The sequence below is a fragment of the Companilactobacillus sp. y65-5 genome (genome assembly GCF_057541095.1).
Window position 1 is genome coordinate 1 of sequence record NZ_BAAJOA010000001.1, and the last position, 230,686, is coordinate 230,686.

Annotated in this window: 239 protein-coding genes, 2 tRNA genes, 1 other RNA gene, 1 pseudogene and 1 other annotated feature (1 of these 244 cut by a window edge); of the genes and pseudogenes, 189 read left to right on the plus strand and 54 right to left on the minus strand. The window is 37.0% G+C overall.

The genetic code is table 11. The annotated features are described in order from the left end of the window. From truB to AC27FM_RS00040, 8 genes are all read left to right on the plus strand, one after another. The coding region (gene truB / locus AC27FM_RS00005; protein ID WP_487085005.1) for a tRNA pseudouridine(55) synthase TruB at nucleotides 1-1,050 on the plus strand (1,050 nt) is incomplete at its 5' end. A gap of 12 nt (nucleotides 1,051-1,062) precedes the next feature. Continuing rightward, nucleotides 1,063-2,004 carry a riboflavin biosynthesis protein RibF gene (gene ribF / locus AC27FM_RS00010; RefSeq protein WP_487085007.1) on the plus strand — a complete coding sequence of 314 codons (942 nt, stop codon included), beginning with the start codon at nucleotides 1,063-1,065 and terminating at the stop codon, nucleotides 2,002-2,004. A gap of 138 nt (nucleotides 2,005-2,142) precedes the next feature. Next, nucleotides 2,143-3,189: a heat-inducible transcriptional repressor HrcA gene (hrcA, locus tag AC27FM_RS00015; protein WP_487085009.1), complete on the plus strand. Its 1,047-nt coding sequence runs from the start codon at nucleotides 2,143-2,145 to the stop codon at nucleotides 3,187-3,189. A gap of 16 nt (nucleotides 3,190-3,205) precedes the next feature. Beyond that, complete coding sequence (grpE, locus tag AC27FM_RS00020; protein WP_487085011.1) at nucleotides 3,206-3,799, plus strand: nucleotide exchange factor GrpE; 594 nt, start codon at nucleotides 3,206-3,208, stop codon at nucleotides 3,797-3,799. Nucleotides 3,800-3,852: 53 nt separating this feature from the next. Then, entirely contained in the window at nucleotides 3,853-5,715 is a 1,863-nt protein-coding gene (gene dnaK, locus AC27FM_RS00025) for a molecular chaperone DnaK (RefSeq protein WP_487085013.1), read from the plus strand. Between the two features lie 136 nt (nucleotides 5,716-5,851). Further along, entirely contained in the window at nucleotides 5,852-6,982 is a 1,131-nt protein-coding gene (dnaJ, locus tag AC27FM_RS00030) for a molecular chaperone DnaJ (RefSeq protein ID WP_487085015.1), read from the plus strand. Between the two features lie 147 nt (nucleotides 6,983-7,129). Further along, nucleotides 7,130-8,971, plus strand: a complete 1,842-nt coding sequence (gene lepA / locus AC27FM_RS00035; protein ID WP_487085017.1) for a translation elongation factor 4 — start codon at nucleotides 7,130-7,132, stop codon at nucleotides 8,969-8,971. Nucleotides 8,972-9,056: 85 nt separating this feature from the next. Beyond that, nucleotides 9,057-10,385 (plus strand): dihydrolipoyl dehydrogenase family protein, encoded by a 1,329-nt coding sequence (locus tag AC27FM_RS00040; protein ID WP_487085018.1) that lies wholly within the window; start codon nucleotides 9,057-9,059, stop codon nucleotides 10,383-10,385. Here the strand turns inward: AC27FM_RS00040 and AC27FM_RS00045 are convergent, their stop codons facing one another. The 3 genes from AC27FM_RS00045 to AC27FM_RS00055 are packed head-to-tail and all read right to left on the minus strand — an operon-like array spanning nucleotide 10,386 to nucleotide 12,601. After that, entirely contained in the window at nucleotides 10,386-11,312 is a 927-nt protein-coding gene (locus AC27FM_RS00045) for a polyprenyl synthetase family protein (protein ID WP_487085019.1), read from the minus strand. It lies immediately after the preceding gene. Nucleotides 11,313-11,327: 15 nt separating this feature from the next. Continuing rightward, nucleotides 11,328-12,323 carry a hypothetical protein gene (locus AC27FM_RS00050; protein ID WP_487085021.1) on the minus strand — a complete coding sequence of 332 codons (996 nt, stop codon included), beginning with the start codon at nucleotides 12,321-12,323 and terminating at the stop codon, nucleotides 11,328-11,330. Beyond that, entirely contained in the window at nucleotides 12,323-12,601 is a 279-nt protein-coding gene (locus AC27FM_RS00055) for a hypothetical protein (protein ID WP_487085023.1), read from the minus strand. Before AC27FM_RS00055 ends, AC27FM_RS00050 begins: the two co-directional genes overlap by 1 nt. A 161-nt stretch (nucleotides 12,602-12,762) precedes the next feature. Between AC27FM_RS00055 and AC27FM_RS00060 the strand changes: the two genes are divergently transcribed. From AC27FM_RS00060 to AC27FM_RS00080, 5 genes are all read left to right on the plus strand, one after another. After that, a complete protein-coding gene (locus AC27FM_RS00060; RefSeq protein ID WP_487085025.1) occupies nucleotides 12,763-12,972 on the plus strand; it encodes a heavy-metal-associated domain-containing protein in 210 nt (69 codons plus the stop codon). Then, nucleotides 12,972-13,853, plus strand: coding sequence for a DMT family transporter (locus tag AC27FM_RS00065; RefSeq protein ID WP_487085027.1), 882 nt, complete (start codon nucleotides 12,972-12,974; stop codon nucleotides 13,851-13,853). The genes AC27FM_RS00060 and AC27FM_RS00065 overlap by 1 nt, the downstream gene beginning before the upstream one ends. A gap of 142 nt (nucleotides 13,854-13,995) precedes the next feature. Then, nucleotides 13,996-14,994: a GTP 3',8-cyclase MoaA gene (gene moaA / locus AC27FM_RS00070; protein ID WP_487085029.1), complete on the plus strand. Its 999-nt coding sequence runs from the start codon at nucleotides 13,996-13,998 to the stop codon at nucleotides 14,992-14,994. Between the two features lie 35 nt (nucleotides 14,995-15,029). Next, on the plus strand, nucleotides 15,030-15,341 hold the full coding sequence (locus AC27FM_RS00075; protein WP_487085031.1) for a metal-sulfur cluster assembly factor: 312 nt from the start codon (nucleotides 15,030-15,032) through the stop codon (nucleotides 15,339-15,341). 33 nt (nucleotides 15,342-15,374) lie between these two features. Further along, on the plus strand, nucleotides 15,375-16,277 hold the full coding sequence (locus AC27FM_RS00080; RefSeq protein WP_487086053.1) for a helix-turn-helix domain-containing protein: 903 nt from the start codon (nucleotides 15,375-15,377) through the stop codon (nucleotides 16,275-16,277). Nucleotides 16,278-16,294: 17 nt separating this feature from the next. Here AC27FM_RS00080 and AC27FM_RS00085 read toward each other — a convergent pair whose 3' ends face one another. From AC27FM_RS00085 to AC27FM_RS00120, 8 genes are all read right to left on the minus strand, one after another. Continuing rightward, nucleotides 16,295-16,948 (minus strand): response regulator, encoded by a 654-nt coding sequence (locus AC27FM_RS00085; protein ID WP_487085033.1) that lies wholly within the window; start codon nucleotides 16,946-16,948, stop codon nucleotides 16,295-16,297. Between the two features lie 11 nt (nucleotides 16,949-16,959). Next, nucleotides 16,960-17,982 carry a sensor histidine kinase gene (locus tag AC27FM_RS00090; RefSeq protein ID WP_487085035.1) on the minus strand — a complete coding sequence of 341 codons (1,023 nt, stop codon included), beginning with the start codon at nucleotides 17,980-17,982 and terminating at the stop codon, nucleotides 16,960-16,962. A gap of 29 nt (nucleotides 17,983-18,011) precedes the next feature. Next, complete coding sequence (locus AC27FM_RS00095; protein WP_487085036.1) at nucleotides 18,012-18,449, minus strand: GAF domain-containing protein; 438 nt, start codon at nucleotides 18,447-18,449, stop codon at nucleotides 18,012-18,014. 104 nt (nucleotides 18,450-18,553) lie between these two features. Continuing rightward, nucleotides 18,554-19,045, minus strand: coding sequence for a hypothetical protein (locus tag AC27FM_RS00100; protein WP_487085037.1), 492 nt, complete (start codon nucleotides 19,043-19,045; stop codon nucleotides 18,554-18,556). A 23-nt stretch (nucleotides 19,046-19,068) separates the two neighbouring features. Then, a complete protein-coding gene (moaC, locus tag AC27FM_RS00105) occupies nucleotides 19,069-19,542 on the minus strand; it encodes a cyclic pyranopterin monophosphate synthase MoaC (protein ID WP_487085039.1) in 474 nt (157 codons plus the stop codon). A gap of 158 nt (nucleotides 19,543-19,700) precedes the next feature. After that, the gene (locus AC27FM_RS00110; RefSeq protein ID WP_487085041.1) at nucleotides 19,701-19,856 is read right to left on the minus strand and encodes a FeoB-associated Cys-rich membrane protein; all 156 of its coding nucleotides are present in this window, start codon (nucleotides 19,854-19,856) and stop codon (nucleotides 19,701-19,703) included. A gap of 19 nt (nucleotides 19,857-19,875) precedes the next feature. Next, nucleotides 19,876-21,873, minus strand: a complete 1,998-nt coding sequence (feoB, locus tag AC27FM_RS00115; protein ID WP_487085043.1) for a ferrous iron transport protein B — start codon at nucleotides 21,871-21,873, stop codon at nucleotides 19,876-19,878. Further along, a complete protein-coding gene (locus AC27FM_RS00120) occupies nucleotides 21,873-22,103 on the minus strand; it encodes a FeoA family protein (protein ID WP_487085045.1) in 231 nt (76 codons plus the stop codon). The genes feoB and AC27FM_RS00120 overlap by 1 nt, the downstream gene beginning before the upstream one ends. Before the next feature lie 254 nt (nucleotides 22,104-22,357). Here AC27FM_RS00120 and AC27FM_RS00125 point away from each other — a divergent pair, with 254 nt between their 5' ends. Together AC27FM_RS00125 and AC27FM_RS00130 are read left to right on the plus strand one after the other, a co-directional pair. Next, nucleotides 22,358-23,323, plus strand: a complete 966-nt coding sequence (locus tag AC27FM_RS00125) for a SufD family Fe-S cluster assembly protein (protein ID WP_487085047.1) — start codon at nucleotides 22,358-22,360, stop codon at nucleotides 23,321-23,323. 70 nt (nucleotides 23,324-23,393) lie between these two features. Beyond that, nucleotides 23,394-24,074 carry a GTP pyrophosphokinase gene (locus tag AC27FM_RS00130; protein WP_487085049.1) on the plus strand — a complete coding sequence of 227 codons (681 nt, stop codon included), beginning with the start codon at nucleotides 23,394-23,396 and terminating at the stop codon, nucleotides 24,072-24,074. 75 nt (nucleotides 24,075-24,149) lie between these two features. Here AC27FM_RS00130 and AC27FM_RS00135 read toward each other — a convergent pair whose 3' ends face one another. From AC27FM_RS00135 to AC27FM_RS00160, 6 genes are read right to left on the minus strand one after another with little or no spacing between them, the layout of a single operon-like run. Beyond that, the gene (locus tag AC27FM_RS00135) at nucleotides 24,150-24,398 is read right to left on the minus strand and encodes a hypothetical protein (protein ID WP_487085051.1); all 249 of its coding nucleotides are present in this window, start codon (nucleotides 24,396-24,398) and stop codon (nucleotides 24,150-24,152) included. Then, nucleotides 24,395-24,961: an NTP transferase domain-containing protein gene (locus AC27FM_RS00140; RefSeq protein ID WP_487085053.1), complete on the minus strand. Its 567-nt coding sequence runs from the start codon at nucleotides 24,959-24,961 to the stop codon at nucleotides 24,395-24,397. The genes AC27FM_RS00135 and AC27FM_RS00140 overlap by 4 nt, the downstream gene beginning before the upstream one ends. Then, nucleotides 24,954-25,439, minus strand: a complete 486-nt coding sequence (locus AC27FM_RS00145) for a molybdopterin-guanine dinucleotide biosynthesis protein B (RefSeq protein ID WP_487085055.1) — start codon at nucleotides 25,437-25,439, stop codon at nucleotides 24,954-24,956. The genes AC27FM_RS00140 and AC27FM_RS00145 overlap by 8 nt, the downstream gene beginning before the upstream one ends. Beyond that, nucleotides 25,418-26,647 carry a molybdopterin molybdotransferase MoeA gene (locus AC27FM_RS00150; RefSeq protein ID WP_487085057.1) on the minus strand — a complete coding sequence of 410 codons (1,230 nt, stop codon included), beginning with the start codon at nucleotides 26,645-26,647 and terminating at the stop codon, nucleotides 25,418-25,420. Before AC27FM_RS00150 ends, AC27FM_RS00145 begins: the two co-directional genes overlap by 22 nt. Next, nucleotides 26,647-27,114 carry a MogA/MoaB family molybdenum cofactor biosynthesis protein gene (locus tag AC27FM_RS00155; RefSeq protein WP_487085058.1) on the minus strand — a complete coding sequence of 156 codons (468 nt, stop codon included), beginning with the start codon at nucleotides 27,112-27,114 and terminating at the stop codon, nucleotides 26,647-26,649. Before AC27FM_RS00155 ends, AC27FM_RS00150 begins: the two co-directional genes overlap by 1 nt. Nucleotides 27,115-27,142: 28 nt before the next feature. Next, nucleotides 27,143-27,859 carry a HesA/MoeB/ThiF family protein gene (locus AC27FM_RS00160; protein WP_487085060.1) on the minus strand — a complete coding sequence of 239 codons (717 nt, stop codon included), beginning with the start codon at nucleotides 27,857-27,859 and terminating at the stop codon, nucleotides 27,143-27,145. Between the two features lie 110 nt (nucleotides 27,860-27,969). Between AC27FM_RS00160 and AC27FM_RS00165 the strand changes: the two genes are divergently transcribed. The 16 genes from AC27FM_RS00165 (at nucleotide 27,970) to AC27FM_RS00240 (ending at nucleotide 43,591) form a co-directional block, all read left to right on the plus strand. Next, nucleotides 27,970-31,623, plus strand: coding sequence for a nitrate reductase subunit alpha (locus AC27FM_RS00165; protein ID WP_487085061.1), 3,654 nt, complete (start codon nucleotides 27,970-27,972; stop codon nucleotides 31,621-31,623). Further along, nucleotides 31,613-33,172: a nitrate reductase subunit beta gene (narH, locus tag AC27FM_RS00170; protein ID WP_487085063.1), complete on the plus strand. Its 1,560-nt coding sequence runs from the start codon at nucleotides 31,613-31,615 to the stop codon at nucleotides 33,170-33,172. The genes AC27FM_RS00165 and narH overlap by 11 nt, the downstream gene beginning before the upstream one ends. Then, nucleotides 33,165-33,746 carry a nitrate reductase molybdenum cofactor assembly chaperone gene (gene narJ / locus AC27FM_RS00175; RefSeq protein WP_487085064.1) on the plus strand — a complete coding sequence of 194 codons (582 nt, stop codon included), beginning with the start codon at nucleotides 33,165-33,167 and terminating at the stop codon, nucleotides 33,744-33,746. The genes narH and narJ overlap by 8 nt, the downstream gene beginning before the upstream one ends. Further along, nucleotides 33,746-34,438 (plus strand): respiratory nitrate reductase subunit gamma, encoded by a 693-nt coding sequence (narI, locus tag AC27FM_RS00180; protein ID WP_487085066.1) that lies wholly within the window; start codon nucleotides 33,746-33,748, stop codon nucleotides 34,436-34,438. Before narJ ends, narI begins: the two co-directional genes overlap by 1 nt. An 8-nt stretch (nucleotides 34,439-34,446) precedes the next feature. Further along, the gene (locus tag AC27FM_RS00185; protein WP_487085068.1) at nucleotides 34,447-35,448 is read left to right on the plus strand and encodes a FecCD family ABC transporter permease; all 1,002 of its coding nucleotides are present in this window, start codon (nucleotides 34,447-34,449) and stop codon (nucleotides 35,446-35,448) included. Beyond that, nucleotides 35,435-36,217 (plus strand): ABC transporter ATP-binding protein, encoded by a 783-nt coding sequence (locus tag AC27FM_RS00190; protein WP_487085069.1) that lies wholly within the window; start codon nucleotides 35,435-35,437, stop codon nucleotides 36,215-36,217. Before AC27FM_RS00185 ends, AC27FM_RS00190 begins: the two co-directional genes overlap by 14 nt. A gap of 3 nt (nucleotides 36,218-36,220) precedes the next feature. Next, nucleotides 36,221-37,255 carry an ABC transporter substrate-binding protein gene (locus AC27FM_RS00195; RefSeq protein ID WP_487085071.1) on the plus strand — a complete coding sequence of 345 codons (1,035 nt, stop codon included), beginning with the start codon at nucleotides 36,221-36,223 and terminating at the stop codon, nucleotides 37,253-37,255. Then, a complete protein-coding gene (locus AC27FM_RS00200) occupies nucleotides 37,252-37,659 on the plus strand; it encodes a molybdenum cofactor biosynthesis protein MoaE (protein ID WP_487085073.1) in 408 nt (135 codons plus the stop codon). Before AC27FM_RS00195 ends, AC27FM_RS00200 begins: the two co-directional genes overlap by 4 nt. After that, nucleotides 37,656-37,895: a MoaD/ThiS family protein gene (locus tag AC27FM_RS00205; protein ID WP_487085075.1), complete on the plus strand. Its 240-nt coding sequence runs from the start codon at nucleotides 37,656-37,658 to the stop codon at nucleotides 37,893-37,895. Before AC27FM_RS00200 ends, AC27FM_RS00205 begins: the two co-directional genes overlap by 4 nt. 21 nt (nucleotides 37,896-37,916) lie before the next feature. Beyond that, complete coding sequence (locus tag AC27FM_RS00210; RefSeq protein ID WP_487085076.1) at nucleotides 37,917-39,092, plus strand: nitrate/nitrite transporter; 1,176 nt, start codon at nucleotides 37,917-37,919, stop codon at nucleotides 39,090-39,092. Between the two features lie 18 nt (nucleotides 39,093-39,110). Next, the gene (locus AC27FM_RS00215; RefSeq protein ID WP_487085077.1) at nucleotides 39,111-39,443 is read left to right on the plus strand and encodes a metal-sulfur cluster assembly factor; all 333 of its coding nucleotides are present in this window, start codon (nucleotides 39,111-39,113) and stop codon (nucleotides 39,441-39,443) included. 104 nt (nucleotides 39,444-39,547) lie between these two features. After that, nucleotides 39,548-40,909 carry an NADP-specific glutamate dehydrogenase gene (gene gdhA / locus AC27FM_RS00220; protein WP_487085079.1) on the plus strand — a complete coding sequence of 454 codons (1,362 nt, stop codon included), beginning with the start codon at nucleotides 39,548-39,550 and terminating at the stop codon, nucleotides 40,907-40,909. A 105-nt stretch (nucleotides 40,910-41,014) separates the two neighbouring features. Then, complete coding sequence (locus AC27FM_RS00225) at nucleotides 41,015-41,875, plus strand: aldo/keto reductase (RefSeq protein ID WP_487085081.1); 861 nt, start codon at nucleotides 41,015-41,017, stop codon at nucleotides 41,873-41,875. Between the two features lie 101 nt (nucleotides 41,876-41,976). Then, nucleotides 41,977-42,705 carry a transposase gene (locus tag AC27FM_RS00230; RefSeq protein WP_487085083.1) on the plus strand — a complete coding sequence of 243 codons (729 nt, stop codon included), beginning with the start codon at nucleotides 41,977-41,979 and terminating at the stop codon, nucleotides 42,703-42,705. Nucleotides 42,706-42,839: 134 nt separating this feature from the next. After that, nucleotides 42,840-43,139 carry an IS3 family transposase gene (locus AC27FM_RS00235; protein ID WP_487085085.1) on the plus strand — a complete coding sequence of 100 codons (300 nt, stop codon included), beginning with the start codon at nucleotides 42,840-42,842 and terminating at the stop codon, nucleotides 43,137-43,139. A 56-nt stretch (nucleotides 43,140-43,195) separates the two neighbouring features. Further along, entirely contained in the window at nucleotides 43,196-43,591 is a 396-nt protein-coding gene (locus tag AC27FM_RS00240; protein WP_487086055.1) for a transposase, read from the plus strand. A gap of 47 nt (nucleotides 43,592-43,638) precedes the next feature. Here the strand turns inward: AC27FM_RS00240 and AC27FM_RS00245 are convergent, their stop codons facing one another. Beyond that, nucleotides 43,639-44,775, minus strand: coding sequence for an AI-2E family transporter (locus AC27FM_RS00245; RefSeq protein ID WP_487085087.1), 1,137 nt, complete (start codon nucleotides 44,773-44,775; stop codon nucleotides 43,639-43,641). Between the two features lie 159 nt (nucleotides 44,776-44,934). Next, entirely contained in the window at nucleotides 44,935-45,924 is a 990-nt protein-coding gene (galE, locus tag AC27FM_RS00250; protein WP_487085089.1) for a UDP-glucose 4-epimerase GalE, read from the minus strand. A gap of 151 nt (nucleotides 45,925-46,075) precedes the next feature. Between galE and AC27FM_RS00255 the strand changes: the two genes are divergently transcribed. The 4 genes from AC27FM_RS00255 to AC27FM_RS00270 all read left to right on the plus strand — a co-directional run bounded on the left by AC27FM_RS00255 (nucleotide 46,076) and on the right by AC27FM_RS00270 (nucleotide 49,808). Further along, on the plus strand, nucleotides 46,076-46,738 hold the full coding sequence (locus tag AC27FM_RS00255) for a class A sortase (protein ID WP_487085090.1): 663 nt from the start codon (nucleotides 46,076-46,078) through the stop codon (nucleotides 46,736-46,738). A 69-nt stretch (nucleotides 46,739-46,807) separates the two neighbouring features. Then, nucleotides 46,808-49,117: a single-stranded-DNA-specific exonuclease RecJ gene (gene recJ / locus AC27FM_RS00260; RefSeq protein WP_487085091.1), complete on the plus strand. Its 2,310-nt coding sequence runs from the start codon at nucleotides 46,808-46,810 to the stop codon at nucleotides 49,115-49,117. Between the two features lie 21 nt (nucleotides 49,118-49,138). Then, a complete protein-coding gene (locus AC27FM_RS00265; protein ID WP_487085092.1) occupies nucleotides 49,139-49,657 on the plus strand; it encodes an adenine phosphoribosyltransferase in 519 nt (172 codons plus the stop codon). A 63-nt stretch (nucleotides 49,658-49,720) separates the two neighbouring features. After that, nucleotides 49,721-49,808: transfer RNA gene (locus AC27FM_RS00270), tRNA-Ser, on the plus strand. Between the two features lie 205 nt (nucleotides 49,809-50,013). Here AC27FM_RS00270 and AC27FM_RS00275 read toward each other — a convergent pair. The 5 genes from AC27FM_RS00275 to AC27FM_RS00295 form a co-directional block, all read right to left on the minus strand. Beyond that, on the minus strand, nucleotides 50,014-51,168 hold the full coding sequence (locus AC27FM_RS00275; RefSeq protein ID WP_487085094.1) for a site-specific integrase: 1,155 nt from the start codon (nucleotides 51,166-51,168) through the stop codon (nucleotides 50,014-50,016). 132 nt (nucleotides 51,169-51,300) lie between these two features. After that, a complete protein-coding gene (locus AC27FM_RS00280; RefSeq protein ID WP_487085096.1) occupies nucleotides 51,301-51,849 on the minus strand; it encodes a DUF5067 domain-containing protein in 549 nt (182 codons plus the stop codon). Between the two features lie 76 nt (nucleotides 51,850-51,925). Beyond that, the gene (locus AC27FM_RS00285; protein ID WP_487085098.1) at nucleotides 51,926-52,570 is read right to left on the minus strand and encodes a hypothetical protein; all 645 of its coding nucleotides are present in this window, start codon (nucleotides 52,568-52,570) and stop codon (nucleotides 51,926-51,928) included. Between the two features lie 64 nt (nucleotides 52,571-52,634). After that, complete coding sequence (locus AC27FM_RS00290; RefSeq protein ID WP_487085100.1) at nucleotides 52,635-53,111, minus strand: ImmA/IrrE family metallo-endopeptidase; 477 nt, start codon at nucleotides 53,109-53,111, stop codon at nucleotides 52,635-52,637. Further along, complete coding sequence (locus AC27FM_RS00295; RefSeq protein WP_487085102.1) at nucleotides 53,095-53,442, minus strand: helix-turn-helix transcriptional regulator; 348 nt, start codon at nucleotides 53,440-53,442, stop codon at nucleotides 53,095-53,097. Before AC27FM_RS00295 ends, AC27FM_RS00290 begins: the two co-directional genes overlap by 17 nt. Nucleotides 53,443-53,581: 139 nt before the next feature. Here AC27FM_RS00295 and AC27FM_RS00300 point away from each other — a divergent pair, with 139 nt between their 5' ends. From AC27FM_RS00300 to AC27FM_RS00510, 43 genes and pseudogenes are all read left to right on the plus strand, one after another. Next, nucleotides 53,582-53,806 carry a helix-turn-helix transcriptional regulator gene (locus tag AC27FM_RS00300; protein ID WP_487085104.1) on the plus strand — a complete coding sequence of 75 codons (225 nt, stop codon included), beginning with the start codon at nucleotides 53,582-53,584 and terminating at the stop codon, nucleotides 53,804-53,806. After that, nucleotides 53,781-54,530, plus strand: coding sequence for a phage antirepressor KilAC domain-containing protein (locus AC27FM_RS00305; RefSeq protein ID WP_487085106.1), 750 nt, complete (start codon nucleotides 53,781-53,783; stop codon nucleotides 54,528-54,530). The genes AC27FM_RS00300 and AC27FM_RS00305 overlap by 26 nt, the downstream gene beginning before the upstream one ends. Beyond that, nucleotides 54,530-54,853: a DUF771 domain-containing protein gene (locus AC27FM_RS00310; protein ID WP_487085108.1), complete on the plus strand. Its 324-nt coding sequence runs from the start codon at nucleotides 54,530-54,532 to the stop codon at nucleotides 54,851-54,853. Before AC27FM_RS00305 ends, AC27FM_RS00310 begins: the two co-directional genes overlap by 1 nt. A 210-nt stretch (nucleotides 54,854-55,063) precedes the next feature. Next, a complete protein-coding gene (locus AC27FM_RS00315; protein WP_487085110.1) occupies nucleotides 55,064-55,387 on the plus strand; it encodes a hypothetical protein in 324 nt (107 codons plus the stop codon). Nucleotides 55,388-55,634: 247 nt separating this feature from the next. Next, complete coding sequence (locus AC27FM_RS00320; RefSeq protein WP_487085112.1) at nucleotides 55,635-56,462, plus strand: conserved phage C-terminal domain-containing protein; 828 nt, start codon at nucleotides 55,635-55,637, stop codon at nucleotides 56,460-56,462. Further along, nucleotides 56,459-56,959 carry a single-stranded DNA-binding protein gene (ssb, locus tag AC27FM_RS00325; protein ID WP_487085114.1) on the plus strand — a complete coding sequence of 167 codons (501 nt, stop codon included), beginning with the start codon at nucleotides 56,459-56,461 and terminating at the stop codon, nucleotides 56,957-56,959. The genes AC27FM_RS00320 and ssb overlap by 4 nt, the downstream gene beginning before the upstream one ends. 169 nt (nucleotides 56,960-57,128) lie before the next feature. Beyond that, on the plus strand, nucleotides 57,129-57,416 hold the full coding sequence (locus AC27FM_RS00330; RefSeq protein ID WP_487085116.1) for a hypothetical protein: 288 nt from the start codon (nucleotides 57,129-57,131) through the stop codon (nucleotides 57,414-57,416). A gap of 169 nt (nucleotides 57,417-57,585) precedes the next feature. After that, nucleotides 57,586-58,017 (plus strand): replication terminator protein, encoded by a 432-nt coding sequence (locus tag AC27FM_RS00335; RefSeq protein WP_487085118.1) that lies wholly within the window; start codon nucleotides 57,586-57,588, stop codon nucleotides 58,015-58,017. 15 nt (nucleotides 58,018-58,032) lie between these two features. Beyond that, entirely contained in the window at nucleotides 58,033-58,632 is a 600-nt protein-coding gene (locus AC27FM_RS00340; protein WP_487085120.1) for a hypothetical protein, read from the plus strand. A gap of 145 nt (nucleotides 58,633-58,777) precedes the next feature. After that, nucleotides 58,778-59,479 (plus strand): hypothetical protein, encoded by a 702-nt coding sequence (locus AC27FM_RS00345; RefSeq protein WP_487085122.1) that lies wholly within the window; start codon nucleotides 58,778-58,780, stop codon nucleotides 59,477-59,479. A gap of 16 nt (nucleotides 59,480-59,495) precedes the next feature. Then, nucleotides 59,496-59,753, plus strand: a complete 258-nt coding sequence (locus AC27FM_RS00350) for a hypothetical protein (RefSeq protein ID WP_487085123.1) — start codon at nucleotides 59,496-59,498, stop codon at nucleotides 59,751-59,753. A gap of 202 nt (nucleotides 59,754-59,955) precedes the next feature. Then, entirely contained in the window at nucleotides 59,956-60,384 is a 429-nt protein-coding gene (locus AC27FM_RS00355; protein WP_487085124.1) for a transcriptional regulator, read from the plus strand. 326 nt (nucleotides 60,385-60,710) lie between these two features. Further along, entirely contained in the window at nucleotides 60,711-61,049 is a 339-nt protein-coding gene (locus tag AC27FM_RS00360; RefSeq protein ID WP_487085126.1) for an HNH endonuclease, read from the plus strand. Between the two features lie 139 nt (nucleotides 61,050-61,188). Next, a complete protein-coding gene (locus tag AC27FM_RS00365; protein WP_487085128.1) occupies nucleotides 61,189-62,442 on the plus strand; it encodes a hypothetical protein in 1,254 nt (417 codons plus the stop codon). Beyond that, nucleotides 62,435-63,658, plus strand: coding sequence for a polymorphic toxin type 50 domain-containing protein (locus AC27FM_RS00370; RefSeq protein WP_487085130.1), 1,224 nt, complete (start codon nucleotides 62,435-62,437; stop codon nucleotides 63,656-63,658). Before AC27FM_RS00365 ends, AC27FM_RS00370 begins: the two co-directional genes overlap by 8 nt. A 5-nt stretch (nucleotides 63,659-63,663) precedes the next feature. Then, nucleotides 63,664-63,861, plus strand: coding sequence for a hypothetical protein (locus AC27FM_RS00375; protein WP_487085132.1), 198 nt, complete (start codon nucleotides 63,664-63,666; stop codon nucleotides 63,859-63,861). A gap of 64 nt (nucleotides 63,862-63,925) precedes the next feature. Then, nucleotides 63,926-64,108, plus strand: coding sequence for a hypothetical protein (locus tag AC27FM_RS00380; RefSeq protein WP_487085134.1), 183 nt, complete (start codon nucleotides 63,926-63,928; stop codon nucleotides 64,106-64,108). Nucleotides 64,109-64,155: 47 nt separating this feature from the next. Further along, nucleotides 64,156-65,553: a terminase gene (locus AC27FM_RS00385; protein WP_487085136.1), complete on the plus strand. Its 1,398-nt coding sequence runs from the start codon at nucleotides 64,156-64,158 to the stop codon at nucleotides 65,551-65,553. 77 nt (nucleotides 65,554-65,630) lie between these two features. Beyond that, nucleotides 65,631-66,104, plus strand: a complete 474-nt coding sequence (locus AC27FM_RS00390) for a capsid assembly scaffolding protein Gp46 family protein (protein WP_487085138.1) — start codon at nucleotides 65,631-65,633, stop codon at nucleotides 66,102-66,104. A 6-nt stretch (nucleotides 66,105-66,110) separates the two neighbouring features. Then, nucleotides 66,111-67,001: a phage major capsid protein gene (locus tag AC27FM_RS00395; protein WP_487085140.1), complete on the plus strand. Its 891-nt coding sequence runs from the start codon at nucleotides 66,111-66,113 to the stop codon at nucleotides 66,999-67,001. Nucleotides 67,002-67,003: 2 nt separating this feature from the next. Then, nucleotides 67,004-67,273, plus strand: coding sequence for a hypothetical protein (locus AC27FM_RS00400; protein WP_487085142.1), 270 nt, complete (start codon nucleotides 67,004-67,006; stop codon nucleotides 67,271-67,273). Between the two features lie 2 nt (nucleotides 67,274-67,275). Next, nucleotides 67,276-67,671: a phage Gp19/Gp15/Gp42 family protein gene (locus AC27FM_RS00405; RefSeq protein ID WP_487085143.1), complete on the plus strand. Its 396-nt coding sequence runs from the start codon at nucleotides 67,276-67,278 to the stop codon at nucleotides 67,669-67,671. Then, nucleotides 67,658-67,996: a hypothetical protein gene (locus AC27FM_RS00410; RefSeq protein ID WP_487085145.1), complete on the plus strand. Its 339-nt coding sequence runs from the start codon at nucleotides 67,658-67,660 to the stop codon at nucleotides 67,994-67,996. The genes AC27FM_RS00405 and AC27FM_RS00410 overlap by 14 nt, the downstream gene beginning before the upstream one ends. Continuing rightward, on the plus strand, nucleotides 67,989-68,231 hold the full coding sequence (locus tag AC27FM_RS00415; RefSeq protein ID WP_487085147.1) for a hypothetical protein: 243 nt from the start codon (nucleotides 67,989-67,991) through the stop codon (nucleotides 68,229-68,231). The genes AC27FM_RS00410 and AC27FM_RS00415 overlap by 8 nt, the downstream gene beginning before the upstream one ends. After that, nucleotides 68,228-68,560, plus strand: coding sequence for a hypothetical protein (locus tag AC27FM_RS00420; RefSeq protein ID WP_487085149.1), 333 nt, complete (start codon nucleotides 68,228-68,230; stop codon nucleotides 68,558-68,560). Before AC27FM_RS00415 ends, AC27FM_RS00420 begins: the two co-directional genes overlap by 4 nt. An 11-nt stretch (nucleotides 68,561-68,571) precedes the next feature. Next, nucleotides 68,572-69,150 (plus strand): phage tail tube protein, encoded by a 579-nt coding sequence (locus tag AC27FM_RS00425; RefSeq protein ID WP_487085151.1) that lies wholly within the window; start codon nucleotides 68,572-68,574, stop codon nucleotides 69,148-69,150. After that, on the plus strand, nucleotides 69,150-69,410 hold the full coding sequence (locus AC27FM_RS00430) for a hypothetical protein (protein ID WP_487085152.1): 261 nt from the start codon (nucleotides 69,150-69,152) through the stop codon (nucleotides 69,408-69,410). Before AC27FM_RS00425 ends, AC27FM_RS00430 begins: the two co-directional genes overlap by 1 nt. Nucleotides 69,411-69,556: 146 nt before the next feature. Further along, nucleotides 69,557-69,787, plus strand: a complete 231-nt coding sequence (locus AC27FM_RS00435) for a DUF5361 domain-containing protein (protein WP_487085154.1) — start codon at nucleotides 69,557-69,559, stop codon at nucleotides 69,785-69,787. Nucleotides 69,788-69,790: 3 nt separating this feature from the next. Then, nucleotides 69,791-70,306 (plus strand): annotated as a pseudogene (locus tag AC27FM_RS00440) (hypothetical protein); the annotation flags it as partial. Nucleotides 70,307-70,623: 317 nt separating this feature from the next. Then, complete coding sequence (locus tag AC27FM_RS00445; protein ID WP_487085156.1) at nucleotides 70,624-71,136, plus strand: HNH endonuclease; 513 nt, start codon at nucleotides 70,624-70,626, stop codon at nucleotides 71,134-71,136. 107 nt (nucleotides 71,137-71,243) lie between these two features. Beyond that, the gene (locus AC27FM_RS00450) at nucleotides 71,244-73,109 is read left to right on the plus strand and encodes a phage tail protein (protein WP_487085158.1); all 1,866 of its coding nucleotides are present in this window, start codon (nucleotides 71,244-71,246) and stop codon (nucleotides 73,107-73,109) included. A gap of 4 nt (nucleotides 73,110-73,113) precedes the next feature. Further along, a complete protein-coding gene (locus tag AC27FM_RS00455) occupies nucleotides 73,114-73,866 on the plus strand; it encodes a hypothetical protein (protein WP_487085159.1) in 753 nt (250 codons plus the stop codon). Next, a complete protein-coding gene (locus tag AC27FM_RS00460) occupies nucleotides 73,863-75,557 on the plus strand; it encodes a phage tail spike protein (RefSeq protein WP_487085161.1) in 1,695 nt (564 codons plus the stop codon). Before AC27FM_RS00455 ends, AC27FM_RS00460 begins: the two co-directional genes overlap by 4 nt. Beyond that, nucleotides 75,557-75,691, plus strand: a complete 135-nt coding sequence (locus tag AC27FM_RS00465; protein WP_487085163.1) for a hypothetical protein — start codon at nucleotides 75,557-75,559, stop codon at nucleotides 75,689-75,691. Before AC27FM_RS00460 ends, AC27FM_RS00465 begins: the two co-directional genes overlap by 1 nt. Then, nucleotides 75,692-75,967 carry a hypothetical protein gene (locus AC27FM_RS00470; RefSeq protein ID WP_487085165.1) on the plus strand — a complete coding sequence of 92 codons (276 nt, stop codon included), beginning with the start codon at nucleotides 75,692-75,694 and terminating at the stop codon, nucleotides 75,965-75,967. Next, entirely contained in the window at nucleotides 75,968-78,673 is a 2,706-nt protein-coding gene (locus tag AC27FM_RS00475; protein ID WP_487085167.1) for a fibronectin type III domain-containing protein, read from the plus strand. Between the two features lie 372 nt (nucleotides 78,674-79,045). Further along, complete coding sequence (locus tag AC27FM_RS00480; RefSeq protein WP_487085169.1) at nucleotides 79,046-79,996, plus strand: RNA-directed DNA polymerase; 951 nt, start codon at nucleotides 79,046-79,048, stop codon at nucleotides 79,994-79,996. Continuing rightward, nucleotides 79,965-80,273 carry a hypothetical protein gene (locus tag AC27FM_RS00485; protein ID WP_487085171.1) on the plus strand — a complete coding sequence of 103 codons (309 nt, stop codon included), beginning with the start codon at nucleotides 79,965-79,967 and terminating at the stop codon, nucleotides 80,271-80,273. The genes AC27FM_RS00480 and AC27FM_RS00485 overlap by 32 nt, the downstream gene beginning before the upstream one ends. Further along, nucleotides 80,273-80,404: an XkdX family protein gene (locus AC27FM_RS00490; protein ID WP_487085173.1), complete on the plus strand. Its 132-nt coding sequence runs from the start codon at nucleotides 80,273-80,275 to the stop codon at nucleotides 80,402-80,404. Before AC27FM_RS00485 ends, AC27FM_RS00490 begins: the two co-directional genes overlap by 1 nt. A gap of 35 nt (nucleotides 80,405-80,439) precedes the next feature. After that, complete coding sequence (locus tag AC27FM_RS00495; RefSeq protein ID WP_487085175.1) at nucleotides 80,440-80,727, plus strand: hypothetical protein; 288 nt, start codon at nucleotides 80,440-80,442, stop codon at nucleotides 80,725-80,727. Then, nucleotides 80,728-81,018: a holin gene (locus AC27FM_RS00500; RefSeq protein WP_487085177.1), complete on the plus strand. Its 291-nt coding sequence runs from the start codon at nucleotides 80,728-80,730 to the stop codon at nucleotides 81,016-81,018. Beyond that, on the plus strand, nucleotides 81,018-81,977 hold the full coding sequence (locus tag AC27FM_RS00505) for a peptidoglycan recognition protein family protein (protein WP_487085179.1): 960 nt from the start codon (nucleotides 81,018-81,020) through the stop codon (nucleotides 81,975-81,977). The genes AC27FM_RS00500 and AC27FM_RS00505 overlap by 1 nt, the downstream gene beginning before the upstream one ends. Before the next feature lie 132 nt (nucleotides 81,978-82,109). Continuing rightward, the gene (locus AC27FM_RS00510; protein ID WP_487085181.1) at nucleotides 82,110-83,033 is read left to right on the plus strand and encodes a hypothetical protein; all 924 of its coding nucleotides are present in this window, start codon (nucleotides 82,110-82,112) and stop codon (nucleotides 83,031-83,033) included. Nucleotides 83,034-83,504: 471 nt separating this feature from the next. Here AC27FM_RS00510 and AC27FM_RS00515 read toward each other — a convergent pair whose 3' ends face one another. Beyond that, nucleotides 83,505-84,857, minus strand: a complete 1,353-nt coding sequence (locus AC27FM_RS00515) for an SNIPE associated domain-containing protein (protein WP_487085183.1) — start codon at nucleotides 84,855-84,857, stop codon at nucleotides 83,505-83,507. 280 nt (nucleotides 84,858-85,137) lie between these two features. Here AC27FM_RS00515 and map point away from each other — a divergent pair, with 280 nt between their 5' ends. Then, nucleotides 85,138-85,926, plus strand: coding sequence for a type I methionyl aminopeptidase (gene map / locus AC27FM_RS00520; RefSeq protein ID WP_487085185.1), 789 nt, complete (start codon nucleotides 85,138-85,140; stop codon nucleotides 85,924-85,926). 89 nt (nucleotides 85,927-86,015) lie between these two features. Here map and AC27FM_RS00525 read toward each other — a convergent pair whose 3' ends face one another. Next, nucleotides 86,016-86,582, minus strand: a complete 567-nt coding sequence (locus AC27FM_RS00525) for a hypothetical protein (protein WP_487085187.1) — start codon at nucleotides 86,580-86,582, stop codon at nucleotides 86,016-86,018. Nucleotides 86,583-87,019: 437 nt separating this feature from the next. On the opposite strand from AC27FM_RS00525, the gene AC27FM_RS00530 reads away from it, so the two are divergent. From AC27FM_RS00530 to AC27FM_RS00540, 3 genes are all read left to right on the plus strand, one after another. After that, the gene (locus AC27FM_RS00530) at nucleotides 87,020-87,715 is read left to right on the plus strand and encodes a GntR family transcriptional regulator (protein WP_487085189.1); all 696 of its coding nucleotides are present in this window, start codon (nucleotides 87,020-87,022) and stop codon (nucleotides 87,713-87,715) included. A 400-nt stretch (nucleotides 87,716-88,115) separates the two neighbouring features. Continuing rightward, nucleotides 88,116-90,782: an aconitate hydratase AcnA gene (gene acnA / locus AC27FM_RS00535; RefSeq protein ID WP_487085191.1), complete on the plus strand. Its 2,667-nt coding sequence runs from the start codon at nucleotides 88,116-88,118 to the stop codon at nucleotides 90,780-90,782. A gap of 89 nt (nucleotides 90,783-90,871) precedes the next feature. Further along, nucleotides 90,872-91,804: an AEC family transporter gene (locus AC27FM_RS00540; RefSeq protein ID WP_487085193.1), complete on the plus strand. Its 933-nt coding sequence runs from the start codon at nucleotides 90,872-90,874 to the stop codon at nucleotides 91,802-91,804. Nucleotides 91,805-92,014: 210 nt separating this feature from the next. On the opposite strand, the gene AC27FM_RS00545 is transcribed toward AC27FM_RS00540, so the two are convergent. Continuing rightward, the gene (locus AC27FM_RS00545; RefSeq protein WP_487085195.1) at nucleotides 92,015-92,998 is read right to left on the minus strand and encodes a helix-turn-helix domain-containing protein; all 984 of its coding nucleotides are present in this window, start codon (nucleotides 92,996-92,998) and stop codon (nucleotides 92,015-92,017) included. A 297-nt stretch (nucleotides 92,999-93,295) separates the two neighbouring features. Between AC27FM_RS00545 and ttdA the strand changes: the two genes are divergently transcribed. The 4 genes from ttdA to AC27FM_RS00565 all read left to right on the plus strand — a co-directional run bounded on the left by ttdA (nucleotide 93,296) and on the right by AC27FM_RS00565 (nucleotide 97,647). Next, entirely contained in the window at nucleotides 93,296-94,225 is a 930-nt protein-coding gene (ttdA, locus tag AC27FM_RS00550; protein WP_487085197.1) for a L(+)-tartrate dehydratase subunit alpha, read from the plus strand. Beyond that, entirely contained in the window at nucleotides 94,222-94,833 is a 612-nt protein-coding gene (gene ttdB, locus AC27FM_RS00555) for a L(+)-tartrate dehydratase subunit beta (protein ID WP_487085199.1), read from the plus strand. The genes ttdA and ttdB overlap by 4 nt, the downstream gene beginning before the upstream one ends. A 400-nt stretch (nucleotides 94,834-95,233) precedes the next feature. Further along, complete coding sequence (locus tag AC27FM_RS00560; protein ID WP_487085201.1) at nucleotides 95,234-96,172, plus strand: L-lactate dehydrogenase; 939 nt, start codon at nucleotides 95,234-95,236, stop codon at nucleotides 96,170-96,172. 50 nt (nucleotides 96,173-96,222) lie between these two features. After that, nucleotides 96,223-97,647 (plus strand): DASS family sodium-coupled anion symporter, encoded by a 1,425-nt coding sequence (locus AC27FM_RS00565; RefSeq protein ID WP_487085203.1) that lies wholly within the window; start codon nucleotides 96,223-96,225, stop codon nucleotides 97,645-97,647. A gap of 70 nt (nucleotides 97,648-97,717) precedes the next feature. Here the strand turns inward: AC27FM_RS00565 and AC27FM_RS00570 are convergent, their stop codons facing one another. Further along, a complete protein-coding gene (locus AC27FM_RS00570; RefSeq protein WP_487085205.1) occupies nucleotides 97,718-98,659 on the minus strand; it encodes a sugar-binding transcriptional regulator in 942 nt (313 codons plus the stop codon). A 161-nt stretch (nucleotides 98,660-98,820) separates the two neighbouring features. Here AC27FM_RS00570 and AC27FM_RS00575 point away from each other — a divergent pair, with 161 nt between their 5' ends. From AC27FM_RS00575 to AC27FM_RS00605, 7 genes are all read left to right on the plus strand, one after another. Beyond that, a complete protein-coding gene (locus AC27FM_RS00575; RefSeq protein WP_487085206.1) occupies nucleotides 98,821-99,975 on the plus strand; it encodes an NAD(P)-dependent malic enzyme in 1,155 nt (384 codons plus the stop codon). A 21-nt stretch (nucleotides 99,976-99,996) separates the two neighbouring features. Continuing rightward, on the plus strand, nucleotides 99,997-101,025 hold the full coding sequence (citC, locus tag AC27FM_RS00580) for a [citrate (pro-3S)-lyase] ligase (protein WP_487085207.1): 1,029 nt from the start codon (nucleotides 99,997-99,999) through the stop codon (nucleotides 101,023-101,025). Nucleotide 101,026: 1 nt separating this feature from the next. Continuing rightward, nucleotides 101,027-101,317, plus strand: a complete 291-nt coding sequence (citD, locus tag AC27FM_RS00585) for a citrate lyase acyl carrier protein (protein WP_487085209.1) — start codon at nucleotides 101,027-101,029, stop codon at nucleotides 101,315-101,317. Nucleotides 101,318-101,319: 2 nt separating this feature from the next. Continuing rightward, nucleotides 101,320-102,225, plus strand: a complete 906-nt coding sequence (gene citE, locus AC27FM_RS00590; protein WP_487085210.1) for a citrate (pro-3S)-lyase subunit beta — start codon at nucleotides 101,320-101,322, stop codon at nucleotides 102,223-102,225. Beyond that, on the plus strand, nucleotides 102,215-103,750 hold the full coding sequence (gene citF / locus AC27FM_RS00595) for a citrate lyase subunit alpha (RefSeq protein ID WP_487085212.1): 1,536 nt from the start codon (nucleotides 102,215-102,217) through the stop codon (nucleotides 103,748-103,750). The genes citE and citF overlap by 11 nt, the downstream gene beginning before the upstream one ends. A gap of 72 nt (nucleotides 103,751-103,822) precedes the next feature. Beyond that, nucleotides 103,823-105,259: a triphosphoribosyl-dephospho-CoA synthase CitG gene (citG, locus tag AC27FM_RS00600; RefSeq protein ID WP_487085213.1), complete on the plus strand. Its 1,437-nt coding sequence runs from the start codon at nucleotides 103,823-103,825 to the stop codon at nucleotides 105,257-105,259. Continuing rightward, the gene (locus AC27FM_RS00605; RefSeq protein WP_487085215.1) at nucleotides 105,243-106,025 is read left to right on the plus strand and encodes an alpha/beta fold hydrolase; all 783 of its coding nucleotides are present in this window, start codon (nucleotides 105,243-105,245) and stop codon (nucleotides 106,023-106,025) included. The genes citG and AC27FM_RS00605 overlap by 17 nt, the downstream gene beginning before the upstream one ends. 189 nt (nucleotides 106,026-106,214) lie before the next feature. Here AC27FM_RS00605 and AC27FM_RS00610 read toward each other — a convergent pair whose 3' ends face one another. From AC27FM_RS00610 to AC27FM_RS00635, 6 genes are all read right to left on the minus strand, one after another. Beyond that, a complete protein-coding gene (locus tag AC27FM_RS00610; RefSeq protein WP_487085217.1) occupies nucleotides 106,215-106,847 on the minus strand; it encodes a DUF2812 domain-containing protein in 633 nt (210 codons plus the stop codon). Nucleotides 106,848-106,857: 10 nt separating this feature from the next. After that, nucleotides 106,858-107,169 carry a PadR family transcriptional regulator gene (locus AC27FM_RS00615; RefSeq protein WP_487085219.1) on the minus strand — a complete coding sequence of 104 codons (312 nt, stop codon included), beginning with the start codon at nucleotides 107,167-107,169 and terminating at the stop codon, nucleotides 106,858-106,860. Nucleotides 107,170-107,314: 145 nt separating this feature from the next. Then, a complete protein-coding gene (locus AC27FM_RS00620) occupies nucleotides 107,315-107,623 on the minus strand; it encodes a hypothetical protein (protein ID WP_487085221.1) in 309 nt (102 codons plus the stop codon). 10 nt (nucleotides 107,624-107,633) lie between these two features. Next, nucleotides 107,634-108,422: an ion transporter gene (locus AC27FM_RS00625; protein ID WP_487085223.1), complete on the minus strand. Its 789-nt coding sequence runs from the start codon at nucleotides 108,420-108,422 to the stop codon at nucleotides 107,634-107,636. Between the two features lie 124 nt (nucleotides 108,423-108,546). Further along, complete coding sequence (locus tag AC27FM_RS00630; protein ID WP_487085224.1) at nucleotides 108,547-109,071, minus strand: phosphatidylglycerophosphatase A family protein; 525 nt, start codon at nucleotides 109,069-109,071, stop codon at nucleotides 108,547-108,549. A gap of 15 nt (nucleotides 109,072-109,086) precedes the next feature. Next, nucleotides 109,087-109,746 carry an HD domain-containing protein gene (locus AC27FM_RS00635; RefSeq protein WP_487085226.1) on the minus strand — a complete coding sequence of 220 codons (660 nt, stop codon included), beginning with the start codon at nucleotides 109,744-109,746 and terminating at the stop codon, nucleotides 109,087-109,089. Nucleotides 109,747-109,862: 116 nt separating this feature from the next. Here AC27FM_RS00635 and AC27FM_RS00640 point away from each other — a divergent pair, with 116 nt between their 5' ends. The 3 genes from AC27FM_RS00640 to AC27FM_RS00650 all read left to right on the plus strand — a co-directional run bounded on the left by AC27FM_RS00640 (nucleotide 109,863) and on the right by AC27FM_RS00650 (nucleotide 112,466). Further along, the gene (locus AC27FM_RS00640) at nucleotides 109,863-110,426 is read left to right on the plus strand and encodes a peroxiredoxin (protein WP_487085228.1); all 564 of its coding nucleotides are present in this window, start codon (nucleotides 109,863-109,865) and stop codon (nucleotides 110,424-110,426) included. Nucleotides 110,427-110,708: 282 nt separating this feature from the next. Next, nucleotides 110,709-111,458: a nicotinamide riboside transporter PnuC gene (gene pnuC / locus AC27FM_RS00645; RefSeq protein WP_487085230.1), complete on the plus strand. Its 750-nt coding sequence runs from the start codon at nucleotides 110,709-110,711 to the stop codon at nucleotides 111,456-111,458. 90 nt (nucleotides 111,459-111,548) lie between these two features. Further along, nucleotides 111,549-112,466 (plus strand): alpha/beta hydrolase, encoded by a 918-nt coding sequence (locus AC27FM_RS00650; RefSeq protein ID WP_487085231.1) that lies wholly within the window; start codon nucleotides 111,549-111,551, stop codon nucleotides 112,464-112,466. A 51-nt stretch (nucleotides 112,467-112,517) separates the two neighbouring features. On the opposite strand, the gene AC27FM_RS00655 is transcribed toward AC27FM_RS00650, so the two are convergent. From AC27FM_RS00655 to AC27FM_RS00670, 4 genes are read right to left on the minus strand one after another with little or no spacing between them, the layout of a single operon-like run. Then, entirely contained in the window at nucleotides 112,518-113,672 is a 1,155-nt protein-coding gene (locus tag AC27FM_RS00655; protein WP_487085232.1) for an NADH-dependent flavin oxidoreductase, read from the minus strand. Between the two features lie 60 nt (nucleotides 113,673-113,732). Continuing rightward, nucleotides 113,733-114,056 carry an ArsR/SmtB family transcription factor gene (locus tag AC27FM_RS00660; protein WP_487085233.1) on the minus strand — a complete coding sequence of 108 codons (324 nt, stop codon included), beginning with the start codon at nucleotides 114,054-114,056 and terminating at the stop codon, nucleotides 113,733-113,735. 48 nt (nucleotides 114,057-114,104) lie between these two features. Further along, nucleotides 114,105-114,476 carry a hypothetical protein gene (locus AC27FM_RS00665; protein ID WP_487085235.1) on the minus strand — a complete coding sequence of 124 codons (372 nt, stop codon included), beginning with the start codon at nucleotides 114,474-114,476 and terminating at the stop codon, nucleotides 114,105-114,107. A gap of 11 nt (nucleotides 114,477-114,487) precedes the next feature. Further along, a complete protein-coding gene (locus AC27FM_RS00670; protein ID WP_487085237.1) occupies nucleotides 114,488-114,883 on the minus strand; it encodes a hypothetical protein in 396 nt (131 codons plus the stop codon). A 344-nt stretch (nucleotides 114,884-115,227) separates the two neighbouring features. Here AC27FM_RS00670 and AC27FM_RS00675 point away from each other — a divergent pair, with 344 nt between their 5' ends. The 12 genes from AC27FM_RS00675 (at nucleotide 115,228) to AC27FM_RS00730 (ending at nucleotide 129,079) form a co-directional block, all read left to right on the plus strand. Beyond that, nucleotides 115,228-116,337 (plus strand): lactate oxidase, encoded by a 1,110-nt coding sequence (locus tag AC27FM_RS00675; protein WP_487085238.1) that lies wholly within the window; start codon nucleotides 115,228-115,230, stop codon nucleotides 116,335-116,337. A gap of 147 nt (nucleotides 116,338-116,484) precedes the next feature. After that, entirely contained in the window at nucleotides 116,485-117,429 is a 945-nt protein-coding gene (locus AC27FM_RS00680) for a LacI family DNA-binding transcriptional regulator (RefSeq protein ID WP_487085240.1), read from the plus strand. Nucleotides 117,430-117,529: 100 nt separating this feature from the next. Continuing rightward, a complete protein-coding gene (locus AC27FM_RS00685) occupies nucleotides 117,530-119,221 on the plus strand; it encodes an alpha-glucosidase (RefSeq protein ID WP_487086056.1) in 1,692 nt (563 codons plus the stop codon). Beyond that, the gene (locus AC27FM_RS00690; protein WP_487085242.1) at nucleotides 119,205-120,485 is read left to right on the plus strand and encodes an alpha-amylase family glycosyl hydrolase; all 1,281 of its coding nucleotides are present in this window, start codon (nucleotides 119,205-119,207) and stop codon (nucleotides 120,483-120,485) included. Before AC27FM_RS00685 ends, AC27FM_RS00690 begins: the two co-directional genes overlap by 17 nt. A gap of 163 nt (nucleotides 120,486-120,648) precedes the next feature. Further along, nucleotides 120,649-121,962: an ABC transporter substrate-binding protein gene (locus AC27FM_RS00695; protein WP_487085243.1), complete on the plus strand. Its 1,314-nt coding sequence runs from the start codon at nucleotides 120,649-120,651 to the stop codon at nucleotides 121,960-121,962. Nucleotides 121,963-121,985: 23 nt separating this feature from the next. After that, the gene (locus AC27FM_RS00700) at nucleotides 121,986-122,846 is read left to right on the plus strand and encodes a carbohydrate ABC transporter permease (protein ID WP_487085245.1); all 861 of its coding nucleotides are present in this window, start codon (nucleotides 121,986-121,988) and stop codon (nucleotides 122,844-122,846) included. Next, nucleotides 122,846-123,658: a carbohydrate ABC transporter permease gene (locus AC27FM_RS00705; RefSeq protein WP_487085247.1), complete on the plus strand. Its 813-nt coding sequence runs from the start codon at nucleotides 122,846-122,848 to the stop codon at nucleotides 123,656-123,658. The genes AC27FM_RS00700 and AC27FM_RS00705 overlap by 1 nt, the downstream gene beginning before the upstream one ends. A 16-nt stretch (nucleotides 123,659-123,674) precedes the next feature. Next, nucleotides 123,675-124,331 (plus strand): hypothetical protein, encoded by a 657-nt coding sequence (locus AC27FM_RS00710; RefSeq protein ID WP_487085249.1) that lies wholly within the window; start codon nucleotides 123,675-123,677, stop codon nucleotides 124,329-124,331. A gap of 87 nt (nucleotides 124,332-124,418) precedes the next feature. Then, on the plus strand, nucleotides 124,419-125,522 hold the full coding sequence (locus tag AC27FM_RS00715; RefSeq protein WP_487085251.1) for an ABC transporter ATP-binding protein: 1,104 nt from the start codon (nucleotides 124,419-124,421) through the stop codon (nucleotides 125,520-125,522). A gap of 68 nt (nucleotides 125,523-125,590) precedes the next feature. After that, entirely contained in the window at nucleotides 125,591-127,834 is a 2,244-nt protein-coding gene (locus AC27FM_RS00720; protein ID WP_487085253.1) for a glycoside hydrolase family 65 protein, read from the plus strand. 70 nt (nucleotides 127,835-127,904) lie between these two features. Next, nucleotides 127,905-128,576 carry a beta-phosphoglucomutase gene (gene pgmB / locus AC27FM_RS00725; RefSeq protein WP_487085255.1) on the plus strand — a complete coding sequence of 224 codons (672 nt, stop codon included), beginning with the start codon at nucleotides 127,905-127,907 and terminating at the stop codon, nucleotides 128,574-128,576. Nucleotides 128,577-128,695: 119 nt separating this feature from the next. Then, complete coding sequence (locus tag AC27FM_RS00730) at nucleotides 128,696-129,079, plus strand: VOC family protein (RefSeq protein ID WP_487085257.1); 384 nt, start codon at nucleotides 128,696-128,698, stop codon at nucleotides 129,077-129,079. A gap of 61 nt (nucleotides 129,080-129,140) precedes the next feature. Here AC27FM_RS00730 and AC27FM_RS00735 read toward each other — a convergent pair whose 3' ends face one another. Then, on the minus strand, nucleotides 129,141-130,370 hold the full coding sequence (locus AC27FM_RS00735; RefSeq protein WP_487085259.1) for a M20/M25/M40 family metallo-hydrolase: 1,230 nt from the start codon (nucleotides 130,368-130,370) through the stop codon (nucleotides 129,141-129,143). Between the two features lie 99 nt (nucleotides 130,371-130,469). Here AC27FM_RS00735 and AC27FM_RS00740 point away from each other — a divergent pair, with 99 nt between their 5' ends. Further along, nucleotides 130,470-130,661: a hypothetical protein gene (locus tag AC27FM_RS00740; RefSeq protein WP_487085261.1), complete on the plus strand. Its 192-nt coding sequence runs from the start codon at nucleotides 130,470-130,472 to the stop codon at nucleotides 130,659-130,661. Continuing rightward, on the plus strand, nucleotides 130,648-131,358 hold the full coding sequence (locus tag AC27FM_RS00745) for a hypothetical protein (RefSeq protein WP_487085262.1): 711 nt from the start codon (nucleotides 130,648-130,650) through the stop codon (nucleotides 131,356-131,358). Before AC27FM_RS00740 ends, AC27FM_RS00745 begins: the two co-directional genes overlap by 14 nt. 32 nt (nucleotides 131,359-131,390) lie before the next feature. Here the strand turns inward: AC27FM_RS00745 and AC27FM_RS00750 are convergent, their stop codons facing one another. Then, a complete protein-coding gene (locus tag AC27FM_RS00750; RefSeq protein WP_487085264.1) occupies nucleotides 131,391-131,573 on the minus strand; it encodes a hypothetical protein in 183 nt (60 codons plus the stop codon). Between the two features lie 158 nt (nucleotides 131,574-131,731). Here AC27FM_RS00750 and AC27FM_RS00755 point away from each other — a divergent pair, with 158 nt between their 5' ends. From AC27FM_RS00755 to AC27FM_RS00820, 14 genes are all read left to right on the plus strand, one after another. Then, nucleotides 131,732-131,860 carry a hypothetical protein gene (locus tag AC27FM_RS00755; RefSeq protein ID WP_487085266.1) on the plus strand — a complete coding sequence of 43 codons (129 nt, stop codon included), beginning with the start codon at nucleotides 131,732-131,734 and terminating at the stop codon, nucleotides 131,858-131,860. A 242-nt stretch (nucleotides 131,861-132,102) separates the two neighbouring features. Next, entirely contained in the window at nucleotides 132,103-133,149 is a 1,047-nt protein-coding gene (locus tag AC27FM_RS00760; RefSeq protein ID WP_487085268.1) for a sulfurtransferase, read from the plus strand. A gap of 147 nt (nucleotides 133,150-133,296) precedes the next feature. Continuing rightward, the gene (locus tag AC27FM_RS00765) at nucleotides 133,297-133,944 is read left to right on the plus strand and encodes a YdjY domain-containing protein (RefSeq protein ID WP_487085270.1); all 648 of its coding nucleotides are present in this window, start codon (nucleotides 133,297-133,299) and stop codon (nucleotides 133,942-133,944) included. Nucleotides 133,945-133,955: 11 nt separating this feature from the next. Further along, nucleotides 133,956-135,089, plus strand: a complete 1,134-nt coding sequence (locus AC27FM_RS00770) for a TVP38/TMEM64 family protein (RefSeq protein ID WP_487085272.1) — start codon at nucleotides 133,956-133,958, stop codon at nucleotides 135,087-135,089. 27 nt (nucleotides 135,090-135,116) lie between these two features. After that, nucleotides 135,117-135,770, plus strand: a complete 654-nt coding sequence (locus AC27FM_RS00775; protein ID WP_487085274.1) for a TVP38/TMEM64 family protein — start codon at nucleotides 135,117-135,119, stop codon at nucleotides 135,768-135,770. 15 nt (nucleotides 135,771-135,785) lie between these two features. Continuing rightward, nucleotides 135,786-137,042 carry an ABC transporter substrate-binding protein gene (locus AC27FM_RS00780; protein WP_487085275.1) on the plus strand — a complete coding sequence of 419 codons (1,257 nt, stop codon included), beginning with the start codon at nucleotides 135,786-135,788 and terminating at the stop codon, nucleotides 137,040-137,042. 22 nt (nucleotides 137,043-137,064) lie between these two features. Beyond that, entirely contained in the window at nucleotides 137,065-137,910 is an 846-nt protein-coding gene (locus AC27FM_RS00785) for an ABC transporter permease (protein WP_487085277.1), read from the plus strand. 179 nt (nucleotides 137,911-138,089) lie between these two features. Further along, complete coding sequence (locus AC27FM_RS00790) at nucleotides 138,090-138,698, plus strand: ABC transporter permease (protein ID WP_487085279.1); 609 nt, start codon at nucleotides 138,090-138,092, stop codon at nucleotides 138,696-138,698. A gap of 2 nt (nucleotides 138,699-138,700) precedes the next feature. Next, nucleotides 138,701-139,690 carry an ABC transporter ATP-binding protein gene (locus AC27FM_RS00795; RefSeq protein ID WP_487085281.1) on the plus strand — a complete coding sequence of 330 codons (990 nt, stop codon included), beginning with the start codon at nucleotides 138,701-138,703 and terminating at the stop codon, nucleotides 139,688-139,690. Continuing rightward, nucleotides 139,690-140,361, plus strand: coding sequence for a TIGR04283 family arsenosugar biosynthesis glycosyltransferase (locus AC27FM_RS00800; protein ID WP_487085283.1), 672 nt, complete (start codon nucleotides 139,690-139,692; stop codon nucleotides 140,359-140,361). The genes AC27FM_RS00795 and AC27FM_RS00800 overlap by 1 nt, the downstream gene beginning before the upstream one ends. Nucleotides 140,362-140,363: 2 nt before the next feature. Further along, nucleotides 140,364-141,365 carry a phosphotransferase family protein gene (locus tag AC27FM_RS00805; protein WP_487085285.1) on the plus strand — a complete coding sequence of 334 codons (1,002 nt, stop codon included), beginning with the start codon at nucleotides 140,364-140,366 and terminating at the stop codon, nucleotides 141,363-141,365. After that, nucleotides 141,362-141,988 (plus strand): TIGR04282 family arsenosugar biosynthesis glycosyltransferase, encoded by a 627-nt coding sequence (locus AC27FM_RS00810; RefSeq protein WP_487085287.1) that lies wholly within the window; start codon nucleotides 141,362-141,364, stop codon nucleotides 141,986-141,988. Before AC27FM_RS00805 ends, AC27FM_RS00810 begins: the two co-directional genes overlap by 4 nt. Before the next feature lie 2 nt (nucleotides 141,989-141,990). Next, complete coding sequence (locus AC27FM_RS00815) at nucleotides 141,991-142,857, plus strand: nucleoside hydrolase (protein WP_487085289.1); 867 nt, start codon at nucleotides 141,991-141,993, stop codon at nucleotides 142,855-142,857. Between the two features lie 394 nt (nucleotides 142,858-143,251). Further along, nucleotides 143,252-143,578 carry a rhodanese-like domain-containing protein gene (locus AC27FM_RS00820; protein WP_487085290.1) on the plus strand — a complete coding sequence of 109 codons (327 nt, stop codon included), beginning with the start codon at nucleotides 143,252-143,254 and terminating at the stop codon, nucleotides 143,576-143,578. 366 nt (nucleotides 143,579-143,944) lie between these two features. Here AC27FM_RS00820 and AC27FM_RS00825 read toward each other — a convergent pair. Continuing rightward, nucleotides 143,945-144,041 (minus strand) — tRNA-Sec (locus AC27FM_RS00825). 302 nt (nucleotides 144,042-144,343) lie between these two features. Between AC27FM_RS00825 and prdC the strand changes: the two genes are divergently transcribed. The 20 genes from prdC to AC27FM_RS00925 all read left to right on the plus strand — a co-directional run bounded on the left by prdC (nucleotide 144,344) and on the right by AC27FM_RS00925 (nucleotide 165,069). Further along, nucleotides 144,344-145,645, plus strand: coding sequence for a proline reductase-associated electron transfer protein PrdC (gene prdC / locus AC27FM_RS00830; RefSeq protein WP_487086057.1), 1,302 nt, complete (start codon nucleotides 144,344-144,346; stop codon nucleotides 145,643-145,645). Nucleotides 145,646-145,668: 23 nt separating this feature from the next. Continuing rightward, nucleotides 145,669-147,612: a D-proline reductase (dithiol) proprotein PrdA gene (gene prdA / locus AC27FM_RS00835; protein ID WP_487085292.1), complete on the plus strand. Its 1,944-nt coding sequence runs from the start codon at nucleotides 145,669-145,671 to the stop codon at nucleotides 147,610-147,612. A gap of 26 nt (nucleotides 147,613-147,638) precedes the next feature. Further along, the gene (locus AC27FM_RS00840) at nucleotides 147,639-147,941 is read left to right on the plus strand and encodes a CBO2463/CBO2479 domain-containing protein (RefSeq protein ID WP_487085294.1); all 303 of its coding nucleotides are present in this window, start codon (nucleotides 147,639-147,641) and stop codon (nucleotides 147,939-147,941) included. Continuing rightward, the gene (locus tag AC27FM_RS00845; RefSeq protein ID WP_487085296.1) at nucleotides 147,941-148,393 is read left to right on the plus strand and encodes a glycine/sarcosine/betaine reductase selenoprotein B family protein; all 453 of its coding nucleotides are present in this window, start codon (nucleotides 147,941-147,943) and stop codon (nucleotides 148,391-148,393) included. The genes AC27FM_RS00840 and AC27FM_RS00845 overlap by 1 nt, the downstream gene beginning before the upstream one ends. Before the next feature lie 27 nt (nucleotides 148,394-148,420). Next, nucleotides 148,421-148,666, plus strand: a complete 246-nt coding sequence (locus AC27FM_RS00850; protein WP_487085297.1) for a hypothetical protein — start codon at nucleotides 148,421-148,423, stop codon at nucleotides 148,664-148,666. A gap of 93 nt (nucleotides 148,667-148,759) precedes the next feature. Then, a complete protein-coding gene (gene prdD, locus AC27FM_RS00855) occupies nucleotides 148,760-149,500 on the plus strand; it encodes a proline reductase cluster protein PrdD (protein WP_487085299.1) in 741 nt (246 codons plus the stop codon). Nucleotides 149,501-149,525: 25 nt separating this feature from the next. After that, the gene (locus tag AC27FM_RS00860) at nucleotides 149,526-150,005 is read left to right on the plus strand and encodes a glycine/sarcosine/betaine reductase component B subunit (protein ID WP_487085300.1); all 480 of its coding nucleotides are present in this window, start codon (nucleotides 149,526-149,528) and stop codon (nucleotides 150,003-150,005) included. Nucleotides 150,006-150,025: 20 nt separating this feature from the next. After that, nucleotides 150,026-151,042, plus strand: coding sequence for a proline racemase family protein (locus AC27FM_RS00865; RefSeq protein ID WP_487085302.1), 1,017 nt, complete (start codon nucleotides 150,026-150,028; stop codon nucleotides 151,040-151,042). A 15-nt stretch (nucleotides 151,043-151,057) separates the two neighbouring features. Then, nucleotides 151,058-151,957, plus strand: coding sequence for a TSUP family transporter (locus AC27FM_RS00870; protein ID WP_487085304.1), 900 nt, complete (start codon nucleotides 151,058-151,060; stop codon nucleotides 151,955-151,957). A gap of 46 nt (nucleotides 151,958-152,003) precedes the next feature. Further along, nucleotides 152,004-153,026, plus strand: coding sequence for a selenide, water dikinase SelD (gene selD, locus AC27FM_RS00875; protein ID WP_487085305.1), 1,023 nt, complete (start codon nucleotides 152,004-152,006; stop codon nucleotides 153,024-153,026). Nucleotides 153,027-153,160: 134 nt separating this feature from the next. Next, nucleotides 153,161-153,754, plus strand: a complete 594-nt coding sequence (gene yedF / locus AC27FM_RS00880; RefSeq protein ID WP_487085307.1) for a sulfurtransferase-like selenium metabolism protein YedF — start codon at nucleotides 153,161-153,163, stop codon at nucleotides 153,752-153,754. Nucleotides 153,755-153,767: 13 nt separating this feature from the next. Continuing rightward, complete coding sequence (locus AC27FM_RS00885) at nucleotides 153,768-154,037, plus strand: putative Se/S carrier protein (protein WP_487085308.1); 270 nt, start codon at nucleotides 153,768-153,770, stop codon at nucleotides 154,035-154,037. Between the two features lie 8 nt (nucleotides 154,038-154,045). Continuing rightward, nucleotides 154,046-155,947 carry a selenocysteine-specific translation elongation factor gene (selB, locus tag AC27FM_RS00890; protein WP_487085309.1) on the plus strand — a complete coding sequence of 634 codons (1,902 nt, stop codon included), beginning with the start codon at nucleotides 154,046-154,048 and terminating at the stop codon, nucleotides 155,945-155,947. Nucleotides 155,948-155,963: 16 nt separating this feature from the next. Next, complete coding sequence (locus AC27FM_RS00895) at nucleotides 155,964-157,121, plus strand: aminotransferase class V-fold PLP-dependent enzyme (protein ID WP_487085310.1); 1,158 nt, start codon at nucleotides 155,964-155,966, stop codon at nucleotides 157,119-157,121. Then, nucleotides 157,121-158,524, plus strand: a complete 1,404-nt coding sequence (gene selA / locus AC27FM_RS00900; protein WP_487085312.1) for an L-seryl-tRNA(Sec) selenium transferase — start codon at nucleotides 157,121-157,123, stop codon at nucleotides 158,522-158,524. Before AC27FM_RS00895 ends, selA begins: the two co-directional genes overlap by 1 nt. A gap of 202 nt (nucleotides 158,525-158,726) precedes the next feature. Next, on the plus strand, nucleotides 158,727-159,608 hold the full coding sequence (gene pepI, locus AC27FM_RS00905) for a proline iminopeptidase (protein WP_487085314.1): 882 nt from the start codon (nucleotides 158,727-158,729) through the stop codon (nucleotides 159,606-159,608). Nucleotides 159,609-159,631: 23 nt separating this feature from the next. Then, entirely contained in the window at nucleotides 159,632-160,984 is a 1,353-nt protein-coding gene (locus AC27FM_RS00910) for a peptide MFS transporter (protein WP_487085315.1), read from the plus strand. Between the two features lie 28 nt (nucleotides 160,985-161,012). Beyond that, nucleotides 161,013-162,083 carry a M24 family metallopeptidase gene (locus AC27FM_RS00915; RefSeq protein ID WP_487085317.1) on the plus strand — a complete coding sequence of 357 codons (1,071 nt, stop codon included), beginning with the start codon at nucleotides 161,013-161,015 and terminating at the stop codon, nucleotides 162,081-162,083. Between the two features lie 65 nt (nucleotides 162,084-162,148). Next, nucleotides 162,149-163,558: a C69 family dipeptidase gene (locus AC27FM_RS00920; protein ID WP_487085318.1), complete on the plus strand. Its 1,410-nt coding sequence runs from the start codon at nucleotides 162,149-162,151 to the stop codon at nucleotides 163,556-163,558. A gap of 194 nt (nucleotides 163,559-163,752) precedes the next feature. Further along, complete coding sequence (locus AC27FM_RS00925) at nucleotides 163,753-165,069, plus strand: dicarboxylate/amino acid:cation symporter (RefSeq protein WP_487085319.1); 1,317 nt, start codon at nucleotides 163,753-163,755, stop codon at nucleotides 165,067-165,069. 148 nt (nucleotides 165,070-165,217) lie between these two features. Here the strand turns inward: AC27FM_RS00925 and proS are convergent, their stop codons facing one another. Next, nucleotides 165,218-166,657, minus strand: a complete 1,440-nt coding sequence (gene proS / locus AC27FM_RS00930; RefSeq protein ID WP_487085320.1) for a proline--tRNA ligase — start codon at nucleotides 166,655-166,657, stop codon at nucleotides 165,218-165,220. Between the two features lie 43 nt (nucleotides 166,658-166,700). Further along, nucleotides 166,701-166,910: a binding site (T-box leader), on the minus strand. A 72-nt stretch (nucleotides 166,911-166,982) separates the two neighbouring features. Continuing rightward, a complete protein-coding gene (locus tag AC27FM_RS00935) occupies nucleotides 166,983-167,492 on the minus strand; it encodes a YbaK/EbsC family protein (protein ID WP_487085322.1) in 510 nt (169 codons plus the stop codon). A gap of 165 nt (nucleotides 167,493-167,657) precedes the next feature. Here AC27FM_RS00935 and AC27FM_RS00940 point away from each other — a divergent pair, with 165 nt between their 5' ends. The 7 genes from AC27FM_RS00940 to AC27FM_RS00970 all read left to right on the plus strand — a co-directional run bounded on the left by AC27FM_RS00940 (nucleotide 167,658) and on the right by AC27FM_RS00970 (nucleotide 173,814). Next, nucleotides 167,658-167,837 carry a hypothetical protein gene (locus AC27FM_RS00940; protein WP_487085324.1) on the plus strand — a complete coding sequence of 60 codons (180 nt, stop codon included), beginning with the start codon at nucleotides 167,658-167,660 and terminating at the stop codon, nucleotides 167,835-167,837. 119 nt (nucleotides 167,838-167,956) lie between these two features. Then, entirely contained in the window at nucleotides 167,957-168,361 is a 405-nt protein-coding gene (locus AC27FM_RS00945) for a hypothetical protein (RefSeq protein WP_487085326.1), read from the plus strand. A 70-nt stretch (nucleotides 168,362-168,431) separates the two neighbouring features. After that, nucleotides 168,432-169,349 carry a 50S ribosomal protein L11 methyltransferase gene (prmA, locus tag AC27FM_RS00950; RefSeq protein ID WP_487085328.1) on the plus strand — a complete coding sequence of 306 codons (918 nt, stop codon included), beginning with the start codon at nucleotides 168,432-168,434 and terminating at the stop codon, nucleotides 169,347-169,349. Further along, entirely contained in the window at nucleotides 169,330-170,079 is a 750-nt protein-coding gene (locus AC27FM_RS00955; RefSeq protein ID WP_487085329.1) for an RsmE family RNA methyltransferase, read from the plus strand. Before prmA ends, AC27FM_RS00955 begins: the two co-directional genes overlap by 20 nt. Nucleotides 170,080-170,524: 445 nt before the next feature. Further along, nucleotides 170,525-172,756 carry a RelA/SpoT family protein gene (locus tag AC27FM_RS00960; RefSeq protein WP_487085331.1) on the plus strand — a complete coding sequence of 744 codons (2,232 nt, stop codon included), beginning with the start codon at nucleotides 170,525-170,527 and terminating at the stop codon, nucleotides 172,754-172,756. 1 nt (nucleotide 172,757) lies between these two features. Then, a complete protein-coding gene (gene dtd, locus AC27FM_RS00965; protein ID WP_487085332.1) occupies nucleotides 172,758-173,195 on the plus strand; it encodes a D-aminoacyl-tRNA deacylase in 438 nt (145 codons plus the stop codon). 4 nt (nucleotides 173,196-173,199) lie between these two features. Next, complete coding sequence (locus AC27FM_RS00970) at nucleotides 173,200-173,814, plus strand: HAD-IA family hydrolase (RefSeq protein ID WP_487085334.1); 615 nt, start codon at nucleotides 173,200-173,202, stop codon at nucleotides 173,812-173,814. A 62-nt stretch (nucleotides 173,815-173,876) separates the two neighbouring features. On the opposite strand, the gene AC27FM_RS00975 is transcribed toward AC27FM_RS00970, so the two are convergent. Continuing rightward, on the minus strand, nucleotides 173,877-175,172 hold the full coding sequence (locus AC27FM_RS00975; protein ID WP_487085336.1) for an N-acetylmuramoyl-L-alanine amidase family protein: 1,296 nt from the start codon (nucleotides 175,170-175,172) through the stop codon (nucleotides 173,877-173,879). Nucleotides 175,173-175,347: 175 nt separating this feature from the next. On the opposite strand from AC27FM_RS00975, the gene AC27FM_RS00980 reads away from it, so the two are divergent. From AC27FM_RS00980 to AC27FM_RS01010, 7 genes are all read left to right on the plus strand, one after another. Then, the gene (locus AC27FM_RS00980) at nucleotides 175,348-176,562 is read left to right on the plus strand and encodes a chloride channel protein (RefSeq protein WP_487085338.1); all 1,215 of its coding nucleotides are present in this window, start codon (nucleotides 175,348-175,350) and stop codon (nucleotides 176,560-176,562) included. Nucleotides 176,563-176,808: 246 nt separating this feature from the next. Beyond that, the gene (gene hisS / locus AC27FM_RS00985; RefSeq protein WP_487085340.1) at nucleotides 176,809-178,080 is read left to right on the plus strand and encodes a histidine--tRNA ligase; all 1,272 of its coding nucleotides are present in this window, start codon (nucleotides 176,809-176,811) and stop codon (nucleotides 178,078-178,080) included. Between the two features lie 5 nt (nucleotides 178,081-178,085). Continuing rightward, complete coding sequence (gene aspS / locus AC27FM_RS00990; RefSeq protein ID WP_487085341.1) at nucleotides 178,086-179,861, plus strand: aspartate--tRNA ligase; 1,776 nt, start codon at nucleotides 178,086-178,088, stop codon at nucleotides 179,859-179,861. A gap of 177 nt (nucleotides 179,862-180,038) precedes the next feature. Next, nucleotides 180,039-180,479 (plus strand): peptide-methionine (R)-S-oxide reductase MsrB, encoded by a 441-nt coding sequence (gene msrB, locus AC27FM_RS00995; protein WP_487085342.1) that lies wholly within the window; start codon nucleotides 180,039-180,041, stop codon nucleotides 180,477-180,479. After that, nucleotides 180,479-180,997, plus strand: coding sequence for a peptide-methionine (S)-S-oxide reductase MsrA (gene msrA, locus AC27FM_RS01000; RefSeq protein ID WP_487085344.1), 519 nt, complete (start codon nucleotides 180,479-180,481; stop codon nucleotides 180,995-180,997). The genes msrB and msrA overlap by 1 nt, the downstream gene beginning before the upstream one ends. A gap of 491 nt (nucleotides 180,998-181,488) precedes the next feature. After that, nucleotides 181,489-182,367, plus strand: coding sequence for a YitT family protein (locus AC27FM_RS01005; RefSeq protein ID WP_487085345.1), 879 nt, complete (start codon nucleotides 181,489-181,491; stop codon nucleotides 182,365-182,367). A gap of 14 nt (nucleotides 182,368-182,381) precedes the next feature. Beyond that, nucleotides 182,382-183,278 carry a deoxyribonuclease IV gene (locus AC27FM_RS01010; RefSeq protein WP_487085347.1) on the plus strand — a complete coding sequence of 299 codons (897 nt, stop codon included), beginning with the start codon at nucleotides 182,382-182,384 and terminating at the stop codon, nucleotides 183,276-183,278. A gap of 10 nt (nucleotides 183,279-183,288) precedes the next feature. Here the strand turns inward: AC27FM_RS01010 and AC27FM_RS01015 are convergent, their stop codons facing one another. Beyond that, nucleotides 183,289-184,110: a pyruvate, water dikinase regulatory protein gene (locus AC27FM_RS01015; protein WP_487085349.1), complete on the minus strand. Its 822-nt coding sequence runs from the start codon at nucleotides 184,108-184,110 to the stop codon at nucleotides 183,289-183,291. Between the two features lie 121 nt (nucleotides 184,111-184,231). Between AC27FM_RS01015 and rpsU the strand changes: the two genes are divergently transcribed. The 17 genes from rpsU (at nucleotide 184,232) to AC27FM_RS01100 (ending at nucleotide 202,000) form a co-directional block, all read left to right on the plus strand. Continuing rightward, nucleotides 184,232-184,414, plus strand: a complete 183-nt coding sequence (gene rpsU / locus AC27FM_RS01020; protein ID WP_125763247.1) for a 30S ribosomal protein S21 — start codon at nucleotides 184,232-184,234, stop codon at nucleotides 184,412-184,414. 100 nt (nucleotides 184,415-184,514) lie between these two features. Then, nucleotides 184,515-185,492, plus strand: a complete 978-nt coding sequence (locus AC27FM_RS01025; RefSeq protein WP_487085351.1) for a PhoH family protein — start codon at nucleotides 184,515-184,517, stop codon at nucleotides 185,490-185,492. 11 nt (nucleotides 185,493-185,503) lie between these two features. Then, nucleotides 185,504-185,974: an rRNA maturation RNase YbeY gene (ybeY, locus tag AC27FM_RS01030; RefSeq protein ID WP_487085352.1), complete on the plus strand. Its 471-nt coding sequence runs from the start codon at nucleotides 185,504-185,506 to the stop codon at nucleotides 185,972-185,974. A gap of 25 nt (nucleotides 185,975-185,999) precedes the next feature. Then, nucleotides 186,000-186,401 (plus strand): cytidine deaminase, encoded by a 402-nt coding sequence (locus AC27FM_RS01035; RefSeq protein WP_487085353.1) that lies wholly within the window; start codon nucleotides 186,000-186,002, stop codon nucleotides 186,399-186,401. A 2-nt stretch (nucleotides 186,402-186,403) separates the two neighbouring features. After that, nucleotides 186,404-187,315 carry a GTPase Era gene (gene era / locus AC27FM_RS01040; protein ID WP_487085354.1) on the plus strand — a complete coding sequence of 304 codons (912 nt, stop codon included), beginning with the start codon at nucleotides 186,404-186,406 and terminating at the stop codon, nucleotides 187,313-187,315. Further along, nucleotides 187,316-188,077, plus strand: coding sequence for a DNA repair protein RecO (gene recO / locus AC27FM_RS01045; protein ID WP_487085355.1), 762 nt, complete (start codon nucleotides 187,316-187,318; stop codon nucleotides 188,075-188,077). A 237-nt stretch (nucleotides 188,078-188,314) separates the two neighbouring features. Continuing rightward, nucleotides 188,315-189,226 carry a glycine--tRNA ligase subunit alpha gene (glyQ, locus tag AC27FM_RS01050; RefSeq protein ID WP_487085356.1) on the plus strand — a complete coding sequence of 304 codons (912 nt, stop codon included), beginning with the start codon at nucleotides 188,315-188,317 and terminating at the stop codon, nucleotides 189,224-189,226. Beyond that, a complete protein-coding gene (gene glyS / locus AC27FM_RS01055; protein WP_487085357.1) occupies nucleotides 189,219-191,288 on the plus strand; it encodes a glycine--tRNA ligase subunit beta in 2,070 nt (689 codons plus the stop codon). The genes glyQ and glyS overlap by 8 nt, the downstream gene beginning before the upstream one ends. A 79-nt stretch (nucleotides 191,289-191,367) precedes the next feature. Next, the gene (dnaG, locus tag AC27FM_RS01060; protein WP_487085358.1) at nucleotides 191,368-193,194 is read left to right on the plus strand and encodes a DNA primase; all 1,827 of its coding nucleotides are present in this window, start codon (nucleotides 191,368-191,370) and stop codon (nucleotides 193,192-193,194) included. Between the two features lie 20 nt (nucleotides 193,195-193,214). Beyond that, complete coding sequence (gene rpoD / locus AC27FM_RS01065) at nucleotides 193,215-194,336, plus strand: RNA polymerase sigma factor RpoD (protein WP_487085359.1); 1,122 nt, start codon at nucleotides 193,215-193,217, stop codon at nucleotides 194,334-194,336. 135 nt (nucleotides 194,337-194,471) lie between these two features. Continuing rightward, nucleotides 194,472-195,668: a class I SAM-dependent methyltransferase gene (locus AC27FM_RS01070; RefSeq protein WP_487085361.1), complete on the plus strand. Its 1,197-nt coding sequence runs from the start codon at nucleotides 194,472-194,474 to the stop codon at nucleotides 195,666-195,668. 8 nt (nucleotides 195,669-195,676) lie between these two features. Then, entirely contained in the window at nucleotides 195,677-196,366 is a 690-nt protein-coding gene (locus AC27FM_RS01075) for a tRNA (adenine(22)-N(1))-methyltransferase (RefSeq protein ID WP_487085363.1), read from the plus strand. Then, the gene (locus tag AC27FM_RS01080; protein ID WP_487085364.1) at nucleotides 196,366-197,157 is read left to right on the plus strand and encodes a Nif3-like dinuclear metal center hexameric protein; all 792 of its coding nucleotides are present in this window, start codon (nucleotides 196,366-196,368) and stop codon (nucleotides 197,155-197,157) included. Before AC27FM_RS01075 ends, AC27FM_RS01080 begins: the two co-directional genes overlap by 1 nt. Before the next feature lie 13 nt (nucleotides 197,158-197,170). Then, the gene (pepT, locus tag AC27FM_RS01085) at nucleotides 197,171-198,412 is read left to right on the plus strand and encodes a peptidase T (protein ID WP_487085366.1); all 1,242 of its coding nucleotides are present in this window, start codon (nucleotides 197,171-197,173) and stop codon (nucleotides 198,410-198,412) included. 87 nt (nucleotides 198,413-198,499) lie between these two features. After that, nucleotides 198,500-198,685, plus strand: a complete 186-nt coding sequence (locus AC27FM_RS01090; RefSeq protein ID WP_487085367.1) for a 2-hydroxymuconate tautomerase — start codon at nucleotides 198,500-198,502, stop codon at nucleotides 198,683-198,685. Between the two features lie 63 nt (nucleotides 198,686-198,748). Then, the gene (locus AC27FM_RS01095) at nucleotides 198,749-199,945 is read left to right on the plus strand and encodes a DUF2075 domain-containing protein (protein WP_487085368.1); all 1,197 of its coding nucleotides are present in this window, start codon (nucleotides 198,749-198,751) and stop codon (nucleotides 199,943-199,945) included. Nucleotides 199,946-201,379: 1,434 nt separating this feature from the next. After that, nucleotides 201,380-202,000, plus strand: a complete 621-nt coding sequence (locus AC27FM_RS01100; RefSeq protein ID WP_487085369.1) for a TetR/AcrR family transcriptional regulator — start codon at nucleotides 201,380-201,382, stop codon at nucleotides 201,998-202,000. Here the strand turns inward: AC27FM_RS01100 and AC27FM_RS01105 are convergent. From AC27FM_RS01105 to lepB, 3 genes are all read right to left on the minus strand, one after another. Then, entirely contained in the window at nucleotides 201,990-202,874 is an 885-nt protein-coding gene (locus AC27FM_RS01105; RefSeq protein ID WP_487085370.1) for a helix-turn-helix domain-containing protein, read from the minus strand. The two genes, AC27FM_RS01100 and AC27FM_RS01105, sit on opposite strands and share 11 nt — an antisense overlap. A gap of 287 nt (nucleotides 202,875-203,161) precedes the next feature. Continuing rightward, nucleotides 203,162-203,347, minus strand: a complete 186-nt coding sequence (locus AC27FM_RS01110; protein ID WP_487085371.1) for an LBP_cg2779 family protein — start codon at nucleotides 203,345-203,347, stop codon at nucleotides 203,162-203,164. Between the two features lie 61 nt (nucleotides 203,348-203,408). Then, nucleotides 203,409-204,071 (minus strand): signal peptidase I, encoded by a 663-nt coding sequence (gene lepB, locus AC27FM_RS01115; protein WP_487085373.1) that lies wholly within the window; start codon nucleotides 204,069-204,071, stop codon nucleotides 203,409-203,411. A 152-nt stretch (nucleotides 204,072-204,223) separates the two neighbouring features. On the opposite strand from lepB, the gene AC27FM_RS01120 reads away from it, so the two are divergent. The 4 genes from AC27FM_RS01120 (at nucleotide 204,224) to AC27FM_RS01135 (ending at nucleotide 208,454) form a co-directional block, all read left to right on the plus strand. Then, nucleotides 204,224-205,255: an acyltransferase gene (locus AC27FM_RS01120; protein ID WP_487085374.1), complete on the plus strand. Its 1,032-nt coding sequence runs from the start codon at nucleotides 204,224-204,226 to the stop codon at nucleotides 205,253-205,255. A 10-nt stretch (nucleotides 205,256-205,265) separates the two neighbouring features. Then, nucleotides 205,266-206,027 carry a hypothetical protein gene (locus AC27FM_RS01125; protein ID WP_487085376.1) on the plus strand — a complete coding sequence of 254 codons (762 nt, stop codon included), beginning with the start codon at nucleotides 205,266-205,268 and terminating at the stop codon, nucleotides 206,025-206,027. A 96-nt stretch (nucleotides 206,028-206,123) separates the two neighbouring features. Next, nucleotides 206,124-207,095, plus strand: a complete 972-nt coding sequence (locus AC27FM_RS01130; RefSeq protein ID WP_487085378.1) for a hypothetical protein — start codon at nucleotides 206,124-206,126, stop codon at nucleotides 207,093-207,095. Nucleotides 207,096-207,101: 6 nt separating this feature from the next. Further along, the gene (locus AC27FM_RS01135) at nucleotides 207,102-208,454 is read left to right on the plus strand and encodes an RsmF rRNA methyltransferase first C-terminal domain-containing protein (RefSeq protein ID WP_487085380.1); all 1,353 of its coding nucleotides are present in this window, start codon (nucleotides 207,102-207,104) and stop codon (nucleotides 208,452-208,454) included. Here AC27FM_RS01135 and fni read toward each other — a convergent pair. From fni to mvk, 4 genes are read right to left on the minus strand one after another with little or no spacing between them, the layout of a single operon-like run. Beyond that, nucleotides 208,443-209,492, minus strand: coding sequence for a type 2 isopentenyl-diphosphate Delta-isomerase (fni, locus tag AC27FM_RS01140; RefSeq protein WP_487085382.1), 1,050 nt, complete (start codon nucleotides 209,490-209,492; stop codon nucleotides 208,443-208,445). The genes AC27FM_RS01135 and fni overlap by 12 nt on opposite strands. Beyond that, nucleotides 209,485-210,564, minus strand: a complete 1,080-nt coding sequence (locus AC27FM_RS01145; RefSeq protein ID WP_487085384.1) for a phosphomevalonate kinase — start codon at nucleotides 210,562-210,564, stop codon at nucleotides 209,485-209,487. The genes fni and AC27FM_RS01145 overlap by 8 nt, the downstream gene beginning before the upstream one ends. Nucleotides 210,565-210,590: 26 nt before the next feature. After that, nucleotides 210,591-211,556: a diphosphomevalonate decarboxylase gene (gene mvaD / locus AC27FM_RS01150; RefSeq protein WP_487085386.1), complete on the minus strand. Its 966-nt coding sequence runs from the start codon at nucleotides 211,554-211,556 to the stop codon at nucleotides 210,591-210,593. Then, a complete protein-coding gene (gene mvk, locus AC27FM_RS01155) occupies nucleotides 211,549-212,508 on the minus strand; it encodes a mevalonate kinase (protein WP_487085388.1) in 960 nt (319 codons plus the stop codon). The genes mvaD and mvk overlap by 8 nt, the downstream gene beginning before the upstream one ends. Nucleotides 212,509-212,609: 101 nt before the next feature. Here mvk and AC27FM_RS01160 point away from each other — a divergent pair, with 101 nt between their 5' ends. The 7 genes from AC27FM_RS01160 (at nucleotide 212,610) to AC27FM_RS01190 (ending at nucleotide 225,862) form a co-directional block, all read left to right on the plus strand. After that, a complete protein-coding gene (locus tag AC27FM_RS01160; protein ID WP_487085390.1) occupies nucleotides 212,610-216,158 on the plus strand; it encodes a PD-(D/E)XK nuclease family protein in 3,549 nt (1,182 codons plus the stop codon). Next, nucleotides 216,151-219,819, plus strand: coding sequence for a helicase-exonuclease AddAB subunit AddA (gene addA, locus AC27FM_RS01165; protein WP_487085392.1), 3,669 nt, complete (start codon nucleotides 216,151-216,153; stop codon nucleotides 219,817-219,819). The genes AC27FM_RS01160 and addA overlap by 8 nt, the downstream gene beginning before the upstream one ends. A gap of 17 nt (nucleotides 219,820-219,836) precedes the next feature. Beyond that, the gene (locus AC27FM_RS01170; RefSeq protein ID WP_487085394.1) at nucleotides 219,837-222,641 is read left to right on the plus strand and encodes a helicase C-terminal domain-containing protein; all 2,805 of its coding nucleotides are present in this window, start codon (nucleotides 219,837-219,839) and stop codon (nucleotides 222,639-222,641) included. Between the two features lie 63 nt (nucleotides 222,642-222,704). Next, complete coding sequence (locus AC27FM_RS01175) at nucleotides 222,705-223,184, plus strand: cell wall elongation regulator TseB-like domain-containing protein (protein ID WP_487085396.1); 480 nt, start codon at nucleotides 222,705-222,707, stop codon at nucleotides 223,182-223,184. A 15-nt stretch (nucleotides 223,185-223,199) separates the two neighbouring features. Beyond that, entirely contained in the window at nucleotides 223,200-224,498 is a 1,299-nt protein-coding gene (gene asnS / locus AC27FM_RS01180; protein WP_487085398.1) for an asparagine--tRNA ligase, read from the plus strand. Nucleotides 224,499-224,588: 90 nt separating this feature from the next. Next, a complete protein-coding gene (locus tag AC27FM_RS01185; RefSeq protein WP_487085400.1) occupies nucleotides 224,589-225,212 on the plus strand; it encodes a DnaD domain protein in 624 nt (207 codons plus the stop codon). Next, on the plus strand, nucleotides 225,212-225,862 hold the full coding sequence (locus AC27FM_RS01190) for an endonuclease III domain-containing protein (RefSeq protein WP_487085402.1): 651 nt from the start codon (nucleotides 225,212-225,214) through the stop codon (nucleotides 225,860-225,862). The genes AC27FM_RS01185 and AC27FM_RS01190 overlap by 1 nt, the downstream gene beginning before the upstream one ends. A 44-nt stretch (nucleotides 225,863-225,906) precedes the next feature. Here AC27FM_RS01190 and AC27FM_RS01195 read toward each other — a convergent pair whose 3' ends face one another. Further along, nucleotides 225,907-228,354: a transglycosylase domain-containing protein gene (locus AC27FM_RS01195; RefSeq protein ID WP_487085404.1), complete on the minus strand. Its 2,448-nt coding sequence runs from the start codon at nucleotides 228,352-228,354 to the stop codon at nucleotides 225,907-225,909. Then, nucleotides 228,351-228,989: a Holliday junction resolvase RecU gene (gene recU, locus AC27FM_RS01200; protein WP_487085406.1), complete on the minus strand. Its 639-nt coding sequence runs from the start codon at nucleotides 228,987-228,989 to the stop codon at nucleotides 228,351-228,353. The genes AC27FM_RS01195 and recU overlap by 4 nt, the downstream gene beginning before the upstream one ends. Before the next feature lie 134 nt (nucleotides 228,990-229,123). Here recU and AC27FM_RS01205 point away from each other — a divergent pair, with 134 nt between their 5' ends. From AC27FM_RS01205 to rnpB, 3 genes are all read left to right on the plus strand, one after another. Further along, nucleotides 229,124-229,675 (plus strand): SLOG family protein, encoded by a 552-nt coding sequence (locus AC27FM_RS01205; protein ID WP_487085408.1) that lies wholly within the window; start codon nucleotides 229,124-229,126, stop codon nucleotides 229,673-229,675. 54 nt (nucleotides 229,676-229,729) lie between these two features. Continuing rightward, nucleotides 229,730-230,398, plus strand: a complete 669-nt coding sequence (gene gpsB, locus AC27FM_RS01210) for a cell division regulator GpsB (protein WP_487085410.1) — start codon at nucleotides 229,730-229,732, stop codon at nucleotides 230,396-230,398. A gap of 21 nt (nucleotides 230,399-230,419) precedes the next feature. Next, nucleotides 230,420-230,686: RNase P RNA component class B (rnpB, locus tag AC27FM_RS01215), an RNA gene on the plus strand (it continues 88 nt past the right edge of the window).

Sequence of the window (230,686 nt, forward strand, 5' to 3'; positions counted from 1 at the left end):
GATGTTGTAGAACATTATATCGAGAATCAAAAAACGCCTCACGGCGTTAATTATCAAGCATTCATCTACCTGATTAAGATCAGGAGATTTTTGCCTCAATTTTTAATTAAACAAATATTATTAATAGATCGGAAGATAGCAATGAACGGAGTAATTCCACTAAACAAAGAAATTGGGATGACAAGTTCTGATTATGTATATAAACTAAGAAAGATTTTACATACAAGAAAAATCGGTCATACGGGTACACTGGATCCATTAGTGGATGGAGTGTTGCCAATTTGTGTCGGTCAATCGACGAAGTTAGTCAATCGGTTGACAGGAACTCCTAAGGAGTATGAGGGGGAGATAACATTGGGTCGCTCAACGACTACCGAAGATCGTGAAGGTGATACTGTCAAAGAAGTTAAACTGACAGCCGCATTTTCAAATGACGAACTTAAAAATAACTTTCAGAAGATGATTGGGGATCTTACTCAAATCCCACCCATGTATTCTGCTGTAAGAGTCAATGGAAAAAAACTGTACGAATACGCTCGAGCAGGTCTTGAAGTTGAACGCCCAGAAAGACACATTCATATTTACGATTTCTACATGATGGGTGAACCACGATTCGATAGCGAATCTGGCCAACAAAAGCTCAAATTTCATGTAAAATGTTCTAAAGGTACCTATGTCAGAACTTTAGCGGTTGAATTTGGTGCTTTATTGGGAGTGCCTTCATTTATGTCCGAATTAACTAGGACTAAGAGCGCAGGTTTTAGTATCGATCAAACTTACAAGTTGGCAGATATCGAACGTATGGTAGCTGAAGGTAATTATGGATTTTTACGTACGACTGATGAAGTGCTAGCTAATATTCAGGCACACGAATTAACTGATGAGGAATGGGAAGTTCGCGTGCTACATGGTGGTTTTTTAGACCTATCAGGTTATGACACTGACAGTGTCATGAGAGTGACAAGGAATCAAGTCACAAAGGCGATTTATAAGTTCAATGCTGAACGACAACTTTGGATTCCAGAAACGATGTTATTGAATAACGATTAAGGGGATGAACTGATGGAAATTGTAAATATTAAGCATCCGTTGAAAGATAATCAAATACCTAGCTCAGATGTTGTTATGATAATGGGCTTTTTTGATGGGGTTCATCTCGGTCACAAAAAAGTTATTCAACGTGGAGTAGAGTTGGCACACGAGAAGAATCTGAAATCGGTATTGATGACCTTTGATCGTTCACCACGAGAAATATATCAACATGAAGAAAATTATAAATATATTTCAACAGTCAGTCGCAAAGCAGAATTGATTTCAGAATTAGATGTAGATTATTTATATTTTATTGAATTCACTTCCGATTTTGCTAGTTTAGCACCGCAAGACTTCGTTGATGATTACATGGTACGAATGAGAGCCAGATATATTGTGGCAGGATTCGATTATACTTATGGCAAAAAGGACGTAGCCAACATGCAGACGTTGCCAAAATATGCAAATGGTCGCTTTGAAGTAGTAACTGTACCTGAACAAACTATCGATGGGAAAAAGATCGGTTCCAGTACGATAAAGAAATTAGTGCTGACAGATCGAGTAGATGTTGCCAATAAATACTTAGGCTATACGTATCAAAACCAAGGACATGTTGTACATGGCCTTCAGCGTGGGCGTACGCTTGGTTATCCGACTGCTAATGTAGTTACTAGCAAAGAACAATTAAAGCCTTCTATCGGTGTTTATATCACTCGTATAGAGATTGATGGCGAGTGGTATCCCTCAATGACGTCAGTTGGCTATAATGTGACGTTCAAGGAAGATACCGGTGTGACGATCGAATGTAATATTTTTGATTTCGATCAAGATATTTATGGTAAGGATGTCAGAGTCGAATGGGTGCACTATTTGCGTGGAGAAGTTAAATTTGACGGAGCACAAGGATTAGTTGATCAGCTTCATCAGGACAAAATAGATGCATTGGAATATTTTAAAAATCATAAACAATAGTGGGTTCAAAAGACCTGCTATTTTCTTTGTCTGAAATCGAAATTTATGAGTTTCAATACTTGACACTATTAGTATAGATTGTTATATTTTACATTGTTAGCACTCCAATATGAATAGTGCTAAAAGGAGGACGGTAGAATGTTATCGGAACGTCAAGATGCAATCTTGAGAGAAGTCGTGCGCATTTTCACAGATACCGGCCAGCCGGTTGGTTCAAAAACATTGATGAACGCATTGCCATTTAATGTCAGTTCGGCAACCATTAGAAATGAAATGGCTGTACTTGAGGAGATAGGCTATTTGGAGAAGACACATCTTTCTTCTGGTCGTATCCCTTCAGCAATGGGATATCGTTATTATCTAGATAATTTGGTACAACCAACTACCGTACCGCAAGATATCGCAAAGAGAATCGACGAGGATTTTGGTCAAACGTATCATCAAATCGATGATATCATTGAGCAGTCGGCTAAGATCTTATCTCATTTAACTAGTTATACCGCAATTACATTAGGTCCAGAGAGCAGTACAGTTCGATTGACGGGATTCAGGATAGTACCATTGAATGCACGTCAAATAATGGCAATAATCGTAACTAGCGATAATAACGTCGAAAGTAATATTTATACAATTGATGAAAACTTTGATACAGAATTAATTGAAAAAATCGTAAGAGTAGTTAATGACAAATTAGTCGGTCAACCTTTACCTAAGGTATTACGAATGCTACATGATGATATACCTGCTATTTTGTCTGAGTATATGTATTCAAACAATGGATTGATCGATATGATAGATCAGTTGTTCAAAAAAGCTGGCTCAGAAAAATATTTTGTTGACGGTCAATTGAACCTGTTGAATTATGCAAATAATGAAGATCTATCAGAAGTTCAATCGTTGTTCTCAATTATTAATCAAAGTACAGATTTGAAAAAATTACTTGATCCATGCGATTCCAATGATGGAATCAGAGTTCGTTTAGGTAGTGAGTTAGGTTCAGACGCACTGAAGAATTATAGTATTATTACAGCAAACTATGATGTTGGACATCATGGTAAGGGAGTAATCGCATTGTTAGGTCCAACGACGATGCATTATTCACAATTGATAGGCTTGTTAGGTGAGTTCAGACAAGAACTTGCCAAACGTCTGATTGATTATTATTCAAGGTATGATGATTCTTGATATTTAGGAGGAAGTAATGGCAGATAAAGAGAAACAAGAAGATGTAAAAGCTTCTAGCGAACAAACTAAAGAGGCACCTAAGACTGAGGAGAAGCCAAAGGCAGATGCCAAAGTCGAAAAGAAGGATGCTGAAAAAGTAACCAAAGTTGATCCTAAAGATGCAAAAATAAAGGATCTTGAGGCTAAAAATTCAGAACTAGAAGATAAGTTTTTGAGAAGCCAAGCTGAAATTCAAAATATGAATAATCGTCATAAGAAGGAAGTGGCTGGCCTACTCAAATATGACGGTCAAAAGTTGGCTACCGAAATTCTTCCAGTTCTTGATAACTTAGAACGAGCTTTGGCAGTTGAAGTTAGCGATGATGCTGGCAAACAGCTGAAGAAGGGTATCGAAATGGTTCAACAACACATGGTCAAGGCTTTGACTGATAATCGTGTAACGATTATTGACAATGCTGGTGAAAAGTTCGATCCAACAGACAGTCAAGCTGTACAAACTGTCCCAGCTGATGATGATCATGCTAAGGATACCGTTGTTCAAGTGCTTCAAAAAGGTTACAAACTAGAAGATCGTGTTCTTCGTCCAGCCATGGTCGTCGTAGCACAATAGATTTAGATAACAAATTAATTAAATAATTAAAAAATCAAAAGAGGTTTATATTTATGTCAAAAGTTATTGGTATTGATTTAGGTACAACTAACTCAGCAGTTGCTGTACTTGAAGGTGGATCACCAAAGATTATTGCTAACCCTGAAGGTGCAAGAACTACTCCTTCTGTTGTTGCTTTTAAAGATGGTGAAATTCAAGTTGGTGAAGTTGCAAAGAGACAAGCAATCACAAACCCTGACACAGTTTCATCAATCAAGAGACATATGGGTGAAGCAGGATACAAAGAGACAGTCGCTGGCAAATCATATACACCACAAGAAATTTCAGCTATGATCTTGCAACACATCAAGAAGTTCTCAGAAGACTATCTTGGCGAACCAGTTACAGACGCAGTTATCACTGTTCCTGCATACTTCAATGATTCACAAAGACAAGCTACTAAGGATGCTGGTAAGATTGCTGGTTTAAACGTTCAACGTATCGTTAACGAACCAACAGCTTCCGCATTAGCATACGGTCTTGACAACGATAAGGGTGATGAAAAAATCCTTGTTTATGACCTTGGTGGTGGTACATTCGATGTTTCTATCCTTGAATTAGGTGATGGTGTTTTCGAAGTTCTATCAACAAATGGTGATACACATCTAGGTGGAGATGACTTCGACCAAAAGGTTATTGATTGGTTAGTAGAACAATTCAAGAACAAGAATGGCGTTGACTTATCACAAGATAAGATGGCTCTACAAAGACTAAAGGATGCTGCTGAAAAAGCTAAGAAAGACTTATCAGGTGTTACACAAACATCAATCAGTCTTCCATTTATTTCATCAGGTGCTAATGGTCCACTTCACATGGAAGAAACATTGACACGTGCTAAGTTTGATGAATTGACAGCTGATCTAGTTGAAAAGACAAAGATCCCAGTTGACAATGCTTTGAAGGATGCTGGATTGTCAATCGGTGAGCTTGACAAGGTCATCTTAAATGGTGGTTCAACTCGTACACCAGCTGTTCAAGATGCTGTTGAAAAATGGACTGGTAAGACACCAGATCATTCAATCAACCCTGACGAAGCTGTTGCACTTGGTGCTGCAATTCAAGGTGGTGTTATCTCTGGTGATGTTAAAGACGTTGTTCTACTTGACGTTACACCACTTTCATTAGGTATCGAAACAATGGGTGGCGTGTTCACTAAGTTGATCGATAGAAATACTACTATCCCAACAAGCAAGTCACAAACATTCTCAACTGCTGCTGACAATCAAAGCGCTGTTGATATCCATGTCCTACAAGGTGAACGTCCAATGGCTGCAGACAACAAGACATTAGGTCGTTTCCAATTGACAGATATTCCTGCTGCACCACGTGGTGTACCTCAGATCGAAGTTAAGTTTGATATCGATAAGAATGGTATCGTAAATGTTTCCGCTAAAGACCTTGGTACTAATAAGGAACAAAAGATTACTATCAAGAGTTCATCAGGTTTGAGTGATGATGAAATCGATCAAATGATGAAAGAAGCCAAGGAAAACGAAGCTGAAGATACTAAACGTAAAGAAGAAGTAGACGTTAGAAATGATGTTGAACAAGCATTATTTGCTACTGACAAGACTCTTAAGGATATCAAGGGTAAAGTTTCTGACGATGAAATCAAGAAGGCTGAAGACGCTCGTGATGCTTTGAAGAAAGCTCAAGACTCTGGCGATATTGAAGACATGAAGAAGAAACGTGACGACTTAAATAAGATCGTTCAAGATCTTTCTGTAAAACTATATCAACAAGCTCAAGGTGCTGAACAAGCTGGCGGTGATGCTGGTGCAACCGGTGCTGACAATTCTACAGATGGTAAGAAGTCTGACGATGGTACAGTTGATGGAGACTTCGAAGAAGTAGATCCTGATAAAGACAAGAAATAATAAATATTAATTCGTGATAAAGAGCAGTCATTTTAATTACTACACCAACAATGGTATAGTATTAACAACTGCTCTTTTGAGCATAAAAGATAAAATCGGACAATTAAGTCCAGGTCGACACAAGGGTGATTTTTAAATGGCAGATAGAGATCCATATGAAACTTTAGGCGTTGATAAAAACGCATCTGAAGATGAAATTAAAAAAGCTTTCCGTAAACTTTCTAAGAAGTATCATCCAGATATCAACAAGGATCCCGGTGCTGAAGATAAGTTCAAAGAGATAAACGATGCTTATGAGACCTTAAAGGACCCTCAAAAACGTGCTGCTTATGATCAATACGGATCAGCCGGCATGAATAACGGTCAAGGTTTCGGCGGATTCGGTGGTGGAGCTGGCGGTGAACAATTTGGCGGCTTCGAAGATATCTTTAGTCAATTCTTCGGTGGTGGTACTGCACGACAAAGTCCTAACGCGCCAAGACAAGGCTCAGATTTACAATATCGTATGGATTTAACCTTCGAAGAAGGTGTCTTTGGTAAGAAGACTGATATTTCTTATGATCGTGAAGAAATCTGTAAGACTTGTGATGGTAGTGGGGCAAAACCTGGTACTCATCCTGAAACATGTTCTAAGTGTCACGGTTCAGGTTATGTTGAAGTAGATCGTCAAACTCCACTTGGCCGTATGCGTACAAGAGTTGTCTGTGACGTCTGTGGTGGTACTGGTAAAGAAATCAGAGAAAAGTGCAATATTTGCCATGGTAAGGGTAAGGTTAACGAAAAACATACTCTTAAAGTTACCGTTCCTGCAGGTGTTGAAGATGGTCAACAAATGCGCTTAGATGGTCAAGGTGAAGCTGGTGAGAACGGTGGTCCTTACGGTGATCTATATATCGTCTTCCACGTTTCAGCAAGTAAAGAATTTCAACGTGATGGTGCGACAATTTATTCATCAGTGAATATCAGTTTCCCTCAAGCAGCGTTGGGTGACGAGATTCAAGTCAATACTGTTCACGGACCAGTTAAGTTGACTGTGCCAAGTGGTACACAGACTGGTACGTCATTCAGATTACGTGGTAAAGGTGCTCCAGTACTCAATAGTAAGAATATCGGTGATCAAAAAGTAACCGTTAATATTGTTACTCCACGCAAGATGTCTGGTGAACAAAGGGATGCTCTAAAGAAGTTTGCGGAAGCAGGCGGAGATAAAGTCAAAGAAAAAGATAGTAACTTTTTCAATAAATTAAAAGATGCTTTTAATGGTTAAATTTAAAAAGTCGCAATTTATGGTTGCGACTTTTTTGATATATTTTGGTAACTTATCTATGATGGTGGTATTACAATAATTAGTGTAAAATAGATAAGATGAGAATTAATTCATATATGATAAATAATTGATAGAAGGGAAATATTTATGAATCTGGATCTCGATAAATTAAAAGAACGACAAAAAAGAATTCGTAATTTTTCTATCGTAGCGCACATCGATCATGGTAAATCAACAATTGCCGATCGTATTTTGGAAAAAACACATACCGTATCAAAACGTGACATGAAGGCTCAAATCCTTGATGATCTTGATCTTGAACGTGAACGTGGTATTACGATCAAACTGAATGCTGTTGAGTTGGAATATACGGCCAATGATGGCAAAGAATATATTTTTCATCTAATCGACACACCGGGACACGTAGACTTCTCGTATGAAGTTTCTAGATCATTGGCTGCCTGTGAGGGTGCCTTGTTAGTTGTTGACGCTGCTCAAGGTGTTGAAGCTCAGACATTAGCTAATTCTTATTTAGCAATCGATAATGACTTGGAAATCGTACCAGTTATCAACAAAGTCGATCTTCCTTCAGCTCAACCTGAAAAGGTTCAAGAAGAAATCGAAGAGATGATTGGTATCGATGCATCTAATGCCATTATGACTAGTGCTAAAACTGGTTTAGGTATCGATGAGTTATTGGAACGGATCGTCAGTGATGTACCCGCTCCAGAAGGTGATATCGATAAGCCTCTCAAGGCTTTGATCTTCGATTCAGTATATGACAGCTATCGAGGCGTTGTCCTCAACGTCCGTGTCCGTGAAGGATTGGTCAAGGTCGGAGACACGATTGAATTGATGAGTAACAAGAAGAAGTTTGAGGTGACTGATGTCGGTGTTATGTCGCCTAAGGCAGTTTCTCGTGACTATTTGATGGCTGGTGATGTTGGCTATATTACGGCAAGTATCAAGTCAGTTGTTGATACTCAAGTCGGTGACACGGTGACCTTAGCTGACGATCCGACTGATGAAGCACTAACAGGCTATCGCCAGAGTACACCTATGGTTTATGCTGGTATGTATCCTGTTGACAATGGTAAGTATGAGGACTTGCATGAGGCTCTAGAAAAACTAAAACTCAATGATGCCGCATTGGAATACGAACCTGAGACTTCTCAAGCGTTAGGTTTTGGATTCCGTGTAGGATTCTTAGGATTACTTCACATGGACGTTGTCCAAGAGCGTCTCGAACGTGAATTTGATCTTGACCTGATTATCACTTCACCGTCAGTAGATTATCACGTGACGACGACTTCGGGTGAGAATATCGTCGTTGATAATCCAGCAGAGTTACCAGATGCTTCGGAGATTCAAGAGGTTCGTGAACCCTATGTTCGAGCTGAGATCATGGTACCTGAGGACTATGTGGGTCCTGTAATGGAATTGTGTCAACGCAAGCGTGGTCAATTTGTTACGATGGATTATCTTGATAAGTATCGAGTTAACGTGATTTATAAGTTACCACTTCTCGAAATCATTTTTGACTTCTTTGATGACTTGAAATCTAATACTAAAGGTTACGCGTCATTGGATTATCGGGTTGAAGAATACGAGCCAAGTAATCTAGTTAAGATGGATATCCTACTCAATGGTGAACCGGTCGATGCCTTGAGTTTCATCGTTCATAAGGATTTTGCTTATCAACGAGGACGTGATATCGTATCTAGATTGAAGGAAGTAATCCCACGTCAGATGTTTGAAATCCCAGTTCAGGCTGCTATCGGTAACAAGGTTGTGGCACGTGCCACGGTGAAAGCCTACCGTAAAGATGTTACAGCTAAGTTATACGGTGGAGATCGCACACGTCGTGACAAACTTCTGAATAAACAAAAAGCTGGTAAGAAACGAATGAAAGAAGTGGGAAAGGTTTCGATCCCACAAGAAGCATTCATGTCAGTACTTAACTTGAACAAAGGTAAATCAGACGACTAAGCAAATAACTAAAGAAAAAATAAATAGACTCCTATAATAGAAATATTATGGAGTCTATTTTTTTATCTTTGGAGGTAGATAGTATATGAAACAATTTGATGCAATAGTTATCGGCGGTGGACCAGCTGGTTTGGCGGCGGCTTACGGGCTTAATAGTGCCCAAAAAAGAGTAGCAGTGATCGAAAATTACCAATGGGGTGGAACTTGTCCCAATCGTGGTTGCGATCCTAAAAAAATGTTGCTCAGTGGTGTGCAAGCACGAGATAGAGCTGTTCAATTGAAGGGAAAAGGATTTGGTGAAGTTCCCTTTGTCCGGTGGTCAGAGCTGGAAGCATTTAAAGACACGTATACTGACAAAGTTCCAGAGGGTAGTCGTAATGGCTTGGTCGCCGCAGGTATCACTGCAATCGATGGTAGTCCAAAGTTTATTTCTGAGAATCAGTTAACCGTGAATGATGAAGTATATCAAGCAGATAAGTTCGTTATTGCGACAGGACAGCGTCCAAGTAAGTTAAATGTCAAAGGTAATGAATATTTACTGACGAGCACTGATTTTATGAATCTAAAAACAATGCCAAAGAAAATAACTTTTATTGGCGCAGGATACATCGCATTCGAACTTGCGACTATTGCGAGTGCAACTGGGGCAGAAGTCCATATTGTTCATCATAATCAACGTCCTTTAAAAGAATTTGATGCTAGTTACGTGGATGAATTAGTCGAGCAATTGCGGAATCGTGGAATCAAATTTCATTTTGATATTGAAACAAAGTCGATTGCTAAATTTGGTGAACAGTATGTTCTAGACGCTGGAGATTATAATATCGTAAGTGATTTGATCGTTGGTGCTACCGGCCGCGTGCCCAATGTCGATAATTTGGACTTGGACAAGGCAGGAGTAGAATTCTCGAAGAAGGGTGTCAAAACCAATGGTAGATTGCAAACAACTAATCAAAATATCTATGCTATTGGCGACGTCGTAGATAAAAAGGAACCTAAGCTGACACCAGTCGCAGGTTTTGATGCTAGATATGTTGCTAATATTATCAATGGCAAGTTGAATCGAGATATTAGTTACCCAGTTATACCTACACTAGTCTATGGTTCTCCGGAATTAGCCAAGGTGGGAATCGACCCTATTGAGGCAGAAAAAAACCCTGATGACTATCACGTAGTCGATCAGGATTTGACAAAATGGTTTACTTATTATCGTACTAATGAGCCAGTGGCAAAGGCAAAGGTTGTCTTTGATAAGAACAAGCAAATAGTTGGCGCTACATTGTTGAGTAATGAAGCTGATGAGGTCATTAATTATCTAACACTTGCTATCAATAACCATCTCACACATGCTGATATCGTTGATACGATCTTTGCATATCCAACTCCCGCCAGTGATTTGCAATATCTAATCTAATTACAACAACATCTCAACTAGTTTTTGTAAGTCGTGCTTTTCTGGTATTTCTGGCAACATATTGATGTCAAACAAAGCTTGATCTTTGTATTCTTTGACCATGACTTGTGACGCATCGACACCATTATCGATGACTTCTTCGGCTGTTTCAGCTAAGGCATCATTTCCAGTTTTTCCGGCTTCGGCGATCTTGTTCATAAAATCTGGGCCTTTTTTACCTATGGCAAAAATCACTGGTAGTGTGAATTCACCACTTTGGAGCATGTATAGTGGTCCGAATTCGTCTTCTGTTGTGTTGATTCCTACTAGATCAAGGACTTCGCTCTTAATTTGATAGGCGATACCGATAGTTCTGCCAATTTGACCTGCGGATTCCACGATAATATCAGACGCGTGGGCAGCTTGTGCTCCAAAACGGCAAGCAAACTCAAACATAATGGCTGATCGTCCTTCAACTCGTTTGATATACTCGCCAATATCTTCAACTGGTTTGACCATCTGTTCGTCAGCTAATAATTGTTGAGTTGTAATCTCTTGAATCGCATCAATTTTACCTTGCAGTGCCTCATCATCAGCTGAACATTTACGTAGTTCCACATCGATCAAGTCAGAGAAATATTCGACCATGAAGTTCAACTTTATAGAGTCTGGTCCAGCTTGATGGCGACGCATCATTTCATTTCTAATATAAAACATTTGCGTGGCTGCTGCGGCTGACTGTAGAGTGTTGTCGCGTAGGTTATCGGTTTCTCCAAAGCTAGAAAACAAATAAAAAAAGGCGCTATGTAAGAAACGGCTGGATTTTAAAAAGCCACTGGCTTCAGAAATAATGTCGTCTTTATTTAGCTCGATTAAGCGGAGAATATAATCTTCAAGATTTATTAGTTTGGGATTAAGATGCTCGAATTGTTCAAATGGTGATGCCATTGTGATTGATTCTCCTTACTTAAATTTATCGACTTCAACTTCCAAATTTTCTGCGATCGGTAAGAAAACTGAACTGAAGAATTTTTGAGAGTTGAATTTCTTTTCTTGTTCGATGATGTCGTTAGACTTTTTCCATGCGTCATTACGCATGATGGTGGCTAGATTTTTGCGAAGCGTCTGCAGGTGTTTTTTTAGTTTAGCATCTTTAGCGCCATAAACCTGTATATAGAAGTAAAGTATCTCGTTGAAAGTATTGTCCAGTACATAGAAAAAAGTATTGCGCATCTCTGATAAATTCATCATTTGCGGGAATAATTTATCTTTTAAAATTTGTTCCTTCGTGAATGAACTGGAGGAAGTAATGATCGAGTTGACCTGACTCATGTCAGCAATGTAGCTAGAATAGTGTTCAAGTTGATCTTTTTTCAGTGGAACTCCTAATTTTTCTTTGAGCTCCGTCTCATTGAGTGGAGTAAGTTGTTTCAATGTTAGATTTTTGACTTCTAATCGCTCATCGGCTAATTTTTTCTCGATTTCTTTGAGGATAGACTGGTTTTCATTCAGATACTTCATTACAGTGGGCCAGATATGATCGTTGAAGGTGTCATTGAAGTGATTGAACATATCGTCAGTATAGACATCAAGAACTTTTTTCTCAGGTGAAAACTCTTTGACATGCGACTGGAATTGAATGACTAGTGGCATCCCAGTGCGATCATCTGGATTACCTACTAGTATCCCAGTGTCCTTACGTTGTTGGTTCTCCCAGTCCTTTAATTCATTCAAGTCTAGAAGTCCCAATGGCATCAAGGTTATCTCTGAATGTGTGCACAAAATTTGTAGTGCAAAGGGAGTGATCATTTTTTGTGTTTCAGTAAATGATTTTAAGGTAACTCGAAGTTTTTTTTGATTATCAAGGTGGTCTTCTGGGTCAGCGTAGAAGGCGGAGGACTGGATCGGTGAATTCTCGAAGCGACCGCTCATTTGTTTCTTTAAATCATCGATATCCATTACTTTTCTTCCTCCACAGCGTAAATTTTTTTGAGTTCGTTAAGTTTGTCTATACCATCTTTGGTAAGTGTGGCAGACTTCAAAGTGGCAGTAGCCAGTGCGTAGTTTGTGATCTCTTCTAGTTTTAGGTCGTTGAACCAGTTCTTACCTTGAACTGCTTCGATAGTCTGATATAGCATTGATTGTTTGTTTAACTGACGATTGGAAGTAAAGTAATTGCGATTTACGTCGTTTAATAATTGATAAATAGATTGTTCCATGCTTACATTTTCAGCCATAACTAATTCTCCATTCTGATTACTATCACTTATATTTTATATTACTTATATTCTAGCCTTTTTCGGGTTAATTAAAAATTAGTAAAATTCCTAAGTTAAATTAATCTCTTGCAGTAGTATTATAAAATAGTAATAGAATCAATCTATCGGAGGAATATATTATGGAAAAACAAATTTTAGTAAGTGGACTACATTGTGCGAACTGTCCAAAACACATTGCTGAAATGATCAAAGACGCAAAAGGTGTTGAGAAGCTCGAAGATAATATGGACAAGATGACTTTGACGATCTCTGGAAATGAAGAATTAGATATAGATGAAATTAAAGCTGATTTAGCAAGTAAACCATTCAAGGTTGAGGAAATAGCTTAGTGAATTCTGTTACTACCAAAAAAGCTCAACTTTTAGGAGTTGAGCTTAATTTAATTTCACTATTGTTCAGTAGTATCAGTCCAGTTCTTAATAAGTTTTCATTAGTCAGCTTGAATCCAGTAGTTGGAGCATTATTTACTAGTGTATTTGCGGCAATTTTCAATTTAATTTTGATATTTGTGATGTATCATGATTTTTCTATCGTCAGGAACAAGTGGGTGATTGCTTTAGGATTATCCAACGCTGTTGGAGTGATTTTACAATACATCGCCTTAATGCTATTGAGTCCTGTTACTGTCACTCTGATAGCTAGGATATACTTGGTCTATATCTTTGGATTATCCTATATATTTTTAAAAGAGAAATTAGTAAAGTGGGATTATCTGGCTATCATCATGTGTATTGGTGGCTCAATATTTGTTTCAACAGGTCGTATTCAAATCGACAGTATCTTAGGAATAATTTGTGCTTTTATTTATCCGTTAATGTATGCCATAAATAATATCATCGCCAAATATTTGGTTGAAGATAATAATCCCGGGAACGTTTTATTTTATAATCATTTAGTTTCAGCAATATTATTGTTTGTCTATGCTTTGATCATCCCGGGAACCTTTGGTGGAATTGAAGCTAAGGCAGTAACATTCAATTTCTTCGGTGCTTTTTTCAATGGATTTTTATCGCTATTATTGTTTTATACGAGTCTAAAGTTCATTACAGCTGGAAAGGCAAATATCGTTCGGGCATTGGGTCCGATAGTTGTGATCATTTACTCTTACTTTTTCTTTCCCATCCAAATTACAACAAACATAATTATCGGTGCGTTACTGTTGATCACTTCAACAGCCATCGTTACATTTACACGTGCTGATACCAATTGATCATCTAAGCCTGAATTGCGCTCAGGCTTTTTTGTTGTCTAAATATTTCTTAGGGCTTTCACCAATTCACTTATGTGGCTAAATAATCCATAATTAAATTATATAATTTACAAGTATTTATGTAATATTGGAGGCACCATTTATGGAAAAACTATACGATCAGTACAATAGGATTCATGATTATGTGAGATTGTCGATTACTGATAGATGTAATCTTAGATGCGTCTATTGTATGCCAAAGGAAGGGTTGCCGTTCTTTCCAACTGATAAGGTTTTATCACAAGATGAAATCGTGCAAATGATCCAAAATTTCTCAGAAATGGGTATCTCCAAAGTTCGTATTACTGGTGGTGAACCACTATTAAGAACGGATGTTGTAGAAATAGTCCGTCGAATCAAGGCGGTTGAGGGGATTGAGGACGTCTCAATCACCACTAATGGATTGTTCCTCGCTAAGAAGGCGCAGGCGTTAAAGGATGCTGGATTAGACCGTTTGAATATTAGCTTGGATACCTTCAATCCTGACCGCTACAAAGAAATAACTCGGGGTGGAAATATCCAACAAGTACTAGATGGAATCGAAACAGCCGCTAAATTGAACTTTAAAAAAATAAAATTAAATGTTGTATTAATTAAAGGTCAAAATGATGATGAAGTATTGGAATTTTTGAATTATACTAGAAGTAATAATGTAAACGTACGCTTTATTGAATTTATGCCAATTGGTAACTCAGAAAAAACTTGGAAAAAAGAATATGTTGGACTTGATAATGTATTTAAAATTTGTGAGGAGAACGGACTAGAATATTCGCCGATTGAATTGAAGGGTAATGGCCCATCAGATAATTATCAGATTAAAGGATTTGAAGGTAGCTTTGGTTTGATTCATCCGATTAGTTCTAAGTTTTGTGAAAACTGTAATAGGTTACGTGTTACAGCTGATGGTTATATCAAAGCATGTTTGTATTGGAACGAAGAGATAGATATTCGTAAAGCTATACCCGACAAGGACGAGTTCAGGCGTTTGATTCAGAAGTCGTTAGATCGTAAACCTCTGAATCACGAGATGGCCATGGACGAGTCTGATCGCATTATTGATAAGGCACCAACTTGGAGACATATGAGCCAGATTGGTGGATAAATTATAAATTAACGACCGAAAGGCGGATATGTATCATGACAACAGAAGAAATGGCAGATCAAGTAAAGGAATCCTTAATGGACGTAATCGATCCAGAATTAGGAATCGACATTGTTAACCTTGGATTGATCTATAAAATTGATATAATAGATAGTAAATGTATTGTAACAATGACTTTAACGACTATGGGGTGTCCTTTAGGGGATTATTTACATGATGAGATTGCCGACGCAGCTGAACGTGTCGACGGTATTGATACTGTTGATATTAATTTAGTCTGGGAACCTGCTTGGGATTTGAGCATGGCAAGTCGATTCGCACGGATATCTCTAGGTATATATGAATGATGGCAAAACTTTGGAGTGTTAAACGTGAGAGAAATTAATATAGATGTATTCATAAAGAGACGTAAGGAACTTAAATTATCACAAGTTAAACTTTGCGAAGGAATTTGTACGCAGGCTACTCTGAGTAAATTTGAAAATAACGGACGTGTACCTTCACTGACGATTCTAAATAAGCTCTGTGCGCGATTAGGATTGATGGTAGATGATTTGTATCAAGACTCAACTACTTCTACGGCTAAGATTCGCGATAACTTGAATCACGCAGAAAAAGAGTTGATGATGGAGAACTACCAAGAAGTTATCAATCTTCTTTCAGAGATCAAACCAGAAAAAATTGAGTTTATTCCGTTGAAGACCCAATTTTACTACCTTCGTGGTTTACTAAATGCCCTAACTAATCAACAACCAGTTGATATTCTATTTGATTTCTCGCAAATTCTAGATGACTTGGATGATAAGCATCAATCCATCTACACTCAATTGGCCTACCTAGGTTCAGGTGTCATGTATTCGCGTGAGAACCAAAATGAAAAAGCTGATTTTTATTTTGATAAAATTTATCAATTTATCGAATCTTATCATCACGAGCCGGTCAAGGATTCTGATGATGAGGATGATCATTACTTGAAGATACTAACTCTGATTTTCTTTACATCAGAGTACTACGCTACTAAGGGCGATGTTGACTTGAGTAATAAATTGGTTAACATGGGTATCGATCTCTGCTCTGAATATCACGTGACTTATTATTTACCAAGATTAAAATTACAAGCAGCACAAAACGCTATCAACGAAAACAAATCTAGTATTGAGATCAATCGCTTGATGAACGAAGCACTAGCATTTGCTCACATCAATAATAACCAAGTGGTAGAAATCAGAATTGCGGCTATGAGAACTAAATATGAAAAGAGCCATAAAAAAGAAGAAGCCTAATGGCTTCTTTTTTGTCTCTAAAATTCAATTAAGTGATGGTGGATGGCATAACGGACTAAGTCAGCACGTGTATCGAGAGCAAGTTTACGAATTATGTTCGCTTTATGGGCCTCGACAGTCTTGGTAGAAATAAACATCTGAGAAGCAATCTCCTTGTTAGAATATCCTAAGGCAATCAAAGGGAAAATTTCTTTCTCACGCTTCGATAGGCCGTTATATCCCTGCAAATCAACTTCGACGCCGTCTGAATTTATTTCTTGGACGTCTGACTTAGTTATCATGATATTTTTGTCGATGTAATTTTGACCATTGGATAAGGACTTTAAGGCCTTGAGTAGCTCATCATCAGGCGAACTCTTGAGAATATAAGACATGGCACCATTGTGGATGGCACGATTGATATATTCTTGTTCCTCGTGCATGGACAGTATCAAGATCCGTACGTCTGGATATTTATCGTGGATTCGCTGCGTGGTAATCAGACCACTCTCACCAGGTGGCATGCTCAGATCCATCACGAGGATATCTATACCACCTTGCTCGACACGCATGTAGGTATCAGTCCCGTTCGCTTCTTCTCCGACAACTTTAAAATTATTTTGCTTGTTGATCAAAAAAGATAGACCAGATCTAACAACGGCGTGGTCGTCCGCAATTAATACTTTGTACATAATGTCCCCCCTCAAGCGACTGGAAATCTGACTGTAACAGTGGTTCCTTTATTTTTATTAGATTTAATGTTGAACGCTCCGTTGAGTGCTTTGACGCGTTCATTCATATTCATAAGTCCGAGTGATCGCCCATTGAAAGTCTGATGTGCGGGGACGTCGAAACCATCTCCGTCATCAATGACTTCCAAGGTGATAAAGTGGTCATGCGAGACTAACAAAATAGATATTTCGTTAGCATTGGCGTGTTTCAGGGCGTTATTGATCGCCTCTTGAGCAATCCGATAAAAAACACTCTGAATGTCACTAGACAAGCTACTAGTATCAGCATTACCAATGACATCGATCGTTACGCCAGAGTTTTCTTGTAGCCGTTTGGCTAAAACTCTCAAGGCTGCTAACAGACCAAAACTGTCAAGAACGGACGGCCTTACGTCAAGTGCCATGCGTTTGACTTCGGTTAATGTGTCGTTTAATTGCGACTGGATGACATCAGTTAATTTTTGAAACTCCACCGGAGATATCTTGTCATCATTGAGCCGACGGATCCCCATGATTGCTGAATAAACACCTTGAGCAATGCTGTCGTGTAAGTCCTCGGAGATTCTCTTGCGCTCTTCTTCGTATGCACGGTTGACGTATTGAGTTAACTTCCGTTGCTGGGCCAGTTGATCCATTCGATTGATCGTTCCACGACTTTTTAATGTCAACGAGAAGACACGCTCGTCTTTGTCGATGACATTGTAAATCATAAAGTAGGGTAGTGGATGTGGCATATCTTTGGCAAGTGTAACGGGGATGAAAATTTGCTTCATTTTGTTTTGGATAATACAGTTGAAACAATCGTCAGTCGATGAAAATTTTTGTTTAACCGAGGAGTCGGCAATCTCTAGCAAATACTTTGGATCAAGGTGTAATTCTTCTTGTAGATTCTTGGCCGTGTGGTTACAAACAATTAGTTCATTATCTTTAAAAATCATAATCGCATCAGAAGATTCATCGAAATAATTATTTATCCATTGTGTAGTTTCAAGCAAAAAAAATCAGCCCCTTCTCAATTTAGTAATTACAGATATTGGGAAAGAATTTGGGCTGTTTGGTTTGATACGGTAGTTTTTGTACGATAGCCTGCCAATAGGACGCCGGTAACGCGATTATTAATACCGACAACTGGAAGTGCAACTGCTGTTTGTAGTCGTTCAGTCCTAGCGATTGGCGTGTACATTTTACTAGAGTATTCATATTCAGATAGATTATTGTCCCAAAAGGGTTTGCCGGTTCTAACAACAAGTCCAGCGATCCCAATACCACTGCGTAAGACGATCTTTCTAAACTTCTCGTTAGAATTTCCAGCAACAAATGACCATTTGATAGAATGCGGAGGATCCGGAGATTGAGTCGCAATACCTACGAAATCAAAATCCTCCTGATGAAATATTTGATTAACAATTTTTTGATAGTCCAACGGATAATCAAACGAATTGTTTTGTTGATCTGGGTTCACGTCTTATTTCCTCCTAATAATAACATTTTTAAGGTTTATTAACATTGATTTCACTGGTTTTTTATTTAATTTTGGAATATTCAAAAACATTTTTTTATATATCATTAGATAATATCACTTTTTACGAATGTAATCGGCAAGCACTGCAATTCTTCAGTGATAAATTCCTGATAATCATAATTTTCTAAATTCAAGTAGGAAACCAAATCTGAAAATTTAATCCGAAAATGACTGATTGAATAAAAATTTTTGTTCGTAGTAACAGCATAACTATTTTGATTATCGATCAGGACTGACAATACTTCAGGGCTGATATGATAATTGCTCGGCGACAGTGTCAAGAAGTCAGTCGTCGGTTGGTAATGATGACTAGCGGAGTATATATCTGTAAGTTCACCACAATTTTCAAAAGGTGTTTGATGTCTAATAATTTGAATATTTTTTTTAGACGCAAAATGAGATTCTAAATTAATATAATCATCATCATTTGCTGAAATGATTACATTTGAGGTCAGTAGCAAGAGTTTATTTGCTGCCAAATCAACTTTTTCAATTGAATTATCACATAATTGTTCATTCAAAATAAGTCCAATCATGATTAACCTCCTTCGATGATGCGTTATTCGTAGGTGAAGTGACCACTTTTACCGCCGTCTTTTTCGACTAGATGAACGTCGGTCAATAACATGCCTCGATCAATGGCCTTGCACATGTCATAAATCGTCAAAAGTGAAGTTTGAACTGCTAGTAGTGCTTCAATTTCGACACCAGTAACATGCTTGGTTTTTACTTTGGCAGTGACGGTTATGGTCGATTCATTATCGTCTTCAAAGTTTATATCGACGCCAGTTAGAGGGATGAGGTGACACATTGGTATCAACGAACTAGTCTGCTTTGCTGCCATGATGCCGGCTACTTGGGCCACTGCTAAAACGTCACCCTTTTTAATTTTTCCATCTTGGATGCGAACCAAAGTCTGATGATTCATTTTGATTTTTCCAGTTGCGATAGCAAACCTAGAAGTAACTTTTTTATCAGTAACATCAACCATTTTAGCTCTATTTTGGTCATTGAAGTGAGTCAATTCGTCCATTTTAATAACTCCTCGTAAATAATATGAATATATCTTTATCCAAAGTATATCAAGCAAATTAATGATTAAGTATTAGGGGAATTGCTCAAAAGGAAAGTAAATCCATTTTTGGATAAAAAAAAGAGGCGTTAGCCTCAATTTGTATAAAATGATACACCTTACTTGCGAGATTTATCAGCCATTAACTTGGCCTCACATTTGTAATCACAAGCGGCGCATTTACCTTGTTTGGATTTTTGTGTGACTTTGAAAATTTCATAGCCAGCTAAACCAATAATTATTGCAGCAATTAAGATGTTAATAAAAAGTGACATACAATCCCTCCTGACTTAACTAAAAGAATAGACTTCCGACTTGGAAAATAACGAATGACATAAAATACGCAATTGCTAAACTAGAAACTACGGTATAAATCGCCCATTTAGTAGAGCCAGTTTCAGATTTAACTGTTCCGATAGTCGCAAAGCACGGTACATATAGAAGTACGAACACTAACATTGAGTATGCGGCAACCGGTGTGAACAATTGTCCGAATGTTGCGATCAAGGCAGTTTGACTAGAAGTGTGGAAGAGAACCATCATACTGGAACTGATAACTTCTTTAGCCATGATTCCAGTGAATAGGGCGCTGATTGCTTCCCAAGATGTGATTCCGATTGGTGCAAATAGTGGTAACAAGACCTTACCTAGTAGCGCTGAAAAACTATTGTCAATATCGCTTACGAAACCACTAGGTCCAAAATTAGACATTAACCAAATCAACACGGTACCAGCGAAGATGATCGTTCCGGCTTTTTTAACAAAGCCTTTACTCTTATCCCAAGTTCCACGCCAGATAATATCTAAACGAGGAATATGATATTTAGGAAGTTCAACGATGAAGACAGTGCTTTCTTTAACTTTAAAAATGATTTGATAAATCTTTGCCATTGTCAGAGCCACGGCGATTCCTAAGAAATAAATCGATAAGACGATCAGAGCTTGATTTTTGGGGAAGAATGCGGCAACGAATAGACTATAAATCGGCAATCGTGCGGAACAACTCATAAACGGTGAGATCAAAGTCGTAATTAGACGTTCTTTGGGTTGTTCGATCGTACGTGCTGCCATGATGCCAGTAACGTTACAGCCGAATCCAATAATCAGTGGGATGAAGGCTTTTCCGTTTAGACCGATCATCTGCATGAGCCTGTCAGTGACTAAGGCTGCACGTGCCATATATCCTGAATCCTCTAGGATGGATATACAGGCAAATAAAGTGAAAATCTGAGGAACGAAGGTCAAGACTCCACCGACACCAGCGATAACTCCATCGACGATCAGTGAACGTAGGAACGGCATTGCACCAACGCTGATCAAGAATTTGTCCGCGTAGGTGGAAATCGGTCCTGACAATAAGGCATCTAATTGGTCGGAAATAGGTGTCCCGACCCAGTCGAATGATAGTTTGAACATCAACAAAAAGATCATGATAAAAATTGGTAATCCTAAAAGTGGATGAGTGATGATCTTGTCGATTTTTGAAGTCATTTCGACGTTTCTAGTAGATTCGAGATTTTTAGTTGCGGCGGATAGTGTCTCGTCGATAAAATTCAATCTAGTATTGAAAATTTTGTTTTCAAAGTTTTGTGCATCATAGTAACCTTGTTGTTCGATCAAAGGTTTTAAATCGTGTTTGATGGCATATTTACGAATGATCTTATTTTGGTTGATATATTGAATCGTCACCCAACGTGCAAAGGAGGCTTTCATATCATATTCAGCGACCAATTTTTGGCTGGCTTGACGAATTGCTTGTTGAACCATGAAAGGATAGTCTAGTTCTAGTGCCGATCCATCTGGTAATTCATCGATAGGCATGCTCAGTAGTTGATCACGTAATTCCTTGATACCGTCCTTGTTACGAGCGTTGGTAGTTTCGATATGACATCCCAAGCGCTCGGATAGGGTATCGATGTCGTAGTAGATTCCTGACCGTTTGAGATCATCGATCATATTCAGAGCAATGACGGTCGGTCTACCGAACTCCAATAATTCAATTGAGAGTAACAAATTTCTTTTGAGTTGACCAGCGTTGGTAACGTTTAAAATGATGTCAGCGTCGTCGGTTAATAAATAATTTATGGCAACGGATTCATCTTTTGTGATTGGATTCAGAGAATAAATCCCCGGTAGGTCAGTAACAACGATCTCAGAGTGCTTGATATTACCCATCTTTTTTTCGACAGTAACACCCGTCCAATTACCAACATATGCGTAAGTGTCAGTTATCTGATTAAATATCGTCGTCTTTCCCGTGTTGGGATTTCCCATTAGAGCAACTGTCGTCATTAGCCTTGACCTCCGCAGAGTAGTTTGAAGACTTGATAGCGAATGCCAATTTGCTGTTGTTCAATTTTGACGATCACTGGACCGTGCATTGGAAAATATCTAAGTACGGTCACCTCACTGCCATTGTGAATCCCCAAACTGTGGAGGCGTTGGGCAGTTTGGGCATCTAGTTTTTCAATATTGCATAGTTCAAAGTTTTGATTGTTGACATGTTCAGAAATTAGTTCCATAAAAATCGGCCTCCAAATATTCCAAAAGTGAATAATTTATAATTTGTTAGTTAGTGAAATGATTAACTATTATTATGGTCTATTATCCCACGATTTCGACCGAATGTGTATGAGTATTTTATTTAATTTTATTTTGGAATATTTGTGTAAGAATAACGAAAATAAAATGATGCTTTTTGTTATTTTGGAATTTTTTATCAAACAATAGTATTTTCTTATATATAATAGGAATATTAGAAAAGGGTGTTTATTTAATGGAATTTAATAATGACTTTTTAGAAGACTTTGAACTAGATGCTAATGATCATGGTGAACCACATTGGTTGATTGACAGACGAATTGAGGCGCTAAAACAAATCAATAAGCTGTCGATGCCAAAATCTCACTGTTTCGCGAATAACAATGTAGGCGAAATCACGTCTCCGCAAAGGATTCGTTCATCAAAAAAATTGCTTCCAGAAGAATCGATAGTTGATGATACGATTTGTCAGTTTGGACAAACTGTGATAAAAAACGACTTGCCAGAGGTGATGGAAGAGCGAGGAATCATTGTGACTGATATTTTCAATTCATTCAGGATTCATCCTCGTTTAACACAGAAAAATTTTATGGACAAAGTAATTGCGCCAAGTGAAGACAAGGCTTCCGCATTTCATTTGGCCTGTATTAATTCCGGCGTTTTTGTATATATCCCAAAAGGGATAAAAGTCCCTGCACCCATAAAAATCGACTTGATCCAAGACGACACCAGACAGTTGCTTTTGAATACCCATGTACTGGTAGTGGTTGAAGATGATGCTGAGGTAACGATCGAACAAAGCTTGACTAGCTTTGGCGATTATCAAAATAAAACTAATTTATTCGTAGAGGTCGTCTCTCGTGCTAATAGTAAGGTCAATTATCATTTGCACAGCCACTCAAGTTCTGAATTTGTATTCTTAAAGGCCAAGTCACACCTGAGTCGTCAGGCTGAAGTCGAGTGGGATGTGGACTTGAATAACTTGGGTGATACGTGGGCTGAATTGAGTGATAATTTATTCGGTTCAGATTCACAGTCGATCACACGACTAAAATCTCATCTAGACGATGACCAAAATAATCGAATTGAAGAAATAAATGTTTCAGTGATCGAACATGGTAAGGATTCAAAGCATCGATTATTTAAGGACTTATCCAGTCCATCTAGTTCGACCATTACTGTCAATGGTACGAAATACTAGTATAATTATATTTTAGGTATACGTTTCTAATTAAAAATATTTTTATGACTGTGAGGGCATTAGAAGAGTAATGATATTAGAGCGTCAAAATAGAATCAATATCAATCAAATAAAAAGAGAACTAGGACTGTATCTTGGGCGTGACGAAATGTTGAATATAAGCAAGTTAGTTAATTATTATCAATTGTGTCATTCCGCGGTAGGAGAATTTGGAACAAAGTTGGAAAATCTAGATTCAGATTATCAAGTGCGTCACAACCACAATCCAATTCATCACATTGAAGTCAGGATGAAAGATGTTGGTAGTCTGATGGAAAAGTTAAATCGCAAAGATCTGCCGATCAAGTTTGAAAGTATCGAAAACAATATTTTTGATGTCGGTGGTATCAGAGTTATCACCAATTATATTGATGATATTTATACCGTAAAAGAAAATTTATTGGCACAAAATGACGTCAAATTGATCAAGATGAAAGATTACGTGAAAAATCCTAAAAAGACTGGTTATCGTAGCCTGCATTTGGTGACTAGCGTGCCAGTATTTCAATCCGACGGGGCACAGATCGTGCCGATCGAGATTCAAATAAGAACCGTAGGGATGGATATGTGGGCTAGTCTAGAACATAAATTGCGTTATAAGACTAGTGAACCAGATGAAAAAGTCGCAGAATATTCAGAGTCACTACAAGATTATGCTGATGAGATCAATGGCATCGAGACAAACATGCAGGACATATTTCATAACTTATAAAAAATGGCTGAATCCTTTCGGGTTCAGCTATTTTAATATGGTCTAAGTCAAATCGTATTGGTGGAGATTTGACATTTAATATTCCGCTTCCGAAGTTTCAAAGTCCGGATCAGAATATTGTTTATAAAAATCATAATCTTTTTTAATTAACATAATACGTCGTTCAAGACGCTCGATTGCTTCATCTTGTTCTAATGTTCGTAGATCATCACGCTGTGATTGTTCTTCATTTTCTAGTAAGGTTCGTTGAATACTCAAATCATTCAAACAAATCCTGATTAGTTTTTGGAAGTCACCACGGCTCATTTCGTTTTGAGTTTTCATATTAAGTCCTCCGGATAGTTAATGTTTTTTAAAGTGCCATCATATTCAAGTGCTCCACAATCGGTGGCCTTCAGCAAACTACGCCATCGATAATTGTCATTTTGTATTTGTCGCTCTAACAAATCCATACTAATCGTTAAGTGACAACAAGTGTAGTAGGGAAGATTCTTAATTTTGATATATCCGACCTGTTGATTCAAGAAATTGATTGCCTTCTGATCAATGACATAGTCAGTTGCGACAACTAGCAGTTCCGCATTTGAAGTCGCTTGTTTATCAGAGTTTTTGATATATTGAAAATACGCCCAGAGTGCTGACAACGGACCACAATCGATCATTGGTGGTTGATCTTTGATCACTTTTATCTTGGAGTCATTGAACAGGTCACTGATCTTGGAGTCATTATTGGCATTGGTCGAGATATAACAATTATCAACATAGGGCAATGTCAAATCTGCTGTATATTTCACGTTGGGAATGATGGTGTCATTAAAATGTGCCAAAGCTTTATCACTTTTGAAGCGGACGGACTTACCGCCAGCTAAAATCAAACTATCAGTCATTTTTCATCTTCCTCAAAAAAACTTCAATGAATTTTTCACGGTCAGTCATTTTTTCAATATCGAGCACATCTGTCCCGTGATTTCCTTGGATCGATACGAATAATTTAACATTAGTAACGTCCGAAAAATCCTCTGGTGATTCATCAGGTTTTAGTAATACGATTTTTGGAAAATCCAACTCTTTGATTCCTTCAATAACAATAAAATCAAAGGGACCATTTTGTAATGCTTGAATTTTTTCCAAGTTGGTCGTTGGCAAATTACGTTGGTAATGGATGGTTTGTTCATTATTCAATAACAACACATCATCTGAATGTGAAAAGAATTTTCCAGTGTCGTTTGTGGGTGCCACGTCGATTGGCAGATGGGTATGCTTTACTACGCTGAATTGGTATTGATGTCCTGTCGTCAAAAAGTTTTGAACTAAGGTCGTTTTGCCACTTTTTTTGTGTCCAATTATTTGAAAGGTAACAGCCATGTGCGTAATCTACTGCCTTTCGGAGTAATAGAATCACCACGAGGGATTTCAAACATACAGGTAGCTCGTTGTAAGTTGTTCAAATTACCTGAGGCATCGCCACCAATTCGACCGATTTCGATTTGATCACCATCGAAGTGATATTGTCCTCTCAGTATCCGGTCATACATATTGGTCTTGGTATATTCAGCGTTCAATGTGCCAGTACATTCGAGACAGCGACTAGTCTGATGTTGCATTAAGCGCAAGGCATATTCAACGTAGAGGTAGAAGCCGGTGAAGCAAGCACCGGGATTACCTGACAAACCAAAGAACAAAGTTCCATCATAAATAAATGCGGTTGTGACACTACCGGGACGCATCTCTAATTTGTTGAAAAGTAATTTTTCTGAAGCTTTTGCCAAGTCAGCGATAATGTCAAAGTCACCAACTGAGACGCCACCATCTGTAATTATGACATCACATCTCCCTAGTAAATCATCAACGGCAGACTTGAGTGCGTCGTGGTCATCTTTGATTTGAGTATAACTGATGACATTTGCGTCATTTTCCACACATAATTCACGGATCATGGGACCGTTACTATTGAATATTTTACCGTTAGTTATTTTTTCACCTGGTTGCAAGAGCTCTGAACCGGTAGTGATGATTCCAATAGTTGGTTTTTTGTAGACAGAGATCTTTTGAATATCGAAGGCGCTCAATAAGCTAATCCCTCCGGGATTGATCTCAGTATCTTTAGCAAGCAAGACGTCACCTTTTTTGAAATAATCGCCAATAGGAGTGATATTGTCCTTTTTTTGGATTTCAGTTATTTGGACGGTATTCTCGTCGATCATTTGAGTAGTTTCAAGCATTACGACGATATCTGCTCCATCAGGTACATATCCACCAGTCATGATCCTGACCGCTTCGCCAGCAACCAATGGACGATCGAAGTCAGCTCCAGCAGGGATGTCACCGACGACTTTTAGGTTGACAGGTAAGTTTGTTAAGTCAGCTTGGAGCATGGCGAAGCCATCATATCCAGAGCGTCTAAATGTCGGAAAATCGTTTGGAGCAGTGATATTTTCGGCAATGACTCGGTGGTTAGCGTTGGCGGATGAGATGTTTTCGGTAGTAAGTTTCACACTATCGATATTGTCGGCCAGCACTTGTCTAGCGGAATCAATACTAATAGCGTTTCTATTATCAACTGGTTTATACATTATTTAGTTATCTCCTTAATTAAATGATCGATATCAGGTAAGATTATCCGTTCCAATGCTGTTTTGCAGGCATTAGTCGATCCGGGCATTAAATAGCAAATTTGGTCACTGTCAGTGATTCCTGCCGTTGCTCCTGATACTAGTGCTTTCAAGCCAATATCTTCAATACTGATTTGACGAAAGTATTCACCGAATCCAGTGATCGTCTTGATGAATCTAGGCTCTAGCGTCTCGATCGTGACGTCACGTCTAGCGATTCCCGTGCCTCCGTTTACAAAAATCAGTTTGCATGAAGTTGTCAATAGTTGATCATAGGCGTCGGTTATTTGTTGAGCATCGTCTTTGACGATGTATTTTTTGATGAATTTATTGCCAGCCTCAGTCATAGCTTCTTGAATGTAACTACCAGACTTGTCGGTTTCCTCAGTTCTAGTGTCGCTGACCGTGATGATTCCAAAATCAATCATTTAATGATCTCCTCCTCAAAGTAGCGATTTATTTTATGGGACAGTCGCTTCTCTTATTTACTTTAATTTTTCTAAAATCAAATGTCCAATTATCTATTACCAATAATTTCCCGGCAGTATACTTGCCACTTGTCAAATATTTCATGGCGAGTGATGCTTGTAGGCTACCAGTCAGCGCTACGATCATTGGATTAGTTCCAATGTTGGCACTCAGACCAAGCTGGGCTACGTTATCTTGGGGATAGAGACATTCAAGACAAGCTGAGTCAGAATCTATGAACATGACTTGACCTTGATTGGCGGCGCAAGTACCGAAGATGTGTTTGATACCTTTATTCTGGCAGTCATGATTGATTTGATATTTAACTGGAAAATTATCAGTACAATCGATGACTAAGTCGTAATTATCGTCCAACAATTCGGCTGAATATTTTTGATTGCGAGTATTAATGATGACAGTGCTATTAGTTGCTTGCAGATGCTGCTTCATCGCAATCAGTTTTTCTGTTCCGACATCTGCCTCTGTATAGAGATTTTGACGATGTAAATTTGTCAGTTCGACAACATCATAATCTACCAAAGTTATTTGACCGATTCCGGCTTTGACTAGTTCAGAAGCAACAAAACTTCCTAAGCCACCAACTCCGATCACTAAGACGTGTGAATCTCCCAACTTCCTTTGCCCACTGGGCCCGACCTGTTTTATTTTTAGTTGTCTATCATATCTATCGTATTTGTCGTCCATTTTCTTCACCTCATATGCAAAAGGTTAGGGAAAATCCTAATCGAAGTCAATTAGGATAAGTGCTAGATTTATTATAAGGAATATTAAAGTGAACTAGGTGGGAGTTGCATATGCTAAAATCTAGATTTTTTAAAAAAGTTGATAAGTTTAACGGTAATTTCACCCAACTAGAAGAACATTCTCGTCGTTGGGAGAAGTTATACAAGGAACGTTGGGCACATGACAAGGTCGTTCGTACAACACACGGTGTTAACTGTACGGGTTCTTGTAGTTGGAATGTCTACGTTAAGCAAGGTGTAGTTACTTGGGAGCACCAATCTACTGATTATCCTTCATGTGGACCCAATATGCCTGAATATGAACCTCGTGGATGTCCTCGTGGTGCCAGTTTCAGTTGGTATGAGTACAGTCCGCTCCGAATTAAATATCCTTATATTCGTGAGCGTCTCTGGAAATTCTGGGAAGATGCTCGAAATGAATATGATAATCCTATCGATGCATGGGAAAGTATCGTTACTGATCCTGAGAAGACGAAGTCATACAAGTCTGCCCGTGGACATGGTGGTTTGATTCGTGTTAAATGGGGCGACGCTACTGAGATGATCGCGGCAATGTTGATCTATACGATCAAGAAATACGGACCTGATCGAATCGCTGGATTCTCTCCAATTCCAGCCATGTCTATGTTGAGTTACTCATCAGGGGCTCGATTCATGTCACTGATCGGTGGGGAAATGCTGAGCTTCTACGATTGGTATGCCGATTTACCACCCGCATCACCACAAGTGTGGGGTGAACAGACTGATGTCCCTGAATCAGCTGATTGGTATAACAGTCAGTACTTGATCATGTGGGGTTCAAATGTGCCATTGACTAGAACACCAGATGCTCACTTCATGGTTGAAGCCCGCTACAAGGGAACTAAAGTAGTTTCAGTCAGTCCTGACTATGCCGAGAATGTTAAGTTCTCTGATAACTGGCTAGCACCACATCCAGGTTCAGATGCTGCCTTGGCTCAAGGGATGACGCACGTAATTCTGAATGAATTTTACAACAACAAACAAGTGCCATACTTTACGAATTATGTTAAACAATTTACGGACTTGCCATTCGTAATAATGCTAGATCAGAGTGAAACTAATCAAGAACATGTCGTATCAGGTCGTTTCTTGAGAATTTCTGATATCGAAAATACGACTACACCAAACGCCGAATGGAAACCAGTTTTAGTCGATGAACCGACTGACGAATTAGTTGTTCCTAATGGTACGATCGGACAAAGATGGGAAAAAGACAAGAAGTGGAATCTTGATCTCGATGGAATCAGTCCCAAGCTATCATTTCTTGGTGAAGCTGAACGGATTATTGACATGCCTAGTTTTAATTCAGAAGGTAATGGAATTTTCCAACGTACGCTACCATGTCGTGAGATTACTTTGAAAGATGGTACTACTCAACTAGTAACGACAGTCTTCGACCTCTTGATGGCTCAATACGGAATTCGTCGTAAAAAAGTAGACGAGTATGCAGCTAAGGGATATGACGATGCCGAAAGCTTATTCACTCCAGCTTGGCAGGAGAAAGTTACCGGTGTTAAACCAGAATTAGTTGTTCAAGTCGCTCAAGAGTTCGCACAAAATGCGGCTGAAACTCATGGTAAGTCCATGGTCATCATCGGTGCAGGTGTCAACCACTGGTTCAATTCAGATATGACATATCGTGCGGTCATCAATATGCTGATGCTGACAGGCTGTATCGGTGTTCAAGGTGGTGGCTGGGCTCACTATGTGGGACAAGAAAAACTTCGTCCGGCAGAAGGTTGGGCCAATATCTCATTCGCTAACGACTGGCAACCGGGCGGTGCTCGTCAACAACAAGGTACTTCATTCTTCTATCTCGCTAGTGACCAATGGAAGTATGACGAGATAGATAACGAAGGTATGAAGTCACCAATTAAGACGATCAAGGATACTTTCAAGCATCCAGCTGATTATCAACAAATGGCGATCAGGCTAGGTTGGATGCCATCTTATCCTCAATTCAACCGTAATAGTTTGGACTTCACCAAACAATATGGCACGACTGACATCAAGGAAGTTTCTGAAAAAGTCGTTCAAGAATTAAAAGATGGTTCGTTGCACTTCGCAGCCGAAGCTCCAGATGAAGATATCAACCAACCAAAGGCAATGTTCATCTGGCGTTCTAATTTATTTGCTTCATCTGGTAAAGGTCAAGAATATTTTATGAAGCATATATTAGGCGCTGAGAATGGTTTGTTAGCTAAGCAAAGTGAGAATTTCAAACCAAAAGATATGGAGTGGGATGAAAAGAGTGTAACTGGTAAGTTGGATCTCGCAGTTGATTTTGACTTCAGAATGGTTACGACACCACTTTATTCTGATATCGTTCTCCCTGCTGCCACTTGGTATGAAAAAGAAGACTTGTCAAGTACCGACATGCATCCGTTTATACATCCTTTCAACAAAGCTGTTGATCCACTGTGGGAATCACAGAGTGATTGGCAAGCGTTCAAGCATATCGCCTATGAGTTCCAAGGCATGGCTAAAAAATACCTGACTGAGCCACAGTATGACTTGAAGACACAACCATTAGGACATGATTCGATGGGTGAGATCTCACAGCCATTAGGTAAGATCAAAGATTGGAAGCGTGGTGAGATCGAACCGATTCCTGGTAAGACCATGCCCAGTCTGTCATTAGTAAAACGTGATTATACAAAAGTTTATGACAAGTATATTGCATTAGGACCCAATGCTGGTGGCAAAGTCGGTTCCAACGGATACAGTTATAGCGTTGCCGATGAATACGCCGAATTGAAAGACATTATTGGAACCTATGATGAAGGTCCAAACGCTGGTCTACCAAGACTAGACGAGGATAAGAACGTCGCTGAAGCAATACTTCATCTCTCTAGTGCTTCTAATGGACATGTTGCTAAGAAAGCTTGGGAAGATGCTGAAGAAATAACTGGTAAGAAATTAACTGATATTTCAGCAGGTTTGACTGAGAAACAAATGACATTTGACAATATCACAGCACAACCGAGCGAATCTATTCCAACGCCTATCTTCTCCAGTGCTAAGCATAATGGTGATAGGTATTCACCGTTCTCTGTCAATATCGAGCGTAATGTTCCATTCAGAACTCTGACTGGTAGGCAACAATTTTATCTTGACCATGAGATTTTCCAAGAATACGGTGAGGAATTGGCAACTTATAAGCCAACACTCCCACCACACGTACTCGGTCCTGCTGATACTAAGGTGGAGCCAGCGGATAAAGAAGTTACTTTGAGATATTTGACACCACATGGTAAGTGGAATATTCATACAACTTATCAAGATAATTTATACATGTTGACACTATTTAGAGGTGGTCCGACAGTCTGGTTGAGTCTGGACGATGCAAAGAAAATCGATGTTAAAGATAATGACTGGGTCGAGCTATACAACAAAAACGGAGTCGTGACCGCCAGAGCGGTAGTAAGTCAACGTATGCCAGATGGCACGATGTATATGTATCATGCTCAGGACATGGAGATCGAAGAACCATTGTCTACGATCACTGGTAACCGTGGCGGAAGCCACAATGCTCCAACTCAGATCCATGTCAAACCAACACAAATGGTCGGTGGATATGCTCAACTGAGTTATGGCTTCAATTATTACGGACCAATCGGTAATCAAAGAGACTTGTACGTAAATGTTAGAAAACTAAAGGAGGTCAAGTGGAATGAAAGTTAAAGCACAAATTTCCATGGTATTGAACTTGGACAAATGTATCGGTTGTCATACTTGTTCAGTAACGTGCAAACAGACGTGGACTAATCGCCCCGGTGCAGAGTACATGTGGTTTAACAACGTAGAAACTAGACCTGGTGTCGGTTATCCAAAAAAATGGGAAGATGAAAGTCACTATAAAGGTGGCTGGAAGTTAAATCGTAAAGGAAAAGTAGAGCTACGTGCTGGTAACAAACTGAATAAAGTGGCACTAGCTAAGATTTTTTATAATCCAGATATGCCTAACTTGGATGATTATTACGAGCCATGGACTTACGACTACCAAACATTATTTGGTAAGGAAAGCAAACATCAGCCAGTAGCACGTGCTAAATCACAGATCACTGGTGAATACATGAAACTGAATAATGGTCCTAATTGGGATGACGACTTAGCTGGTTCAGATCGTAGCTTTGGTGAAGATCCTAACATGCAAAGTATCGAAGCAGATATCAAGGGTAACTTTGAGAAGACTTTTATGATGTATTTGCCAAGATTATGTGAGCACTGTCTTAACGCAGCTTGTGTAGCATCATGTCCTAGTGGTGCAATGTACAAGCGTGACGAAGACGGTATCGTCCTAGTTGATCAAGAACGTTGTCGTGGTTGGAGATTCTGTATGACAGGATGTCCTTATAAGAAGGTTTACTTCAACTGGAAGACTAACAAAGCTGAAAAATGTACATTTTGTTATCCAAGAATTGAAGAAGGATTGCCAACAGTATGTTCTGAAACTTGTGTAGGTCGGATTCGTTATATCGGCGTTATCTTATACGATGCAGATAGAGTTGCCGATGCCTGCGAAGAACCTGATGATACTAAGCTGTATGAGAGACAACTCGACTTGTTCCTAGATCCTAATGATCCTGAAGTGATCGCTCAAGCACAAGCAGATGGTGTTGATATGGAAACCATCAGATGTGCCCAGAAGTCACCGATCTATAAGATGGCCGTGGAAGAAAAGATTGCCTTCCCACTACATCCAGAATATCGTACGATGCCGATGGTTTGGTACGTGCCACCATTGTCACCAATCATGAATTATTTTGAAGGTAAGAATTCAATCAAATACCCAGATATGATTTTCCCAGCAATCAACGAAATGCGTATCCCAGTAGAATACTTAGCCAACCTCCTAACTGTTGGTAACACTGAAGTAATCAAGAGTGCACTATATAAATTAGCAATGATGAGGCTATACATGCGTGCAATAACTAGTGGTAAAGATTTCGATGCCGAAAAACTAGATCGAGTGGGATTGACTGAAAATTCAGCAACTTCACTCTATCGTTTGTTGGCAATCGCAAAATATGACGATAGATTCGTAATTCCAAAGGCAAAGAAAGAAAATGTCGAACATGTTGAAGATGAACAAGGTGGACTCGGTTATGAAGCATGTAACGGATGTTCACTAGCTCCTGTCCACGGAAGTGTCTTGCGCAAGGCCAAGGCTGGCGAGTCTGGTAAAGATGCCTATGCCGAGAGTTTCTATGGAGGAATTTGGCGTGATTAATATTGCAAAGCTAAATACTCTAAAGCAAAGTTTCACTTTTCTTTCACGCCTGTTAGATTATCCAGACCAAGAAATTTTAGACGACGATTTCCTGGAAGATTTTCGTAACAATTACAGTCAGACACCGTCAAAGGCGGATATTGAAGATGTAATAACTCAAATGCGGACATATTCACTGGAAAAATTGCGGACGCACTATGTGTCACTTTTCGAATTAAATAATCGTTATACTTTGTATATGACGTATTACAAAATGACTGATTCTCGTGAGCGAGGACAGTTGTTAGCAAAATTAAAAATGTTATATGAAATGTTTGGTGTACGTATCGATGGTTCAGAATTATCAGACTATTTACCACTTATGCTAGAATTTCTTGCATACAGTGATTGGCAGGATGATGAGCGTCAACAAGAATTACAGTTGATGTTTTCAGTTGTTGAAGATGGAACTTATAGTTTGCTGAAGAATGCCGAAGTTCAAGAAGATGATATGTATTTCAAGCTAATCAGAATTGTTCGGGCAGAGTTCAAATCATGCCTTGAACAAACTGAAAAAGAGGGGGAGATGCAGTAATGAAAGACGCACTGGATATATTCTTATGGGTTATTTTTCCTTACCTTGCTCTCGGTTCGTTCATTTTTGGAACAATCGGTAGATTCGCAATTTTTCATGCAGGCGTAACTGCGGAATCAAGTGAATTATTGGAAAAGAAACAACTGATGATTGGAAGCATTCTCTTCCACGTGGGAATTATTTTGGTATTTGCTGGACACGTTGTCGGGATATTGATTCCTAAGTCATTTACAGATTGGTTAGGGATCCCAAATGAGGCTTACCATATCGGAGCATTGGTGATGGGTGGTATTGCCGGATTCATGGCACTCGCCGGAATGATAATTCTTTCGTATCGTCGCTTCACCAATAAGCGTGTCTTTAGGACTAGTTCCTTCAGTGATTTAATGGTCAACGTTTCATTCTTGATAATTATTGTTTTAGGATTGAGTGCTTCATTTATTGACGGGGCCATCTTACATCCAGAATTCAATTATCGTTTGAATTTGTCAGTTTGGGCTAGACAAATATTCGTCTTCCATCCTGATTATCATTTGATGTCACAAGTACCAATAATCTTTAAGACCCACGTCATTTGTGGATTCTTGATCTTTGCTTTCTTCCCATACACTAGATTAGTTCACGCTCTAACATTACCTTGGCAATATATCTTTAGACGTCCGATCGTCTATCGAAAACGTCCAAGGGTATAGCATAGTAGGTGATAATTATTATCAAGAAGCGACAAAACAAACTTGTGATGGGCTTGGCTTTATTGACACTGGTAGTTTTGATCTTTGTATCAATGATGATGGGGCGATTTAACTTATCGCTATCCGATGTTTCACAGTATTTTGTCGGTCGAGCTGATAGCTCATCAAAGTTGATCTTAGAGCTTCGATTTATTCGAGTTATAGCAGTTGTATTAGTTGGCGCGGGTCTTTCGATGGCCGGCGCCACTTTTCAATCTGTCTTCAGTAATGGGTTGGCGTCACCCAATTTGTTGGGTGTTTCGACTGGATCGAGTGTTGGAGCAGCGATTGCTATTTTGAACGGTAAGTCGATCTACTGGATCGAAGTCAGTGCATTTATCGCAGGTATCATGACGGTATTTTTAACATTAATGATCAATAAGATATTAAATAATCATTCTAATATTACGCTGATCTTGTCAGGAATTATTATGTCAGGTCTGATGCAGTCCGTCTTAGGGTCAGTTAAGTACATTGCGGATCCAGAAAATCAATTGCAGAGCATTGTGTATTGGGAACTGGGAAGTTTTATGAAAGTTGATACACAGGCGTTGTTATCAGTTGGACCGATATTAGTCCTAGGAATTATTTTCTTACTATTAACACGATGGCGCCTGAATGCGCTATCATTAGATACATACACAATAAAAACAATTGGGATCAATCCGACCGTGAATAGAAACTTGATGATATTATTTGCAACATTATTGACAGCGGCTTCAGTCTGTCTGTGCGGAGTAGTGGGTTGGATCGGTCTAGTAGTTCCCCATGTCAGTCGTAGTTTAGTAGGCGAGGATAATCGACATGCCTTGCCGATGACCGCCATTGTCGGGGCAATTCTACTGCTGGTCGCGGACACGATCGCCCGTAGTATTTCAGTGAATGATATACCATTGAGCATTATCACTGGCTTCATTGGTGTTCCAATTTTTATTGTGATTCTTATAAGGAGAAAGAATGTTGGAATCTAAAGTTACGACAAAGGATTTGTCATTTGCATATAAATCAAAACAAATTATTAATGGCGTCAATTTGAGAGTTGCAAGCGGCCAAGTCTTAGTTATTTTAGGTCCTAATGGAATTGGTAAGAGTACTTTATTGAACTGTCTGAGCGGTGTCCTAACCAAGTATACCGGCGAAATCTTGATCAATGATCAGTCACTTAAATCTCTGACGATCAAAGAACTGTCTCATCAATTGGCATTAGTCAGCCAGGGCGTCAATATCAAATCAAATCTGACACTATTCGATTACTTGTTACTGGGAAGAAGCTCATTTCACTCGATTTTTGATCAACCCAACCGCCATGATCATGAAGTAGTATCGAATGTCATCGAGCAAATTGGTTTGTCAAACTATAATAATGTTAGTTTGCAGAGCATGAGTGGTGGTCAACGGCAATTGGCTATCATCGGGCGAGCTTTAACACAGGAACCACAAATATTAGTGATGGATGAACCGACATCAGCACTTGATTATCATAATCAAATGGTAGTTTTGAAGTTGATCAAAAAACTATCGAATCAAGGTATCTCAATTGTGATGAGTACACATGATCCTAATCAAGCACAGATGATCGGCGATGAAGTTGGTTTGTTGGTCGATAATCAGACGTATGATCAAGGTTTGGTCAGTGAGATATTGAATGATGAACATTTGACAAGACTCTATGGTATACCAATCGTGTCGACATTTAATGAATCATTAGGTAGGAAGATTTTTGGAATAGGGATGGATTAATTTATGAATAAAAAACGAAATATTATTATCCTACTACTCGGATTATTAGTCTTTTTCGGTAGTGGTATTAGTGTAAAAGCTGCATCAACGAAAGTGATTGTTGACAATACTGGCGCACCAGTAAAAGTCCCCAAAAAAATCAATCGTGTAGCTGACTTATGGCATGCGAATAATCCGATTTTTTTGATGTTGGGTGGAGAAAATAAATTAGTTGCTACAACTAAATTAACTCATGATAATGCCTTATTGACACAGATGTACCCGAAGGTAAAAAAGCAAGCAGTACCATTCAATGGTGAGGACTTCCAGATCGAGGAATTGATCAAACAAAAACCTGACATCGTCATTAGTTCGGACACTTCACAAATCAGTGAATTAAAAAAAGCTGATATCCCAGCAGTCAATTCAATGTTTCAAGATTATACAGGTTTGAAAAAAACTGTGAAGTTGACAGCGGAAGTTGTCGGAACCAAGGCTGCCAAGAACAAAGCTAAGAAATACAATAAAAAATTAGATTCAGATATCAAAGCTGTGAAAAAACGTGTTTCGAAGGCTAAGACTAAGCCGAGTGTATTGCATATCGTGAATACCAGTGACTTAACCAAAGTCGATGGCCGCAATACGATCGTAGATGAGTGGATGAAAATTGCTGGTGGTAAAAATGCGATCGAAACTGAAGGTAATATGATTCAAGTTTCAGCTGAGGAAATAATCAAAGCCAATCCTGACATTATTGTTATCGGAGGAACTACCGACAAAAAAGCTTTGAAGTTGCTTAAAAAGGATAAACGCTACAAGTCACTAAAAGCAGTTAAGAATAAAAAAGTTTATGGCAATCCTACGGGAATCTTCATGTTAGATCGTTACAGCGCCGAAGAAGATCTACAGATCTGGTGGGCTGCCAAGAAATTCCATCCAGAACAGATGAAGGATGTTAACTTAACTACTAAGTTCAAATCATTTTACAAAGAGTTCTTTGATCATAAATTCAGCAACAAAGAAATCAATAAAATTATCAATGGTGAGGTTATCAAGTGAAAATAGAAATTACACATGAACCCATCGACACAGATGAATTAACTAAAAGTTTAATTCACAATGAATATGGCGGTGTAGATATTTTCATCGGTAATATTCGTCAGTTTACTGACGAGATCGAAACAACAAAGATCGAATATACCACATACGAGAATATGGCAGTCAAAGAGATGCAAAAACTGGCTGATGTAGTGCTGAAAAAGGGCATGGACGTCGTGATGGTCCACCGTGTTGGTGAATTACAACTGGGGGATGTTGCAGTCTTTGTCGGCGTATCAGCACCGCATCGAGCTGAAGCATTTGAGAATTGTCAGTTTTTGATTGATGAGTTGAAGCATACAGTACCTATTTGGAAAAAAGAATATGATCGGGACAAAATCCGATGGGGAGGTCTTGGAGATTGAAAGTAAAGTTATTTTCTATCTTAGCTGAGGAAATAGGTTCGACCATAGATATTGACTTGAATTCGGATTTTTATCCGACAGAAGTCAAGCAAGCTATCAAAGAAGCCTATCCAAAGTACAGTGAGGTTTTAGATCAATCTTTAGTTGCTATCGATGAAGAATATGCAGATGATAAGCAGTTTGTACTGAAGGATGTTGCAGAGATCGCAATTATTCCACCAGTTAGTGGCGGCTAGAATTTCAAGGGGGTTTTTATTATGGAAAATAAATCAAAATCAATAATTGCCTTGACTATGGGAACATTATCAATGATGGTTTGTTTCATGGTCTGGCTAAGTTTATCGCCATTAATTGGTGTTATTTTGAATCATAATGGAATCGAGCTGAGTGAGTTCCAACGGACTTTCTTACTCGCAACTCCAATTCTTTTAGGCTCGATCATGCGTATCCCAATGGGTATTTTGAGTGATAAGTATGGTGGTAAGAAGATTTATATTATTTTAATGTTATTTTTGATCATACCAGTATTGATGATTCCTAGAGTGGGGTCATTCGGCATGATGATGTTTGCTGCTCTACTATTGGGTATGAGTGGTACATCGTTTGCAATCGGTATCTCATATGTTACAGGATTCTTTCCACCGGAGAAGCAAGGTTTGGTCCTAGGTATTGCCGGTGTTGGTAATATCGGTACAGCTTTTTCAGCTTTCTTCTTCCCTAGAATCGAAAAATCAATGGGACTTAATAGTGTGTTTTATTTATTAATTATCTTGTTGGTCATTTTTGTATTATTGATGCTGTTCATTGCACCAGAATCAAAGACTAATAAGAATGCAAGTATGGGTAAATCACTTGCTGTTGCCAAAGAAAAAGACACGTGGTATTTAGCTCTATTTTATTTCTTAACCTTCGGTCTATTCATGGCCATGACCAATTTGCTATCAACATTTATGGTAAATCTCTTCCATAGTAATCTAGTTGATGCTGGTTTGTGGGCAGCTATCTTCGCCGTAATCGGTACTTTGATGCGTCCAGTCGGCGGTTATATTTCTGATAAAATAAGACCAATGACACTTTTGAAATATGATTTCATCGGAATTATAATTGTGTCTATTATTTTAGGAATATTCTTGCAGACTCAAGGAATATTTACGACCATCATGGTATTGCTTGGAATTTTAGTTGGTATAGGTAATGGAATTATCTTCAAAATGGTTCCATTCGTATCAGATAGTAACACTGGAGCTGTTACTGGATTTGTCGGAGCTATGGGTGGTCTAGGTGGATACTTCCCTCCAATTATTCTAGGATTTATTAAACAAGCTACTGGCGGATATGAAATTGGAATATATTTGATTGCAATATTTGCTATAATATGTTTAGTGCTACTGCAAAAAGTATATATTTCTGGAAGTCACAAGATTGTTAAGTAATTGAATTGAGGTGTACCTATGAGTGAAGATAAAGCAACAACTAAACAAGATGAACAACGTGAAGCAATTATGGAAGCGTTAGAAGATGTTATCGATCCTGAATTAGGTATCGATATCGTTAATCTTGGATTAATCTATGGTATTGATATCGACGGTACAACATGTACAGTGACAATGACATTGACAACTATGGGGTGTCCATTGAGTGACATGATCTCTAACGATATTCACGATGCTGCCGAATCAGTTGATGGCATTGATAATTGTGACATTAACTTAGTTTGGTATCCTATTTGGGATATGAGCAAAATGAGTCGTTTTGCCCAGATTGCATTAGGTATTACTGGCTAATGTCGAACTATTTTATAAAAAGTACTTGAAAAATTCAGGTACTTTTTTTAGTGCAATTTTTATACAAAAGAATTAAACTATAGATTATTAAAATTAATTTAATAATGGAGGATTACATCTTGACCAAAGCAACCGATTATTTGCAACAAGTTTACGAAGTGATTGAACAAAGAGATCCGAACCAAACCGAATTTTTGGAAGCTATACATGATTTTTTCCAAACAATGACACCTGTATTTGAAAGTCATCCCGAATATATTGATGCTAATATATTGGAACGTTTGACAGAGCCTGAACGTGTGATTCAATTTCGTGTTCCCTGGTTAGACGATGAAGGACATGCCCGTGTTAATCGTGGTTTTAGAGTTCAATTTAATTCCGCAATCGGACCATATAAGGGCGGTTTGAGATTGCATCCATCCGTTAACCTAAGTATCGTTAAGTTCTTAGGATTTGAACAAATTTTTAAGAATGCTTTGACCGGACTGCCGATCGGTGGTGGTAAAGGTGGATCAGATTTTGATCCCAAGGGTAAATCTGACAATGAGATCATGCGCTTCTGTCAAAGTTTCATGACGGAATTGAGCAAATACATCGGCTTAGACGTTGATGTTCCTGCCGGTGATATCGGAGTAGGTGGTCGTGAAATTGGCTACCTATATGGACAATACAAGCGTCTCCGTGGTGCTGACCGTGGTGTCTTGACTGGTAAAGGTCTCAATTATGGTGGTTCACTAGCTAGACCGGAGGCTACTGGATATGGATTAGCTTACTATACTGAAGAAATGCTTAAAGCTAATCATTCAGACTTCAAAGGTAAGCGTGTAGCCATCTCTGGTGCTGGTAACGTTGCTATCTATGCTATCCAAAAGGTAACTGAAATGGGTGCTAAAGTTGTGACCGTCTCAGACTCAACCGGTTATATCGTCGATGAGCGTGGTATTGACGTGGATACTGTTAAACAGATCAAAGAAGTCGAACGTGGACGTATCAAAGAATACGCCGAAAAAGTCGCAGGTGCAGAGTATCACGAAGGATCAGTTTGGGATGCAAAAATCTCATATGACATTGCTCTACCATGTGCAACGCAAGATGAGATCAATGGCGAACAAGCAAAGAATCTCATCTCAAATGGAGCCAAAGCTGTCGCTGAAGGTGCAAATATGCCAAGTACACCTGAAGCTATTGAAGCTTATCAAGATGCAGGTGTCCTGTATGGACCTGCAAAAGCTGCCAATGCTGGTGGTGTAGCAGTTTCTGCACTTGAAATGAGCCAAAACAGTATGCGCTTGAGCTGGACTTTTGAAGAAGTTGATAATCGTTTGAAACAAATCATGAAGGATATCTTTAGTAACTCAGTTGCTGCAGCTGACGAATATGGTGTTAGCGGTGATTACTTGAGTGGTGCAAATATTGCCGGTTTTACCAAAGTAGCCGATGCAATGATTTCTCAAGGTTTGGTTTAATTTTAATAGGGACTCGATATTTAACGATATCGAGCCCTTATTTTTTTATCATTGTGAATGTTTTGTTATGATAATAATATAAATTAATTTTTGAGGGAGTATACAATGGCAAATTTGAATAGCTTAGAAGATACATACACTCTTAGCAATGGAGTGGAGATTCCTATCGTAGGTTTCGGTACATGGCAGACACCTGATGGTGAAGTTGCTAAGCAGAGTGTAAAGACTGCGATCGAAGCTGGATATCGTCACATCGATACTGCAGCCGCATATGATAATGAGGATAGTGTCGGTGAAGGAATCAAGGCATCTGGTATCAAACGAGATGACTTATTCCTAACTACAAAGTTATGGAACGAAGATCATGGATATGACGCAACTATCAAGGCGATGAATCATTCCTTACAAGAGTTAGACGTTGACTATGTTGACCTGTATTTGATTCATTGGCCTAATCCGGTCAAGTTCCGTGATCACTGGCAAGAAGTTAACGCCGAGACATGGCGTGCCATGGAAGACCTGCTAGAAAGTGGTAAGACACGTGCTATCGGAGTATCTAATTTCCGTGGGGAACATTTGAATGAATTGATGCAAACAGCTAATGTGACACCAATGGTCAACCAAATTTTCCTTAATCCAAGTGATTTACAACCGGATGTCGTTGATTACAATAACGAATACAACATTTTGAGCGAAGCATATAGTCCACTGGGTACAGGTAAGATTTTTGAAGTTCCAGAATTACAAGAAATGGCAAAACGTTATAACAAGTCCGTTGCACAGCTAGTATTACGCTGGTCATTACAATTAGGATTTTTGCCACTTCCTAAGTCAGTTCACGCTGATAGAATCAAGGAAAACACACAATTATTTGATTTTGAGATTTCAAATGAAGATATGAAGACAATCAATGGTTTACACGGTGTTGCTGGTTTAGCACAAGATCCCGACCAAGCCAAATTTTAGTCAAAATAAAAAAGTTGCCGATTTTATTGATCGGGCTATACTCCTTCTTGGGTAGACAAGCAAATAATTAAAGCTTGTCTATCTGGGAAGGAGTTTTTTGTATGGGCCGAAAAGGTTCCAGATATACAGTAGAGGAGAAACTCTTCTACATTGGTTTTGTGACTAATCAAGGCTTGAGCACCTATGCCGTGGAACAAAAGTACAAGGTCAAAAGGGATCAATTCCTACAATGGATTGAACGATTTGATCTTTATGGCACTGAGGGACTCAAACCAAGACAAAAAAATAGAACCTACTCTCCGGAGTTCAAGTTTGAGGTGGTCCAGAAATACTTAGCCGGAAACACATCTTATCCACAATTAGCTCGTGAATATAAGATTCCCAACGTAGCCGTCATCTATCAATGGGTTTCCCTGTATAATAGTGGTAAATCATTCAGATACACTAAGGGGAACAGACCAATGAAGGATGGACGTAAGACCACACAAAATGAACGTATTGAAATTGCACAATGGATAATTGCCAATAATTTTAACTATATTGGAGCTACCGAGCGCTTCAATGTTTCAAATGGTCAAGCCCACTCATGGGTCAAGAAGTTCCGGCGTGGCGGTGCGGAAGCGCTAGCCGATCGCCGGGGAAAAGCCAAAGAAGACAACGGCCATCTCACTGAATTAGAGAGAAAAAATCTTGAAATCAAACGTCTTCAAGCACGACTAGAATATGTTTCAACCGAAGCTGCCGTGTTAAAAAAACTTCAGGAAATAGAAGGAAGGAATGCCAATCAAACAAGAAATATCATACCGTTCAACAACTCGCACAAAAAGTGAACCCTGATGCAGGTAAACCTTATGGTATCAGTGCTATTTGTCGAATTCTTAACATTTCACGATCTTCTTATTACAAGCGGCTTCACCGCAAGCCCACAGCTCATCAACTTGAAAATGAGGCCATTTTAGAGTACATGATCAAGTTAGAACAGAAAAATCACTATACCTTCGGTGTGAAACGCTTAACGTTGTATATCAATAGAGAAACTCCCTACCATGTCAGCCCAGAGAGAGTGCGTCGGCTTATGCGTCGAGGCAACATTAAGTGCTCTATTCGTATAGCCAAACACAATCGTAAGGCAGAAAAGAAAGAACATATTTTGGAAAACAAACTATATACACCTGGTAAAGGGCATAACTTCCATCCAGCTTGCCCTAACCTGATCTGGATGACAGATTGTTCTGAACTGACTTATGGAGTAAATAAGGAGTAAATAAGGCGAAAAGTCTTCGCTTAAGCTCAATCAAGGACACCTATGACCACAGTATCATTGCTTGGTGTGTTGAGCCAACGGAGACGGCGCAACTAGTAACAGATACGATTAAACAAGCTGTTGAGAATAATAAATCTATCAAACCCATGTTACTGCACACCGACCAAGGTTCTGCCTACACTTCCGGAATGTACAATACATATCTAGCTGGCGAAGGAATCGAACATAGCATGTCTAGACCCGGTACTCCTGGGGATAATAGCCCCGTTGAAAGTTTGTGGAGTCATCTAAAAGTTGAACGTTTTGCGTTCGAACAAGCACTATCACAAGTAGAAATGGTGAAGAATATCGAAGCGACAGTCGACTGGTATAATAATGAACGACGCCAAGAAACACTAAACGGCATGACCCCGATAGAATATCGGAATCATGCCGTGAAGGAAATCATATAGAACTTTAATTATTTGCGATGTCTACTTGACTAATGGTAGACCCGATTTTATTGATCGACAACTTTTTTTGTACCATTTTGTTCTTTCTTTAATGTGGCATTACGAATCAACTGATAGATTGTTGCTACGATCGGTACACTCAGTAGCATTCCGATAATTCCACCTAGACCACTTCCGACTGTGATAGCAGCTAGAACTAAAATCCCGGGAAGACCGATCGATCCACCGACAACACGTGGGTAGATCAAGTTACCTTCTAATTGTTGTAACACGATGATATAAATAACGAATAGCACACCTTGGAGTGGGGATGTAACGGCAATCAATACGAAACCAACAGCTCCACCGATCCATGCACCAATCATCGGGATCAAGGCAGTCATCCCAACTAAGGCACCGATCGAAAGTGCATTTGGAAAACGGAAAATCCACATACCTAGTGCACAGAGAGTACCCAAGATAAACGCTTCTGTAACTTGACCAGTAATGAAACTAGAAAAAGTTTGATTCGATACATGAATGACATAGCGAGTTTTATCCATGATTTTTGCAGGTACAAAAGCATCAAAAACACGACTCAAACGATTTCCGATTCTTTCCTTACCACTAACTAAGTATATCGCGAAGGTGAAGGCAAGAATGAAATTAAACAATCCTTTGGATAAACTTCCAAAAATTGTGATCGATGAGGAAAAAATTCCAGAGATTCCAGCAGAAACAACCTTCATCAGCTTGGATTGGATCGATGTCCAATCAACCTTCGTTGTTTCTAATTGCGAAGCAATCGCACTGGCTTGGTTGGAATTATTTAGCCACTTGTTGAAGTTATCTATGACATCAGGAAGGCTGGAGAAGAAGCTACTGATGGCTGAAATAAATTGTGGTAGAACTAATCGTAAGACCCAGGCTATGATAGCGATGATTATTAAGAGTGCTAACAACAACGCGGTTGGTCGACGAAGTCCTACGGCCCATTTGTTGTTTGACTTTGGCCAAAACCAGCTTTCCAATTTACTACTCAATAGATTGATACAGTACGCTAACGCTGCACCGATGATTAGTGGCAGTGAAACCGAATAGATCAATTTGAAGATACTGAATATTTGTCCTGGATACACGAGCAGAACTAAGAAAATAGCTATAAGAACACCGTAACGAATCACTTCGTTTTTTGTTATTTTCATTGATTGCCCCCCTTAATTTATTATTTAAATAAATAGATTAATATTAGCAATATTATTTTACCATTTACGGACTGTTACAGCTACAAAAGCGTGGTAATAGGAATTTGTGAACAAAAAAAGCTATGGATTTTTCCATAGCGATTGAAGTTGAAGCAATTATTAGTCTTTGTAACCATTCGGATGTTTTGACTTGAAGTTCCATGCGTCCTTGATGACGGTATGAACATCGTCATATTGAGGTTTCCAATTCAATATTTCTCTAGCCTTGGTCGAGTCGGCAATCAAGGTACTTGGATCACCAGGGCGACGTGGGCCGATTTCAGCTGGTATTTCTTTACCAGTGACTTCACGTGCGGCTTCTAAAATTTCTTTGTTGGAGAAGCCAGTCGAAGAGCCTAGATTGAAGATATTGCTGTCATTGTCGGCACGTAAGTATTCCATTGCCAGACGGTGAGCCTCTGCTAAATCTTCAACGTGGACATAGTCACGGACATTTGTACCATCTTTAGTGTCGTAATCATCACCGAAGATTGTCAATTTATCACGTTGACCAGCAGCCGTTTGGAGAACGACAGGGATTAGATGAGTTTCGGGGTTGTGGTCTTCACCAATAGTTCCATCAGACTTGGCTCCTGCAACGTTGAAGTAGCGTAGAGCGACAAACTTAATACCATAGGCTACATCAGACCAGTGCATGATTTTTTCCATGGCTAATTTACTTTCGCCATATGGATTGGTTGGGATAGTTGGATCAGTTTCTTTAATAGGAATTTGCTTAGGTTCACCGTAGGTTGCGGCAGTTGATGAGAAGACAATATGTTTAACATCAAAGTTCTTCATTACTTCCAACAGTGCGATCATTCCGTAAGTGTTGTTGTCGAAATATTTAAGAGGGTGCTTCATTGATTCTGGGACGATTGAAAATGCCGCAAAATGAATAACGTCAGTTATGTCCTCAGCTTGAAATAACTTGGTTAGAAATTCTTTATCACGAACATCACCTTGATAGAACTTGGCTTGATTATTAACTGACTCACGATGTCCCGTCTCTAAATTATCAGCGACCACGACGTCGTAGTTCATGTTGCATAAGTGATCAACAGTGTGTGAGCCTATATAGCCCGCTCCACCTAATACAAGGATACTCATAGAATTACCTCCGAAATTGAATTATGTCTATTATAACGTATTTTTGTAGTCTAAAGTTTTTAGCTTAATTCCAACTTAAAAATTTAACTTTTTTTGTGTTATGCTTTAATATATTGGTATGAAATAAATTATCTGAACGGAATGAAAAGCCATGAAGAAGTTTTTTACAATTTTAGGAACGGTAATTCTTTTAGTAGTCGCATTAGCACTTATTTTTAATGAGCCTATAAAAGAATATGCGGTGAGTCGTATTTCGAATCAACATCTATCATCATTGACTGCCACAAAGGTTGAGAAGAATGAGAGTAAAAAAGGGGAGTTCGACTTCAAAAAAGTCAAACCTATCTCCGCTTCTCAAGTAGCTAAGGCGTCGGTAAATAACGAGTCTGCAGTCATAGGTAAGATGGCGGTTCCAGAAGTAAATTTATATTTACCTATTGTTAAGGGATTGAGTGATGATTCTCTTTCAACTGGTGGTGGAACGATGAAAGAAAATGAAAAAATGGGTCAGCAAAATTACGCACTAGCTGGGCATTATATGACCGCTAAGGGAGCGTTATTTTCACCGCTTGAAAATGCCCAAATTGGAGATTTGGCGTATATCACCAATATGAAGCGTGTATATACTTATAAGATTTTTTATAAAAAAATAGTTCCGCCAACTGCGGTTTATTTATTAGATGATGAGGAAGGACAAAAACTTCTCACACTTATTACCTGTGCAGATGGTGGTACTAATCGCTGGGCTATTCAAGCTTCACTTGTAAGTAGTATGCCCGCAAACAAAACAACACTAGCGGTATTTTCTAAATAGGCTTGGCTATGTCAGGCTTATTTTTTTGTTAACAAGACTGTTATAATGATTTAGTTAGTAGGTGATGTAGTGGTATTAATCAATTGGGAAAAAAGAAAGAATCCCACTAAAGAAGATATTTCAAGCTTTGCTAAAGAGAATAATGTCAGTCCGATCTTAGCCGAACTATTGATTTCACGTGATCTGACCTCAAAAGACAAGATTGAAGAATTTATTCATGCAGATGTGACTGAACTGCAAGATCCGTTTGGATTACATGATATGGATAAGGCGCTAGAAGTCATTGATGAAGCAGTTGAAAATGGTAGCAAAATCGCTATTTATGGTGACTACGACGCTGATGGGGTGACGAGCACTTCGATCATGAAGCTGACACTTCAGAAGTTGGGAGTTAAGCCGATATTTTATATTCCAGATCGTTTTAAGGATGGATATGGTCCTAATTTAGATGTATATAAATTCTTAGCTGATCAAAATATTGATTTGCTAATAACAGTCGACAATGGAGTTAGTGGTAAGGATCAAATCAAATATCTCAAGGATCAAGGGATAAAAGTGGTCATTACTGATCACCATGATCTACCAGATGAGTTGCCAGAAGCTGATGCGATAGTACATCCAACTATTCCCGGTTCAGAGTACGTTTGTCCGTACCTGTCTGGCGCAGGAGTGGCTTTTAAGATTGCCGACGCATTATTAGGTGATGAAGCGCTAGACTTGATCGATTTAGCCGCCATTGGCACAATTGCCGATGCTGTACCATTATTAGGTGAGAATCGAGTCATTGTAACTGAGGGACTGAAACGCATGTCTAAGAACAATCACGTGGGTTTGAGCGAGCTTATAAAAAAATGCAAGCTAAAGATCAACCAAATGACAGAAGAAGATATTGGATTTAAAATTGCGCCTCGGATCAATGCACTTGGACGTTTAACTAATGCTTCATCAGGCGTCGAACTGTTGACAACTGGGGATGAGTCATTTGCTAAGGAAATCGTCGATGAGACTGAAGAAATCAATACTCAGCGACAACAATTAGTCGCAACGGCATTTAAAGATGCAGAGACGCAAATTACCGAACAGCAAAATGCTGATTTTTTGATTTTGAAGAGTGATAAATGGCATCAAGGTATCCTAGGAATCGTAGCCAGTCGTGCGGTAGAACAAGAACATAAACCTACGATAGTTATGCAGTTTGACGAGCAGTCACAGTTGTATAAAGGTTCTGGGAGAAGTCCTGAGGGTTTTAATTTATTTGACGCCTTAAATGCTCATAATGAATTGTTTGCGAGTTTTGGAGGTCATGCTCAAGCTTGTGGTTTTTCTATTTCAAAAGACGGACTTGAAGAAATATCACCGTTTTTACAAGAAGAACCGAACAAGCAAAACTTTAGCCCTGATGGTTCGATCACGAAGTACTTTGATTTGGATGCAGACCTTCAAGATCTGAGTTTTGATTTCATCAAAGAAGTCAACCAACTAGCACCATTTGGTGTAGGAAATCCCAAACCGATATTGAAGTTAAGCAATGTTTCGCTATCACAGGTTAAGGCAATAGGTAAAGATGGAACGCATTTAAAAGCCAATGTTGTTGGAGGCGGTCGTCAAGTCGGTGCTATTGGTTTTGGGATGTTTGCTAAAGCAGAGTCAATGAATACTGATGTTTGTGATGTTTATGGTCAAATTGGTATCAATGAGTGGGCAGGACGTAAAAACTTACAAATCACACTTGATGACTTTGAAGTTTCGGCAGAAGGATTAAAAATTGATCAATTAAACAACGTTTATTTTGATTATCGGAACAGACAAATTTCAGGGGCTATTTTAAATAAGTTCGATGCAGTTGTATTTTTCAATCAGACCTACTATGAGGCCGCAAAACGTTCTCAACCGAAAGTTCGCTTAATCATGTATAATGAATCTTGTGATGGGCAAAATATCTTAATTTATGATCGACCACATAATTTGGACTTGTTCAAAACATTTATTAAGAATAACCAAACTAAACATGTAGCGTTGTATCTACATACAGATTTGACCAGTCGCTACTTGAAGCCTGATATGGATGCGATGAAGAACTTCTTGAAGTATTTATATAGTCATCCAAATATCAAGGCGGATGGAATGGATTTAGTTGCCAAATACCTTGGATACAAAAAATCTGACATAGATTTCTATTTAAAAGTGTTTTTTGAGTTAGATTTTGTTAAAATGGTAAATGGCTTTGTTGAAAAGGCTAATGCTTCACAACAACGCGAATTGATTGAATCTCCAACATATCTTAAGAGATTACAACGCAATGATGTTGAAAAAATATTAATTGAGTCTGATTTTGATAGTCTTCTAGCTTGGATGAGCGATTACGATTGTCACTGTTAGATTGAATGGAGAATTTAAAAGATGGATATTGATTTTAAGAAATATGTTGCTAATGTTCCGGATTTTCCAGAACCAGGTGTACTATTTCGTGACATTTCACCATTAATGTTGGACGGTCAGGCATATGCGGCCGCAACTGATGAGATAGTCGAATATGCTAAGAGCCGTGGTGCTGAAATGATTGCCGGACCCGAAGCACGTGGATTTATTGTTGGGTGTCCAGTAGCCTATAAACTAGGCGTTGGTTTCGCCCCAGCTCGTAAAAAGGGTAAGTTGCCTCGTGAGACCGAATCGATAACTTATGATTTGGAATACGGACAAAGCTCACTTTATATGCAGAAAGATGCCGTTAAACCTGGACAAAAAGTCTTAGTAGTTGATGATTTAATGGCAACTGGCGGAACATTAGCCGCAACAATCGAATTAGTTGAAAAACTTGGTGGTATTGTTGTTGGAACTGCCTTTTTAATCGAATTGACTGATTTACATGGTCGTGACAAAATAAAAGGCTATGATATGTTTACTTTGATGCAATATTAATAATATAATATAGGGTGGAAATGAAATATAGAATTAATTCTGTATTCACATGCCATCTTTTATGGAGAGTTGGCAGAGTGGTAATGCACCGGACTCGAAATCCGGCGAACCGGTTCATACCGGCGCGCAGGTTCAAATCCTGTACTCTCCTTTTAGACCTAATTTTAGAACATCTTCGGATGTTCTGTTTTTTTGCTTAGAATTGTGTAATAGCTGATATGACGGGCTTAGAAAGATATTAAATACAAGAATGTATTTTTGAAATCTTCTAAATAATTCTAGATTCTTGAAATCATTTGCCCCAAAACAGTGTTTTTTGCCCCAATTTATGCTGTTTTGGGGCAAATGTTGATATATCAGTCATTAGATTGTATTTTTCTTAATTCATTCAACGCTGAGATAGTCATATTTTCTTGTTCCGCATTTTGCTCTTTTAAGAGATGTTCATAGGTTCTCATGGTAATCGCAGTATTAGAATGACCTAATAGTTCAGACACATACTTAATCTGGATACCTTGTGAAAGAAGATATGATGCTAAAGTGTGTCTTAATCCATGAGTCCTGATAGTTTCTGAATCATCTAATCCAATTTGTTTTTGAATGTATTTTAGTGTTTTTATGCATCCGGCATCACCAGGTATTTTTAAGTCAGTTGGACGAAATACAGCATTTTCAGGATCTCTATACTGTGATTTTAGTTGCCATTCGGTTTGTATCTTTTTTAACTGTTTTAAAATTATTGCTAATTCAGGGAGCATTGGAATAGTTCGCTTGGAACTTTCAGTCTTGGTGCGAGGTACGATTTTTCTTTCGTATGTATAATCATATACTTTATCCACAGTTATCTTATTATTTTTAAAGTCGATGGAGTCCCAAGTTAAACCACTAATTTCCTCAAATCTTAATCCAGTGTATGCACCAGTTAAAATAATATAGTATGTGATTCCATTTAAAGATTTGTTTTTATTTGCGTAATCTATCAATTTAATAAAGTTTTCAATTGATAGATACTTCTTTGCCTTTTTTCTACTGCTGGTTCCATTAATTGTGACTTTTCGTGTGAAATCTGAATATATTATTTGATCATCGATAGCATCATGAATACAAGAACGTATTATCGAATTAGTTTTTTTACAAGTGACTGTAGAACGATCTCGTTGATAATCGTTCATGAACGATTGATAATCCATTTTTGAAATATTTTTTATTTTTTTGTCTGGAAAATAATTGTCAATAACGTTAGCAATATTATTGAAACGGCTCATAGATGATTTACCGACATTGGGTGTTTTGTATATTTCAACCCACTGTCGATAGTAATCACTTAATGTAATATTACTTAACATAGGATTGGCGCCTTTACTAATTGATATTTCTACTTCAGAAGCGGCTATTTTAGCCTCAGATTTAGTATTAAACCCTGTTTTTGATATTCTTTGATAGTTTCCCTCAGAATCCTTATAACTAACTCTGTAACGCCAAGTTTTGCCATGCTTTTCTATTGTTGCCATAATATGTTTCCCTCCAATATGTTATACTTAAGGAGCTAAAAAGGGCGCAGTAGCCCCGTTTAGTATATATCTTAGTTAAAGTCATATCCCACAACTTTGGTCGGTAGGGGATATGGCTTTTTTGTATTGTCTTTAATTTAATTTAAATGTCATGGATCCAATGTCTTTACCGGTTATCATATTTTGAGCTGTTAGTTTAACCGGTGTAGTAGTGTCGTCTAATTCGTAAGATACAGCCATTTCAACGGTGCCACCGACTTTGATTTTTTCAGATTGACTATCTGTGAATCTTTCATCTGGTAGCATACCGACGTCAAGTTCATTAACTGAATCTTTATTGTTATCTTGGATAGCCTTGAATATCGAAATCCAAGCTCCATTAGGATCTAAATCTTTTGCCTTTTTGTTATGTATTTTGAACCAAAAAGCAATAACTGGTTTTTCTCCATATTCATTACCAGTTTCTCCAACTTGAATAACTTTGGTCTGAGTTATTTCAATGTCGTAATCTTTTGTTACTAGTTTATTATTTTTGAAATAAGTAGATGCTTTTTTCTTTACGTTTACAGTTTTGTTGTCACTATTATCTGATTTTGATTCTGTTTGACTAGAAGAACATGCTACTAATGTTGAAGCTAAAAGCATAGTCAATCCCGTTAAAGCTAAACTTTTGGTTTTCATATATTTAATCCCCCATAAAATCAGTTTTTAGTGTCATTCAGATTTTGGACAAATTCAAACGTACTCTTTAATAAGCTTAATTGATGCTGGGCAATGAATCAGCTTGCCAATATTCATCAACAAAAACTGGTATTTTGGTTGAATCAAAGTTTTTTACATTTAGTTCGTTTAATTTTTGTCCTGAAATTTTTGCAGTAGCAACTATTTCATCATTAGTATTACCACCCGCGTCAGTCATTGGCAATTTGGCAAAAATATCAATAGTAGATATTTTAGAATAATCAAATTTCTCTTTTGTTGTTTTCAAAGAATCCGCCATTACAACCAAAATACCCCGAACAGCCATTTTTTCAGTCATCGCTGTTTTTACGGTGAAGTTGATCACAGCAACCTTTGAACCAGTCTCATCATCTGAAATATTTACACTGCCATATTTAACATTTGGACTACTATCTTTTGATATTTCCGTTTTATAGTTTTCTGTAGTTAAATCTAGTGGCAGTGACTCCTTTGGCTCAGATTTTTTCTTTTTAGTATTTTTTGGAGTACCAATTTTAGCGACCTTCTCAGTTTTAACTTCATTTTCGTTACTAGATTTCGAATTACCATCCCCAAGTGATTGACCATATGCTGCGAATCCCAAAACTATTACTATCCAAAACCAAGTCTTTTTATAGAAAGGTTTTTTCCCCTTGGTTTCTTTTTTCCCCTTAGTAGCCATTATACTTAACCCCCAAATTTTCAGCTTTTATTGTCATCAGATTTTGGACTGGTGCAATAACTACTTAAATATACTTTAATTCTTTCATACGGAATCCGTTATTTACGTCGAACTCATAACCTTTATATGTGAAGCATAATCCCTTTTTTATTTTATATGTGTCGATTGCTTTCCAAATATAGCTTTCCGAAACTTCAAAAAAATCTGCCATTTCCCAAGGTGTTCTTATACCAGCTTTATAGCATGCAATCAGTCCATCCAAATCAACAATTAATGTATATCCTAAACGTCTAGCTTGTATTTCCTGTTTTACATTTTTTTCTTTGGAATAATCGGTAATATTCCCCTCTGTAGTTCGTATATGCCCAATCTCCTCAGCTATATTTTCCAATTGTTCTTTGGTACTAGTATTGCTATTTATTAAAATATTATTACCATAAGTTAATGCACCTAGTCCGTTGGGCATATTGTTTTTATAAATAAATTTGATTGCGCCATCGTAAGTACCAATGAATCGTTCTAACTTATTCGTTTTTACCACCCTCATTATTTCTAGTAATAAAATCAATGTATTCAGTTATTTTTTTCATTTGTTCATCGGTAACGTTTTCGTCAATATGTGCAGCAAGTAAATTAGTGTTGTTTTTTTCCTTAGGTTTGTTCTCGCTTTTAGGAAAAAAAGAATCAACAGAAGTGTTAAATAATTTGGAAAGCTCAAATAATGTATCTTGTGTTGTTTTTCTATCACCTTTTTCATACCTGCTAATCGTTTGTCGTGTGGTATGTAATTTATCTGCCAGATCATCTTGCGTCATATTGTGATCAATTCTATTTTTTTTGATCTGTAAACCAATATATTCATTTAAGCTCATATTATCGATTCCTTTCTATGACGATATCTTAACACGTAAATCACCTTTTTGGAACGTTTTTTACAAGAAAAGGAACATTTTGTTTACATGTTACCATTTTGGTGCTATCATTATAGGCGTTCAGGAGAGGAGATAGCAGATGCAGTGGAAATTATTACAATTAAGAAAAGAAAATGGATATTCTCAGCAACAACTCGCTGACATGCTAAGTATTACAATCAAAACATATGGATATAAAGAACGTGGCATTACATCGTTTGATTCAGATGAAATGTTTGCTTTGTCAAAGTTGTTTAAAAAACCTATGGATGATATTTTTTTGCCAAGGAAGCACCAAAATGGTAACAAGAGAAGAGGCAATTAAATTGAATGAGTTAGTAGTATTAAAAAATCAGCAAGTTGTAACAAGCAGTATTCAAATTGCTGAAATATTTAATAAAAATCATCAACATATTCTAGAAGCGATTGATAAACTCACAGTCGAAAATTCGACCGTGAAAAAAATGTTTTTTGAGAGTACATATACGAATTCAAGAAACCGCGAATATAGAGAATTTTTTATGAATAGGGATGGATTCGCTCTTTTGGCTATGGGATTCACCGGGACAAAGGCAATGGAATTCAAGCTTGAATACATAAAAGCCTTTAATTCTATGGAGAATCAAATAAAAAATGGCGGATATCACATCCCTGTGTCGATGTCTGAAGCGTTAAGGTTGGCTGCTGACCAGCAAGAAAGAATTGAAGAAATGAAACCTAAAGTATTATTTGCCGATGCGGTCGAGACTAGTGACACAAGTATTTTAGTTGGAGAGCTTGCTAAGCTTATTAGTCAAAACGGTGTAGATATTGGTGCCGTCAGATTGTTTAAATGGCTAAGGCAAAACGGCTACCTCATTGGTGGTAATCGATCAGATAGGAATATGCCAACCCAACGATCGATGGATTTGAAAATATTTGAAATTAAAGAACGTACATTTAACAATCCTGATGGCTCGGTAAGAGTAACTAGAACACCAAAAGTTACCGGAAAGGGACAAACATATTTTGTTAACAAGTTTTTAAAAAATAATAGGAGGTTATCCTGATGGCTCAGAAAATAAAAGTTCAAGCAATTTTTGAAATTCCTGAAGATAAAGTTATCATTGATCGCTCAGAATACGAGGAACTCAAGAATACAGTTGATGAGGGAGAATGGTGGACTACTAAGGATTTAGAATTTAGATATAATCACAAACTTGATTGGTTCAAATCAAAGCTGTTCTATATTCCTAAATATAAAGAAATTCTATCGACGGAATTCGGTGGATGTGTTCACTATTCCGACAATGACAATGGTAGATATTGGAGCTTTGAACCAAAAAGATTCAAAAAATTTATGTCCGAGCACTTCACGGAAATAAATCAATAGGAGGTTAAGCCGTGTATTTAGAGATACCTTCAATTGTGTGGTTGCTAATTTTAGTCGTAATAGCGTCAGCATCATCTACATATTTCACTATGAAATTTCATAGTTGGTCCAACTTTTTAAATGAGTATACCGATTTTAGCACAGAAGAGATCCATACATTTTTGAACCTTTTTAAGAAAAATAAAGATAATCGAAAGTTGGATACTAAAAATGAACAATAATAGAAAATCGATTTTATCAGAAGCTAGAAGAAGTTTGACAGACCCAAATAACATGTATATCGGTATTACAGGGCTGCCAAACGGTGAAGTGATTTATAAATCCTCCTCTGAGGACAATATTACAAATATAGCTATACTTGAAACACAATTAATACAGTTAGTCATTGACCAAAAAGGATTATCGGGATTAGTTTCGGTAGATTCGTTGGACTTTGACAAGGTATCTGAAACAATTATTGACGGTATTGGTAATGAAATAGGTGCCGCACTCCGAAGAAAATCGATTATCAAGATTGATGTGAAGCATGAATGATCGTCAGTTAACAGAACTAATAGATTTAGCAATTAATTTTGAGCACAAAAAAATCCTGGCAAGGATATTTCCCACCAGGAGCAATATTCATAAATTTGTTAAATCGGCAAATGAATTAAATAAATTAAAAAAGTCGCTGTCATCCGACTGACAGCGACCGCCAAATGTTGAGAACACAACATACAAACATATGTATTATAACGTGTTCTCAGCATTTCAGCAAAAAAGAAAGTATTAGGTGATCAATATGGCTGAGGAACTTAAAAGAGATTTCAAAGGGATCTGGATCCCTAAAGATATCTGGTTAGATGAAAATCTTAATAAAATGCAAATGCTACTTTATGTCGAAATAGATAGCTTATCTAGCACCGATAAGGGATGTTTTGCAAGCAACAAGCACTTTGCTAGCTTCCTGAGAATAACTCCTTCTAGAGCCTCTCAATTAGTCTCAGAATTGAAAAGCAAGGGCTATATTAAAATAAAATTATTTTACGCTCCAGATAATCCAAAGCAAGTTATTAAGAGAGAAATCTACCCAGTTAATAAATTAAATAGGGTAGTTAATAAATTTGATGACCCTACTAAGGATATTAATTCCCCCTACTTAATAAATTGTGAGGAGAGTAATACAAGTTCATTAATACATATTAGTAATAAAGATATTGTCGAGCAAGCTCAACCTGACATCCCTTACTCACAAATAATTGAATATCTAAATCAAAAAACATCTAAACATTTCAAGAATACTAAAAATAATCAAAAACTTATTAGGGATGTATTTTCAGATGGCTTTAATTTTGAAGATATTAAACATGTGATCAACAACATGGTCGTCAACTGGGGGAGTGATGACAAGATGAGTACATATTTGAGACCCTCAACTCTGTTTGGAGACAAGTTTGAAGAGTACCTGAACAGTGCTCCGATGAATAAAAGAAAAATCGAGAAAAGCACTAACTGGGAACAATTATCTGAACGTTCGGATAATTTGAATGAAGACGAATATGACAAAAGAATAGCTGAATTAAAAGAACGATTAAGAAATTTTAGGTCTAAAGAGGGGGTGTGCGAATGATTAATCGAGTTGTATTGGTTGGACGTCTGACGAAGGATATTGAATTAAGATACACAGCCAAGGGTAAGGCGGTGGTGCAATTTATTTTAGCAATCAACCGGCCGTTCACTAACTCAAACGGTGATCGTGAAGCGGATTTTGTCAACTGCGTAATTTGGGGTAAGCCGGCGGTGAATTTTGAGAAATACACCCAAAAGGGCTCACTAGTCGGTATTGATGGACGGGTCCAAACTAGGCACTACGATCCCAAAGATGGTGGTAAACGAGTTTATATTACCGAAGTGATTGCTGAGAATTTTTCATTTCTGGAATCAAAGGCTGAATCTGATCAGCGTAAAAAGAATAATGATGGCGCAGTGCCACAGCAAAGTAACGATGTGAATGAGCCGTTTGATTATGATTATGACCACAAGAATAAAATTGATTCAACAACGGATCCGTTTAAGGCGGACAATAGCAAGCCTATTGACATATCAGACGACGATTTACCATTTTAAGAATTGGATGTTTAGGTCATTAGAATAATATTTAGAGTTTATAGCAAATCACAGAAAGATTATCTTTATGAGTCATGTGCATAGTATTCCAAATTGACAATGGTCAGGGATGCTATTTAAGGAGACTTGCTGAAATAGACAAATGAAATAAATGGGGAGTGTAGTAAAAATGAGCAGACCGCTGTTAACAGTAAACGAATTTAGATTTGTTGGGGAAGCTTTTAATCAACTCAAAAAAAATGGTTTCGGTGCTAGATTTTGGCGAGTAGGAGAAGTAACAATTGCCCATAAATTAATTAGAATTGTAAATACCTATGGTGGATCATATTTCTATTTCGGAAAGATAAATGAATTTGGAAATGATCGAGTTTTTTATAAAGATCCAAAGACAAAAAGATATGTATGTGTTGATTCAATCCAAGAGGCAATTGAAAGAGGAACCAGCAACGATGGTTAAAGTTTAATAAAAATCCTTTGTAAAAGGGCTTAGGTGATGAATAATGGAAAACCAAAAATTAATTATACTAGCAAACAAAATGGACGGTTTGATTAGCAGACCCCCAACTTGGAATAATTATGATCAATTAGTTTCAGCATCAAAGAAGTAGTATTGGAGATTAAAAAATATGACAACGAAAAATAAGAGTTCAATCAATTTTAATTTATCAGAAATTGCAGACGGTGGATTGCAGGAGAAATTTGCTAAAGAGGTTGCTAGAATTGTTCAAAATATCATGGATCCAAACACGGATACTAAAACCAAAAGAAAAATAACAATTGGATTGACTTATAAGTCGAACGATAATAGGGATGCCGTTGACGTGCTAGTTGAAGTTAAATCAAATTTAGCTCCTCAAATTGGGTTGAATACAACCATGTTAGTTGGACAAGATTCGATTACTGGCGAACTTGCAGCTAACGAACTTAAATCTGGAACTCCTGGCCAAACTTATATGGATCCCGATGATGGAAAAACTAAAACTGATTCTGGAATTCCTGTTGAAGAAGTCGAAGTGAAAGATAAAAAAATCGTGGATTTACAAAACAAGAAAGCCTAGGTGATCAAAATGGATATGACCGATACAGCAATTAACAGACTTTACGAGATTGCTAATGAAGCAGGCAAAAACAAAGTGGTAAAGATTGGAGAACGTAATTACAGTATTGACGGTGCGGGGGATATTAAGTTAATTATCCCTAAGACGTCGGCAGAAAATCCAGTTCATCTATCTACTCTAAGCGGAATAGTCTCTCTCATTAAGAACATGGATGAGCGTGCTGATTCAAAATTATTCTTACAAATAACATCTCCAACCTCGATCTATCTTATTGGGGAAATCGATGAATACGGTCAACGCGAACTGTTGGCAGTCATCGACGCCGTGATACCAAAATTTCAGTTTGGATGTTTTATCGATTCAGAGATATTTAATATCTCGTTACAGTCGCAGTTTGTTCAGAATGCTGATCGTGATATTTTACTAAAAGTGGTTGGCAACTTAGAAGAAAATGGGGTGCATAGAGTAAGTGACGACGGTGTTAGCCAAGCAGTTAACATCAAATCCGGCGTTGCAAGTGTAGACACAGTGAAGGTCCCTAATCCGGTATTGTTAAAACCTTTTAGGACATTTACAGAAGTAGGACAGCCAGAGAGCCGGTTTGTGTCAGAATGAAAGAAGGGATGTTGTGTTCCCTTTTTGAAGCAGATGGAGGCGCCTGGATTCATTCGGCGATGGAGAACATATCTAATTATTTGAAACATGAATTATCTGATGAGATTGCCGATTCACACGTTGTTGTAATTTCGTAGGTGTTCCTATGGATATCATAGATACACAGACAGATGTGTTACAGATGCGATTAGCAGGTCTTACTAAAATTCAAATAGCGGATAGATTGGGATTATCAGATGAATCGTTAGAAAGTATATTGAAATCAATTGAAAAGAATAAAGGCGCAGTTAAGTATCGATATAGACAGCGAATAATGAAAATGAGTTTATCAGAGTTAAATAAGCTTAAAGTAAATAAATTCAATCTGAGTGCAATTGTTTCAAGGCTCGAACATTTGTATTGTGGATTTGATAATATACCGTTTGATAGCACAGCATACCGCCACGTACTTGAATTCAACGCTGTGATTAAGACACACAGAGTTGTGTACCACAGAAAATGGGATGTCAAAAAGGCTCAACGTTTGTTAGACATGGGAGTAGAGAAGAAGGTTATATGCCAAAAGTTGGGAATAAGTTTAACACTTTTGTATCAGCAAATAAGAGATAGAAAGCTTGATGCAACTAAATGGAATAATTTGAAAGAAGACAGTTCAGGTAATTATGCTCTTTACGCTGATTATAATTTGATAGCTACTGGTTCCATATTGGATATATCCAGTGAAACTAACTTATCAAGAGAATTATTACGAAAAAGTATTGATTGTTATTTTGATGACCCTAGAACAGGTGAAACGTTATTGCTAGAAAAAACGTCATATTACGAACGGACTAAATTTAATACTTAATAAGTAGGTGATAAAGTTGATTAAAAAGTATATAAAAAAATCAATCGTCTATGCTGAACGTTTTGATGGTTCAGCAGATATGATCAACAAATATAGCATTGATAAAAGTAAAGATGAAAGAATAAGTAAATACTTCCTACCAACACATAAAGGTAATTTACTTATACGTGAAGGTGATTGTATAGCCACCGGTTCCTTTGGTGATAATTGGTGCATAAGAGATGATGTATTTAGAATGACTTATGAAGAATTCCGAGATAAAGAGGGGAACTAAAATTGATTAAAAAAATCAACAGTCAACATATCTGTTGCATGTGTGGCCAGAATGCAGATTTTAGAATGGATGATGGTAAAAGTATATGCAATCAATGTTATACGTTATATATTGATACCGGATTCTTTGACAGTAAACCAGCAGAACAAAGTCAAGATATAGATAATAGGCTATAGATGGTTACATAACAGTTGTTGGAGGGATGGTGATCAACATCAGGAAGAGTACAAGGAATTACGTTGAAACAATTTTAAAAGATTATCCTAAACTTGGTTCTTACATCACTGAACGCAAAGAGGAAATAACTACGTTTAGAAAGTCTGACGATGATAATTTTGGTGGCGGTCGGTCAAGTAATGTGTCACGACCGCAAGAAGAATATATGGTTACTATTGATGCTGATAGGCGATTAGCAGTTTTGGAACGTAATAAGAAGGCTGTTGAAGTGTGTTTAAAAGACGCCAATGTTGATACTACTCACATCATTGAAGAGCTATACTTTAAAAAATATCCGGAGTACACACTCGGAGGTCTATGCGTTAATCATAAAGTTCACTGTTCAACACGGACCGCATCTAGATTAAGACGTGAGTTCTTGGAGGATTTGGCTAAAGAACTAAAATTGGCGTAATGTTGGCGGATTGGACACCTAATTATGTGTTAAATTGATAGAGTAAAGAGTTGGCGGAAAACAGTTCTTTACGTCGGTGTTAGCCTCCTTTCAGCTAATATGTTTACTCCAAGTATGTGGTACTAACCACTTTAATTCACCTAGCAGACTACTGATGACTTCAGTGGTCTTTTTATTTACATACCCCCCCTACATAACCTGTGTGCTCGTATTCATTTTATACCCCCCACCCCATAAGGACTGACAGCGCCAGTGCTTGGCACCCCCCTATATTGAAGTACTCCTACTAGTTGTTACGTACTCTGGGGTAGAAAGGAGCCTACTACATGACGCTTAGAGCAGATCGCACCGGTCAACACCGTGTAGCGTTCGATAAGAACAAGAGGATAATACTTAGGACACAGAATGTGTGCGGCATCTGTGGTAGACCAGTTGATAAGAGTTTGAAGTATCCTGATCCGATGAGTCCTGTTATTGATCACATCATTCCAATCAACAAAGGCGGTCATCCAAGTGACATAGATAACCTGCAGCTAGCACATTGGTCATGCAATCGACAGAAGTCAGACAAACTTTTTAACAATAAAGAAAAAGAAATAAATAATAAAACTATTGGTAATAGGAATTTACCTCAAAGCGTTGATTGGTTTAAATATCGGTCATAGCATCGTTTTAGGTCAGTTGATGTAATTGATTGGGCAAAGATTTTAAAGGGGGCATAGTACCCCCAGCGCCCGTCTGGCGGAGCTTCACGCCGTCACTGTACATTTTTTCTCATGAAATTTTTTGAAAGGAAGTGATATATTGAATTTTAAAGGTTTGCCATATTTACGAAACAAATTAAGTCTTAAATCTCACCGCGTTAATATGCGATATGAACAATATTCTATGAAGCATCGTGACAACGATTTTAGTGTTACTATTCCCGAACCGATTCGGCAGCAATACCGAGCTGTTCTTGGCTGGTGTGCTAAGAGTGTTGATAGTTTGGCCGATCGTTTGGTTTTTCGTGATTTTGACAATGATGATTTTGAAGTGAATGAAATTTTTAGTCAGAATAATCCTGATGTATTTTTTGATAGTGCGATTTTGTCGGCGCTAATTGCTTCTTGCTCGTTTGTTTATATCTCAAAAGCCGATGACGTTGTTAGATTGCAAGTTATCGAAGCCAATAACGCAACCGGCGTTATTGATCCGATAACCGGATTATTAACCGAAGGCTATGCAGTTTTGAAACGTGACGATTCCGGAAGCCCGAGCGAAGAAGCATATTTCTTACCAGACAAAACATTTTTTATTGTTGGCAATAAACAAACTGAAGTCAAAAATCCGACTGGTCACCCGCTATTAGTGCCGATCATTTATAGACCTGACGCCGTTAGACCCTTTGGACGTTCAAGAATAACCCGGTCAAGTATGTATTATCAAAGATATGCTAAACGAACTTTAGAACGTGCCGATGTAACGGCAGAATTTTATTCATTTCCACAAAAATACGTGGTTGGATTAAGTAACGAAGCTGAACCGATCGATTCATGGAAAGCAACGGTATCAAGTATGTTGCAATTTACGAAAGATGATGATGGTGACAGCCCAAAACTTGGACAATTCACTGCGCCCAGTATGACGCCATTTACTGAACAACTGAAAACCGCTGCGGCTGGTTTTGCTGGTGAAACGGGTCTAACTCTTGACGATTTGGGCTTTGTTTCCGAAAACCCCTCAAGTGTCGAAGCGATTAAGGCTAGTCACGAAACTTTGAGATTATCAGGTCGGAAAGGCCAACGATCAATTGGGTCAGGGCTTTTAAATGTAGCCTATTTGGCAGCCTGCTTAAGAGATAGTTTTCAGTATCAACGTTATCAATTTATTCAAACTAAACCGCGGTGGGAACCACTTTTTGAGGCTGATGCGAACATGCTTTCAATTATTGGCGATGGAGCTATTAAACTTAATCAAGCAATTCCAGGATTTATGGACAAAGATACAGTTCGTGAAATTACTGGTGTTAAAGGTTCAGATAATCCAATTCCACCGGTTGGTGATGATAATGGTTAGGGATATTGTTCCGGAACTTCTGATAGCCATTGATGAAACGTTTGATAATAAAAATTCTAAAAGCAGAATTTTAAAAAAGTCTATCAAGTTATTAGAAGATGGGAATGCTAGTTATAGGGATGTCAACGATTTGGCGGTTGAAGTTGGTCGTAATATGGCGGATTCAATTAACGAAAATATTGAACAACAATTACTACCAGATGAAAAAATGTATTTTAATATCTCTAACCGATTGATGAATCATACTTTGAAGAATAATTATGATATTGTTACTGGTTATGCCAAAGATGTTCAAACCCAATTAAATGTGAGTTCAGGATTGCATTTAAAAGCTCAAGTTCCAGATTTTAATCAAGAAAAAGTTAAAGGCTTAGTAGAGCGGTTAACTAATGCTAAGAATTTTGAATCTATCGAATGGATATTAAATGAGCCAATTATCACCTTCACTCAATCAATTGTTGATGATTCCATTCAAAAAAATGTTGATTTGCAGGCTAAGGCAGGTTTACAGCCTAGAATTACAAGAACAGTGGTTGGTAAGGCTTGTAAATGGTGTCAAAACTTAGCGGGTTCATATTTATATAGTGAAGCACCAAAAGATATTTATCGAAGACATGAACGGTGTCGATGTGTCGTTAACTATTATCCAGGTGATGGAAGACACCAAAATGTTTGGTCCAAGCAATGGAAAGACCCTAATAAAGATGATAAAATTAGAGCAAGAAAGCGGCTAAATATAGATGTTAAAAGTAATAATCGAAAAATTGATTCGGTTCAATTTAAGAAATATTTAGAGGCTTTAGGGAATAAATCCATTCCTGTTTCCTTAGCAAAATTTCAAGAATTAAAATATAATGACGCTGAAAAATGGCATGTGCTTGAAGATCATTATTTTGTTAAGAGCAGGATTAAGGATGGAACTTTTGGAAGTAAAATCAATCCAGAAAAACAAGCTACACACATGGCTTCAACTAGGATTGTTGGCAAAAGTTATTTTGGCGATAATGTTGATGTTCAAAAACTATTTGATGAGTATGCTGGTACCGGTGAGATTGAATTAGATAGAAATGGTAGACGTAAGAACATTGAAATTATTCGAACAAATAATTTTTCTGGTATTGCTGTAAGTATAAATGGTGAGAAAAAAACAAATGTTTTTAAAATCCATCATTCAAGGAAACGTACCCATATTGTTCCAATTAAAAGAAAGGAGTGAAAGTTATGAATTTAGAACAATATCTCGGAAGGAAGATTAAAGTGATATTTATTGATAACCAAGTACTTGAGGGAATTTGTAATACTTTCACGCCCAAGCTTGATACTGATGATGAACTTTATGATGAAATAACAATTCAGACAAGGGGAAGTAAGTACGTTGGTTTTAATGAAAGTGAAATAAAATCTATTGAAGTAATTTAAAAGCACTTAATTGTGAACCTGATTGAGTGCTATTTTTGTACCTAAAATTAATAGGAGAAATTTTATGACTGATTACAAGACGTTAGTGGTCTATCTATTTGAGCGTGATTGGGAATTTGATTACATTGGCGATATCTATGAAAACGACAATAACTTAGAATTTGATTTTATGGATAAAAAACAAAATGTAAAATGCCACGCAGTTTTTAAGTTGTCTGAAATTATCGGGTATGCTTATCAAATATAAAAATTTGACCCAAGCAAGTCATTAAACTGCGGGATTGGGGGATTTATATGACTACTGGTGTACGTCTTGGTAATCAAAATCCTACTCAATCGGTAATACTTCCATTTGATAAAAGCCTATATCGCCCTGCGATTGAACTTTATGAAAGATCTGGACGGACTGCACAAGAATGGCAAACTAATTTAACTGAAGATTTGTTTGCTGTGAATGCTGAAGGTTTGTGGGTACATACAAAATTCGGTTATGGTGTGCCACGGCGAAATGGTAAAACTGAAGTTATCGGTATTCGGGAACTCGGAGGTTTAATATTAGGTCAACAGATTTTATACACAGCCCACAGAACAACAACATCACATTCGAGTTGGGAGAAACTTTTAAAGATTCTTGATGACGCCGAAGTTGAATATAAGTCTTTAAAAGCTGTTGGTCGTGAGCGAATCGACATACCATCAACCGGTGGACGAGCTGAGTTTAGAACACGTACTTCTACAGGTGGTTTAGGTGAAGGGTTTGATCTGTTAATAATTGATGAAGCTCAAGAATATACGAATGAACAAGAGTCAGCTTTAAAGTATGTCGTTACCGATTCAAAGAATCCACAAACTATTTTTTGTGGGACACCGCCAACGCCTTTATCTAGTGGTACGGTTTTTGTCAATTATCGCAATGCGGTTCTTGATGGAAAAGTAGAAAATGCCGGGTGGGCCGATTGGTCGGTTGAAGAACAGTCTGACATTCGTGATCGTGAGCTTTGGTATTTAACCAATCCGTCTTTGGGCACTATTTTCACAGAGCGATCAATCCAAGACGAAATTGGCTCTGACGAAATCGATTTTAATATTCAACGTCTTGGCCTTTGGATTAAATATAATCAAAAATCTGCAATATCAGAAAATGAATGGAATGGATTGAAAGTTCATTCTATGCCGATTTTTAAAGGTCAATTATATGTTGGTATTAAATTTGGAAATGACGGCGCTAATGTAGCAATGAGCATTGCGGTTAAAACCTTATCAGGAAAGATTTTTATTGAAACAGTTGACTGCCAAAGCGTGCGAAATGGTAACGATTGGTTGCTGAACTTTTTACGATCAGCCGATATTAAACAAGTAGTCATCGATGGTGCAAGTGGTCAAAATATTTTGGCTGCCGAAATGAAAGATTTTAGACTGAAAGCACCAGTATTGCCGACAGTTCGCGAAATTATCAACGCTAATTTTTCTTGGGAACAAGGAATTTATCAGCGATTAATTTGTCACAATGATCAGCCTTCATTACATTTAGTAGCTACTAATTGCGACAAACGAAACATTGGATCAAGTGGCGGATTTGGCTATAAATCACAGATGGACGATGTAGACATTATTCTAATGGATAGTGCTCTTTTGGCACATTGGGCTTGTTCAAATGACAAGCCAAAGCAAAAACAAAGAGTAACTTACTAAGACGTTAATCAAAAGCGTCTTTTTTTGTACTCAAAATTACCGATACCGTCGGGAAAACGGGAGAAAGGATTTTTAAAATGACATTTAAAACAATTGAAACACAAGAAGATTTCGACAAGGCTATTTCTGAACGAATTAATCGAGAAAGAGAAACTTTGAATAAGAAATATTCTGATTATGACCAGCTCAAAAAACAGAATGAAAGTTTGACTAGTGAAGTTACTTCTTTGAAATCGACAATCAAAGATTCAACTGAGAAATATTCCGATTATGACAAAAACATTGAATCATTGAATTCAAAGATTTCAGAATACGAAACTTCTAATTTAAGAACCAAAATCGCGCTATCCAAGGGTATACCTTATGATTTGGCGAATCGCTTAACCGGTTCTACTGAAGAAGAACTCAATAACGACGCTGACAAATTGGCTAGTTTTGTTAAATCCAATGAACCCACGCCACCACTGAAATCAACCGAACCAAACGAACTAAACGATGAAAATCAAAGCTATGTGAGCTTGATCAACAACTTAACAAATAAGGGAGAATAATAAATTATGACATTATCAAAAGGCGATTTATTTGACAAAAAACTAGTAACAGATTTGATTAACAAGGTAAAAGGTAAAAGCTCAGTTTCAAAATTATCTAATCAAACACCAATTCCGTTTAATGGAACAAAAGAGTTCGTATTCACAATGGATTCTGACATTGACATTGTGGCTGAAAACGGGAAGAAAACGCATGGTGGTATTTCATTAGCACCTGTTACAATTGTGCCGCTGAAAGTTGAATATGGCGCCCGCGTCTCTAACGAATTCATGTATGCGTCAGAAGAAGAACAAATCGATATTTTAAAGGCATTCAACGATGGATATGCTACAAAGTTAGCTCGTGGTCTTGATCTGATGGTATTCCACGGGATTAACCCTAGAAGTAAAGAAGCGTCTGCAATCATTGGCGACAATAATATTGATAGTGCAGTAACTCAAACTGTTGATTTTAATGTAAAAGACCCTGACCAAAACATTGAAGACGCTGTTAAATTGATTCAAGGTTCACAAGAATCAGTTTCAGGTATGGTCATGGATTCTCAATTCTCATCAGCATTGGCTTCGATGAAGAATAGTACAAACACTAGACTGTTCCCAGAATTAGCATGGGGTGCTAATCCAGGCACAATTAATGGAACCCCAGCAGACATTAACACTACCGTTTCCGAAGGGTCGAACGATTTGGCTATTCTTGGGGACTTCGCAGGTGGATTTAAGTGGGGATATAGTAAACGAATTCCGTTGGAAATCATTCCATATGGTGATCCTGACAATTCTGGAATGGATTTGAAAGGTTATAACCAGATTTATCTACGTTCAGAAACATTTTTAGGTTGGGGGATCATGAACTCCGATGGTTTCGCTCGTGTCGTAAAACCTAACGTGGAGGGATAACGATGGAATATAGAAATAAAGAAAATGGGATTGTGATTGATGTTGAATCAAAGATTTCCGGGAAAAATTGGGAACCTTTTTCCGGATTAAATAAGAAACCGGTTTCACAATCAGCACCCACCCCAATTGTTAAACCTGAACCCGAAGTCGATAATTTGAGCGGAATTACTAAAAAAGAAATCATGCAGGAATTGAAAGCGCAGGGCGTTAAGTTTGACCCTGCTAACACAAAACAAGTTTTGTATGATTTGATGATGCAAAAGGGTAATTAGGTATGAATGATTTTGCAACTATCGAAAACTTACAAACATTGTGGCGAACTCTAAAGCCTGATGAAGTTGAAAGAGCCACAAAACTTCTAAAAATTGTATCTGATTCTTTAAGGGAACAAGCTCTTAACGTTGGTAAGAATTTAGATGAGATGGTTAAAGAGCGCCCGTCTTATGCTTCGGTTGTTCAGTCGGTCACGGTCGATGTTGTAGCAAGAACTTTAATGACTTCGACAGATCAAGAACCAATGACACAGACAAGTGAGGCGGCGCTTGGGTATTCGTGGTCAGGTTCCTACTTGGTGCCGGGTGGTGGTTTGTTTATCAAAAACTCAGAATTAACCCGGCTAGGCTTTCGCCGTCAAAGATATGGGGTGATTGATTTTTATGACAAAGATTAAAGGTATTACCGTTACCTTGTTTGAGAAAATCAAAATCGGTGAAGATCCTTTTGGCAGCTCCATCTACGAAGACGTAGCGGTTGATATTGATAATGTTTTAGTTAGTCCTACGTCAACGGATGACGTTACTAATCAATTGAACTTAACTGGTAAGAAGGCGATTTATACGTTAGCAATTCCCAAAAACGATAATCACGATTGGGTTAACCGTGAGGTTAATTTTTTTGGTCAACGTTGGTGTACAATTGGCGTGCCATTAGAAGGAATCACTGAAATGATTCCACTGGACTGGAATAGAAAGGTTTTGGTAGAAGCCTATGAATAAAAAAATGAAGTTTGAATTAAATCGTGGTGGTGTTTCTCAATTATTGAAATCTGCTGAAATGCAAAGTATTTTGGAAGAAGAAGCCAGAAACATAAAAAATAGCGCTGGTGAAGGTTATGAACAAGATACTTTTGTGGGGAAGAATCGTGCCAACACGATGGTTTACGCTAACACGTATCAGTCTAAGAAAGATAATTACAAAAACAACACTTTGTTGAAGGCGGTGCATAGATGATAGAACAGATGATTAAAGATTATTTGGACGGTCACATAAATGTTCCGTCTTTTTTGGAACGCCCCGAGAACCCGCCAAAAAGCTATATCTTGATAGAAAAAACGGGAAGTTCAAAAAGTAACTACATTAATTCCGCGACGCTTGTATTTCAAAGTTATGCGCCAAGTTTGTACGAAGCGGCAGTTTTAAATGAAAAATTAAAAAATGTTTTGGATTGGATCACTAATGATGTTGAGATTAGTAGTTCTAAACTAAACTCAGATTACAATTTTACTGATCCAGAAACAAAAGAATACCGCTACCAAGCGGTATTTGATTTTGTATATTAGGAGGATTTAAAATGTCAGATACAAATAATGTTTCAACGGCTAAACCAAAAGTTGGGGGTGCTGCATATACGGCACCGCTCGGAACGATATTACCAAGTGATGCGACTTCAAAATTAGAGGATACGTTTAAAGCGCTTGGTTATATTTCAGAAGATGGACTAACTAATACAAATAGCCCTGATTCTGATTCAATCAAGGCTTGGGGCGGTGATACCGTCGCTGTGGTTCAAAAAGGTAAAGAAGATACTTTCCAATATACCTTAATTGAATCCATGAATATCGATGTGTTGAAAGAAGTATACGGCGAGAAGAACGTTAGTGGAGATTTAGAAACAGGAATCAGTATCAATGCTAACTCAGATGAATATGAACCACATATTTTAGTTTTCGATATGATTTTGAAAGGTGGGGTATTAAAACGTATTGTAATTCCTAACGGAACGATTTCTGAGATTGGCGATATCACTTATGGTGATGAAGATGCCATTGGCTTTGAAACTACATTCACTGCATCACCAGATGAAAATGGTAACAACCATTATGAATATATTAACAAACCAAAGAAATCAACTGATGGGGAGGTCAAATAATGATTAAAGGTACAACTAAATCAGGATTCCATTATTGGATTCCTGAAGAAAGATTGGATAATTATGATTTGTTTGAGGCAATTGGTGAAATTGATGATAATCCGTTTGTGGTTCCTAAGGTTTTGAATCTATTATTAGGGAAAAAGCAAACTCAAAAATTAAAGAAACATCTGGAGACTAAAACTGGAATAGTTTCCATAACAAAGATGACTCAAGAAATTCAAGAGATATTTGAAAATCAGCAAAAAGTAAAAAAATAATATTCCTTGCCTATTTGATTAAGTTTGATGAGGATGCATTGTTATGCGATCTTGCGGAAACATATAACATATACGATTTAAAACAGTTACCTGTAACTAAGGTGGCTGTTTTTTCTTACGGTTTACGAGATGATTCGAGAATCAAAATGAAGATTAGACATCAAAAATTAGACTTGGAAAAAATGTTTCTGATGTCTGTTGCGGATAACTTGAAATTACTCCTTTGGTCCAAAACGAAGGATGCTCAAAGAGGCAGAAATAAGCCTGTGCTTTGGTCCTCATTGTTTGAAAAGCCTAAAGAAAAGAAAGAAATTGTATTTGAGTCAGGTAAGGAATTTAAAGAGGAACGCAAGAGATTATTGATGAAAAGAGGTTAAAAAATGGCTACCGATTTAGGTAAAGCATACGTTCAAATTGTTCCGTCAGCTAAGGGGATTAGTGGAGCTATCAAAGGACAGTTAGATCCTGAAGCGGCTTCAGCGGGTGAAAGTGCTGGATCTAAAATGTCTCTGGGATTAAAAGCTACTTTGATGGCAGGGGCAGTTGCAATTGGTGCTGCTGTTGGTAAGGTTATTTCATCATCATTAACAGAAGGTGCAGCATTAGAACAATCCATTGGTGGTGTTGAAACTATCTTTAAGAAATCCGCTGGAAAAGTTAAGCAATATGCAAATGTTGCTTATAAAACAGCTGGTATGTCTGCTAATGAATACATGCAGAATGTAACAAGTTTTTCCGCTAGTTTACTTCAGTCTTTAGGTGGTAATACAAGTAAAGCAGCTGATGTGGCCAATATGGCAATGATTGATATGTCAGATAATGCTAATAAGTTTGGTAGTAATATGGGTGATATTCAAAACGCTTATCAAGGTTTCGCTAAACAAAACTACACGATAGAATTAATGTCCGCTGCATAGGTGACTATGCAGATGAAAGTGTGTGAACCTTACTAAGGGTGTGAAGTTGAAATATAGCAGGAAATGGCTATTGAGATAACTTTGCTAACAGGGGAAGTCTAAAACGATTGTAGCTTTCGTCATGATTATCCTGTGCTAAGCTTTATAAATTAGCCAAATTATATAGACTGATAAATGATAATTCGGCATAATTGTAGTATAAAGAAAGTCAAACGACTATGAGTTTGTTACTCAGTACTGTATCTATTAGTACGATATAGGAAGTGCACACCAACTTTGAGGGAGAATGATAATCAATGGAGATGTGGAAGGAAATAGAAGATCTACCAGGTTATTCTGTGAGTGACAAAGGCAGAGTCATGAAAAATGATACAGGTCAAATTATGGTGTTAGGTAAAAATAACGGATATGTTAGGATTGTTGTTGCTAAACATGTTCATAGACTTGTAGCTAAAGCTTTTCTTGACGAGCCTGAAAACGAAGAACAACTATGGGTAGACCATATAGACGGAAATCGTTCTAATAATGATGTTTCTAATTTGAGGTGGGTTACTCCATCAGAGAATAGGCTAGCATTTGGCCATGAACAAAGAAGCATAAATAAACAGAAAAAAGTTAGAGCGACACATCTTAGTGGCAAAGAAATCATTTTCGAATCAAGGAAAGCCTGCGCCGAATATTTTGGGACCTCTGATAGTGAAGTTGTTTACAACAAGCGATATCAAAGGCACTCGTCAAAAAAAAGGACGAATCCAAAGGCGCACGATAAAAAAGGCTGGCTTTTTGAAAAAGTTGAAGATATAGTCTAATCCCTTAAGGTTTACGAAAAATCGTAAGCCTTTTTAAATACCATGAAAGTGGGGGTAATTAATGGTTAGATAATCTTAAGTTAGGTTATGGCGGTACCAAAGAAGAAATGCAACGTTTGCTTGATGATGCTACTAAATTAACGGGTGTTAAATATGACATTAATAATCTATCAGATGTTTATAATGCGATTCACGCAATTCAAGGTAAACTTGATATTACTGGGACAACAGCTAAAGAAGCTGCTAGTACATTTAGTGGTTCATTTGATGCGATGAAAGCATCATTTAAAAATGTTTTAGCCAATTTAGCATTTGGGGATCAATTGATGCCTTCCCTAAGTGCCTTAGTTGATACCACTTCTAATTTTCTACTAAACAATTTTATTCCAATGGTAACTAGGATAATTACTAGATTGCCAACTGCAATTGGAACAATTCTTAGTGGATTAGCTTCAAAGTTTTCATCTGCTGGTACTGATGCAGCCATTAAGCTGGGTATCGGTTTGGACACGGGAATGTCCGGAATTGGTTCTAAAATGATGACTACAATACAACCAATAATTACAGGATTCCAGACAGCTTTTAGTCAATTACCACAATTATTTACTACTATAGTTAATTCGATTATTCCAATTATTGATACTATTGCCATTGCTTTTACGAAGTTAGATTTTAGTGGGATTCAATCAATGCTATCTGCCATTATTCCAGCGATAACAGCAGGCTTCAGTACTATGATGAGTATTATGCAACCAGCTATTGATATGGTAGTTAATTCATTTGTTAATCTTTGGAATGCTTTACAACCGATAATTACAGCATTGGCAAGTGCTTTAATGCCAGCTTTTCAAATTCTAGGAGCATTTCTTGTTGGTGTTTTTGTTGGTATTATGACGAGTGTATCCGCAGTGTTTAATGTTCTGTCTGGAGTTATTAGTTTCCTAACTCCGGTTTTTCAATTATTGGTAAATGTTTTTAAAGCAATTGCACCTGTATTAACGGTGGTCGCTCAATGGATAGGAACTTTAATCGGATTATTCGGTGGATTTGGTGGTGCAGGTACCACTTTAAAAACAATTATGAGTAATACTTGGGAAGGAATTAAAACTGTAATTTCTACTTCTGGGAATATTATTAAAGTTGTTATTGATGCTATCAAGGCTGTATTTTCTGCATTAGGTTCTGCAGGTGGTTCTTTGAAAGGTTTATTGAGTGCAGCTTGGAATGGCATTAAATCGGTAATATCTTCAGCAGGTTCAGTTATTAAGGCTGCAATAAATGGAGTTAAATCAGTATTTAGTGCATTAGGTTCTGCTGGATCATCTCTAAAATCATTGCTTTCAAGTGCTTGGTCAGGAATAGTTAGTGCTGTATCGAGTGCAAAAAGCTCGATTAGTGGAATCGTTTCTGGAATCAAGACCACTTTTAATAGTTTAGGTAAAATAAATCTGCTTTCGATTGGTAAAAATATAGTTCAAGGATTGATAAACGGTATTAATTCAATGATTGATGCCGTTGGAAAGGCCATTGGTAATCTCGCAAATAAAGTTACTAGTGGAATCAAAGGAGCTTTAAAGATTCATTCACCTTCACGAGTGACTGGTGAACTTGGTATGTATACTGGTGCAGGGTTCGTAAATGGAATTGAATCAATGATTCCCGCAGCCGGTGAAATGTCTAAAAAATTGGCTAACGAGGTGAATCAAGAGATGGGTTCATCATCAGGGTTGTACGGTCTGGACCCAATTCAAATTAATAAGATTACAAGTATTGATTTTAACCAAACTAGTTCAACTGACACAGAATCAACGTTGGTAAGTCAGCTGAATCAAATTATGGATCTTCTCTCCAAGAGTGATCCACAGTACCAAATTATGTTAGACAGTGGTGCCTTAGTTGGTGAGCTCACGCCGGGCGTTGATAAACAACTAGCCACAAATTGGCAAAAAAATGATAACAGGATCGGTAGGTGATTAGGTGTTTGATAGACAATTTACGTTCAACGGTAGAAGCTCCAACGATTTTAATTTGTTGATTCAAAATGATTTTGAGATTGAATCTGGGGATGCTGACGTATCATACACCTCAATACCTGGTCGAAATCTTGATATTGTTAATTCCAATAACCGTTATAAAAATGGAACCTTAAAATATGAATGTTTCATTGATATTAGAAAATTCAATGATTCGTTTTATCAAAATTTATCTGATTTGAGACGTGATTTAATTTCCTGGTTAAATATCAATGAGAACTTTGGAGGATATTCGAGATTACAGGATAATCTGGATGAGAATTATTACTATTTAGCTAGACTATCAAAATCTCCAACGATTTCGTATATAAATCCTTATTGCGCTAATTTAACAATTGAGTTTAATATTGGACCAGTTAAATATAGGTTAGATTCTGATGAATTTCATGAAGTCCATTCCGGAGACAGTATATTTAATCCTGAACCTGTGAATAGCTATCCTATCATCAAAATTCAAGGGTCTGGAGCCATTAATTTAACTGTGAATGGGATTATATATAAACTCATAAATATTGGTGGAATTGCCTATATTGACTGCGATAAACGCCGCATTTATGATGATTCAAGTTTAAAAAACAATATTGCAATATTTCCAAACTACCAATATCCAATTTTGAAATATGGTGAGAATCAAATCAGTTGGGATAATGAATCGGTTGCTGTTTCAATCAAATTTAATTGGAGGACATTGATATGAAATATATGGAATATCCAGTTTTATTTGATAACTCAACATCTGACTTTTTGACGCAAGGAGTGGGCATTCTAACTGATTGTATAAGTGTAGAGGTCACCAACGAACTGAACGAGTTACCAGAATTGACCCTCAGCTACCTTGCTACTGGCGATATTGCTAATGAGTTAAAAAAAGGTCGCATAATTGTTTGCGACGTCGGCGAAAATTATTTGAAACAACGATTTAGAATCGACAGCGTTAAAAAATCAATTAACAATGTGATCGAAGTAACCGCTACTCATATCCTTAACGATCTAAGTTACAACACTTTAAAAAATAATATCAACGCTCAAGCGGTGACTCCTGTCGCCGCTTTTAATTTGCTTAAGAATAACTTAGAACAGTCTGAATCATCATTGATTATGAAATCTAATATTACGACACCTACTAATATTGATTGGTCTATGAATGGGATTACAGATGTAAAAAAAGTTCTTGGTGGTGCCAACGGCTCGTTGTTACAGATTTATAAAGGTGAGTACAAATTTGATAATAATACAATTTACTACAATTCAAAAATTGGACAGAAAACTGGCAAAGTTATCCAATACGGCAAAGATTTAATTCAGGTCAGCCAAGAAGAGAACATTACTGAAACTTATTCAGCAATTAAACCATTTACCAAAATTGGTTCTGGCGAAGAAGAAAGATTAGTCTATCTACCTGAACGAATCATTAAAGTTAATGATGATAAGTTTGAGAAATTGCGTATTCTAACTAAAGATTTCTCTCAAGACAAAATCGAAACCGTTGATCAATTGAGAACTAGAACTAATCAATACATTTATGACAATAAAGTCGGTATTCCAAAAGTTTCTTTAAAATTTGAAATGATGGACATTAAAGATGATTTAGACTTTGTTGATGATTTAGACATGGGCGATGAAGTTACTGTTTATTTTGCCAATTTAAATATCGACACAACCGCCCGGGTCATCAAAACGGTTTGGGACGGGTTGCTACATAGATACAAAACTGTATCTATAGGAGATAAGCCAGCGACTACGTCTGATTACCAAAATCAACAGAACACTAATATTAATAAAGTAGATAAGAATGTTGAGAACGTATCTAAAGATGTTTCGACGATAAAAGAAGATGTTTCCGATTTAAAAGATAGTGATGCTGATAAAACTAAGCTGATGGATGAATTAAAGAAAAAAGTAACAGACACTAGGGATGACATGCTTAGCTACATAAATGGTAGCGGTCGGGATGTAATCCAATTTATTCCAAATCGAGAGAATCCAACTGATCTGGTCGCTAGTCCAAATGGTAACAATTACGGATTAAGACTGAATTCCAAAGGGTTTTACTACGATGGGAAAGGTACTGTAGCAATCGATAACCGTGGAAATGTATATGCTGATAATTTTGTTGGTCAAACAATTACAGGAGTGATGATCCGCGGTGGTGAATTAAGTGGTGTAACTATAAGTGGTGATACGGATATATCACTAGGATCTGGATCGAGTAGAACATCAATAACAAGTTACGGTATTTCAACGCCAAATTTGACTGTCTATAAGATTGATGGTCTAAGAGGGATGGCCACTGTTGCCGACGGATATGTGTATATTAACGGTGCTAAGCTCACTGGTACTTCTGATGGAGATTTATTAGTGAATGGCAGAAAGGTGTTGACGTCCTAATGAGTAGTAACGCTGATGAGGTAATCAAGGATATATCTCAAAAGTTAGCTAATACGCAAGTTGAAAATTCGATTTTATATATTGAAAATATTCATCTTAAAGCAGAGTTGGAAAAAATTAAGGGGGAAAAATAATTGGCAAATATCTATATAAAAATCAATGAATTTGGTGCTGTGATTGATTATTTAAAATCTGCGGATGATTCAGAATATAATTTTGAACAATCTGATAGTTTTAAGTCAGATCCAACTTTGGTAGAACAAGGCTATATATACGTGCATTTAATTGATACTGAGGCGCCGCTATTTGAAAAGTTGCATCAATACTACACATATTACGACGGTCAGTTACACCGTCCTTATAACTTTGATAGACAAATAATTGAAAATATTTTAAAAGGAGGTAATTAAATGAGCTTACCAAAAATTGTTTTAGAGACAGAAAAAACGACCCCAGTTTATGGCTTGCCGTTGCGAATTAGACAGGGCGACAAAGGGGACGCTTTAGAAGTTCTATTAGGAAAATCGTTTGTAACTTATCCAGATTTAACAGATATTGATGTTACTTTGATTGCTGAAAGAAGTGATCAAACTTTAATTAAGGCTGCGGCTGCTACTAAAAATGGTAATACCTTTAGTGTGACATTGCCAGACGCAATGTATGTTAAACCTGGTGTGTTTAGGCGTGTCTATTTTAAGATTGGTGATGACTCCACATCTGATATCAAGGTAGAGGTATTGAGTGGTACTGGTTCTAGTTCTGCAAATGGTAATTACATTCAAGACTTTGAGGACTTACTAGATCAAGCCATGAGTTACGTTTATGCACTGAACTCCTTAGCTGGTACATATGATGCAGTAATAGATAAGAAAATTGTTGAATTAACAGCAAAGATGACAAGCTTCGTTGCCAAAGCCAGTGATGATCTTGAAGCGGCAAAACAGTCATATTCAAATAGTCAGGTTAAGTCTGAACTTGATTCTAAGAATCAACGTGATGATTTTGATACGAAATTTAACTCTTTAATCGATTCTGACAAAGAAGTATTCGATGGTCTAGCTAGTGATTACAGTTCAAAAATACAAGCAGCAGATGCTTTAAATCAATCGACTACTGAACGTTTTGATAAACAGGCAGACAACAATAAAGCGGCACTCGAAGGTCAAGCTAAAGACTTTGAATCACGTTTTGTTACTCAAAATAAGATTTTTGAAGACCGCTACACCAATCAAAAAAATGATTTTGATAGCGAAGTTGCTAACAAAATTACAGAATTTGAAACGGATTATGTCAATTTTAAAAGTGGTTTAAGCAAGGATGTCGAAGACCTTCAAACTCAAATTACAAATAGCGGCATTGAAGCAGATCAATTAGAAGTTAAGTTAAAAGAAATTAATGATAATTTGGCGACTGTCGACTTCACTAATTTCGTTACCAAAAAAGACTTAAACGAGCTGGAAACTAGCTCTAAAGAATATGCAGATTCTGTTGGTGTAGCTTCAAATACTGACGCCAAAGTTATGGCTGATGCAGCTGAAAGTAATGCTATAGAACATTCTAATAATGCTTCCGCAAAGGCAACAAGTGAAGCTAATAAGTATACAGACCTAGCTATTACTAATTTAACTAGCGGTGATGCCGGCGAGCTATTAACTGAACAAAAGGGTAATGAGCTATACGCCAAAGTTGACGTTAACGGTGATTTGCTCATTGATGACAAAATTTTGAAAGCTAATGAGACTGGTGAACTTGAATACAATTCTAAAAAATTATTAATGGCCGTGGTTCCAACCGCTCCAATTATCGAACTGGGTAAAGCTGTTGTACCTAACGAAGTGAGCTATAGCATTACACCACCCAAGAATTTAGGTGGTTCAGAGCTTCGATACTACACAATTAGTTATAAACTTAAAGACTCAACCGATTGGACGTCTAAAGATGTGTCTGATCTGACTGGATCAATCGACAATTTGGCTGAATTTGGAACTTGTCAATTTAAGGTTAGTGTCACAACTTATGCCGGGAGTAGTGACTATTCAGAAATCAAAGAAGTAAGATTAGTTGATAATAGAATTTTTGGCGTGTCTTGGGATAGAAAATCCAGTCCTGATTTAACAAGGACTGATAGTTCGATCGGCTGGGTGGCTGGAATTAATGGCGATAAGAACGATTTTGACAATGCTGATTTGTATAAAGGAATTCATGACGCAGAAGATGATTTAGGTAATTTTTTTGTGAGAGTTCCAAAATGCTATATAAAAAAAACACAAACTGGCGAAGTTGATAACGGATTAGCGACTTGGCAGATATCTTTGGGAAGTCATGGCGAAGGCTGGTATTTACCAAAATGTTTTTGGGATTTTAAAAATGAAGAAGAGCTAGATTATGTTGATGTCGGTAAATACAACGGATCAAACGTTAGTAGCAAACTAGTTTCTAAGAGCGATCTTAGCCCTGCAGTGAGTACAACATTCACTGATTTTCGAAAGTACGCTTTAAATAACGGGACAGGATATCAACTATTGGATATTCACACAGTTGATTTATTACAAGTTCTATTTACGATTGAATTTGCTACATTGAATTCTCAAAGCATTATGAAAGGTCATACTGATGATCAATCATCTGCCTTGAAGTCGGGTGATTCGAATGGTCATCTTGGAAGTTCCGGGAATAATTCTGAATACGGTGCTATGAATTATAGAGGAATCGAAAATTTGTGGGGCAATTTGTATCAAGCCGTTGATGGTGTGAACTTTAGTGGCGGCAACATTTGGGTATGTGATGATTCAACAAAATATCAATCTGGACTGTTGGCAAGTCCTTATCAAAAAGTTGGATACTCAAAATCTACATCTTCTGCTCAATATACGAATGCTCTAGGTTTTGATAATTTGAATCCATACGCTCAATTTCCGACGAGTTACGGCGGAGATTCCCAAACATACTACTCAGACCAGTATTATTATGCAAGTGGTACAAACGTCGCCTATTTTGGGAGCTATTATAACCAGTCCGTTGGAAATGGTGGCTTGTGGTTTTGGTACTCGTACTGTTCCGCTTCGGATTCGTACGCGAATTACGGTTGTCGTCTGCTTAAAAAAGCTTTGCTTTGAGGGGGACTGGGGGAAACTTCCCTCAGGGTTTAAAATATAGGGATATTTGATGTTGGTGGCTTGTGGTATTGGAACTCGAACTATTCCGCTTCGAATTCGAACGCGAATTACGGTTGTCGTCTGCTTATTATTATATTGCATCGAATAATCCTTGGCGCTTGCCAAAAATTAGACCGAAAAAGTACGAGCTAGTAACCAATGTGAAAGTTCGTAAGGTTAATAAGATTTTAAACTGCATAAACGCAAAAACAGAAAGGAGATAACAATCTGAAAAGAGTTAATAATTTATTTGAAAAGATAGTTGATATTGAAACTATCAAGCTAGCTATTTTTGAAGCATCGAAAGGTAAAAGAAATCGTAAAGCTGTTAAAGTGATTCTTGATAACCCCGATTTCTATGCTATGAAAATTCAGGATATGATTTTATTTGATAGCTATGTACCAAGCGAGCTATCCGAACGAATAATTAATGATGGCAAGAAAGAAAGGATTATCGTTAGTCCAAAATTCTATCCTGATCAAATTATTCATTGGTCAATCATGTTAATTCTTGAACCTATTTTGATGAAAGGCATGTATGAATATTGTCTTGGTTCAGTTAAAATGCGAGGCATCGAGCTCGGCAGGAAAATGGCAACTCGCTGGATTCGAGGAGACCCAAAGAAAACAAAATATTGTTTAAAAATGGATATTCATCATTTCTATCAAAGTGTGGACAAAGATATTCTAAAACGAAAACTTCGCCGAAAAATCAAAGACGATAGAACTTTGCATTTATTAGACTTGGTAATCGATTCTTATGAAAGTGATGGGCTTCCAATTGGGTTTTATACATCGCAGTGGTTAGCTAATTATTATTTAGAAGACCTCGATCACTTGATCAAAAATGAATGGCAAGCTGTTTATTATTTGAGATATGTTGATGATCTAGTTATATTTGGTCCAAATAAAAAGAAACTTCACAAGTTACATTTGAATATTATTAGTTATTTGGAACAAAATAAGTTACAACAAAAGCCAAATTGGCAGATTTTTAAAATCAATGCACGTCCATTAGATTTTTTGGGTTATAAATTTTATCGCGATCACACAACGATTCGCCGAAGAAACTCATTAAAAATTAAGCGAAGAATGATAAAAATCAGCAAGAAAGATAAACTCAATCATTATGATGCGGCTGCTATCATCAGTTTTTGGGGCTGGTTGAAACACTCTGATAGCTACAATTTTTACAATAAATATATTAAGCCGGTTTATCCAATGAAAAATGCTAAAAAGGTGGTGTCAAAAAATGCAATTAGAATTTCAAGGGAAAGTTCCTGAAGGATATGTAGTCTATCAGGCTGATCCGATTACAGTTGATAACGAAATCTACGTTGGCTGGAAAATGGTCAAGCAGAAAGCTGTCACAAATAAAGATGGCGAAACTGATTATATTGATGATGCTGAAGCCCTCGTTATTTACGACAAAATAAATCAATTATTTAAAAATGATGAGGAAGCTCAACTCAATAACGCTAAAACGTTATTAAACCAAGCTAATCAACAAATCTTCAATACTGAAGTCCTGAAAAAAATGGCAGAACAGGAGGTCAAATAATGAATTATTTTAGAAAAACAGTTATCGAGTATTTTAAAAGAGGCTTGTATTCAAATGATGACTTGTCTACTTTTTTAAAAGCCGGATGGATAACTGAAGATGATTACACGGAGCTAACTAAAACTAGTTAGCTTTTTTTATTTTTAAATTAGGGAGGTGGTTAATTTTGCCACCACAATCATTAAGTTTAGAACAAATAGGTATTCTAATAGGGATAGTCGGTACACTTGGCATTGGATTTGTTTGGTTATTTAATATGTGGATTATCCAACCGTTGACCAAGTCGATGGATGGTCTATCCGACGAGATTAAGGAGTTTAAAAGTGCGTCACATCTAGAACATTTAGATTTTTTAGACAGATTTAACAAGTTAGATAGTCGATTGGATAAGCATGATCGAAAAATCGACGTATTGGCTAATGATATGGATAATTTGAAAGAGAAGGTTAAATAAATGGAGATATTTCAGAATTTGAATTTGGTTGATGCAACGGAGCTAGTATTGATTGCACTATGCTGCTATGGTCTAACATCCGCGGCCAAAAAGTCTAAATTGAAGAACAAGTATATGCCATTTATATCAATGGCGGTAGGTGCCATTGTAGGCATTACAGTAGCCCTAGTGATGCATGATTATGAATTGGGAAAAGCAGGACTGATTGGATTCTTAGTTGGAGGTTGGACATCAGGATTATTTACTGGGGTTAAGGCAGTAATTAATGACAAAGAGGAAGTGACAAAGTAATGACGGATTTTAATATTGATAAAACTTACATGCTTGGAGCCAATGAAGGTTCAAGCCAACGTACAGCCAATAATTTAATTGTGTTGCATGAGACTACCAATGTTGGTGCTAAAAATAATGCCATCTATTTCAAAAATAATGTAAATACAGCACAGACATATGTTCAATATGTAATCGGGGATGGTGGCAGGATATATCAAGTAGGTGAGGAAGGTTATGTTGCTTGGGGTGCTGGGAGTTATGCTAATGCTAATTCACCTGTACAGATTGAACTGGCTAGGACGTATGATAGTGTCACTTTTGAAAGGGATTATGCAACATTCGTTAACTTCGCACGTGCTAAAGCTAAACAATATGGAATACCAGTAGAACTGGACACATCTAATCAGCGTGGAATTAAAACACATAAATGGATATCAAATAATATTTGGGGTTCACATGTGGATCCAGTTGATAGCTATTTGAAGCCTATTTGGGGGATCACTCAAGATCAGTTAGCGCATGACATTGCGAATGGTATAGGGAACACGGCCTTAGAAGTCGCCTCTCAGACTCCAAGTAGAGATCAAATTACTATTAAACATGGACCAATCACAGGTATTGCTGGTTGGACTAAAGACGGTAATATTATTAAAGGTTCTAACTCAAAATTAGTAAATGCTTCTAGCTGGAAAACGGTAGGTATTAAAAAGATCAATGGATTACCGATGTATCAAATCGCTACTGATGAATTCGTACCGAAAAAATATACTGATCAAGCAGGAATAGTTACTATAAATGCTATTGCTGGTGTAAATACAGTAAATTATAAAGGTGATAAATTAGGACATGTTTTACATGACTTATCCCAATGGAAAACTGAAAATAAGTTATATCAAATTAATGGACGTGATTATTTTAAAGTTGCAACAGATGAGTATATTGATGCATACTACACAATTGGCGGTGGGAATAAGTAAACTAAAGAAGCTATCAATCTAGTTTTATATAGATTGATAGCTTTTTTGTGGGATTGAATAAATCCTATATGTAATAGTGTTAGTATAATATACTAGATTAATAATGACTTTTATTTAGAGAGGGATTGTAAAATGGTGTATAGCTTTAATGATATTAAGGGATATCATTCTTTATCAGATCAAATAATTAAATGCTTAATGAATAAGGGTTATTTTAGTGATTTTAATGGAATCCAAGACACAGAAAAAATATATCATTATACTAACTTTGAAGTTGCAAAAAAGATTTTGGAAAATGGATGTCATATACACAAATCGGACACTATGAATGATTCTATGGAACAAAAATACACTTATAACTTATTCGCGGATACATTAAAAGAAGTATATCCTGAAAAGGAATGGTCAGAGTGGGTAAGCGGAAGTGTTTCGGAAATTAAACAAGATTTTCTTGATTTTTATATCTGGTCATTCAGTAAAAATAGAGATAATCAGGCTTTGTTTGGAAATTATACATCACCGAACGATGGCGTAAATATCGGCTTTAACGCAGGACTATTATTTAACTCATTAGTCAATAGATTTTCTAGTGATGTTAATCCATTGTTGGGTACTACAGATAAGCAAATTTCTGTTATTTATGGTAATTGTGTTTATGATTATAATTTTCAAAAATCTTTGATGAAAGATATGGTGAATGAATATTTGGACGCTTATTATTCGTTACGAGATGGTAAAATTAAAGATAGTCAACAACTTCTTTTGGATTGTAGAAGATCCGTAGCATTTTGCAGCTTGATTTTTAAAAAAGAAAATCTTTATCAGGAAGAGGAAAGTAGAATTATTTTATGTCATTCTAATCGTAATCATTTGATTTTATCTGATGGAACAGATGGGGATAGGCAGTATTTGAATTATGATGTTAATAATGATCCTCAATCATTAGATTGTATAACACTTAGAACGGGTTCTAAAAATAGTATAGAAAATGTAAACTTATTTTTAAAAAGCTCAGGATTTAAAAATTTGGCCAAAGAATCAGAGTTAGATTATTAATTTCTAGTGTGCTGTAAGATTATTTTTTTGCCCCAAAGTTGCCCCACAGAAGGACATTGTTTACTATTTAAAAGGATTTGTATAGCATTAAAAAATCCTGTACTCTCCTTAGCGATAGTTTCCTGTTTATTACCATAAATGTAGAAACATATAGAAAGCGTATCATATCAAGTATATGAGCGCTTTTTTGTGCTCTTATTTTCTTAACCAGTTTATATCTGTTCCTATTCAGAAGAAACCGTACCATATGAGTGTATAGGGACAACGGAGATTTTTTAGGTGTCATAATTGCTAAATTCAACAATGAAACATTAAGTAATAAAAACATTTTTGATAATTATTATTCTGGATTTTTTGAGACCGCTATGAACTTTGGTTTTAATTCAGAATCAAATACTTATAATCAAGTGAATCAGGCGATGTCGAACAAATTAAAAACTGAAATGAAATTAGATGGTGAAATTAATTTATTTATTGATAGGGCATATTGTAGCTATTATTCATGGATTCTAATTTCAGTGTTTCTCGATACTCAGCTGCTTCAGGCACTTCTTGAAAATCAATCGTGAGGTCTTTATAATTCTCTAATTCTTTTTCAATCTCACTGATACTTATTCTGAAATATTCTTTCCTTTTATTTACTTTGTTGATTCTATAATCTGAAAATCTTTCATGCAATTGGGTTTCTAACTGGTATGCGTTATAACTGAATATCAGTGCGTGTACATCAAATTTGAACGGCACCGATGCACTACCGAGTTCTTCAACTCGTTCCATTGGATCCAGTCGTCTCGTAACGCCAATTTTGACGACGTCTTTGTCAAAAGAACCGATGTTAGAAATAATATATACGTACCCAGCTGTCGCATTAGCTTCTCTGTAATCTAAATTTTGTTTGTCATTGTTGGCTGTATCAATGTTCTGCTTCAATTCCAATAAGTCATTTTTTAATCTTTCAATCTCTCTAATGTTTTTTTCATTGGATAGTTTATATTCTAATTCTCTTTGAAGATTACCAAAGTGTGTTAAATCCTTGTTGATTTTATTACGTTTCTCCGCTAATTCTTTTTGAAGAACTTTTTCTTCACGTTCACGTTGTTTTTGTTCACGCAAAGCCTCTTTTTCGCTTTGTTTTTTGTTCGAGTATTCAAAAGCAAGACTGAGTTCATTGAATTTTAAGTTGAGATATTGTTGTGTTAATTGAATTCCATTTTCTTCATTTAACTTATTAAGTTGCTCAAAAGATCTATCTATACGCAATTTTATTCTGTCAAAATTAGAATATGTGACTTTGTTGATGGCGGCCTCGCACTCACCATTAAATGATCGCAAAAGTTGCTTTATATTTTTCTTCTGGATGGATTTTCCTAATTCGGCTGAATTATTATATGTGATAGGTGTAGTGATTTCAGCGGCGACCTCAGCTCTGATCATGTTCTTCTGTGCCGCTCTAATAGAAGTCAATGCATCTTTGAATTCCAAAGAGGTCGCAAATTCATATCTAGGCTTATATATTCCGAATGATTCTATTTCCACTTGATCGGATAGATCAACTATCTGATTCTGAAGGTTATCTCGTACAGTGTTAAGTTCGGAAATATAGTTATTAAGTTCATTAATGTAATTCGAGGCGTTATTAATTCTCGTATTAAAATCATTCAGTTGATTTTGACGATAATTTATCATATTCTCTAGTTCGATAGGTTGCATTTGTTTTATTGACAGTTTTTCACGAACTAAATAGTTGAGTTCAGAATTTTGTTTTTTTAAGTTTTCTATTTCACTTTTGTATTCATTTGATTTAAACATATCTCCTAAAGCCATAATTTCCCCCTATGATGCTTTCAGCTTTTATGGTCATCAGCATTTGGACATTAGTATAATTATAACAGCGCTTACTTGTTAGCTATAATGCACCTTCATATACTATATAATGCCCTGACAGCAGTATTTAGACAAGTAAATTAGTACATATACTAGTCTTTATTAAAAAGATGAATTTCTGGTCAATACAGTTAAAAACAAGTATATTTATTTAGTGATAGCAAATTATCGTCTTTGGGTTATGAACTAAACCAAGAAATGTAACTATTAGGAGATCAAAATGATAGCATTAAAATCAGCACGTGAAATTGCAGGAATGCAAGAAGCAGGGAATATTTTAGTTGGACTATTTCATGAATTAGACGACTACGTAAAACCGGGTTTATCAACTTGGGATATAGACCATTTTTCATATCAGTATATTACTCAGCATGGAGCAACTCCAGGTGAGTTGAACTTTGAAGGGTACAAGTACTCGACTTGTATCAGTGTCAATGACATGATTTGCCACGGATGCCCTAGTAAAGATCTGATTATCAAAGATGGGGACTTGATTAAGTTAGATACTGTTGTAGACTACAAGGGTTATTTAAGTGATGCATGCCATGCGATAGTTGTAGGCACAGCCAGTCCAGATGTAAAAAAACTTATGGATGTAACTTTAAAGTCATTGTATTTAGGAATCGACCAAGCAATCGTAGGTAATCGTATCGGGGATATAGGTTTTGCTATTCAAGATTACGCAGAGAATCAATTGGGCTACGGTGTAGTTAGAGACTATGTGGGTCATGGAATTGGACCAACTATGCATGAAGAACCAGATGTTCCACACTATGGTAAACCAGGTCATGGGACTCGATTGAAAGCCGGTATGACGATAACTATTGAGCCAATGATCAACATCGGAAGTTACGAATGTAGTTCACCAGACGAGACAGACGGTTGGACGATTAGAACTGTTGACGGTAGTTTGAGCTGTCAATACGAGCATACTATTGTGATTACTGACGATGGTCCTAAGATTTTGACATCAGTTGATCATGAACGTGATGCAAAATATTTACTATAATTAATATTCTATTTAATCATGATGCCCAGCGAATCGCTGGGTATTTTTTTGTAAAAAAATAATGCTCTAAAATTAGAACATTACTTTAATTAATAATTAGTATCTGAATAGTTGCTGTCGTCAGTGTTTTCGTCGTAGCTATATTGATTGCTAGGAGAACCATCCTTGTTCAAGAATCCCCGATCCATCCCACTTTCAGTTTGTTGCTCGCCGAATGTTTCCATGTAGTCTGGAGTGCTCTTTAGTGCATCATATGTAGACATGCCATAGTGTTCCACCTTGTATGCCGCAGGAGACATCCCATATTTATTTAAAAAGCCAGTCAGAGTATTTTCATCATAAGAAATTCCATTGTTGGAAGCAGCTTGCTGCTGAGTCGTGTTATTTTGTGTTTGATTAGTAGACTGATTCTGTTGTGGAGCAGCCTGTTGATCAGTAGTTTGATTTTGAGTGGTTTTATTTGATGTATCAGAACCTTTTTTGTCACTATTCTTTGGTTTAGTGACCTTCTTTTTAGTTTTCTTAGATGATGATTTTTTATTTACCGAGCTTTTAACATTGCTGTCGGTTTTTTTAGTGCTCTCAGAATTATTAGAACATGCAGTTAATAGTAAGCTTGTAGCAAGTAACATTCCCCAACTAATGAATTTTTTCATAATTTATCCCCCAATAAGTTATATTTACTTAAATGGTATCATTGCTAATAAATTCACACAATGTAGGATCTATTATAAAAAAAGGAATACCCGCCACATTTCAATCAATACATTGAGAAGGAGGTATCCCACGTTCAACTTCAGCGATAATCGTATCTCTCAGTTCAGAAAATAGATGGCAGATTTTACTAAGATTGTTTTTGTAAAAGTTAGAAACAACATATGAAATTTTAGTACTAGGTTCATTTTTGATAATAACTACAGAGTAGGTTACTTTCAAATTGAAACTCCTCACTTATTCATTTTTGTTATTTCGTGTTGCAAGTTCATTTTATCTTATATAGTGATATTTCTGAAATATTACGGCTTTGATTTTGGGAATCAAAGTAAAGCATATAGTTTCTGATATAATATTATTTAGTATAGGAAGTGATCATATGGATACAATTGCTCAGATCATTAAATCAAACATGAATCCTTCGGATGATAGATCGATTCGGATAATCATTTATGAATCGTTAAGAAAGGTAATCACTCTTGGCGATATCCCCAGTGGTACAAGAATTATCGAAAATCAACTAGCCGAAAAATTGAATGTTTCAAGAACTCCTATTAGATACGCACTAAAAAGGTTATCTGATGAGGGTCTAGTTATACGTAAGGCAGATGTTGGTGTCTATGTTAAAGGAATAAATGTTAAAGACGCCTACGAAATCTTTGCAATTAGAAAAGAATTAGATGCACTTGCTACTAGAAAAGCGATGGAGAATATGAAGTCCTGTCAGTATAATGAACTTGCTAACTTACTGCATGAAACTGAATTACTTAATGAAAAAGATGACGTTGATCAAGTAATTAAGAATTTTTCACTTTTTGATGAATATATCTATAATGCCAGTGAGATGCCAAGATTAAAAATGATTGATGTTCAATTACAGGAATATCTAATTTATTTTAGAGATATCAATCTTTCTTCAAAGAAGCGTCGTAATGCCGCAATAACGGAACACGAGATGATTTATAAGGGAATGTTGAGTGGTAATCCCGATTGTGTAAATGAGTTAGTTTCAAAACATTTAGATTGTTCATTTAAGTCTATTTTGAGTGAAATGAAAATAAGAAATATTATGTAGTAATTACAGAAAATGACACAATAAAATTGTGTCATTTTTATTTTGTCAAATCTAATTCTGATATTTCAAGTTTATTAAAAATATATTTGTGAAATTTGTAAATATGTCTATTAACATATTCCATAAATATATAGACAATAATGATCCCGAAATGCCACTATTGTACGTCATATAGCCATTGGAGAGTCAAATGTATTTCAAGTTTCAGATTGTTCACAATTTATCAATTTAAATAAAAAGAACAATTTAAGAACAATTGAATACATAAAATTTAATAATTTAGGTGCTATACTCTGGGCATAAAAGAAACAAGCTGGATGAAATTATATAAACATTGATGTATAAGTTATTTCATCATTTTTCAGCCTTAATTCAAAATATAACAAGGGAGAAAATCGATATGACAGTAAATGATAATATACAAACACTTGATGGTGTGAATTATCTATCCTTGAAAAACATTACTGATCAAGCCGGAGTTGATATAGATACATTACCTTACACTATTCGTGTATTATTGGAAAATGTTGCACGTCACGTAAATGGTGATATTAATGATAAAAATGTACAACGGATTTTACATTGGCGTGATAACGTTGGTAAATCGATTTCATTTTATCCAGCAAGAATTATTTTGCAGGATTATACGGGTGTCCCGTGTGTTGTTGATTTAGCATCGATGCGGGAAGCTGCAAAAAAAATGAACATTGATCCTGAAAAAATTAATCCAGAGATACCGGTTGATCTGGTAGTTGATCATTCGGTACAAGTTGATAAAGCTGGTAATCCATATGCAATGGCATATAACATCAAACGTGAATATGAGCGTAATTCAGAGCGTTATAAGTTATTGAAGTGGGCTCAAAAGTCATTTAAGAATTTCAAGGCAATCCCTCCAGATACAGGTATCATTCATCAAATAAATATTGAACATATATCTCCTGTTGTTCAAAGTAACAAAGAAAAGAATATCTTCTATCCTGATACAGTATTTGGAACCGATTCACATACAACTATGATTAATGGATTAGGTGTTCTTGGATGGGGCGTAGGAGGTCTAGAAGCGGAAGCATGCATGCTTGGGGAACCTTCTATATTCTCTGTTCCTGAAGTAATAGGTGTTCGTTTGACTGGAAAGTTACCATCAGGAGTTGTTGCCACAGACTTAGCATTAACGATTACAAACTTGTTACGTCAAAATGACGTAGTCGGTAAATTTGTTGAATATTTTGGACCGGGATATCAAAATTTAGGAGTTGCTGATAGAGCTACTTTAGGAAATATGTCTCCTGAGTATGGTTCGACTTGTGGATTTTCACCTTTTGACGAGGAATCTATTAAATATCTAAAGTTAACGGGAAGAACTGATGATATAGTTTCCCGAGCTGTTGATTATAACAAGAAAAATAACTTATTCTACGATTCATCAACTGCAAATAGCATCAAGTATACAAAAGTCATAGATTTTGATTTGTCTCAAGTTTCAACTAGTCTCGCGGGTCCAAAGAGACCACAAGATATTATTAAGTTGGGTGACATGAGCAAATCGTTTGATGAGGAGGTTACTGCTCCACTAGGTAATCATGGATTCGGAATGACAGAATCGGACTTAGATACTGCAATACCAATAGATTTAGATGGAAAAAAAGAAACCATTCATACTGGAGATATTATGATAGCTGCATTAACTAGCTGTACCAATACATCCAATCCAACTGTCTTGATCGGTGCAGGGGTACTTGCCAAGCGAGCAGTGGAGCATGGTCTGACCATTTCACCTAAAGTTAAAACTTCATTTGCTCCGGGTTCCCAAGCAGTTACTAAATATTTAACGGCTACCGGCTTAATGCCATATTTGGAGAAATTAGGCTTCAATATTATTGCATACGGGTGTACCACATGTATAGGTAACTCTGGACCACTTCCAAAACCAATCAATGATGCATTGAAGGATACAGGGGTAGCTACTGCAGCAATTTTGAGTGGTAACAGGAATTTTGAAAGTCGTATTCATCCGCTGATCAAAGGAAATTACTTAGCATCGCCTATTTTAGTAATAGCCTATGCATTAGCTGGGAATATGCGTGTTAACCTACAAAAACAGCCATTAGGAACTGGTAATGATGGAGTTCCGGTATATCTAAAAGATATCTGGCCAACAACCGAAGAAATTAATAACTATGCAACTAAATATATCGATTCGGATATTTATAAGGATGCATATAAGAATATTTTTGATGGTCGTGAAGAGTGGAACGACCTAAAGGTCAAAGAATCAGAAACTTATGATTGGGATGACAAATCTACTTATATTGCTAACCCACCATATTTTGACAAACAGGTCAAAGGTGATATGAGTAGACCAAACTTATCTAACTTATCTGTTTTAGCTAAAGTTGCGGATTCTGTTACAACTGATCATATTTCACCAGCTGGTATGATTCAATTTGATTCACCAGCTGGAAAATATTTAGAAGACCACGGTGTTTCCGTCAAAGATTTCAACTCCTATGGATCAAGACGTGGTAATCATAACGTGATGGTTCGTGGAACTTTAGCCAATACGCAATTGCATAATAGCTTATCTAATGGCAAACAGGGTGGATTCACTAATTATTTTCCAACTAATACAATTATGAGTATTTATGATGCTTGTCAAAAATATGAAGAAAATAATACAGGACTAATTATTTTGGCTGGTAAAGATTACGGCATGGGTTCATCAAGAGATTGGGCCGCAAAAGGTGTAAAACTTTTGGGGGTTGGAGCGGTTATTGCTGAATCATTTGAGAGAATTCATCGTTCAAATTTAGCAATGATGGGAGTCGTTCCATTGCAGTATCAAAGTGGAGAAAATGCAGAGACGTATGGACTAGATGGAACAGAAAAATACGATATACATCTACCAGAAAAGTTAACTCCTAACCAGAATATTGATGTTGATGTCCGTTTTAAGGATGGTAGATCAATAACAATTGTTACAATTCTGAGATTAGATTCAGACGCTGAAATCAGTTATTTAGGTGTTGGCGGAATTTTGAATAGAGTTTTGGAAGATAAGAAATAATTCTTTAGATTAATGATTTCTGTGAAAGAAATTATTAGTTCATTATTTAAGAAACCGGTTGCATAAATAAATAATTAAAGGGGAAAATCATGTTAAAGACTGTAATTTTCGCACTTCTACCAATTATTGTCACGATTTTGCTTGGTATGTGGGCTGCACACCACGGTGATTTTGATGAGAAAGACAGTAAGAAGTTAATTAAGTTGATTATGAATTATGCGTTACCAATGAATGTTTTTGCGGGTATTTGGGGAACACCCCGTAAAATAATCGTAGAAGATATTCCGTTGGCACTTTGGCTATTAGGAAGTATGTTTATTTGTTACATTGTTTTAAGTTTTGTTCAAACAAAAATTATGAAGACTTCAACTAATGTTGCGACATTGCGTGCATTATCTGTTGCCGATCCATCAGTACCATTTATTGGTTCTGCAGTACTGCCTTTAATTTTTGGTGAAAATCTAAGTGCCATTAATATCGGAATTTCAAGTTTGATCATTAATGTTGTACTTTTGCCATTTGTTTTTGCGGCTTTGGTTTCCGAAGATAGTGATAATCAAGCCAAGGTAACAGTGGGTGCAAGATTAATGAATGCTTTGAAAAAACCTTTAGTTCTATCTGCTTTGTTAGGATTTGTATTAGCACTTATCGGAATACAAATGCCAACAGAACTTGAAAGCACCTTTACTGTATTAGGTAAGTCATCTGGTGGTGTTGCCATGTTTGCAACTGGTATCATTCTGTTCAGCAAAAAAATTCATTTCAACAAAACAATTGCTGTCAATGTCATTGGAAAGAATATTCTATTCCCAGCAATTGTATGGGGATTGATGGTTGCAATGGGAATGCCTTTAACACTTCAACGTATCGTTATTATTACGTTGGCAATTCCAACCGCAACAATGCCAACTAACCTTGCAATTCAGTACAAAGTTAATGAATCTGAAATGGCTTCTACGCAATTATGGAGTACTGTATTTTCATTTGTAACTTTAAGCTCAGTAATGCTTATGTTTGGTTAGGATTTATCTACATGAAATGACGTACTTCTAAAACGAACATCGACGTTATGTCCTTTAAATCGGGGGTTCTTAACTACATGAAAGGTGGTGATTAGTAAATTAAAGCAAGGAATCAAATAACCACCAAGAACTACTTACAACTATTTGAAAAGACCTAGATAAAATTAATTAATTTTACCTAGGTCTTTTTGTCATCTAAAAATTAAATAGCTAGTGTTTACGAACAAAAGTTTGTAATTCATTTTTTAATGAGTGATATTTTTGTTCATACTCACGAAATTCACATGTTGAGCAGGGACTATAATTTTTTTCGGAGTTTAAATGGTCCTGAATAATTTTTTTAACCAGTTTTTTATTTTCATCACTCAACGAATGTTTAAATTCACTGTCAGAATGGACTAATTGTGGTGTCAATTGCTGGCGGTAGCTAGATGGTGTCATCCCAAAGTGACTTTTAAAGTTTTGATTGAAGACTTTCAAGTTTCTGAAACCAACTTGATAAGCAATTGATGAAATATGGTCATTGCTATGTGTAAGTTCTCTAATTACTTGTTGTAAACGACAGCGAATAATGTATTCAGAATAAGTAATACCTAACTGAGATTTTAATAACTTTGATAAGTAAGTTGTTGAATAATTAACTTGTTTTGCCAATTGTGGAAGTGAAATATCTTCACTAAAGTGTTGCTCCAAATATTCAGTCAGTTTTAACATTGCATCTTGATGACGGGGCGTTGGAGAAAATGATTGGTTGTCATCATTGACGATATAGAATTTTGAAATTAAATCAAGTAAATCAAAATAAGATTTCGTTTGCTCTAATTTGTTTTTGGCAAATGTTAGATTAGCTAGAGACGACCTAATTGATTCATACAAGGGATTGATGTGTGCATTGGATGAATTTAGTGAGAACCTGTCATAGTCACTCAAACCATTCAACAAGAAAATATTTGGATCGATGTGAATTCGTAGCATTATACTGTCGGTACTTTTAGCAAACGTAGCATGACCACAATTAGAATTGATCAACAATAGATCATTAGGTAGAAGGTTGGTAAAATATCCGTCAACATTAGCTTCTACTTCACCAGATAATAACCATAATAGTTCTATTTCTGGATGCCAATTATAATGATAACTTCCTATTTTATAGATCAATTCGTCATAAGTTACGTTTGTTTGATATGTTGTCATGATAAATCCCCTCTTTACAAGTAGTTTAATCACAACTTCAGGTTAGTGCAATTAAATTTTATGTGCTAAATAACAAGAAACACCTAGGGGTATTTTTTGTTACGAATATGACGGTAATAGGATTTTGAAGCTATTTAATAGTGCAGACCATAGTCATATTTTATTTGATGGCAAAGGATTATCAACAAATTAATCCTAGTAGCGAACACTTGATAAGCATATCAATAGTATGACATACGGATAGTTTTCATCTCACAATAATTGTAATCTGGAGTCAGAAATCAAGGAGGTAATCAAATGTTAGCCAGCACTTATCAATATGAACCTAAAACCTTGTCACCCAAGGCAGAAAAATTACGTGACATCGTAGTTAGTTATATGAAAATCGTAAGTCGTCGTTTGCCTGATGACGTTAATAAAAAACTAGTTGAATTATCCAAAATTGAAGTTGATCCTTTACAAGAATTGGTATATAGCACGATGCGTGAAAATCAAATGTTAGCTGAGAAATTAAAGAGACCCAGCTGTCAAGATACAGGGGTAGTTCAATTCTTTATTAAGGTCGGTAGCAATTTTCCACTTTTAGGTGAATTAAAAGATATCTTAACAGAATCTGTTGTTGAAGTTACTAAGGAAGCACCACTTCGTCACAATGCCGTTCAAACTTTTGATGAATTCAATACTGGTTTGAATATTGGGAAAGGTGTTCCAAACATTATTACCGAGATAGATGGTGATAGTGACAAGCTAGATATGTATGTATATTTAGCTGGTGGCGGCTGTTCATTACCTGGTATCGCCAAAGTTCTTATGCCGGGTGAAGGGTATGAAGGAATTGTTCGCTTTGTTATGGATCAGATGACAAGTTACGGAATCAACGCTTGTCCGCCATTGCTAGTAGGAATAGGTGTAGCCAATTCAGTAGAAATGGCGGCAATGAATTCAAAACTAGCATTAATGAGACGTGTGGATAGTGTCAGTCCTAATGCTAATGCCGCAAAGATGGAAAAATTATTTGAAGATGGAATCAATTATATTGGATTAGGACCACAAGGATTAGGCGGTAAAAAATCAGTTATGGGCGTGAACATCGTTAATACGGCTCGTCATCCATCTACCATCGGTGTGGGTTTGAGCGTTGGATGTTGGTCACATCGTCGTGGAGAAATCATCTTAGATAGTGATTTGAATTATCAATTACCTTTAAACGAAGGAGTAGAGCTATGAGAGAATTTCATTTAAAAACACCGATCAATGATAATGATTTAACTGATATCAGAATTGGAGACATCGTATATTTGGATGGCATTTTAGTCACATGTCGTGATGTAGCACATCGTCGTGTGGTTGAAGAAAAACGTAAACTACCTGTTGATGTTAGAGGAAAGGCCATACTACATGCTGGTCCAATTGTTAGACAGAAAGATAATGGGGATTACGAAATGGTTGCAGTAGGTCCAACTACTAGTATGAGAATGGAAAAATTTGAAGAAGAATTTGTTAAAGAAACAGGCGTCAAATTGATTGTAGGTAAAGGTGGCATGGGCCCAGGTACTGAAAGAGCATGTAAGAAATATAAAGCCTTACATTTGGTTTACCCAGCTGGGAATGCTGTATATGCTGCTACTAAAGTCGAACGTATTGTTGATGCACAATGGAAAGACTTAGGGATGCCAGAGACGCTTTGGGTCAATCAAGTTAAGGACTTTGGTCCCCTAATAGTTTCAATTGATACTAATGGTGATAACTTATTTGAGAAGAACAAAGTAGAATTTAATCGCCGTAAAGAAGAGAAAATTAAAGAGATAAGTAAACAAGTTAGTTTTATTAAGTAGTATTTAGATTTATTTTTTAATCAGCTAAATACAAATACTGAATTATCAATAACTACATACAACGATTCAAATAACTATTTGAAAAAATCCAGATAATAAATTTACCCGGATTTTTTTGTACATTGAATTACTTAGTGATTTGATGTACGGCCAGCATCAAAGAATATTTACAAGCTATTTTTGTTTATTCTCATAAACATGATAGGTTCCCATTTCACAAAAAAACGTTACCGCTTACAACACTATTTAAATTATTTGTAAAACAATAAAAATATGATTTTAAAAACTTTAAAAATATCACTTAAATTTGCAATTTGTTAACATTATCACATTGGTTTGTGTTATTATGTTTGTGAAAGATGATACAAGAACTTGTATTAGATAGAAAGAAGGTTTCAATATGGTACGTAAGAATAAAGTTCTCTTAGTTGGAGACGGTGCCGTTGGATCATCATTTGCTTTTTCAATTTTACAAAATACTAATTTCTTAGATGAATTAGTCATTATCGATTTGAAGCAAGACAGAATTCAGGGTGATGCTTTGGATTTGGAAGATGTCACCTCAATGAGCTCACCAGTTAATGTACATGCTGGTTCATACGATGATGCTAGTGATGCTGATATAGCAGTTATCACAGCGGGTATTCCTCGTAAACCAGGTGAGTCAAGATTGGATCTTGTAGCTAAGAATGAAAAGATATTAAAGTCGATCGTCAACCCCATCGTTGAGAGTGGCTTCAATGGTATCTTCGTTGTTTCAAGTAATCCAGTTGATATTTTGACGACATTGACGCAGAGATTATCAGGATTTCCACGCGAAAAGGTAATAGGAACAGGTACTTCATTAGATACTGCACGTTTACACGTTATCCTAGCTAAGGCTTGTGATATTCCTGTCAATGAAGTTAATGCTTATGTATTAGGCGAACATGGTGACACATCTTTCGTCAATTTTGATGAAGCGCTAGTATCTGGACAACCGCTGAGCAATTACTTGGATTTGACTGAAGATACCAAGTCGGATATTGAGACGCAAGTTCGTAAAAAAGGTGGCAAAATCATCGGATTGAAGGGTGCTACTTTCTATGGAGTGGCTCGCAGTTTATCACAAATTTGTAAAGCAATTTTAGAGAATAAAGATACTGTACTTCCAGTATCAGCACCAATTTATCATCATTATGGACTCGATGAGGAACTATATATCGGAACACCAGCCGTTATCAACGGCAACGGTATTGCCGATGTTATTGAAACAGCACTTAGTGCGGAGGAAACTAACAAAATGATTCATTCTGCTACTAAGATGCAAGAAGTTTTGGACAATTTAGCCGTTAAATAATTTTATAAATAGTTGAAAATAGTTGTTTTTATGTAAGTAAGTTCTTGGAGATGGGAAAGATGTTAGAAAAGGTTAAATACAAGGGATTCATATGGCCAATTGCTATCGGTTTAATCATTTGGTTTACCGCTGGGATTAGACCGGAAGGTGTCAGCGTAGAAGCATGGCACATGTTGGCATTATTTGTCGGAACTATTATAGGATGTATCACGCAACCATTACCAATTGCCGGAGTTACACTTGTCGGCTTTACATTAACTGTTGGTACTGGACTTGCGGATATGAAGACTAGTTTATCAGCATTTAGTAATTCAGCTGCATGGTTGATCGCAATGGCATTCATGCTATCACGTGGTGTTATCAAAACCGGCTTAGGTCGCCGTGTCGCATTGTATTTCGTTAGACTCTTTGGTAAACGTACTTTGGGATTAGCATACTCAATCATGGGTATTGATTTGGTAACTTCACCAGCTATTCCAAGTAATACCGCCCGTGCAGGTGGTGTTGTATATCCAATCGTCGAATCACTTGCCAGAACATTTGGCTCAAAAACTGAAGATGGTACTCAAAGAAAAATGGGTGCTTATCTAGTATTTACAGAATTTCACGCTAACTTATTAACTAGTGCACTGTTCATGACAGCCATGGCGCCTAACCTAGTTTCAGCTCAATTAGCGGGCACATTACACGTCAACCTTACGTGGATGGGTTGGTTCGAAGCTGCCTCTGTTCCAATACTTATCTGCTTAGCAGTTATCCCTTGGATCATCTATAAGATGTATCCGCCAGAGATCAAAGAAACTCCTAATGCCAAAGATTGGGCAAATAAAGAGATTGCATCAATGGGGAAGATGAAGTTATCTGAAAAGATCATGGGTTCAGTATTTGTTTTGACTCTGATCTTATGGATGCTTTCAAGCATTATCGGTATGGATGCCACATTCGTTGCTTTCTTAGCTATTTCGATCTTAATTATCACTGGTGTTTTGTCAGTTAAAGATTTGCTTAATGAATCTGGTGCTTGGAATGTTTTGATTTGGCTATCAGTCTTAGTATTCATGGCTGGTAAATTGACAGACTTTGGTTTCATCAAATGGATGTCAGATAGTATTGCCAATGGACTTCACGGTGTCAGTTGGGCTGTTATGTTGGCAGTATTAGCCATCGTATTGTTCTACTCACACTATCTATTTGCCAGTGCCACAGCTCACGTTTCAGCAATGTACGCACCATTCTTAGCAGTTGCTATCTCTGCTGGTGCACCAGCTCAAATGTCAGCTATGTTATTAGCAATGGTTACAGCTATCATGGCTTCAACTACTCACTATGCAAATGGACCTGCTTCAGTTCTTGCTGGATCAGGGTATGTTAAGCAAGGTGAATGGTGGAGAATGAACTTTATTCTAGGTATTTTCTACCTATTAGTAATTGGAATTGTTGGACCACTCTGGATGAAAGTTATCGGACTTTGGTAGTAAATTTCATCAAAAAAGGACGATATCGAAATTATTCGGATATCGTCCTTTTTGGTCAAATCAGTTAAATTTAATTGATTTCATTTTCTAGTTTCAAGGCAATTGCCTCGGTCATCACCATATCAGTAAAGAAGTCTCCTCGTAGTGCCCCTAGAGCGGCCTTATACTTGGCCTTACTTTGAACGATCGCAAATCTACGTGACACGTTCAAAATATTATCAAGAGGAATCGATAGTGTCTTATCATCGTCGAGATTCAAAAATTCACCATTGATGTCGTATGGTCTACCGTAAACTAGTCCAACGATTTTATCTAAATCAACTTTGGGAAAAATCTTAGTTTTGTTATCATGCCAAACTTCAATGGAGTCGATCGAGGCAAGGGTGCCTAGTCCACAGATCAACAGATCAGCCTTTTTAGCAATATTAAAAGCTCTAGTTGATGTCGGCTCATTCATGAACCCGTGTCTAACATCATTATCGATGATATAGAGTGGGCCGGGCATGGTGTAGTATGGCACATCGTACTTTGCGGCGGCTTGTTGCACCATTCGCATTGAGCCTGAGGATGATTTGTATTTCATGTTTTCGCCCATGAATTGAGTGAAGACCAAATCCTCATGTGAGCTCTTATTGAAATGATCGAGCACTTCATAGACAGTTTCGCCCCAAGACAAACCAACAACATTACAGTTCTTGATGATAGCTTGTGTTTGTACAGCGGAGAATGATGAGATCAACTCGTCCCTCTTAGTCGGATTGACGGGGTCTTTGATAACGTATAAATGATTGATATTGAATTTATTTAATAGCTTGCGCTCGAGTTCAACGTTTCGCTCGTAACCAGAGTGAATGTTAATATCAACGATACCAGTAGTCAAAGCCTCATCTAAGTATTTTAAGATGAGGTAACGGCTGATCGAGTATTTCTTACTTATGTCGTTGATCGACATTTTGCTTAAATAGTAATCTTGCGCCAGATTACCTAATAAAATATTATGTTCTGCTTTCATAAATGTCATCCGTTCGTTTTTAATTTAATTATATCATCACAGAGTTGTTTTTTTATATTTAAAAACTATTTTTTAAATTATTTAAAAATACAGCATAATTTTGCATTATTGTAAAAGAGTGATATATTTATTAGTGAAATAAAGAACAGGAGATGATTTGGATGGAAGATGATGATAAAATTTTATCTCTTCACGCCCAAAATCGTGGGGTCTTAGGTATCGCACCTAGTCTTGACGTAAAAAATAAAAGAGAACTTGGTGAGGCATATACGCCGGGTGTAGCTGTCATTTCGAAATTTATCGAACGTTACCCAGAAATGAAAGCTAAGTACACTATGAGCGGTAAGTTAGTCGCCTTAGTTACTGACGGATCGGCTGTCTTAGGATTAGGAAATATCGGACCAGCTGGCGGTTTGCCAGTCGTTGAAGGTAAAGCATTGCTATATAAGGACTTGTCCGGAGTCGATGCTATTCCGTTGACGGTCGATCAAGTACCAGTAGATGAGTTCGTAGAGACATTGAAGAATATATCTAAGTCATTTGCTGGTTTCCATCTTGAAGATATCGCCGCTCCTAAGTGTTTTGAAATTGAAGAAAAACTCGCTGAAGCAGTTGATATACCAGTCTATCACGATGATCAAGAAGGTACTGCCGTAGTTGTACTGGCAGGTTTGATCAATGCGGCCAAGGTATCAGGTAAGAAGTTAGAAGATCTATCAGTTGTTTTAAATGGTGTTGGGGCTTCTGGTGTTGCGACAGCAAGATTGTTGTTAGCTGCTGGTATCAAGAATTTAACTTTGGTTGATATCCATGGACCTGTTTCAGCAGATGACATTACCTATAATAAGTACCAACGTGAAGTGGCTGCTCAGAGTTCTAACCAGACGAAATATCAATCATTGAGTGATGCGGTAGTTGATAAGGATGCTTTCATCGGATTATCTGATTCGGATGTCTTGAGCAAGCAAGACGTTGCATCAATGGCAGACGATCCAATCATCTTCGGTCTCGCAAATCCAAAACCTGAAATTGCTCCAGAGGTTGCTAAAGAAGCAGGTGCTTCAATAATTGCCACTGGTTCAAGTCAATATCCTAATCAGGTTAACAATATCTTGGTATTCCCAGGATTATACAAAGGGCTCTTGTCATCTGGACTTAAAAAAGTCACTTTAGGACTTGAGCAAGCTATTGCACAAGGGTTGGCCGGTTTGGTGGCTAAGCCAAGTGCGGAAAAGATTGTTCCCGGAGTATTTGATAATGGTGTCGTTGAAACAGTTTCATTAGCAGTTATCAAATACGCTGAAACAAACAAGTAATTAATAATCGGAAGTGTTCAAATGGAAGTTCGTCAAATTAATATTGCCATCCCTCGTTACCGTAAGAAATGGCAGTCATTCATGGAGATCAACGGAATCACCGAATTTAGTCCTAATGAAGTAGATTCAATTGAAAAAACATTTCTTTGGGAAGAAGACGGTGACCGTGCAGCAACGGGTTCGATTGCTGGTAACGTTATTAAATATGTCGCCGTTTGTTCTAAGTACAAAGAAGGTGGTGCCTTATTTAATAAGGTTGTCAGTTATTTAATGCAACAGGCTGCACAGATGGGTCGCTTCCATTTATTCGTATTTACTAAACCAAAATACGTACAGAGCTTTGAATACGTGGGTTTCAAAAAACTAGCCGTCAGTGAGACTGGTGCCATTCTAGAAACCGGTGTTCCCGGTATCGATGAATATATCGAACAGTTGCCTCACTTTGAAGGTAAGGTGGGGGCAATCGTAATGAATGCTAATCCATTTACCCTTGGACATCGAAGGTTGGTAGAAGTTGCTAGCAAAAATAATGATCAAGTTTATGTGTTTGTAGTAAAAAATGATGTTTCATTATTCACTTATTCCGAACGCATCGACCTGGTGAAGCAAGGCATTGATGACTTACAAAATGTAACAGTTGTCTCAGGTAATGATTACATCATCAGTCCGGCGACTTTTCCAGCTTATTTTTTGAAATCTGACCAAGAGATCGGCACTTATCAAGCACGATTGGATGCAATTTTGTTTAAGAATCAAATTGCTAAACCGTTAAATATAACTACACGTTATTTAGGGGAAGAACCATACTCCAAGACGACGGATAGTTACAATAAGGAACTTTTGGATATTTTACCTCCGGAAGTCAAAGTTGAAATAATCAAACGTAAGACTGTTGGCGATGCAATCATCTCCGCAACAAAAGTTCGTCAAGCAATCTTAGATGATAATCAAAAGTTGTTACAAGAATTCCTGCCAAAGACGACTTGGGAATTCGTTAAAAATAATTATTCAAATTTAAAAGCAAGATTGATAAAGAAGGGAAGTAAGTAAAATGGGAATTAAGGAAACAGCACTTGCTGGTACTTTGGAATCATCAGATATCCAAATTACTCTTAGTGAGGGAAGTGGAATCGTGATTGATTTGGATTCATCAGTTGATGCATTGTATGGTGGTCAAATCAAAAAGGTTATCACCGATACATTGAACAAATATGGAATCACAGATGCAAAGGTTAAGGCAGTTGATAAGGGTGCATTGGACTGTGTAGTCAAAGCTCGTACCATGGCAGCAGCACAACGTGCATTGGGTACAACTGATGAACCAAACTGGGAGGTACTCTAATCATGGAAGAACGTTTACGTCGTACAATGATGTTTGTCCCTGGTAATAATTCAGGGATGGTCAAAGATGCTGGTATCTATGGTGCGGATTCGATTATGTTTGATCTTGAAGACTCTGTTTCGATGGATCAAAAAGATGCCGCAAGAATCTTAGTATACGAAGCATTACAAACACAAGACTATGGAAAAGCTGAATTAGTAGTGCGTGTTAATGGTATCGACACACCATTCTTCAGAAGTGATGTTTTCGCAATGGTCAAGGCTGGAATTGAAGTCATTCGTTTGCCAAAGGTTGAATCAGCTCAAATGATGAAAGACCTCGTCTCAACTATCGAAGAGGCTGAAAAGAAATTCGGCATCAAAGTTGGTACAACACATGTTATGGCAGCTATCGAAAGTGCTCGTGGCGTCCTAAAAGCCTTGGAGATCGCTGAGAGTTCAGATAGAATGATCGGTTTGGCTCTATCAGCCGAAGATTATACGACTGATATGAAGACACACCGTTATCCAGATGGAGCTGAACTTGAATTTGCACGTAACATGATCTTACATGCTTCACGTGCCGCTGGTATCGCCGCATTTGACACTGTCTTTACTAATATGAATGATACTGAAGGATTCGAACGTGAAACGAAACACATTCATCAACTAGGATTTGATGGTAAATCATTGGTTAACCCTCGTCAAATTGATTGGGTCAACAAAGTTTATGAACCAACTAAAAAAGAAATCGAAAATGCTTTGGATGTTGAAGCAGCTATCGAAGAAGCTAAGGCTAAGGGTTCAGGTGTTATCTCAATGAACGGACAAATGGTTGACCGTCCAGTTGTTTTGAGAGCACAACGTGTAGTTCGTTTAGCTAAAGCATCACATTTGATTAATGAGGAGGGTGAATACATTGAAGAATAGTGTTGGACGCGAAATATCAGATGAAATTTTAAACGAGGGTTACAAGACATTTGAGACGACAGAGATTGGTAATCCCGAAATTCAACGAATCGCTCCAAAGGTTCACGTATCTACTGGTGACAACAAAGTAGTTGATTCCATTGAAGATGTAGTAAAAAATAACGTTAAAGATGGTATGACAATCTCATTCCACCACCATTTCCGTGAAGGTGATTTTGTCTTCAACAAGGTTATGGATATCATCATCAATGCTGGTATCAAGGATTTGACGCTAGCACCTTCATCATTGACCAATGTTATGAATGACAAGGTCGTTGAAGCCATCAAAGCTGGAACGATCACAAATATTACAAGCTCTGGTATGCGTGGTAGTTTAGGTGAAGCTGTTTCTCATGGACTACTAAAGAACCCTGTGGTCTTCCGTTCACACGGTAATAGAGCTAGATCTATTGAATCAGGAGATATCAAGATCGACGTTGCTTTCTTAGGTGTTCCAAATGCTGATCGTCTAGGAAATGCCAATGGTATGAATGGCGATGCGGCTTTTGGTTCACTGGGCTATGCCTTGATGGATGCCAACTATGCAGATAAGGTTGTTTTATTGACTGATAACTTGGTTGACTATCCTAATACACCTGCTTCGATCAAACAAACACAAGTTGACTATGTCGTTAAAGTGGATCAAGTCGGAGACCCTGATCGTATTGGTACAGGTGCTACTAGATTCACCAAGAATCCTAAGGACTTGAAGATTGCTAAGATGGTTAACGATGTAATCATTCATTCACCATACTTCAAGCAAGGATTTTCATTCCAAACAGGTTCCGGTGGTGCTGCCCTTGCCGTTGCCAGATTCCTTCGTCAATCAATGATCGACAATGAAATCAAGGCCTCATTCGCATTAGGTGGAATCACCAAACCTATCGTTGACTTGCTAGAGGAAGGTCTCGTAGGCAAAGTTATGGATGTCCAAGACTTTGACAAAGGTGCCGCCAGTTCAATGAAGAGTAACAAGAATCAACAAGAGATCGACGCCTCATGGTATGCTGATCCAGATAATAAAGGTGCAATGGTCGATCAATTAGATGTTGCTATTCTTTCAGCCTTAGAGATTGATACTGACTTCAATGTCAATGTTATGACTGGTTCAAATGGCGTCATTCGTGGCGCTGTTGGTGGACATCAAGATGCTGCCACATCTAAGATGACGATCATCTCTGCTCCTCTAACACGTGGTCGTATCGCAACGGTCGTACCAAAGGTAAGTACTGTTGTTACACCTGGAGATTCAGTTGATGTTCTCGTAACTGAAGTCGGAATCGCAATCAATCCTAAGCGTCAAGATTTGATTGATACTTTTAGTAAAGTTCCTGGACTTCCAATCGTTACGATCGATGAACTTCAAAAACGTGCTGAAAAAATCGTTGGCAAACCTGAAGCAATTCAATATACTGATAGAACAGTCGCATTAGTCGAGTATCGTGATGGTACATTAATTGATGCTATTAAACAGATTAAAGATTAATATTAAAGGAGTAAAAACTTATCGATCAATAGTTTTTGCTTCTTTTTATTTTGAGAACATGGATGTGAAGTAATGACTAATTTATTTGATACTGGAATTGAACAAGATATTCCCGCAGTCTTAGCGAATCGGGACAAGCGGGTGTTCGTACAAAATAAACTTTTGAATCAATACCCATCGGAAGTAGTAATTGGTGCAAAGTTGAATATCCCCGGTCCAATTAAAAATAACAATATAATGGAAGCTTTTTTCGTTGACCAACTCGAGGAATTTGAAAATTTACTGTTGAATGAAGGGATGGTTTTTTTCAAAAATATTGAATGGGTAGAAGCTCCTACCGGACCTGAGCGGTTTTATGTCGTTGAGGCCACCGAAAAAAATGTCAAAAAAATAACGACAAATTTTGAGGAATCCAAAACTTATCGCAGGTTATTTGATTTAGATGTTTTATTTTTGGATGATGATGAAGAAATGAGATCTATCTCTAGAACTGAGATAGGTTACACCCAGAGAACTTGTCTGATTTGTGGTAGGCCAGCAAAAGAATGTGGTCGTTCACGAAAACATTCAGTTGAAGAACTCCAAGCAAAAGTTAGTCAGTTGATCGATGAATCATTGACTGAAGTATCTAAAAAGAAAAAAGCACAATTATTGGTAACAAATGCATTACGCGCTCTAACATATGAAGTTACTGCTTGGCCTAAGCCGGGATTGGTTGACCCTGTCGAGTGGGGCGCACACCCTGACATGGATGTTTTTATGTTTTTAGACAGTAGTATCAGTTTACGTCACTACTTGACTAAGTGTGCTCAGGCAGGTTTAAATTATCAATTAGATACTGACTATCGAGATATTTTTCGGCAGATTCGTGAGTTTGGTAAAATTGCTGAAACAGACATGTATGATGCTACTAATGGTATTAATACTCATAAGGGAGCAATTTTTTCATTAGGTGTCCTAGTGAGCGCTGTCGCTATCAGTCTTAGTAAAGGCAATGATTTTGATGCCTCAATGATTCAGCAAGTCGTTAAAAAAATGCTCAAGGGATTAGTGAAGACTGATTATAACAAGATTACGTCGGCTGATGAGTCTAAATTAACAGCAGGGGAAACTCAATACCTTCAATATGGTATCAAGGGCGTGCGCGGTGAGGCTGCCGAAGGATATCCGTTAGTTTTTGATTATGGTTTACCGACTTTCATACGAACAAACGGAAACTTGAATCAGCGTCTGATAACGACTTTAATGGAATTAGCCTTGCACACCAAAGATTCTACTTTGATCAAACGTGCTGGATCCATAGAAGTGCTGGATTGGAAAAATAAGCTTATCCGAGGTTTTTTTGAGGCTGGTGGATTGGATACTGCCGAAGGAAAAGCCGCTCTTGAAAACATTCAAACTGAGTTCACAGAGCGACATTTGAGTCTTGGCGGTACGGCAGATCTTTTGATAGTTACAATATTCTTAGGATTGACTAGAGAGGCATTGACAGATGGAAGTAACGACTAGGGATGGTAAGAAATTAAATTATTATTTGTACGGTGAAGGTCAACCGCTGGTATTCATCCATGGTTTTGGTGGCTATCAACAAATTTGGACAGATCAGATAGATTTCTTTAGCAATCAGGGTTATGAAGTGATCACTTATGATCAGCGCAATCACGGAGCCTCCACACGTGATTTAGGACTCGATAATATTAATATTTTAATAAATGATTTAAAAGATTTTTTGGATGCGCTTAATTTAGACCGTCTAATATTAGTAGGCCACTCAATGGGTGCCAGTGTGATTTATGGATTTCTTTCAAAGTATCCGGATTATCCATTGTCAAAATTAGTGGCCGTTGACCAATCTCCCAAAATGCTCAATACGGCTTCATGGAATTATGGCTATATGGATATTACTCGTGCCAATTATAAAATGCGTTTAAAAATGCATAATAAGGAGACGCTGAATGGTATTGATGATGGTGTTTTTTGGAAATTAAAAATTGCCAAGGAACAATTTCCATTCATAAAGGAAGCCAATTTAGAGTTATTATACGATCATGCAAGAAAAGATTGGCGGTCTGTTTTGGAAGATTGTCAAACTCCAATGCTATTAGTTACAGCTAATCAAAGTCCTTATTTTGATGGTAACTTTGCTGAATGCTTTACGGACAATAACAACATAAGTCATATCGGTATTGAACAGTCCGGCCACGTGATCATGGCAGAGCAACCTGATGTATTCAATAAAGAGTTACTTGCATATTTGAAAAGGCCTATTTCATAATGGTACATTACAGAATTGTTTCAGTATAGTTAAGAAAAGACTTATGGAATGAAATGATAGTATTAAAGTGTTATGATATCATTACAGTACAGAAATGTACTGCAAAATTATTTTCTGTTTTCACGATAACTAATATGGAGATGAGGTCAAACCGCCTCATCTTTTTTTGTGCACTATTTTTAATAGAAATTATTTACTGCGACTTTTCAGAGATTCATCATTAGTAATTGCTCGGAGGATTGAATAGATTCCGAAAAACAAAAATATAAAAATCGGAAGCATTCTCAATAATACAAATGGTGTTTCAAAGATGATCGCTTTCCAGAACAGGGAACCGCTCATTTCCCATAGTCCTGGGGTTAAATACCATGATTTAACATTAAATATATTTCCCAATTCACTGAACATATTAGGGAACAATATATAAATGTAAAATAATAATAGAAAACCCTGCATGTATCCAAAATTAACGTATCTTTTTTTCATATTATCTTTGGATTCTTGATCGGAAAAAATATTTCTAGATACGTCAGAGTTTTTTTGTTGAAAATATTGAATTCCGCCATAACGACCGCCCTTGATCAATCTCCATCCACTATCATCAAACAGCGTGACGTAATTAGCATAGTCAGTCTTGTTCATACCGCCTTTTCTAACATCAAGTCTTACGTATGGAGTATATAAATTGCTATTATTTGTCTTATTAAAAGTATAAATGTGAAAGAACAAGTTGATATGAGTTAATTTGTATCCATTTTCCTGAATCGTGTTGATCCATGTTTCCTCGTTGTCAAATGATAAAAATAATTTGAACTTCTTCATGATGCCCCTCCTAATAACCTAGTTTTGAGGATAAGTCCACTAGATTTTTTAATCGCTCTATTTCTAATTTAAGTATTTCTGTTCCTAAGTTGGTGATCTGATATACCCTGCGTCTCTTATCTTTACTAGGAATCTCCTCGATCCAATTAAGCTTTAAAAGATTTTCGATCGCACCATACATAGTTCCAGCTGCAACCTTGACTGCTCCGTCACTCAACTCATCAATTTTTTGAATAATGGCATAACCGTGGGCTGGGGAAGTTAGGACCAACAAAATATAAAAAGTCGTTTCAGTTAATGGTAAATTGGAATTTCGATTCATCACTTATTTCCTTTCTTGAATGAATAGTCGGACTATATACAGTTCAACTACATATAGTATAACTGTATGTAGTGTACATGTATATAGTTTGACCGTTAATATATAGATTCACCATTATTTAGCAAAACAAAAAAGACTTGCCAGTTTAATTGGCAAGTCCTTCGTGCATATTCAATTGATAGTATTCAGAGCCGGCAATGCTGAGCATTTCGTCCCAGTTTTTAAACACTGTCGTCTGATTAACGGCCGTATCCCACATGGCTTGATCAATGTGATCGAGAGTACTGATATCCGTTATTCCAATGGAACTCAGAAAGTCTTCGATACAAAAATACTGCGTATTGCGTTCCATAAATTCATTAGAAAAATAATGTATGAATGGAATGTTCTTGAGCTTTTTGCGTCGAAGACATTCATTTTTGACCGTATCTAAAATCGTCTTTCTAGAATGCATATAGATCCCCCTATGAATCATTTTCTGTATTCTCATGTAATTGCTTTTTTAGACTATCAATTTCGTTATGTAGTTCTTGGTTCTCAGTGGATATATCATCTAATTTAATGATTATTTGATCTAGTTTGTTTTCATTTTTTTCTTTAGTGCTTTGGGTGAAATAATTAGTTATTGTACTAGTTAAGGTCCCGATGAATCCAATCCCAACCAGCATCAGTGAAGCGGCAGCAATCCTGCCTATGATCGTAGTAGGTGCGACATCCCCATAGCCAACTGTCGAAGCAGTAACTATTGCCCACCAGAACGATTCGCCTAAAGACACGCCCTCAGCCAATGAGTACATGATTGAGGCAGTGACTAAGACGATTAGACTGACGATCATCAAGTAGATCAAACCGTTGATTTTTAAAAATTTGCTAAAATGTTTTTGTAATTTACCCGCAGTACCCATGAATCGAATCAAGGTGAAGATTTTCATTGCTTTAAAGACTCTGAAAACTCTAAAGACTCGAAAGGCGCTGAAGATGGAGTTAAATGGAATAATTGCCAGCAAGTCAAAAATATTCTTACGGAAAAAAACTAACTTATGCTTGGCAAGGGCAAATCTAGCAAAGTAGTCGACCGTAAAAATCAGTAAGGTACCAACATCAATGATGATAAAAGGCAACTTAGTATTGTCAATTTCTGGCACATAGCTGATAGCTAAGGTAACTAGTGATAATAATCCAGAAATAATAATTACGATATAATAGGCAATTTTTAATCGTTTGTTTTTTAAGATATTATTATACTTTTTCATATTGATTCTTCTATCTTAAGTATTAATAATAACTGATCGAATGCCCCTCTACATAATCATATCTTATTTACTGATTATATTAAATTCAAATTCAACATAATGTTTTATAAATTCTTGAATTATTTTATTTACCTTGGCGGATCATCGCTTCGACTTCATTTTCATTGTGAGCTAACCAACCACAAGCAGCAGCGGCAATCGCACCAACTAAGTCGTCTAAGAAGACATTTATCTTGCCAGTCGACTTGTCATTTAACTTCGATAAAATCCCGTGCTTTAGTTTATCAACGTAGCCGTAGTTAGTTACTGAAACAGAACCGTATAGGCTGGCAAGAGTTATTGCCAAGTTTTCATCGATACCGTAAGTGGATTCATCAGTTTTCATGATTCTCTGCATAGGTGAGGATAGTAACCCTTTTTCAGCTAAAACGTCTAGTTCGATCCCAGTCATAATGGCGTTTTGCGCTTCACGTTTATGGAGGACTTTATTGATAGCATAGATTGATATTTCTTCGTCCAGTCCCTCCACGTATGACTTCTCTAAGAAGATGACTATTTCAGCAATGTCTGGTAGAGTGACTCCACGTTCGTTCAGATTTCTCAAAATATGTTCGTAGTATTCTTTATCTTGTTCTTCAAATGATGCCATAATATCCCTCCAAAATTATATTTCAGATAACCATTCTGATTTGAATTCATTTAAGAATTCATACATGAATTGTTGTCGGTGTAAGGCAATTTTTTTTGCGGTTGGTGTATTCATCATACTAGTTAACTTTAACAGTTTTTCGTAAAAATGATTAATTATTGTTTCATTATCAAGATTTCGATATTCTGCCTTATTCATTTTTTCCCGAGGTTTTATTGCGGGATCATAAATTGTTTCAGCGTTGGCACCTCCGTAGTATATTGCCCGAGTGATTCCGATCGCTCCAATGGCGTCCAATCTATCTGCGTCTTGTACTACTTGACCTTCAATGGACAGCTTTGGAGGATTTTTGCTCAATGACTTACTGAATGACAGATTATGAGTGATATAGAGGATACTTTCAATTTGACCATCTTTCAGATCAATACTTTTCAGAAATTCTTTTATTTCTGATTCCAGTTGTTCAGGATCGGCTACTAATTTATCATCAGCGACATCATGCAAGTAAGCTGCTCCAAGTGTGATCAATTTGTCGGTGTGTTCTTCATTTGATAAGCGAGTTGCCATTTTAACGACACGTTCGATGTGATCAAAATTATGTCCAGTATGATCTTTTACCATTTTGTCATATGAAAAATCACGTATTTGTTTAATTTGATTTTCGATAGTTAGCATTATCTTCAGTCCTTTAAAAAAGTTATATGTACATTTTAGCAAAGAAATTAGTTACGGCTAGGTTTAATAATTGAATTGTATTAAAATATAGTCATAAATGAGGAGGTATTTAGCTTATGAATTATATCAACAAAGAAATTCCTGACTTTGATGTCAAGGCGTATCATAATGGTGAATTAAAGAGCTACAATAAGCAAAATTTGCTTGGTAAATGGTCCATCTTGTTCTTTTATCCAGCTGATTTCTCTTTTGTTTGTCCAACTGAATTGCAAGATTTAGAAAAACACTATGCTGATTTTAAAGCAAATAATGCTGAGATCTATTCAGTATCAGTTGATAGTGAATTCTCACATATGGCATGGGCAGAGAACACTGAAAGCATCGGTAAGATCGAATATCCAATGTTGGCGGATCAAAAGCATCAATTGGCGGACTTCTTTGATTTAATCGATTCAGAAAGTGGTCAAGCCTACCGTGGTGTCTACATCATCGATCCTAAAGGTATTATCAAGTCATACACAGTAAATGCGATGGGTATTGGTCGTAATGCTCAAGAAATCCTAAGAACATTAGAGGCCGCACAATTTGTAGCTGAGAATGGCGACAATGTTTGTCCAGCAAATTGGCATCCAGGCGAAAAAACAATCGTACCGGGTGCTGATTTGGTAGGTAAAATATAATTTTCTGAAAAATAATCCTGCTGAAGGATTATTTTTTTTAATGTGAATATCTATATTTGGTATTGACCACTAAAAGATATACTAGATATGGTACCGGTATCACAATTAATATAAAAAATTTAATATTATTCTTTAATCCTTGTTCTGACGGCGCCGAACACTTTTGCTCGTATTTTCACTAAAAACAAACCGTGGAAATTTATAATCAGAGTGGTAATATTTTATCTGTTGTTCGTTTAAAGGGGAACAAATTTAGTTTTAAAAAGTTAGGAGAAGGATTAAATGACAAGTATTTTTAGCCCAAAGTGGTATGTCGAACAAATGAAAGGTTGGAGTTTTAAAAGCTACATGCTTTTAATGTTTGGAATAGGCGCAATCACAGCTTCAACACTATCACACAGTATGAGTGGAATTGCCGTAGCAACTTGGTTTGCTGGTGTATTAGGTTTTACTTGCACGGTGGCAATTACTAACGCCAAACCTTTAAACGGTGTATTAGGATTAGTTTCAGCCCTTATCTATATTTTTGTAGCGATCAACGCTAAGAATTTCGCTGATGTTGTACTACAAACCAGTTATATTATTCTTTTGGATATTCCTGTTTTAGTTAGTCCACAATGGGCCAAGGATGCTGAGAAGCATATTCACGGACTTACAGCTCCAAAATGGTTACTAACAGCAGTATTCTTCTTTGCTTCATGGGGTCTATTATATTTGATGGATACACATCTATTTATTAGCCCCAGACCAGTTATCGATTCAGTTGCCAGTGCCATTGGTTTTACAGGTGCGCTATTGTGTACATTACGCTTCCGTGAACAATATTATTTCTGGACTGTTCAAGGTGTTATGTCGATCATCCTTTGGGGTGTTACGGCTGCTCAAGGTGATGCAAGTCCAGTATTATTCTTGACATACATCATGTACTTTATGAATGATATGATCGCATTCTTTGATTCACATACACATTGGTTCCACAAGGTTGATTCACAGCCTTCAATGATGAATAGTGCTAATCAACAATTAAATTAATCCATCAAAAGTTGAGTAGAAAACTCAACTTTTTTTTGGTTAAGATGATATTATATTAGTACATTTACAATGAAGAAGTGGGTTAGATTTATGAATGGGAAAAAATTAGTAAAGATAATATTACTCTCGCTAGTTGGGATCATTATTATTGCAGATCTGGCTGGGGGAGCGTATTTGTTCAACTACGCATTTAAAAAGGGTCAATACAGTAGTAACAATGACAATATTCCGCTAGTGGGTAACAACAAATGGTTTAGTCAACAGGATCAACAAATTTGGACAGAAAAATCCAAAGACGGCCTGACACTGAAGGCTAGATATTTGCCAGCCGAAACGAAGACGGACAAGACGGTTCTAGTCGTCCACGGCTATGCGAGTGCCAGCAAGTACATGGGCTCATACGTTAAAATGTTCCATGATGCAGGCTATAACGTATTGGCACCAGATAATCGTTCGTTTGGGATGAGTCAAGGTGAGTACGCTGGATATGGCTGGAAAGACCGTAGTGACATCTTAAAGTGGATCAGTCGTATCAATCAATTGAACGGACAAGACTCGCAGATAGGGATGTACGGGATCAGTATGGGGGCTGCCACAGTGATGTATACACTAGGTAAGCAACCGAAGAATGTCAAATGGGCCGTCGAAGACTGTGGCTACGCGACAATTTCTGGTGAATTAAATTATCAATTGAAAGAAATGTTCAACTTACCTAGTTTTCCGCTGGTACAAACGGCGGCTATTTATTCGAAGATCTTCGCTGGTTATAATTTCTATGCAGCTAACACGAAGAATACTCTGAAGAAGAGTCACACGCCGCTGTTTTTGATTCATGGTTCTAAGGATACATATGTCCCTACCAGCAATGTTTATACTAACTATAAAAATGCTAATCAACCGAAAAAAATCTGGATCGTCAAAGGTGCAGAGCACGGTGGGTCATATAATGTAGAAGCAACAAAATATATTCGTGAAGTTACAGCCTACGCTGATAAATATTTTAAGTAAAAAAATGCCATATGATCGCGGGTCTAAGTCTAACGATCGTATGGCATTTTTTTAGATTTGTGAACGAAAACTTTTGACATCACTAATCAAACTTCTAGGATCATCATGAGGTTTAGTCGTAATATACTTCCACATAGCGGGATTAATTGCAATTTCATCAAGATGGTCAGGTGAAATTGTATAATTGATCGTATCCTCTGAATTATTTTCAATTTTGGTTAGCCAGTGAGGATCAATTAAAAATTCTCTGCCTAAAGCGACAAAATCGATACCTTTTTCAATTACTTCCTCTGCCTGTTCAGGTGTAGCGATAGAACCCACCGCAATCAATGGTAATCTATCATGTAATTGTTCTTTTATTTTCCATATTAACGGTTCAGTTCCATTATTGCGGTCAGCCGATGTTCTCCAAACATATCTTTGAGATATGTGTAAGTAATCTAGAGGTTTGTCGGCAATTATATCAACGAGTTTTAATGTATCGTTTATTGATACACCTGGGGTAGAAACTTCCTCTGGAGAAATGCGATAACCAAGTAAAAATGGCTTGTTGGAGTACTTTTCAATCACTTCATGTGCTTTATCTATCACTGCCAAAAGAAAATTCATTCTCTTATTTAAGTTTCCACCCCATTTATCAGTCCTTTTATTCGCGTGTGGTGAAAAGAATTGTTGCAATAAATATCCGTTAGCTCCATGCAATTCGATGCCATCAAAGCCGGCTAAAATAGCTCGCCTAGTAGCTTCTCCAAATTCAATGATGATAGCTTCAATATCATCATTTGATAGTTCTTTAAGTGTCTCATATGGATTGGTTTCGCTAGGAATAGCGCTTGGAGATAATGGTATTCTACCTCTTAAAATATTACTATTCGTTGATCTACCAGCATGAAATATTTGTAATATAGCTTTTGTTCTGTCCTTCTTCATATAATTAGCCATCATCTTTAATCGAGGAATAAAATTATCATCCGCTACAGATAATTCTCCCTCAAAGCCTTTACCAGATTCCGAGATATTTGCGACAGGGGAAATAAAAATCCCGGTTTGACCACCGCGTAAGTTAAAATAATTTAGTTCGTCAGTTGACACAGTTCCATCAGATAGACTAGATCCTTCGGTCATAGGAGGGATAACGATTCGATTGTCTACTGATATTCCATTTTTGAATAAAAATGGTTCTTGAAAACGATATTTGTTTGACATTGTATGTTTCTCTTTTCATATTTATTTATCGAGTTTTTTCGATATGTATTTATAAAAAAATTATAGCTCTTTTTTTATAAAGTCTGCTAGCAATTGAATATTTTTTTCATTTCTACGGTAGTATGTCCATTTTCCATGTCTCTCTGAAAGGAGGAAACCTGCGGATTCCAAATCTTTTAGATATTTTGACATGGTTGATTGTGCTAATCCCGATTTCTGAACTATATCGCCAACACAAATTCCTCCTTTTTCGTTCATCATGAAATCAATAGTTTTATGGGAGAGAGTTTTGGAAAACTCCTCTGTAGGGTTTTTGAGCCAATATAATATATCTAGTCTGATTGGATTTGACAGAGCCTTAAATGCATTAATAATTTTTTCCATAAGCACATTATATCGAGATAATTCGATTTGTAAAGATGTAATTGGCATTTATTTTTTTAGATTCGTGACAATATCAGTGATTTCTCTAATCTGATTATCATTCAATTTATGGGAGTCACCAATTATTTCCAAAATTTTATCACCAGAATTGATTATTTTGATAGTCGAATTAGAAGTGGCAATTATTGAGTATACTTCGATGAACAAACTTAAATTCTCAAAATTTTCATTGATTTGGACGTCTTCCTTACCATTACATTGAAATATTTTTTTGACTGAACGAAAAATCATTTGTTTTGCCCGCATATTCCAAGTGCTGACTGTCTTGTGTCGACTGACGTATGGTAAGAATAGCGCGACTATTACAGCTAATAGTTCGCCGATACCAGTCACCCAATCTGCTAATGTGCCACTTTGCATAGTGAAACCTCCTACTTGAGGAAAAGGTTCTCCTGATATGATTTGCTGTCACTATGATAAGTTATTTTTACGTCTAATTCTTTCTGATTTTTAAAATTGTTTTTTATCAAAAATGATTGTTTAGGATTGATGACTTTGTTGTCTAGTTCATCAAGTGTTTCATCGTCATTGATGATAAACGAGTCGATGGTAGCTTGAGATTTTCCGGTATTTTTGATCGATAGGTGATTCTCAATCAGGGTGATCACCAAATATGGCCTTTGATACGTCTCTATCACATCAACCGTCTTCTTCAGTGATGCGTTTATTTTGAAGACTGAAGTTGAAAGCAGAATAACTCCAACGATACTAGTGATTACTAAGATGATTGCTGAAATAGCTAATGCAAATTCATTAAAAGGTGTCAATTTATTGCCTCCTTGAGGATTTGTTCTATCTCTTTAACATAATACTTGTTAGAAATTTATTCAATCTTACAAAAATGTAAGACTAGACTAACGAATTAGTTATATTGTTGATAAGGTGTTTACGGGATAAGTTTTTAGCGTGATAATGAACACTGGTAAATGAATTTGAACATTTATCAAATACAAACTACATATCATAAGCTAATCCGTAACCAAAACAGTCTTGATGTCTGCCCGACTTCAAGGCTGTTTTTTTGGCACTTTGTCAATTATCGAGAAAGATTATTTGTTAAATTATAATTTTTGTATTAATGTGATCATGATAAAAATTGGAGGAATTGCTAATGACAGAGTTTAATGGATATTTTCAAAATGATAATGAGAAAGAAATTAAAGTTTTAAATTTACCTAGTCTTGAAGCTGAGGCCAAAAAAATCATTCCTGAGGGTGGATTCGGATACATTAGTGGAGGTTCTGAGGATAACTGGACGCTAAATCACAATAGTGATGCATTCAATCACGTTCAAATCATCCCTAGAGTATTGAGTGATATCGATGATCCTCAAACTAATACTAGTATTTTTGGTATCGACGTCAAGACACCAATCATGATGGCACCTGCTGCTGCCCAAGGTTTGGCACATGCCAAGGGTGAGATCGACACTGCTGCTGGTGTTGCTAAAGCTGGAGCTTTGATGTCACAGAGTACATATTCTTCGACATCCATTGCAGATACTATGGCAGCTGGTAACGGTGCTCCCCAATTTTTCCAATTGTACATGAGTAAAGACTGGAATTTTAACGAAAGTCTGATTAATGAAGCAAAAGAAGCTGGAGCAAAGGCAATTATTTTAACTTCAGATGCTACGGTGGACGGTTATCGTGAATCTGACATCGTTAATGATTTTCAATTCCCGATTCCAATGGCAAACTTGACTAAGTTCAGTGAGGGTGATGGCAAAGGTAAGGGTATCGGTGAAATTTATGCTGCTGCAGCCCAAAAGATCAGTCCGGATGATGTTAAACGTATCAAGGAAATCGCTGGCTTACCAGTAATCGTTAAGGGTGTGCAAAGTCCTGAGGATGCACTTCTAGCAATCGGTGCTGGTGCTGATGGTATTTATGTTTCTAATCACGGTGGTCGTCAGTTGAACGGTGGACCAGCATCATTCGATGTCTTAAGTGATGTTGCCAAGGCCGTAAATCACAAGGTTCCTATCATCTTTGATAGTGGTATACGTCGTGGATCACACGTATTTAAGGCTCTTGCAAGTGGTGCTGACATGGTTGCACTTGCCAGACCAGTTATTTATGGTTTAGCACTTGGTGGTGCTGATGGCGTCTATTCCGTCGTTGAACACTTGAATGACGAGTTCAAGACCATCATGCAATTAGCTGGTACGAAGACGATTGCTGATGTTAAAAATGCAAAACTAATAAAAAATAATTATTAGAATAATTTAGATAATTAAAATGATGTCAAAATCTAATCTTATTAATTTTAAGGTTGGATTTTTTTATTAAAATAATAATGACCACATATCTGGGAATTGGTATAATTGAAAGCACAAGGGTTAAATTCTTTAAGGGAGTTGTGATATATGGCGACACTTATGGATGTGGCAAAGCGTGCCAATGTTTCGAAGATGACAGTCTCACGTGTCATCAATCATCCAGATATGGTTACTAATGAACTTAAACAATTGGTATATCAGGCTATGCAAGAATTGGATTACCATCCTAACTTGATTGCTAAGGCATTAGTTAATAATTCTACACGTATTGTTAAACTGTGTATTTTGGAAGATATTGATACGACCGAGCCTTATTTTATGAATTTAATGGTCGGCATTGCTAAAACACTTGATCTGCACCAATACTCATTACAATTAGTTACGCGTCGTAACTTTGATATTGGTAATTGCGATGGATATATCATCACTGGTATGCGTAAGGATGATCTCGACTGGATCAAGAATCTAGACAAACCAGTAATAATGTTTGGTGAGAATCGTTACGGATTGGACTATGTTGATACAAATAACAAGGCTGGTACTTATAAGATGACAAAACTAGTCCTAGACCGCGGCTATGAACATCTTGTATATATAGGTATGGATAGTAGGGAATCATTCGAATATTCGCGTGAGGCTGGTTTCATTCAGCAAGTTCAAGAAAATCAAATCATTCCAGAACTTTATCGTTTTGGAAATCATAGTCACTTATCAGAGGAATTCATCACTAAAAATTGGGATAAAATCGAAAAAAATACCGCCTTTATTTGTGCATCAGATCGGCTGGCTATGGGTATCGAACGGGGCATCGCACGTTGTGGCGGTTCGATACCGGATGATTACGGTGTGACGGGTTTTGATGGAGTCTTCCTAAGCCAAGTCGCATCACCAAAAATCACAACTGTTAAACAATCAATAATCGAGATGGGTAGTGCTTGTGGTGAGAACCTGCTCGATAAAATAAATTCTAAGTCTTCGCAAGGAAATCTTATCTTTGAACCTAAGATTTGTTTAGGCGGTACTTTGAGATAATAATATTGTTATCGGTAACATCTATGTAAGCCTTGTTATTAGTAGGCTTATTTTTTTATACTTGAGTGGAAGCGTTTACTGGATTGGGGGATAAGCTGTGATGAAATGGTATGATAATGCAATTATTTATCAAATTTATCCAAAGAGTTTTCAAGATACAAATGGTGATGGGATTGGGGATATACCCGGAATAATCAAAAGGTTGGATTACATTAAGCAATTAGGCGTTAATACTATTTGGTTGAACCCGATTTTTGTATCTCCTCAAATTGACAATGGTTATGATGTTTCGAATTACTTTGCGATCGATCCCAGTTTGGGAACTAAAGAAGATTTTGAACAATTACTGTCTGAAGCGCATCTGCGCGGAATCCACATAATACTGGACTTGCCGATCAACCATACGTCAGACCAACATCCATGGTTTCAAGATGCGATCAATAATGACAATAGTATTTTCAGAGATTATTATCTTTGGCATCAGCCAGTCGATGGGCACGAGCCTAACAATTGGGGTTCGTTTTTTGGCGGTAGTGTCTGGTCCAAAGTACATCCTGAAGATGACGAGTATTATTTTCATTTATTCGACAAAAAAATGCCTGATTTAAATTGGAAAAATGTTGAAGTTCAAAAATCAATGGCGGACATTGCCAAGTTTTGGATTGATAAGGGAGTGGACGGTTTTAGACTGGACGCCTTTATTCATATGGCCAAAGCCGATATTGGTCAAATGTCACTTGATGATTCGAAAAAATATCCAATTGATGATACCTTCTTCGCCAATTTACCAGAAGTAAAACAATACCTCGGTGGATTCGTAAGTCAGATCAAAGCTAGAAATCCGGATATTTTCTTATTAGGTGAGGCCGCCTCAGCCAATGCGTATCAAGCCGCTGAGTATACTCGACGAGATGAGTCCGTCTGTGACATGATCGTGTCTTCAGACAATTTTGGTGAAGTCTATGATGATGTCAATTTTGGTGACATTCCAAAATTTTTCAGACCTCGTCAATTGTCTCTCGATCGGTTCAAAGATACTTTTGTTAAGTGGGAGAGCGTGTTAGCAAATACCAGTTTTCCGGCTTTGACGTGGGGCAATCACGACATCAGCCGGTTCATCGACCGACTCAAATTGCCGACTGATGATGTCAAACTCAAAAAAGCATTGGCAATGATGATGTTTCTTCAACGTGGGGTCCCAATTATTTATTACGGTGAAGAAATTGGCCAACACGGCCTGCAATATCAACGATTATCTGACTTTGATGACCAACGAGCGGTTGATTTGATCAGTAGTCTGCAAGCAAAAAAAGTTCCAGATGATAAGATATTAAAGTTATTAAACTCTCAAGATGAGATGACGGCACGTGGACCGTTTCAATGGGACGAATCCGAATATGCCGGATTCTCAAATGTCAGGCCATGGAATTGGGCGGATCATTCGTCGGAAAATGCCAATCAAGAATTGATCAATGCGAACAGTCTATTGAGCTTTTATCAAAAATTACTCAAATTGAAGTCGAGTGATTGTTTCTCGTCGGGAAATTATCGCCTTCTCAAGACTGATAAGAACTTATTTGTATTTCAACGGAGTACAAATGATAGTATTGGTATGGTAATAGTTAATTTTTCTGACAGTGATTCTGATTACCAATTACCAACGCAGGACGATTTGCAAGTCGTATTATCGAATCAAGAAACCAAAATTAGCAATCGCACGATTCACTTAGAAGCATGGGGATGTTGTGCGCTGTCAAACAATGGAGGAGTTATCAATGGCATATCAAACTAATATCGATCTCAGAAAAATTCAAATTTATTGTATTTTTACTCGTAATCACACGCCAGAGGGCACTCTAAAGGCGCTTGAAGCTGATTTAGAGCGAATTAAAAATTTAGGAACTGATTATATTTGGCTAATGCCAATTAATCCTGTTGGAGTTGTCGACCGTAAGGGTGGTGTAGGTTCTCCTTATGCCATCCAAGATTATCGAAAAATCGAAAAAGCTCAAGGAACTTGGGAAGACTTTGAACATTTAGTCAAAGCTATACACGAGCATGGCATGAAGGCAATGATCGATATCGTCTACAATCACACTTCACGGGACTCAGTTCTCTTGAAGGAACACCCAGAGTGGTTCTTACACGATGACGAAGGTAATCTGTATAACAAGAACCCTGAGTGGAGTGATGTAGCAGAACTTGATTACTCTGAACAAGGTTTGTGGAATTATCAAATCGAAACATTGAAAATGTATGCAAAAGTTGTTGATGGTTTCCGCTGTGACGTAGCTCCACAAGTCCCGATCCAGTTCTGGGAGAAGGCACGTCAGGAAGTCTCCAAGGTCAACGATAATATTTTGTGGCTAGCTGAATCAACTGGTGGCGATTATATTAAGGCCATTCGTGACAAGGGATACTGGATATCCTCTGATGGTGAAATCTACCGTGCATTTGACTTCGCCTATGATTACGATATTGACCAAATTTATCGCAGCTATATCAGAGGTGAGATACCGCTGAAGCGCTATGTAGAAGCCTTGAACCAACAGGAATTGATCTATCCTGCAAATTATATCAAGATGCGTGGTTTAGAAAATCATGATCAAGATCGGGCACATGACCTGTTCCCAAATGAGAATGATTTGATAAATTGGACTGCATTTGCGGCCTTTCAAAAGGGCTCAACATTGGTTTATGCTGGTCAAGAGGTCGGGATGACACATACACCTAGTCTGTTTGACGTTGACAAGCTAAATTGGAATACGGATCTTGATTTAAGTTCGTTGATCAAACGAATGCATGAATTGAGCCAAGATGAGATTCAGTATAAGGGCGAGTATGACGTTGAAGCCCTAGATGATGATATTGTCGAAGTCACCTTCAAGTTAGGTAACAAAACTCGTGTGGGGATTTTCTCACTCAAGAGCAAAATATCGCACGTTAAATTGAATATTCCAGATGCAAAATACACTAATTTAATTACTGAAAATAGCGTTGAAATACATCACGGGTTGCTATCGATGGATTACGACCCAGTCATAATTGAATATTAAAGAAACTCTGTAAGCCAAGCTAGTCAAGGGATTAGCTTGGCTTTTTGAATTGGTATGGAACAATTCTGTTATCGGTAACATCTCGAAACCGCTTGCAAGAAAACGTTATCAGAAAGATAATTATAGGCGTAGTAAAGAAATTATTATATAGGGGGTCAAGGTAATGAAAAAAGGTTTCTGGAAACGTTTCGGAAAACGAATTGCTGTGGTTGCGTTAGCAGCTGGAGCGACTTTTACATTAGCTGCATGTAGTAGTGGTGGCAGTTCATCATCTTCCGGTGATAAAACAAAGATCACTATTCTACAAGGGAAGGTAGAAAACAACAAGCAATTAAAACAAATTGCTAAGCAATATGAGAAGACTCATAAGAATGTTACTATCGAGATCACTTCTATCGGTGGTGGTACTGATTATGATCCTGTTTTAAAGACAAGAATCTCATCAGGTAACTCACCTACAATCTTCAGTTTGGCTGGTCCTGCCGACGTTAAGCAATTTAAGGCTTATGAAGCAGATCTTTCAGACACAAAGACAGCCAAGGCTGCACTACCTGGCGTATTGAGCGCCGTTAAGTCAGATGGTAAGACAGTTGGACTACCATTCAACGTTGAAGGTTATGGATTTGTCTATAACAAGAAAGTCTTCGAAAAGGCTGGTATCGATCCAGAAAGTTTGACAACAGTTGATAAATTACAAGCTGCGGTTGAGCAATTGGATGCACAAAAAGAACAACTAGGCATCAAGGGTGTCTTCGCATTACCTGGTAAGGAAGCATGGATCATGTCAGACCACTTGCTCAACCTTTACTTAGCACAAGATTATAACGGTAACGCACAAACACTTTACAAATCAAAGACTATGAAGTTCTCAAAGAATGCTGACATGAAGACAATGCTTGATCTACAAAAGAAGTATTCAATTCAACCAGTAATGCAAATGGATTACTCAGCACAAGTTAACCAATACTTCTCACAAGGTAAGACAGCCATGATTCAACAAGGTGACTGGATCTATCCAACTGTTGAAGGTATTGATAAGGACTTCGCACAAAACGATATTGGTATGATTCCAATTCCTGTACCTGGTGAAGAAGGAAAATTACCAGTCGGAACATCACTATACTGGGCAGTTAACAAGCGTAAGACAGCAACAGAACAAAAGGCTGCTAAACAATTCTTAGATTGGCTATACACATCTAAAGAAGGTAAGAAAGCCGTTGTTAATAAGCTTCACTATGTACCAGCATACAAAGGTTACGATGATTTGAAGATGTCAGACCCATTAACATCAGTAGTTTATGACTACGAACAAAAGGGCCAAACAACTGGATGGGCATTCCCTGGATACACAGGTACTGCTTGGGATCCAGACGTTGCACAACCTAACCTACAAAAGTACTTATCTGGCAAGCAAAGCTGGGAAAAGACAGTCAAGAATATGACAGATGGCTGGGCAAAACAACAAAAAGGTAACTAGTTTGACAAAAGAGGGCAATGAATATGAAAAATAGAAGTCTTTCATTTTGGCTATTTTTAACGCCAACCCTCGTTGCGTTAGCCTTGGTTGTATTCATTCCAGTAATTGAAGGTTTATTCTATTCATTTACTAACTGGGATGGTCTTACTTATACCAAGATGGTAGGATTTCAAAATTACATTCAATTGTTCCACGATAAGGCGTTTATTAACGCCTTTTGGTTTACAGTGGGCTTTGTTATTGTAACTGTTATTCTACTGAACGTGATCGGCTTAGGGTTAGCATTACTAGTAACACAAAAATTCAAGGGAAGTAATTTCCTACGTACCGTATTCTTCATGCCAAATATGATTGGTGGTTTAATCCTAGGATTTATTTGGCAATTCATTTTCACACAAGGATTTTCAGCTTTAGGTGACGCATTACACATGGGTTGGTTGCAAAATTGGCTCACCAATGAGGTCACAGGTTTTTGGGGATTAGTAATCGTTACAGTATGGCAAATGAGTGGTTATATCATGATCATTTATATCGCATACTTACAAAATATCCCTAATGAAGTTATTGAAGCTGCTGAAATCGACGGTGCTTCAGCTTGGCAACGTTTCACCAAAATCACGTTTCCAATGATCGCACCAGCATTCACAGTTTGCATGTTCTTGACACTTTCAAACGGATTCAAGATTTACGACCAAAACCTTTCATTGACGAATGGTGGACCATATCATTCAACACAAATGTTGGCTATGGATATTGTTAATACAGCGTATAACTCAAGTAATTTCGCCTTATCAGAAGCTAAGGCTATGATCTTCTTCTTGATCGTTGCTGCAATATCATTGTTGCAAGTCTTCTATAACCGTAAGAGGGAGGTGGATCTATAATGAGCAAAAAAAGTAGAACGATTTTGGGAATTTTTGGAATACTTCTTGGAATCATCTGGTTATTCCCATTCTATTTGATCCTTACTAACTCATTTAAGACACCTAAAGGGATTTTCGCATCAGTGCTTTCACTTCCAGTACAAAGCACAACATCTAACTACGTGAATTCCTTTCATGCTCTAGATTTTATGGCTTCATTAACTCATTCATTGATTATTACTGTTGCTTCAGTATTGGTAATAATCCTCGGCTCCTCAATGGGAGCATATGCACTTCAAAGAAACAAATCTAAATTGAGCGGTTGGCTATTAATGTTGTTCATTTCAGCAATGTTGATTCCATTCCAATCAGTTATGATTCCTTTGACAGCTAACTTTGGTAGTGTTCATTTCTTGAACATGTGGGGTCTAGTTGTAATGTACTTAGGTTTTGATTGTAGTTTATCTATATTCTTGTACCAAGGTACTTTGTCCAGTATTCCACTAGCAATGGACGAGGCAGCTGAGATGGAAGGCGCAAGCCGTTGGCAAATATTCTACAAGGTTATTTTCCCAATGCTTAGCCCTATGACAGTTACGGTTGCCATCCTAAATATCATTGCGATCTGGAATGACTACCTATTACCATCGCTGGTATTGCCACAGACGCAATATACGATTCCGCTACAAATGTTTAACTTCTTCGGTCAATACACGAAGCAATGGCATTTAGCCTTAGCCGGAATCACAATTTCTATCTTACCTGTAATCATCTTCTATCTATTCGCACAGAAGTGGATCATCAAAGGTGTTACAGATGGTGCTGTTAAGTAATTAAGGAGGAGATAATGTGATTAATTTGAACTCGAAAAATGGTCAAAAATTAATGACCATTGGAAATTGGATCTGGTCTTTATTTACCATCAATGTTTCATTCTTTTTGATAAATTTTTCGGTGATTTTAACCGCAATTATCCTTTCCAATTTGCCGGTATCGAGTGTTTATTACATCGTACTATTCGTTATGTGGTTGATGCTTTCACTATTCACGATACCTGGATTGACTGCTAGTTTTTCAGCAGTTCAGCAATGGCAAGTTAATGGCAGTAGTAGTTTTTTCAAGTATTTCTTTAAAGAATGGTTTGAACAATTACAAGATTATAAAGTCAATTTTGGATTTGGTACAGTTGCCATAGTTATGATCGTACTTAACAAAATTACGTTAGGGAATACGCAATGGCACACCGTAGTTCTAACTTTTACATTCGTATATTTAATGGCATTGATCGCCGCAACATTTCAATCGGCGACTAAAGAAAGCGCAAATGTCTTAACGTTGTTAGTTTCTAAGCCATTTCCCATAATTGTTTCAGTCGTTATTTTCTTAGTTCTGATTCTGATAAATTTTGTCTTACAATTAGCATTTCTAAGTGTTATATGTAGTATTTCTTTAGCTACTTACATTTCTTATCGTTTATTAGGTGGCAAAGTAGTAAAAAATGATTGACTTTGGGTGTGGCGGACACATCTAGATTGATTAATGATCAAAATCATTAATTAACTGGAAGTCAAAAAAATAAAAGGAGCGTTAAAAATGGTAGAAATTAATTTAGATCACATTTATAAACGCTATCAAGGCAATACTGACTATTCAGTTAGTGATTTCAACCTAGACATTAAAGATGGTGAATTTATTGTCTTTGTTGGACCTTCCGGATGTGGTAAATCCACCACATTGCGCATGATAGCTGGCTTGGAGGATATAACTGATGGTGATTTTAAGATGGATGGGAAGGTAATGAATAAGGTTGCTCCCAAAGATCGTGATATCGCTATGGTATTCCAGAACTATGCCTTGTATCCTCACATGACCGTCTTTGACAACATGGCCTTCGGACTAAATATTCGTAAGAACGACAAAGCTGATACTAAGAAGCGTGTCGAAAACGCTGCTAAGATCCTAGGCTTAACAGATTATCTTAAACGTAAACCAGGTGCCCTCTCTGGTGGTCAGAGACAACGTGTTGCCTTAGGACGTGCTATCGTCCGTGATGCCAAGTTATTCTTACTTGATGAACCATTATCTAACTTGGATGCCAAATTGAGAGTTCAAATGCGTACCGAGATTGCTCAGTTGCATCAAAGATTAGGTCGTAATTTTATCTATGTTACTCACGATCAAGTCGAAGCTATGACAATGGCTGATCGAATCGTAATCATGAGTGATGGTAAAATTCAACAAGTAGGATCGCCAGCTGATCTATACAATAAGCCAGTAAACAAATTCGTTGCCGGATTCATCGGTTCGCCAGCCATGAACTTCTTTGACGTAACTCTTGCAGATGGTAAAGTTACAAATGATGAAGGAATCGATCTGGTCGTACCTGAAGGTCAATACAAGATCCTAAAGGAAAAAGGCTACGAAGGTAAGAAATTAACATTTGGTATTCGTCCAGAAGATATCCACGCTGAACAAGTTGCGATTCAAGCATTTCCAGATGCAACCATTAGTGCCAAAGTTCAAGTTTCCGAACTGTTAGGCTCTGAATCAATGTTGTATTCAAAATTAGGAAATACAGATTTTATTGCAAAAGTTAACTCACGTGATTATCATGAACCTGGAGCGGAAGTAACAATGGCTCTTGAAATGACAAAAGCTCATTATTTTGATGATGATACAGAAGAAACGATTCTTTAGAGGATTTTAAAAAGGTAATTGGGTAGTTTATTTACCTAATTACCTTTTTATTTAGGAGGTGTAAATGAATGAAGCGGATATTTGAAGTTGATCCCTGGAATATCGTCACGCATAAGCTAGAAAAAGACGATCGCCGTCTACAAGAGAGTATGACTAGTCTAGGTAATGGCTACATGGGGATGCGTGGAAATTTTGAAGAAGACTACACGGGTGATAGTCTACCAGGTATCTATCTTGCTGGAGTTTGGTATCCAGATAAGACACGTGTTGGTTGGTGGAAGAATGGTTATCCGGACTATTTTGGAAAAGTTATCAACGCAGTCAATTTTATTAAGATCAATTTTTTGATCAACGGTTCAAAATTGGATCTTGGCAAAGATTCGATCAGTAATTTTAAATTAGATTTAAATATGAAAAATGCAGTTTTATCCAGATCATTTGTAGTTACCAAAGGTAAAGCAAAGGTTGAGTTTAAATTTGAAAGATTCTTGAGTGTAGCTCAAAAAGAACTATCAGTTCAAAAAGTGAGCTTCCGTAACTTATCTGGTAGCAATGTAGAAATAAAAGCAATCTCTGCAATTGATTCGAATGTCGTCAATGAAGATTCCAATTACGACGAACATTTTTGGAATGTTCAACACATTGATGAACATAGCTTGGTTGCTCAAACTAAACCGAATGACTTTGGAACGCCACAATTTACATCCGGAATGGAAATGCACCACTTTACGGTGATGGAAAAAGTTGATTCGACAGTTACTGACTCTGAAACCAGCGAGACATTTACAATCACACTTGGGTTAGATGATATTGCTATGATCGAAAAGCGTGTTGTGGTCGTAACTTCAAGGGACTATGATTCGAATACAGACTTAACTAATGCCATGAATAAATTATCCGATGAAGTCGCAAACCATTCTTACGATGAATTGTTGACATCACACAAGAATGTCTGGGCAGATCGTTGGAATCAATCAGACATCAAAATCAAAGGTGATGACGAATCACAACAAGGTATGCGATTTAACCTGTTTGGGTTATTCTCAACTTACTATGGTGATGACGCACGGTTGAATATTGGACCTAAGGGATTCACTGGCGAGAAGTATGGCGGAGCGACCTATTGGGATACTGAGGCTTTCTGCGTGCCAGTTTATCTAGGGATCACCAAGCCAGAAGTAACTCGAAACCTACTCATGTATCGATACAAACAACTAGATGGTGCATTTGTTAATGCGCGTAAGCAAGGTTTGAAAGGCGCACTATTCCCAATGGTCACGTTCAACGGAATTGAATGTCACAATGAATGGGAAATCACCTTTGAAGAGATACATCGTAATGGTGATATTGCCTTTGCAATTTACAATTACACTCGCTATACGGGTGACAAGTCGTTTGTTCTCCATGAAGGTAGTGAGATATTGACAGAGATCAGTCGCTTCTGGGCTGATCGAGTACACTTCAGTATGCGTAATAATCAGTACATGATCCATGGCGTTACTGGGCCAGATGAGTATGAAAACAACGTTGACAACAATTGGGATACTAATTTACTAGCCAGATGGACTTTGGAATATACTCTTAAAATTTTGCAGGAAGTTTCTGATGAACAAGCAAAGAAACTGAATGTTTCGGATGAAGAACGATTCAAGTGGCAAGACATTATAGACAAAATGTACATGCCATATGACCAAGGTCTCAACATCTTTGTCCAACATGACGGATTTTTGGATAAGGAACTTGCACCAGTCAGTGATATTCCCAAGGATCAATTGCCGATCAATCAACACTGGTCATGGGACAAGATCCTACGCTCACCTTATATTAAACAAGGCGATGTCTTGCAAGGTATTTGGGACTTCATCGAGGATTTCACTCCCGAAGAAAAGCAAGCTAACTTCAATTTTTATGAACCCTTGACCGTTCATGAGTCAAGTCTTTCACCCGCAATTCATTCTGTATTGGCAGCCGACCTTCATTATGAAGATAAAGCAGTTGAATTATATGAGAGAACCGCTAGACTAGACTTAGATAACTATAATAATGATACCGATGACGGATTGCATATCACCGCAATGACTGGTGGTTGGTTAGCGATAGTTCAAGGATTTGCTGGAATGAGAGTACATTCTGACGGAGTCTTGAGTTATAAGCCATTCTTACCGAAGAAATGGGACAGTTATTCGTTCAGGCAAGTCTTCAGAGGTCGAGTTATCGAAGTTAATGTTGATCAAGAAGGTTCTGACATCAAGCTGATTTCAGGTGATCCACTTGATATTGAAGTTGATGGCAAATCTATTACACTGAATTAATCAAAAAAATAATTGAGGGCTGAGACATATTATTTGTCTTAGCCTTTTTTATTAAATGGGAGTGTCTAACATGGTTAAATTTGAACAAATCAAAGGTTTTATATTCGACTTAGACGGAGTCATCGCTGATACGTCAGTATACCACGGTAAATCATGGCATCAATTGGCTGACAAACTAGGCGTTGCCTGGACTGATCAACTGGCAAATGATCTCAAGGGTGTCAGTCGGATGGATTCACTAGAATTGATTCTAAAATCTGGTGGTAAAGAGAACGATTATACAATTGAAGAAAAAGAAAAGCTGGCTGAAGAAAAAAATACTAATTACTTGAACTTACTCAAAGATATGGATAAGAGTGCGATATTGCCAGGGATGGCTGATTTTATCAGAAGTCTAGAAGAAAATGATTACAAGTTATCACTAGCATCTGCTTCTAAGAATTCCCCGTTAGTCTTGAAGCAACTAGGCTTGGCAGAATACTTCAAATATCGAATCGATCCATCGACACTGAAACATGGTAAACCAGATCCAGAGATATTTGCTCGCGGGGCAGAAGTATTAGGTTTGAAGCCCGAAGAATGTATCGGTATTGAAGATGCATCAGCTGGTGTAAAATCTATCAATGGTGCGGGCGAGACTTCAGTTGGCGTTGGAGATCCTGAGGTCTTGCATGAAGCTGACATTAATTTTGAAAATACATCTGAGGTTACCTTGGTAAGTATTAAAAAAGCAATGGACTAGACATCTGATTCGAAAAGAATAACTTTTAAAAAAAAAAATGTTAAACTGATACTAATGATACTTAGGTGATTTCAAGTATCAATACTCCCACAAACTGTGGGAGCATTAGGGGGATTTTTATGAAGATTGAGCATGTTGGTTTATATGTGAAAGATATCGAAGAAACCGTAAAGTTTTATGAGACTTATTTCGAGGCAAAGTCATCAGAAAAATATCATAATCCAGTTTCAACGTTTTCTTCAAGATTCTTGAGTTTTCCAGATGGTGTACGACTTGAGGTTTGCAATCGAGATGATTTAAATCCGCATCGTATCAGTGGTTTTCCATTAGGATATATGCACATTGGCTTTTCGTTGGGATCAAAAGAAGCTGTCGATGAATTGACTGCCAGAATTGAAGCTGATGGTTATCGACACTTGAGTGGACCACGTACGACCGGTGATGGATATTATGAGAGCGTCGTTTGTGACCCCGAAGGAAATCAAATTGAATTAACAGTTTAAACAAAAAACACTTTTAAAGTTATGAATACGACTTTAAAAGTGTTTTTATATTATCTATTAATTATTCGAAGAATTTTTTAGCTATTAATTTATATATATCAATGAATTTCAAATAATCGTCTTCAAAAACAAATTCATTGATCTGATGAGCACTTTCGTTACCAGGTCCAGCAACAACCACTTCTAGATCGTGATTTGCTTCGACGAATTGTGAAGCATCTGTTCCGCCGGGGGCACCTACAGCAATTGCGTTTTGCATCCAAACTTCCTTATAAGCATCACGAACTATTTGTAAGAATCCAGAATTCAAGTCAGTTTTAACAGGCCAGTTGCTACTCTCGACTTTCAGCTCAAGGTTCATCTTCGAATCAGATTGATTCAAATTCTGGACGATTTCTTCTAGTTCAGAAATAATCTTGTCATTGTTATATTCGGGGATGGTTCTAATTTTGACAGTCATTTCAGCATATTCAGGGATAGTATTTTCTTGATCACCCGAATTGAAGATTGTAACTACTGGTTTAGTTTTACCCAATACGTCATCATCGGCGGAAGTCAGTTTATCAAAATATTCATTTTGTTTATTATAATAGGTAACTAAATTATCTAGTGCATTGATTCCAACCTCAGGCATCGAACTATGTGCTGCCTTACCATGAGAAATCACCTGATAAGTAACAGAACCTTTGTGAGCACAGAAAATCGAATGACGTCCATATTCGCTAGGGTTAGGTTGTGTAATTCTGATCAAGCCACTTCCAGCTAATTTGTCAGTCACTAACTTAGAAGTTGAGTTCGTAGGTTCACCAACTACTAAGGCTGAGAGATCATCAGCATAACCGGCATCTGAAAGTTGTTTTGCACCAAGTTCACCAATTTCTTCACTGACCGTAGCGATGAACTTAATGTTGCCATTGAAAGACTCATCGTCATTTAATTCAATCAAGGCGATTGCCATACCAGCGAGTCCACCTTTCATATCTGAAGTTCCACGTCCAAAGATTTTTCCATCAATGTGTTTGGGCTTAAATGATGAATCGTAATTCCACTTGCTTTCATCGACTGGGGCGACAACATCTTCGTGTCCAGTAAAACCAAGAATAGGGCCGTCGCTATTTTTTATGGTAGCAATCAAGTTGTAACGATTTTCAGCATATTCGACTAATTCAGTTTGAATACCATGTTTATCAAAAAGTTTTTTTAAGTAATCGGCCACGATTTTTTCGTCACCATTTACAGTTCTAAATTTGATCAGGTCGTCTAAGATTTCAAGTTTTTCAGATTTTTCCATTGCTAGTCCTCCGATAACATTTTATGTATAATAAAAGATAATTACATAGGTCTATTTTAGTATTTTTTTAAACAAAAAGGTAAAAAAGAGGATTAAAAATTGAATTTATTGATGAAAATTGACAGATACCTAGGAATATTCTTATTAGTGGTAGCTGTTTTGGGATATTTCTTTGGTTGGTTCACGACAAATTACTTGTGGTCTGCCGCCGGAGCTGGTTTACTATTAATTGTTATATCATTTACATCAGACAAAAAGGATCCTAAGGAGAAAACTCATGGACGACAATAAGAACATTACTTTTGAAGATTACATAATGTTTAACTCAGCACGATTCGCTAATAGTTATAGCGATTTGATCGAATGGATCGAAAAAATCCAAGTTGCTGTTCAAACTGAATTGAATATTAGTGGTGAATTCGACGATAGGATGGAGTTAGCTTCATACCAATCAATTGCTGATGATTTTGCACAAATAGCTTATGATTTAAGTTATGAGTTTGCGAGATTCAATAGTAATATCACCAAAAAAAGTATCAGTGCGATTGCTTTAGAACAAGCTATTTTGTTCCAATCTGAAAATGACGAAGAAGATGTCAAAGAAGAGTTTGATTCATACAAGAAGGCACATGTGAATGCATATGATTCTTTCTTAGACTTAATTGAAGTATTAGGCAAGCTGAACGAGCGTTATCCATGGGTAGAATACACCAATTCAGAGGGAATCTATAAGCTTGATATCATGGATCTATTTTTGATGATCGGTCAATTTTACTTTATGGGCATGGAAAATTATTCTGAAAAAGACTCAGAGGCATACACAAACTTGATGCATGTCATGTTTGATCAATTAGAATTAACCAATGAAATCAATGCGGACTTAACTAACTTAGAAATAACATATATTAAAGATGCCGAAGATGCGATTTTTGAAGGTATCGAACGTCTTTCTGCTGATAAGGCAGGCGTACCTTATATTCAAGAATAAAAAAAAGCTGGCGTAAGCCAGCTTTTTGGTTGTTAATTTACTTTTTTACGACCTTCAGGTGTATATTGGTTTGCCTTATGTCTACGATATAGATAATAGATTCCACCAATGACTGCAATGATTATAACCAGTGGAATAGCAACATGAATGATCAAGAAGCTAACAACCACAATAATTAGAACCCATTTTAAGATATTTAAAAATATATCGGCCAATTAAATTCTCCTTTTTTAATCTGTGACTATATAATCTTACTTATAAATACGATTGTCAAGAATTAAGCAAAAAGGGTTGACTATTGGATAGTATCATAGTATGATGACCTTCATCGCTACCTCTTAGATATACGGAACACAAAGGAGGCGTGAATAATATGAAATACAGAATTTTATTAGATTTGGATAGTCAATTATTCACAGCAGTGGACATTAATGATAGCAATCGCTTTGGTAATGGTACAACCATCGAAAAAGCTATCGAAAATCTCAAACACGCTGCTTAATTATAGTTAATCAAGGACTGAAGTGAATTTCACTTCGGTCTTTTTTTTTGCTTAAAATTTATATTTTACGCTATTTGAAAACAAAAATATACGTTTGAATGAAAATAACACATTTTTTTGAAAACTATTATTATTTTTGTAAAAAAATAGCTTTTATGCCTATTTTGTATTGTTTAGTAAAGAATGTAATTATATAATGAAAACGGTCACAAGGTCACAATTAGGAATGGGGGAAAAGCAGTATGAAAAAAAGTAAGGCCATACTTTTTGCCATAATGGGATTATTGCTTACAATCGGTTCGGTATTTTATTTTTCAAATCCAACCGAAGTAGAAGCAAAGTCCTATTATGCACAAAAGGATGACACTGAGAAAACGGAGGGTCCTCGAGTCTTTGTTAGTCCACATTGGGTTAACAATGTTATCAAGGGGAAAACTGATGTGAAGGATTATCAAATTTTTGAAGCTTCTTACGGAAACGATAAGACTTTCAAAAAGGGTCATATTCCAGGTGCTGTTCACATCAATACAAACTCAGTTGAATCTGAAAAGAATCAATGGAATTTGTTATCTGCTGAACAAATAAAGAAATTATTACTAAAGAATGGTGTTACAAGTAACACTACTCTGATCGTATATTCTACTGATATTAGTGCCGCTTCACGTGTTGCCTTTGCAGCATTGTGGACTGGTGTAAATAATATCAAAATCGTAGATGGTGGATACGACGGTTGGAAACAATCTGATTTCAAAGTTCAAAAAGGTGCAGCTAAGAAAGTTAAAGCAGCAACTGACTTTGGAGCAGATGTTCCAGCTAACGCTAAATATGAAGTTAAAACACCAGCTGAATATTTAGCAATCAAGAAAGACAATCCTGATGCCATCCTTGCAAGTACTCGTGCATGGAAGGAATTCACTGGTAAGACTAGTGGTTATTCATACATTAAGGATAAGGGTGAACCAAAAGGTGCCGTATATGCTAAGTCAAGTAAGACTAGTTCAGATGTAAAATATTTGTTGAACAAAGACGGTACTGTTAAGACTGCTGATCAATTAGCACCAACATGGAAGAAGTGGGGAATCGAACCTACAAGTGATATTTACTTCTACTGTGGTACTGGTTGGCGTGCAACTGTTGCATTCTTTATCACTTACCAAGCTGGCTGGGATAATGTTCACGTTTATGATGGTGGCTGGTTCTCATGGGATAAAGCTCACAAGAAAGACCCATCTAAGTATCAAGTACAAGTTGGGGATCCACGTTCTAAAGACGTAAAGATTCTTAAATAGTTTCATTGGCTTAAAGATTCATCGACTAAATTATCAGTTAATAGTAAAAAGACGACACATGGTTTTAATATATTAATCCGTGTGTTTTGTCGCGTTGTAAATTAAATGAACTGAAAACTAGTTTTCAAGTTCCTGGGGGAAATAATAATGAAAAAGAAACAAATAATTCTTAGCTTCATTGCTTCATTCTTATTAGTAGTAGGAATGGCATTTGCAGTTTCAACAAATGTTCAAGCTAAATCATCTACTGAGGGTGTAACTACAAGCAAACCTTATAAGGTTAATAAGAAGAAAAAAGAATTTACATTGCTAACAACAGTTGACGGTACATACTTCACACAAGGTACACGTCACGTAATCGTTAATACAGATGGTTCAAACGGTAGCAAGACATTGCTACAAACAGAAGTTACTCCAAAGCAATTTTATGATGGTATGAAGAAACTTGGCGCTAAGGGTGGCAACAACCTTACAAAGAAATCAAAAGCTGGTACAAAGATCAAAGGTACTGCTTTAAAAGTTTATTTCGTAATCAATGGTAAGAGAGTTAAAGCTGAAAAAGCTGTTCAAGTAAATGGTAAAAATGTTAAGAATCTAGACTTCAGATTTGGTGGCAACATGGCAACAAACAACAAAATGGGTACAGGATGTGTTCTTTGCTTTGACAGTTGTCCAGTAGGTATTGCTTCAGGTGCTAAATATGGCTTCAGCTACGGCGAACATTTCACAGGTAAATCAAGTGTTCTACCAAAAGATGGTAAGAAGATGGCTGTTGTTGTAAAAATTGCAAAGTAGGTGAATGATGTATGACTAGGTTGAGAATACTATACAATGCTGTTTTCATTGGTTTATTCTGTTCACTCCTAGCCTGGAAATCTACTTGGCTAGAAATGCGCTTCTCATTAGGCTGGATTATACCTATTGTGGCAGTAATTGTTTATTTATGTTATTTGTACTATGGAAAGAAATTGAATCAGAATTGGGCAATATTTAGATTTTCTCAGACTTGGATAACGACGTTGGTTTCATTTGTTCTTCTATTAATGCTTAATGGTTGGCAATCATTGGTGGTAATCACAGGTGCGACTGTTCGTGAGTTGTTCCACGCTCATTGGGATCTAACTACTACTGCTCTGATCGTAGCAATTGTTTTATTAGTTTGGTTAGTTGTATTAGGAATCGATAGTCACTTGCATCCCGTTGCTAAGTTAAAACAAGGTGATGAGATCAAGGAACTTACTACACAGAGTAAGATAAGCTTGGTTGTTACAATCGCCTTTCTTGTTATTCTAGTTGGCGCATACTATGTAGTTCCTGGTTATCATGACTTCATCAATAAGATGAGTGTTATGTTAGCCAAACTAGATATCAAAGCTGTTCGTGATTATATCAACAGTTTTGGTTTCTGGGGACCATTGATTTCAACACTTTTGATGGTGTTCCAGTCAGTCTTGGCACCTCTACCAGCTTTCGTATTGACATTTGCGAACGCATATCTTTACGGTTGGTTCTTTGGTGCAATTCTCTCATGGTCAAGTGCTATGTTGGGAGCATTACTATGCTTCTACATTGCCAAAGGAATTGGTCGTCCATTAGCCGAAAAAGTTATCACAAAGAGAGCTTTGGCTAAGATGGATGGGTTCTTCAATGATTATGGTGATTACACGATTATTATCTTGCGTCTATTGCCGTTCATATCATTTGATGAAGTCAGTTATGGTGCTGGATTCACTGATATGAAAGTTGGAAAATTCTTAATTGCGACAGGAATTGGACAATTACCAGCAACGATTGTTTATTCATTTGTAGGTGAGAGTTTAGGTGGAAGCAAACTAATGCTCTTCATGGGACTCATTGCCTTCATTATCTTGATTGTTGCTTCACTAGTTGCTAAAAAAGTTATGCAGAAGAGACAAGAAAAGAAGATGCTTTCTGAATAATTGTGCTCTGCTCTAAGGAGTGTGAATATGAAAAAAGTTACAATCTTTGTAGTTTTAATGGTAGTTGGAGTTTTCATTTTTTATAAGACGGGCTTGATAAGTGAATTAAATGATGTTGCTTCTATGCAACATTGGTTCCAAGCGCAAGGATTCATAGGATACTTTGCATTTATCTTGCTTTGTATCATTACTGCTGTGTTTATGTTACCGGGTGGACTCTTGGCAATCGTTGCCGGGATCGTATACGGTGGATTCCTTGGCGGTCTGTTGACGGTTATCGGTAGTACAGTCGGTGCAAGTATTTCGTTCATCTTGGGAAGAACGTTATTAAGAGATGTAGTAGTTGAAAAATACAGCAAGAAACCTGCATTCGAGAAGATCATGCGCGGTGTAGATGAGAATGGAATTTCATTTCTGATCTTGACTAGATTAGTACCGATTTTTCCATACGCACTTCAAAGCTATGTATATGCCTTGACTCCGATGAAGTTTTGGAATTTTTCACTTATATCAGGAATTACCATGTTGCCAGCATGCTTTATCTACGCATATATGGCATCGGATATATTGACTGAAGGACTATCGACTTCCTTGTCAATAAAGTTTACAATATTAGGCGTTGTTCTGTTTTTGCTGACGTATATTCCAAAGAAAATAGGGCAGCACAAAAAAATGATTTAATTGGGGGAAAATATTTTGGGTAAAAAAAAGAGGATTTTATCCATACTATTTGCATTGTTGGTACCACTATTAGTACTAGCAGGTTGTTCATCAAATAGTGATAAGAGTAGTTCAAAGTCTACTGAACTACCATCAAGTTACAAAACAGCTTTGAAAGAAGCTAAGGGTCAAACAGTCACTTATTATGGCTTTGGTGGCTCAGATACACAAAATCGTTGGATCGACGAAGTTATTAAACCAATGATGAAGAAAAAGGGCATCACAGTTAAACGTGTTCCTATGGATATCGATGATATCCTCAAGAAGCTAACTACTGAAAAAGAAGCTGGCAAGAAGAGCGGTAATATCGACGTTGTATGGATCAATGGTGAGAACTTCTACACTGCTAAGAAATTAGGCTTGTTAGATGGACCATTGGATAATAGTTTGATTCCAAATATGAAGACATACATTTCTTCAAGTGATTCTGATGCAAAACGTGATATGAATACATCGATCGATCACCTTGAAGTACCATATGGTAACGCACAATTAGTAATGATCGGTAACAAGACTATGTTTAATGGGGATTATCCAACTAGTTCTGAGAAGTTATTGGATTGGGCTAAGAGTAATCCTGGTAAGTTGACTTATGTTGCTCCACCAGATTTCACAGGTAGTGCTTTCATTAGAAATATTATTTATGAAACAGTTGGTTTCGATGCAATCAACAATGCTCCAGCAACAAAAGAAGGAATTTACAAGGTTATCAAACCTAGTTTGGACTACTTAAATGAGTTGAAACCATATCTATGGCAAGAAGGTAAGACATATCCTAAGACATCTGCTCAAATGGATAAGATGTTTGCTGACGGTCAAATCGCTATGGACTTCTCATATAACCAAATGTACGCTGCTACACAAAAAGCTGATGGTAAATTCAACGATGATGCTGAATCATTTGTATTTGATAAAGGAACTGTTGGTAATTATAGTTATCTTGCAGTACCAAAGACTGCTCCTGATAAAGCTGCAGCCGTAGTCCTAGTCAATACAATGTTGAGTAAAGAAGCACAAACTCAAAGACTTAAGTTGAAATACGGTGCCTCAATTCCACCATATTCAAAAGGTAGAGTACCACAGGAAATTACAGATAAGATCAACGAAACATCTGACAAGAATGGAACACTTCCAGTTGATACACTTAACAAGAAGAGACTTCCAGAAGTTTCAGGTAAGAAGATTCCAATTATCGAAGATCTATGGAAAGAACACGTATTAAATGCTAAGTAGGAGAAAGTTATTCTTTCTACTTATGCCATTTTACTTATTCTTTACACTGTTTTTTATCAGTGCAATGGGTAAGTCATTCATTACTAGTCTCGGTTATTATCCAATTTTAGGTATGAAAAAACTCAGCTTCAAATATTATGCAGAGGTATTCCATTCACAATCATTTTTTGATGTCTTTGGTAGATCATTCTTCTTTGCTCTTATGAGTGCGGTTTTGGCATGTCTATTAGGATTAATGTTAGCCGTGTACTTTAGTAAAAAAAACAATCTTATATCAAGATTGTTTTTTAGAATCTCGCAATTACCGGTGATGTTGCCTCATATCTTCATTGTCTTGGCATTGCTTCAACTGATCAGCCAAACAGGAACACTATCGAGTGTATTCTTTAAATTAGGAATTATCTCCGATGGTTCAAGTTTTCCGTTGTTGGTCAATGACCAACATCAAATCGGTATATTGCTAACGTATATTTGGAAAGAAGTACCTTACGTCATAGTTTCATTAGTCTTAATTTTGCGTCAATTAGACTCCAGATATAATGTCGTTGCGACAAATCTTGGAGCATCTAAGACGAAAACTTTTTTCTATATAACTTTGCCACTGATTCAATCGGCGATCATGAACGCCTTTATTATTAATTTCTCATTTAATTTTGGTTCATATGAGGTTCCCTTCCTATTAGGTAATCAGACGAGGGAACTGATCCCGGTTTATATCTACAACCTGTACGTCCAAGGGGATTATACTAAGCTACCGTTGATCATGAGTTTGAACTTTGCGTTGTCAATTTTCTCGATCTTGTTCGCCGCAATTGCTCTGTTGATCAGTAGACATATTCCTGGTGGCCACAAAGGGGCGGTTAGATGAAAAAAGGCATGAATATTTTTATATTTATATTTTTTATAATATTAGTTTTCTTACCGCTTTTAGTAATCGTACTTTTGGCTTTAAGTAGAACATGGGTCTATCCCAATTTACTACCTAAAACTATCAATTGGGGTTATTACTTCCATTTTCTGTTTACGAATAAAGAGCTACTGGATTCAATGACTAGTAGTATCTCGCTGGCACTAGGAACAATTGCATTGACGATGGCTATCGCCTATCCGACTGCGATCGCAATCAGTTATTTTGACTTTAAAGGCAAAAAATTACTGAGTGTTTTGGTTTATTTACCACTGATCGTCCCTAGTACGGCATTGTTAACTAACATGGACTTCATTATGATCAAGTATGGCTTAAACGGAACTTTTCTGGGTGTTATCAGCATTCATACACTGTTCTGCTTACCTTATGCTATCAAGTTGTTAGTAGATAACTTATCACTACTACACAATCATTATGAAGTAGTTAGTAAGAACTTAGGTGCATCGACTTGGCAGACCTTTACGCATATTACCCTGCCACTGAGCAAAAGTGGACTACAAGGTGCTGTCATGATGACTTATATTGTTTCAATGACACAATATCTAGCAACGTTATTGATTGGTGATGGTAATTTCCTTACTCTATCAGTAAGAATGTTTCCTTTCACACAATCAGGAAAGTACCAATTAGCAGCGATTTACGGCATTACTTTCATGCTAGTAACCTTGATTCCATTATATTTGATCGATGTATGGATAACTAACTATGGTAGAGGAGTAGAAAATTAATTTTGTATTTTTTAAAGAATATATCGCAAACTAAAGGACATACTGAAATATTAAAAGATATTAATTTTCAGATACCGGACAATAGCATTTTTGCCATACTAGGTCCGTCAGGAAGTGGGAAAACTACTTTATTAAATATTTTGGCAAAAATTGATTTCGCTACCGCTGGTAGCTTTGTTAGTGACACGGATGACTCACCTAAGGGAATCATGGTCTTTCAAGATTATCGATTATTCCCACACATGGATGTATATCACAATGTGACATTTGGATTGAAAGTTTCCGGTGTCAAAAAAGATATAATGAGAAAACGTGCGACAGAGATAATGGAAGTCGTAGGTATCAATGAATTAGAAAAGCGATATCCTGATGAATTGTCAGGTGGACAGCAACAACGTGTCTCACTGGCGCGGGCGTTGATTTTGAAACCACAATTATTATTGATGGATGAGCCATTTTCTAGTTTGGACGAGGGTTTGCGAATCGAAATGCTCAACTTCGTTAAGAAGTTGCAACGAGATCTGCACTTGACAGTTATCTTCGTCACTCATTTCAAAGATGAAGCTTACATGATTGCGAATGAAATTGCCGTCTTGATAGATGGACAAATTATGCAAATTGCTAGTCCAGTTGAGATAGACAAGAATCCAGCTAACATCAAAGTTGCTAAGTTCTTAGGTCAGGCCAACTTTATTGACGGTGAGGTCAAGGATGGAGAATTTATCTCACCTATATATAAAGGTAAAGTTAAGTCTGACGACATCGAAAATAAGGTATTGTACTTGCCTTATTCCGGTATCGTTCAAGCTGAGAAGACACCATATCCGGCCTTTGAAGGGCAAGTGATCGATGCTATTTGGCTAGGTGGCGGTAGAAACCGCCTCACGATTCAAGTTAATGATCAACAAATATTGATCGATTCTACTGATTCAACGATTGAAGTTAATCACAGTTACCATTTTTATTTCTCAAGAATTCCGGTGATTTATTAATGTGGTTATCGATCGTTATTCCCACTTATAATGATGACGAGACCTTGACTAGGTTATTGGATCAAATCAGTAATTGGGACTTGGAAGGCGTAGAAGTTATCGTCGTCGATGGCAAAGCAAGACTGAGACCGAAGCTAGTACCTTCGTTTGTCAGATACGTTGACTGTCAACCGAGTAGAGGAAAGCAATTGCGTCTGGGAGCTAGGTTGGCCTCAGCAGATAAAATATTGTTTTTGCATTCCGACTCTTGGTTTGAGCAGTCACCGATCGACATCTTAAAGATGACAACTGCGCAAGTCGGATTCTTCAAATTGCGATTTGATGATCGGTCATTGTTTTTTAGAATCCTAGAATGGGGTTCCAATGTACGTGCCCATAAGGGTAAATTGATCTTCGGTGATCAAGGATTATTGGTCGAGAAATCATTGTATATCAAAAGCAAGGGTTTCCCTGATCAACCTTTGATGGAAGATTATGAATTAAGCAATCGACTTTCCAAACTTACGAGCAACTTTGTTCAATTTCCGCTGGAAATATGGACTAGTACGCGAAAGTACAAACGAGAAGGTAGGGTCAAGACCTTCTTTAAGATGCAAACAATCAAGATCATGTACAAACGATTCAAGATTGATACTGACACGTTGCGTCGACTTTATTACAAAGGAAAGTAAAAATGGAAAATCAAATAATAACTAAAATTGAAAATTATATTCAAAAGAATAATCTTAATGATAAGTTAGGCTTGGCTTCAATTAAGACGATTAGTTTTTTGGCTCAAGGTGAATATAATCGTAATTTCTTGATCACGGATGAATTAGACAAACGTGTAGTATTCAGAATAAATTATGGTTCACAAATAGGAGTAGAGAAACAGGCGCGCTATGAGTACAATGCACTCAAGATTCTTGCTGCCAGTGAACATACTCCTAAACCATTATTTTTAGATGATCAGCGAAATTACTTTGATCATGATATTTTGATAGAAGAATTCTTGCCCGGTGAACCATTGGTATACCATCGAGACTTGAAAAAGGCAGCCGAAATATTGGCTTCCATTCACCGCTTAAAGTTATCTGCTGATGATTACGATAAGCTAAAAGTCGAGAAGGATCCGCGTGTTGATCGACTAGAGGAATCTAACAAGTTACTTGAACCGGTAATTGGTACGACTAAGTTACCAAGTGAACAAGTAAAGAATTTGTTATTATTGAAGGATTGGTGTGAAGAACATGTGGGCGACAAGTATTTTGAAGATCGTCCAATGTGTCTGGTCAATACTGAAATAAATTCTAATAATTTCTTGATAACTGATGATTACGGCTATCTGATCGATTGGGAAAAACCAGTCATTAGTAATGCAGTTCAAGATTTGAGTCAATTCATGTTAGAGACGACTACACTGTGGAGAACGACTGAGACACTGGACGCTCAACAAGTTCAAGAGTTTATCCAGAGATACTCTGAACTGACCGATCGACCTTATGATGAGATTGCATCTGATATTCAAGTTTACATGCCATACATGCTGTTACGAGCATTATCTTGGTGTGCAATGCTAGTCGCTACTTACGACGACAAGCCTATTCAGAACGTTGAAATATTGCATCGTTGTCAAGAGTATATGGAACCAAGCTTTGTATTACCGTTATTCAAGAAGTATGGGGTGATGATTTGAAAAAAGATGCATATATTATCTTTTCTAAGATTCCTGAGGCAGGATATGTTAAGACGAGATTAGAACCAGATTTTAGCGCTGACGGAGCGGCACATATACAGTCGTTGATGTTAGATAATCTTATTAATTTAAGCACTGAATTGTCAAAGAGTATGGCAGTGTTTTTTGTATATCAAGGCAGGGATCAAGTTACAACTGATAATTTCTTGAATAAATTACCTGAGTTCATCAATGTATTTCCTCAAAAGGACGGAAATCTCGGTTATAAGATGAGTGACGCTATCGAGACCGTTCAACATTTGGGATACGATAAAGTCGTATTGACAGGTAGTGATATACCTCAACTCTCTAGTGAGCTGATCAAGAGTGCGATGGACGCTCTAGATACGAATGACATTGCACTCGGTCCCACTTTTGATGGTGGATATTATCTTTTTGGAACCAATGGAAGTGATGTATCACAATTCTTAGATACTGATATTTCTTGGAGTACTGACACTGTATTAAATACTACAAAAAAAATTATAACTGATGCCCACAAAAAATTATTTCTAACATCAACGATGATCGATGTTGATTTTAAGGCTGATTTGGAGAAGGTTTCAGCTTATATTAAGGAATAATTATGAAATTAATATACGATTGTGACGATACGATTGGATTGCACGGAAAAGATGTTGATGATGGATTGACACTGTTGTATTTGTATCAACAAAGGTCAGTGGATATATTAGGCGTCAGTTTAACGTTTGGTAATGGTACTCTCGCAGAAGTAGTTCAACAAACTGACATTTTGAAGTCCAAATTCGACTTAGACGTAGATGTCTATCCTGGTAAAGAAAAAGATGACCGTAGTAGCGAAAAATCGCCTGCAGGGAAGTTTTTGGCACAAACTGTTGCCAAGTACCCAAATGAAGTGGTCATCCTCGCTACTGGAAGTATGGCTAATCTACGCGAAGCAGCAACGATTGAACTAAACTTCTTCAAGCTAGTTAAAAAGATCGTGATCATGGGTGGTCGATTTGATCCTATGTTTATCAATGAAGTTCCGATCGGCGAACTCAACCTTTCGATCGATTACTCTGCATCTGAGCTCGTGCTCAACAGTGAAGCTGACTTGACAATGATAAGTGGTCAATACATTTCTAATACCATGGTAAGTCGGGACGAACTTGCACTCTTGCATGAATCAACTGACGACAACTATCAGTGGTTAGACAGCGCTGTTCGTGACTGGATGGACTATACCGAGGGGATATGGAACATTCCGGGCTTTGTTAACTGGGATGGCATCACCGCACAGGCATTGCTTGAACCAGACTATTTTGAGTTTGAAGATTATTCTATTACTGCTAATTCAACTGGCTTGATGTCAGGATACATACAGAAGAATGATTCCAGTTCACGTCAAGTGAAAGTAATGACTAAGATAAAAGACTTAGCACGTATAAATGAGATATTTTTGAACACCTTAAATAATTATTGGAATTAGGTTTGGTTTTTATGAAAACTATTAAAATTTTGTTATTAGCAATTATCCAGTTGGCCTTACTTTGGCTTCCTTACGAATTGCAAGTGTTATACGACACTAGAATGGGCTTCATGCGTCAAATATTATTCATGAACGAAACTTATCCAGTTAATCTGGTAATCTATCTGTTTTGGATATTAGTTGTATTATCAGTCTTGTTATTTGCGCTATCAAAAAATAGGACCAAATTAAATTTTATTTGGCTATTGATTCTGACGATAATAGTTGTTACTTTAACAGTAGTTATCGGCACAGATTCATCTATGTATGCCTATGATTTAGCTAGCTTTAGTTTAGCTTTATTAGTTCAACTAATAGTTATAATAATAAATACGAACAAAGAGAGGGATTAATTATGTCAATTTTTACAAAAATCGAAAGTATTTCAATAGATGATTTTAAGAAGATTCTACCTGAACATCCAAATGTTATTGATGTACGTAGACCTGACGAATATGAAATAGCACACATTCCTGGTGCTATTAACGTTCCTTACAAGACAATTAAGAAGTTCGAACCTAAAGGCAAGACTTATATCATTTGCCATTCAGGTGTTAATAGTGTTAAATCTTCTAAGAAATTGACTGCTAGAGGTTTCGATGTTGTCAATATCGAAGGTGGTATGATCAAATGGTACGGCAAAGCAGAACGAGGTAATGGCGAAACATTTGATGTGAAATAATTAACAAGATACATTTAAGACTTTCAATTTACTGAAAACAATAAATTGAAAGTCTTTTTATTTTGTCATTTTATAATAAAAATAAATTAAATTTATGATTAATATGCCTTTATAGTAATATTCCAAACGAAAAAGTGTACAATATTTTTGTAAAAATTATGACTTTTTCGCAAGGTTTGAAACAGTTATTTTCATTAGACTATGTGAACTAGTTCACTATTGATAAGGCTTGTATGCGTGGTTATAAAAATAATCATGTTTGAAAACGATTAAATTATATTTCAACGGAAAAAGACCACACCGACTTAATCGATGTGGTCTTTTAATTTTTTTATCTTGAACCGGTAGGATTCAAGTTTATTTGCTTGGCGGGAATGTGTGGGAATCGAACCCACCTAAGAAGCTATTAACCCCTCATGCTAGTTTTGAAGACTAGAAGGAACACCAGAACCTATCCACTCCCACATTCAAATTTATCATAACTCAGATATATGTCAATACAAAATAGCAAAAGAATTAAATGTTTTATAGTAAAACTTACGATTGATTATTTCTTGATTATAGTGACGAAATAATCAATCTTCACAAATCAATTTAATGAAAAATTGTCAAGGAATAATACACAAATGTTTCAGTAGGTTTAACGCTTACAAAAAAATAAAAAAAATTTGAAAATTCATGGAAAAAGTCCCGTAATTGTGATATTGTGAACATGCAAACGGAAATGAAAGTGATTCAATAGTTTACTTGGAAGGAGGTGAAATGATGGAAAAAGTCACGTATTTACTAAAACAGCATGTTGGAAAACCCGACACACCAATTGTTGAGGTTGGAGAACATGTACTTAGAGGACAACTTATCGCAGAACCAAATGGCTTGGGTGCAAATATCCATAGTAGTCTTACTGGTACGATTGCTAGTATCGAGGATGATCGTATCGTGTTAGATCCTGATGAAGAACAAGATATTGATGATTTTGTTAAGATTCCTGATTCTGATGATTACCTTACAGATATCAAGAATGCTGGTATCGTTGGTGCCGGTGGCGCTGGTTTCCCAACTGACGTCAAGTTATCAAGTAAGGTTACAGATGGATATTTAATCGTGAATGCGGCTGAGTGTGAGCCATTATTAGCTCACAATACGTTGCAGGAAGAGAAGTATGCGGATCAAGTTGTTCGTGGAATGCAATACTTGATGGAAATTACAGACGCGAAACAAGGTTATATTGCTGTTAAGAAGATACACCATGCTGCTGTCTTGGCATTAGGCAAGGCATGTAAAGATGTCCCAGACATCAAAGTTAAATTCTTAACTAATATGTATCCTGCTGGTGATGAACGTGTAATCATTCGTCAATTGTTAGATATCCGCCTCGAACCTGGCGAATTACCAATCAAGGCTAACGCAATTGTTCAAAACGTTGAAACAGTCAAACGTGTAGCCGAAGCGATTGAGTTAAGGAAACCATTTATCGACAAGGATATTACAGTGGATGGTCGTGTTAAGGAAGTATCGACCGTCTTCGAAAACATTCCAATTGGATTGCCAGCCAAGCACTTTATTGATGCCGCTGGTGGTTATGTAAATCCACATGGAGATATTACTGTTGGTGGTCCATTTACTGGACACACAGGTGATGAATCTACCCCAGTTACTAAGACAACTGGTGGATTTCTTGTTGCAATGCCATACCCAATCGTTCATAAGAAATTTGGAATTTTGGAATGTGAGTGTGGTGGTCAAGAACCTCGTCTACGTGAGATTGTTGATAAGATGGGAGGAGATGTAGTTTCCTTCCGTCGTTGTAAGCGTATGGTTTTAGTAAATGGAAGATATCGGTGTAATCTACCCGGGATTTGTCCTGGGCAAGCAGAAGCAGTTCTTGGAATGAAAAAAGAAGGCGCAGAAGCAATTTTGACTGGAACATGTCAAGATTGAACGAATACCGTCACAGGTATAGCTCCTCGTGTAGGAGTTCCAGTTTATCATTCAACAGATCATGTTTTAAGAGCAGCAGGTCATAGATTATATCGAAAACTTCCAGAAGATTTTCAATCTAAATAGTTTTCAAGGGAGGCAAAGACGGTATGTCTATAACTAAAGAATTAGCAATGGATCATATTAAAGATCCAGCAGTTTTATGCTGTAGAGCTGAAGGCGGAATTACAATCGAAGCACCAAATTTGGAGGATCCTTCATTATTTGATGATTACGTGGATTCAGGCCTTCTTGAATTGCCAGATGATGTACTTACAATTGGGCAAGTTTTAGGTGCAACTTTAAAGGTAACAACAGATGCACTTATTCCATTAACACCAGCAAACGTTGATAATATTCAAGGTACTGCTGATGATGCTGAAGAAGAAGTAGCTGACGATGACAGTTCAGAGGAAGCAACAGCTCCAGAAACTGATCAACAAGTAACTGCAACACCGGTTGCAACGGCCGCACCAGTTGTACAAACAACAGGCGGTTCTAATGGTTCAATTAAGATCGATATTGCAGAAGGTAAAGGAATTCATTTGGAAGTTCCTTTAGTAGCTGCAGCTCAATCAGTTGCACCAGCAAGTGCAAACAACGTTACACCAGTAGCTCCAGAAGCTGCTGCATCAGAAGCAAATGCTTCAAGTGATGACGTTGCCAGCGATGATCAAGTAGAAACAAAAGTGATTAGAGAATTAGAACGTGATCACTTTACGATTGATACTGTAAAATTCGGTGACAAGACCGAAATCGATGGAACAACACTTACAATTAGAACACCTAAAGATTTGTGTGCTGAAGCTGCTGAAACACAAAAATTAGTAAAAGATTTGACTTTGGAAATCATTACACCAGACAAGTACGATGAATATAGTGAAACAATCATGGATGTTCAACCAATTGCATGTAAGGCAGAAGGCGAAATCGGTACAGGTGTTACACGTGTATTGGATGGCGTAGTATTCATGCTTACAGGTACAGATGAAAACGGAGTTCAAATTGGTGAATTCGGTTCATCTGAAGGTGAATTAAGCAAGAACGTTCTATGGGGACGTCCTGGTTCACCTGACAAGGGTGATATCCTAATTAAAGCTCAAGTAACAATTGAAGCTGGTCGTAACATGGAGCGTGTAGGTCCATTGAGCTCACATAGAGCAGCTGATATTATCGTCCAAGAAATCAGAGATGCATTGAAAGATGCTGATGAAGGATTGGTAGCAAGTAAGGAAACACTTCAACAAAAACGTCACCCTAACCAAAAACGTGTCGTTATTGTTAAGGAAATCATGGGACAAGGTGCAATGCATGATAACTTGATCATGCCTGTTGAACCAGTAGGTACATTAGGAGCAAAGCCAAACGTAGACCTTGGTAATATCCCTATTGTTCTATCTCCATTAGAGGTCCTAGATGGTGGTATCCATGCATTGACATGTATTGGACCTGCATCTAAGGAAACTTCTCGTCATTACTGGCGTGAACCAATGGTTACAGAAGCTATGAACGACGAAGACATTGACTTAGTTGGTGTTGTATTCGTTGGATCACCACAAGCTAATACTGAAAAATTCTATGTTTCTAAGAGACTTGGAATGATGATCGAAGCTATGGGTGTTGATGGCGCTATCGTAACTACTGAAGGTTTTGGTAACAACCATATTGATTTTGCTTCACATATTGAAGAAATCGGTAAACGTGAAGTGCCAGTAGTTGGTATGTCATATTGTGCCGTTCAAGGTGCATTGGTTGTTGGTAACAAGTACATGGACGCAATGGTTGATAACAACAAATCAGCACAAGGTATTGAAAACGAAATTTTCGAAAACAATACATTATGCCCAGAAGATGCTATCAGAGCTCTTGCAATGTTGGAAACTAAGATGGCAGGCGGAACTATTGAAAAACCTGAACGTAAATGGAATCCAAACGTTAAAGAGTCAAATATTGAGGTCATCGAAAAACACGACGATCGCAAGATTGAATTAGCACCAAATGAACAATCATTGCCTAAGAGCAAGAAGAGATTAGAGATTTACGAAAAAGAATAATGCAAAGAAAGTAAGGTTTGAATGAAATGGACAACTACGATAAGTTAAATTATGGATCAACTGAAACACTCTATGAAGGAATTATTACAGAGGTTACAGATGCCGGCGTATCCATTGATCTTAAGGGAAGATTAGGCGAACTAAAGATCCCTATGAGAATGTTGATCAGTCAGCACGAACCTAAAGTAGGTCACGAAGTTGGTTTCTTGATGTCTTATCCAGAAGTCTTATCAGAAGAACCAAACGAAAAATACGTTCAAGCTATGAATGATTATAAAAAGCATCAAGCTGAAATCAAAGAACGTACGAAAGAAAGGCAGGAAGAATAATGGCTTTAAAGAAATATGACGGCTTACAGTCTGAAATATTCGTTCCAATTACTCCTAAACCTGTTTGGGCACCTGTAACTAAAGAACTAAAAGACATGAAAATTGGTATTGTTACTGCAGCTGGTGTTCACCTAAAAACAGATAAAAGATTTAACCTCGCGGGAGATACTTCATACCGTGAAGTTCCTTGGGATGCTAAGGACGATGAATTAATGGTATCCCACGGTGGATACGATAATAGTGATGTTAATAAAGATATTAATTGTATGTTCCCATTAGCTAGATTACGTGAACTAGCTGATGCTGGATTCATCGGTGGTGTTGCCCCCGTTGAATACACATGCATGGGTGGTGGTGGAGACCAAGACGCTTTTACTAACGTAACTGGTCCAGCCATTGCTGAAAAATTGAAGAACGAAGATGTCGATGGCATCATCATGACAGCTGGTTGAGGAACTTGCCATAGAACTGCCGTGATCGTGCAGAGAGCAATTGAATCCGTAGGGATTCCAACAATTATAATAGCAGCGCTACCTCCCGTAGTTCGTCAAAATGGTGCACCAAGGGCCGTTGCTCCACGTGTACCAATGGGGGCAAATGCCGGTGAGCCACATAACATCGAAATGCAAACAGGTATTGTTAAAGATACATTGGAACAGTTGATCGAAATCCCTTCAGCTGGAAAGATCGTACCTTTACCATATGAATATATAGCTAAAGTTTAGTTTAGCTATCGAAGGAGGGTTGAGTAAACTCTCCTTTTTTAGATAAAAAGTTAGGCCAGACTTACTAAATGTTTGCAAGGGAGCTGCTGATAAATGAAAAATAATGTATTAAGTATTAAAGCTTTTTCAATGCAATCAGTTAAATTTGGTGAAGATTATCATTTAGCTAGTGATAGCCTCACCATCCCAGAACATCCATTATTCGAGCTGGATGATCGGCTCAAGTATTTTGACATCAAATTAGTTGATCCCAAAGATTGTCACTTTAGGATCAATACGATTATGGATGTTATTCCGATATCTACGAAAGTACTAGGTGAAATTGGCAGTGGACTTTCTCACACACTCACAGGAGTTAGCGTTATTTTAACTGGCGCTGATGAGACAGGGATCCAGCTGCACGAGTTTGGTTCATCAGAAGGATATTTGGATGAAAAAATCAAATTCGACCGAGATGGAACTCCAGATTCTGATGACGTAGTCATCTTGTTGAATGTAGTTTTGAAGAAGGATTTCGAATTCAATCGTGAGACGAGTGAAATGGTGTTTAGAACCGCCGACGAATTCCTTCAGCCAATCAGAGATCAACTAAAAATGATCAATGGGCGACAAGCAAGTGAACAGTTTGAATATGTAGATACTCCTAGACCTGGCAAACCTAAGGTAGCAGTCGTAAAAGAAGTTGCTGGACAAGGCGCAATGTATGACAATGTGCTGTTTGCAAAGGAACCAAGTGGAATGGAGCAGGGAATCTCTATTATTGATATGGATAATATGCCCGTGCTATTGACCGCAAATGAGTATCGAGATGGCGCTATTCACGCGTTAGTTTAAAAAAACTGCAGAGGAGGAACCGGATATGGGAATTGGACCTTCGACTAAAGAAACAACCATGCATCATTTTCATGATCCATTAGTTAGAGTGGTTGCTAATGATCCCGATGTTGATTTTCAGGGAGTTGTTATAGTAGGCACTCCACAAGATAATTATTTAAAAAACTTGGTGGGTAAAAGAGCCGCGGTTTGGTTACAGTCTATGAGGACCAACGGTGTGATTCTTTCAGCTGATGGCTGGGGGAATTCCGACGTTGATTATATGAACACGATGTCCGAGATAGGAAATCGGGGAATAAGTGTCGTAGGCTTAAAATTCATTGGAACGCAAGCAGGTTTTGTGGTTGAAAATGAACATACCAAATTTGTCGTTGATATAAACAAATCCGCCAAAGGTATTGAAACTCAAGTAGTTGGTGAGAACAACTTGAATGAAAAAGATGCTCATAAGGCTTTGGGGTTGTTGAAATTAAAAATGCGACATGACAATCAACAGGTAAATTAAATAAATGAGGGAGAATTATCATGCAATTTAACAGATCACTTACAGTAATTGATTCACATACAGCAGGGGAAGCAGCACGAATTGTTACCGGAGGTATGCCAAAATTAATCGGTAATACAGTTGCAGAAAAGAAACAATACTTGATCGATCATTATGACAAGATCAGAACATCAATTATGTTAGAACCAAGAGGACATAATGAAATGTTCGGTGCTTTCTTAATGGAGCCATCAAATCCAGAAGCTGACTTTGGTATTGTCTTCATGGATACTGGTGGTTACTTGAACATGTGTGGTCACAACACTATCGCTGCTGTTACTGCTATTGTGGAAACAGGTATGGTTGATGTAGAACCTGATGCAACAGAGAAAGCTGTAACGCTAGATACTCCAGCTGGTTTGGTACGTGCAATTGCACATTTAAGCGGTGATCACAAAGTAGAAAGTGTATCATTCAAAAATGTACCATCATTCTTGTACAAACGTGACGTTGAAGTAGACGTACCAGATATTGGAAAGATCAAACTTGATATTTCATTTGGTGGTAGTTTCTTTGCAATTTTACCTATCGCCGAAGTTAATGAAAAGATTGATCCAAAGAACGAACAAAAACTTGCTGAAGTAGGTATGAAGATTCTTCATGCTGTTAACGATCAAGTAGAAGTTCAACATCCTGTTTTGGATCATATCAAGACAGTTGACTTAGTAGAAATGTACGGTGAACCAAAGGATGAAGAATCAACACTTCAAAACGTTGTTGTCTTCGGTGATGGTCAAGTTGACCGCTCACCTTGTGGAACAGGTACAAGTGCTAAGTTAGCAACACTATATACAAAGGGTGAATTAGGGATGAATGAACCATTTGTATACGAAAGTATTTTACAAACAAAATTCAAAGGTCGCGTAGTTGAAGAAACAAAAGCAGGAGATCTGCAAGCGATCATTCCAGAAGTTACAGGTTCAGCATGGATCACAGGTTTCAATAACCTAGTATTTGACCCAACTGATCCTTTGACAGATGGCTTTGAGCTCAAGTAGGGGAGGCAAACGCCAATGATTTTAACAATAGTACAAGTTGTACTTGCCGTCTTAACCGTTTATATGCTTATTATATTTGGTAAGGATTATGCAAAACACAAACACGAAAAAGACGGAAGTGTTCCAGTTGCAATGGGAATTGGTTTTATCGCCAATTTCTTCGACGCATTAGGAATTGGTAGCTATGCGCCAACAACATTAATGTTCAAAATAACAAAATATTTAAAGTCCGATAAATTGATTCCGGGTACTTTGACCGTTGCATGTTCGATTCCGGTTATTGCTGAAGCAGCAATGTTTACTAGAACTATCGAAGTTGAGGGTACAACCCTTATCAGCATGGTTATTGCTGCCGCATTAGGATCATTCTTTGGATCAAAGATCATGAATAAGTTTGATGAAAAAATCATCAGAATTATTATGGGAATTGCTTTGGTTGCCACGGCTGTATTAATGCTACTTTCTCAATTTGGTGTATTAACAGCCTTAGGTTCAGGTAACAAAGCGATTGGACTTCACGGAATCAGCTTAGTAATTGCCGTTGTTGGTAACTTTATTCTAGGTGCATTGATGACAGCTGGAGTTGGACTATATGCTCCATGTATGGCGTTGGTATATATGTTAGGAATGAGTCCTGCAGTTGCTTTCCCAATCATGATGACTTCATGTGCTGTATTGATGCCTATCGCAAGTAGAGAGTTCGTTAAGGCTGGTAACTACAGTCGTAATGGTACTATCGGTATCACACTTGGTGGTATTGTTGGTGTTGCTATTGCTGTTTACTTTGTTAAGAGTTTGGATCTATATCTATTAACATGGTTGATCATCATCGTTGTTACATATACTGGAATTTCAATGTTGATCCAAGGTATTAGACAAAAAGAAAACAAAGACGCAGAAGTGAATAATGGTTAATATTTAAATTTTATAATTTGTATGTTATATAGGAAGGAAGATTATTATGGATACAGCTGAAAAATTGATTGTTTGTGGTGGTTGTAACGCAAAGTTAGGACCAGGCAAATTGGAGAACATTCTTAAAGATTTAAACCAAGAAAAGAAACCTGATGTTATGGTGGATTTTGAAACAACCGATGATGCAGCTATCTTAAAGATAAATGAAGATACTGCTATCATTCAAACAATCGATTTCTTCCCATCTATGGTAAATGATCCATATTTATTCGGTCAAATCGCTGCAACTAATGCTCTAAGTGATGTATGGGCTATGGGTGGTACAGTTGTTTCTGCATTGAATATCGTTTGTTTCCCTCAAGAGAAGAATCCAGCAATTTTGAAGAAAATTTTGCAAGGTGGTTTGGATAAGGTTATCGAGTCAGGTGGTTTCTTGGCTGGAGGTCACTCCATTCAAGATCAAAAACCTAAGTATGGCCTATCAGTTAACGGTATCGTTTCACCTAAGAAGATTTTGAGAAACAATACTTGTAATATCGGGGATGATTTGATCCTTACTAAGCCATTGGGTGTTGGTATTCTTACTAGTGCATACAGTGCTGAAGAAGTTGATGAAGAAGCATTTAACAATGCTGCTGAATCAATGACAACATTGAACAAATATGCCGCTGAAATCATCCGTGAATACCCAGTTAGTGCATGTACTGACGTTACTGGATTTGGATTATTAGGACACCTAAATGAATTCTTAAATGATAAATTCACAGCAAAATTGGATTCAACAAGTATTCCAATCTTACCTTCCGCATATGAATGTGCTGAGGAATTACTAGTTACTGGCGGAGGCCAGAGAAACCGTAATTTCTTGGACGGTAAAATTAAATTCTCGTTTGATGACAACGCTTTGGAAGAAGTACTATACGATCCACAAACGTCTGGTGGATTACTATTCAGTATCGATCCTAAGTATACTGATGAAGTGCTTGAGAAGTTGAATAAACTAACTTTACAAAGTGCTAAGATCGGTCAAGTCGTTGAAAAAGGCGACTACGAAGTTGTCGTAGACTAAAAGATATAATGAATCATTGAATTGATAATCGTCAATTTGATGGTTTATTATGGCAAGTGGGTAATATAGATTAACCACTTGCCATAGTAAGCCATAAGGTGTTGCTATGAATTATCAATATATGGAGGGTTATTATGAAAGAAATAGATGCATTGGGTAAAATTTGTCCAACACCAATTATTATGTCAAGAAAGGCATTGAAGACAAACGATGAGATCGTAATCAAAGTGGACGACGACATGGCTCCACAAAATCTCAAGAAATTGGCTGATCAAAAAGGCTATGATTATAAAGTAACTGACAATGGTGATGGGACCTTTGATGTTTACTTGAAGAATGATCCAGATAAGGCAGCTGAGGAGAATACTGCCAAACTCAATGATCAAGGTGAATCATATGTAGTTGTTATCAATACAGACGTAATGGGACGTGGAGACGATAAGTTAGGTAAGAACTTACTTCACATGTTTGTATATTCACTTACTGAACAAGATGTTTTACCAGACAAGATTCTTTGCTACAACGGAGGAGTTAAGTTATTAGTTGAGGGTTCTGATTACTTAGACGACTTGAGAGCATTGCAAGAAGCAGGAGTTGAAATTTATGGTTGTGGTGCTTGTCTAGACTTCTTTGGACTAAAAGACAAGTTAGCAGTTGGTTCAATTTCTAACATGTTTGAAATCGTTCAAGTTATGACGAAAGAAAATCGTATCGTAAGACCAGACTAGAGGCGTATGAGTAATGTCGAATAAATTTGGATTAATGACGTTCAAGAATACTCATCAGGCAATCAAGGTAAAGGAATTCATTGATGGCGATTCAGAATTTGGTGCAAACATTATTTCTACACCCGGTCAAATATCAGCTGGGTGTGGAATGAGTTTGCGATTTAATTATGAAAAAAAAGATGAGTTGAAAGAAGTAGTCAAAAAAGAAAACCTTGATTATCAAAATATTTATCAAGGTACCCGTTCAATCGGGATTCAGAGTACATATACTTTAGATAACTAGGAGATACTATGAAAAAAATTGGTCAAGATCAAATAATTATTGCTACTGCTGGCCATGTTGATCATGGTAAAACAACTCTGATAAAAGCTCTTACTGGTATTGATACAGATACCACAGCTGCCGAGAAAAAACGTGGTTTAACGATTAACTTAGGATTCGCATTTTTTGATTTACCTAATCATGAGCAAGTTGGTATCGTGGATGTACCTGGACATGAGAGGTTCTTAAAAAATATGATCGCTGGTCTTAGTGGGATAGACTTAGTTTTGTTAGTCGTGGATGCTGCTGAAGGTGTCATGCCACAAACTAGAGAGCATGTTGATATCATGTCCCTATTAGGAATCGATAACTATATTGTTGTATTAAGCAAGGTCGATACGGTTGACGATGTCTTAAAGGAATTAGTGACGGAAGATGTTAAGGAATTTTTGAAGGACCACAACATAGAAGCTCCGATCATCGGAGTCGATGCTATCAGTGGAACCGGAATGGATGAACTAATATCTGTCATGGATAAAAAAGTTGATGCTATCAAGAAACCTAAAAATAACGGGATTCCTAGGATCAATGTTGATAGATCTTTTTCAATCAAGGGTTTTGGTACGATCATTACTGGAACTTTACTTGAAGGTGAAGTTCATAATGGAATGACCTTAGAAGCCTTTCCTAGCGGTAAAGAAGCTAAAATCAGAAATATTCAAGTTCACGATGAGAATGTTGATGAGGCACTACCAGGTACTAGAACTGCAATCAACTTGGCTAATCTTAAACCAGACGACGTCAAGCGTGGAACGGTCCTAACACTACCTAATAATGTCAACTCAACTTGGATGTTGGATGTTGACTTCAAGATGCTACCTGACGGCGATGCGAGTTACATCAACTTGTGGAGCAGAGTCAGAGTTTATTTGGGTTCGCGTGAAATAATCGCTAGAGTCGTACCGTTAGGTGAAGATACTATCAATCCTGAAAATGATAATTACTTGCAGTTGCGCCTAGAAGAGCCAGTTGCTGTAAAAAAGGGTGACCGCTATATCTTGAGAACTTATTCGCCAATGCACTTGATCGGTGGCGGAATAATTCTTGATCCTAATCCAAGTAAGCATCGTCGCTTCAACGAAAAAATTCTACAACAATTGTCTGTACAATCATCAGGAAATCAAGAAGATATGTTGACTGACTTCCTGATCAACGGTTCTGAAGTAGGTGCTACTGAGGCCGAGATCGCAGATTATTTGAATATATCAGTTGATAGTGTTCACGAAATGGTTCAAGAATTGATCGAAGACGACAAGGCTGTTCAAATTATGGACCTAGTTGTTCATTCTGAAAAATTGAGCGAATTTAAGGATTCTATTGTGAATGTCCTAAATGAGTATCATAAGAAGAATCGATTACAACCAGGGATGTCAAAAGAAGAGTTGACGGCAAAATTCCAAAATAGTTGCCCTAATAAAGTCTTTGAAAAAATACTTAATCAAATGAATGATGACAAACAAATCAATCTGCTGAGTTCAATTGTTTCTGCAGGTGATTTCAAGGTCAAATATAATGATTATCAAAAGAAAGCATACAACCAAATTATTAGTGAACTTAAGAAAGATCCATTGATGCCTCCAAAGCAAGAAACATTAATGGACAATGATAAGACTAAAATGGAAGTTTTAAGAGCTCTTGAGGGCAATGAGATAGTCCGATTGAGTGAACAAAACATTATGCTGAAATCCGCCTTTGATGACGTAACTCATCAAGTTGAAGAATACTTGAGGGATCACGGCACTATGACTATATCCGAATTTAGAGACCTTACTGGTGCCAGTCGTAAATATGGCATGCTTATTTTGGAATATATGGATAAGCAAAACATTACTAGACGTAAAGAAAACATGAGGGTTTTGGTTAAAAACTAGTAAGGAGATAATACAAATGATTTACTTTGATAATGCTGCAACAACCGTTGTGAAACCAAAATCGGTTGGTGAAAATGTTGCGAAGGTACTTACAAGTGGAACTTTTGGTAATCCGGGTCGAGATTCATCATCGTATAGTCTAAACAGTAGTTTGTTGGTTCAATCTACTAGAGAAGAGATCGCTAGCTTATTCAATGTACCTAGTAGTGACTTAGTGACATTCACGAGTAATGTAACTGACAGTTTAAATACAGTTTTGAAGGGGCTATTAAAACCAGGTGATCATGCAATATCAACTATGTATGAGCATAATTCGGTTATTAGACCATTAGAACAACTGCGAAAAATCGGAGTTGATGTTGATTATGTTTCGTTTGATCCCGAAACTGGAGAATTGAATACTGATGAATTTGAAAAGTTCGTTAATGACAAGACTAAGGTTGTAGTGTGCAATCATGCGTCAAATGTTAACGGATATGTTTTGCCGATCGAAAAAATTGGTCAATTCTGTCGTGAGCACGACTTATTATTAGTTGTCGATGCAGCTCAAAGTGCTGGTTATTTGGATATCGATATTCAAAAATTAGGCATTGATGTATTGTGCTTTACGGGACATAAGTCTCTGTATGGACCACAAGGTACAGGTGGGATTTGTTTGAGCAGTGAATTGCCGATCGTACCGCTGAAGAGTGGTGGTACCGGCGTCGATTCATTCAGTCCTGAAATGCCCGCTGAATATCCTACTAGATTAGAGGCAGGTACGATCAATGTTCCTGGACTAGCTGGTTTGTATGAAGGTGTTAAATATGTCGAAGCTAAGGGATTGGCTAATATCAGACATCAAGTCAATCAATTGACTGCAGAGATTCTGGAGACGTTAGCTAAGTATCCTGAAGTTAAGATTTATACGCCATATGTTGAGAACAGAACTTCAGCGGTCGCCTTCAATGTCGGTACTTTGAATTCGGCTGAAGTTGGTCAATGGTTATGGGATGAATATCAAATTGCCACTAGAACTGGTGCTCATTGTGCACCGAAAGTTCTAGAAAACTTTGATGTTGTGGAACAAGGAATCGTCAGAGTTTCACTGTCTAGTTTCAACACTAAAGCCGAAGTAGAAACTTTCTTAGATGCAATGGACAAACTGATCAAAGAATATAGGAGGGCTAGTTAATGGAGACTAAGGAATTATTGAGAAACTTACCTTCTGTAAATGACTTACTTGATTTAGATGTTTGCTTAGCTTGGGAAAAGCAACGTAGTGTGATCGAAGTCAAGGAAGTAATTGAAGATGTGCTCAATAGCACACGAACTAGCATACTCAAAAACAATATTCATGATGCACTTGATGATAAATACTTTGAAGAAAAAATCAAAGAGCGACTTGACGATAATCGTGTCAGAGAGTTGCAGCCAGTCGTCAATGCAACTGGTGTCATCCTGCATACAAACTTGGGACGTGCTAAATTAGCTCAAGAGGCTCAGGATGCTTTGGTTTCAGTAGCTGGTCATGCTACAAACTTAGAGTATGATATTACTCAAGGAAAACGTGGCGATCGTTATAAACATATCGGTAGGCTATTGAAAGAATTGACCGGCGCTGAAGATGCGATAGTTGTAAATAACAACGCCGCTGCTGTCATGCTGGTGTTGAGTACTTTGTTCAATGGCAAGGAAGTATTGATTTCTCGTGGTCAATTAGTTGAAATTGGCGGTTCTTTTAGAGTTCCAGATATCATAACTTCTACTGGTGGCATATTGCATGAGGTGGGTACGACTAACAAAACTCACGTCAAAGATTACGAAGATGCTATCAATGAAGAGACTGGTGGGATTCTTCAAGTCCACACGAGTAACTACCGCCTGATCGGTTTCACTGATATGCCTGATTCAAATGACTTGTCAAAAATTGCTAAGAAGCATGACATTCCGCTGGTAAATGACCTTGGTAGTGGCTTGATGGTCGATCTAAGCGAATATGGACTCCATGAACCTACTATCAAACAAGAGGTCAAGAACTGCGACTTAGTCATGTTCTCAGGCGATAAATTGCTCGGTGGACCACAAGCCGGAATAATAGCTGGTAAAAAGAAATATATCGACATGATCAAACGTAATCAATTATTACGTGCTCTTAGAGTTGATAAATCTACTCTGGCATCGTTGATCGCAACTTTAAAGATATATCGTGATCCAGAGCAGGCAATCAAAAAAATTCCAGTTTTACGTGATTTGACTATCGGAAAAGATGAATTGAAAATTAAGGCAGATAAGTTACAAAAAATGATTTCTGAACGTACAGGTTTCACAGCAGAAATCGATGAAGGTACCACTGTTGTTGGCGGTGGTTCTTTCCCAGATGTAAAACTACCTACGTTCTTAATTGAAATAAATTCAAAACTTTCTGAAACTAAACTGAATAAATTACTCGAATATGCTAGCTATCCCGTCATTACGCGTGTTAGTCACGGAAAAGTTCTTTTGGATATTCGAACAATTGATGAAAATGAATTCGAAATCATTGTGAAACAATTGGAAAACATTGGTATCAATAATGGTATTAATAGCGAGAAATAATAATATTTTTTATGTGAGCGCTTTCGGAAACCGCATAAATGTTGTAAACTGAAATAGGACCTATTTCAGTTTTCTTTTTGCCATAGATTGTGAAAGGCATCACTTAGACTGAAAATGACGCAATTTATTGGAGGAAAGTTATGTTCAAAACATAGAGTTACATGTGGGAATTTGTAAATAAAATTATGGGAGGTTATTATTCGTGAAAGTACAAGAAGGATATATGCCGTTTAAGGGCTATAAGACTTATTATCGGATCGTAGGAGAACAAACGGGTGACAAAAAGCCATTAGTTTTACTTCATGGTGGCCCCGGTTCAACACATAATTATTTCGAACTCCTTGATAACATGGCAAAAGATGGTCGTCAATTAATCATGTATGACCAATTAGGCTGTGGGAAATCGGCTATTGAATCAAACCCATCACTCTGGACCAAAGAGACGTGGGTCGAAGAACTAACTGAACTAAGAAAGTATTTGAATCTGGACAAGATTCATGTGCTTGGACAATCATGGGGAGGCATGTTGAGTCTGATCTATGTTTGCGATTATAAGCCAGAGGGTATTCAAAGTATGATTTTATCTGGTACTTTACCTGATGCAAAATTGTGGGCACAGGAGCAACACAGAATGATCAAGTATTTGTCCCAAAAAGATCAAGATGCGATTGCTAAGGCTGAAGAAACTGGTAATTATGATGAACCAGATTATCTTGCCGCAAATGATCGTTACATGGTACAACATGCAGCAGCAGTTCCAACTGCAGATTCACCAGAACCATTACGTCGTGAAAAAGTTCCTGGTACGGAAAGTTATATCGAAGCATGGGGTCCTAATGAGTATTCACCAATGGGAACACTGCATGACTATAACTACACAGATCAATTGAAGGATATCGACATCCCAACTTTGATCACAAGTGGAACGAACGATCTATGTACTCCACTTATTGCCAAAACTATGTATGATCGTATTCCAAACGCTAGATGGGAATTGTTCGCACATAGTCGTCATATGCCATTTGTTGAAGAAAATGAAAAATACGAAGCACTTCTTGAAGAATGGCTTGATAGTCACGACTAATTAAGGAGAGAGTGGTAATCATTATGGAAACTGTACAGAAGAAAAAGAAACCATTTAGTTTTTATGTTTGTTCGCTAGGATTCACTTTTGAACGTGCATCATTTTATACAGTTAAATATATGCTTGCAATTTGGATCGCAACAAAAGTCGGAAAAGGTGGTCTAGGTCTCACAGATGTTAAGGCCGCATCGATGGCTTCATTATTCTTGGCGCTGACCTATATTACACCAATCATCGGTGGTTATCTCGCTGATTACTGGTTGAAACCAGTACTTTGTATTCCAGTTGGTATGATATTGATGGCGATTGGATATCTCTTCACTTGGAAAGCAAGCTCTGTAGGATTCATTTGGATAATGATCATTTTAGTTTCAATTGGTACGGGATTATTCAAAGGAAATCTATCAGGTATTAGTAGTTTGCTGTTCGACGATGAGAAAGAGCTGAATGAGGCATTCTCAATTCAGTATACATTCGTTAATATTGGATCATTTATCGGTACGACATTTATCGTACTGTTGATTCCTTTTATTGGTTTCAACAATATTTTCCTGATTTGTTCATTATTGCTATTCATTGATGCCTTTTGGTTCATCGTTAATATGAAATCATTAGGTGACGCCGGTAGTAAACCTTTCAAGGTTGATCAACGTAAATTTACTTCTGCCGGTGAGAAAAAAGAAGATCAAGATGATAAGTTAACTCCTGGAGATAAGAAACGTGTTATTGCAATCATCTTAGTTACATTATTCTCAGCTATTTTCTGGATGGTTTGGTATCTAGCATACATGCCAGTTTATTACTACTTCGGACATGGTGATGGAGCTGGATTCTTAAACCGTGCAAATTGGATGATCGGTAGTTTCAACATTCCAACGTCTTACTTTGATTCTGTTAATGCTCTAACTTGTATTGTACTTGGACCAATCTTAGGTAAATTATGGACTAAGTTAGCTCTACGTCCAAAGGGTGACTTGAGTATGTTTAAGAAGACAGCCTTAGGAATGATCTTTATCGGTATTTCTTATGTAGTTATGGTATTCGCTGACTATATCGGAAATGGTAATGCTTCATTTGGTTGGATCGTTTTAGTTGGTTTCTTAATGTCAGTAGGTGAAATGGTCTTCTCTCCACTGGGTAATTCATTTATTGCCAAGTTAGCACCATCAAAGATCATGGGTACGCTACTAGGATTCTGGCCAGTTGCTATCTTCCTTGCAACATTAGTTTATCCAAAGGTTTACGTATTACTAAAAACTGATGTCCCTGCTAAGTTCCAAATGGGTTACGGTATTTTAGCGGTAATTATTATTTCACTTGGAATTATTCTATGGATATCAAGTAAGAAGCTGGATCTATTAGAAAAGGCTGAATAACTATTAAGTAAAGGTGAGGATGTTAAACATGATGAATGAAACAAAGATTCGTGAATATCTAGAAAAAGAAAATATTGACGCATTCTTTATTGCAAAGCGTGTTAATATTCGTTTTGCAAGCGGATGGACCGGTGATGATTCATATATGGTCTTAACGAAGGATAAACAATTCTTCTTGACCGATCCTCGTTATACTGAGCAAGCTGAACTTGAAATTCCAGATTACGACATTATTAACTGGCGCTTGCCTGGCAGAACTGTTGGAGATACTGTTGCTGACATCGTTAAGGAAAACAATATCAAATCACTAGCATTTGAGGATGATTATTTAACTTACGATATGTACGCAGACTTCAAACAAAAGATGAATGTTGATCTAGTACAAGCAGGTCAAGTTATCGATGCTATGCGTGTCATTAAATCACCACAAGAAATTGAGTACTCAAGAATCGCCTGTGAAATATCATGCCGTGCCTTCAACAGAATTATCAAAGATATCAAAGTTGGAGTCACTGAAAAAGAATTAGCTGCCAAGCTATCCCTCTATATGGTTGAAGAGGGTGCTGACACACAACCTTATGGAAATATCCTGATTTCTGGTAAGACTACATCACTACTTCACGGAATTCCTTCAAAGAAGGCCGTTGAGTATGGTGACTTCGTGCTGATGGATTATGGTTGCCAATACAACGGATACATGTCAGATATGACTAGAACTGTTGTTGTGGGTGAACCAACTGCTAAGCAAAGAGAAGTTTACGAATATACACGTAAGAGTCTTGAAGCTGCCGAAGCAATTACAAAGGCTGGAGCAAATACTAAGGACTTCTATCCAGAATCCTTGAAACCACTTAAAGGAACTGAATACGGACCTTTGACATACGATAAGATCGGTCACAGTATTGGATTATTTGTTCACGAATATCCATTCCTTGCCGAAACATTCGACGAGATCCTTCAACCTAATACGATTTTGACAATTGAACCAGGAATTTATATTCCAAACTGGGGTGGAGTAAGAATCGAAGATCAAGTCTTAGTCACAGAAGACGGCTATGAGAACATGATCAGTATTCCACATGATTTGATTGTGCTATAAAAATAATTTATACATTTTTCAATTTTGTTATCACAAATAACTTTATCGGAGGAGTATTAATAATTATGAAAAAAGCATTTCGTGGTTCATGTACAGCAATGTTAGTAGGTAAAGATGCAACAATCGACGGATCAACAATGATCGCTAGAGATAATGACGCTCATGGTTCAATCGAACCACAAAGATTTATCGTGGTAAAACCAGAAGAGCAAAAGAAAAATTACAAATCAGTTATTACTGGCTTAGAGATTGAATTGCCTGATGATCCTATGAAATATACACTGACACCAAGATCGATTTTGAAAGAAGGACTCTGGGGAGCTGCTGGTATCAATGATGCTAATGTTGCAATGTCAGCTACTGAGACAATCACAACAAATTCGAGAATCTTAGGCGTTGATCCATACAACGAAGGTGGTATTGGTGAAGAGGACTTAGAAGTTATCGTATTGCCATACATTCACAGTGCCCGTGAAGGTGTAGAACGCTTAGGTGCTTTGTTAGAAAAATATGGAACTTATGAACCAAATGGTATTTCATTCTCTGACAAAGACGAAATTTGGTGGTTAGAAACAATTGCTGGTCACAACTGGGCTGCTGTTAAGATTCCAGATGACGCATATGTTGTTGCACCAAATAGAATGAATATCGACACATTTGACTTCGATTCAGAAGACACAATGTGTTCAGCTGGATTGAAGGATTTAATTGAAAAATATCATTTGAATCCTGATAGAGAAGGATATAACCTTCGTCACATTTTTGGTAGCGCAACAGTTAGAGATTCAGAATATAACAATCCACGTGCTTGGTATATTCAAAAACTGTTCAATCCAGAAATCGAACAAGATCCTAGAGATCAAGATTTGCCATTCATTTGTCACTCAAACAAGAAACTGTCAATTGAAGATCTCAAATTTGCTCTAGGAACACATTACGAGAATACTCCATATGATATCTATGGCAAGATGGGTACTGAAGAAGAGAAGACTATGTTCAGACCTATCGGTATCAACCGTAATCACAGTTTACACGTTCTACAAATCAGAAATGATGTTCCTGATGAAATTGCTGGTGTACAGTGGTTGGCATTTGGTATTAATACGTTTGACACGATTGTTCCATTCTATGTTAACGTAAACGACACACCTGCTACATATCGTGATACTCCAACAACATTTGAACCAAACTCCGTTTACTGGTTAAGTCGTGCAATGGGATTGATCGGTGATGCCGACTATGAATTGTATCAAGACTTACGTAACACATTTGAATTAGAAACTGTTGGTCAATTCAGAAACATCCAGATCGATACAGACGAGCATTTGGCCGATCAAAGCGATGTTGTAGATTATCTAACCAAGGCTAATCAAAAATTTGCTGATATAGCATTGAGTTCATCGATTAAGCTTCTTGGTGACATGATCGAACTTGGTTCTCCAGAAATGAAACTAAGATTTGATTTGAAAGGTTAATCAAAAGTTTTAGAGGACGCTTTAAGAATTACATGTGTTTAGTAGTTTAATGCGATTTATGGGTGAGGTCATAAATTGCTACCAAAGAAATCTAAGGTGAGCCCCCAAATTGAAGGGTTAATTTGAGGGTTCGCTTTATTTTTTTGCTAAAATTGGAATGTACCAAAATAAATCTGAATTATTGGGGGATAATTATGAATGTTTTATCTGAATCAAGTACGTTATTAGCTTCACTAATTGCCTGTTATTTTATATACTGGCTGAACAAAAAGACCAATTTCACTTTCACGTCAGTGGTAGCATTAGTGGTTGGTGTTGTACTTGGGATGATTTTCAAAGGTCACACTTCTTACGTGGCAGTTTTAGGTACGATTTATGTTAAAGTAATTTCAATGATGGTTATTCCATTGTTGTTAGTTTCATTGATCAAGGGTATTTATTCGATGGAATCATTACATGAATTGAAAAAAATCGGAGGGAAGTCGTTATTCTGGTTACTATTCCAAACTATGTTAGCCGCAATCGTTGGTGTAGTATTGGCACTTGTTTCTGGAATTGGTAAAGGTAGTCATTTGAGTATCGTGGAAGGCTTTAAAGCAGAAAAAATTCCACATTTCACTACTGTTATTACAGACTTGTTCTCTGACAATTTGTTCAACGCAATGGCTCAAGGTCAAGTAATTCCTGTAGTATTCTTCTCAATTCTTGTCGGAGTAGCTGTAGTTTACTTGTCAGGCAAAAAGAAGGGTTCTATGGATACATTCAAAAAATTTACTGATGATTGTCACGCAATTGTATACCAAATTATTGGTGTTATTATTAAATTCTTGCCATATTCAATTATTTTCTTAATGGCTGATACAATCGGTACCAGTGATTCCAAGGCTCTAATGCCTTTAGCTTTGATCATCGCCTTGGCCTTCATAGGTTGTTTCTTCCATATATATGTTACAGACAGTATCTTACTCAAGTTTGTAGCAAAGAAATCACCAGTTCAATTTTTCAAAAATATTTTACCAGCTCAATTAATGGCATTTTCTACTCGTAGTTCATCTGGTACTTTGCCACTATATATTGATTGTTTAACTAAAAAAGAAAAAGTATCAGAAAACATCGCTAACTTTGTTGGACCATTAGGTACGACCGTTGGTATGTCTGGTTGTGCCGGAGTTTGGCCTCCACTATTAGTTATTTATGCAATGAACTCATTGGGTATGCCAATCTCACTAGTTCAAATCATCGTTATCATCTTGTTGTGCCCAGTTATTTCATTGGGAACTGCCGGAGTACCCGGTGGTGGTATCATGCTCGCAACGGCAATGTTCGTTACACTTGGACTACCAGTTCAAATAGTAAGTATCTTCGCCGGAATCGATGCATTTGCTGATATGGCAAGAACAACTACTAATGTAACTAGCTCAATGGTTGCTGCTACTATCGTTGATGCTTCTGAAAGTAGGGTCAAAGTACCTAAGAGTGAAGTTGCATCTGACGGTGTAGCACCAGCATAGAGATTTATCTTTAACATGATCCATTATGGGATTCAGGTTAATAACAATTAAAAATAGGAGTATCGGAATCTTGGGCCGATGCTCCTATTTTTTGATTGGCAAAAAAAGAACCTGAGAACGAGTCTCAGATTCTTGATGGTTAAAAATATTAGTATGCTCTAGCAATCCAAACAGTGTATTTAGCAGGTTTGCCACTAACGATGTCGACAGTCTTTTCCATTGGTGGATTGAAAGGAATATTACGAGTGGTGAATCCTGTTTCCTCTTTGATCTTAGCTTCTGTTTCTTCTGTACCGTCCCAGCCGATCAAGATGAATCCTGGAGTTTCATTCTCTGACTTCTTCTTTGCAATATGCTCTTTCAAAGCATCTAATGTATCAATATCATAGTATTCATTTTCTTTATTTCTCTTACGAGCTGATTCTAATAATCTGCTTTGCATTGTTGTCAATTGATCTTTGACGTATTCAACGATTGAATCAAGTGATGTTGATTGTTTGTCGTCGAGGTCACGCATCTTGATAACAGCAGAGTTGTTTTCCAAATCTCTTGGGCCAAATTCGATATGCATTGGCACACCTTTTGATTCCCAGTCGTTGAATTTGAAACCAGGAGTTGAGTCTGAATCATCGATTCTTACTCTGATCTTGTTATCTTTCAATTCTGCTTGAATCTTTTCAAGTGTATTCATGATTTCTGGATTCTTTTGCCAAGGACCAACAGGGATCAAAACAACTTGTGTAGGTGCGATTACTGGAGGTAATACTAGTCCGTTTTCGTCACCGTGTTCCATGATCATAGCACCGATAAGTCTAGTTGAGGTACCCCAAGAAGTAGTGTATACATACTTTTGAGTGTTGTCCTTATCTAAGAATTTGATATCAAATGATTCAGCGAAGTTATTGCCAAGATAGTGAGACGTACCAGCTTGTACGGCTTTACCATCTCTCATCATTGATTCGATTGAATAAGTATCCACAGCACCAGCAAAGCGCTCTGAAGGTGTCTTTTGACCTTTATATGAAGGAATAGCCAAGAAGTTCATGATCAAGTCTTCATAAGCGTCAAGTACATTTAAAGTTCTACGACGAGCATCTTCTTCAGTTGCGTGAGCAGTATGTCCTTCTTGCCAAAGGAATTCTGAAGTACGTAGGAATGGTAGAGTTTTCTTCTCCCAACGGAAAACATTAGCCCATTGGTTGATTTCATATGGTAAGTCACGATAAGAATTGATCCACTTACTGAATGAATCACCGATGATTGTCTCAGATGTAGGACGTAGGGCATAAGGCTCTTCAAGTTTTTCGTCACCAACTTGAGTCATCCAAGGTAACTCAGGAGCAAAGCCTTCAATGTGTTCTTCTTCTTTTTCGAGGAAATGCTTAGGGATCAACATAGGGAAATAAGCGTTTCTGATACCTTGTTCTGCAAGGTATTCGTTAAAACGTTGTTGAATTCTTTCCCATAGTTCATACCCATCTGGCTTGAATATGATACAACCTCTAACGGGTGCATATTCCATCAAATCAGCATTTTGAATTGTTTGTAAATACCATTTGGAAAAATCTTCCTTTTGTAAATTAGACATATAAAAACCTCCTAAAAGTATAAAAAAAAGCTATTTCATCCTATAAAAGGACGAAATAGCTTCCGTGGTGCCACCTTAATTAATTTCAAATTGAAATTCACTTATAATCGTTAACGCCGAACTACGTACCATCATTACAATGATAAGTGCTATTTGGTAGGTTCGTATACAATTATATGGTATTCATATTTCAGCTTAAAATGAATTCTCTGCGACCAATTGATATACTAGTAGTCCAAATATTAACACGATTAAGTATATACTGATTCTTGAAGCTTTGTCAATTACAATTGTGATAATTTTCTCATAAAGTCTTAATAATAAATTAATTTTCGGGTTCGTCCACGGCGAATTCACCAAATGTTGCATCAACTGCCTTCGCCAAGTCATGTGGTTCGACGAGAAGTGATTGTCCAACTTTTCCAGCGGAAACAATGATCTTATCGGCTTTGTCCGCTTCGGTATCGAAGTATATAGGGTAGTTGTGTAGTGAGTGGATTCCAACAGGACTGTTAGCTCCGTGTTCAAAACCACTAGTTTTTACTAGATCTTTTAGTGGGACCATGCCAACTTTTTTGTTGCCAGATAATTTGGCAAGCATTTTGTAACTGATGTGTTTATCGAGTGCCACCATACCAACTATTGGACCAGTTTTGTTTCCAATCAAAACTAATGTCTTGTAAATCTTATAACCATTCTTTTCGCTACCATCATTGACTAGTTCCTGAGTGTCACCTTCCATTTGAGTTGGAAAAGTCATTGGTTCATATGAAACTTTTTCTTTATCTAATATTTTTTCGACTAACGTCTTTTGTATTTTTTTCTTTTTTCCCATACTTATCACCCTAACTGCAATTCTTATACTTTCTATCATAACAAAGTACGGATATTTTTAAAGTAAGGCATCCTCTCAATTATTTTAGTAATTTAAATATATTTAAGTTAAAATATAAATACTTGTTATATAATAGTTAGCAATGTTACAGAAGGAGCGATGATCATGCGTTTTTTTAAACGTAAGTACACTAATGACCCTGCGGATAATGATTTTAGTAAGATCTCTCAAGAAATCAAAAAAAGTCCAGAAAAACTATCAGAGGCACAGAAATTGTTCAAAAATAATGAATCTTTGAGACAACCGGCAACTGGTACAAAAAAAGATGAATCTAAAGATAAGTAGAGTGTCATTTACCGTGACATTCTATTTTTTTGAACTTCATAATAAGTTTTATATTATACTTTGCATAATTAATAATTTATGTTATATTATAAAAAAATAAATATTGAGGTGAAGGAATAATGACATTCATTAGTGCAGAGAGAACACATATGTTGGAGACAAACGTCTTCGTGGAGAGATTTTTAACGTATCGAGATGTCTTCGTTGAATACTTCAAGACTATGAATCTGATTGAAAGAGGGGAAGCTCTGACTTATGAAACTTATTCCCGTCTTGCTGAAAATTATGTTTATAACATCAAGCGATTTATCCAGCTAGGTAATTCATATATTTCAAAATATAACTTGGAAAATTCAAAGGTTTATGAGAGCTTGAATAATTATTTCATTGCATTGATCGATGCGCTTAACTACTTGGACTATGAAAATAACGTGGTTGATAAGCTACAAGTTTCAAAAGCTAGAACGGTTATTCGTAAACGTGAAATAGATTTCATAAATGAAATTCAATCTTATATCAAATAAAGACGCAAGAACGTCTTTTTTTTATTGCCAATTTCTAGTAATCTTAGAGATATTGAGACGGAGGCAAATTATGATTTGGAAAAAAATTAGTGTCTTGATTCCCGATACTATAAATGAAGAAATAATTTCAGATACATTTATGAAAATTGGTGCTCAAGGTACAGAAATCGTTGATGATGATAACGATCAAGTAAAAACGAAGATCAATTCTTATTTTGACGAAAAAACCTATCATCCAGAACTTATCAACGAACTACAAACTGAGATCAATAAATTACCAGAATATGGTTTTGATATTGATGGTGTGGAGATTGAAGAGAGTTCGGTGGATGAAAGCTCATGGGAAAATGAATGGAAGCAGTATTATCATCCTGTTCATATCAGTCATTACTTGACTGTAGTTCCTAATTGGGTGGACTATCAACCTAAGTCAGCAGATGAACATATCATCGTTATGGATCCTGGTAAGTCCTTTGGGACAGGTACGCATCCTACGACTTTTTCGTGTATGCAAGCATTAGAGATGATCTTGGGTGATGCCGAATCGTTATTTGATGTCGGTACTGGCTCAGGTATCTTGTCGATTCAGGCGCGACAACTAGGTGTACAAAATATTAAGGCCTTCGATCTGGCACCAGCGGCAGTTCAGGCTGCTAAAGAGAATATTCAAATGAATACCGGATGCGAAGATATCGAAGTGTTTGAGAATTCATTGTTAGATGGTGTTGATGGCAAAGTCGATGTGATCGTGGCGAATATCTTAGTTGACGTTTTAGAGCAGTTCATTCCAGATATTGAATCGCATCTTAATGATAGAGGGTTTGTTATTTTATCTGGTATTATTAATGAGAAAGAACAGCTGATCACTGGCTTAATGGATGAACAAGGATTTTCAGTAATCGAAAGTTTGCATCTTAAAGGTTGGTCAACTTTGATTTGCAAGAGAACAAAGAATATCGAGGAGCAAAATGGAGCAATACTTCGTTAATCAAACAATTAATACAGATACGATAAAAATTTCTGATAAAGAACTATACAAGCATTTAGCTACAGTCTTGCGGCATAAGGTTGGAGACGTTATTTATTTAGTAGATGATAAGAGTGATTTATTTCAAGCAACTGTGAATCAAGTCGATACAGACGATAAGTTCATTCAATTTATTGTCAACAAAAGTGATAAGCCGACGACTGAATTACCAGTCGACGTGACGATTGCTTGTTCCTTGTCAAAAAAAGACAAAGTTGAATGGATCACTCAAAAATCGACAGAACTAGGTGCAACTAGAATCGTTTTCTTCAATTCGCAGTATTCCATCATGCGTTGGAAATCAAACGTTGTAGAGAAAAAAATTACTCGTCTACAAGAAATTGCTAAAAACGCTGCACAACAATCTAAGCGTAGAATGATTCCAGAAGTTGTTTTTATGAATGATATCAGCAGTTTAAATAGTTCCAGTGCTGACTTGAAACTGATAGCTTATGAAGAATCTGCTAAGGAAGGCGAGACTAGTATTTTGGCGCAAGAACTCAAATCTGCTCCCAGTTCAATAATCTGTACATTTGGGCCAGAAGGTGGATTTTCAGCTGAAGAAGTGGCAAACTTACAAAATGACGGATTCGTCTCGATCGGATTAGGTCCTCGAATAATGCGAGCCGAAACAGCCCCAATGTACTTCTTATCAGTGCTATCATATAGCTATGAACTTAATTCAAAATGAGGAATAAAAATTGAAGAATCTTTGGAAAAAAGTTGAGAAGTCTAAATCAACTTATATCGCACTAATATCTATTATTTTGGTTTTTATTATGCCAATATTATTTAATTTGTTCCATCTAGGTAGAACTAATCGAATTGTCTGGTTATTTTTTGTAATCAATATATTCTTTGCAGGATTTATTGGTTGGTTCACGAGAAAGTATCACTTGTCGTTTTTTAATATGGCAATATTCCCAGTGATATTTGTAATCAGTGTATTCATAAAATATGGACGATATGGCTACTTTTTGTCCGGAATCTACTTAGTTTTGAGTATTTTGATTTATTTTCTTTTTGATAATCAAAATTGATTGTTTTTTATAACTAAAGAAAGCATAATGATACGTAAAGAAAAGCACTCGAACCACGCGGGGTGCTTTTTATTGTAATCGAAGGGGTGAACGAAAATGAAAAAAAATGAAGACTATACTCCTGATCAAGTTCTCGATATTTGTCGTGAATATATGAATGATGATCACGTCGAATTCGTAAATAAAGCATATAACTTTGCTGCATACGTTCATAAGGAGCAAAAGAGGGCTACTGGTGAGCCATATATTATTCATCCTACTCAAGTGGCGCAAATACTGGCATCACTACGTATGGACCCTTATACAGTAGCTGCAGGATATTTGCACGATGTTGTCGAGGACACTAATGTTACTCTCGGCGATGTCGAAGAGTTATTCGGCAGCCAAGTTTCTACTATTGTCGATGGTGTTACAAAGATCAGTAAGTACAAGTATCACTCACACCAAGAATTGTTAGCTGAAAATCATCGTAAGATGCTCTTAGCGACCGCAAAAGACTTGCGTGTCATTATGGTCAAGCTGGCTGATAGGTTGCATAATATGCGCACATTGAAGGCCCTTCGCCCTGATAAACAAAGACGCATTGCTAACGAGACTTTAGAGATCTACGCACCATTGGCTGATAGATTAGGTATCAGTAAGATCAAATGGGAATTAGAAGATCTTTCGCTTCATTACATCAATCCCCAACAGTATTACCGGATCGTCCATCTGATGAATAGCAAACGTGGTCAACGTGAAGCCTATATTGCTGAAGCAATTGACTACATCAAAACCAGTGTTGATGCCTTAGGCATTAAGTATGATATTTATGGACGCCCTAAGCATATTTACTCGATCTATAAAAAAATGCGTGACAAACATAAGCAATTTTCAGAATTATATGATTTACTAGCTATTCGGATCGTCGTCGATTCCGTCAAAGATTGTTATGCAGTTTTAGGCTCGATTCACTCTAAATGGAAACCAATTCCGGGACGTTTCAAGGACTATATCGCTGTTCCCAAGGCGAATGGCTATCAATCACTGCATACTACTATCATTGGTCCCGGCGGACAACCACTAGAAGTGCAGATTCGTACTTTCAAGATGCATGAGATTGCAGAATATGGTGTTGCCGCACACTGGGCCTATAAGGAAGGAAACTTCGAAGGAGTTCATCTAGATGAGAATGAACAAAAGATCGATGTTTTCCGTGAGATTCTGGAATTACAGGAGAATTCAGATAACGCCGCTGATTTTATGAGATCTGTCAAAGGTGAGATTTTTAATGACAGAGTTTATATCTTCACTCCTCAAGGTGAAGTTCGTGAATTGCCTAAGGGATCGATTCCGTTGGATTTCGCTTATCAAGTTCATACAGAAGTCGGTGGTCATACTGTTGGTGCAAAAGTTAATGGCAGAATGGTTCCATTGAATTACCAATTGAAAAATGGTGATATTGTTGAGATGTTGACGAATGAAAATTCCACGCCGAGTCGAGACTGGATTCAAATGGTTTATACATCTCGTGCTCGTAACAAAATCAAACGTTATTTCAGGATTAAGGATCGTCAAGAGAACATTCAAATCGGTCATGAATTGTTGGAGACCGAGTTGAAGAACCGTTCATTATCGACCAAAAAATATCTTGATAAGAAGCATATTGAATTAGCCACTAATATTTTTAATTATACTGACCCTGAAGAATTGTATAATTCGGTCGGCTATGGTGAGCTTTCGCCTATCAACGTGATTCATAAGTTGATCAGTGAAGATCCGGAGAATAAGAAAAAAGCCGAGAAAAAAGAACTAGAAGAGAGCGTGATTACTGAGAAACACGAGAATGCTCCTAAACCCAGTCCTGAAAATTCTAAGCTAAAGAAAGAACAGGCAAACGCTAATACAAGTATTTCGGTACAAGGTATCGATAACCTTTTGATAAGGCTTGCAAAATGTTGTAATCCAATTCCGGGGGATGAGATTGTCGGATATATCACTAAGGGACGTGGGTTAACTGTTCATAGAGCTGATTGTCCTAATGTTCAAAGTGAAGAAGCTAAGAAGCGTTTTATCGAGGTTGATTGGGATAATGTTACTCATGAAAAACGTTATACGGCCGAACTTGATATTTATGCATTCAATAGAAATGGCTTGTTGAACGAATTGCTTCAAGTTATCAATTCAAATACTAATTCTTTGATCAATGTCAATGGACGTCTCGACAAAGAAAAGATGGCAGTTATTCATGTCAGCGTAGGTGTTAATAATAAGGAACATTTGGACAAAATTATTTCTAAATTGAAAAATGTACCAGATGTATATGAGATTAAAAGGACGGTTGAATAGGATGAAGGTAGTTATACAACGCGTCTCGAATGCAAAGGTTAGTGTTGACAATAAAATCCTTGGTCAAATTGATCAAGGATTTTGTTTGTTGGTAGCATTCGCTGATGAGGACAACGATGAAACAATTGAATACATGGCACATAAGATAGCCAATATGCGGGTGTTTTCTGACGCAGATGATAAAATGAATTTGGCCATCAAAGATATTGACGGTGAGATATTGTCGATTTCTCAATTTACGCTGTATGCAGATACGAGAAAAGGGAATCGGCCTAGCTTCACTGGTGCTGGTGATTTTAAAACTTCTAGCGCGAAGTATGACCAGTTCAATGATGCATTAAGAGATTACGATATAAATGTTGCCACAGGTGAATTCGGAGCTGATATGCAAGTCTCATTGACCAATGATGGACCTGTGACGATAATAATGGAGCGATAAGAATATGAAGAGCATTGTTTGGGATTTTGACGGAACATTAGCCAATAGCTATCCAGGGATAGTTATGGCCACACAAAAATCTCTAAAAGAAAATTTTGATATTAGTTTATCCAAAGATTCGATTTATAAAGAAGCCTTAAAAACCTCAGTACGTAACTTGGCAAGTGACTTGTTAGATGATGACAAAAATAAAGTCAAAACGTTTTACAAATCATATAAACTACATGAAAAAATGTATCACGATCAAATCAAATTGATGCCACATGCTAAAATTGCCTTGGAATACTGTAAGGTGCAAGGCTATCAACAATTTATCGTCACGCATCGAGATACTTCGATTTTTGAGGTAGCGAAACGATTAGGGATAGCTGATTATTTTACAGAAATGGTCAGTGCTGAGGACGATCACATCCGCAAGCCCGATTCTGAAATGTTAGATTACTTGATAAAAAAGTATTCTCTCGAGAGTGAGAATCTTTGGGTGATCGGTGATCGTAAGATAGATATGGATTTTGGTAAGGCAGTTAATGCCAAGACGATTTTGTTGAGTGATCAAAAGATCGATTATGACGTTGATCATCAAATTAAAAGCCTTCAAGAAATTAATAACGTTCTTTAGGGTGAAAAAAAAGACCTAGATGAAAACGGATCGTTTCCGTTATTGTTCATCTAAGTCTTTTTTTATTTGAAATATTCTTTTAAACCATCAGTTACAGCTTGTGCCACTTGTTCTTTGTATGAACTAGATTTGATGTAACCATAATCTGAAGAGGAATTGATGTACCCCAATTCTAGTAAGATTGAAGGTTGACTGTTGTAGTGCAAGACGTATAAGTCTTTTTGTTGTGTACCACGATTGTTTATAGCAAGTTTCTCAAGTTGGTTGTTGATGTCTGTTGCCAGATCGCCATCTTTATTCTTACCGTAATAATAGGTGGTGACCCCAGTACCAGTATTGGTTTCACCTGTGGAGTCGAAGTGAATACTTATATAGGCATCGGCCTCGATCTTACTTGACAGACGTGCACGTTCGCCAAGTGTTTTGGAATCATCGCCAGAGCGAGTGAGAACAACTCTGGCGCCGGTTTTTTCGAGATCAGCTTTGATTGCCTTGGCATATGCCATGGTGAAGTTCTTTTCGTAAGTCTTCTTCTTAGATTCAGCGCCAACATCATCTCCACCGTGACCGGGATCAATCACAATAGTAGCTTCTGAGATATTAGTAGCTGCTGACTTCACAGCGCTCTTGGTACCTGAGATGGTAACGACCCAACTGGCAACATAACCAACAGATCCGTCGCTATCTCTAACCTTGTACCAGTTGCCACTCTTACCTAAGTAATCAAATTTTTTACCGACATTAACAGTCTTAACAATCCGACCATCGCTATTAGGGTCGATACGTAGCTTGGTGTTTGATTGAGTTACGGTAACGGTTTTAATGTCGCTGCTATTCGAACTATTATTGTTGCCGGAAGTTTCATTAGTACCTTGGATAAATTGACTCTTGACCCAACCAGCAGTTCCCTTGTACAGTATTTGTGACCACTCTTGTTCCTGGTACATAATAGTCACTTTTTGGGATTGCTCGATAGTACCGAGAACATCGCTATTGGTATCATCTTTTTGGAAAACCGTAGTATTAGGTACTTTGACGATGCCGACTTTGTTAGTTGCAGAACTGACTTCGGTATTATCGATCAACCAGCTGGCGACCCAGCCAATCTTGTCACCAGATAGTCGTACTTGGTACCATTTATTTTTTTCGGCTAATATAGCTAATTTATCGCCCTTTTTTACTTGACCCATGTTGGAGTAAGAAAGACCCGGACCAACACGTACGTTGACTGAATCAGATTTGACAACAACTGCATTTGCGTTTGCCAAAGCTACGGTCGACCAACTTGATAAGGCAATTAAAAAAACAATGGCAACAAATAGCTTATTTTTAATTAAAAAAGTTATTATCTTTTTCATTTAAAGGATTCCTTTGTTGTCGCTATAATGATTATCATATAATTATATCTTACTGAAAAATGGTATAACTTAAAAGATAGAAACTAAAAAATTCACAAAAAATTGACATTTTTAAGTAATAATATTTAATCATATGACAATTCCTGTCGAGATTAATGCATAATTGGAGTTTATTTTGAAAAAATTTAATTTAATATTCTTATTCTATAGTATACTGCTAGGTTTTATTGTCGGGGTCGTCACTGGCTCATATTTGATTATTGTTCATTATTTGATCAATTTGATATGGAAGGTCATTCCCGCGGCACTCAATCTAAAGACAATTTTTTATCCTTTGATCATCTGTGGATTGGGTGGGATTTTAATTGGTTTTCTCCAGCGAAGGGATTACGGTTATCCTCGCACAATGGAACAAGTTATTGGAGAATTCAAAACGACTGAAAAAATAAAATATACGCATGAAGTTAGAAAAAATCTATTCACCGCATTACCAGTACTAGCATTGGGTGCAAGTGTTGGTCCAGAAGCTTCACTCTCCGGTATTCTTGGTGGGATGATAAACTGGGTTGGAGATCGGATGAGATTGACCCTTGAGCGACGTGAAAATCTGGTAAACATGGGTATCGGTGCTATCTTATCAACCGTCTTCCATGCGCCGTTTGCGGGAATAGGTAGTGCATTTGACGAACCAACGCGTGATTTTAGATCTAATTCACGTAAGATCATTATTTATTCCATTACAGTGATCTTTGGTATGATCGGTTTTATTTTTGTCAAATCATTCTTCCCATACGACAGTGGCTTTGGCATCCATTTTCGTTGTAATATCGAATGGAGCTGGCAAGGCTTTGCATTGATACCAGTGGTAATGATCATTGGTATCCTCTTTGGTAAATTATTTAATATAGTTGGCGTTTGGAGCAAAAACTTAACTAAAAATATTCACCGACCAGTGTTATTAGCGGTTATCGGTGGATTGCTTCTTGGAACAGCTGGAATCATCTCACCTTACTTTTTATTTTCGGGTGAAGCACAGCTGATGCCATTTTCTCAACAGGCGATTAATCAGGCTCCTTGGTATTTATTATTTATTGCGATCGGGAAAATGCTCATCACGCATCTTGGATTCTCATTAGGATGGCGAGGCGGAGTTATCTTTCCAGCGATTTTTTCTAGTGCAGCGTTGGGATTCGCTCTCTCAGCCGTCTTACCATTTACGCCAGCAATTTTGATTTCTACGACTGTGGCCGCTAGTTTGACAGCTATCATACAAAAACCGGGATTAGTAGCAGGACTGTTATTATTACTGCTACCAATTGAAGTTTTTCCTATTATTCTTGCTGTTTGTTACGTAACTTATTATTCGTTAAAAACGCTTTCAAAACAGTAATCACACTTGACAATTGCCGTAATTTTGATTAGTTTATAACTATATTCGATTCAAAGTTAAATTGCTCTACAGAGAACCTGGATGCTGAGATCAGGTAAGTAATTAATTTGAGTGACGTTTCATCAATCGTCTGGCAGGCGTTAACTGTAGCAAATTACTAGGTGGTACCGTGCTAATGCACCCTTTGTCTTATTTAGGCAGGGGTGCATTTTTTTGTAAGATGTACTCACCAAAGAGGAGGATTTTATGCGTTATCAAAAGCCAAAAGGTACAGCGGATATTTTACCTGGGGAGTCAGAGAAATGGCAATATGTAGAATCTGTTGCCCAAAACGTTTTTAGTCGCTATCGTTTCTCAGAAATCAGAACACCAATTTTTGAATCATACGAAGTCTTTGAACGTTCTTCAGGTGATACCTCAGATATCGTTTCAAAAGAAATGTATGATTTTAAAGACAAGGGTGATAGACATATTGCCTTGCGTCCAGAAGGTACAGCTGGGGTCGTTCGTGCATACATCGAAAATAAATTATATGGACCAGAACACCAACGTCCTTACAAGGTTTGGTATAAGGGACCTATGTTTAGATATGAGCGTCCACAATCAGGTCGTCAACGTCAATTTCATCAAATTGGTGTAGAAGCCTTTGGTTCAGATTCACCAGAATTGGACGTTGAAGTTATTTTAGTTGGATTGAACTTCTTAAATGAATTAGGAGTCCACAATCTAAAAGTTGCTATCAATACTTTGGGTGACCCAGAGTCACGTGAAAATTTCCACAAGGCCTTGGTTGACTATTTCACACCATTCAAAGATCAATTGAGTGATGATTCCAAAGTGCGTCTTGAAAAAAATCCTTTGCGTATCCTCGATAGTAAAGATGAAAACGACAAAAAATTAGTCGAAAACGCACCTTCGATTTTGGATTACTTGAATGATGCATCTAAAGAGAGATTTGAATATCTCAAGACACTGTTAGGTGACCTTGATATAAATTACGTGGTGGATCCTACAATGGTTCGTGGTCTGGACTACTACAACCACACGATTTTTGAGTTCATGGTAACTGATCCTGCTTTTAATAATAAAGAAATTACGGTTTTGGCTGGTGGTCGCTATAATGGGCTAGTTGAAGAGCTAGGTGGTAAATCTGAACCGGGAATCGGTTTTGGTTTAGGCATGGAGCGTTTGATGCTATTAGTAAAGGATGAGGATATTCATGTTGAGAATAACTTGGATATTTATCTAGTTACTATTGGCGAAAAAGCTGAACGTGCTTCTGTAAAAATTTTATTAAATCTACGTCGTGCAGGTTTCTCAGCTGACAAGGATTATCTTCAAAGAAAAACAAAGGCACAATTCAAAACAGCCGATCATTTAAATGCCAAATACACTGTAACGATCGGTGATGAAGAACTAGAAAATGATACTGCCAACGTTAAAAATATGGCAACTGGCGATCAAGTGAGTGTTTCACTAGAGAACTTAGCTGAAGAATTGAAAAAGATAGAGGGTTAAGCAAAATGCAAGAAAGAACAGATTATTGTGGCAATATAACTGAAGATTATGTTGGCAAAAAAGTTTCTTTGGACGGCTGGGTTCAAAAGCGCCGTGATTTAGGTGGTTTGATTTTCGTTGACCTTAGAGACTATAAGGGATTCGTACAGTTAGTCTTTAATACTGACCACAAAGAAGCACTTGAAGTCGCTGAAACATTGCGTTCAGAATATGTTATCAATATCATTGGTACGGTTAGACTACGTGATGATAGTGCAATCAACGAAAACATCCCAACTGGTAAAGTTGAAGTTGTTGTTGAAACGGTTGAACTATTGAATAAGTCAATTACACCTCCATTTGAAATCGTTGATAACGTTGATGCTTCTGAAGAAACTAAATTAAAATATCGCTATCTTGATTTGCGTAGACCAGAAATGCAAAGTGCAATTCGTACACGTGCACAAATCAAACATTCAGTTCATGAATATTTATATGACAATGGTTTCATAGATATTGAAACACCTAATTTAACACCATCAACTCCTGAAGGTGCCCGTGATTATCTAGTGCCATCACGTGTATATCCAGGACATTTCTTCGCATTGCCACAGTCACCACAATTATTTAAACAATTATTGATGGTCGGTGGTTTTGATCGTTACTATCAACTAGCACACTGTTTCCGTGATGAAGATCTGCGTGGAGATCGTCAACCTGAATTTACACAGATTGACTTGGAAATGAGTTTTATGTCAGCTGAAGAGATCCAATCAGTTACAGAAGGACTTATTGCCAGAGTTATGAAAGATGAGAAGGGGATAGATGTTAAGCTTCCATTCCCAAGAATCGAATGGGATGATGCCATGGCTCGTTTTGGTTCTGATAAGCCTGACATTCGTTTCGGTATGGAATTACAAGATTTGAATGATGTCTTCAAAGACAGTGAATTCAAGGTATTCAAAGGAACTATCGAAAACGGTGGTCATGTCAAGGCTATTGTTGTGAAGAACAATGCTGATAAATATTCAAGAAAAAATATTGAAGAATATCAAGAATACATCAAACGTTTTGGTGCCAAAGGCTTAGCATGGATAAAATTCAATGACGACAAAGTTACAGGTCCAATTGCTAAATTCATTACGGCACAAGAAGATGAATTAGTAAAACGACTTGATTTAGCAAACAACGACTTAGTATTGTTTGTTGCGGATAAAAAGAAAGTTGTCGCTGATGCACTCGGCTACTTGCGTGTCGATATTGCTAAAAACTTACATTTATATGATCCTAATGAATTCGCATTTACTTGGGTCGTTAATTGGCCATTATTTGAATATGATGAAGGAATTCAACGTTGGACGGCAGCTCATCATCCATTTACAATGCCAAATGAAGAAGATGTTCATTACTTAGATGAAGATCCACACAAAGCCTATGCTCAAAGCTATGATATTGTTCTTAACGGCTATGAATTAGGTGGAGGATCGATCCGTATCCATGATTACAAGATTCAAGAAAAAATGCTAAAGGCATTGGACTTTACTAAAGAAAAAGCCTACGAGCAATTCGGCTTCCTCCTTGACGCCTTGCAGTATGGTTGCCCACCACATGGTGGTTTGGCTATTGGTCTAGATAGATTTGCCATGATATTAGCTGGCAAAGATAATATCAGAGACGTCATTGCCTTCCCTAAGAATTCAAACGCTACTGAACCAATGACACATGCTCCACGTGCGGTTGCCGAGAATCAGTTAGTCGATCTTGGTATTGAAGTCTCAGAATCAACTAAAGAATCAAAATAGCTAAGTCTCAATTAGATGTAATAAATAAATTAATCAATTATTAAAGACTGTACAACGACTCTCCGTTGAACAGCCTTTTTTTATTAATATTTTTTTAATAATAGTGAGCATTTTGCTAGAAAAGTGACTTAACTTGCGTATACTAAAGAACATACGCTACGAGAAGGAGTGATTCATGTGGAGAAGGAATACAAGAAGAATATCGAGGGTCTGACCGATGAGCAATTAGAAGTTACTCAAAATCGTGGAACGGAAATGCCATTCAGTGGTGAGTATGATGATTTCTATAAAAAGGGAATCTATGTGGATATCGCTAGCGGAGAACCATTATTTTCGTCAGCACATAAATTTGACGCTGGGTGTGGTTGGCCATCATTTAGTCAACCGATTGCTCAATTGAAGGAAAGTACTGATATGAGAACTGGTCATGAACGGACCGAGGTTACTAGTGAGGATGCAGGTTCGCATCTAGGACATGTTTTCACTGATGGACCAGAAGAATTAGGTGGATTGAGATACTGCATTAATTCAGCCGCATTGAAATTCATTCCATATGAAAAAATGGACGAAGATGGATATTCTGATTATAAAAAATACGTTGATGAGGGGGACAAATAATGAGTGAAAAAAAAGCGGTATTTGCTGGAGGTTGTTTTTGGTGCATGGTTAAGCCTTTTGATGAACAACCTGGGATTAAGTCTGTGGTCTCAGGATTCACTGGTGGACATGTGGTTGCCCCGACTTATGAGCAAGTTTGCACAGGAACAACTGGTCATACTGAGGCAGTAGAAATCACTTATGATCCTGAAGTTGTTTCATATAAACAACTTGTTGAAACATACTGGCAAGTAACAGATCCAACCGACGCTGGTGGTCAATTTCAAGATCGCGGTGATAATTATCGTCCAGTTATTTATTATTCTGACGACGCCGAAAAAAATATTGCTGAAGAATCTAAGAAAAATTTAGCCGATGCTGAACAATTTGATGACCCAATCATCACAGAAATATTACCAATCCAACCATTTTATCCAGCTGAAGATTACCATCAACAATTTTATAAAAAGAATCCAGAGCGTTTTGAACTAGAGGAAAGCGGTGGAAGAGCAGACTTCATCGAAAAACATTGGAAATAATCAAAAAACCTTCAAATATTTGAAGGTTTTTTTTATCTGACTGATACTGCTAATTTTAGTGATACAGCTATATATGTTATATTGGATGGTGTACATACTTATTGTTTTTATAAGTTCATTATATGAAAGAAACATTCCAGAGTTATCAAACAAATTTAAGAAAAATAAAATTATGATACAGGCACAAATCCAGATTAGTTGGTAAAACAAAACCCCGAAAAGCTAACTATGAATTGTCGATAGTGCACATAAAGACTAGTTATTAGAAAAACTATATAGAGGATCAGATAACAAAATAATTAAGCTCTAATATTGTTTTTGGATATATACAATTCGTAGAAATAACTGCTGATATTCGGATCCCAGATATTAGTAGTTTTTCTTTGATGTGATAAGAGCAGATTTCATCGAAAAACATTGGAAATAGGCTTAAATAGTATCGATTTGTGCTAATATAATTAGGGTAAATTCGTTATTAGGAGTAATTTTAAATGGATGAAATAGATAAGCTGATTGAGAGACATCAGAACTTATCCAAAATATCAGTTGCATTTTTATATTCAATTGCTGTGTCGATAGCTGTTAATATGTTTTGGACACCTGGAGGTATTTATGGTTCAGGCGTTACTGGTGCCGCACAGTTGATTTCTACAATCACAGAACGATGGTTTCCATATCATATCTCTACGGCTGTGATGTACTTTGCTTTCAATGCGCCGCTATTTGTTCTGGCTTGGAAGAAGATCGATCACAATTTTACATTGTTCACGATCATTGCGGTTGCTTTCGCCTCACTTATGATGCATTTCTTCCCATCCGCCAAGATTACGGCTGATCCATTGGTCTGCGCTATTTTCGGTGCGGTTGCTAACGGATTTGGTACAGGTATGGCATTGAGGAATGGAATCTCCACTGGTGGGATCGATATTGTCGGTATTATTTTGCGTAAAAAAACCGGTAAAAGTGTTGGTACTATAAATATCATGTTCAATTTGTTCATCATCGCCTGTGCGGGATTTTTATTCGGTTGGGTACATGCTTTGTATAGTGCCATCAGTATTTTTATCAACGGTCAGGTTATTGATATTATCTATAATAAGGACCAAAAACTTCAGGTTATGATTGTTACTTCCAGACCAAGATATGTCATCAAAGAAATTCAAAGTGAAATGCGTCGTGGTATTACGATCGTTCATGACGCAGAGGGTGCCTATAAGCATGAGGAGAAGACGATTCTCTTTACTGTCATCTCACGTGCGGAATTGCATGATTTGGAGACAGCAATGTCAAACTCAGATCCACATGCTTTCGTTAGTGTTACAGATACGGTTAAGACGTTAGGTCGGTTCTATCAAAAACATATTTATTAGAGAGGGTTATGTCAATGATAATTGGATCACATGTAGCAATGAAAGCACCAAATATGTTAGCAGGATCAGCTAAAGAGGCGCATAGTTACGGTGCCAACGCAATGATGATCTTTACGGGTGCACCGCAAAATACTCGTCGAAAAGATGTTTCAGAAATGAATATCCCTGAAGGGCAACGTCTACTTAAATTGTATGGTATCGATCATATTATTGGTCACGCACCGTACATCGTTAATCTAGGGAATACGGTCAAACCTGAGAATTTACCATTTGGTATTCAGTTCATGCATGATGAGATTCAGCGTGCGGATGCTTTAGGTATTGAAGCACTAAGCTTTCACCCAGGGGCACATTTGAAGCAAGGACCCGAAAAGGCATTGCTTCAAATTGCGCAGTCTTTAGATGAAGCAATCACGCCTGACCAGAAGGTGACTATTGCTATTGAAACTATGGCAGGCAAGGGAACAGAAGTCGGAATTAATTTTGAACAGATAGCTTATATTTTTGATCATTGTCAAAATAATGACAAACTATCGGTAACGATGGATACTTGCCATATGAATGATGCTGGTTATGATGTCAAAAATGATTTTGATGGTGTTCTGAATGAGTTTGACCACGTGGTTGGTCTAGATAGATTGTCAGTCATACATTTAAATGATTCAAAGAATGAACGTGGATCACATAAAGATCGTCACGATGACATTGGATTTGGGACTATCGGCTTTGATACATTAAACTATGTCGCACATCATCCACAGCTTGAGGATATCCCTAAGATCATGGAAACACCTTACGTTAAGCGTGATGAGAATGACAAAAAAGGTATTGCTCCCTTTAAAGCTGAGATCGATATGTTACGCGAACAAAAATTTGATCCCGAAATGAAGAATAAATTAATAAAAGGTTAATCCGTGAGGATTAACCTTTTTTATAACCATTCATCTGTAAATTTTCCATTATCAATGCAGCAGTTTCTTCGATTGAGCGATCTGCGGTATTAATTACAGGACAACCTAATTTTTCGTAAATACCATTTGAGTAATCAAGTTCTTTTTGGATTTCACCTTCTTCAGAATAAGTCGTGTCAGGATTCAATCCGTATGCAATCATTCTTTGACGACGAATTTTCAATAAGACGTTCATATCGTTAGTCAAGCCGACGATTTTTGATTTATCAACTTTCCATAATTCGTCTGGAACTTGTGTTTTCGGCCCGATAGGCAGGTTAGCAACTTTGATATTACGATTGGCCAGATAGAGTGACAAGGGAGTTTTCGAAGTTCTTGAGATACCCAGTAGGACTAAGTCAGCCTCAAGCAATCCTTTAGGGTTTTGTCCATCGTCATTTGAGACGGTGAATTCCATAGCAGAGATCATATCGAAGTATTCATCATCTAAGTTATGTATGATACCTTTTTTACGGAGTGGTTCTTGATGAATAATTTGGGAGAAAGTTCCGATGATGGGGTTAAGAACATCGTAATATGTCATTTCGTTCTTTTGACAAAATCCATTAATGATATCACAGAGTTCTTTTGATACAATAGTGTGCAAAATGATTGCCTGTTTCTTTTTAGCGAGTTCCAATATCTCATTTAGATGTTTATCATTTTTTACAAAGGGGTATTTTGTATAAATAGTTTCTATCTTTGGGAACTGTGCAAACGCTGCATTAGCAACCCTTACAGCCGTTTCTCCAGCGGAATCTGATAGTACGAAAACATCAAGTTTTTGGGTCATAAAAATTCCTCCTAAAAAAATATCGAAAATTGTTTGAACATTGGGCTCTTTTTGTTATAATAACATATGAGCTGTGAAAGAAATAGAGCAGTTACGTTCAATTCGGAAGGAGGGATATCATATGTCAAAAACTGTCGTTCATGAAAATGAGTCGCTCGATGATGCTCTTCGTCGTTTTAAACGTTCTGTTTCAAAAAGTGGTACACTTCAAGAATATAGAAAACGCGAGTTCTACGAAAAACCTAGTGTTAAGAGAAAGTTAAAATCTGAGGCTGCTCGTAAGCGTAATAAGAAACGTCGTTAATATGACTAAGGTTAAAACATTTTATGTTTTAACCTTTTTTTTACGAAAAATTTACTTTCGTGTGCTATCATTCAAGTAATAATAGGAGGATGTGTGTTTATTGGCAGAAAACAAAGAGCAATCGAAAAAAAGCATTCATATTAAAAATCCACAAGATGCAGTTAGTCTTTTTGGTGTTAATGATAACAATCTGAAACTAATTGAAGAAGGGATGAATGTTAAGATTCATGCCTTTGGGGAAGAACTGGATATTACTGGTGATGAAGATAGTGTTAACAAAGCCTACTCGTTAGTCGTGAAGTTAGTTAAGCTAGTCGAAAGTGGAATCGGATTAGGTTCTGCGGATATCGTTAGTGGTATGAAGATGGTCGAACGTGGAACCTTAGATTATTTTGAGGATCTATACAGGACTGAGTTGATCAAGGATTTTAGCGGTAAACCCGTCCGTGTTAGAAATTTCGGTCAGAGACAATACATCAATGCCATTAACCACAATGATATTACCTTTGGTATTGGACCGGCTGGTACTGGTAAGACATATTTGGCTGTGGTAATGGCAGTTGCCGCTCTTAAAAAGGGTACTGTTAAACGAATCGTCTTGACTAGACCTGCGGTTGAAGCTGGCGAAAGTTTGGGATTCTTACCTGGTGATTTAAAGGAAAAGGTCGATCCATACTTGCGTCCCATTTATGATGCCTTATATGCCATTCTAGGAGCTGATCACACGGCACGACTACTTGAACGTGGAGTGATCGAAGTGGCGCCACTGGCTTATATGAGAGGTCGTACGCTTGATGAATCATTCGTTATCCTGGACGAGGCACAGAATACTACTAGAGAACAAATGAAGATGTTCCTAACACGTCTAGGTTTTGATTCAAAGATGATCGTTAACGGTGATATTTCTCAGATTGATCTACCTCGCAATGCGAGAAGTGGTCTAGTTCAGGCACAAAAGATCTTAAAGAATCTACCGCATATTCAATTCGTTGATTTCACTTCAGCCGATGTTGTAAGACATCCAGTCGTCGCTGAAATCATCGACGCTTATGATGATTCTGATAAAATTGAAAAGTAATGGGGACTAACATGGATTTAGAAATTTATAATGATGATAATTTAATTGATCAAGCCCGTGTGGACTGGGTCAATAGTATTGTAAAATTTACATTTGATGAATTAAAGTTAAAAGACGATACACAATTGTCGATCCACTTTGTATCTAAGGCTGAGATTCATCAGATCAATAAAGAATATAGAGATACTGATAGAGCCACGGATGTGATCAGTTTTGCCATCAATGACGGTGAAGATTCACTCGACTATCTAGAGCAACAAATTCCAGATTTACCACTTGATTTAGGCGATTTATTTATTAGTGTTGAAATAGTGGATGAACATGCCAAAGATTATGAGCATTCATTTGATCGTGAATTAGGCTATACTATCGTCCATGGAATTTTGCATCTTAATGGGTACGATCACATCAAACCTGAGGATGAAGAAGTTATGATCGGGCTACAAGAAAAAATTCTCAGCGCTTACGGTTTAAAAAAATAAAGCATTAAAATAGGAGACTGAGCCAGTGGAAATTAATGAACAGGAATTATTCGATATAGCTTTCAAGGCCATGGAACAAGCATATGCGCCATACTCTCACTATACTGTTGGTGCTGCGGTCATCAGTGATGACGGAAAAATTTATTCAGGTGTCAATATTGAAAATGCGTCTTACGGCTTAACTAATTGTGCCGAACGAACTGCTATTTTTAAGGCAGTATCAGAGGGAGCAAAGAGCATTAAGGCGATTTTGATAGTAAATGGTACTTCAGAGATGTCAAAACCATGTGGTGCTTGCCGTCAAGTTATGAGTGAATTTATGAAAGCAGATGCACCAGTATTTTTAGCAAATAATACTAATCAATATAAAGAATTTACCTTTACAGAAATTTTGCCACTGGCATTCAGTGATAAGGACATGGATTAATTATGGATAATAAAAACTTTCGTTCTGGATTTGTCGCAATCGTAGGACGTCCCAACGTCGGCAAGTCAACATTTATGAATCGTATCATCAAAGAACAAATAGCAATAACTTCACCAAAGGCACAGACTACTCGTAATAAGATTCAAGGAATTTATACTGATGATGAACGTCAAATAATTTTCTTAGATACACCCGGTATTCATAAACCACATAATGGCTTAGATCAATACATGGATAAAGCCGCTATTTCTGCACTCAAAGAGGTCGATGCAGTTTTGTTCATGACTGAAGCTGGTCAAAGTGCTGGCCCCGGAGACAAATTTATTATTGAAGAATTAAAAAATGTCAAAGCTCCAGTATTTTTGATTCTAAATAAGATTGATTTGATCAACCCTGATGAAATGGCACCACAAATCAGTGAGTATTCTGAACTTATGGATTTTGCGGAAGTTGTTCCAATTAGTGCAACTAATGGTAACAACATTGATGAAATGATCGATGCATTGACCAAAGCACTGCCAAATGGTCCACAATATTATGATGACGATCAAATAACCGATCATCCTGAGTATTTTATTGTTGGAGAATTGATCCGTGAAAAAATTCTCGAAGATACTCGTGATGAGATCCCTCATTCAGTTGCCGTAATCGTTGAATCAATGAATCAACGAAACGATGCTGGTAAACTTCAAGTTGAAGCAAGTATTTACGTTGAGCGTGACAGCCAAAAGCCAATCATTATTGGTAAGGGTGGAAGCATGCTCAAAAATATTGGTATTGGTGCCCGTATCAAGATCGAACATTTGCTTGGTGAAAAAATCAATTTGAAGCTTTGGGTCAGAGTTAAGAAAAATTGGCGTGATGATCCATTGTTCTTGAGCCAAGCTGGATATTCGGTAAAGGATATTAAGTAATTGTCGCAAAACGAAACTACTAATTTCTTCGGGATCGTCGTTAGAAGACAACGTTACAAAGAACACGACTCATTGGTAACGATTCTGACTAAAGAATATGGATTCAAAACTTTTTTGGTACGCAGGACGCAAAGCTCAAAGTCCAAGATTTCTGGTTCAGTTATTACATTTTCGTATGGAGACTATGAAGGTGTGATAAAAAAAGAAGGTTTATCATATTTAAATTCAGCCAGCAATATCAAGCAGTTTGATGAAATCATTCAGGATATTGAGCTCAACGCCTATGCGACATTTTTGTTTGATTTGTATCACAGTGCATTCATTGATGATCCAGTACCAGATGACTGGTATAGAAGTCTATTCAAGTCCTTGTTGTACATTGAGAACGGATTTGATGCTCAGATCGTCGTAGATATAATGCAGATGCACTTATTACAAGCATTCGGTGTCGCCCCAAATATGGATTCATGTGTCGTTGGTGGTGAAACTGAAGGGCGCTTTGATTTTTCAGTAGTTCTTGGAGGAATCATTTGTTCCAAACACTTTGATTCTGATATTCATCGACTGCATATCTCTGAACGAACAGTCTATTTTTTGAGATTGTTTTCAAAAATCAATCTCGATCAGATTGGAAAAATCGAGATCAAAGAAAATAATAAAGACTTGATTCAACATGCAATTGATTCGATTTACTTAGGAACAGTGGGATATTATCCCAAGAGTAAAAAATTTATTGATGAGATGAAAAGCTGGCATATTTAGCGTTGTTAAGGCAATTGACAATAGTTTTAAAATTGCTATAATTGATTTAATGAAGACAGCGATGTGGAATTAGTGAAAGCCACAATTGATTTAATGGCGAGCAACAATTTAATTTTTGAATAAAAGAGCAGGACTTTAGTCCTGAATTAGGGTGGAACCGCGAATTCATTCGTCCCTTGCTAGGTAGATAAGTATACCTTGCAAGGGATTTTTTGCGTTTACCCGAAGGGAGACAATATGGCAAATAAATTAACTGTACAAAATATGATTCTAACACTTCAAGAATTTTGGGGTGAAAAGGGATGTATGCTGATGCAAGCATATGACACCGAAAAAGGTGCCGGAACTATGAGCCCATATACATTTTTACGTGCAATTGGACCAGAGCCTTGGAATGCTGCATATGTTGAACCTTCAAGACGTCCAGCAGATGGCCGTTATGGTGAGAATCCTAATCGTCTTTATCAACATCACCAATTCCAACTAGTTATGAAACCAGCCCCAGAAAACATTCAAGAATATTATTTAGATTCATTACGAGCATTAGGTATTGAACCACTAGAACATGATATTCGATTTGTTGAAGATAACTGGGAGAATCCATCAATGGGTTGTGCTGGTGTTGGTTGGGAAGTTTGGCTCGACGGAATGGAAGTTACACAATTTACATACTTCCAACAAGTTGGTGGACTTGCTTGCAAGCCTGTTACTAGTGAAATCACATACGGTGTTGAACGTTTAGCTTCATATATCCAGAATGTAAATTCTGTGTATGATCTCGAATGGGGCGACGGCGTACTATATGGTGATATCTTTAAAGAACCTGAATATGAGCATTCAAAATATTCATTTGAAGAAAGTAATCAAGATATGTTATTTCAATTCTTCAATGACTACGAAAAGGAAGCAAATCGTTTGATGGACTTAGGTTTGGTTCATCCAGCTTATGACTATATTTTGAAATGTAGCCATACTTTTAATCTATTAGACGCTCGTGGCGCTGTATCTGTTACTGAAAGAGCAGCCTACTTGTCTCGAATCAGAAGAATGGCACATAAAGTTGCCAATGCGTTTGTTGAGGAACGTCAAAAACTTGGTTTCCCACTATTGGCAAATAGCGATGCAGTAAAGGAGAACGAAAATGACTAAAAATTACCTATTAGAAATTGGCTTGGAAGAAATGCCTGCTCATGTTGTTACTGATAGCGTCAATCAATTAGCACAAAAAACAGCAGAGTTTTTAAAGGATAATCGTATTTCCTTTTCTAAAATCGAAAAATATTCAACACCTAGACGTTTAGCTATTATTATCAAAGATATCTCAGAAAAGCAAACTGATATTGATGTCAAGGCAAAGGGTCCATCAAAAAAGATCGCTCAAGATGCTGATGGAAATTGGACTAAGGCAGCGGAAGGATTTGCTCGCGGTCAAGGGATGACAGCTGATGATATTTTCTTTGAAGAACTTAAAGGTACTGAATATGCCTATATTCAAAAACATGAAGATGGCAAAAAAGTAGAGGACGTTTTAACTGATATAACAGAAGTTATAAAATCGTTGACATTCCCAACTAGAATGCATTGGGCATCTTATGATTTTGAATACATTCGTCCTATTCACTGGTTAGTTTCATTGTTAAACGCTGAAGAAATTCCATTACAAATTTTAGACGTCAAATCAGGTCGCATGACCCGTGGACATCGTTTCTTAGGTGAAAATATTGAAATTGACGAGGCTACTAATTACGTTGAAAAATTAAGATCACAATTTGTAATTGCTGATGCTAAGGAACGTAAGGAAATAATTTCTAGCCAAATCAAGACGATTGCTGAAGACAATGATTGGGTCGTTGATGTTGATCCTGATTTGCTTGAAGAAGTTAATAATTTAGTTGAATATCCAACAACATTTTATGGATCATTTGACAAGAAATATTTAGAAATTCCAGAGGAAGTTTTGATCACTTCAATGAAGGATAATCAAAGATACTTCTATGTGACAAATCATGAAGGTGCGTTAGAACCATATTTCATTTCAGTTAGAAATGGTAATACAGAGTATCTCGATAACGTTATTCAAGGTAACGAAAAAGTTCTTGTTGCTAGATTAGAAGATGCCGACTTCTTCTACCAAGAAGATCAAAAGAAATCAATCGCTGATTATGTAAACAAACTTAAAACAGTAAACTTCCACGTTAAAATCGGAACCATGTATGAAAAAATGCAACGTGTTCACCAAATAGCCGCACATCTGTCAACACTGTTTAACTTGTCTGCTGACGAAACAAAAGATGTATTACGTGCAAGCGATATTTATAAATTTGACCTAGTTACTAATATGGTCGATGAGTTCTCAGAACTTCAAGGTGTCATGGGTGAAAAATATGCCAGCCTGATGGGTGAAGATGATGCCGTAGCTACTGCGGTTAGAGAGCATTACATGCCAAATTCCGCTGAAGGCGACTTACCGGCTACTAAAGTTGGCGCAACATTGGCAATCGCTGATAAGCTCGATTCATTAGTTACATTTTATGCAGTCGACTTGATTCCAAGTGGATCAAACGATCCATACGCATTGCGTAGACAAGCTTACGGAATCGTTAGAATTCTTGATAAGTATCAATGGTCATTGAATTTGAATGACTTGCAAGCTTACTTGAAGGATAACTTAACAGTACCTGAAAAACTTGATTTATCCGCACACAGTAACGATATTGATAACTTCATGGTTGATCGTGTCCGTCAATTGTTAGGTACAACTGACGTTAGAAATGATATTGTTGATGCCGTAGCATCTGGCTCGATCATTGATCCAATTATGATGATCGACACTGCCAAGGTACTTCAAGATCATGCTGATGATGACAACTTTAAGACTGTGATCGAAGCACTCGGACGTGTTGTTAATTTATCTAAAAAAGCTAACTTTAAATATAGTGATGATCTCAAGATGGACGAATCATTATTTGAAAATCCATCAGAATCTACATTGAATGATCAAGTTCAAGAAATCGTAGCTGCTAATGTTACTGATACTGAAGCCTTGTATGAAGAACTTGCTTCATTGAAGCCAGCTATTGATAGCTACTTTGATGAGAACATGATCATGGCTGATGATGAAAAAGTCAAAAATAATCGCCTAACTCAACTCGTAATCACAAATCATTTAATTGCAAAATTAGGAGATTTGTCTAAAATTATGGTTAAGTAATAAAAGCTTGTAATTACAGTGACAATGTGGTAAATTATAGTTCACTGTTTTTATAGATATTTTTGAGGAGGTGACAGCTATGGCAACTCGAATTCCACAGGAATTTATTGATGAAGTTACCTCAAAAACAAACATTGTAGATGTAATTAGTAAATATGTACAACTGAAGAAGTCTGGTAAAAACCTATTTGGATTGTGTCCTTTCCACGAAGAAAGGACGCCTTCTTTTTCAGTAGCGGAAGATAAACAAATCTTCCATTGTTTTAGTTGTGGTCGTGGTGGAAATGTCTTCAAGTTTATTATGGAGATGGAAAGTAAGACCTTTCCTGAATCTGTGATCGAAGTCGCCCAAATGGGTAATATTTCTATCCCTGACCAATACCAAGCAAAAAATGAGAGCTATCAAAATTCAGATAGTCAAATTCTGATCAAGATGTATTCAGAAGCTGCTAAACTATACAGTCACATTTTGTCCAAGACTGAGAATGGTACGCCAGCTTTGAAGTATTTGAATGGACGCAATATCGATGATAGTTTGATTGATACTTTTAAGCTTGGATATGCACCGAATGATTCTAATCTGTTACTTCAATTTTTTAGAGATCGTAAAATAGATGAACCTACACTAAAAAAATCAGGTTTATTCGCTGAGAATAATGATGGTGAATTATTTGATCGTTTTAGAGATCGAGTGATGGTTCCTATTACTGATGAAGCTGGTAATATAATTGCTTTTTCAGGTAGAATGCTCAACAAAGTTGAAGGTACTGCGAAATACATGAATAGTCCGGAGACTCCGATCTTCAATAAAAGTAAGGCGTTATTTAATTTAAGTAATGCAAAGAAGTCGATTCGTGACAATCAAAACGTTATTTTGTTTGAAGGATTCATGGATGTGATCAGTGCCTACAAATCAGGAGTGACAAATGGAGTCGCATCAATGGGTACGAGTTTGACCGATCAGCAGCTTTACACTCTAAGTCGTCTAACCAACCAGATCAATATCTGCTATGACGGAGATATGCCTGGTGTGGAGGCGACTTATCGTGCTATTACGCAGTTGAATGATGATCGATTTAATTACGGAGTCATCAGTATCCCTAACCAAAAGGATCCCGATGAGTATATTCGTAGTGAGGGTGATGATAAGTTCAAGAGTTTAGTCCAAAATGGTGTGCAAACTCCAATGACTTTTATCTTGAATTATTTTCGCAAAAACTATAATCTCAATAATGAACATGACCAAATCGAGTTTCTCAATCGTTCATTAAGCGAGATCGTTAAGCTACAATCACCAGTTGAAATAGATATGTATGTTGGTAAGATTGCTGATGAAATGGGTGTTTCCAAAGAGGCAATCAATAAAGAGCTCGATACTTTACGTCGTAAAATAGCAATTAAGCGTCCTGCTAATAACAATAGAAATGTTCAGCAAGCAACGCTTGAGAGAGTTACTGCAACTGTTCGTTCCAATTTTGATCGAATTGAAAAATCCGAACGCTGCCTAATTTATTGGGCAATCAATTTTCCTGAAGTAAGAATCAATTTGAAGGGAAGTGGGTTTGAATTTGTCCATGCTAATTACCAAAATCTCTTTAACGCACTATTGTCATATACAGAACAAGATAGTAGTAACGAAGAAGAGATCAATATTTCCGATTTTATGAACATTCTAGATAATGATCAAAAGAATCTTTTAGCAGAATTGGAGATGATGCCAATGCCGGCAGAATATAGTGATCAAGAAATTGATGATTATATCAACAACATTAATAACTCGGGACTTGAGACACGGGTATCTGATATTAATCGTCGTTTGAAGGAGGCAGCAATGGTAGGTGATAGTAAATTACAATTAGAGCTGACAAAACAATTGATTGATGTTAGAAGATTGTTAAGTAATTAAAGCATACTGGAGGAAAATACATGGCAACTAAAAAAACAACAGTATCAAAAGAATTAAAGAGTGCTACAAAGAAACTTGTTAAAGATCTTAAAAAGACAGGTTCGATTACTGAAGAAGATCTTCAAGAAAAAATCATTAAACCATACAAACTCAAGGATGATGCTTTAACTAACTTTATTGGTGAGCTTGAAGACCAAGGTATTGGTGTCGTTGATGAAAAAGGTAATCCAAGTAAACTTTCTCTTTTGAAAGAAAAACAGGAAGAAGAAAAGAGCTCTAAAAAGTCTAATGATACTTCTGCTCCTACAGATATCAAAGTTAATGATCCTGTTCGTATGTACTTGAAAGAAATTGGCCGTGTTCCATTGCTTAATGCTCAACAAGAAGTTGATCTAGCTTTGAAGATCGAACAAGGTGACGAAGAAGCCAAGCAACGTTTAGCTGAAGCTAACCTTCGTTTGGTTGTTTCAATCGCTAAGAGATACGTTGGTCGTGGTATGCAATTTCTTGATTTGATTCAAGAAGGTAACATGGGCTTGATGAAGGCTGTTGAAAAGTTTGATTATCGTCTAGGTTTCAAGTTCTCTACTTATGCAACATGGTGGATCAGACAGGCTATTACGCGTGCTATCGCCGATCAAGCACGTACGATTCGTATACCAGTGCACATGGTTGAAACTATCAACAAGCTGATTCGTATCCAACGTCAATTGCTTCAGGATCTTGGTCGTGAACCATTACCAGAAGAAATCGGTGCTGAAATGGACATGCCAACAGGCAAAGTTCGTGATATCTTGAAGATTGCTCAAGAACCAGTTTCATTAGAGACACCTATCGGTGAGGAGGATGATTCTCATCTAGGTGATTTCATCGAGGATTCTGATGCTACTAGTCCTGAGGATCATGCTTCGTACGAGTTACTCAAGGAACAACTTGAGAACGTCTTGGATACATTGACTGACCGTGAAGAAAACGTACTTCGTTTACGTTTCGGTCTCGATGATGGTAGAACTAGAACTTTGGAAGAAGTAGGTAAAGTGTTTGGCGTTACACGTGAACGTATTCGTCAAATCGAAGCCAAAGCTCTTAGAAAATTACGTCATCCATCAAGATCTAAGCAATTGAAAGACTTCTTAGAATAATAGTTTATGAAGAACAGTATTCGTTTACTGTTCTTTTTTTGCATTTTTTCTGAAAATTTTGCGCTAAATAGTTATGTTTTTACAACTATTGCGTTACCATATAATATAGCTACTTTTATGGAGGTTGAAAAATTTATGTTAGATAAAAAAATTTACGATGAAATATTTTCTCATTCCTTTACTATTCCGATCAAAGTTGATTATTGGGACGGCAAAGAAAAAAACTATGGTCCAAAAGGAAAGTCTGACATAACAATCAAGTTTAACTCAAAGGTTCCTATTTCCGAAGTTGTTAAACATGCCACTCTTACTTTAGGCGAAGCGTACATGAATAAGGACATTGAAATTGAGGGTTCAATTCAAAAGTTGATCACGTCCGCCTATACTCAATCTGAAAGTTTTATGTCCAATGTTAAACTGAAGAAATTTGTACCAAAGTTTAGTCACAGTGAAGAAAGTAATAAAAAAGAAATTCAAGAACATTATGATATTGGTAATGATTTTTACAGACTATGGCTAGATGAAACAATGACATACTCGTGTGCATATTTCCGCACACCTGAGGATACGCTTGAACAAGCACAGATGAACAAGGTTCATCATATTTTGAACAAATTGAATACAAAACCTGGCGAATCAATTATAGATATCGGTTGTGGCTGGGGTACGATGATGTTTACAGCAGCTAAAGAATATGGTTTGAAGGCTAAAGGTGTGACTCTTAGCCAAGAACAATATGATTATGTTAAGAACAAAATCGAAGAAGAAAATCTAACGGATCAAATGGAAGTAATTCTTGAAGATTACCGTGAAATTGATGAAAAGTTTGATCATGTTGTTTCAGTTGGGATGTTCGAACACGTTGGTGAAACGCATCTAGAAAACTATTTCAAACAAGTCAAGAACTTGTTAAATCCTGGTGGTACGGCACTTATTCATGGTATTACAGGCCAACACGAAGGATTGGGTGTCGATCCTTGGTTAGTTAAATATATTTTCCCAGGTGGATATATTCCTGATATCAAAGAAAATATTGGCCATATCATGAATGCAAAATTACAAATTGACGATATTGAGCCTTTAAGACGCCATTATCAAAAGACCGTAGAGATTTGGCATCGTAACTTCTTAAAGGTCGAGGACAAAGTTGATGCTATGTATGGTGAAAAATTCGTACGTATGTGGGATATGTATCTCCAAGCTTGTGCTGCCTCCTTTGAAAGTGGTAACATCGATGTGATTCAATACTTACTTACAAACGGTCCTAGTGGTACATCACTTCCTATGACACGTGAATATATGACAGACTTAGATAAAAAGACTGCGGAATAGAGGATAAAGTGACTTTATTATCAAACAGATTACAGGCTGTTTACCAAATGGTAGACAAAGGTACTAGAGTGGCAGATATTGGTTCAGATCATGCATATTTGCCGGTTGAATTGATAGAAACAGGCATTGTCGACTACGCAATAGCTGGTGAAGTGGCAGTTGGCCCAATGTCGCGCTCTCAGGCTGATGTTGAAAAATTTGGTTTTGATGACAAAATCGACGTCCGTTTAGGTGATGGTCTTGCGGTAATTAATCAAGAAGATTTGATTGATACCGTTACTATCGCCGGAATGGGCGGTATTTTAATATGTGATATTTTGTCTCGTGCCACGACTGAACAATTATCAAATGTAACCACATTGATCCTTCAGCCCAATATTGGTGAACCGTTAGTCCGACATTGGTTGATCGAGCATGATTTCGAAATTATCGACGAAGATATTTTGAATGAAGATAACCATGATTATGAAATAATCAAGGCACGCAAAAAAGATTCAGTCGTCGAATTAACCCCGGCTCAATACTTGATGGGTCCGATTTTGATGTCTAAGAAGTCAGAGACATTCAAAAATAAATGGCAACGGAAATTGAATGGTTATCAAAAGGCCGTAGCGAATATGCACAATGCCAAGCAAATCGACACGACTAAGATAAGTAAGATGAAACAATATATTGAGTATGTTGAGGAGGTCTTATAATGGTAAAAGTTCAAGAGATATTAGACAAAATTGAGGAATATGCACCATTATCACTTAAGATGGAGGGAGATCCAACCGGTTTCCAAATTGGTAATAGGTTTCAAAATGTTCATCGTGTGATGACTACTTTAGACGTCAGACCCAGTGTTGTTCAAGAAGCGATTGATAAAAATATTGATTTGATTTTGGCACATCATCCAATTATGTTTGGACCCGCTAAGAATCTCGATTTACGTTCACCTCAAAATAAAATGTATGCGGACTTGTTATCACATAATATCGCTGTTAATGCTTCGCACACGAATATGGATATGACTAATGGTGGTATGAATGATTGGTTGATTGAGAGACTGGGATTAGAGAATATTCAACACTTGAATTTAAATAGTGATTATTCTATTGGACGTTTAGGTGAACTTCCCGCACCAATGGACTTGTTAGATTTTGCTAAAAAAGTTCGTGATACTTATCATTTGCCTAACCTTAGATATGTTAAATCTGAATTAGATCGACCTGTAAAAAAAGTTGCCGTTATCGGAGGAGATGCTGGTAAATTCTATCCTGAAGTTTTATCCAGTGGCGCAGATACCTTTATTACAGGGGATGTCTATTACCATACGGCCCATGATATGATGTCAGCTGGATTGAACGTTATTGATCCCGGTCACCATATTGAAGCAATATTTATTGAAAAAGTGGCTGAATTACTGAATGATTGGAAAAAAAGCAATTATTGGGATATAGATATAGTACAATCAGAGGTAGATACTGAACCATATAATTTTATTTAGGGAGTGTGTTGAAATGGCAATTAAATACGAAAAATTAGTACCACGTTTTTTGGAATATGTTAAACAAAATACTCGTTCTGATGAGAACTCAAACACGATTCCGTCAACTGAAAGACAAACCGTGTTCCTAAACAAATTGGCTGATGAGTTGAAAGAGATCGGTTTGAGTGATGTAAAAATCAATCCGGTTAATTCATACTTGACTGCTGAACTTCCTTCAAATCTGGATTACGATGTCCCTGTCCTTGGTTTAATTTCTCATGTTGATACTGCTGATTTTAATTCGGAAAATATCAAACCTAAGATCGTTGAAAATTATGACGGTAAAAGTGTTATCAAACTAGATGATGCCGGTGAATATACCTTAGATCCAGTTGTATTCCCATCATTAACGAAGTATGCTGGTCAAACTCTTATTACGACTAGCGGTGATACTTTATTGGGATCTGATGATAAATCTGGCGTTACTGAAATCATCACGGCAATGGAATATTTAATTGGTCATCCTGAAATAAAGCATGGCAAAGTTAAGATTGGACTAGGTCCTGACGAAGAAATTGGTACGGGTGCACTCAAATTTGATGTCGCCGATTTTGGAGCTGATTTCGCATATACGGTAGATGGTGGCCCCGTTGGACAACTCGAATATGAGACCTTTAATGCAGCTAGTTTAAAAGTTCGTATTACTGGTAAGAACGTTCACCCAGGCTCTGCCAAAGATATTATGATCAATGCTGTAAGTATCGCAACTGAATTTCAGGCTGCATTCCCAACTGATGAAGTTCCAGAAAAGACTGACGGACGTCAAGGATTCTATCATCTGGTTGAATTAAATGGTACAGTTGATAGCGCTGATATGGACTATATCATTCGTGACTTCGATCGTGATGGACTAGAAACACGCAAGAATAAGGCAGTTGAAATTGCGGACGCATTGAATGCTAAATATGGTCAAGGCACAGTCAAAGTTGACCTTCACGATCAGTACTATAATATGATCGATATTATTAAGGATCATATGAACGTTGTAAAAATTGCTGAAGAGGCTTTGAAAAATTTGGCAATTGAACCAGATGAGGAAGCTGTACGTGGTGGAACTGACGGTTCAACTATTTCATTCATGGGTCTACCAACACCTAACTTATTTGCAGGTGGAGAGAATATGCACGGTCGTTTTGAATACGTTGCAGAAGAATCAATGGAAAAAGCCGTTGACGTGATTCTTGAAATCATCAAATTGAACAATAATAAATAATTATTAAAAAGCAGTCACCCCGTGGCTGTTTTTTCGGTTAATATAAGATATAATTAAGCTAATTAATTTCTTAAGGAGTGTGGAAATATGCCACTAGTACATATTGATCTAATTGAAGGACGTAGTCCTGAACAACTAAAGGGAATGGTAAAAGACGTTACAGAGGCAATCGTTAAAAATACTGGTGCCCCTGCAGAACATGTTCATGTAGTATTGAACGAAATGGCAAAAGAACACTATGCTGTTGGTGGCGTTTTGAAGAGTGACGAATAGTCAGCCACTAGAGTACAAATTTAGTAGCACACATTAGGTGTGCTATTTTTTTTAGGAGATATAATGTTAGATTCAGTTTTACCAAATAAGAAACTTACTGGGGAACAGCGAGTTATTTTCAATGAGATATTAAATTTTTGTGATCAGAATTTAAAGAATAATACTAAAGGATTATTTCAACTTAATGGTGATGCTGGTACGGGAAAGAGTGTAATTTTAACTAAATTATTTTTAGAATTAGAAAACAAGTCAAAAGATAATAAAACCAATAATTACTTCTTAGTTAATCACCCGGAATTACTTAAAGTCTACCAAGATAATGCCGGAGAATATGCTGTATTACGTAAAAATAGATTTTTACGACCTACTACTTTTATCAATCGTTTAAAAAAAGAAAATAAGTCTGCCGACATTGTCGTTATTGATGAGGCGCATTTATTGTTGAGTGAATCTGATAAATATAATAATTTTGAACAAAATAATCAACTTGAAGAAATTATTAAATTGGCTAAGATTGTTATCATCGTTTATGATGAACGACAAGTTTTGAAGTTAAAAAGTTATTGGTCTCAGTCAATCATTGATAATTTAGTTAAAAAATTTCAGTTAGACTACAAAATAGCGACACTGCATGTTCAGATGCGCATGCAGGCGCCGCGTTCAATTATTAAATGGGTCGATGATTTGACTGAGCAATTACAATTGGATTCTGTTACATCGAAAAAAGCTGATTATCTTGAGAGTTCATGTCAGAATTATGAATTTAGAATTTATTCAGATGCCGAAAAAATGTATCAGAAGTTACGTCGTAATAATAAGTTTTATGAGAAATCTAGAATAGTCGCTACGGCCGATTATCCGTCAACGTTGGATGGAAAGAAACACTATGTGAACGAGGGAATGTTTCATCTACCATGGGATCAGTATAATTATGACCACTTGACTTGGGCTCAAAAAGAATCGACTATTGATGAAGTTGGTTCTATATACACGGTTCAAGGATTTGACTTGAATTATGTAGCGGTAATAATTGGACCTTCGGTTGAATATGCAGGGAATGGTCAGATTAAGATTAATTTGAACGCATATGAGGATCAAGAGGCATTCAAAAAGCGACATGAGAATGATATTTTTGATGTTGAAGCGGCTAAAAAAGATATAATTCTTAACTCTATCAATGTGTTACTAAAACGCGGCATTAAAGGTGTATATATATATTTTCATGACAATAATATATATCAGTATTTAAAGGGAATGTAATTCCTTTATTTCAGATTCAAGGTTACATAACTTAAATTATAGGAAGTAAAGGCCAGTGCGGATTAATTTTCGTATTGGCTTTTTTTATCGCTAAATTTCAAGATTCTCAATATATCAATTTTTTGTATTTTATATAATATGAACAATATTACGGTAATTGTCCATATGAGTGGCATTGGAAAACAATGGAAGTATTTATGATAAGAACGTTTCTGGTGACAAAGTTGGTGTAAATATTATGAGAAAAATCTACGGTTATAATTCCAAAGGCTACTTCAATTAGAATGGGTGTTTTTTGATAAACGTAAATGACTACTTCTTATTGATGATTTGTTTAACTCCACCGAATTTTATCACTGATACTGAATCGTTCTAGTAGGTAAGTTGGCCGATGATTTAATATCATCATTAAAGAATCATATCTAATATTCCTCGCTCATATAAATACCATGGCCTACATACATTTCCGTATTAAATTGCTAATTACAATACTCCAGATTTTTGCTGATTTTTGAGCTATTACTACACCACTACTTTAATATGATATTTTGATGAGAGGTTGAATCTCTCAAAGTGACATATTTAAAAAATCTCGTTTCAAATTCAAGAATGACCAATCAAATTTATTGATCGTGATTCAGTGAATCAGTCTGTGCGTTCTCATAATAGATAGATAATTGTCTTTGGCGCTGCGACTATTTATAACTGGATCAATAGTGCTATATAGGGTGAAGGAATTCGACAATTTTCTACCGTACAGAAATGTCGACTTCCTTCACCCTAGAGGTCGATCAAATCACATTGATTTATTTAAAATATTTTCCTAGTTTGATAAGCCAGAGTATCGATTAGTTCGATAGATAGCAACGAGTCTGAATTCTTAACATCAACACGCCGCAAAGACACAGTGTTGCTTTTAAATGTTTAAGATCAACTGTAAAACTACAATTTTTAGTTAAAACAACGTTATGTATGGTAGTGGTAAAATTTAATAAATTGGAAATAATTTATGAGACGAGATCAGTGTTTACAAGAACGGGTAGCTTGGTAATCGTACTGTAAAAGTGATACATGAAACTGTGGCTTATTCGATAATAAGTGGTCCATGCTTTAATAAAATGGATCTAGACATCTTAATTATTGAGGATCACATGATAATCAAGATTAATATTCATTGTAACAATAGTATTAGCAAAGCTGATTTACCATGTCTGAATCAATACAATTCCATACCAGAGTTAATATTGATATTATCATGGACCTATGTACTATTAGTGTTATGGTATTTTTTGAGCTTTGTTTCATTTCAAGGTACGACATGGTATAATTTTCTTAAATAAACAGATAGTTGTTTTAAATAAAAACCGGTACATTAGCGAGAACGTGGTATTATTTAATAATAGACACATTGTTGTATTAAGAGAGGTAAACAATATGCAACGACTTACAAAAACTGATGAGAAAATAAAAAAATCCTTCATCGAGTTGATGAAGGATAAAGGATTTCAAAAATTGACTGTTAGTGATATCACTACTAAAGCGCAGATCAACCGTAGCACGTTTTATTCTCACTATGAAGATAAGTATGCGTTAGAGAAGCACTTTGAAGATATCGTCCTGACTGAATTGAGTGACCAATTGAATGAAAAATTGGATTCAACGATGCAGTGTCAAGATATGAAACAGGGGCTTGAATCGTATCCTGTGATCAATATGATCGTTGATTATATTGAAACTGAATTCGAATTGGTCAAAGTATTGATGTCTAATAGTGAGTCAACCTTTGAAAAACGAGTCAAGGATGTTTTATATCAAGTGGTGGATCAGGGGTTGTATTTAGCCAAGGGAAATCAAAAAATGGTTGATCAGATTCCGAATGATTATGCATATGAAATCGTAGTCTCTGGAATTCTGGCTACTATTAAGTTTTGGATTTTTAAGGACGAACCTGAGGATAAGAAGACAATCGTGGATATCATTACGAAGACACGTTACTTGAGTCCATATGATCTATTAGGTGTGGATGCTCAATTTGGAAAGACGATTAAGGTTTAATTTTGAGCTCGTTGATATTATTATCACTCATCAGACTTTTGATATCTTCTAGGAGCACCTTATTGTCGTTGTAATCAGCAAATGCTACTGAAGTGGTCAATGCATGGCTTAGTCGATTGTAATCAACTGGAGAGGCACTCAATTCATTTCTAGCTGTTATGAAGTACAAAGTATCGATAAATTCAGCGCTAAAATACTGTCGAAATTTATTTAATCCTAAATCTATCAAAAAATCACTTTGTCGAATCTTTTGGCGATCCGTATACCATTTTGCGATTCGAGTAATCATCAATTGATAATAATAAAATTCATCACGAGATTTCACGACGATATTGTCGACATTAGTATATGCCAAATCATAATAATAATTAGCCTTAACTTGTTGATTTTTATTTGAATATATAAATCCTAATTCCGCATAAATGATAGTTCCCCAAAATGTCTTTCGGTTATTCAGCAATTCAAGTGAATAATTTAATTGGAAAATAGCATCATCTGAATCTTGTTTGAATTCAGATAGCAATGCTAATAAAAAATGGAGATGTGCTTTCTCAGATGAGGGAAGGGCATCTTCTTTAATTTCTGAAATGATTGTTTCTACAGAAGCCATTTTTTTATGCTGAATAGCTTGATCCATAGATTTTAGTTTATCCAGAAATAAGTTGCTGGAGGGTAGGGAAGAGAACTCAGAAAAGATGTCATCTAAGGTTAAGTGTAACTTTTGACAAATAGAAATCAGAACATTTATCGATGGTGAAATATTTTGATTTTCCATCTTACTGATGATGGCCTGAGTACAAATTCCATCTGCTAATTCAGATTGATTTAAATTTAATTGATTACGTTGTTCACGTATAACTTGTCCTAAAAGCATGATTTACCTCTATCTAATATTATTTAAAAGAATAATTAGAATTAAATATTATATGTATATTACTTATAGTAATATTACTACACAAATTTGGCAAACTAATCAACTTGATATTCATTTTGCTTTTTATACGTCAACTATTCTAATGCTAAATCATCACCAGTTACGCTAACTAAATTACTATTTGAATTACTGTCTCATATTTTAGTACATGAAACTATACAAGATACAGCTAATAGAAAATCAGAACAAAAAAAATAGCAGATCGTAAGATCTGCCATTCATCCAAATTATTGATGCAATTTGATATATTCTTGGATAATTTTTTTCTCTTCAGCAGTAGGTTCATAATCGCCAGATTTGAGATTATGAATGCGCTCAACTGATAAATGACTTTCAAAAGCGAATTGAGTGTCATTCATATTTTTGTCACGTTCAAATTGAATAATTGATTCAGCTATACTTGGTTTGTCCATAAATAAATAACCTCCGATAAGTCCATAATATCATTTTAGACTTAATTTATTGAGTATATTTTTAGAATGTTGACCATTTTGTCAGTGGCCAGTAACGCCATTTAACTTCACCGACGATTGCTTTTTTGTTGATGAAACCAATGATACGACTATCTTTTGAAACAGTTCTGTGATCTCCCATTACGAAATAGGAACCAGCTGGTACTTTGTTGGTCTTTTCTATCTTGTTCAAGGTAGAAGTGCTGTATCTTTGTTGCCATTCTGGGGCAGTTTTGGCTAACTGGCTCAAAGTAAAGTTGTATGTGTAACTGTATGACTTACCAGCGTAAATACTCGTATCAGGTTCTTTTAATTTAGAACCAGCATCTAAGAAGCTCTCGTCAATTTTCTTTCCGTTAACATACATCTTATTATTTTTTGAAGTAACAGTGTCGCCAGGTAGACCGATAATTCTCTTAATATAAAAAGAACCGGGCTCATCAGGAGCTTTCAATACAACTACATCCCCACGTGACAAGCTTGTGTGTCTAACGGCAATTAATTTTTCGCCATTTTCAAATGTCGGCTGCATCGATGGTCCAGAAACCTTATCATTTGAAAACACAAACTGCATCAGCAAGAAAAATACTGCATAAATCGCAACCGTCAAAGCAATAGTCTGCAGCCAAAACTTCCAGCCACTTTCTTCTTTTTCAGGCCTTCGTCTTGTATTATTTCTATTCATAATTCACCTCATACATGTACTAACTAGAATATTACACTTTTTCGTAATTATTGGAAATAATTGTGTGATTTTCACAGCAATTTTTATCAATTTGTCTACCAAACGTATTGTATAATTAAAAAAGTCATATTTTTGTAATAGGAGGTGAGGATTTGCGAAGTAGAGTAGTGTATTGGGATTTAATCAGAGTCGTGGCCATGCTTGGCGTGATCATGAACCATGCGACTGCCAACGCTTTAGCCAGGATTCCAACGACTGAAAGTTGGAGCTTGGCTAGTTTAATGATCTGTATCGTTACTCCAGCAGTTCCATTGTTCTTCATGTTGAGTGGCTCAACCATACTCGGTAGTAATAAAACATACAGTTTAAAATACTTATTTACTCATCGACTATTTAGAATCATCGTTCCATTCATACTTTGGTCATTCCTTACAATTATCTTTTTCCAATTGATAGATGACAACCACTTGGATTGGAACTTGATTGGCGATTCTATGAGAATGATCTTCCATAAGCCAACGCTTGAAGCATACTGGTTCATGTACCCGCTGATAGCATTTTACTTAATATCGCCTCTACTAAAGTCAATGGTCGACCACATAGATTTAAAAATTTTAGATTATGCAATTATTTTATGGTTTATTACAAACTTTCTTTTACCCACCTTATCTCAGACGTTGCCAAGTCCATATGGAAAGATGTTAGATGTTTTTGGAATGGGCAGTCTAATGTTCTTGTCTAAGTCATTAGGATATTTCTTATTGGGATATCGCTTATCATTAGTTAAAAATAATCCTATTACACCACTTAATAACATTTTATTTAGTTTTATTATTTTAGTACTGATGTTTTTCGTGAATTATTTAAATTTTGAATACAAAAATATTGATATACCAATAATTGGATATGCTCCAGCCGTTTTAACGCCACTTCTAGCAAGTTTTAATTATTTATTTTTTAAGCAAATTGGTAGTACTGTGTCTCGTAAAAAGTCTAAAATACTAACTTATATAGCTCCATTATCGTATGGAGTTTACTTAATTCATGGAATTGGTATTCGAGTAGCTCAAGAATTTTTGAAAGATAATAATTTTATCGCCATTTTTGCGGTCGCAACATTTTTATCAATCATCGTAATTTGGGTGCTCAGCAAAATCCCATTGATCAATAAATTGTTAACCTAGAGGAGATTTTATGACATATATCAATAGTTTACGTGAGGACATTCAGACTTTACCACACGGTGAAATTTTTAACGCTAGGGTCAACTTCATGGAGCATGCCTGTAATGCGTTGAGTCAAAACGATGTTCCGAAGTATCATTTTCCTCAATTTCAGTTAAGCGAAAAGGAAATCGGTTATTACATGGAGCATAATATCAGCCTAGACGAAATTGCTTTTCAAACCATGTCAGCTAATTTAAATAAATTTGACCATGATTTAGGCGAATTTAGAACTTATTTACAGACTAGATTCGGATATTGGGCCACTATTACCCAAGATTTTATGAAATTGTGGGCAGATGAATTCGGAGATGCAAAATACTTGGAGATCATGGCTGGAAATGGTTATATTTCAAAAGAATTATGTGATTTAGGTAAAATATCGATCTGTACCGATGATAAGAGTTGGTCTAAACGGAGTAGGACGGGGCACGAGCCACTTCTCGATATTGAAAATTTAGATGCACTCACCGCTATTGATAAGTATCATGAGGATGTGGACTATGTGATTCTAGCTTGGAGTCCCGATCGTGACGACATAGATAATCAAGTTCTTCAAAAAGTCCGCGAGTATGGTCTCATGTTGATATGCATTGGTGAAAAATACGGTGCTACTAACAGCAAAGAGTTTTGGGATAACGCTGAATTTGTCGACTCTGAATCCATTGACAAGCTAAATAATTTATATTCACGTTATGATTTAGTTCACGATGAAGTTTATTTGATCAAATAGCAAAAAACACTCAATCAAAAATGACTGAGTGTTTTTTAGACTAGTAGTGTAAAATAAGATATCAGATATAAAACGTGTAATTATAGGTGAGTATTAATGAAAAAAATTATTTCTAGTATTATTATCTTGATCGTGGTGTTATTGACCGGAGTGTCAATTTCAAAAAGCGATTCTATTAAATACAATAATACGATGAATCGATTAGGTATGAGTGATAATGCAATAGTATTGCGGACTAATTCTAAAAAGTCACTGATCAGTGCTGTCAAAGACTTGGACAAACAAAAACTTACGAGTTATCAAATTATTTTCTTTGATCAAGACAACAGTGACTTTGGCTATATTTATAGTCACAAAAAGGCTAATAAAATTCCAGTGACTTCGGGTCGATACTTCTCACAAAGTGATTTCTCATCTCAAATACCATTTGCGGTACAGGGGAAGAACTCTGATATTGAGAATTTTAAACCTCAAAGTCAAGAATATATCAAAGTCAGGAATCGATATGTTTCTGTAATCGGAAATATTGGATTCAATGGGGCTGATATTCTCAATAGTCAAACGTTAGTTTCGCTCTCACCAAATCAACCACAGATAAAAACGAAGCTATCTAGCGTAATAACCGTTCTAGATGGTAAGGCACTTAACTCTAAGGAGAGTTTGGCAGCAATCAAAAAGAGTTTACATGTGACTAGTTCGCACAGATATAGCCCACAGAGTGATGATTTCGGCAGTGTTCAAACCAATAATAATGGCGAACTATATATGGTTGGGATCATCTTGCTATTCGTGCTAGCTATCGCCATGGAATTCTATATCCTGATTCCGCTACGTTTTGATTTGAGTAGATCATCGTTAACTGGTGATTTGAAGAATAATTATCGTAATGGACTATTATTAAGATATTTGGTATACACATTAGTTCCATATGCGATCGGATATGCATTCGTCAGTTGGAGAATCGTTATTATCAGTCATCATACGTTCAATATGTTTATGACTAGTTCGATCATAATTGCTATTTTGATAGGACTGTATCAAATATTTTTTGTTAAAAAGGTGGATTAATATTTTATGAACGTTGATTTAAGCGCAGATTTCAAAGATAAATATCGTCAATTAATGGGAGATAGAGCGGAAAAAATTTTTGCGGCGATCGAAACAAAAAGCCGTAACTCTTTTCGACTCAATCCACTTAAACCAAACTATAAACTGGTCAATGTGAATCTTGATCAACCGATCCCTTATAGCGAGATTGGTTACTATGGGGATATTGACGGTAATTCTATCGATCATCAGGCTGGTTACTTGTACAGTCAAGAACCTAGTGCCATGTATGTGGCAGAGGTTCTAGATCCACACAAGTCAGATAGAGTACTCGACTTGTGTGCAGCCCCCGGCAGTAAAACGACGTATATTGCTACAAAAATGGACTCTCAGGGGCTATTAGTCACTAACGAGATAAATAACAAGCGTGCTAGAGTTTTGTCCTCTAACATCGAAAGAATGGGCATAACAAATGCGATTGTGACCAACAATTCCCCTAAAGATTTTGAAAAAAGATTTGAAGATTATTTCGATCGAATCTTAGTCGATGCACCTTGTTCTGGTGAGGGGATGTTTCGTAAAGATCCTGAATCAGTTAAGTATTGGTCACTAGATTATGTCGAACAATGTGCTAATCGCCAACGTCATATTTTGGATTCGGCTTATAAGTTATTAAAACCAGGTGGAACTTTAGTTTATTCGACCTGTACCTTTTCTCCGGAAGAAAATGAAGAAAATATCGATTATTTTGTAAAACAACATGAAGATATCAATATTGAAGGCATCAAAAAATACCCTGGTATGGAAGATGGCAAACCAGTGTGGGGGAATGATAATCCAGAGCTGACTAAAGCACTGAGAATGTTTCCAGATACCTTTGAAGGCGAAGGACATTTCATCTGTAAAATGACTAAGTCTGGAACTGCTTCTAAAGAACGTATCAAAAATATTTCTACCGGCGTCGGTAAAGACGAAGTTCAATTAGTTAATAAATTTTCGAAAGCAAACTTATCCTCGCTCACTGACAGGAGCTGGTTGAAAGTCAGTGACTTCTTGTATCAGTCAGCTAGCCTCGACAATCGTTTTAAAACACTTCACGTGCTGCGTAATGGTCTCAAATTAGGTGAATTCAAAAAAAATAGATTTGAACCAGATATCGCATGGATATTGGCAATCAAACCTAATGAGTTAAAAGCTATTTATAAGTTAAGTGATGAACAATTTGAAACGTACATGCACGGGGAATCAATTATCTTAGACCAAAAACCTGAATTTGGTAACAAATGGATCGGTCTTAGCTATCAAGATAAATTATTCAGTTGGGGAAGATACAGTAATAACCAGATAAAGAACGTCTATCCCAAAGGATTAAGAAGGTAGTCTGATCATTCTTTGATTAGCATAATTTACTATGTTCTCATCAAAAACGATGGGGGCTTTTTTGATGTCTTCAATATTCTTAACACCTAATAATGCCATGATAATTTGAATTTGTTTAGCAAAACTTTCGAAAAATAAAGTTGCTTCTTCAAGTGAATACTTTTGTAGGTGATGTAGGACTAATCCAGACATGCCTACAGCAGTAGCCCCCATCTTGATTGCTTTGACGACGTCCATTGGTGTGCGAATACCACCTGAAGCAAAGATAGTAGTTTCGTCTAAAAATGGCTGTGCTTCGAGCATGGATTCGACGGTTGACATTGAGAATTGATCCAGATAGGTTAAGTCAATTTCATGATTCCTAGCACTTTCGATTTGAGCGAAATCTGTTCCACCAAAACCAGAAACGTCAATATATTTAACGCCAACGTCAATTAGTTTTTGAATGGTTTCTTTGGAAATACCAAAACCAACTTCTTTTACAATTACAGGTACATCAATTTTTTTAACGATTTCTTGGATATTATCTAGCCAGAAGAATTCTTTATCACCTTCAGGCATAGCCAATTCTTGGATAACGTTTAGATGGACTTGTAATGCATCAGCGGTTAATAGATCGATTGCCTGCTGTGCTTGTTGTGCGTTAGCTTTGGCAGAAACGTTGGCGATCACGAACCCTTCAGGATTGAATTCCCGTAGAGGTGTGAAAGTGTCTTTTGTCTCGGGGATACGTAAATAGACACCCATCGACCCACTGGACACAGGAATATCTAATTTATTAGCAAGTTGAGCCAAACCCATATTAAAACGAGCGGATTGTTTAGATCCGCCTGTTATTGCATTGAAATAAAATGGGAGACTGAATTTTGTTCCAAAAATATTTGTACTCAAATCTATATCACGATAATTTAACTCAGGTACAGCGTCGTGCAACAATCTGACGCTATCGAAGTCAGCATACGCTTCATCTGTAAAATATTTTTCAGCTAAAAATAAATGTTCAACTTTACGTTGAATTTGTTCGTCCTGCTTAGGCATTAGCTATGATTTCTCCAATTTTTAAAGATAGGGGAGTGATTCCAACTTTTTCCCATTCTTGCTTTAGTTTTTCTAGTTTGAGCTGGTGATCACTGATAACAATTCCGCAGTCACCGCCACCAGCACCGGAAGTTTTGGCAGCACCACCGAGTTTTTCTGCGATATCACACAATTGAGAAAGCATTTCAGTTTCGATGTGTACGTCACTGAAGTCAGCTAGATCAGCTAATAGAGTACGATATTTACTGATCATATCTTTTATTATTTCAGCATTACTTTCTTTGAATCCTTCGATCAAGTTGTCGACATTCTTACGACTTGATTTTAGAAAATTTTGATATTTATCGACTTTTTGAGCCTTAGTCAAAGCGATTCGATCGACGAGAATTGAAGTCGAAGCAGGACTGCCCGTCCATCCGACAGTTAATTCAAGATTCTTAGGTAGTGTGAGTGTTTCAATCTTTAACTCTGGCCAATCTAGTTGTAAGAGCTTAGTTAGGCTGTGATTTCTGATCATGTTGAATACCCAGTTACGATCAGGTGATTGGTATGCGACGATACCACCGAAGGCGCTAGCTGCAATGTCGCCCAAACTACCGTTACCTTGAACTGAAAGGTGAGCGATAGCTGATAATTTATAGACATCCATAGCTGATAAGTTCATTCGATAAAAATCACCAAGTGTTTTGACAACCGCAACCGTAACAGCAGCTGATGAACCTAGGCCGTATTTTTTACCATCCTTAGAGTCAAGTTCACTAGTCACCAACAAATCGTAATAGTCTAGTCTAATATTCTTCTCTAGAGCGTATTTTTCGACAAAATTAATGGCCGCCAGGATGTATTGAAGTTGACTCTCAGTATCGTCAAAAACAAGTTCCGTTCCTTGCCGGTCCCAATGAATTAGTTCTTTATTAAGATTCTTTGATTGAATGGTTCCGCCATCCACTGACTTAGTTATATGAGCAGTGACGTACTGATCAACCGATGCAATAACAGCAGGAAATCCAGTTTCAACGACTGCATATTCTCCTGCTAAATACAATTTTCCAGGTGCTTTTCCCGTAGACAAAATATCATACCTTTCAATAATAAAAATCAGATGTATTGTATACCATTACCAATGTTTGCGACAACAGTAGTAACAGCGGGTAAGTTATCTTTGATGTACTTTTGAACTTGAGTCGCAGACTCTTTCGTACAAATAACCTTAACATTTGGTCCAGCATCAACCGTGATATAGGCAAAAATGCCATCTTGTCGCAATTCTTTGACAAGTTGCATGATACGGATCGTTTCTGGAGCAAAGTAGGTAAATGATGGATCAGCTGAAAGCGTCAATGCGTGCATGCTCATAGCATTGTGCTCTGATAACTCGCCGATTTTTTGAACATCTTTTTGAGCAATAGCTTGCTTAATTTCGTTAATCTCTGAAGACACTAGTGTAACCCAATTATCATAAAAAGGGGAGGTTTTTACACTTCTTTCCATTCCAGATGTACTTGAGATCTTCTTAGTGTCTTGACTGATAACAACCGATAATAATGATAAATCAACATCAGGGTGTTCATCAATAGGTACAGCGTAAGAGGTATCGTTATCCGTTCCTGCTATCCATTCAACGAAGCCACCATAAATCGATCTAGTTGCTGATCCAGAGCCATTTCGAGCTAAGATAGACAATTCTCTTTTATTGAGACGCAAGTTCATAGTTTCGTTGACCGATGCTGCCAAGGCCGCAAATCCAGATGCCGACGAAGCGAATCCAGCGGAAGTGGGAACGTGATTGATCGACTTAACTAATAAATGTTCGTCAAAGTCAAAGTATTTCCTTGTAAAATCCAAGTATTGAACTATTCGTTTATTCTGGACATCATCCAATAATTTTCCGTTCAAATAAATCAAATCTTTTTTATCAGCGATTACAGAAGATTTCGTATCCGTATAAAAGCGATCCAGTGTTAAGGAAAGACTATTAGTATAAGGCAGTTTAAGCTGTTTATCTTTTTTTCCCCAATATTTTATTAATGCAATATTTGTGTAAGCTCGAGCTGTTTTAGTCACCGTCTGATTCCTCCGAATAAATAGAAAGTGGTTGAAGCCAAGTTTGATGAGCACCTGATTTGATCAGCGCTTTTTGAATCATTTCAGCACTAGTTAGATTTCTGGCCAGACTAATAATACATCCGCCACGACCACCGCCCGTGATCTTGCTTCCAAGAGCACCAGCGCTGTTAGCTGATTCGATCAATTGATCCGTTTTAGGAATCGAAAGATTTAGTTTTGCTAGCAGTTCATTTGCTTGATCAAAAGTTTGTCCTAATGTTTTTAAACGGTTGTCATTAAATGATAATCGAGTTAAATTGGTACATTTTCCTAATTGTTTGAGGATGTTACCAATCGTGATTGGATCGTTGTCATACATTTTTTTAACATCTGAGACGGTTTCTTTGGTTTTTCCTTTGACGCCTGAATCAGCGATAACTAAGAAGCCATCAGTTTTAAATGTAAAGTAATTGACCGGAGATTTTTGACTAAATTGAACTGGGGCATTGGAGATGACGGTCAAAGCATCAAGTCCAGAGGCTTTTCCGTGTGTTACAGTTTCAGATTTGTTAACATAATCAACTAAAGTTTCGTGATTAAGTGTAATATTAAAGAGATCAAAAAATGCTCTGGTGATCGCAGTACCGATCGCGGCTGACGATCCTAGTCCTCGCTCTATTGGAAGACTACTTTCGATGCTGATATTGTAATTGATTTTGTTAGTATTCAATTCATTATCTAATAGGTTAATCAAGTATTTGACGCCGGATAATGAATTTGGAAGATCGATGATCTTACCAACATAATATTTTGATGACAACATTCCTGCTTTATCGCCATTTATTTCATTTATGCGGACGATAACTGGAATACTTATCAAAGGGATGGCAATCGCTGGGTAGCCGTAAACAACGGCATGTTCACCCATAATAATAGTTTTTCCATGGCTTTTTCCGATTCCTTTAAGCAATTTATCCACCTCAGTTTCCCTAAACTTATATTTTATACATCTCAAGCTTCGATTTCCACTAGATTACTTTAATCATGCTAGATTTTTTAAGGAGAATGATTATGACATTAAATTTTGTACTTGGTAAAAATCAATTTGACCATCAAAAAAAAATAATGGAATTATTTAAAAAAGACTATCAAAAAAATCCTAATGGACAATTTTTCTTCTTAGTTCCTAATCATATTAAGTTTGAATCCGAAATCAATATGTTAAAAGAACTAGGACAGGATGGCTCTGATAATAATGAACTTATCGCTACTAGCAACGTACAGAGTTTTTCATTGTCTCGACTAGCTTGGTATTTTTTACGTGGTCAAAGTATTTATAACACTGATTCCTTAACGGAAACTAAATCAGCAATGTTATTACGTAATATTATTTTACAACATAAATCGGAATTAAAAATATTTTCTGGTATGGTCGGCAAGCCGGGGTTTATAGATCAATTGGCTACACAGTTCACCGAACTGTTAAACGGGCAGGTTGAACCTGACGATCTAGAGACCGTTCTAGCTCATGACGACCCCGAAGTATTCACTGATAAAATTCAAGAGTTAGATATTATTTATCAAGATTATTTTAACCAGATTCAATCACTGGCAACTAATACATTTCAATTGGATGCGCTCAGTAAGTTTTTCGATGAGGATTTACATACACAAAATTATTATTTTTATGTCTCCGGTTTCTCGTCATTCACCGCTGCTGAGTACAATTTGATAAGATCGATGATTTTAAACTGTCGTAGTATCACAATTTCTTTTGTATTAGCGCAACCAGCATTGAATATGGATCAGGTCGATGATTTTTATTATCGACCAGCCAACACGTATCATCAGTTGTATCAAGCTGCTAAGTCGGGTCAGATAGAGTTTCACAATTATTTTGCCGACGAAGCACGTGTTTCTGAGGATATTAGTAAGCTGGAAGACTATTGGATTCAATCGAGTTCATACAATGAATCGATTCAAGCATCAACTTTGCGCGATAAAAACTCCGTTCAAGTTTGGAAATGTACTGATAAACAAACAGAAATATCAGCTGTTAGTACGTACGTACGTCAGCTAGTCGCCAACAGGGGTTATCGCTACAAAGATTTTTTGATTTTAAGCAGGGATTTGAACCAATACAGCTCATTTATTGAATCGTTCATGGAAAACAATGAAGTTCCATGCTTTATCGATATTCAGAAAAAGATGACAGATCATCCCTTCAAAAAATTAATTGATTTGTTGTTCGACTGGGAGAATCACGGATTACAAAGCTCCGATGTTATTGCATTACTGAGGACTGAATTACTAATTCCTGATGATTTCACGGAAACTAACATGGCTATTTTCCGTGAAGCGGTCGACTTAACCGAAAACTACGTTCTCGCTAATGGAGTTACTAGAAAGGCATGGTTGGGTAAGGATTTTGCTGCTAACGTTGATTTGAATGAAGCTGACGATGCCGAAAAAATTCATAGCTATCAATTAATGAATGCGATAAAAAACTATGTTGCCGGATTATATCAAGAGTTAGAAACTTTTTTTCAAGATCCGCATACAACTATTGATGCAGCAACATTCTTATACAATTTTTTGGATAACCATGGCGTCTTTCAAAGGTTGATCGATTGGCAAAAACAAGCTACGGAGCAAAAAGATTTATCGCAAGCTGACCAGCCGCAACAAATTGTTGGTAAGTTCAACGAGATATTAGATGAGTACGTGACTGTTTTTAGGGATGAGGAATTTGATAGCAATGATTTTATTGAGATCCTTGATGCCGGTTTCGAAACGGCAACGTATTCACAAGTTCCATCGACCTTGGATGCTGTTAGTATTTCTGAAATCGGTATGATTCAGCCGAATGATCGTCAAATAACGATCATTATTGGTGCTACTTCTAACAATATGCCGGGAGCATCAGTATCTAATAATATTATTTCAGATGATGAACGTCAGGTCATTTCCGACTCACTGAGTGACGGGAAGTACCTCAAGGATTCAGATGAAATTGTCAATAATTCGGAACCATTTTTGCATGACATCGTATATACAACGGCTAGTGAACGTTTGATTTTTACATATCCTAATTTTGCCGATGACAACAAACAACAAGAATTATCCAGTTACGTGAATCGGATAGTAAAACACTTCGATTTACCAGAACAAGATATATTATTGAATCCCGATTCTAAAAATACTGATGAAAGTGAGATTCTGAGATATGTTGGCTCCAAGACTTCAAGTCTTAATTATTTGATTCGAGTCTCAAGAGCAGCACTGGATAATAAAATCGGCTTGTCTAGTCAGTGGAACTATATCCGTAATCGCTTGCTGAACGACGCTCCTGAGCAGACAAATTTTGTTTTGGACTCATTAAAATATCAAAATGTCCCACACGCTTTGAATCCTCTGACGGTCGAAAAACTCTACGGAAATAATTTAAATGTTTCTATCTCAAGATTAGAGACGTTTTATCAAAACGAATATCAGTATTTCTTGAAATACGGATTACGGCTCAAACCGCGCCAGTTATTTGAAATCACACCAGCACAAACTGGCTCATTGTTCCATGCCGTGTTGGACGGATTGGTCAAATTTTTTAACGACAATCAAGATGATTCGATTGATAAAATCGCTGACGATAAGTTACTAGAAGTAGTCAATGATATTTTTAATGAAAAAATCGAGTACTCTGAGAATAAGATATTTAATTCTTCAGCGCGGATGGGTTTCATAGCCATGCAGATCAAAAAAGTCTTATTCCAATTAGCACTGGCCATGAATCGACAGTCGAAACGTGACAAGTTCATTCCTCGTGCTTCTGAAGTAACCTTTGGACGTTTAGATGATAAACAAGATCTGAATGGTTTGTCATTCAAGGTTGCAGACGATCATTGGATAAATGTACGAGGTAAGATCGATCGAATAGATGAGCGGATTATTGATGATATTGGTTATTTTGCAATCATCGACTACAAGTCCAGCAATCGAGATTTTGATTTTTCTAAGTTCCTAGAAGGTTTAACGATGCAGATGCCAACGTACTTAGAAAGTCTGAATCAAAACTTAAATCAAGATTTTGACATACTGAACTTCAATGATCCTAAAATCGAAAAAAGAATTGCGGGGGCATTTTATTCACACATTTTTAATCCCCAATTAAAATTATCAACTGGTACCATCACTGATTTAGACTTGTTAAAGGAATTCAAACTCAAAGGGTTGATCTTAGATGATGAGAATCTTATCAAAAATATTGACACTGGACTTAAGAGTGGGAGTTCACCAATAGTTCCCATTAAAAATACGGCTAAAAATGGGTTCACCGGTATGCCAGAAAGTGTTCTCGACCAAAAAGAATTTGAGAAAGTTTTGACTTATAATCGATTTTTGATCACTAGTGCTGGTAAAAAAATCTATTCTGGTAAATTGGAGCTGAATCCATATCGTGACTCCAGTCAGGTGACAGCATTACAATACAGTGACTACAATTCGATTTTTCAGTTCGATGCAATGTTACCAGAAAATAATTATCATGAAATCATAAAGTATAAAAAATTAGATGTTTTAAAACGAATCGATGAAATTTTGGAGGAGGGTGCAAAAGATGCCTAAGTGGACCGATGATCAAGTAAAAGCGATTTATCATCACGGACATGACATTCTAGTCTCAGCCGCGGCTGGTTCTGGTAAAACAACTATCTTGATCGAACGAATCATTGAAATGCTGAAAGGTGGCGAGAACGTCGATAACTTGTTAGTCGCAACTTTTACTGATGCAGCCACTAAAGAAATGAAAGATCGACTGATTGCCCGAATCAAAGAAATGCTGACGGATAAAGAATTGGATCAAAGTACCCACGAACATCTGCAACGACAAGTATTCAAAATACCTATCGCTAATATCAGTACACTTCATTCTTTTTGTACGAGTGTCATCAAGAAATTTTATTACGTGATCGACCTTGATCCTAGTTTCAGGTTGATCAGTGATGATGTAGAAAAGTCAATGCTACAGGAGCAGGCGTTTGATAATGTTAGAAATAAGTATTATGACAAGAATGACTTAGACTTTTTGAGATTGACCGAAAATTTTTCCAACGATCGTAGCGATGATGGGTTAACCAAAGTCATTTTTAAACTTTATGATTTTGCCATCACCAATGCCAAAACTGACGAATGGTTAGATGGTTTAAGTTCGGCGTACAGAGTAACTGCGCCACTGGATCAAACTGATTTTTATCAGACAAGATTTTTGCCTCGGATCATGAATTCACTCGATAAAGTTATTTCGATGTCTAAGGGAGCAATTCATAGTGCACAGGACGATGAACTAGGGGCATTGTATATTCAATCCTTTGAGGAAATGATTGCCCAAGTTCAACAATTGAAAGAGACCGCTAAGGATCAAACGTTTGATGAGTTGAGAGCAAGTATCGGCAGTATTACATTCACATCGGTGCCAAGGGTGCTCAAGAAACAAAAAGAAGATAAAGACTTAGCAGTCTTTAATTATGTTCGAGGTGTCAAAGACGACATTAAAGATAATTTAGTTAGTTTGAACAAAAATTATTTTATTCAAAACGAAGCTGATACTGTAATAACAATGAATAATGCAGCCGAAATCATTGATAAATTAGTAGAAGTTGAGCACAGATTCATGAAAGAATTTGCCAGAATCAAGCTCACGAATCACTCGCTTGATTTTAATGACTTGGAGCATAAGGCGGTTGAAATTTTATCAACTAGTATTGATGATAAAAAAATCGCCTTGGATTATTACCAGAATAGGTTCCATGAGATCATGATCGACGAGTATCAAGATGTTAATGCCATGCAGGAAAATATTATTCAACTGATGTCTAATGACGACAATCACATCTTTATGGTTGGGGACATTAAACAGTCGATTTATGGATTCCGTCAAGCAGCACCTTATATCTTTGCTCATAAATATGAAGAGTTTCAAAAAGATGACAACTCTGATGAACTGATCAATTTATCTAAGAATTTCCGTTCATCAGCTTCAGTTGACGAATTTGTAAATCATATTTTCAGAAGAGTCTTCGATCGCTCGATCGGTGATATTGATTATGACGAAAATTCTGAACTAGTTGTAGGGACTGATTTTCCAGAAGAAACTGATACTACTAATGAAATGTATATATTAACCAGTGACATGGCTAATCAAGTAACTAGGCGTCAATCACAGATTGAATTTGCGGCTAAACGCATCAAAAAACTAATAGATTCTAACTTTCAAATTTATGATAATAAGCACAAGGAATATCGTGCCTTGAAATATTCTGACATTGCTATATTGTCTAGAACTAAGTCCTATAACACTGACTTGATTTCATATTTTGCGAAGGCAGAGATTCCAGTTATGGTCACGGATGCACAAAATTACTTCCAAACTACTGAATTACAAATTATGATAGCGATGTTACAAATAATCGATAATCCCCGTCAAGATATTCCGTTAGTGGCAGTATTGCGTTCACCGATCACAGGATTAAATGAAGAAGAATTATCACAGATACGTCTGACGGACAAGAGTGATGACTACTACACAGCTATGAAGCTATACGTTGCTGACGAAAGCAGTGACGGTAAATTGGTAGAACGTATCAAGTCATTTTTTATTCAGCTAGAAACGTATCGTGATTTTGCCAATAAAAACAGTATTGCCAGATTGATTTGGAAAATTTATCAAGAAACCGGTATTTTAGAATATGTTTCAGGGATGCCAGGTGGTAAGCAACGTGCGGCCAATCTTCATGCACTCTATCAGCGTGCTAGTGGATATGAAGAAACAAATTTCAAGGGATTGCATGCTTTTATTGATTTCATTCAGCGGATGGAAAAAATGGACAAAGATCTGTCCCAACCCAGCAGCATTGAAGTAGTAGATGATACGGTCCAAGTTATGACAGTTCATGCAAGTAAGGGATTGGAATTCCCAATCATCATCTACTTGGATCTTAGTCATAATTTCAATACCGATGATTATCAAGGAAGTACTCTATACGATGCCAGTTATGGACTAGGTATCAACTTGTTAGAGAATGGGACACAGAATGCTCCTGAGACTAGTGATTTCTTAAATGATGATACGATCATCTCTGTCCCAACCATCCCTAAGGCTCTGATATCAGAGAAGAAAAAAATCGCCACGATTTCTGAAGAAATGCGACTGATGTATGTGGCTTTGACACGTGCAAAACAAAAACTGATTCTGATTGGATTTGAGAAGAAACCAGACAAAATATTTAGTAAGTGGGATGGTACGTTGCTTAATGATGATGGTGTTATCGACGAAGCTTCTCGCTTAGGTGCTGTTTCATTTCAAGATTTGATTGGAATGAGTACTCTGTCGGATCGAGACCGCAAGTTAAATGGTGATGAAAAATTCGATAATCCGGATGCCCATGTCGAATTAGAAGTTATCAACTACCAAAAGCCAGAAGTGAAGAGTACAAGTGGTAAAGTTATTCGATTAGCGAATGTACAGCCTTCACAGTTATTCCGTAATACAGTTGACAACTTCTTGAATCTCAAGTATCAACATCAAGAAGCGGTTGAGACGACGGCTTACCAATCGGTTTCTGAAATCAAAGGACTATTCGCTGACCCAGATGCCGACCAAATGGCAACTGATCTCTTGTCAGGCAGTGGCAAGTACATCCAGGATAGTTTTTCTAAGCCGAAGTTCTTGTCTGCAACCAAGTCGGTCTCAGCAGCTGAAGTCGGAAGTGCGACGCATTTGTTGCTCCAAAAAATTAATATTGAGCAAATGCCAACAATGGAATCATTTGCTGAGTTATTAAATAATTCCATTGTCGATGGAACGATCGATGAGAATGTCGGTAAACGAATTGATTTACAACAGCTGGTGGATTTTTATCAAAGTGACTTGGGACAATTCATTGTTCAGCATCATGAGAGCGTATCAAGGGAATTTCCATTCTCGGTTCTCATGCCTGCAAGCAGACTGTTTAAAAATACAGAAAAAAATGATTCCAGTGATGATAAGATATTGGTTCATGGTATTATTGATGGAGTGATTGAGTTGGAAGATAGTATAATTATTTTTGATTACAAAACAGATAATGTTAATCAAAAAAATATCGATCAAACCATCGAGGAATATTCTGGTCAATTGAACTTATACGCTCAAGCGATTTCAGTTATTCGTCATAAGCCGGTCGCAAGTAAGTATCTATACTTCTTAAAAATTAATCAGGCAGTAAACTTAAGTAAAAATATTAACTAGATTAGTGGTGAACTATATTGAAAAATTCCTACGCTGTTGTTGACCTTGAGACAACTAATGCTAATTGGCGTGACAACGGGCGTATTATTCAATTTGGCTGCGCACTTATAGAAGATGGTGAAATCGTCAAGATCTATAATCAAAAGATCAATCCACAAGTACCGATTCCTAGTCGGATTACGGCTCTGACGGGATTAAGTGATGAAGATGTTTGTGATTCACCTACTTTTGAAGAAATAGCACCAAAGATTTTTAAATTATTAAAAAATAAGATATTTATTGCTCACAACGTTAATTTTGATTTTACGTTTTTAAATCGTGAATTTAAGAGGATCGGAATGAACGAATTGAATATCAAGGCGATTGATACAGTCGAATTATCTCAAATCTTATTTCCAACTATCAGCAGTTATAAACTGCAGGATTTAACAGATTATCTAAGTATCCAACATGATAATCCGCACAGCGCTGATAGTGATGCTTTAGTGACCGCAAAACTTTTTTTGGTAATCATCAAACGACTTCAAGAATTACCGACCGAAACTTTAAAATTACTTGAAAAGTTCGGTAAGGACACGATCAGAGATACCAATATGGTTTTTAAAGAAGTTGCCAATGAGGCTGAGGGTAGAAATAATGTTCTACCAGAATATCTCTATGAACGTAATGGATTAATTCTCCGTAAAAAAGATCTACATGTCAGTGAGACCATTGATCGTAGTGCAAAATATCCCGTTTCTAAGACTGAAAAACAAAATAAGCTTGCTGGAGTCTTGGATTATCGAGAAAATCAAGCCAAGCTTATGGATGACATCTATCAAGCTAGCCAGCATCGAAATAAACAAAAAAAATGGAATTTAATTGAAGCTCCGACTGGTTCCGGTAAAACTTTAGGCTACTTATTGCCGTTATCTTATGTTGTCAACAATAATCAAAAGCTGATCATTGCAACAACTACTAAGGTTCTTCAGCAGCAAATAATCGATCAATCGATTCCCTTGTTGAACCAAGTAACTGACAATAATTTCCATGCGGAAGTAGTTAAGAGCAGCTATAACTTTATCGACTTGGATAGGTTCTATGAGGCCTTAGATAATTACCGTATGCACAGCCATACAGCTATTTTGAAGATGAAGATCATTGTCTGGCTAACGATGACGACAACTGGAGATCTGAGTGAACTTCATTTGACCAATTACAGTAGCCCGCTATTTACAATCATTCGACATCGTGGTGAACAAAAAGAAAGAACTCTATTCAGTCAAGATGACTTTTGGATGTTCCAACAAAACCGTTACCAAGAGTCAATGATCTTGGTCACCAATCAATCATACTTAGCCCGTAATACTGATAGTAATATTTGGGGCGATAATTCATACTTAGTGATCGATGAAGCCAATCATTTTGCTAATAGCTTACGAGATGTTGCCTCACCAAGTGTTGATTTCTTAAAATTAAATGAATTTATCAAAAAGATCAGTGATATTTTGTATCAAAATCGAGTTACACTTCGATATGCGTTCACTGAAGTGACTACTCAACTGTGGAATTATCAAGATCTGCAAGATATGGAAAATCATTTTCAAGTTATCAATGAATTGACCGAACGCGTAGAGTTCAATATTTTTGAAAACTATGTTCAGGATAATGTATCATTCAAGAATCGAGAACAGTTTGTATCAATTGTTGATAGCAAGCAGAGTTTCGGTAAGGACAATCCTGATTTGATTGAATTAATGTCTGACTTGATAGTGGAACTGTCTTTGGTCGTCAATCGGGTGGATACGTTGTTCGATCAATACAATTTCCAGAAGAATTTCATCTCAGTTGAATTATCAAAGATAATCTCTAATTTGATTATCGAAAATAGTAAACTACGTAAAATTCTGGGAAATATTGATGAATTATTACAATCATTACAGGAACAAAAACAAGAATTCGGTGTTGAATTAGAAATGCGTGACTATTACGAGCCTAATACGCTCAAAATCAGTTGGCGGCAATTTGACATTAAGAGTTTGATCGACCAAGTTACTGATAGATTTAGCCAAATATTTGCGATCGGTGCAGCAATTACGATCCAAAAGGATTTTTCTCATTTCATAATGGATCTTCAACTTGATTCGGAACAAATTAACCAAATGAGAATATTACCAGATACCAATAATATGGCAGAGAATAGTAAGATATTCTTGCCTTCTGATGTACCTGACATGTTCTCGCTCGATGAGGATGAGTACTTTGATATGGTCACTCATTATATTGTTGAAGTATTAGATAATTTAGATCACCAAACGATGATCTTATTCAATTCTCTCAATACACTGAGCAACGTCTACGATCGTTTGATGAAGACGGATGTTAAGGAAAAATGGGAAATTCTGGCCCAAGGTGTTTCAGGAACTAATGAGAAAATAAAAAAACGTTTTGCGATCGGTAAGCGCTCAGTTTTACTTGGCGCAAATTCATTTTGGGAGGGTGTAGACTTTCCTAAGAAGATGCTGGAAATTTTAATCGTGACTAGGATACCGTTTGAATCACCAGAACAACCTGACGTGAAGATTCGTCAAGATATTTTGCGTGAACGCGGATTGAATATTTTTAAGTCAGATGCTTTACCAAGGGCTATTTTACAGTTGAGACAAGGTCTCGGTAGATTGGTGAGAAGTCCTGAGGATAAAGGTGTTATTTTGTTGCTGGACAATCGTATTTTGACTAAAAATTACGGTAAAGAAATACTAGATTCACTACCATCAGGCCTACAAGTAGTTGACGAAAATATCGATTTAATTAAAAAAGATATAAATGAGTTTTTGAATTAAGTAAAAAGTTGATATACTATTATTGCTGTACTATATTCAGTTGACTAAAGTAAAGGAAGAATTATGAATAGAAGCACAAAAATTTTATTGGCAATATCGTTAGTTGCACTGGCCGTTGTTTCGGTATTAACGTATATTAATCTTTCCGCCGCACCAAATTCTAGTGCTAAGTCGCAGGCTAATGATATCGCTGAACAAAAAGCGGGAATAACTTCACCTGATTATTTTGGTAATTATACCCGTGAAAAGCAATATTATTCAGTTGGTGGGTTGGATAAAAATGACAAGTATCGTTATGTGATCATCAATGCCAAGAGCGGTAAGACTGAAACAATCAATCTTAACAACGCACCTGTTCGTAAGGATGTCATTCAAGGAGTTGCTGATAGATATAGTGCTACAAAAATCTTGCACCTGAATCTCGGTATGTACAAAGGGAAACCTACTTGGGAAGTGGCTTTCAAAAACAAGAAGGGTAAGATCGGCTATAACTTAGTTGATTTCCGTACAGGCAAGAGTGTTCAAATAATAAACAATATTTAAAAAGGGGAATTTTTCATGGTAAAACAGATCAAGATTGCTGATGCAAAGAACTATGTGGATCAAGAAGTAAAAATCGGCGTATGGTTAACAGATAAACGTTCATCAGGTAAAATTGCATTCTTGCAATTAAGAGACGGGACTGCCTTTTTCCAAGGTGTCGTTCTAAAGAACGAAGTCAGTGAAGAAGTCTTCAATACTGCAAAGAGTCTTCATCAAGAAGCAAGTTTCTGGATCACAGGAACGATTCATCAAGACGATCGTTCACATTTTGGATACGAAATTCAAGTATCTGATATCGAAGTTATTGATGATGTCGAAGGCTATCCAATCGGTAACAAGGAACACGGAATCGATTTCTTACTCGATGAGCGTCACTTATGGTTAAGATCACGTCGTCCATTTGCTATAATGCATATCAGAAACGAGATCATCAAGGCAACTTATGATTTCTTTTATGATAACGGTTTTATCAAAATGGATTCTCCAATTTTCACTGGTGCCGCTCCTGAAGGTACAACCGAATTATTCCATACTGAATACTTTGATACAGATGCATACTTATCACAAAGTGGTCAATTGTACGCTGAAGCTGGAGCCATGGCATACGGTAAAGTATTTACTTTTGGACCAACATTCCGTGCCGAAAAATCAAAGACACGTCGTCATTTGACAGAGTTCTGGATGATCGAACCTGAAATGGCATTTATGCATCAAGAAGAAAGTTTGGAAATTCAAGAAAACTATATTGCATACATCGTTCAACGTGTAATTGATAATTGTGAATACGATTTGAAGTTGATCGATCGTGATGTTGATACACTTAAGAAATACACTAAGACACCGTTCCCTAAGATTACATATGATAAGGCAATTGAAATGCTTCAAGCTGCTGGTATGGACGTTGAATGGGGTGATGACTTCGGTTCACCTGAAGAATCATACTTGTCAGAACAATTCGAACAACCTGTATTTATTTTAAATTACCCTAAAGAGATCAAGTCATTCTATATGAAGCCAGATCCAGAAGATGATCGTTTATTCGTCTGTGCGGACTTGCTTGCTCCAGAAGGCTATGGTGAGATCATTGGTGGTTCAGAGCGTGAAACTGACTACGATAAATTAGCTGAAATCGTAAAGGAAAAAGGCTTGAATCCTGATGACTATTCATGGTATCTAGACCTTAGAAAATACGGTTCAGTTCCACATTCAGGTTTTGGTATGGGGTTAGAACGTGCAATTACTTGGATCTGCCACTTAGATCACTTACGTGAATCAATTCCATTCCCACGTATGATCAATCGTCTAAGACCATAATAAATATTGATTTGAACGTTGTTTACTTGGTAAATGGCGTTCTTTTTTTACATGGCAAGTATTAAGCTTGATGAGAAAGAAGTGAATTTAATGAACGAAAATATCTTTGATGAGTTTTTATCAAGCGGTAGCACTAGTGTTAGTAATTTAGTTTTGCAAAATTACAGTAAATTAGGGATGACTGAAAAAGATTTAATAGTTTATTTTGAATTATCAATGTATGCCCAAAAGGGGATCCAATTCCCTATGGCATCGCAGATGTCCGAAGATACAGGTATGGATGAATCAACTATCTATACGATTATTCAAGGTATGATCAAACTAGGTATAATTGAACTTAAAACCATCATCGATCATCACCAACAACGTGATATTTATTCGTTGACGCCGATTTTTAAACGACTAGAAGTGTTGCTTCAACAACAAACTGATCAAAACCAAAAAGATCAATTGATGTCTAAAACTGAAGAATTGTTTAAAAAAATCGAGGTTGAATTTGGTCGTCCAATCTCGCCGATCGAACAAGATCAGGTTCATCAATGGATCGATGATGATCATTACTCAATTGAATTGATCGACTTAGCTTTAAAAGAAGCAGTCTTGAATCAGGCTTACTCAATGAAGTATATGGATCGTATTTTGATCAGTTGGGAAAAGAGTAATATTAAGTCGGCGGAGCAACTCCAAGAAAGACGAAAGAAGTTGGGATATTAATGTTAAAAGACGAACAGATTGTATGGGCAATTCATCAAATGGAAGAGGATATAGGGCCAGTTGGTCCCTCACTTGATTCAAGAACGCCATTTCAGTATCTTGTATCGGTTATTTTGAGCGCACAAGCGACAGATGTGTCGGTTAATAAGGTTACACCTACATTGTTCAAACTTTATCCAGAACCTAAGGATTTGATGAATGCGGAGGTTGAAGATGTGGAACGGATCATTAAGAGTGTTGGACTGTTTCACAACAAGGCTAAGAACATCATCAAAACTGCAAGAATAGTTCATGAAGAACTAAACGATGTAGTTCCAACTGACAGAAAAGGCATCATGGCATTGCCTGGTGCCGGTCGTAAGACGGCTAACGTGGTTTTAAGTGACGTATTCAACGAGCCTACATTTGCGGTTGATACGCACGTTTCAGCAATCTCCAAGCGACTTCATTTTGTGGATCAAAAAGCTTCACCACTGCAAGTAGAAAATAAAATCGTTAGTGTTCTAAAGCCTGAAGAATTACATCAAGCACACCATACGATGATTGAGTATGGCAGAAAGTATTCGATGAAATTGGATCCGGCTAAAGAAGTTTGTCAACTTATCATTGACTGTGACAGACTAAACGAAGAGAATGAATCAGAATTTTAATCAAAATAACCTCCAAAATCTATAATTGATTTTGGAGGTTATTTTTAATTTGATGTGTTAGTTCCACCTTGAGTAGTAGTAGATGTTGTACCACCCTGTGTAGTTCCACCTTGATTGCCAGTGTTTCCACCAGTAGTTCCGCCATTATTGGTAGAACCATTGTTACTATTATCTGTCGTACCGCCTGTATTACCGGTATTTCCACCTGTGTTGTTACCAGTATTGCCGGTGTTGGTACCATTGTTATTGTTCGAAGTAGTTCCACCTTGATTGTTGTTGGTAGATGTCCCGTTGTTGTCATCAGTTCCAGTGCCAGTAGATGTTGTATCATTCTCATCAGTATCGTTCTCGTCATCTGAGGATTCAGAAGAACTATTCGATGGTCTTGATGTAGCGGCATCATTAGAACTAGATTCTGATGTACTGTTTGAAGTCGAAGAGCTACTTTCAGTTCCCTTGTAAGGGTTATTTGGTGCATAACCCTTAACGAACAATTCACTAGTTGAACCGCTAGAAGATGATGCTACGGTTGGTGAACTTGAACCATTATTGAGGATATTCAATCTTACAACAGAACTTGGTTTTTTCCAGTTAGGGTTGGTGCTGTCAGACTTATCTTGAAGATATTCCATCTCAGCTTTGTAGATCTTTCCGGCAACACTTTGATAGCTCATTGAGATACCCTTGTAATTAGGGGAATCATATCCCGTCCAGACACTCATTGAGTAGTTCTTAGTATAACCGTTATACCAAGCATCTTTAGCAGTACCACTAAGAGCGGAATTAGTTGCGATTGCCGTGTCAGAATAGTTAGTTGTACCAGTCTTACCAGCATGATGTAATCCAGAAATATCCGCATAAGTAGCATATTCATCAGGCACGCCTTTTAGGATATCAGTGATCATATAGGCTGTTGAGGATTTCATAGCTCGTTTACCCTTAGAACTATACCTGTGAGTGATACCATCTGCTGTTTCGATCTTTGAAATGTACGTAGGTTTGTAGTAAGTACCACCATTTGAAAATGCGGCATAGGCTGCGGCACCTTGTACACTGGATACATTTCCACCGATACCAACTGATAGACCTTGATCACTACCAATAGTTATTCCTAATTTTTGGGCAAATCCCTTGGCCTTAGAGAATCCAACGGTAGACAAGGTTCTGATTGCAGGGATATTTCTTGAGTTAACTAATGCCTCACGCATACTCATTTGTCCCTCATACTCCTCATCCCAGTCTTTCAATTCAATATCAGTCCCAGGGTAGGTATAAGCTGTATCTTCGACTTGATGGTAAGTAGACCAGTTTAAGTACTCGATTGCTGGAGCATAGTCGATGATTGGTTTCATAGTTGAACCATTACTACGCGAAGTTTGAACAGCACGATTCAAGCCAAATTGAATATTAGAAAGATTCCTACCACCGATCATCGCAATTACTTTACCGTTCTTAGGATTAACGATAGTTGCACCAACTTGTTCCTTAGAATCTTGGAAAGTAACGGAACTAGTTGATGAATTTACGATGTTATAAAGATTCTTTTGAGCACCATAATCCATATTGACAGTGATCTTCAAGTTATCACGATAAGGGTCGAAACCTTTTTTTCTAACTTCAGTGATAGCTTCTTTGATATATGGATCAGATACAATACGCTTAGTATCGTTACTATTACTTACTTTTTTATATGGTTGTAGTCCATCGTCGATTGAAGTGTTAAGTGCTTCGGTTTCTTGAGATTTAGTTATTTTATTATTGTTATACATAGCTACAATAACTAAGTCACGACGACGCTTAGCAGCATCGGGATGAACATACGGATCGTAGTTGCTTGGTGCATTAGGAATACCAGCAAGTAGGGCAGCTTGAGCCACGGTCAAGTCATCCAGTGACTTGCCATAATAGTATTTAGAGGCGGTCTTAATGCCACCGATACCATTGTTGAAATATTCCTTGTTCAAATAAAATTCAAGAATTTGTTGCTTAGAGAATTTTTGACTGACTCGCATTGCCAAATATGCTTCTTGCATTTTACGTTTGAAAGTTTGATCTTTTGCGTCGGTTGAGAATACAGTTAGTTTGATCAGCTGTTGTGTCAGAGTACTGGCACCTTGCAAGGTGCCTTGTGTTACGTTGTTGAATGCTGATTTTAAGATTCTAACAGGGTCGATTCCCAATGGTTCATTGTAAAAATTTTTATCTTCAATAGAAATCACAGCATCTTGTACTCTTTGAGGGACTTTATCGATTGTTACGTAATTTCTTTTGTTGGCGCCAAGTGAAGCGATAGTCTTACCATTTGTATCTACTATGGTTGAAGAACCTCCACTTTGAAGATTCTCTTGACTAACTGCGGGAGCACTCATTGCGTAGTAAATAAAAATTGCAATGAAGAGTCCAGCTAGTACAGCGATTATTGCAAAGATCCATTTAAAAATAGACTTGAAGATTGTATTAGATGAAGGAGCTTTGTTTTTATTTTTACTCATTTTTTCTCCCTCCCACTTTCTATAAGTCGTTGCACAGCGTTAATATAGGGTAAAGTAGGATTATAATTAGGACTTATTTCGATAGAACAATCAATTATTTGCTTAAGCTGAATCGATTTTGCACCATCGTGTTTTTGTGCATCCCAATATTCGAACAAACTATCTGCTGGCATGATAAAATATCGTTTTAGAGCAACATACTTTATGATGACAAAGCAGATTCCGCCTTGTTTTTGGCAGGCTTTTAGGTGATCTATCTGATGTTGATGGAAATTTTTCATTGGAAAAGTATTTTTATGCTTTGTTTCCTTCGCCTCAAAATCAATATAGTGACCTTGATAAACACCGTTATAATCAGTCGTAGATGCTTGTCTAAAATATGCCTCTTTAATGACAGCACGACTTCGTTTAGGGTAGTCTACCTTAACGATTTGTATAGGTGTTGGCTTTTTATAAATAACTGCAACATCGTGACTACGATAATACTTATTGCTCTCATTTATTTCTTCCTCTAATGTCATACCTCGATCGCCAAAAATCAATTTCTTTTTGGCAGAAGCATCAATAGAGGTTTTGCTTGATGCGGGTGATGGAGTACGATTAAATGTACGACCATCAGGGTAATTAAATTTCAAAATATCAACTCCTACTGAAGCATTATACCATGATTAAAATATGGGGAAAGACGAAGACATATTTGTTCGTCTTACATTGATTTACAACATTATACAGCAAATATATAAGTATTTTATTCAAGGAGATTTACTTAATGATAAAAAATTTATGGATAACAGGTTATCGTTCATATGAAATAGGGTTGTTCAAACCTGATGATCCCAAAGCAAAGGTGATTCAAAAATTCTTTGCGGAGAGATTGACTAATTATGCGGAAGATGGAATGGAGTGGGTCCTAACTGGTGCCCAGCTTGGAACTGAACAGATTGTTGGTAAAGCCGTTAAAGACGTAAAAGACAAAGGATATGATATTAAGCATGCGGTTATGCTGCCGTTTTCTGAATTTGGCTCCCAGTGGAACGAAAACAATCAGCAATTACTAAATATTTTTTTAAGAAATGCAGACTATACTAACAAATTGACTAATATGGGTTATCATTCAAGTGTACAGTTGCAAGCATGGCAGAATTTTATGTTGAAACATACCGATGGAGCAATGATTTTTTACGATCCGGATAGTGGTGGCAAACCAAAATACGACTATGAGGCAATAAAAAATTATCAATCTTCGGGGAATAATTACGAATTGGAACTTGTAGACTTTGACACAATGCAGGATTTTGCTAATATAATGTTTGATAACTAGCCTAAGAGTTACTTCTTTTGGTATAATTAATTAACACAAATTGGGGTGTTCAATATGAATAATATGAATCAAATGAATGGATTTAATCCAAATCCACAAGGCAATGACAACAATTTTGTTTTAAATTTTCAACCAAACGATATTTTGCAAAAAGAATTTAAAACAAAAATGAGAGGATACGATCCAACTGAAGTTGATCAATTCTTAGATGGAATCATCAAGGATTATGAAGCTTACACAAATGAGTTGAATCGTATTCAATCAGAAAACGAAGGTCTAAAGGCACAGCTTAATTCAAAAGGACCACAGCAACCAAAGCAGGCTCAACCACAAATGCCTAAGAATCGTATGGCAAGACCACAAATGAAAAATCAGCCTACTTCTAGTTCAGTTGCCGAATCGTCAACTAACTATGATATTTTAAGAAGACTTTCCAATTTGGAAAATCGTGTGTTTGGTCATGATTTTTCAAATGGACTTCCTGACGAAAATAATCAAGAAATAAAGCAATTTGCTTCGGCTGCTGTTCCTAATAATATGGCTGGAAATGGCGTTGAAAGTGGTCATAACGAAATTAACCCTCGTATGCAACCACAGATGAATAATCAACAACCAGGATTCAATGATCCCAACCATTTTCAATCAAATCGCCAAGACCAAAACCAAAATATGAATGGTTTTAATGGAAATATGAATAATAATGGTAACTTTAATCAATTTTAGTGTATAATAAGTCCATCGGTAAATTTTGAGTAATCGCGGCTTAGTTATCTAAGCTGAGGAAAGTCCACGCCCGCACGAGCTGAGATGCTTGTAGTGTCCGTGCTTGGCCCAATAAGCCAAGGTACCTTTTGGTAACGGCAGTGAACGCACTAAGGCTTTGCTATGTGTTATTAGCTTGAAAGTGCCACAGAGACGTAGTATTACGGGAAACCGTAATAGTGGAACGAGGTAAACCCCGCGAGCGGGCAACCCAAACTTTGGTAGGGGCGCTTCATAACGAGAAATGAA

What these genes read in the sequence shown, in the direction of transcription:
- ribF (WP_487085007.1), top strand. Translation starts at nt 1,063, where the DNA reads ATGGAAATTGTAAATATTAAGCATCCGTTGAAAGATAATCAAATACCT.
- hrcA (WP_487085009.1), top strand. Translation starts at nt 2,143, where the DNA reads ATGTTATCGGAACGTCAAGATGCAATCTTGAGAGAAGTCGTGCGCATT.
- grpE (WP_487085011.1), top strand. Translation starts at nt 3,206, where the DNA reads ATGGCAGATAAAGAGAAACAAGAAGATGTAAAAGCTTCTAGCGAACAA.
- dnaK (WP_487085013.1), top strand. Translation starts at nt 3,853, where the DNA reads ATGTCAAAAGTTATTGGTATTGATTTAGGTACAACTAACTCAGCAGTT.
- dnaJ (WP_487085015.1), top strand. Translation starts at nt 5,852, where the DNA reads ATGGCAGATAGAGATCCATATGAAACTTTAGGCGTTGATAAAAACGCA.
- lepA (WP_487085017.1), top strand. Translation starts at nt 7,130, where the DNA reads ATGAATCTGGATCTCGATAAATTAAAAGAACGACAAAAAAGAATTCGT.
- AC27FM_RS00040 (WP_487085018.1), top strand. Translation starts at nt 9,057, where the DNA reads ATGAAACAATTTGATGCAATAGTTATCGGCGGTGGACCAGCTGGTTTG.
- AC27FM_RS00045 (WP_487085019.1), bottom strand. Translation starts at nt 11,312, where the DNA reads ATGGCATCACCATTTGAACAATTCGAGCATCTTAATCCCAAACTAATA.
- AC27FM_RS00050 (WP_487085021.1), bottom strand. Translation starts at nt 12,323, where the DNA reads ATGGATATCGATGATTTAAAGAAACAAATGAGCGGTCGCTTCGAGAAT.
- AC27FM_RS00055 (WP_487085023.1), bottom strand. Translation starts at nt 12,601, where the DNA reads ATGGCTGAAAATGTAAGCATGGAACAATCTATTTATCAATTATTAAAC.
- AC27FM_RS00060 (WP_487085025.1), top strand. Translation starts at nt 12,763, where the DNA reads ATGGAAAAACAAATTTTAGTAAGTGGACTACATTGTGCGAACTGTCCA.
- moaA (WP_487085029.1), top strand. Translation starts at nt 13,996, where the DNA reads ATGGAAAAACTATACGATCAGTACAATAGGATTCATGATTATGTGAGA.
- AC27FM_RS00075 (WP_487085031.1), top strand. Translation starts at nt 15,030, where the DNA reads ATGACAACAGAAGAAATGGCAGATCAAGTAAAGGAATCCTTAATGGAC.
- AC27FM_RS00085 (WP_487085033.1), bottom strand. Translation starts at nt 16,948, where the DNA reads ATGTACAAAGTATTAATTGCGGACGACCACGCCGTTGTTAGATCTGGT.
- AC27FM_RS00100 (WP_487085037.1), bottom strand. Translation starts at nt 19,045, where the DNA reads ATGATTGGACTTATTTTGAATGAACAATTATGTGATAATTCAATTGAA.
- moaC (WP_487085039.1), bottom strand. Translation starts at nt 19,542, where the DNA reads ATGGACGAATTGACTCACTTCAATGACCAAAATAGAGCTAAAATGGTT.
- AC27FM_RS00110 (WP_487085041.1), bottom strand. Translation starts at nt 19,856, where the DNA reads ATGTCACTTTTTATTAACATCTTAATTGCTGCAATAATTATTGGTTTA.
- feoB (WP_487085043.1), bottom strand. Translation starts at nt 21,873, where the DNA reads ATGACGACAGTTGCTCTAATGGGAAATCCCAACACGGGAAAGACGACG.
- AC27FM_RS00120 (WP_487085045.1), bottom strand. Translation starts at nt 22,103, where the DNA reads ATGGAACTAATTTCTGAACATGTCAACAATCAAAACTTTGAACTATGC.
- AC27FM_RS00125 (WP_487085047.1), top strand. Translation starts at nt 22,358, where the DNA reads ATGGAATTTAATAATGACTTTTTAGAAGACTTTGAACTAGATGCTAAT.
- AC27FM_RS00130 (WP_487085049.1), top strand. Translation starts at nt 23,394, where the DNA reads ATGATATTAGAGCGTCAAAATAGAATCAATATCAATCAAATAAAAAGA.
- AC27FM_RS00135 (WP_487085051.1), bottom strand. Translation starts at nt 24,398, where the DNA reads ATGAAAACTCAAAACGAAATGAGCCGTGGTGACTTCCAAAAACTAATC.
- AC27FM_RS00140 (WP_487085053.1), bottom strand. Translation starts at nt 24,961, where the DNA reads ATGACTGATAGTTTGATTTTAGCTGGCGGTAAGTCCGTCCGCTTCAAA.
- AC27FM_RS00145 (WP_487085055.1), bottom strand. Translation starts at nt 25,439, where the DNA reads ATGGCTGTTACCTTTCAAATAATTGGACACAAAAAAAGTGGCAAAACG.
- AC27FM_RS00150 (WP_487085057.1), bottom strand. Translation starts at nt 26,647, where the DNA reads ATGTATAAACCAGTTGATAATAGAAACGCTATTAGTATTGATTCCGCT.
- AC27FM_RS00155 (WP_487085058.1), bottom strand. Translation starts at nt 27,114, where the DNA reads ATGATTGATTTTGGAATCATCACGGTCAGCGACACTAGAACTGAGGAA.
- AC27FM_RS00160 (WP_487085060.1), bottom strand. Translation starts at nt 27,859, where the DNA reads ATGGACGACAAATACGATAGATATGATAGACAACTAAAAATAAAACAG.
- AC27FM_RS00165 (WP_487085061.1), top strand. Translation starts at nt 27,970, where the DNA reads ATGCTAAAATCTAGATTTTTTAAAAAAGTTGATAAGTTTAACGGTAAT.
- narH (WP_487085063.1), top strand. Translation starts at nt 31,613, where the DNA reads ATGAAAGTTAAAGCACAAATTTCCATGGTATTGAACTTGGACAAATGT.
- narI (WP_487085066.1), top strand. Translation starts at nt 33,746, where the DNA reads ATGAAAGACGCACTGGATATATTCTTATGGGTTATTTTTCCTTACCTT.
- AC27FM_RS00190 (WP_487085069.1), top strand. Translation starts at nt 35,435, where the DNA reads ATGTTGGAATCTAAAGTTACGACAAAGGATTTGTCATTTGCATATAAA.
- AC27FM_RS00195 (WP_487085071.1), top strand. Translation starts at nt 36,221, where the DNA reads ATGAATAAAAAACGAAATATTATTATCCTACTACTCGGATTATTAGTC.
- AC27FM_RS00210 (WP_487085076.1), top strand. Translation starts at nt 37,917, where the DNA reads ATGGAAAATAAATCAAAATCAATAATTGCCTTGACTATGGGAACATTA.
- AC27FM_RS00215 (WP_487085077.1), top strand. Translation starts at nt 39,111, where the DNA reads ATGAGTGAAGATAAAGCAACAACTAAACAAGATGAACAACGTGAAGCA.
- gdhA (WP_487085079.1), top strand. Translation starts at nt 39,548, where the DNA reads ATGGAGGATTACATCTTGACCAAAGCAACCGATTATTTGCAACAAGTT.
- AC27FM_RS00225 (WP_487085081.1), top strand. Translation starts at nt 41,015, where the DNA reads ATGGCAAATTTGAATAGCTTAGAAGATACATACACTCTTAGCAATGGA.
- AC27FM_RS00230 (WP_487085083.1), top strand. Translation starts at nt 41,977, where the DNA reads ATGGGCCGAAAAGGTTCCAGATATACAGTAGAGGAGAAACTCTTCTAC.
- AC27FM_RS00235 (WP_487085085.1), top strand. Translation starts at nt 42,840, where the DNA reads ATGATCAAGTTAGAACAGAAAAATCACTATACCTTCGGTGTGAAACGC.
- AC27FM_RS00245 (WP_487085087.1), bottom strand. Translation starts at nt 44,775, where the DNA reads ATGAAAATAACAAAAAACGAAGTGATTCGTTACGGTGTTCTTATAGCT.
- galE (WP_487085089.1), bottom strand. Translation starts at nt 45,924, where the DNA reads ATGAGTATCCTTGTATTAGGTGGAGCGGGCTATATAGGCTCACACACT.
- AC27FM_RS00255 (WP_487085090.1), top strand. Translation starts at nt 46,076, where the DNA reads ATGAAGAAGTTTTTTACAATTTTAGGAACGGTAATTCTTTTAGTAGTC.
- AC27FM_RS00265 (WP_487085092.1), top strand. Translation starts at nt 49,139, where the DNA reads ATGGATATTGATTTTAAGAAATATGTTGCTAATGTTCCGGATTTTCCA.
- AC27FM_RS00275 (WP_487085094.1), bottom strand. Translation starts at nt 51,168, where the DNA reads ATGGCAACAATAGAAAAGCATGGCAAAACTTGGCGTTACAGAGTTAGT.
- AC27FM_RS00280 (WP_487085096.1), bottom strand. Translation starts at nt 51,849, where the DNA reads ATGAAAACCAAAAGTTTAGCTTTAACGGGATTGACTATGCTTTTAGCT.
- AC27FM_RS00285 (WP_487085098.1), bottom strand. Translation starts at nt 52,570, where the DNA reads ATGGCTACTAAGGGGAAAAAAGAAACCAAGGGGAAAAAACCTTTCTAT.
- AC27FM_RS00295 (WP_487085102.1), bottom strand. Translation starts at nt 53,442, where the DNA reads ATGAGCTTAAATGAATATATTGGTTTACAGATCAAAAAAAATAGAATT.
- AC27FM_RS00300 (WP_487085104.1), top strand. Translation starts at nt 53,582, where the DNA reads ATGCAGTGGAAATTATTACAATTAAGAAAAGAAAATGGATATTCTCAG.
- AC27FM_RS00305 (WP_487085106.1), top strand. Translation starts at nt 53,781, where the DNA reads ATGGTAACAAGAGAAGAGGCAATTAAATTGAATGAGTTAGTAGTATTA.
- AC27FM_RS00310 (WP_487085108.1), top strand. Translation starts at nt 54,530, where the DNA reads ATGGCTCAGAAAATAAAAGTTCAAGCAATTTTTGAAATTCCTGAAGAT.
- AC27FM_RS00315 (WP_487085110.1), top strand. Translation starts at nt 55,064, where the DNA reads ATGAACAATAATAGAAAATCGATTTTATCAGAAGCTAGAAGAAGTTTG.
- AC27FM_RS00320 (WP_487085112.1), top strand. Translation starts at nt 55,635, where the DNA reads ATGGCTGAGGAACTTAAAAGAGATTTCAAAGGGATCTGGATCCCTAAA.
- ssb (WP_487085114.1), top strand. Translation starts at nt 56,459, where the DNA reads ATGATTAATCGAGTTGTATTGGTTGGACGTCTGACGAAGGATATTGAA.
- AC27FM_RS00330 (WP_487085116.1), top strand. Translation starts at nt 57,129, where the DNA reads ATGAGCAGACCGCTGTTAACAGTAAACGAATTTAGATTTGTTGGGGAA.
- AC27FM_RS00335 (WP_487085118.1), top strand. Translation starts at nt 57,586, where the DNA reads ATGACAACGAAAAATAAGAGTTCAATCAATTTTAATTTATCAGAAATT.
- AC27FM_RS00340 (WP_487085120.1), top strand. Translation starts at nt 58,033, where the DNA reads ATGACCGATACAGCAATTAACAGACTTTACGAGATTGCTAATGAAGCA.
- AC27FM_RS00345 (WP_487085122.1), top strand. Translation starts at nt 58,778, where the DNA reads ATGGATATCATAGATACACAGACAGATGTGTTACAGATGCGATTAGCA.
- AC27FM_RS00355 (WP_487085124.1), top strand. Translation starts at nt 59,956, where the DNA reads ATGGTGATCAACATCAGGAAGAGTACAAGGAATTACGTTGAAACAATT.
- AC27FM_RS00360 (WP_487085126.1), top strand. Translation starts at nt 60,711, where the DNA reads ATGACGCTTAGAGCAGATCGCACCGGTCAACACCGTGTAGCGTTCGAT.
- AC27FM_RS00370 (WP_487085130.1), top strand. Translation starts at nt 62,435, where the DNA reads ATGGTTAGGGATATTGTTCCGGAACTTCTGATAGCCATTGATGAAACG.
- AC27FM_RS00375 (WP_487085132.1), top strand. Translation starts at nt 63,664, where the DNA reads ATGAATTTAGAACAATATCTCGGAAGGAAGATTAAAGTGATATTTATT.
- AC27FM_RS00380 (WP_487085134.1), top strand. Translation starts at nt 63,926, where the DNA reads ATGACTGATTACAAGACGTTAGTGGTCTATCTATTTGAGCGTGATTGG.
- AC27FM_RS00385 (WP_487085136.1), top strand. Translation starts at nt 64,156, where the DNA reads ATGACTACTGGTGTACGTCTTGGTAATCAAAATCCTACTCAATCGGTA.
- AC27FM_RS00390 (WP_487085138.1), top strand. Translation starts at nt 65,631, where the DNA reads ATGACATTTAAAACAATTGAAACACAAGAAGATTTCGACAAGGCTATT.
- AC27FM_RS00395 (WP_487085140.1), top strand. Translation starts at nt 66,111, where the DNA reads ATGACATTATCAAAAGGCGATTTATTTGACAAAAAACTAGTAACAGAT.
- AC27FM_RS00400 (WP_487085142.1), top strand. Translation starts at nt 67,004, where the DNA reads ATGGAATATAGAAATAAAGAAAATGGGATTGTGATTGATGTTGAATCA.
- AC27FM_RS00405 (WP_487085143.1), top strand. Translation starts at nt 67,276, where the DNA reads ATGAATGATTTTGCAACTATCGAAAACTTACAAACATTGTGGCGAACT.
- AC27FM_RS00410 (WP_487085145.1), top strand. Translation starts at nt 67,658, where the DNA reads ATGACAAAGATTAAAGGTATTACCGTTACCTTGTTTGAGAAAATCAAA.
- AC27FM_RS00415 (WP_487085147.1), top strand. Translation starts at nt 67,989, where the DNA reads ATGAATAAAAAAATGAAGTTTGAATTAAATCGTGGTGGTGTTTCTCAA.
- AC27FM_RS00420 (WP_487085149.1), top strand. Translation starts at nt 68,228, where the DNA reads ATGATAGAACAGATGATTAAAGATTATTTGGACGGTCACATAAATGTT.
- AC27FM_RS00425 (WP_487085151.1), top strand. Translation starts at nt 68,572, where the DNA reads ATGTCAGATACAAATAATGTTTCAACGGCTAAACCAAAAGTTGGGGGT.
- AC27FM_RS00430 (WP_487085152.1), top strand. Translation starts at nt 69,150, where the DNA reads ATGATTAAAGGTACAACTAAATCAGGATTCCATTATTGGATTCCTGAA.
- AC27FM_RS00435 (WP_487085154.1), top strand. Translation starts at nt 69,557, where the DNA reads ATGAAGATTAGACATCAAAAATTAGACTTGGAAAAAATGTTTCTGATG.
- AC27FM_RS00445 (WP_487085156.1), top strand. Translation starts at nt 70,624, where the DNA reads ATGGAGATGTGGAAGGAAATAGAAGATCTACCAGGTTATTCTGTGAGT.
- AC27FM_RS00450 (WP_487085158.1), top strand. Translation starts at nt 71,244, where the DNA reads ATGCAACGTTTGCTTGATGATGCTACTAAATTAACGGGTGTTAAATAT.
- AC27FM_RS00460 (WP_487085161.1), top strand. Translation starts at nt 73,863, where the DNA reads ATGAAATATATGGAATATCCAGTTTTATTTGATAACTCAACATCTGAC.
- AC27FM_RS00465 (WP_487085163.1), top strand. Translation starts at nt 75,557, where the DNA reads ATGAGTAGTAACGCTGATGAGGTAATCAAGGATATATCTCAAAAGTTA.
- AC27FM_RS00475 (WP_487085167.1), top strand. Translation starts at nt 75,968, where the DNA reads ATGAGCTTACCAAAAATTGTTTTAGAGACAGAAAAAACGACCCCAGTT.
- AC27FM_RS00485 (WP_487085171.1), top strand. Translation starts at nt 79,965, where the DNA reads ATGCAATTAGAATTTCAAGGGAAAGTTCCTGAAGGATATGTAGTCTAT.
- AC27FM_RS00490 (WP_487085173.1), top strand. Translation starts at nt 80,273, where the DNA reads ATGAATTATTTTAGAAAAACAGTTATCGAGTATTTTAAAAGAGGCTTG.
- AC27FM_RS00500 (WP_487085177.1), top strand. Translation starts at nt 80,728, where the DNA reads ATGGAGATATTTCAGAATTTGAATTTGGTTGATGCAACGGAGCTAGTA.
- AC27FM_RS00505 (WP_487085179.1), top strand. Translation starts at nt 81,018, where the DNA reads ATGACGGATTTTAATATTGATAAAACTTACATGCTTGGAGCCAATGAA.
- AC27FM_RS00510 (WP_487085181.1), top strand. Translation starts at nt 82,110, where the DNA reads ATGGTGTATAGCTTTAATGATATTAAGGGATATCATTCTTTATCAGAT.
- AC27FM_RS00515 (WP_487085183.1), bottom strand. Translation starts at nt 84,857, where the DNA reads ATGGCTTTAGGAGATATGTTTAAATCAAATGAATACAAAAGTGAAATA.
- map (WP_487085185.1), top strand. Translation starts at nt 85,138, where the DNA reads ATGATAGCATTAAAATCAGCACGTGAAATTGCAGGAATGCAAGAAGCA.
- AC27FM_RS00525 (WP_487085187.1), bottom strand. Translation starts at nt 86,582, where the DNA reads ATGAAAAAATTCATTAGTTGGGGAATGTTACTTGCTACAAGCTTACTA.
- AC27FM_RS00530 (WP_487085189.1), top strand. Translation starts at nt 87,020, where the DNA reads ATGGATACAATTGCTCAGATCATTAAATCAAACATGAATCCTTCGGAT.
- acnA (WP_487085191.1), top strand. Translation starts at nt 88,116, where the DNA reads ATGACAGTAAATGATAATATACAAACACTTGATGGTGTGAATTATCTA.
- AC27FM_RS00540 (WP_487085193.1), top strand. Translation starts at nt 90,872, where the DNA reads ATGTTAAAGACTGTAATTTTCGCACTTCTACCAATTATTGTCACGATT.
- AC27FM_RS00545 (WP_487085195.1), bottom strand. Translation starts at nt 92,998, where the DNA reads ATGACAACATATCAAACAAACGTAACTTATGACGAATTGATCTATAAA.
- ttdA (WP_487085197.1), top strand. Translation starts at nt 93,296, where the DNA reads ATGTTAGCCAGCACTTATCAATATGAACCTAAAACCTTGTCACCCAAG.
- ttdB (WP_487085199.1), top strand. Translation starts at nt 94,222, where the DNA reads ATGAGAGAATTTCATTTAAAAACACCGATCAATGATAATGATTTAACT.
- AC27FM_RS00560 (WP_487085201.1), top strand. Translation starts at nt 95,234, where the DNA reads ATGGTACGTAAGAATAAAGTTCTCTTAGTTGGAGACGGTGCCGTTGGA.
- AC27FM_RS00565 (WP_487085203.1), top strand. Translation starts at nt 96,223, where the DNA reads ATGGGAAAGATGTTAGAAAAGGTTAAATACAAGGGATTCATATGGCCA.
- AC27FM_RS00570 (WP_487085205.1), bottom strand. Translation starts at nt 98,659, where the DNA reads ATGAAAGCAGAACATAATATTTTATTAGGTAATCTGGCGCAAGATTAC.
- AC27FM_RS00575 (WP_487085206.1), top strand. Translation starts at nt 98,821, where the DNA reads ATGGAAGATGATGATAAAATTTTATCTCTTCACGCCCAAAATCGTGGG.
- citC (WP_487085207.1), top strand. Translation starts at nt 99,997, where the DNA reads ATGGAAGTTCGTCAAATTAATATTGCCATCCCTCGTTACCGTAAGAAA.
- citD (WP_487085209.1), top strand. Translation starts at nt 101,027, where the DNA reads ATGGGAATTAAGGAAACAGCACTTGCTGGTACTTTGGAATCATCAGAT.
- citE (WP_487085210.1), top strand. Translation starts at nt 101,320, where the DNA reads ATGGAAGAACGTTTACGTCGTACAATGATGTTTGTCCCTGGTAATAAT.
- citG (WP_487085213.1), top strand. Translation starts at nt 103,823, where the DNA reads ATGACTAATTTATTTGATACTGGAATTGAACAAGATATTCCCGCAGTC.
- AC27FM_RS00605 (WP_487085215.1), top strand. Translation starts at nt 105,243, where the DNA reads ATGGAAGTAACGACTAGGGATGGTAAGAAATTAAATTATTATTTGTAC.
- AC27FM_RS00610 (WP_487085217.1), bottom strand. Translation starts at nt 106,847, where the DNA reads ATGAAGAAGTTCAAATTATTTTTATCATTTGACAACGAGGAAACATGG.
- AC27FM_RS00615 (WP_487085219.1), bottom strand. Translation starts at nt 107,169, where the DNA reads ATGAATCGAAATTCCAATTTACCATTAACTGAAACGACTTTTTATATT.
- AC27FM_RS00620 (WP_487085221.1), bottom strand. Translation starts at nt 107,623, where the DNA reads ATGCATTCTAGAAAGACGATTTTAGATACGGTCAAAAATGAATGTCTT.
- AC27FM_RS00625 (WP_487085223.1), bottom strand. Translation starts at nt 108,422, where the DNA reads ATGAAAAAGTATAATAATATCTTAAAAAACAAACGATTAAAAATTGCC.
- AC27FM_RS00630 (WP_487085224.1), bottom strand. Translation starts at nt 109,071, where the DNA reads ATGGCATCATTTGAAGAACAAGATAAAGAATACTACGAACATATTTTG.
- AC27FM_RS00635 (WP_487085226.1), bottom strand. Translation starts at nt 109,746, where the DNA reads ATGCTAACTATCGAAAATCAAATTAAACAAATACGTGATTTTTCATAT.
- AC27FM_RS00640 (WP_487085228.1), top strand. Translation starts at nt 109,863, where the DNA reads ATGAATTATATCAACAAAGAAATTCCTGACTTTGATGTCAAGGCGTAT.
- pnuC (WP_487085230.1), top strand. Translation starts at nt 110,709, where the DNA reads ATGACAAGTATTTTTAGCCCAAAGTGGTATGTCGAACAAATGAAAGGT.
- AC27FM_RS00650 (WP_487085231.1), top strand. Translation starts at nt 111,549, where the DNA reads ATGAATGGGAAAAAATTAGTAAAGATAATATTACTCTCGCTAGTTGGG.
- AC27FM_RS00655 (WP_487085232.1), bottom strand. Translation starts at nt 113,672, where the DNA reads ATGTCAAACAAATATCGTTTTCAAGAACCATTTTTATTCAAAAATGGA.
- AC27FM_RS00660 (WP_487085233.1), bottom strand. Translation starts at nt 114,056, where the DNA reads ATGGAAAAAATTATTAATGCATTTAAGGCTCTGTCAAATCCAATCAGA.
- AC27FM_RS00665 (WP_487085235.1), bottom strand. Translation starts at nt 114,476, where the DNA reads ATGCAAAGTGGCACATTAGCAGATTGGGTGACTGGTATCGGCGAACTA.
- AC27FM_RS00675 (WP_487085238.1), top strand. Translation starts at nt 115,228, where the DNA reads ATGACAGAGTTTAATGGATATTTTCAAAATGATAATGAGAAAGAAATT.
- AC27FM_RS00680 (WP_487085240.1), top strand. Translation starts at nt 116,485, where the DNA reads ATGGCGACACTTATGGATGTGGCAAAGCGTGCCAATGTTTCGAAGATG.
- AC27FM_RS00685 (WP_487086056.1), top strand. Translation starts at nt 117,530, where the DNA reads ATGAAATGGTATGATAATGCAATTATTTATCAAATTTATCCAAAGAGT.
- AC27FM_RS00690 (WP_487085242.1), top strand. Translation starts at nt 119,205, where the DNA reads ATGGCATATCAAACTAATATCGATCTCAGAAAAATTCAAATTTATTGT.
- AC27FM_RS00695 (WP_487085243.1), top strand. Translation starts at nt 120,649, where the DNA reads ATGAAAAAAGGTTTCTGGAAACGTTTCGGAAAACGAATTGCTGTGGTT.
- AC27FM_RS00700 (WP_487085245.1), top strand. Translation starts at nt 121,986, where the DNA reads ATGAAAAATAGAAGTCTTTCATTTTGGCTATTTTTAACGCCAACCCTC.
- AC27FM_RS00705 (WP_487085247.1), top strand. Translation starts at nt 122,846, where the DNA reads ATGAGCAAAAAAAGTAGAACGATTTTGGGAATTTTTGGAATACTTCTT.
- AC27FM_RS00715 (WP_487085251.1), top strand. Translation starts at nt 124,419, where the DNA reads ATGGTAGAAATTAATTTAGATCACATTTATAAACGCTATCAAGGCAAT.
- AC27FM_RS00720 (WP_487085253.1), top strand. Translation starts at nt 125,591, where the DNA reads ATGAAGCGGATATTTGAAGTTGATCCCTGGAATATCGTCACGCATAAG.
- pgmB (WP_487085255.1), top strand. Translation starts at nt 127,905, where the DNA reads ATGGTTAAATTTGAACAAATCAAAGGTTTTATATTCGACTTAGACGGA.
- AC27FM_RS00730 (WP_487085257.1), top strand. Translation starts at nt 128,696, where the DNA reads ATGAAGATTGAGCATGTTGGTTTATATGTGAAAGATATCGAAGAAACC.
- AC27FM_RS00735 (WP_487085259.1), bottom strand. Translation starts at nt 130,370, where the DNA reads ATGGAAAAATCTGAAAAACTTGAAATCTTAGACGACCTGATCAAATTT.
- AC27FM_RS00745 (WP_487085262.1), top strand. Translation starts at nt 130,648, where the DNA reads ATGGACGACAATAAGAACATTACTTTTGAAGATTACATAATGTTTAAC.
- AC27FM_RS00755 (WP_487085266.1), top strand. Translation starts at nt 131,732, where the DNA reads ATGAAATACAGAATTTTATTAGATTTGGATAGTCAATTATTCACAGCA.
- AC27FM_RS00760 (WP_487085268.1), top strand. Translation starts at nt 132,103, where the DNA reads ATGAAAAAAAGTAAGGCCATACTTTTTGCCATAATGGGATTATTGCTT.
- AC27FM_RS00765 (WP_487085270.1), top strand. Translation starts at nt 133,297, where the DNA reads ATGAAAAAGAAACAAATAATTCTTAGCTTCATTGCTTCATTCTTATTA.
- AC27FM_RS00770 (WP_487085272.1), top strand. Translation starts at nt 133,956, where the DNA reads ATGACTAGGTTGAGAATACTATACAATGCTGTTTTCATTGGTTTATTC.
- AC27FM_RS00775 (WP_487085274.1), top strand. Translation starts at nt 135,117, where the DNA reads ATGAAAAAAGTTACAATCTTTGTAGTTTTAATGGTAGTTGGAGTTTTC.
- AC27FM_RS00785 (WP_487085277.1), top strand. Translation starts at nt 137,065, where the DNA reads ATGCCATTTTACTTATTCTTTACACTGTTTTTTATCAGTGCAATGGGT.
- AC27FM_RS00790 (WP_487085279.1), top strand. Translation starts at nt 138,090, where the DNA reads ATGACTAGTAGTATCTCGCTGGCACTAGGAACAATTGCATTGACGATG.
- AC27FM_RS00800 (WP_487085283.1), top strand. Translation starts at nt 139,690, where the DNA reads ATGTGGTTATCGATCGTTATTCCCACTTATAATGATGACGAGACCTTG.
- AC27FM_RS00805 (WP_487085285.1), top strand. Translation starts at nt 140,364, where the DNA reads ATGGAAAATCAAATAATAACTAAAATTGAAAATTATATTCAAAAGAAT.
- AC27FM_RS00815 (WP_487085289.1), top strand. Translation starts at nt 141,991, where the DNA reads ATGAAATTAATATACGATTGTGACGATACGATTGGATTGCACGGAAAA.
- AC27FM_RS00820 (WP_487085290.1), top strand. Translation starts at nt 143,252, where the DNA reads ATGTCAATTTTTACAAAAATCGAAAGTATTTCAATAGATGATTTTAAG.
- prdA (WP_487085292.1), top strand. Translation starts at nt 145,669, where the DNA reads ATGTCTATAACTAAAGAATTAGCAATGGATCATATTAAAGATCCAGCA.
- AC27FM_RS00840 (WP_487085294.1), top strand. Translation starts at nt 147,639, where the DNA reads ATGGACAACTACGATAAGTTAAATTATGGATCAACTGAAACACTCTAT.
- AC27FM_RS00845 (WP_487085296.1), top strand. Translation starts at nt 147,941, where the DNA reads ATGGCTTTAAAGAAATATGACGGCTTACAGTCTGAAATATTCGTTCCA.
- prdD (WP_487085299.1), top strand. Translation starts at nt 148,760, where the DNA reads ATGAAAAATAATGTATTAAGTATTAAAGCTTTTTCAATGCAATCAGTT.
- AC27FM_RS00860 (WP_487085300.1), top strand. Translation starts at nt 149,526, where the DNA reads ATGGGAATTGGACCTTCGACTAAAGAAACAACCATGCATCATTTTCAT.
- AC27FM_RS00865 (WP_487085302.1), top strand. Translation starts at nt 150,026, where the DNA reads ATGCAATTTAACAGATCACTTACAGTAATTGATTCACATACAGCAGGG.
- AC27FM_RS00870 (WP_487085304.1), top strand. Translation starts at nt 151,058, where the DNA reads ATGATTTTAACAATAGTACAAGTTGTACTTGCCGTCTTAACCGTTTAT.
- selD (WP_487085305.1), top strand. Translation starts at nt 152,004, where the DNA reads ATGGATACAGCTGAAAAATTGATTGTTTGTGGTGGTTGTAACGCAAAG.
- yedF (WP_487085307.1), top strand. Translation starts at nt 153,161, where the DNA reads ATGAAAGAAATAGATGCATTGGGTAAAATTTGTCCAACACCAATTATT.
- AC27FM_RS00885 (WP_487085308.1), top strand. Translation starts at nt 153,768, where the DNA reads ATGTCGAATAAATTTGGATTAATGACGTTCAAGAATACTCATCAGGCA.
- selB (WP_487085309.1), top strand. Translation starts at nt 154,046, where the DNA reads ATGAAAAAAATTGGTCAAGATCAAATAATTATTGCTACTGCTGGCCAT.
- AC27FM_RS00895 (WP_487085310.1), top strand. Translation starts at nt 155,964, where the DNA reads ATGATTTACTTTGATAATGCTGCAACAACCGTTGTGAAACCAAAATCG.
- selA (WP_487085312.1), top strand. Translation starts at nt 157,121, where the DNA reads ATGGAGACTAAGGAATTATTGAGAAACTTACCTTCTGTAAATGACTTA.
- AC27FM_RS00910 (WP_487085315.1), top strand. Translation starts at nt 159,632, where the DNA reads ATGGAAACTGTACAGAAGAAAAAGAAACCATTTAGTTTTTATGTTTGT.
- AC27FM_RS00915 (WP_487085317.1), top strand. Translation starts at nt 161,013, where the DNA reads ATGATGAATGAAACAAAGATTCGTGAATATCTAGAAAAAGAAAATATT.
- AC27FM_RS00920 (WP_487085318.1), top strand. Translation starts at nt 162,149, where the DNA reads ATGAAAAAAGCATTTCGTGGTTCATGTACAGCAATGTTAGTAGGTAAA.
- AC27FM_RS00925 (WP_487085319.1), top strand. Translation starts at nt 163,753, where the DNA reads ATGAATGTTTTATCTGAATCAAGTACGTTATTAGCTTCACTAATTGCC.
- proS (WP_487085320.1), bottom strand. Translation starts at nt 166,657, where the DNA reads ATGTCTAATTTACAAAAGGAAGATTTTTCCAAATGGTATTTACAAACA.
- AC27FM_RS00935 (WP_487085322.1), bottom strand. Translation starts at nt 167,492, where the DNA reads ATGGGAAAAAAGAAAAAAATACAAAAGACGTTAGTCGAAAAAATATTA.
- AC27FM_RS00940 (WP_487085324.1), top strand. Translation starts at nt 167,658, where the DNA reads ATGCGTTTTTTTAAACGTAAGTACACTAATGACCCTGCGGATAATGAT.
- AC27FM_RS00945 (WP_487085326.1), top strand. Translation starts at nt 167,957, where the DNA reads ATGACATTCATTAGTGCAGAGAGAACACATATGTTGGAGACAAACGTC.
- prmA (WP_487085328.1), top strand. Translation starts at nt 168,432, where the DNA reads ATGATTTGGAAAAAAATTAGTGTCTTGATTCCCGATACTATAAATGAA.
- AC27FM_RS00955 (WP_487085329.1), top strand. Translation starts at nt 169,330, where the DNA reads ATGGAGCAATACTTCGTTAATCAAACAATTAATACAGATACGATAAAA.
- AC27FM_RS00960 (WP_487085331.1), top strand. Translation starts at nt 170,525, where the DNA reads ATGAAAAAAAATGAAGACTATACTCCTGATCAAGTTCTCGATATTTGT.
- dtd (WP_487085332.1), top strand. Translation starts at nt 172,758, where the DNA reads ATGAAGGTAGTTATACAACGCGTCTCGAATGCAAAGGTTAGTGTTGAC.
- AC27FM_RS00970 (WP_487085334.1), top strand. Translation starts at nt 173,200, where the DNA reads ATGAAGAGCATTGTTTGGGATTTTGACGGAACATTAGCCAATAGCTAT.
- AC27FM_RS00975 (WP_487085336.1), bottom strand. Translation starts at nt 175,172, where the DNA reads ATGAAAAAGATAATAACTTTTTTAATTAAAAATAAGCTATTTGTTGCC.
- hisS (WP_487085340.1), top strand. Translation starts at nt 176,809, where the DNA reads ATGCGTTATCAAAAGCCAAAAGGTACAGCGGATATTTTACCTGGGGAG.
- aspS (WP_487085341.1), top strand. Translation starts at nt 178,086, where the DNA reads ATGCAAGAAAGAACAGATTATTGTGGCAATATAACTGAAGATTATGTT.
- msrA (WP_487085344.1), top strand. Translation starts at nt 180,479, where the DNA reads ATGAGTGAAAAAAAAGCGGTATTTGCTGGAGGTTGTTTTTGGTGCATG.
- AC27FM_RS01005 (WP_487085345.1), top strand. Translation starts at nt 181,489, where the DNA reads ATGGATGAAATAGATAAGCTGATTGAGAGACATCAGAACTTATCCAAA.
- AC27FM_RS01010 (WP_487085347.1), top strand. Translation starts at nt 182,382, where the DNA reads ATGATAATTGGATCACATGTAGCAATGAAAGCACCAAATATGTTAGCA.
- AC27FM_RS01015 (WP_487085349.1), bottom strand. Translation starts at nt 184,110, where the DNA reads ATGACCCAAAAACTTGATGTTTTCGTACTATCAGATTCCGCTGGAGAA.
- rpsU (WP_125763247.1), top strand. Translation starts at nt 184,232, where the DNA reads ATGTCAAAAACTGTCGTTCATGAAAATGAGTCGCTCGATGATGCTCTT.
- ybeY (WP_487085352.1), top strand. Translation starts at nt 185,504, where the DNA reads ATGGATTTAGAAATTTATAATGATGATAATTTAATTGATCAAGCCCGT.
- era (WP_487085354.1), top strand. Translation starts at nt 186,404, where the DNA reads ATGGATAATAAAAACTTTCGTTCTGGATTTGTCGCAATCGTAGGACGT.
- glyQ (WP_487085356.1), top strand. Translation starts at nt 188,315, where the DNA reads ATGGCAAATAAATTAACTGTACAAAATATGATTCTAACACTTCAAGAA.
- glyS (WP_487085357.1), top strand. Translation starts at nt 189,219, where the DNA reads ATGACTAAAAATTACCTATTAGAAATTGGCTTGGAAGAAATGCCTGCT.
- dnaG (WP_487085358.1), top strand. Translation starts at nt 191,368, where the DNA reads ATGGCAACTCGAATTCCACAGGAATTTATTGATGAAGTTACCTCAAAA.
- rpoD (WP_487085359.1), top strand. Translation starts at nt 193,215, where the DNA reads ATGGCAACTAAAAAAACAACAGTATCAAAAGAATTAAAGAGTGCTACA.
- AC27FM_RS01070 (WP_487085361.1), top strand. Translation starts at nt 194,472, where the DNA reads ATGTTAGATAAAAAAATTTACGATGAAATATTTTCTCATTCCTTTACT.
- AC27FM_RS01080 (WP_487085364.1), top strand. Translation starts at nt 196,366, where the DNA reads ATGGTAAAAGTTCAAGAGATATTAGACAAAATTGAGGAATATGCACCA.
- pepT (WP_487085366.1), top strand. Translation starts at nt 197,171, where the DNA reads ATGGCAATTAAATACGAAAAATTAGTACCACGTTTTTTGGAATATGTT.
- AC27FM_RS01090 (WP_487085367.1), top strand. Translation starts at nt 198,500, where the DNA reads ATGCCACTAGTACATATTGATCTAATTGAAGGACGTAGTCCTGAACAA.
- AC27FM_RS01095 (WP_487085368.1), top strand. Translation starts at nt 198,749, where the DNA reads ATGTTAGATTCAGTTTTACCAAATAAGAAACTTACTGGGGAACAGCGA.
- AC27FM_RS01100 (WP_487085369.1), top strand. Translation starts at nt 201,380, where the DNA reads ATGCAACGACTTACAAAAACTGATGAGAAAATAAAAAAATCCTTCATC.
- AC27FM_RS01105 (WP_487085370.1), bottom strand. Translation starts at nt 202,874, where the DNA reads ATGCTTTTAGGACAAGTTATACGTGAACAACGTAATCAATTAAATTTA.
- AC27FM_RS01110 (WP_487085371.1), bottom strand. Translation starts at nt 203,347, where the DNA reads ATGGACAAACCAAGTATAGCTGAATCAATTATTCAATTTGAACGTGAC.
- lepB (WP_487085373.1), bottom strand. Translation starts at nt 204,071, where the DNA reads ATGAATAGAAATAATACAAGACGAAGGCCTGAAAAAGAAGAAAGTGGC.
- AC27FM_RS01125 (WP_487085376.1), top strand. Translation starts at nt 205,266, where the DNA reads ATGACATATATCAATAGTTTACGTGAGGACATTCAGACTTTACCACAC.
- AC27FM_RS01130 (WP_487085378.1), top strand. Translation starts at nt 206,124, where the DNA reads ATGAAAAAAATTATTTCTAGTATTATTATCTTGATCGTGGTGTTATTG.
- AC27FM_RS01135 (WP_487085380.1), top strand. Translation starts at nt 207,102, where the DNA reads ATGAACGTTGATTTAAGCGCAGATTTCAAAGATAAATATCGTCAATTA.
- fni (WP_487085382.1), bottom strand. Translation starts at nt 209,492, where the DNA reads ATGCCTAAGCAGGACGAACAAATTCAACGTAAAGTTGAACATTTATTT.
- AC27FM_RS01160 (WP_487085390.1), top strand. Translation starts at nt 212,610, where the DNA reads ATGACATTAAATTTTGTACTTGGTAAAAATCAATTTGACCATCAAAAA.
- addA (WP_487085392.1), top strand. Translation starts at nt 216,151, where the DNA reads ATGCCTAAGTGGACCGATGATCAAGTAAAAGCGATTTATCATCACGGA.
- AC27FM_RS01175 (WP_487085396.1), top strand. Translation starts at nt 222,705, where the DNA reads ATGAATAGAAGCACAAAAATTTTATTGGCAATATCGTTAGTTGCACTG.
- asnS (WP_487085398.1), top strand. Translation starts at nt 223,200, where the DNA reads ATGGTAAAACAGATCAAGATTGCTGATGCAAAGAACTATGTGGATCAA.
- AC27FM_RS01185 (WP_487085400.1), top strand. Translation starts at nt 224,589, where the DNA reads ATGAACGAAAATATCTTTGATGAGTTTTTATCAAGCGGTAGCACTAGT.
- AC27FM_RS01190 (WP_487085402.1), top strand. Translation starts at nt 225,212, where the DNA reads ATGTTAAAAGACGAACAGATTGTATGGGCAATTCATCAAATGGAAGAG.
- AC27FM_RS01195 (WP_487085404.1), bottom strand. Translation starts at nt 228,354, where the DNA reads ATGAGTAAAAATAAAAACAAAGCTCCTTCATCTAATACAATCTTCAAG.
- AC27FM_RS01205 (WP_487085408.1), top strand. Translation starts at nt 229,124, where the DNA reads ATGATAAAAAATTTATGGATAACAGGTTATCGTTCATATGAAATAGGG.
- gpsB (WP_487085410.1), top strand. Translation starts at nt 229,730, where the DNA reads ATGAATAATATGAATCAAATGAATGGATTTAATCCAAATCCACAAGGC.